Raw genomic sequence first — 230,686 nt, forward strand, 5'->3', positions numbered from 1 at the left:
TGCAGGGCGCGGTCGAGCAACTGGTCGCACTCCTCGGTGTGCCCCAGTTCGCAGGCCGCGCGGGCGGCGCCGAGATAGTGCAGCAGCGGATGCTGGCTCAATTCGGCAGCGCGGCGCAGGTGGCGCAGCGCCGGCTGCCAGTGGCCTTCGGCGAGATCGCGCTGGCCCTGCTGCTCGGCCATCTGCGCGCGGCGGCCACGGTTGAAGCGCGACCAGGGGTTCACCACGCGCCCGGACACACCGAGCAGGCGCAGCGTCAGGCGCACCAGCAGGTAGACCAGCCAGGCCAGCGCGAGGATGGCGAGGAAGGTCCACAGGCTGGATTCGTAACGGAAGCTCTTGTAGGCGATCAGCACGTAGCCGGCCTGCTCGGCGACGGCCAGGCCGACCAGGGTCGCCGCCAGGATGATCGCCAGGACCAGCAGATAGACGCGGCTCATGGGCGATTCTCCCCGTCCTCCGCTGCCGCGGGCTGTTCCTGCGGCGGCTGTTGTTCCTGCTGCTGGACCTGCTGTTCCTGCTGCGCGACGGCGGCATCGCGGCGGGCAAGGTAGGCCTGCAGCGCGGTAAGTGCCGGGCCGAGGTCGGGCGTCTGCACGCTGACCGGCTGCGCGGCCAGTTCGTCGAGGCGCAGGACCAGCGCGCGGCTGTCGGCCAGTTCGGTGTTGAAGAAGTCGGAGACGATCTGCCGCGCCTGCTTCAGCGCGGTCTGGTAGACCTCCTGGCGGCCGTTCAGCGCGGCCCACTGCGCCTGCTCCAGGGACAGGCTGACGGCGAGGCGGACCCGCGTCAGCTGCTGGCCGGAGAGTAGCGGACGGATGTCCTGGCCGGCATTGAAGTCGATGCGCACGAAGCGGGAGATGCGCTCCCACCACTGGTCCCAGGTGCTGCTGCCGTCACCCCAGGCGACGTTGGAAGTCTGCCCGCCCTCTTCCGGCTTGAACGCCGGGTTGAGCGGCTGCAACTGCGCGGCCTGGTCGCGCAGCGCAGCGAGCTGCAGGAACAATCCGGTACGGTCGGGACGCGGCAGGCTGCGCAGCGCTTCCAGGCTCTTCGCCAGCGCCGCGCGGGCGGCGAAGGAACCCGGATCGTTGTGCACGCGGAGGATGTCGTCGGCGCCCTGCACCAGTTCCGCGGCGCTTTCCACGTCCTGCAGCGCGGACAGGCGCAGGCTGGCCAGGCGCAGCAGGTGCTCCGCCTCGGCCAGGCGCCATTGCTGGCGGCCCATGCCGACCAGTTGCTTGAGCTGCTTGGCCAGTTGCTGCTGGTCGCCCTGCAGCTCGACCACCAGACGCCGGCGGGTTTCCAGCTCGTCGGCGGTGGGCAGCGCATCGAGACGCGCCGACAGCGCCTGGTCGCGCTGCAGTAATGTCTGGGCCTGGCCGCGCGCTTCGTCGAGCTGGGCCATGCGCTGCTGGTCATTCGCCTGCAGCTTCTGCATCTGCCAGACGCCCCAGCCGCCGACGGCGAGGCCGGCGCCGCCGACCAGCAGGGCCAGCAGCGCCAGTGCGCCGGCGCCCTTGCCGGAACGCGGCGGCTCGCTCTGCGCGGGTTTGGATTCGGGGGTGTCTTGGGGAGTAACGACTTCGCTCACAGATCCATCCTTCGCTCAGAAATTGTTCTTTTCGGCCCCACCCAGCGCCGCCAGCAATGCCGCGGCACTGGCGCCACGGCAATCGATCACCCGCTGCGCGCCGGCCTCCCGCACCTGCTCCGCGACTCGCGGGCTGGGCACGAACAGCGGCAGCTCCGCCAGTTGCGGCCAATCGCCAGCCGCCAGTTGGCGCAGATTCTCGAAACCCTGCCCACTACTGATTGCCACGGCGTTCAGGCGCTCCGCCCGGATGCGCCGCAGCAGCTCGCCCGCCGGATAGGCCGGCAGCGCGCGGCGATACAGCTCCAGGTAGTCGACCTGCACGCCCTGGCTGCGCAGGCTGTCGGCCAGCAGTTCGCGACCGCCTTCGCCGCGCATGATCAGCACCCGCGGGTTGTGTGCCTGCAAGGCCTGCTGCAGTGCCGGCAGACCGAGCAGGGCTTCGCTGTCGTCGCCCTGCGCCGGGTAATGCACATTCAGTCCGTAGTCTTCGAGGATAGCCGCCGTGGCGCCACCGACGGTGAACCACGCCTGCAGCGGCGGTTGCGGCCAGTAGCGGTCCAGCCGCTCCAGGCCGAGGCGAGCGGCGGGCTTGCTGACCACTATGACCGCGCAGTAACGGTCGAGATCGAGCATCAGGCTGCGCTGGGCGGGAGTTTCCGCCAGCGGCTCGATCGCCAGCAGCGGCAGGCTGGCGCTGTGCACCCCGTGCTCGGCCAGGGTCGCGGCGAGCGCCTCGCACTCTTCCTGGGGACGGGTCAGCAGCAGCCGCCAGTTCGTCACGGCTGTCCGGCCTCGCCGTAGACCGCCGCGAGGATGTCCTGCGCGCCCTGCTCCAGCAGGTCCTCGGCGACGCGCACGCCAAGCGCTTCGGCCTCGGCCAGCGGCGCGCGCGCCTCCGCGCGCAGCAGCAGGGTGCCGTCCGGCTGGCCGACCAGGCCGCGCAGCCACAGCTGCTCGCCCTCGCGCACGGCGTAGCAGGCGATCGGCACCTGGCAGCCGCCATGCAGGCGCTTGTTCATGGCGCGCTCGGCGGTCACCCGCAGGGCGGTGTCGGTGTCGTGCAGCGGCGCCAGCAGGGCATGGATTTCCGCGTCGGCGGTGCGGCACTCGATGCCCACCGCGCCCTGTCCGCCCGCCGGCAGGCTGTTCTCGACGCTGATCGAGGAGCGGATGCGATCCTCGAAACCGAGGCGGATCAGGCCGGCCGCGGCGAGGATGATGGCGTCGTAGTCGCCGGCATCCAGCTTGGCCAGGCGGGTGTTGACGTTGCCACGCAGAAAACGGATCTCCAGGTCGGGCCGGCTGGCCAGCAGCTGCGCCTGGCGACGCAGGCTGGAGGTACCGACCACGCTGCCGGCCGGCAGTTCGTCGAGGCTGGCGTAGGTGTTGGAGACGAAGGCGTCGCGCGGGTCTTCGCGCTCGCAGATGCAGTACAGGCCGAGGCCTTCGGGGAAATCCATCGGCACATCCTTCATCGAATGCACGGCGATGTCGGCCTCGCCTTCCAGCAGCGCGGTTTCCAGTTCCTTGACGAACAGGCCCTTGCCACCGATCTTCGCCAGCGGCGCGTCGAGCAGCTTGTCGCCACGACTGGTCATCGGCAGCAGGGTCACGGTCAGGCCGGGATGTGCCTGCTCCAGACGGGACTTGACGTATTCGGCCTGCCACAGGGCCAGGGCGCTCTGGCGGGTGGCGATTCGGATTTCGCGGGGCGACATGGAGATTTCCGTGCAAAAAGGACTGCACGCATCATAACAGCTCGGAAGGCGGGAAGCCTGAAGCCGCCCCCCTGGCTTCAGGCTGGGACAACAAGATGTCGCTAGAGGTTATGCATGAGTCGCCGCACGCCCGCTACGTGGCGGCGGCTGACCGTCAGGGCGTCGCCGTTGAGGCCCTTCAGGTACAGCTGGAAGTGTCCGAGCGGCGTTCGTTGCAGGCGCTCGATGCGTTCGCGGGAGACCAGCGCGTTGCGGTGGATACGCACGAAGCGCTCGCCGAACTCGTCTTCCAGCGCCTTCAGCGGCTCGTCCAGCAGCACCTCGCCACCGGCGTGACGCAGGGTCACGTACTTGTGGTCGGCGATGAAGAAGATCACGTCTTCCAGCGGGATCAGCTCGATACCCTTGCGCGTTCGCGCGCTGATGTGGCTGCGCGGGCCGGGACCGCCCGCCGCCGGTGGCTTGGTCAGCGCCGCCAGCTGCATGCGGTTCGGCCGCGAGGCCTTCTTCAGCGCTTCGGCCAGGTCCTCGTTGCGCACCGGCTTGACCAGGTAGCCGACCGCGCTGACCTGGAAGGCCTCCAGGGCGAATTCGTCATGGGCCGTGCAGAAGATCACCGCCGGCGGAGCCTCGCGCTCGCACAGCTTGGCGGCGACCTGCAGCCCGTCCAGGCCGGGCATGCGGATATCCAGCAGGACGATATCCGGTTTCAGGCTGTCGATCAGCGCCAGCGCTTCTTCGCCATTGCTGGCCGAGGGCTCGAGGACGCGGTATCCGTCCAGCTGCCCTACCAGCCGGGCCAGGCGCTCTCGCGCCAGGGGTTCGTCATCGACGATCAGGACATTCATAAGCTCAGGCTTCCTGCATGAGACGCGCACAAGGATAGCGTAGACAGGTGTAGTGCCGTCCGTCACGGCGCTCGACGCTCAGACTAGCCTTTGGCCCGAAAAGTGCCGCAAGCCGCGCGGCGATATTCGCCAGCGCCTGCCGGGTTCCCTTCGATGGAGCGGCCTCGGCCGCCTCGTCGAAGGGGTTGCTGACGCAGAGCTGGAACACGCCGTCGCGATAGCTCGCTTCTACCTTCACCAGGCCACCCTCGATACGCGGCTGGATGCCGTAGATCAGTGAATTTTCCAGCAAGGGCTGCAGGGTCAGCTGGGGAATCGGCACGCCTTCGGGCACGCCCTCCACCTGCCACTCCACCTGCAAACGCTCGCCGAGGCGGAACTGCTCCATGGAAAGATAGCGCCTGGCCAACTCCAGTTCCTCCCCCCAGGAAATTAAAGTCCCGGGTTTCGCCAGGCTGGCGCGGAACAGGTCGGACAGATCGAGCACCGCCAGCTCGGCTTTCGCCGGGTCGATCTCGATCAGGCTGGCGATGCTGTTCAGGCTGTTGAACAGGAAATGCGGGCGGATGCGCGCCTGCAGCGCCTCGATCCGCGCCCGCAACTCCGCCTGCTGCTGTCGCCGCCACTGGCTCTGCAGGTAGAAGTAGCGCAGCAGCAGGGCCGACATGATCGCCGCGATCAGCGCATGGCGCAGGTAGAGATTGCCCTCGCCGGCACGGCTCATCGGCCCGCCCAGCTCGAAATAGTCCGCCACCGCGGTGCAGCCGAGGGTCAGCGCCACCACCAGCACGCAGCTCACCGCCCCGGCGACGCCCGCCGGCCAGCGCGCCAGCAGCGGGCGCAGGCGGCACAGCAACGCGGCGGAGAGCAGCACGATCCACTGCACGAAGAGGGACGAGAGTGCCAGGCGCACCCAGTTGAAGCCGGGCATCATCGGCTCGGCGAGCACCAGCACCAGCACCAGCAGCTCGGCCAGCAGCACGAGGCTGAACAGCGCTTCCGGCTGGCACAGTTCGGGAATGAAGAAGTCGTCCTGGGACGCCGGCTGGCTGCCGGTCTTGATCTTGATAGGCATCGCTGCAGTTTCCGTGAGCCACCGGCCATCGGCAAGCGGGGCCTCGGCTGCCGCCGGCAAAAGAAATGCGGAAATGTCGGACAGCACAACATCCGCCGTCCCATTGCGCAGCCGACAACCGCGCCGGCCGGCGACGCGTGCGCCGGTTTCGCCCTTCGGCCTGCTATTATCGTCGCACTTTGCCCGTCACGCAGGCCGCGCCCGGCAGCCTGCCCGTTTTCGCGAGAGATACTCATGAGCGTAGAGAAGACCAACCAGTCCTGGGGCGGCCGCTTCAGCGAACCCGTCGACGCTTTCGTCGCCCGTTTCACCGCCTCCGTCGACTTCGACAAGCGCCTCTACCGCCACGACATCATGGGCTCCATCGCCCATGCCACCATGCTGGCCAAGGTCGGCGTGCTGACCGACGCCGAGCGCGACACCATCATCGACGGCCTGAAGCAGATCCAGAGCGAAATCGAGGCCGGCAGCTTCGACTGGCGCGTCGACCTGGAAGACGTGCACATGAACATCGAGGCGCGCCTGACCGACCGCATCGGCATCACCGGCAAGAAGCTGCACACCGGCCGTTCGCGCAACGACCAGGTGGCCACCGACATCCGCCTGTGGCTGCGCGACGAGATCGACCTGATCATCAAAGAGATCACCCGCCTGCAGCAGGGCCTGCTGGGCCTGGCCGAAGCCGAGGCGGACACCATCATGCCCGGCTTCACCCACCTGCAGACCGCCCAGCCGGTCACCTTCGGCCACCACCTGCTGGCCTGGTTCGAAATGCTCAGCCGCGACTACGAGCGCCTGGTGGACTGTCGCAAGCGCGCCAACCGCATGCCGCTGGGCAGCGCCGCGCTGGCCGGCACCACCTACCCCATCGACCGGGCGATCACCTGCGAACTGCTGGGCTTCGAAGCGATCTCCGGCAACTCGCTGGACGGCGTTTCCGACCGCGACTTCGCCATCGAATTCTGCGCCGCCGCGTCCCTGGCGATGATGCACCTGTCGCGCTTCTCCGAAGAGCTGGTGCTCTGGACCAGCGCGCAGTTCCAGTTCATCGACCTGCCCGACCGCTTCTGCACCGGCTCCTCGATCATGCCGCAGAAGAAGAACCCGGACGTGCCGGAACTGGTGCGCGGCAAGTCCGGCCGCGTATTCGGCCACCTGACCGGCCTGCTGACCCTGATGAAGGGCCAGCCGCTGGCGTACAACAAGGACAACCAGGAAGACAAGGAACCGCTGTTCGACGCCGCCGACACCCTGCGCGACAGCCTGCGCGCCTTCGCCGACATGGTCCCGGCGATCAAGCCCAGGCGCGAGATCATGCGCGAGGCGGCCCGCCGCGGTTTCTCCACCGCCACCGACCTGGCCGACTACCTGGTGCGCAAGGGCCTGCCGTTCCGCGACTGCCACGAGATCGTCGGCCACGCGGTGAAATACGGCGTGGACAGCGGCAAGGACCTGGCCGAGATGAGCCTCGACGAGCTGCGCAAGTTCAGCGACCAGATCGGCGACGACGTGTTCGCCGTACTGACCCTGGAAGGCTCGGTGAACGCCCGCGACCACATCGGCGGCACCGCTCCGGCGCAGGTTCGCGCGGCGGTGGCGCGTGGCAGGGAATTGCTGGCGGCACGCTGATCCCTCTTATCGTTCCCACGCTCCGGCGTGGGAATGCATCTTTCGACGCTCCCGCGTCGATGGGACGCGGGAGCGTCCCCGGATGGGTTCCCACGCAGGAGCGTGGGAACCATGACCTACAGCCCCTGCAACACCTTCGCCTTCGCCCCCTTCAACCCCAGCATCCGCGCCGCCTTCGACTCCGCCAGTTCGCCCCGGCGCTCCTCCGGCAGCCGCACGGCGCTGGCCGCCAGGTTGAGGATCAGCGTCTCGCGGGAATACACCCCGCTACCGACCCCATAGGCCCCGGCGATCAGCTCGCGCAGCTCCAGCGGCAGCCGCCAGCGGGCGCGCAGGGCGGAGCCGAAACCGGCAGCGTGTTCGTGCAGGCTCTGCTCGATGGCGGACTCTTCCAGTTCGCCGCCGCGATCCCGCCAGTCCTGCAGGCAGCGCAGCACCGCGAGTTCGCCCAGGCAGTGCAGCAGTCCGGCCGTATAGCAGCGCGGCGCGCCGGCGCCCAGTTCCAGCGCCAGGGTCTCGGCGCTGTCGGCGCAGCGTTGCGAAAGCTCCCAGAACTCCTTCCCGCGCGCCTGCAACTGTGGATCGGCGAGCAGCGCCGCCCGCTGCAGGCTGACGCCCAGCGCGAGGTTCAGGGCCTGGGCGATGCCCAGCCGGGCCAGCGCCTGGGCCAGGGTCTGGCAGGGCATGCCGACGTGCCGGGCGGCGCTGTTGGCGGCGGCGATCAGGCAGGCGGTGAGTTGCGGATCGCGGCCGAATTCGTTCTCCAGATCGCCGATGGCGCACTCGCCGGCATTCAGGCAACGGCTCACCGCCGACTCCACGCCAGCCATCAGCGGCGCACCTTCGGCCGAGGCCCGCGCCAGGCGCAGGAAGCCCGGCAGGTCCAGCCCCGGCTTCAGTTCCGGCACTGCGCAGACCACCGCCTGCCCGGGCGTCAGCAGCAGTTTCTGCAGGCGCTGGCGCAGGTCCTCGGCGTTGTAGGGCTTGACCAGGTAGGCGGTCGGTGCCATCGGCAGCACCGCGCGCACGCTGGCCGCATCGGCGCGGGAGCTGATCAGGATGAACGCCGGCGCGTCTCCGCCACGGCGCAGCTGGCGCACCGCGCGCAGCACCTCCAGGCCGTCGGCCTGCGGCAGTTCCTGCTCGACCAGAACCAGGGCGAAGGCCCGCCGGCGCAAGGCCTCGATGGCCTGGGCGCCGTCGGCGCAGAACTGTATATCGGCATCGCAACGCACGCTCAGGACCAGTTGGCCGAGCAGCTCGCGATTCCAGGAATCGGCGGCGGCGACCAGCACGCCGGTGGCCGGGGAAAGCTCTGTCATGGGACTACCTCATAGAGGGCAGCACCATAACCGAGCACACATCCGCGTTCCAGAGCGGCCAAGGTCGTAGTTATCGCCGGGGACGGCCCGCTGCAGACGAATCGCAGGCAAAAAAAAGACCCGCTTTCGCGGGTCTTTTTTCACCGGCTCAGTAAATCAGGCCAGTTCGTCGAAGCACTCGGCAACGATCGCCAGGCCCTTGTCCAGCTGCGCGTCCGGAATGGTGACGGGCATCAGGAAGCGGATGACGTTGTAGTAGGTGCCGCAGGAGAGCAGGATCAGGCCCTTCTCGCGAGCGCGAACCACGATCTTGCTGACCAGCTCGGCGGCCGGCTTGCTTTCGTCGCCGTCCTCGAACAGTTCGATGGCGACCATCGAACCCAGGCCACGAACGTCGCCGATGACCTTGTGCTTGGCCTGGATGGCGCGCAGGCCGGCCTTCAGGCGCTCGCCAACGGCTTGCGAACGCTCCAGCAGCTTCTCTTCCTCGAACACCTTCATCACGGCCAGGGCCGCGGCGCAGGCGATCGGGCTGCCGGCATAGGTGCCGCCCAGGCCGCCCGGAGCGACGCTGTCCATGATCTCGGCCTTGCCGCATACGCCGGAGATCGGGAAGCCGCCGCCGACCGACTTGGCGAAGGTGGTCAGGTCAGGAACGATGCCCAGCTGCTCGGTGGCGAAGAAGGTGCCGGTACGGCCGGCGCCGGTCTGCACTTCGTCGGCGATCAGCAGGATGCCGTGCTGGTCGCACAGGGCGCGCAGGCGCTGCATGAAGGCCTTGGAGTTGACGTAGAAACCACCCTCGCCCTGTACCGGCTCGATGATGATCGCGGCGATGTCCTGCGGCTGCGCGTCGTTCTTGAAGATGCGCTCGATGCTGGCGATAGCGTCGTCTTCGCTGATGCCGTGCAGCTCGCACGGAGCCAGGGCGCGGAAGATGCCGCCCGGCATCAGGCCCATGCCGGCGGAGTACGGAACCACCTTGCCGGTCAGGCCCAGGGTCATCATGGTGCGGCCGTGGTAGGCGCCGGTGAAGGCGATCACGCCGGCACGGCCGGTGGCGGCACGGGCGATCTTGACGGCGTTCTCGACGGCCTCGGAGCCGGAGGTGACCAGCAGGGTCTTCTTCGGGAAGTTGCCCGGAACGCGCTTGGCGATCTCTTCGCACAGTTCGATGTACGGCTCGTAGGCCAGTACCTGGAAGCAGGTGTGCGACAGCTTGGTCAGCTGCTCCTGAACGGCGGCGACCACTTTCGGGTGCAGGTGGCCGGTGTTCAGCACGGCGATGCCGCCAGCGAAGTCGATGTACTCACGGCCATCGACGTCCCATACGGTGGCGTTCTCGGCACGCTCGGCGACGATCGGGTGGATCTGGCTGACACCACGGGCGACGGCGGCTTGACGACGCTGCAGCAGGGATTCGTTCTTGCTCATATTTTCCTCAGTGGCCGCTCATCGGTCGGCCGAGTTGAAGGATGAAGACGGGGCGAAGACCGCTCACGACAGCATACGATGATCGACTGTCGTGGCACTTGCGACCCGCCGGGTGGGTTTGCCGGTGCCACCACCGGAAAACGCCGGCAGCGGACGGCTATCAGCTCTTGCCTGCCATCCGCTGCCCACGGGGAACAACCTGCCGGACCGGAGCCCGGCAGGGTTGGATCAGATACCGCCGAGGCAGAGGTACTTGACCTCGAGGTAGTCCTCGATGCCGTACTTCGAACCTTCGCGGCCGAGGCCCGAGGCCTTGATGCCGCCGAACGGCGCCACTTCGTTGGAGATCAGGCCGGTGTTGATGCCGACCATGCCGTACTCCAGCGCCTCGGCCACGCGGAACACGCGGCCCAGGTCACGGGCGTAGAAGTAGGAAGCCAGGCCGAACTCGGTGTCGTTGGCCATGGCGACCACTTCGGCGTCGTCCTTGAAGCGGAACAGCGGCGCCAGCGGGCCGAAGGTCTCTTCCTTGGCGACGGCGGCGTTTTTCGGCACGTCGACCAGCACGGTCGGCTCGAAGAAGGTGCCGCCCAGGGTGTGCGGCTTGCCGCCGGCGACGACCTTGGCGCCCTTGCTCACGGCGTCGGCGATGTGTTCCTGCACCTTGGCCACGGCCTTCTCGTCGATCAGCGGGCCGGTGGTGATGCCGTCTTCCAGACCGTTGCCGATCTTCAGCTTGGCAACCGCGACCTTCAGCTTCTCGACGAAGGCGTCGTACACGCCGTCCTGGATGTACAGGCGGTTGGCGCAGACGCAGGTCTGGCCGTTGTTGCGGTACTTGGAGATCAGCGCACCTTCTACGGCAGCGTCCAGATCGGCATCGTCGAAGACGATGAAGGGCGCGTTGCCGCCCAGCTCCAGGGACACCTTCTTGATGTCCTTGGCGCATTCGGCCATCAGCTGGCGGCCGATCTCGGTGGAACCGGTGAAGGTCAGCTTGCGCACGATCGGGTTGCCGGTCAGCTCGCCGCCGACTTCCCCGGCGCTACCGGTGACCACGCTGAACACACCCTTCGGAATGCCGGCACGCTCGGCCAGCTCGGCCAGGGCCAGCGCCGAATACGGGGTCTGCGAGGCGGGCTTGAGCACCATGGTGCAGCCGGCGGCCAGGGCCGGGCCGGCCTTGCGGGTGATCATCGCCGAGGGGAAGTTCCACGGGGTGATCGCCGCGGTCACGCCGATCGGCTGCTTGATCACGATGATGCGCTTGTCGGCCTGGTGGCCGGGAATGGTGTCGCCATAGATGCGCTTGCCTTCCTCGGCGAACCACTCGATGAAGGAGGCGGCATAGACGATCTCGCCCTTGGCCTCGGACAGCGGCTTGCCCTGCTCGGTGGTCATCAGGCGAGCCAGGTCGTCCTGGTTCTCGATCATCAGCTCGAACCAGCGGCGCAGCTTGCTGGCGCGCTCCTTGGCGGTCAGCGCGCGCCAGGCCGGCAGCGCCTTGTCGGCAGCCTCGATGGCGCGGCGGGTCTCGGCAGCGCCCATCTTCGGCACAGTGCCGATGATCTCGCCGGTAGCCGGGTTGTTCACCTTGATGGTCTGGCCGCTGTCGGCATCGACCCAGGCGCCGTCGACGTAGGCCTGTTGACGGAACAGCGTGGCGTCTTTGAGTTGCATGACCTGTCTCCTTCGAGGAATACCTTGAGCAGCGGGGGCTACCTCGTCTACCCCGTCTGCCTTGTTGTCAGGGATTGGAGAGGCGTCCGCCTCATCCGTTCACTCGCCCCGCTTCAGACAGCCGCCCCGGCGAACCGCCGGCCGGGCGACACGCGGATGCGCGCGTGCGCAACGCTCGACTGGCGCCGAGGCTGCGTTCCGGTTTGGACATCCTTGGGGAAAATCTGTTGAACGCCGCCGCCACACCTTGCCGACCCGGCTCCCGACGGAACCTTCGCCTGTGCCTCGCTCGCGAGGGGCGGTCGGAACAACGGAAGTAGGCAATCCCACAGGCACGAGGCCGGGTACTGTGATGCCAATTCCCCATTCTCCTTGTTCGTTGTGGCGGGCGTTTGAAATCTCAAACGCATCCTAGGGCGCGGGAAATCAAAGGGCAAGAGCTCGTTCAAAAAATCCAACGAAAGTATTTGCTTTTCCGAAATTTACTGAACGACAGGCGGAGATAACGGTACGTTCGTTCGATATCACGAACGACCCCGGATGGAATGGACGCACGCCGGCGAGATGCGTATTATTGCGCCCTGCCGCGGGTTCCGCGGTTTACGCATCCGTAGCTCAGCTGGATAGAGTACTGCCCTCCGAAGGCAGGGGTCGTGGGTTCGAATCCCGCCGGATGCGCCACATAGCTGTTTACCGTTGTCTCTAGCAGTCTACGGAACACCCTGAAAAGCCCGCCTCGTGCGGGCTTTCTTGTATCTGCCTATCTACCTTTGTCTATCCCTATACTTGACCGCCGTGTACACCTGCTGAAAATTAGAACCAGCGGTGTACAAGACATGAAGCGTAGCGAAATCAAGCGCCGCCCTCTGGCGGATACCACCCTGGCCGGCCTGGAGCCGGAGAGCACGCCCTATCGGGAGTTGGACGGCGGCGGGCTGTACTTCCGGGTGAAGCCCAACGGGCAAAAGTCGTGGAACTTCCGCTACAAGAAGCCGGACGGCAAATGGTCATGGCTCGGCCTGGGCAGTTACCCCGAGGTGAGCGGATCGGCCGCCAGGCAGAAAGCCGCCGAACTGCGCACCGACCTGGCGGACGGCAAGAACCCCATCGTCAGCAAGCAGGCCCGCAAGGTTGCCGCCCTGGAGGCAGCCAACAGCACCTTCGAGGCACTGGCACGGGAGTGGATCGATATCCGCGTTGCCACCTGGGCGCCGGCTACCGCCAAGCGCACCATCGGCGCTCTGGAGCTGCATGTCTTCCCGGTGTTCGGTCGGCGCCTGTATGGCGAGATCCTGCCCATCGAGTGGATGGAGTTTTTCCGGGGCATGGAGCAGAAAGGCATCATCGAGCAGATGAGCCGGGTGCGCCGCTCCTGCAAAGAGATCTACGACCTGGCCCGCGTCACCGGCCGGGCCGTGCATAACCCCATCGAAGGGCTGAGCCGCTTCCTGCAGAGCAAGCCGGCCGAGAACTATGCACACGTCACCGCCAAGGAACTGCCCTCCCTCCTGCGGGCCATTGCCGCCTACCCGCATGCGCATGACCTGCGCCTCGGCCTGCGCCTGCTGATGCTCACCGGGGTGCGCCCCAGCGAGCTGCGCGAAGCGCGCTGGGATGAGTTCGACCGCAAGGCCGGGCTGTGGTCGATACCTGCAGAGCGGATGAAGCGCCGCCGCCCTCACCTGGTGCCACTCTCCCGCCAGGCGCTGGAAGCCCTGGAGCAACTGAACACCCTGACCGGCGCCTATCCCCTGCTGTTCCCCGGGCGCAGCAGTCGCACCAAGCCCCGCAGCAATATGGCCTTCAACATGGCGCTACGGCGTATGGGCTACGCCGGCCGCCAGACTGGCCATGGTTTCCGCCATGTGGCGTCCACCACCCTGCGCGAGAATGGCTTTGCCAAGGAACACGTCGAGGCCCAGCTATCCCATGCTGAGGATGGTGTCGCCGGGGTCTACAACAAGGCCATCTACCTGGAGCAACGGCGCAGCATGATGCAGTGGTATGCCGACCACCTCGACGAACTGGAGCAGAGCAACGTTGTGCCGGTCAACTTCGGCAAGGCGGTTTGAGCATGCAACCCCGTACCCCTCAAAAAACTGATGTTCCCGGTGTTCTTGGTGTTCCGTATCGGCTGAAGCCAGAAAATACGGGGCTTGTAGCGATGGAACACCAACGCGCAGAAGGCGGAACACAAGGTGTTCTGAACACCAATGGTGTTCTGTGATCGGGGGCGCCAGGCCGAACACCTCGGGGCGTTTCAAGGCGGCGCCAGCAGCCGGCCAAGCGGAACACGGCACCAGCCTAGCTCTGCCCTGGCGGCCGACGTGGGCAGGCTGGACGATGGAACGCAGGCAAGCGCTGGCGCGGGTTGTGGCGCGGGAACCTGGGGCGTGGGGTAGGTTATGAGCAAGAAGAGAAATGGTGAACAGGACGGCCTGAAAGCCCTGCTTCGTTACTCTGAAGATGTTGAGGAGTTCAGGGCGCGTATGGATGATTATTGGCGGGAGCGCCGTGTGCTCTCTCGGCTGCGCCCGGGTGAGCGGCTGCCTTTACGCGGTGGCCCTTGTGTCGTGTTGCTAAAGGAATTGGTGCCCGCCTTGCACCGGCATGGTTATCTAGGGGAGCTGGCTACGCTGTCCGATGCCGTCCACGCTGTTGAGTTCTATGAAAACTCCCGTACTGACGACCCGTTAGGCATAGCCTTATCAGATGCCGTGCTCTGTGCAATGAGGCTGGCGGACTCGCCTCTTGATCCATCCGATGCGGAAACACTCCTGTGGCGGCTGTGCTACCGCTTGTCTTATCGCGCCTGGCTTGATCTAGACGCCAAGCAAGCCACTGATAAGCGGAAGACCAGAAAAGCGCTGGATGGCAGGCTGGCCAACGACTGGGACAAGAAAGCTGCCATTGCCTACGTGGAAAACCATGCTCGTATGGAGGATGGTCGCTTGAAGTCAAAGGCCCAGCTATCGAGGGAGATTTATCCGTACTTGCGCCAGCATGCCGCCGAGACTGGCCAGCGCTTCGGCCTGGCATCTCTAGGGGACGGTGTGCCTACTGAGCGGGCATTAAAAACAATACAGGGGTGGTTCTCGAAGATGTACGCCGCGATGTAAAGGACGCTGTCGTATGAAACCGTCCGACGTTTTCATACGACACCAATCTTCCTGGGCTGATGCCGTCCCGCCAATCTCCATGCCGTTGCAGCTATGCACGCATGGAGACAGATATGAACAGCACACCCGCTACACCTCACCCGCTGGCAGATCCTGTGCGTCAGCGCCCTGGCGACGTTGCCACCCTTACCCCTGAAGCCCTCCTAACGCCCGAGCAGGCCGCTCAAGTGCTAGGGCTCTCGGTCAAGACCCTGGCCACTTGGCGCAGCACCGGCCGCTATACTCTGCCCTTCATCCGTTGCGGCTCCCGCATTCGCTACCAGCGCGCCGACTTGGACGCCTGGTTGGCTGACCGCCAGCGCACCAGCAAGGTAGCGCGGGAGGTAGCGGCATGACCCAGCGCAAAGCCAGAGCGACCAAGCCCAGCTCTTCCCCTGGCGGCCCGGCCTTGGGTGCAGCCAGCAACGTGCATCGCCTGCAGCAGAGCGCCAGCACGCCCCCAGTCTTTGACCCGGCCGCCACGCTTATCCGTATGCCGGATTTGCTGGCTATGACCGGCCTGCAGCGGGCCACGGTATACAAGCGCCTCAAGGACGACCCGACCTTTCCACGCCCGGTGCCGCTGAGTTCCAGCACAGCTCAAGGGGCGCCCGTGGCGTTCGTGCTGGCCGAGGTGCAGGCATGGGTGCGGGCACGGATCGAAGCGCGGGGGGCGGCCGCATGAGAGCTGCCCGTGTGCCCTTCCGTGGCCCGTTCTTCGACCTGTACCGCATAGGCTTCAGCCTCTACAGTCCTGGTGAGCACAACTGGCGCCAGCGCACCATTGCCGGCGTTAGCTGGAGCGCCCGCGAGCAGAAAGCCTATTTCTTCAACCCGGACGGGCTGGCGCTCCCGCTTGAGCCGCACCCATGGGAACTGCCGGAAATGCTGGGCGGCCACACCGTCCGGCGCGAGTTCGCCAAGGTAGTTGGCGTAGGCCTGTTCGCCATGCCGGTGCGCCAGCGCAATGCGCTGACAGTGGATGGCTTGGCCGAGTGGGTAACGTGCTGGCTGGTTGCCGACGATGCGCCCTATGCCAATGACCCTGCCACTTGGGCGACCTACGTCGATAGCGATCTAGCAGCCGAGCGCCGCGCCTGCAAAGCGGCTCTCGCTATTGGCCAGGGCATTGCCCATGGGGCAGTAGCGCCAGCAGACGTCAGCCAACAGGTACAGGCAAACATTGAAGCCCGCCGCCTCTACCTGCAGGCCGAATATGCCTATGAGTCCGCAGAGGATCGCCGCATTGCTGACTGGCTGCGAGGCAGTGGTGGTGAGCCACCGTTGCTGGCGCTGGTGGAGGGGAAAGCCGCATGAATACTAAATCTATATCTCCACATGGTATGGCCAGCCAATACGTTATTCGTCCCTTCGAGTGGCTGCAGGGTGCCGGGTTTGGTCGCCAGGTCACAGGCAAGCTAGGTCGCTTCCGGCAGGATCAGGAGAGGCAGGGCGCCGCCGTGGCAGTGGTGCATTGGCAGGATGGCACCTGGTGTGTCCTGGCACAGCGCTTGGGGCCACTTGTACAGGCCATCGCGCTGGATGATGGGATAGCGGCGGACTTGTATGAAGACGCTCGCTCAATGCTACGCGACGGCTACTTGCCCAAGTTGGTCGTGAGGTTTGAGGCCTACGGCCGTCCCACACACTGAAACGACAACGCCCCCGGTTGCAGCCGAGGGCGTTTGAGGTGAATCACTATGCGTACTCAATCTATGCCGCAGTCGCTGGCTGTGCAAGCCCTTGCCGTTCTTGTGCTCCCTATAACCCCGCGCTACTCTGCGTCCGTCGCTGTCAATCCAGCGGCCGGGTTTGGCGACCCGATCAGATATAGGCGCACAGGCGCCATCAACTCCATTGCAGGCGCTTTTTTTGTGCCCGCAATGCCGTGTTATGGCGGCCGTGCGCGGGAGACCTTCGGGTCTGCCGGGTTCCTATATCCCCGGTTCGCCAACCTGCGCACGGCTGCCACCCTTATCCGTTTGGCGACGGTACGTGGCAGCTCCTCACCCGATATAGGAGCACCACCCATGAAGCACTCGCACGCCCTCACTCCGTCTGCAATTCAGCAACACGCCGCCGCCCTGAAGGCCCGCGCCTTCGCCGCGCTGCGCGCCGATTCGTCCCTATCCGTTCGCCTAGCTCGCTACAACGCTGCCATGGCTCGTGCCCGCGCTCTGGAAGTGCAAGGGGGTGCGCAATGAACGAACCCAGGCCCTCGCTCTGGCAGGCTAGTAATGACCTGACCACGGCTGAATACCAGATGAGCAACCTGCGCACTCTGTTCATCGCAATCAAAAAGCTTGGTGGCCCCGAGGTGGAAGGCCTGGCCCGGCTCGGCCAGGGCATTGCCGAGGAATGGGCGGACACCTTCTCCTATCACGCGGAACTGTTCCTTGAAGAACACAAAGCGCAACAGGCACGCAAAGGGGGTGCCCAATGAACCGCCTTACCGCTGTTACCCGTCAAGAGAGTTTCGCGGGTCGCGCTGACGCTCCGTTGTTGTCAGTGAATGCGGGCGTTCCTGTTACGGATGCTCTTGAGCATGCCTCTTGCCTGTTGGCCAGCGTTAAATATCTAGCCGGTGCAATGGGGCACGAGATGCTGTCAGCCGATGAGGGAGCATTCACTATCCAGTACCTGACCGATATGGCCAAGGCGCTGGTAGATGCCGCCGCTATGGGCTGCCAGGCGCACGGACGGGGGGAGCGGCATGGCCAAGACTCCTGACGACAAACGCCAGTACCCGACCTTTGCCGAGGTGAGCCGCGCCGCCCTGCAGGCGATTGACCGGGTGCTGTCGCACTGGCTGCCAGGTGGCAAACGGGTGGACGGCGGTAAGGAATACACCGCACCCAACCCCACGCGGGCCGACAAGCATGCCGGCTCGCTCAAGGTGAACATGGCCAAGGGAACCTGGTCGGACTTCGCCACGGGCGACAAGGGCGGCGACCTGATCGACCTGGTGCGCTACCTGGACGGCGGCAGCGAAGTGGACGCCTGCAACAAGCTGGCGGACCTCCTGAGCGTCACGCCAGGCACTGCCAGCGCCAGCCCGCCGACCAGCAGCAAGGCCAAGGCGCCCGAGTGGGTGCCGGTTCTGCCGATCCCTGATGAGGCCATACACAAGGTGCTGCAGACGCACCGCCAGCACGGTAAACCGTCGAAGGTGTGGATCTACCGCACCGCCGATGGCCGACCGATGATGGTGCTATATCGCTTCGACCTGGGACCGGATGACAGCGATACACCGCGCAAGGTGTTCGCCCCGCTGACCTGGTGCAAGCACTCGGGCAATGGCTCGCTGTCCTGGCGCTGGCAGGGATTGCCCGAACCGCGACCGCTGCTGCGCCTCGATGAGTTGGCCACGCGTGCGGCTGACCCGGTGGTGCTGTGCGAAGGCGAGAAGGCAGCAGACGCTGCCGCCGAGCTGCTGCCCGGCTACGTCGCTACCTGCTGGCCCAACGGCACCAACTCCTGGCAGAAAGCCGACTTCGCCCCGCTGGCCGGCCGCGACATGCTGCTGTGGCCGGACAACGACGCGCCTGGCCTCAAGTGCATGGATGCCCTGGCCGAGCACCTGCGCCAGCTCGGTGCCGCCTCGGTTCGCCAGGTGGCACTAACGGTGTTCGGCCAGCGCCCCGGCCTCGACGATAGCCGGCCGACCTTCCACCAGGGTGGCGAATGGGCCGAGGGCGACGACGCGGCCGATGCCCTGGCCAAGGGCTGGACGCCCGCGCACCTGGCCGAGCTGGAGCGTAGTGGGGAGCTGTTCGCCCTGGCGCCGTCGACAACGTCGGCCAAGGGCAAGGCCCGCGCTAGCAGCAAGCCGGCGCCAGTGGAGAAGTCCGCGCCGGTGCCGGCCGGCTTCCGCGTTACGGCCGATGGGGTGTTCTATGCCGGCGAGGATGGCGAGGCGCGGCCGGTGTGTTCACGCCTGGAGATCCTGGCGCGCACCCGCGACGAGAAGGGCCATGGTTGGGGCCTGCTGGTGGAGTTCGATGACCCGGACGGTACCAGCAAGCGGCTGAACATTCCCCAGCGCAGCATGGCCGGGGACTTCGGCAAGGATGTGCTGGGGCCGCTGGTGGATATGGGTCTACGCTTGGCTCCCCTGCGCACTGCCCGCAACTCCCGCAATGACCTGCAGAGCTACCTACAGGGCTACGATAGCAGCGAACGCGCCCGCCTAGTCACGCGGCTGGGTTGGCATGGCGATGCCTACCTGTTGCCGGATCGGCGGATAGGCCAGAGCATCGAGCACCTGCACTTCTACGAAGCCGGCGCCCAGCTCCCGCCGATCAGTCAGGCCGGCACCCTGGAGCAATGGCAGCAACAGATTGGCGCGCTGTGCGTCGGCAACAACCGGCTGGCGTTCGTGGTGTGCGTGGCTTTCGCTGGCCCGCTGCTGCATCTGCTGGGCGCCGAGTCGGGCGGATTCCACCTCTACGGCGACAGCTCAGGCGGCAAGACCACACACCTGCAGGTGGCCGCTTCAGTATGGGGTGGCCCGCGCCTGGTGCGTTCGTGGCGCTCGACTGACAACGCCCTGGAGAGCGTCGCCGCCGCGCACTCTGACGGGTTGCTGGTGCTCGACGAAATTGGCATGTGTGACCCGAGGATCATCGGCGAAACGGTGTACATGCTGGGTAACGGCACCGGCAAGGCGCGCGCCAATGATCGCGGCCAGGCCGGGCGCCAGGTGCAGGAATGGCGCTTGCTGTTCCTCTCCACCGGGGAGAAGACCTTGGCGCAGCACATGGCCGAGGCACACAAGGAACTGAAAGCCGGGATGGAGGTGCGCTTGCTGGCCGTGCCCGCTGATGCCAGCAAGGGGCTTGGACTGTTCGAGGCGCTGCATGGCTTCGAGGATGCAGCTGCACTGTCGGACGCGCTCAAGGCGCGGGTAAGCAAGTTCTACGGTTCGCCGGCCCTAGCCTTCCTGTCGGCCCTCTGTGAGCCGGGCAAACTGCGCGGATATGCGGCAATGGTGCGTAGCACCGTAGAACGCTTCATCTCCGAGGCGCTGCCAGCTAGTGCCAGCGGCCAGGCGCAACGTGCAGCGGCACGCTTTGGGTTGGCTGCTGCAGCTGGGGAATTGGCTACGGCTCTAGGCGTCACGGGCTGGCCAGATGGCACGGCAACGCATGCGGCCAAGGTATGTCTGGGCGCCTGGTTGGCTGAGCGCGGCGGGGCTGGGAACCTGGAAGGTGAAGCCATCGTGCAGTGTCTGCGACTAATCATCGAGAAATACGGGGAGAGTCGCTTCACCCGTTGGGATAGTGTGGCAGCCAAGGTGGATGACCACGCCCCACGTACGGTTGACCGGCTGGGCTTTCGGCGCACGCTTGAACATAGCTACGGCGATGCGCAGTACACCACGACGACGTACTACTTCCTGTCCGCTGCTTGGGGTGGTGAGGTGTTCAAGGGTATGAACCTGCGCAATGTCAACAGCCTGCTTGTAGAACGGGAGATCCTGCAGCCAGGTGGTAGCAAAGCCTCCCAGTCCATGGCCTTGCCGGGAATACCCAAGGCACGCGCCTATGTGGTGGACGCCACCAAGCTATTCGCTGATACCGGGGATGACCTCTCAGTTGCAGCCTAACGGCACCGGCCTTGGTTGAGCCTTGGCCGACCTCCCTTCTTGCTGCCCTTGGCCGGCATCATAAAACGACCCCTTGTTGATACCAGAGGACGACCCTTCCCCCTTGGTATCAACAATTGTGGGTTTACGCATTATTGACACCCAACAATAAAGACCCCGCCTTATATGACACCAAAAGGACAAGCCATGAACCGCCTATTTGCATACGGCCGCGTGTCAACTCTGGAGCAGTCCACTGACAACCAGTTGCTCGCGCTTCAGCAAAAGGGCTTCGATATTCAGCCGCACCGGTGGTTTGCCGAACAGGCCTCTGGGGGAATGCCAGCCCTGCAGCGCCTGGAGTTCTCGAAGATGGCTGATCGCATGGAAGCGGGAGACATGCTGGTAGTGCTCAAGCTGGACCGGCTAGGTCGCGATGTCCAAGATGTCCTAGCAACCATCGAGGCCTTGAGCGCTCGTTCCATTCATGTGCGCAGCCTCGATCTGGATGGCGTGGACCTGGCCAGCGCAGCTGGCAAACTGCAGCTCACGGTGCTGGCCGCCGTCGCTGCCTTCGAGCGCGACCGAATTAAGGAGCGCACCCGAGAAGGTTTGGCTCGGAGCAGCAAGAAGGCCGGTCGACCTGAGGCCCTCAACACCACCAAAGCTGTGCAAACTTGTAAGGTTCGCGGGATGAGCCAGAGCCTGGCGGCAGCCGAGCTTGGCATGAGTCTCGCGACCATTAAACGCCACTGGAACAAGTGACAGCAGCCAAGCAGTCGTCAGCACCATCCTATGCTGCAGCGTGGCCATAGAAAGCCCCTCAAAGGGTTCGCTCGACGTCAACTAGGATCCCATTTCAGAGATCCATAAAATCGTACTCTCTTAGCCCAAGCCACTTTTCCAGAGACTCATGCAGTTTTTGCAGAGCCTCGCGATGGTCGGGAAAATCGGAGGGTCTGATCGCATCACACCTAGCCTTTGCCAGCTGAATGCCGATGAGTTCATCGACTGTTTCTCTATTGAAGCTAATGAGTACCTTGCTGACTCGGTCCCCCCATGAGTGGGTTGTGCCCCGGCTCATCATTCGTGTGGACATGATTGCGAAACCTTCATCTGTCCGGATCGCCCCCAACACCCATTCGCGGGGCTCGTCCAGAGAGCCGGCCAAATCCTTCCATCGATAGAGCAAGAACAGAAGGTCCGGCTCCGCGATCAACACATCGCCATTGGCTGCACGGCTCCGAATCAACCGCAGCCATTCTGCCTTCATCGCCTCAACGGTATTGAGGTCAAGCGATGGATTGAAGGTGCCCCCCTCTTTCTGATCAGCAGGATCGTTCAGGTGAATCAGCATCGAAGCTACAGACAGAGCTTCAGACTTACGGAACGCCGCAAGTACCAATTCACGCCGCTCCTCCTCCGGGATCCGCTTTAGGAACCAGCTCACCGCTCGCCATGCTGAAACCCAGGGCGAGTTAAAAGGATCGGAGCCTCGCTGCCCTGCAAGTTTCTGTGCAATTTCGAACATCCCAGGTAACAGCACTGCAGCGTTTTCGACCGGGAGACGCTCAACTGATTCATCGAGCCTGGTGGCAAGTGATGGCAGCAACCCGGCGCCCTCAAGCTCATCAATCGCTGCAGCCAATCCATCCTCAGTTGCACTCGCATCGAGCAGAAGTACGAATCGGTATTCCGATATTTCGCCGACTGCTGTCTGAAGCTCAAAGTAGCGCGGGAAGTAGCGGTGGGAGCACACCCGTTTTTCCGTCATCCACTCACGATGGAAGTCGTTGCCGTAGTGAGTCCCCCCAAAAGCCCATCCCAGGGCTGGGAAAAGATCGGTGATCACATCTTTCGCTATGGATCGGCGTTCCTCTGAAACGGAGTCGACAAGCTTTTCCGCCTCCGCTCTATCCGCCTCTCTCCGGTCATTGCCCCTGTAGCGCCCTTCCTGGAGCACCAATGCCCTTTCTCGAAACAGCGCCTCATGGAGATCTGGTTCGAACACCCGCAGTGACTCCAGAACAAGGAAGTCGACAATGTTTACCTCAAAGACAGGCCCTGACACATGCAATGGCATGTGCACTGCAATGGACGAGATCAACCGTTTCGCGTCGCGTACGTTGCGCACCAACGGCTGAATACAACCAACAAATGCGTTACCCCAGCGCGTTTCCGAGAATCCATTGGCTTCCGTCGCCCAGGCTCCCGCCAGTTCAGAAAGCTCCTCTGCAAATATGCGGTGAACAGTCGATACCGGAACCGCTGGTAGATCAAAGTTGGCCTGCACGATCTTTTCGAGGAAAGCGCGCCCCTCACCATCAGCAACCGGGTCAAGCGCCTGTTCTACGATGCTAGGCTGGAACAGCAGCACAAAGACAATATTGGGTAGGTTGGCGTTCGCTTTCACCTGACGAAGGAGCATCCGGATCTGCTCAGGCTCAAGTCGGTCGATGTCGTCGACAAAAACAACCAATGGTCGATCAAGCTCGCGAAGGCGCACTTCCAATGATTCGCGTACCTTGTCGAGAGGATCGGCAGCGCGATCACGTCCGAGATATGACAGCACGCGACCCAATAACGGAACGCACACAGAGAGAGTTGCGAAAACGGCCGCCACAACCGCTACCGTTGGGAGATCGAAGCCTATAGCCGAGGCAATGGCAATTACCGAAGCGTTCGTCAGAACCATCGAAATGGCACTGCTCTGACTCTCCGCCTTTTTAAGCGACGCGCCACTCCCAGTAAAAATCGCGCCATAGCGTCGCAGCGCTTCGGCCCGGGCTAACGCCTCCTTCGAATGTTCCCCTCCCAGGCGATCAGCTATCTGGCTGAAGAGGGCGCGAGCAATTGCGTCACTTTCGCCCCATTGCCAAGGATTGAAGTCAAGCCAGTCCGCTCTTTCACTGGCGGCATCTAGCCTCTCGGTGATTAGGTTCTTTAGAGACGACTTGCCAAAGCCCCAGCCACCTCGAATCGCAAACACCCTACCTTCGCGCAAGGTGAGCTCCGAGAGCACGCTAGCTATACGCTCCGCGAAATCCGATCTTCTCAGGCGGTCTTGGGATGAGTTCCGGATTGGTGCCTCTGCACCAATCCCACTATCCAGCCGTTCAGCCCTCGCAGAAGCCGAACCGAGTCGCGCACGACGACGAGCACGCCATGCGCGCAGACGAGCTAGCAGGCCAGTCATTGCCCAGCCCTCCCCAAGTGACCACCACTCGTTCCAAGACCGTAAAGCGTTAGCCTAAGCGGTGCGGGTGCCGCCTCGGAAATCGGGGTAGAAGATCTCGAAAATCTACAGCAACCACTCCCGAAACTCTTTCGATGCATAGCTACATTCCTGGTAACAGTCGAGAGATCCTGCCGCGATAGCGCATCCTAGCCGATCCCAACTATTGGCGGCGAGACAGCAGGCAGAACACCGACTTGATGCAGAAAAGTGCATTAGGCCGCGACTCATTGCAGACACTTCGGGATCGCGTACGCGCATGTTGAAACTCATGTATCGACACGGCGGTGCCACACTAGAGCGTCTTTATCGCCGTTTCCTGTCGCCCGGTCTCAATAGCGGCGGCTCAGTCGGAGGTAACCCTCCCCGGAACACCATGGGTGTTCCGAACATCTTGTGTTCCGCCTTTCTCGAACAGGTGTTCCACGGCGGAAAGCCGCGCTGCTGCTGGCTTTCAGCCTTTGAGGAACACTAAGAACACCGAGAACACCTGATTTTTGATAGGTATGGGGCGCACCCCTTGCCCCGTTAGGGGTAGTGCCGACAGCGATGAAAGTCTATGCGCAATGCTCTGGGCCTTTGAGTAGAGAGACCGGGGGGTGTCTATTCCTTAGCGGCCGCTATTGCCCGAACGACCTAGGGAGGCACATCGATCCGCGCGCCGAAATTTCATATAGGGGGGGAGTCAAAAACTCTTGATCCCAATGGACCTCGAACGATCTCGGGAACTCCGTATACAACGGCGGGAAAAATGGAAGGGTGGGGGTTTCGAGGGTAGAAAGCCATGCGCGGAATCTGGACAAAAAATAGCCAACATCTAGGCCAGCAGCGCACACCGTGTACACCAGCATGTACACCATGGAAATCAATAAAACAAAAAATACATATATATTAATAACATACAGAACAGGTTAGAGGCTCGCCGGCGCCAGTAAAATCGAGCACCTACGAGAAAATCACCCGCCACGCGCAAAGCCCGTGGGTGCAGATGAAAAGAGAAAGCCCCGCACAGAATCACTCTGGCGGGGCTTTTTTGTGCCCAAACGCGGGCCGGGGCGCTTGCCACGGCTCCGCCAGGATGCCGGAAGGAGGGCTGCGCGGTTCTTTCATGACGGGGGATTCGCGACCATTCCCCGCCCCCCGAAGGGCCGCACGCGCAGCGCCCCCCTTCACACCCTGAACCGCGCCACCATGCCCTGCAGCTCGCGTCCCAGCCGCGCCAGCGCCTGGCTGGAGCCGGCGGTTTCCTGGCTCGCCGCCGCGGTCTGCTCCGCCACCGCCTGCACCCTGAGGATGCTGCGGTTGATCTCTTCGCTCACCGCGCTCTGCTCCTCCGCCGCCGTGGCGATCTGCAGGTTGCGCCCGCGCAGGTCGTCGATGGCGCGGTCGATACCCTGCAACGCGGCGCCGGCCTGGCGTGCCAGGTCGACGGTGAGATGGCTCATGTCACGGCTGCCGAGCATGGCCGTGGCGGTCTGTTGCACGCCGTGCTGCAGTTGGCCGATCAGTTCCTGGATCTGGCTGGTGGAACTCTGCACCCGCTGGGCCAGGCCGCGCACCTCGTCGGCCACCACCGCGAAACCACGGCCGGCCTCGCCGGCGCGGGCGGCCTCGATGGCGGCGTTGAGCGCCAGCAGGTTGGTCTGCTCGGCCACCGAGCGGATCACATCCAGCACATAGCCGATCTGCGCGCTGTCCTCATGCAGGCGGGCCATCACCTCGGCCGAAGCCTGCACCCCGGCGGCCAGCCGCTCGATCTGGGCGATGGCGTCCTGCACCACCTGGTTGCCCCTGCCGGCCTCCTCGCAGGCGAGCTGTGCGGCGCCAGCGGCCTGCCCGGCGTTGCCGGCCACCTCCTGCACCGTGTAGGCCATCTCCTGCATGGCGGTGGCGACCTGGATGGTTTCGGACTTCTGCTCCTCGACCCCGGCGCGGGTCTGTTCGGTGACGGCGGACAGCGCCTGGGCCGCGCCGCTGATCTCGCCCACCCCGCCGCCGATACGGCCGATCAGCTCGCGCAGGCTGTCCTGCATGGCTTGCATGGCCTGCTGCAACTGCCCCAGCTCGTCGCCGCGTGCGGCCGGCGCGGTGCCGCAGAGATCGCCTTCGGCGATGCGCCGGGCCTGGGCCAGGGTCTCTCGCAGGGGGCGGACGATCTGCCCGGTGATGCCCCAGGCCGCCAGCAGGGCCACCAGCAGGGTCACGCCGGCAATCGCCAGCAGTTGCAGGCGCACATACGCGGTTTCCCGGTCGCGCCGCTCCAGCAAGGACGCCTGCAGCTCGCGGCTCAGGCCCTGCACCGCCTCCGCCCGCTCGGCCATGCTGGCGGTGGCCGTCGCCATGCCGGCGATGCCCTGGCGGAAGCGCTCCAGGGACTGCTGGAAGCGCTCCAGCGCCTCAAAGGTTTCGCCGAGGATGGCGCCGCTGCGTTCCGGCAGTTGCCCCTGCAGGGTGCGGGTGGCCTTGGCCAGGGCCGCGCCGGCGTCGAAGGCGGCCCGCTCCCGCTCGGGCGATGGCGAGCGCACATAGACCAGGGTAAGCAGGCGCAGCTGGAGGAACTGCTGGTTGAGCCGGCCTACCGCGCGGATCTGGTCGAGCATGGCATGGGTGTCGAACAGTTGCTCCAGGTCCTCGAAGAACTGCGCTTCGAGACGAGTGAAAGCCTGCATGCCCTGCTCCGCCGCCGCGACGCCGAAGCGGCTGGCTTCCTGCTGCTCGGCGCGGGCCTGCGCCAGCGCGGAAAAGGCTTCGCGATAGGCGCGGGTGGCCTCGCCCATCCGGGTCACGCGCTGGCGGTCGCCGGCGTCGTCGAGCAGGCGGCCGAGGCGCTCGGCATCCGCCAGCATGCCGGCGGTGAGCTGCTCGACCCGCGCACGTTGCGCCTCCTCGCCCTGGGCGGCGAAGTCCCGCCGCGCCCGGTCGGCCTGGAGGAAGCTCAGGTTGAGATCACTGCCGCGGATCAGCTGGTCCCCGCGCTGGCTGAGGCTGTCCAGGCTGAGTACGGCGGCCAGGGTGATCAGCAGCGCCAGCAGCAATACCAGGGCGAAGCCCAGGGCCAGCTTGTGGCCGACGCGCAGGTCGGCCAGCCGTGGAAGGCGTAGTGGGAACATGGACAAGGCTCGGCAGGGAGGCGGCGGCCCATGCCGCCGCCGAGGGCTCAGAAGTAGTAACCGATGTTCAGGTTGGTACGGAAAATCCACTCGTCGCTGCGCGAGGAGGTGGTGCTGGTGAAGCCGGTGCCGCTTTCCGCGCCGCCGTAGGGGTTGGCGTTGCGGCCCCAGGTGAAGTCCAGCCAGCCCATGATCGGCATGGCGATGAACTGCACGCCGGCGGTGTACATCTGCGAATCGTCCCAGCCGCTCTTGTCCTTGAACATGCGGCTGTAGTCGTTGTAGAAGCGCAGCTTCTTCAGCATGCCCATGTTCGGCGTCGGCACGTCGTAGGCGACGTTGAAGGACGCCACGGTGGCTTCGGAGGCGATCAGGAAGGCCGGCGTCAGGCCGTTGGTGCCCATGAGGATGGCGTCATCGCTGACTCCGGCCGGGTTCTTCGGATCGAACTCGTAGCGGATGCCCTGGGTGGTCACCGTCCAGTTGCCGCTGTTGATCACCGCATGCAGGCCGCCGGCCCAGTAGTCGCCATCGTCGTCGGTGGTGGCGTTGTGCAGGCGTGCCGCCGCCAGCGAGCCCCCCACCTCGGTCTTCCAGCCGTCGCCGGCGAAGTTGCGCGCCACCCGCAGGTTCACCTGGTCACGCTTCTCGTTGTCCTGGCGCGAGTGGATGGCCGGAATGGCGTTGTCGTCGAGGTCGGAGAAACGCCCCACTTCGGGGGAATAGCGCAGGTCGCTGGGCAGCATGCGCGGGAAGTAGCCGGCCTGGATGTTCCAGTCGGCATCCTTGTAGACGTACTTGGCGCCGGTGCCGGCGCTGACGCCGTACCCCAGGAAGAACGGGATGTGGTAGCTCCAGCCGAACTGCGGATAGGGCTCCAGGCCGAACGGTTTGAAGGGTGCGCCCAGTTGCAGGCTGGAGGTGTCGTTGAACCTGTAGCCGATGAAGCCACGATCGATGGACTGCTTGCCGTCGTCCTGGAACCAGTAACCCAGGTCCGAGAAGAAGTTGTGGTGGGTGGCCTGTACATCCAGGCGGAAGGTGTCGAAGAGGAAGCGGCCATTGTTCTCGGTGGTGTCCCAGTCCTCGTCGCGGTAGTTCATGCGCAGGGCGCCGCCGATATCCAGGGAGCTCTTGCCGTCGTCGCTGCGCAGGCCGATATGGGGGAACGGCTTGGGCGACGCGACGACCGGTGCCGTTGGCGCCGCCGGGCCGGCGGACTGGTCGGCCATGACGGAATGGGTGCAAAGCGCAAGACCAATGAACAGCACGTGCTTTTTCATCAATACCTCATCTGCAAGTTCGCTAAGGCAGAGTTTTTTTTGAGCAAAGCGAGACCCGTCGCCTGAACTTCTCCAGCAACTTCTAAGTTGCATATTCGGAAGCCTTCAGGCGCTTCGCCTATTGCTCGTTAATTGTTTTCAGGCCATTCCATCGGCCTGTTCGGCTGTTACCCGGCAGCGCTGCCGAAAAGCCAGTTTCCATCGCATTTCGTTTCACCTGCGATACGCTGTTTTGAGCATGAATCATGCCATTGCATCGCCAGCAGGTCTTATTTGAAAAAATCCTTTAAATTCAATTATTTATATATAGAACACGGATTTTTGTGCCACCCTTGAAACCTGATGATTACGGGGTAACAAAAGCGTACGAAGTGTGTGCGCGGAATACTCACGGTGACACTTGGCGGGAAGTCTTGTCGTTTCATCAGGGAAACATGACTGAGCAGTCATTGAAGTTTTGCGGGGATATATCGAGTGAACTTCGAACTTCCCTCACCCCAACCCTCTCCCGGAGGGAGAGTGGACTGTCCGTGCATGCGAGGGACCAAGTCGTAGGATGGGTGGAGCGAAGCGATACCCATCACCACGGTTCGATGGGTATCGCGGAGTTCAACCCATCCTGCATGTCCTTCATCCGGACTAGATGGCCGGTGCATTTCCCCCGGACAAAAAAAAAGCCGGCGTCACGAGCGCCGGCCAAAGTGGTGAACAAAGGAACAATCGGGGATCAGAGGTCCAGCACCAGCCGCGAGCCCTTGCAGCCGGATACGCAGACCATCATGGTCTGGTTCGCCGCTTTCTCGGCCTTGGTCAGCACGCCGTCGCGATGCTCGGGCTCGCCTTCCAGCACGCGGGTCTCGCAGGCGCCGCAGACGCCTTCGCGGCAGCTGCAATCGACCTCGACGCCGGATTCCAGCAGCGCGTCCAGCAGGGATTTTCCGCTCGGTACTTCGATGCTCTTGCCGCTGCGCGCCAGTTGCACCTCGTAGGTGCCCTGGGGCGCGGCCGGGGCCACCGGCGCGGCGGCGAAGCGTTCGATGTGCACGTTCGGGTGGCCGAGGCTTTCGCAGTGGTTCTCGAACGCGTCGATCATCGGCGTCGGGCCGCAGCAGTAGAAATGCGCCGTGGACGGCCGTGCGGCGAGGAAGGCCTTGAGGTCCACGGGGCCGCCCTTCTCGTCGTCGAAGTGCAGCTGGATATCGGCGTCGCTGGCGGCCAGTTCCTCGACGAAGGCGGCCTCCTTGCGGGTGCGCGCGCAGTAGAGCATCTCCACCGACTTGCCCAGGGCACGCAGGCGATTGAGCATGCAGTAGATCGGCGTCACGCCGATGCCGCCGGCCACCAGCACCGTGTGCTCGGCGCTCTCGTCCAGCTGGAACAGGTTGCGCGGCGGGGATATCTGCAGCTGCATGCCCACCCGCAGGTTCTGGTGCACGTAGGCGGAGCCGCCACGGCTGTTGCGGTCACGGAGGATGCCGACCACATAGCGGCCGCTGTCCTCGGGGGAGTTGAGCAGGGAGTAGCTGCGCACCAGGCCGTTGCCCAGGTGCAGGTCGATATGGGCGCCGGCGCCGAAGCCGGGGAATACCTGGTCGCCATGGGGACGCAGCTCGACGCTGATGATGCCTTCCGCTTCGAAACGCAGGGTGTGGACGAAGGCTGTCAGTGTGTTGTCGTGAGTCATGTTGCTACCTCTGTGTTCAGGCTTCGTCGCAGTTCGCCAGGTCGATATCCAGGCGCGCCCAGGCGTCGATCTCCACCAGCAGTTCGGGGAACACCAGGCCGCTCACCTCCACCAGGGTGGAGGCGGGAAAGGTGCCCTGGCCGGCGAAGAAATCGCGCCGCGCGCGCCCGACCTCGTCCTTGTCGGCGATGCGGGTGACATAGACGTTGAGCTTGTAGATGTTGCCGATATGCCCGCCCGCCGCCTCCAGCAGCGCCTTGACCTTGCCCAGCACCACCAGGGTCTGGGCATGGGCGTCCAGCGGCGCGCCGCATTCGGCGGCCTGACGGGTGGCCGGGTGCCCGGTCATGCCGGACATCACCAGCTCCTGCCCCACCAGCAGGGCGTTGGACCAGCTGGCGGTGGGCAGGTCGGGCGCGCCGGCGGCGCGGATGCGGCGGACCGGGGTCACAGCTGCCTGGCCTCGATCAGTTCCAGCTGGGCCTTGGCCAGGTTCTTCATGTGGCGACGCAGGCGCACCAGGCCCAAGTCATGCTGGTAGAGGTTCTCCCGCTGGTTGGCGTCCGGGTCCATGAATTCGAGGATCTCGCGGTCCTGCTCCAGCACCGCCCAGTGACGCTCTTCCAGGCGGTTCTTGTAGAGGAAGCGCCAGGTGTCGCGCTGCCAGCCGGTGAGCGGGCGGCAACGCCAGTGGAAGACGGCGCAGAGGTCACGGGCAATCGGCGTGTAGCTGCCGACGATGTGGAAGTTGCCGCCCGGGCCGCCGGTCTTCGGATAGGGAATCTCCAGGCGCATCCAGTGCATGCCGGTGTCGGCCCACTCGGTCCAGTCGAAGTTCACCCCGCGCTGGCCTTCCTTCTCGAAGATGAAGCCGGTGTCGGTGTCGCGGGTGACGAACCTGGCATGGCTCTCGCCCTCGGACATGGAGTGCGACTGCTTGTGCAGGTAGGTGCCGTGCATGGGGTCCATGACGTTGTCCAGCACGTAGCGGTAGTCGCCGCGCCACTCGGTGTAGCAGAGGAAGTGGGAGAACTCGGGATCGGTCAGCTGCTCGGGCAGCACCAGCGGCGGCGCCTGCTCGACGTTGCCCGCCGAGTTGTACAGCCACACGGCGCCGGCCGCTTCGGTGACGTGAAAGAAACGCGTCGCCTGGCTGCCTTCCAGCTTGCAGCCGGGGCTGCCGGGTACGCGGGTGGTGACGCCGTCGCAGCGCACTTCCACGCCGTGGTAGGGGCACTGCAGGCGGTCGCCCAGGTTCACCCCGCGCGACAGCGGCGCACCACGGTGCGGGCAGTGGTCTTCGAGGGCGTGCAGGGTGCCGTCGGTGTCGCGCCAGAGGGCCAGCTTGTAGCCCAGGCGGCGCAGGGACACCGGCTTGTCCTGGATGAAACCGACCGGGCAGATCGGGTACCAGAGGTTCTTCAGGCCGTTGGCGAGGAGTTGTTCAACAGGGTCCACGGAGCTCATAGCAGGTTCCTCTTGGAGGGAATTCATTCGCCCAGGCGGGCCATCAGGGTCTTGTAGGCATCCTCGGTCCAGGGACCGCCGCCCGGGCAGGTCGGGCCGGCCTGGTTGAGGTAGCCGAGCAGGCCGGGCAGGTCGTGGATGCCGGCGGCGTAGGCGCGCTCGATGGAATCGCCGAGCAGGTCCTCGAAGGAGTTCGGCTCGCGGGTGCGGGCCTGATGGGGTTCCAGGTAACGGTCTTGCATTTCATTGGCCTCCATTGCGGACCCGTTCGCGGATGGTTTCGCGAACCGGGACGAAGTCGTAGGTCGGGTAGCACTCGGTGCGGAACACGCCCCAGGCGGAGCGTTCCAGTTCAACGTTGATGCGTGGCAGCAGGGCCGGCGGCAGGCGCAGGGTGACGATCTGCCCCAGGCCCATGGCGACGGTCCAGGAGACGATCTCGACGCCCTCGCCGGGGAAACGTTCCCACCAGTCCATGGCCTTCATGTGGGCCTGGATGTCTTCGAGGTTCTTCGACTGGTCGTGCCTGAGCAGCACGGTCAGCAGCATCGTTTCGCTCATGCTCGCCTCAGCTCCTGGGTTTGTCGGTGAGGAACTTGCCTTGCGGCGCCTCGACGTTCTTCTGCCGCCGGGTGTTGCCGTCCAGGCCGCCGGCGATGGCCCACTCGGCGAACACGGTGGGGCCGGGCTCGAATTCGCGGGCCTGCCATTCGCCGGTCAGCTGGTCCTCGTCGGCGTAGTACTCGACGAGCGCCCCGGCGGGGTTCCTGAAGTACCAGAAGTAGGCCGAGGACACCGGGTGGCGGCCGGGGCCGATCTCGGTGTCCCAGCCGCAGCGGGAGATGTGCATGCCGCCGCCGAACACTTCGTGGATATCGCGCACGGTGAAGGCCACGTGGTTGAGGCCGGCGCGCGGTTGCGGCAGTTGCAGCATGAACAGGTCGTGGTGGCCGCCCTCCTCCGCGCAGCGCATGAAGGCGCCACGGTCCGGGTAGCGGTCGGAGCAGACGAAGCCGAAGCGCTCGGCGTAGAAGCGCTCGCAGGCGTTCACGTCCTTGACGAAGAACACCACGTGGCCGACTTCGATCGGCTGGGCACGCTCGTAGATCGGGCTGGCCTGGTTGATCCGGCCCTTGAACTGCCAGGTGTTGGACTGGCCGCACTGGACCTGGATATCGCGCTTGCGGGTGACCTGCAGGCGCACCGCCAGGCCGTTGGGGTCCGTGCAGCCGATGCGGCCCTCGCCCTCGATGAAGCCGGGGTCGCCCGCGATGCGTTCGGCATACAGCTTGAGGTCCGCCTCGCTCTCCACGCCCCAGACCACTTCGCGCAGCGTCGAGCCGGCCTCGATGGCCGGCGGCAGGCCGGGCTTGTCCAGCGCGGCGACTATGACGCGGCAGCCGTTGAGGCTTTCGAAGACCACCTGGTCGTCGCTCGCCTCGACCTGCTGCAGGCCCCAGTCGGCGAAGAAGCGGGCACTGGTGGCCAGGTCTTCCACGCCGTAGGTGATTTCGTCGATTCCCAATACGCTCATCGCGTTTTCCTCATCAATGCTGGCCGGCCCAGGCCAGCGGCTGTTCGTTCAGGCCCCAGTAGAGGCTCTTCTGTTCCATGTACTGGAGGATCCCCAGGCGGCCCTTCTCCCGGCCCAGGCCGCTGTCGCGCCAGCCGCCGAAGGGGGTGGAGATGGAGAACTGCTTGTAGGTGTTGATCCACACGGTGCCGGCCTGCACCGCGCGGCCGAGCTTCCAGGCGCGCTGGAAGTCACGGGTCCAGATGCCGGCCGCCAGCGCGTAGCAGCTGTCGTTGGCTTCCTCGACCAGGGCCTCTTCGCTGTCGAAGGGCATCGCCACCAGCACCGGGCCGAAGACTTCCTCCTGGCACAGGCGGGCGTCGTTGCGCAGGCCTTCGATGATGGTCGGGGTGTAGAAGTAGCCGCGGTCGAAGGCTTCGCCATGGGGGCGCACGCCGCCGGTGCGCAGGCGGCCACCCTCGGCGACGCCCATCTCGACGTAGCGCTCCACCGACTCGCGATGGCGGGCGCTGATCAGCGGGCCCATCTGGGTGCGCTCGTCGGCCGGGTCGCCGACGCGCAGGGCGGCGGCGCCATGGGCCAGGCGCTCCATGAACTCCTCGTAGTGCTCGCGGGCGACGAACAGCCGCGAGCCGGCGATGCAGGACTCGCCGCTGGAGCTGAAGATGCCGTAGAGCACGCCGGCCACCGCGTGGTCCAGGTCGGCGTCGGCCAGCACCATGGTCGGCGACTTGCCGCCCAGTTCCATGGACACCGGCATCATCTTGTCGGCGGCGATCCGCGCGATGTGCTTGCCGGTGCTGGTGCCGCCGGTGAAGGACACGCGCTTGACCAGCGGATGGCGGGTCAGCGCATCGCCGATCAGCGCGCCCTTGCCCGGCAGCACGCTGACCAGGCCGCGCGGCAGGCCGGCTTCGTCGCAGATGCGCGCCAGGGCCAGGGCGGCCAGCGGGGTGATCTCCGCCGGCTTGACCACCACGGCGTTGCCGGCGGCCAGGGCCGGGGCGAGCTTCTGCGCCTCGCTGGCGATGGGCGAGTTCCACGGGGTGATGGCCGCCACCACGCCCATGGGCTCGTAGACGCTCATGCTGACGAAGTCGCCGCGCGACGGGGTGATGGTTTCCTCCAGGGTCTCGCAGGCGGCGGCGAAGAACTGGAAGGTGGCGGCGGCGCTGGCCACCAGGTTGCGGGTTTCCTTGATCGGCTTGCCGTTGTCCAGGCGCTGCAGTTGCGCCAGCGCTTCGCTGCGCTCGCGGATCAGCGCGGCGATGCGGTAGAGCACGGCGGCGCGCTCGTGGGGCTTGCGCCGGGCCCAGCCGCTTTCGCGGAAGGCGCGGTGGGCGCCCTGGATGGCTTCCTCCACGTCGTCCAGGCTGGCGGCGTGCAGGCGGGCGATGGCTTCACCGGTGGCCGGATAGAGGCTCTGGTAGAGGTCGCCGCCGCCCAGGCGCCACTCGCCGGCGATGCAGATGGGTTGGATCGGGTTCAGGTCTATCACGGTAGTCGTCCCTAGATCGAAATCGCGTGGGCGTGGTTGCCCAGCGCGCGGACCACGCTGTACACGGTCAGCGCCGAGGTCTTGGGGTTGGCCGCCAGCGGCTTGCCGCGCAGAGTCAGCTCGAAGCCGCCGAAGGCGCCGCTGGCTTCCACCTGGTGCACGTTCTCGCTGCTTTGCGGGTCGGCGATCAGGCGCACCTGGGTGCGGTCCAGGCCGAGGCCGGCCAGCGACAGGGTGGCGGCGACGTTGGCGTTCTTCGGGTAGAGCCGCGCGGCTTCGCGGGCGCTGCCTTCGAAGATCACCCGCGCCTCGGCCAGGTGTTCCAGGTCGCAGACCTGCTCACCCGGCGTGCCCAGCCAGGCGCGTGCCGGCTTGCGGCCGGTGTAGCGCACCGACTCCAGCCCGCCGACCTTGGCCGCCGACAGCGCGTCGATGCCGCCGATGGCGCCGGGCAGCAGTTCGATGCGGGTGCCGCCGAACTCGGCGGCGGCCTCCAGGCGTTCCACCAGCCCCGGCTCGGACAGCGCCCCCACCGACACCACCAGGCAGGGAATGCCCTGGGCCAGCGCCGGCAGCACGTGCTGCTCGATGGCGCGGTGCCCGGCGCACTCCACCAGCAGGTCGGGGCGCGCCCCGGCCGGCAGTTCGCTGAGCACCTGCGGCGGCGTGCGCAGGCGGGCCAGGCGCTGGCGGACCAGTGCCTGGGATTCGTCCGGGACTATCACCGCATCGACGCAGAGATGCGGGTCGCTCTCCAGCAGTTCCAGCACACCGACGCCGATGGCGCCGCAACCGATCATGGTGATATGCAGCATGGCATGGGCCTCAGACGGTGGCCTTGGCGGCTTTGGCTTCGTTGGTCGGCGGACCGGCGAAGATGGTCTTGAAGCTGCCCACCGAGAGCATGTCCACCTCCAGCAGGAAGGGACCGGGCTCGGCCAGGGCGCCGTCCAGCACGCCGCTGAAGTCCTTCAGGTCGCTGACCCTGGCGTGGCGCAGGCCGAGGGAGGCGGACAGCTGGGCGTAGTCCGGGGTGTGCAGGTCGACGTAGCAGCGGCGGCCACCGTAGGCGGCGTCCTGGATGTTCTTGATCACCCCGTAGCCCTGGTCGTTCATCAGCACGATGACCATGTCGGCCTGCTCCTGCACGGCGGTGGCCAGCTCGCCCAGGTTGAGGATGAAGCCGCCGTCGCCGGCCAGCACGAAGGTCTTGCGGCCACGGGCGGTTTCCGCCGCGCCGATGGCCGCGCCGATGCCCATGGCCAGGCCCTGGCCGATGCCGCCGCCGAGGGCGTGCACGCCGGCGCGCGGGCTGAAGATCTTCAGGTGGCGGTTGCCCCAGGTGCTGTTGGAGACGGTGACGTCGCGTACCCAGTTGAAGTCCTTGCCGGCCAGCGCCTGCAGCTGTTCCACCAGCGAGGCGTAGGGGCCGAGGCCGTCCACCAGTTGCGCGCGGGCCTGGTTGCGCGCGGCGGCGAGATCCGCGGCGAAGGCCGGGTCCACCGACAGGCGCCCCTCCAGGCGGTCGGCCAGGCCCTTGAGGACCAGTTCGGAATCGCCACAGACGAAGAAGTCGCTGGGGTAGCAGCGGCCCTCCGCCGTGGCATCGGCGTCGGCCCGGTAGAGCGGACGCGGGAGCTTGAGCTCGTACTTGAGGGTTTCGTTGCCGCGCAGGCGCGAGCCGACGACAAGCATGGCATCGCAGCTCTGGTAGAACTGCTCCACAGGCTTGTTCAGGTTGAAGGCGCCGAGGGAACGCTCGTCGTCTTCGGGGACTATGCCGCGGCCCTGGGTGCTGGTGACCACGCCCACGCCCATGGCCAGCAGGCGCTGCACCTGCTCGCCGGCATGGCGGGCGCCGCCGCCGAGCCAGAGCATCGGCCGGCGGGCCTTGGCGAAACGTTCGGCGAGGTCGTCCAGGGCCTGCTCGGAGGGCTTGGCCACCGGCACCGGCAGTGGCGAGAGGTCGGCCGGCATGTTGATCAGGGCCGACTGGATGTCGATCGGGATTTCCACGCTCACCGGGCCGCTGGGCGCGGTCAGGGCGGTCTGCACGGCCAGCTTGATGGTGCTGATGGCGGTGTCGACGCTGCGCACGCGGAAGGCCGCCTTGGAGATGGCCTTGAGCATGGTCAGCTGGTCCGGCGCCTCGTGGATGTAGGCCAGGCTCTGGTCCAGGTAGGGGGTTTCGATCTGCCCGGTCAGGTGCAGCAGCGGAGTGCCGGCGGTGAGCGCCTCGACCATGGCGCCGGCGGCGTTGCCGGCGGCGGTGCCGGTGCTGGTCAGGCACACGCCCAGGCCACCGGTGGTGCGGGCGTAGGAATCCGCCATGTTGGCCGCGCCGGCCTCGCCCCGGGCCATCACGAAGCGGATGTTGCCGCGGATGGCGAAGGCGTCGAGGATCGGCATGTTGTGGATGGAGATCACCCCGAAGGCGGCCTTGACGTCGCACTGCTCGAGGAAGGCGGCAATGGCGGCGCCGACTGTGACTTTGCTTTCGTTACGCATGACGGGACAAACCTCCGGAAACATCGATGTGACTACCCGTCGTATAGGCAGACAGGGGGGAAGCGAGGAAAACGATGGCGCGGGCCGCTTCTATCGGCTTGCCCAGGCGCCCCAGGGGAATCTGCTTGCGTTGCGCCAGTTGGCCGGTCCACCGGGCCCAGTCCAGCTCACGCTCTTCGCGGGCCTCGAAGCGGCGGCGCCATTGGCCGGACTCCACCAGGCCGATGAGGATGCCGTTGACCCGCACGCCCTTCGGCGCGAATTCGAAGGCCATGGAGCGCACCAGGTTCTTCACTCCCGCGCGGGCGGCGCTGGTGGCCACCATGTGCGGCTCCGGCTGGCTGGCCAGCAGCGAGTTGACGCAGACGATGGCGGCATCCGTCCGGCCTTCCAGCTGCGGCAGGAAGGCGCGCACCGGGTGGATGATGGAGAAGAACTTCAGCTGCAGTTCCTCGCTCCAGGCCTCGTCGGTGGTGTCGGCGAAGGTGGAGACGCGGCCCTGACCGGCGTTGTTCACCAGGATGCTGGCGCGGCCCAGCGCGCGCTGGCTGGCCTCGGCGAAGGCCTGCACCTGCGCCGGGTCGAGCACGTCGCAGGCCTGGGCGAACAGTCGCGCGGCGGGGAAGCGCTCACGCAGGCTGGCCTCGGCGGCCTGCAGGCGGTCGGCGTTGCGGCCGCAGAAGGCCACGGCGGCGCCGGCTTCCAGCAGCAGCTCGACCGTGGCCAGGCCGATGCCGGAGGAGCCGCCGGTGACCACCGCCACCGCGGCGGACAGATCACACATGCTCATGCTGCTTGCTCCGGAAGATCGAGGTGACGTTGTCGTGGCTGTCCGGGGTGTAGTTGAGCAGGTGCGAGAGTTCGTCGGCGCAGTGGCGCACGTTGCTCACCAGGCCGTCGATGCGGCTCGGCTCGAAGTGCGCCGAGGGGATGGTGGCGCCCATGGCCGCCACCACCTTGCCGCTGTGGTCGCGCACCGGCGCGGCCACGGTGGAGATGGTCGACTCGAAGAAACCCTCGCCCTGGACGAAGCCGCGCTGGCGGTCGCTCTGTACCAGGTCGAACAGTTCCAGCACGGTCTTCGGGGTGTTCGGCGAGAACTGTTCCAGGTGCTCTTCCGGGTACAGCTCGCGCAGCTCGCCCAGGGACAGGTCCTGCAGCAGGATGCGCCCGAGCACGGTGGCGTGGGCCGGCAGGCGGGTGCCGACGTTGACCGTGCTGGTCAGCAGGGTGGACGGCGAGACCTTGGCCACGTAGACGATGGAACGGCCATCGCGCACCACCAGGTTGCAGGGGTAGCGGATCTCGTCGCACAGGCGGTTGAGCAGCGGCTGGCCCAGCTCGGTGAGTTCCAGCGATGCCAGGTATTCGAAGCCCAGGCGCAGCACGGCCATGCCCAGGCGGTATTCGTTGCCGAGGCGGGTGACGAAGCCCATGGTTTCCAGGGTGGTCAGCAGGCGGAAGATGGTGGAACGCGGCAGCTTCAGGCGCCGCGCCAGTTCCGGCGCCGACAGCGTGCGGTTCTTCCGGCTGAACTCGCAGAGCAGCAGCAGGCCGCGCTCCAGGCCGGGCACGATGTACTTGTCTTGCGAATCGTCTGGCTTATCCATTGGCGGTTCCTTCAAGAGTGTGGCGTTGCGCGTGGCCAATGCGTCCCGCGACCACCTCGGGTTGTTCGATGGGGCTGGCGTGGCCGGCCCCGGGAATCAGCGAGAACGGCGCGCCGAGCTGGCGGGCGATGGCGCCGCAGGCCTCGGGCGTGGTGATGCCGTCGTCCTCGCCGCAGTGCACTTCGCAGGGCGCGGCCGGCACGCCGTGGCCGAGCAGGTCGTCGCCGCAGAGCAGCTCGATGGCCTGGCGATAGCCATGGGGGTTGAGCCGCGCCATGTTCCAGCGCACCCAGGCCAGGGCGTCTTCGCTCGGGTGGCGGCCGAGCAGGCGCGCGGTGCGCTCGCCGGCCATGCCGTCGATGCCGAGGCGCTCCAGGTTCTCCAGACGCTGGCGGCGCACCTGCGCGCCGGTTTCGCGCAGCGCCTCGGCGCCGTAGCCGCGCGCCGGACTGATCAGCAGCAGACGACGCACCCGCGCCGCACCGATGCCGGCGGCGTAGGCGGTGGCCATCAGCGCGCCGAGGGAGTGGCCCACCAGCAGGCAGCGGTCCACTCCCAGCGCCTGCAGCAGCAGCTCCAGGCGCGCGGCGTAGTCGGCGGCCTTCGGCTGCTCCTGCGGCAGCGGGGTGGACAGGCCATAGCCCGGCGCATCCCAGGCGATCACCCGGCATTCGGCGGCCAGGCGCTGGGCGCAATGCAGCCAGGACGCCGAGCCCGAGCCGATGCCGTGCAACAGCACCACCAGCGGGCCGCTGCCGCATTCGCGGATGGCCACCTGGGCACCGTCGGCCAGCTGCACCAGGCGCTCGGGAAAGCGCTGCTGCAGGCTCGGGGCGGGGATGTGGGTCTGCGCCATGTTCATCGGTGACCTCAGCGCTTGATGCTCGCCAGAGGGTGCTCCGGCGGGTAGGTCGGGGTGATCGGCTTCTGCGCGCCGAGCATCACGCACATCAGCGCGTCCTCGTCGCCGATGTTGATCTCCTCGCGGTACACGCCCGGTGGCACGGAAATCACGTCGCGGTCGGTGAGGATGGTCTCGAAGCGCTCGCCGTCCTTCTCCAGGATCACCTTGAGCTTGCCGCGCAGGACGAAGAACACCTCTTCGACGTCGATGTGCAGGTGCGGCGGGCCTTCGTGGCCGGCCGGGATCACCATGGTGGAGAAGGTGAAGTGCTCGGACGGGATGGTGTTCATGTCACTGGCCACGCCGGTGCCGCCGGTGCCGATGTAGCGCATCTGCGCACGGCGGAACTTGGGGTCGTGGTCGGCCTGGAACTTCAGCGCGTTCCAGTCGTACTTGCGGGTGGAGTAACGGGCGATGCGGGTGTTGCACCACTCCTCGAAGCTGGCGCCTGCGGGGCGGTCCCAGGATTTCGGGGCGTTCGGGTTCTGGTTCAGATCGGTCATGGAGTCCTCCTGATCAGGGCATGACGAACCCGCCGTTGACCGGCAGGGTTTGTCCAGTGATGAAGCGGGAAAGGTCGGAAAGGGCGAACAGCACCGCGCCGCAGACGTCCTCCGGCACCTGGCCGCGCTGGATCGCGCGCTGGTCGCGGTACAGCTGGTGGCGCGCGGCGGGCACGTACTGGGTGGCCTCGACTTCCACCAGGCCGGGAGCGATGGCGTTGACGGTGATGTTGTCGGCACCCAGCTCGCGGGCCAGGCTGCGGGTCATGGCGATCACCGCGCCCTTGCTGGCGGTGTAGGCCAGCAGGTTGGGCGCGCCCCACAGCGGGGTGTCGGAGGCCAGGTTGACCACCGCGCCACGACCGGACTGGCGCAGGGCCGGCAGGCAGGCGCGGGTCATCAGCCAGGTGCCACGCACGTTGACCTGCAGCACGCGGTCGAACGTCTCGATCTCCAGTTCCTCGCAGCTCCTGCCGCCGGAATTGGTGATGGAGGCGTTGTTCACCAGGCCGTCGAGGCCGCCGAGAGCGTCGACCGCTGCGGCGACGCAGCGCTCGACGGACGCCGGGTCGGCCAGGTCCAGGGGCAGGCCGCTGACGTCCAGGCCCTGGGCGGCGAGCTCGCGGGCGGACTCATGCACCCGGTCGAGCAGGATGTCGGCGATCACCACCCGGGCGCCGGCACGGGCCGCCGCTTCGGCGAAGGCCAGGCCGAGGCCGCGGGCGCCGCCGGTGACGAGCACGCGGCGACCATCGAGAAGGGAATTCGGGCTCATGGCGTTCACACCGTGCTCAGGTTGGCTTTGGGCAGGTAGTGGAGGACGCGCTTCTCGGCCCAGACCACGGCGCTGTAGGCCAGCACGCCGATCAGGGTGAGCATGACGATGGCCACGAAGACGCCAGCGGTGTTGCCCTGCCCTTCCGAGTCCACCAGCAGGAAGCCGAGGCCCTTGTTGCCGCCCACCAGCTCGCCGACGGTGACGCCGATCACCGCCAGGGTGGAGGCGATGCGCAGGCCGGAGAACAGCGCGGCCATGGCCGAGGGGAACTCCACCAGGCGGAAGATCTGCCAGCGGCTGGCGCTCATGGCGCGCACCAGGTTGATCATGTCCGGATCGACGGTGCGGATCGCCGAGAGCACGTTGATCATCACCGGGAAGAACACGATCAGCACGGCGATGAGGATCTTCGGGTAGACGGTGTAACCGAGCCACATCACGAACAGCGGGGCGAAGGCCACCTTCGGCGCGATCTGCAGCGCCAGGATGTAGGGCGAGAGCATCGCCTCGGTGGTCGGCGACAGGCCCAGGGCGACGCCGATGGCCACGCCCAGCAGGGCACCCAGGCCGAAGCCGATGATGATCTCCAGGGTGGTGATCGCGGTGTGCTCCAGCAGATCGGCGTTGCGCCACATGGCCACGCCCTCCTCCAGCACCCGGCTCAGCTTGGGCAGGACGAACTCGGGCATGCCGAGCAGGCCGGGGCCCCACTGCCAGCCGGCAAGGAACAGGAGCAGCAGCGCGACACTGCCGAGCATGGGTTTGTTCAGGCTGTTCATCAGGTCACCTTATTGCTTGGCGGCGACGCCGTCGGTATCGACGAAGCGGTTGGTGTAGAGCTCGTCCAGCGGGGTTTCGCGGTTGACGATGCCCTCGCTGACGTAGAACTTGCGGACCTTGTCCAGGCGTTGCGGATCGATGCGGCCCAGCGGCTGCTGGTTGGCGTAGACGTGCTCGACATAGAGGCGCAGGACCTTCTCCAGGCTGGCTTCCTTGCCCTTGTAGCTGGGCACCGCCTCGGCGAAGGTGGCGGCGGCGGCCTTCGGATCGGCGATGATGTCGCGCATGCCCATGAGGGTGGCCTTGACCACGCCGCCGACCACTTCGGGCTGGTTCTCGATGGCTTCCTCGGAAGCGAGGATCGCCTGGGCCATGCTCTCGAAGATTTCACTGCTCGGCAGCAGCTTGACCTGCAGGCCGGCGTCCTCGGCATTCACCACCCAGTCCGGCACGCCGGCCATGGCCTGGGCCTTGCCGGCGGAGAACAGCTGCCAGACACCGGACGGGCCGGCGGCCTGGACTTCCACGTCGGACTTGGTCAGCCCGGCCTTGCGCATGGACGCCAGCAGTGCGTAGTAGGTGGTGTCGGAGTAGGACATGACGGTCATGGTCTTGCCCTTGAGGTCCTTGACGCTGTCGATGCCGGCCTTGCCGTCGGTGGCGATCATGGTCACGCCGCTGCCGCCCAGCACAGCGACGACCTTCACCGGCACGCCGTTGGCGCGGACGATGATCGGGGTGTCGCCGAGGGCGCCGCCCACCAGGGCATTGCCGGCGCCGATCTGCTTGGCCACGTCGACCCCGCCCTTGCCGGCGACGAAGGTGACGTCCAGGTCCTGCTGGGCGTAGTAGCCCTTGTGCTGGGCGATGATCCAGGGGGCGAAGGCCGGCGAGTTCGGCGGCGCCGGCAGCAGGTAGGTGATTTCCTTGGGCGCGGCCTCTACGGACACGGCCGCCAGGGCAAGGGAAAACAGCGAGGCGTTGAGCAGGGACTTGAACATCTGCAGCTCCTGTTGGGAATTCGGGACGGGTGGTCGGTCAGTGCAGATCGGAGTCTTCGCCGACCTTGAGCAAGGTCATCAGGCGCCCGGCCAGCGGGCCGATTTCCTGGAGCTTGCGGCGTTCGAGGGGGTTGTCGCGCAGCGGCAGGTTCACCTCGATTTCCTCGATGATGTTCCCCGGGCGGGCGCTCATGACGAGGATGCGATCGGACAGCGCGATGGCCTCGATCAAGTCGTGGGTGATGAACAGCGCGGTCTTCTGCTGCTCATAGAGCATCTGCGCCAGGTCCTCCTGGAGGATCATCTTGGTCTGGGCATCGAGGGCCGAGAACGGCTCGTCGAGGAACAGCACCTGCGGGTCGGTGGCCAGGGTGCGGGCCAGGGCGGCACGCTGGCGCATGCCGCCGGAGAGCTGGAAGGGGTAGTGGTCGCCGAAGCCGCTGAGGTGGCACTTCTCCAGCATCTCGTCGGCGATGGCGCGGCGCTCGGCAGCCGGGCGGCCTTCGATCTCCAGGCCCAGCTCGATGTTGCGGCGGATGCTGCGCCACGGCATCAGCAGGTCCTTCTGCAGCATGAAGGACACCTTGCGCACCGGGCCGGTGACGCGCTCGCCGCCTACGTACACCTCGCCCTCGGTGGGGGTATAGAGGCCGGAACCCATGTTCAGCAGGGTGCTCTTGCCGCAACCGGACGGGCCGATGATGGACACGATCTCGCCGCTGCGAATGCTGAAATTCAGGCTCTGCACGGCGACGGTGGGCTCGGACTTGCCCTTGACCGGAAAGCGCTTGGTTACACCCCGGAACTCGATCTCGACGCGGGCTGCATCCGCCCTGGGCGCGCCCTGCGGCTGCTCTGAGGTGTAGATACTCAACGAGGTGGCTCTCATTTTATTAGTGGCCTCACACTTGTTTCATATACGAAACATTGTTTTATTTATAAAACGTGCATGAGCCGTGCCAGAAAGGCAGCACTTCTTGTTTCGAGGGTTAAACCTTATTAATCAAAGAGTTACGAAGACTCTCAAGAGTCCGGGAGGAAAATTGCCGACCAACGGCATCAGGAGGGCAAAACTGCGCCTGGGGCGATTCCGAGAAATTGGGTGGTCACTGCCCAATAGCGGCCAGTGCCCAGCTCCATTCGGTAACACAGGTTTCTGTTCTACACATAAAACGGCGTTTTGCATCTGAAACGAATGACAAGGGTCGCGCACCTGCCGTGCAGGGGCGAATTCATTCGCCGGGAGACGCGTAGCGTCCCCAATGAGCCGCAGGCACGAGGCCGGCTATATAAGGACGCACAACAAAATCGGTCAGCGCAGTTTTTCCATCAGCTGGTAGCATTGCTCTGCGCATTACCAGCGCCCGCAAGGCCTGATTCAAGCCCGTCGAATGATGCGCGAGGCCGTGGAGATTCATAACCAGCAGCACGCCCTGCGCTCGAGAGGCCCGATGAGCTGCACCAACCGCAAGATCGACCACCTGCGCCGGCAGATTCCGGGCTTCGCCTGCAAGAGCGGCTGCCACGACTGCTGCGGGCCGGTTACCGCCTCCTCCGAGGAGATGGCGCGCTTGCCGGTGAAGAGCGCCGCCGAACATGAAGCCGCCCTGGCGCACTGGAACTGCGTGCACCTCGGCCCCGATGGCTGCCAAGCCTACGATCAGCGTCCATTGATCTGCAGGCTGTTCGGCACGACGCCGAGCATGCCGTGCCCGGAAGGCCGCGGGCCGGAAGTCCCGACCGACGAAGCGGTGGTGCGCCAGGTGCATGACCTGATCGCCAGCACCCGCCAGGTGCTCGTCTAGGGCCGGAAACGAAAGGCACCCGTGCGCTTTCCTGGGAGAGTCGCGTTCAACTGCGGGCCAACCGCTCGGAAACGAGATTTCGCAGGGTGATGAGGGCGCCCGAACAGATCATCGATGAACAGGGCGACCAACCCAAGCGGCAATAGCCGACTCCACCCGATCCCGCGATAGGTACTCCTGTTCCAGCCGACCACGCTCCTGCGCCAGGAGATACCGATAGAAATTCGCCTCATCGTGTAGCAAACCGTCGGGAACCATCGCCTGTGCCTTGGTCGGCTCGGCGACCGCACTGACCGGCGCATACCGCTCGAACAGGGTCTGTTCCATCAGTAGTGCATTGATCGTCGGCTGATGGCACCTCGCTCGCGCCAACATCAGTAGCCCCCAGGTATCCATGTCGCCCCAGTAGGCGAGCTGCTTGCCGGCCAGTTGCGAGGAGGCCAACCACTGCAGGTCCAGCCCCGCCCCCAGGATGGCGATGGTGTCCGGCACCTCCGGTAACTGGTGGATGCACTGTTCGTTCTCCACCACGAGCAATCGCGAACCTGGCAGGACGGTTTCGGCCAGTTCGGCCGTGGTGAGCCTGAACCTTCTGAAGGGCAGCATTCCAGGCGATAGAGGAGCGACCAGGACCCAGTGAGCGTGTTCTTCGTAGGCATCCAGAAAGGTCGCCAGCCCCTGGCCAGACGCTTCGCCTTCGAAACGCTCATCGAGGAACTTCGTCAGCAAGGTAGCGTTTCTTTCGAAGAACTTGGTGTCTACTCCATGCTCGGCCAATAAGCGCAGGGGACGCCCTTTGGCACATCCTGGGGAACAAGGTCCGCAAGCAACCCAGTACCAACGGCGCCCGTCGGGATGCGAGCAGAAGCCAAGCTGGATGCTGACTACGTGCGGAGATGTAGCGTTCCGAACGCTGTTGCGCACTTTCTTCCATGGCAGCCACTTATCGAGAGGCAGCCCAAGTGTCGAGGCCACCAAAATGATGATGGCCCCATGATACGTAATTTATTGTGAGGGGGAGGTTGTGGTCGCCCACGGAATGGGATACCAGGGCTCGAATCATCTGGCGCCATGTAGAAAAATCGCGCCTCAACCGCGCTGCAACGACCGAGATCCTCGACCTTGGGACGGCACCCCATCCATTCGCTGTAGCCCATTGATGAAGAGCACCTGGCGGGTGCTGCTTCGGCCAATTCGCCTAAAAATATCTTCTCAGTCAAATGAGCGATTTTTCCAACGCCTTGAATCTACGGCGTTTTATGGTTTTCCCAGGCGGTGTTGGCCGCCTCAGTCAAATGACCGGCAAATGAGCGGCGCGAGCGGGGGCGGCTAAAATCGCGCTGTTCCCATGCCTGGCCGCTGGCAACGGTCCATTCAGGCAAATGACCGTCAAATGAGTTCAGGCCCAACTTGGTACATAGCGATATGCCTTACGATTGGCCTTGGGGTCATACAGGCGGATCAATCCCGCCTCAATGGTCTGTTTGATGATCCGGCTGACCATGGCGCTGTTGCCCTCATCGATGTGGAAGCGCTCGCGCAGCGAGGTGTTGTTCATCGGCTCGCGGTTCACGTATTTCAGGCAGCAATGCTGGTAACAGGCGCGGATACGATCCTCCTGCTCCATGTCCCTGTAGTCCCTGTGCGCGAACAGCACCACGCGAGTGTGCTCATCCACCTGCTCGAAAATAGGCGCCGGGAGCTGGTATAGCTCGGTCTGGGCTATGACTTTGTCAATACCGCTGCCGCGTTCCTCGCAAATGCCGATTCGGCGCATGAAAGAGGCCAGGGCCTCGTTGCGGCTGCGTGGCGGGCTGTCGAGAAAGCGCTGTGGGTCCACCAGGGGCACGCCAGGGTTGGTGATTTCCATACGCCGCTCGAACAACTCGATCATCGGCCCGGTGCCGCTCAGGTTGAAGTCCTGGTGGATGACGGCGTTGGCCACCAGCTCTCGCAGGGCCAGTTCCGGGTACATTGGCACTTCCTGGCGAAAGGCCTTGCCGATTTCCTCGTTGGCCGGCAGAAGGGTCTTCAGGGTGTCTATCAGTCCTTCGAAGCCCAAGGCATAGCCCTTGTTGCCGGTGAGCTCACGCAGAGTTTCCAGCTTACCGTTGCCCTTGTAGTGAATCAGGCGCACAGCCTTGCGCCCCAGGGTGGGGAAATCCTGGAGGCGCTTGGCGAACAGAATGGCGCCCAGATTACTGATATGCCATTGCCCGCTGTCGCTGCGCTGGATCATTCGGTCGGCCGCCAGCGCCGCGACAATCGCCTCACGCCCCTCGGGCAGTGGCTGGTGGGTCAGGTCGAAGTAGGCCGGGTAGTCAAGCAGCTTGAGCACCTGGTCAACTCCAAGATTCTGAGCGGCCAACTGTTGCTCGAAGGGCACGCGATCAAACACGCGCCAGAGTGCCCGCTCCTTTTCCGGGAATTCGCGCAGCTTCTTCTTGTAGGAGCCAACGCGGATATATTCGATGCCATCGAACTGCACCGGGGTATGGCTGGCCGCCTGAACTTCCAGTATCACCACCGGCTGGCCATCAGTGACGAACTCGAAAAAGCGGAAATGAATCTTCGGCGCAGTTTTCTGCAGGAGCCAGCTTTCCAGCTCCTGCTGCTTGTAGCGGGTGGCGGAGGGCTTGAAGGTCGTGCCGATCACGGCATGGCTGGCATCCTCGACGCCCCAGACCAGGTAACCATACTGCTTGCCGAGCAGGGCCGCTGCATTGGCCAACGCCGAGATATATTCGCCAATCATCGGCGCATCGTCGTTGTCCTGTTTGAACTCCACCCACTCGGTTTCCTGTGGCAGCGCGCACAGTTCCCTGAGCAGGGATTGCAGATAGCCAAGGTCGCGCTCCACCGTCATCAGACGATCTCCCGTTCCTTGATTTCGCCAGGATCCACCACACCCGATACCTTGATCTTGCTGGTGACGGCACTATTGATCAGGGTGGCCTTATTGGTGGTTTGTTGTTCCAGAAAGCTCACTGCCTTAGATGTCGCGCAGGCAATCGTCAGCAATGGCCCAGATAAAAGAAACCAGTTTGCTGTGGACCGCGTGCTTCACTGCAGGTGCTCCGTGTCAAATCGCATGCTATCCAGGTTGACTTGACATCCCCTGGTCTGGCTGAACGGAGCATATTAACCAAAGACGCGGGTTCAGGGATGAGTTCCCGCCCATAAGGTATGTACCTCAGCGAGCACGCAACGGAGAACCTGGAGTATCGTCAGCATTTGAAGAGCAGGCCGCGCCCTCTTGATGCAGCCTGTGCTGTAGCGCTACCAGATCACCCCGACCAAGACGCATGCCAAGCCGCTGTGCAAAAGATCGAGATGATCAACTTGAAAGGGCTGCTGCCTTGGCTCTACCGCTGACACAGCGACTCGGGCTGTACCCGCCCTACGGTTTGGGCAGAAAAGATTATCTCGAGTCCAGTGGGCAGGGCCGCTAGCCCGCCACATCCTCCAGCGGCTCCATCCGCATATGCACGCTGACCATCGCCCCCTGCTCCGGCGGGCTGATGCTGACCAGTTCGCCGTGCAGCGATTCCACCAGGCGGCGGGCGATGGTCAGGCCGACGGGAGTCAGGCGTTTCAGGCGGCTGGCGGTGGCTTCGGCCAGTTCGTCGAGGGAGTAGACGCGCAGCGGGTCGGGCTGTTCGTGCGGGGCGCCGCTGATCTCGATGCGCACGGCGACGTCCTGCCCCTGCGCCTCGGCCTGGATGCCCAGCCTCACCCAGCCGGACTCGGTGAGGCGGATGACGTATTCCAGCAGGTATTCCAGCGCATCGCGAAAGCGGCGCGGATCGGTCAGCAGCGGCCGGCGCGCGGCCTCGTTCAGCTCCACGCGCAGCTCCAGCCCCTTGCCCTCGGCATGGGCGTGCTGCGCCGCCACGGCCAGGCTGGCCAGTTCCTCCAGCCGCGCCGGCTGGCGCGCCACCTGCGCCTCGCCGCATTCCAGGCTGGCGATGCCGCGCAGGTCGTTTACCAGCTTGAGCATCTCCCCGGCGGTGTCGTCGGCGAAGGTCAGGGCGGCGCGATCCTCGTCGTTCAGCGTCGCGCGCTTGAGCACCATGCGCAGCATGCCGCGCAGCGCCTGCAGGGGGACGCTGAATTCGTGGCTGGCGCTGACCAGGAAATCCAGCTTCTGCTGGTTGCCCAGCTCGGCCTGCTCCTTGGCGCTGCGCACCGCCTGCAGCTGGTCCTGGCGCTCGGTGATGTCGGTGCTGCAGCAGACCATCCCGAGCAGGTCGCCGGCGACGTCGCGGTAGGGCGAACCCCAGTGGTGCAGCACGCGGCGCCGCCCGTGGATGCGCACCTCGATGTCGCGGGAGAACGGCTGGGCCGCGGCGACCGCCTGCATGAAGTAGTCCTGCAGGGTCGCGGCATCCGTCGGCGAGTACCAGTCGACGTCGGTGGCGCGGGTGCCGATCACCTCCTCCAGCTCGACCTCGTACAGGCGCAGGAAGGCCGGATTGGCGTACAGCAGGCGGCCGCCGGTATCGCGCACGTAGAAGGCCGCCGGCAGGCTCTCGACCATGGCCCGCAGCATCTGCAGGCGCTCGTCTACCGGCGCGGCCAGCATCGTTTCCGCACCGGCCGGCTGGTCGCCGACCAGGTTGTTGCGGCGGGCGAAGTCGATCAGCTCCGGCATGCTGTGCAGGTTGAGCTTTTCCTTCAGGCGCGTGCGGTAGGTGCTGACGGTCTTCTCGCTGATCGACAGCTCCGCGGCGATCTCGTGGTTGCAGTAACCGTTGGCGAGGAAATAAAGGACGCTCAGCTCGCGGTTGGAAAGCTGGGCGATGCGCTCGGCCTCGCGCATGCGCGCCGTGGGCAGGTTGACCGTGCCGAGCAGTTCGCTGGGGAAGTAGCTGCGCCCGCGCAGGACGGTGGACACCGCCACGCTGAGCTCCTCGAGGTCGTCGTGCTTGCTGACGAAGCCGGCGGCGCCGGCCTGCAGGAAGCGCCCGACCATGTGCTCGGAGTCCTGGGTGCTGAACGCCAGGATCGGCATCTTCAGGCCACGCGCCCGCACCCGCGCGATCACGTCCAGGCCGTTCAGGCGCGACAGGTCGATATCGACGATCAGCAGGTCCGGCTTCAGGTCGACGGTCATCGACAGCGCATCGACGCCGTTCTCCGCCTCGCCCACCACCTGGTGTCCGGCGCCTTCCAGCAGCAGGCGCACGGCATGGCGGGTTACCGGGTGCTCGTCGGCGATCAGTATTCGACTCATGGCGCGTTCCCCAATGCGTCCTGCACACAAGCTAGAGGCATTTCCCGGCGGACGCGAATCGTCGTGTAGGAATTTTCCCACAGAAAAGTAAAGGGTTTCTGATCTTCACCCGCGGCCGGCGCCAGAAGAATCGGGGCATCGACTCACGCCACCTGCCCCACGAGGTGAAGATCATGACTACCTCCCTGACGCTCGACCCCCGCCTTTCCACCCCGCCGCACAGGCGCCGCCTGCTGGCGCTGCTGGTCGCCGCCGCGATCGGCGCGCCGGCCTTCGCCGCCGACTACGACACCCCGCAGGTCTACACCCCCTGGTCCGGCAATCCGGTCAGCGAGCTGGACGGCGCGCGCTTCCAGGTCGATGCCGGCAGCGCCGCCGTCACCGTGCAGGGCATGAGCTTCGCCATCGTCGACAGCCAGATCCGCAACGCCGGCAGCGGCGGCGGTGTGCGCCTCGATCTCTGGGGCAACGGCAACAGCGTCCGCCTCGACCGGGTCGCGATCGACACCCATGGCGGCTCCGGCCTGCTGCTGAACGGCGGCGCCGCCAGCATCAGCGCATCCAGCGTCACCACCAGCGGCAACGATGCCCGCGGGCTCGACGTGCAGACCGGCGGCCAGCTCAGCGCCGCCGGCGTGACGGTCAGCACCAGCGGGACGAACTCCGCCGCGCTGCACGCGCACAACAACGGCACGGCCAGCGTCTCCGCCAGCAGCCTGACCACCACCGGCGCGAACAGCGCCGCCGTGCGCCTGGACAACCAGGGCAGCCTGCTGCTGGTGGATTCCAGCCTGCGCACCGAGGGCGCCAACAGCAGCGCCATCGACGCCACCAACGGCGCGCAGCTGCAGGTCAGCGGCGCGCAGCTCGACACCTTCGGCCAGGGCAGCCACGGCATCCACATCGCCAGCAACGGCGCCGCCAACCGCATCGAGAACTCCACGATCCACACCCGTGGCGACGGCAGCATCGGCGTCATGGTGCACAACGCCAGCGGCGCGGCGACCCTTAGCGATACCGCGGTGACCACCGACGGCGCCGGCAGCCACGGCCTGTACACCGCCCAGGGCACCCGCATCGAACTCGTCGAGGGCAGCCGCGTGCACACCCTTGGCGCGGGCGCCGACGCGGCCTGGAGCAGCGAGGGCGGCAGCATCGCCGTCAACGCCAGCAGCCTTACTGCGGAAGGCGCGGACTCCGCCGCGGCCCACGCGCTGGCCGGCGGCAGCATCGGCATCCTCGACAGCGATCTGGCCGGCAACAGCGCGCTGCATCTGGAGAATGGCGGGCGCATCGACGCCAGCGGCAGCCGCATCGCCAGCGACGGCGCGGCGATCCGCTTCACCCGCGGCAGCCAGGACTGGGGTTCCGGCGAGCTGAACCTGAGCGACAGCTCGGTTGTCAGCCAGGGCGCGCTGGTCAGCGCCGAGGCCGGCAGCGTCGGCTCGTTCCAGGCCAGCGGCAGCCAGTTGCAGGTCGCCGGGCCGGGCTACGACATCCGGGACGGCGCACAGGTCGACTCGACGCTCACCGGCTCCAGCCTGGACAGCGACGTGCTCGCTCAGGTCGCCGGCAACGGCCGGCTGACGCTGGTCAGCCAGGACAGCGACCTGCGCGGCGACACCCTGCTGGCCGACCCGGCCAGCGGCACCCTCGACCTCGACCTGCGCAACGCCCGCTGGCAGATGAACGGCGATTCCAGCCTGAGCAACCTGAAGCTGGACAACGCCACGGTGAACTTCGGCGCGAGCGGCTTCCATACCCTGTCGATCGCCGGCGACCTCACCGGCTCCGGCACCTTCGGCATGCGTACCGACCTCGCCAGCCTGCAGGGCGACCTGATCGACATCGCCGGCAACGCCGAGGGCAGCCACACCCTGGTGGTCGGCGACAGCGGCCGCGAGGCGCAGGGCGACAAGCTGATGCTGGTCGCCAGCAACGGCGGCGCCGGGCAGTTCGCCCTCTACGGCGACCACGTCGACGCCGGCGCCTTCCGCTACACCCTGCAGCAGCAGGGCGACGACTGGTACCTGGTCAGCGCCAATGGCGGCACAGATCCGGGCGACCCTGGCGATCCGGGTGACCCGGGCAATCCCGGCGAGCCTGGTGATCCCGGTAATCCTGGTGAACCCGGCAACCCTGGCGAGCCCGGTAATCCCGGCGAGCCTGGCAACCCCGGAGAACCCGGCAATCCCGGCGACCCCGGCAATCCCGGCGAACCCGGCAACCCTGGCGAACCCGGCAATCCCGGCGAACCCGGCAACCCTGGCGAGCCCGGCAACCCGCGCCCGCCGGTCGGCCAGCCGGATTCGCTGTCGAAGGGCTCCAACGTCGCCCTCGGCATGCAAACCGCCGCGGCCAACCTCTGGTACGCGGAACTCGGCAGCCTGACCCAGCGCCTCGGCGAACTGCGCCTCGGCAAGGACCAGGGCGGCGTCTGGGTCCGCGCCCTCGGCTCGCACCAGCACGTCGACAGCGGCTACAGCCGCGCCTTCAAACAGCAGATCAGCGGCGTGCAGGTCGGCGCCGACCGTGCCCTCGCCCTGGACGGCGCCACCCTCTACCTCGGCGGCATGGTCGGGACCGGCGAATCCGAGCAGAGCTTCGGCGAGCGCAGCAGCGGCGACCTCGACAGCCAGAGCGTCGGCCTCTACGCCACCTACCTGCGCGACGACGGCTGGTATGTGGACAACGTGCTGAAGTACGACCGCATGCACGGCAAGGTGAAGGTGCCGACCAACCTCGGCGCGCCGGTGAAGGGCCGCTACGACGCCGATGCCATCGGCGCCAGCGTCGAGGTCGGCAAGCAGATCGCCCTGCGCGACGGCTGGTTCGTCGAACCGCAGGCCCAGCTCGCCGCCACGCGCCTGGAAGGCCCGTCCTACACCAGCGGCGACGGCCTGCGGGTGAAGGCCAGCGACACCGATTCGCTGCTCGGCCGGGTCGGCGTGCGCGCCGGCAAGACCCTGCAGCTCGACTCGGGTATGAAGATGCAGAACTACCTGAAGACCTCGTACATCGACGAGCTGGCCGGCGACACCAGCGTCACCGTCAACGGTCACAAGCTGCACAACCAGCTGCCCGGCTCGCGGGTGGAAGTCGGTTTCGGCAGCGTGCTGCAGGTCAGCGAACGACAGAAGATCAACCTGGAAGCCAACTACGCCAACGGCGACGACATCGAGCAGCCCTGGGCCGTGACCCTCGGCTATCGCTTCCTCTGGTAGCTTCGTGGTGAAAATGCAGCGGGCGCCGTTCGAACGGCGCCCGCTTTTTCATGCCCGCTCAATCGTCATCGAGGGGAATCCAGTCGTCGTCCTCGTCCACCGGGTCCCAGTCCCCGCCGGCCTCGTCGTCCGGTTCGTCGTCGAACAGGTCATCCAGATCGTCGTCGTTGTCGAGCAGGTGGTCGTGTTCGGGTTCGTGGATATCCGGTTCGTCTGACATTGCGTACGTCCGCAGGGAATTCGTCGGACAGGGATTATACCGGGGTGGCGCAGGCACCAAGTCGTGGCCCGCCTGACGCCATATCTGTAGGAGCCAGGGGGACGCCTAGTTCTTGCTGGCGATCCAGGTTTTCCCTCAACGTCGGCGTGGAAGGAGAACACGGCAATCGCCAGCAAGCTGGCTCCTACAGGTTCTGTGCATGCTTCAGGGACGGCGCGACTCCATGTAAGAGCGGGCCATGCCCGCGAAAAAAACGGCGACGCCGTTTTCCGATCGGCTGCATGCCGCATTCCGGCATTGCCGAAACCGCACCGCTCCACGATTCTGTAGGAACGCGGGGCGGCGGACGTCCGCCCCACCCACAACGACCGGAGGGGTTCGCATGAAGACCGTGGCACAACTGTTGAAGGCCAAGCAGAACCAGCAGGTTCATACCGTCGCGTCGGACCAGATGGTGCTGGATGCGCTCAGGGTCATGGCCGACTGGAACGTCGGCGCCCTGCCGGTGGTGGACGGCGACCAGGTGGTCGGCGTGATCAGCGAGCGCGACTACGCGCGCAAGATCGTCCTGCTGGGGCGTTCCTCGATCGGCACGCCGGTCAGCGCGATCATGAGCACGCCGGTGATCACGGTGGATTCGAAGCAGAGCGTCGGCACCTGCATGACCATCATGACCGAGCGCCACCTGCGCCACCTGCCGGTGGTGGAGGACGGCAGGCTGCTCGGCCTGCTGTCGATCGGCGACCTGGTCAAGGAAGCCATCGCCGAGCAGACCGACCTGATCCGCCAGCTGGAGCAGTACATCCGCGGCGAGTCGGCCTGACGCCGCGGTGTTCCGCGGTCAGGCCACGCCGCGCTTGCGGCCGTCCCAGAACGGCTTGCGCAGCTCGGTCTTGAGCACCTTGCCGACGCTGGACAGCGGCAGGCTTTCGCGGAACTCCACGCTGCGCGGGCACTTGTAGCCGGCGATGCGCTCGCGGCAGTGGGCGACGATCTCCTCCGGCGTGGCGCTGGCGCCCGGCTTGAGGACGATCACCGCGTGCACGGTCTCGCCCCACCTGTCGCTGGGAATGCCGATCACCGCGCCCTGGGCCACCGCCGGGTGGCTGGCGAGGGCAGTCTCGACCTCGGCGGAATAGATGTTCTCGCCGCCGCTGATGATCATGTCCTTCAGCCGGTCGCAGACGTAGACGAAGCCGTCGCGGTCCATGTAGCCACCGTCGCCGGTGTGCATCCAGCCGCCGCGCAGCGCCTCGGCGGTGGCTTCCGGCTTCTTCCAGTAGCCGAGCATCACGTTCGGCCCCTTGACCACGATCTCGCCCACGGTGCCGCGCGGCACCTCGTTGTCGTTCTCGTCGACGATGCGCACCTCGGTGCAGCAGGCGGCCCTGCCGGCGGAGTACATCTTGCCGCTCTGCTGGTGCTCGGCGGTGTGGTACTCCGGGCCGAGGGTGGTGGCGATCGGCGCCAGTTCGGTCATGCCGTAGCCCTGGCTGAAGCCGGCGCAGGGGAAGGCCTGGCAGGCACGGTCGAGCAGCGCCTGGGTGATGGTCGAGGCGCCGTAGCCGACGATGCGGATGCTGGAGAGGTCGTACTGCGCGGCCAGCTCCGGATTGCTGTCGCGCCAGTCCAGCACCATCTGGATCATGGTCGGCGCCAGCAGGATCTCGTTGACGCCCTCGCGGGAGATGGCCTCGAGCATGCCCTGCGGGGTGAAGCTCGGCAGCACCACATGGGTGCCGCCGCTGATGAACAGCGCCGTCATCCCCGCGAAGTCGGCGAGGTGGAACATCGGCATCGAGTGCAGGAATACCGTGTCGTCGGCGAAGCGGCCGGCGGTCAGCGAAGCGGTCGCCGAGAAGAACAGGTTGTTGTGGCTGAGCATCACCCCTTTCGGGAAGCCGGTGGTGCCGCCGGTGTAGAAGATGCCGAGCAGCGCGTCGCCGCCGCGGCGGGCGTCCTCGACCGGCGGGGTGGCGGCGATCAGCGCCTCGTAGGACATCATCCCGGCCGGGCATTCGCCGTCGCCGGCGTAGATCAGCTGGCGGACGGTCTTCGAGCCCTCGGCGATGCGGATGCCGAGATCCCTGAAGGCGTCGTCGACGATCAGCACCACGGTTTCCGAATCATCCATGGAATAGATGATCTCCGCCGCGCTCCAGCGGATGTTGACCGGGTTGACCACCGCGTCGGCCCACGGCACCGCCAGGTTGTATTCGATGCAGCGCGGCGAGTTGAGCGAAAGCATCGCCACCCGGTCGCCGCTCTGCACGCCCATGCTCTTCAGGGCGCCGGCCAGACGAGCGACACGCTCGCCGAACTCGGCGTAGGTCATGTTGCGCTCGCCGCTGCGGATGGCGATCGCGTCGGGGCGCTGTTGCAGCTGGCGGTGCAGTCCCTGGGTCAGGTACATCATTTGAACGAACTCCGATCTTGTTGTTATTGGACGGTGATGCCCGGCGCTATCGCGGCGGGTCGTTCTGCAGGCGGCGGAATCTGCGGGCGCGGCTCCGGAGGACCGTAGCGCAGTTCATGCCGGTCGCCTTCCAGCGATTCTTTCCAGTTGTTTCGCCGGCCAGCATGCGCCGGACGGGGTGACATTCATCGTCGAGAATGCCGCCCGGCACAGAGAGCGGGCCATCCCAAAAAGGGATGACTTCGCGCCCCGGCGGCCCTCGCAGCGCAGACGCCCGCCGGGCACGACCGCCTGGTCGGCGCACGCCGTCGCGTTACGCGCGGCATCCATACTAGGAGCGGCGAACAGGCGCTTTGACCGTCGAAGGGATGAACCGCGCGACGTTCGAACGAACGATACGGGAGGGGCAAAAACGTCGTTTCGGACGACGACAGCCTCATCCTGCGCCCGGCATGATCGGGCGTGGAATCTGGCCAATGCCGCGGGCTCATGCGGCGGCAATGGCAGCGATGGAAGCGTGCGGCGCAGCCGCCCGGGCTGCCTCGCGATCCGGCAATGCCTCGTAGTACGGACCCGCGCGATGCGGGTCGCAGAACAATAACCAGAGTCGCAGTTGCAACCGGTGCGTCAGCGCGCCAGGTGAAAAAGGAGATTCTCGATGACACGCAAGGCCACCGGCAAAATGGTCGTGGGCGAAATCCTCGCCAATGCCGCCATCCGCCATCCCGAGCGGGAAAGCTACTTCTGCACCTCCACCCGGCGCCGCTTCACCTTCCGCCAGACCGACGAACGCTGCAACCGCCTGGCCAACGGCCTGGGCGGGCTGGGCCTGCGCAAGGGCGAACGGGTGGCGTTCCTCAGCAGCAACCGTGCGGAAATGGTCGAGATCTACTTCGCCCTGGCCAAGACCGGGCTGATCGGCCTGCCGCTGAACTACCGCCTGGCCCCGCAGGAGATGCTCGAACTGATGCGCGCCGTCGGCGCCAGCGCACTGCTGCTGGAGCGGCGCTTCGCCGCCGCACTGGCGCCGCTGCTCGCCGACCTGCCGGAGGTCTCCCGGATCGTCAGCTTCGGCGAAGGCGAGGCGCCGGGCAGCGACTACGAGGAACTGCTGGCCGCCTCGGCCGCCAGCGCGCCGGCCATCGAGATCGAGGAGGAAGACCCCTTCTACTTCAACCTCACCTCGGGCACCACCGGCCTGCCCAAGTGCTACCTGATCAACCACTACAACTGCACGGCCGGCACCAGCCTGTTCAACGGCTACGACATGACTGCCCGCGACGTCGCCATGACGGTGTTCCCGATGTTCGGCCGGGTCGGCTTCGGCTGGGCGCTGCAGTCGGCGAGCATGGGCATCCGCAACGTGCTGGTGAACTTCGATGGGGAGGCCGTGCTGCGCCTGATCGAAGAGGAAGGCGTGACCATCACCAACCTCGTGCCGACCATGGCCGCCATGCTGCTGGCCGCACCGAACATCGACACGGCGAACACGGCTTCGCTGCGCGCCATCGTCTTCGCCGGTGCAGCGCTGCCCGAGCCGATACGCCAGGCCACTCTCGCCAAGCTCTGCGCCAATCTCTACGAGTACTACGGCATGCAGGAAAGCGGCGCGCTGGTGCTCAGCACCCCGGAAGACCGCGAGCGCAAGCCGGGCTCGGTGGGCCGGCCGATCCTGCATTCCCAGGTGCGCATCGTCGACCTGCAGGGCAACGACCTGCCGCCCGGCCAGCCGGGGGAAATCCTCGGCCGCTGCCCGGCCGCGGTCACCGCCTACTACGAGAACCCGGAGAAATCCGCGGAAACCTTCAGGGACGGCTGGGTGCACACCGGCGACATCGGCTACCTCGACGCGGAAAGCTACCTGTTCATCAGCGGCCGCCTGAAGGAAGTCATAGTCACCGGCGGGCAGAACGTGCACGCCGCCGAGGTGGAGGAGCTGATCCTCGGCTTCCCCGGCGTCGCCGACTGCTCGGTGATCGGCCTGCCCGACCCGCTGTGGGGCGAGGCGGTGACCGCGGTGGTGGTGCCGGCCGGCGCGGCGATCGACGGCGAGGCGCTGATCGGGCACTGCCGCGCCCACCTGGCCGGCTTCAAGACGCCCAAGCGCGTGCTGCAGCAGGACGACCCGCTGCCGCGCACGCCGACCGGCAAGGTGCAGAAGTTCAGGCTGGTGGAGCGCTATTCGGCGAAGTGAGACCGGAAGATCGCGCAACGCATGCCCCCTCGCCCCATGCAGGCGAGGGGGTTCCTGGCAGCATGCCTCCGGCCGCCGCGGCTCCGCCGGGCGTGGCAGAATGAGGAAAATCACGACAGGAAAAGACGGAAGCGGCGCGCCGCATCGAGAGCCGTCGCAGAGGAGACGCAAGGCATGACATGGCCCCAGGCAACCCCGGCCCACGCCCCATCCGCCAGCGGGACCGCCTCCGCGCCCCTGCCGATCCGCATCCTCGCCACCAAGTACACCCCGCCCTGCGGCGACAGCCGGCACCTGCTGCGCCAGCACCTGGTCGAGCAGATGGCCAATGCCTCCCGCGCCCGCCTGATCCTCCTGCGCGCCGCCGCCGGCTTCGGCAAGACCACCCTGCTGCAGCAGTATCACGACCGCTGCCGGAGCGCCGGCCGGCACACCCTGTGGATCAACCTGGACAGCGCCGACAACGACCTGCAGCGCTTCGTCGCCCTGCTCCACCACGGCCTGCGCGCCCTGGGCGGACAGCCAGCGGGCGGCGAGAACGACGCCCCCGGCACCCAGGACGTGCTGGACCTGCTCGGCGCCAGCCCGACGCCGCTGGTCATCGTCCTCGACGAATTCGAGGTGATCCAGAGCCCGCCGGTGCTCAGCTTCCTGCAGCAGATCCTCGACGGCCTGCCGGACGGCGGCACGGTGGCGCTGGGCACCCGCAGCCTTCCCGAGTTCGACCTCGGCCGCCTCGCCGCGCGCGGCCAGCTGCTGGAGCTGGCGCCGGACACCCTGCGCTTCAGCCTGGAGGAAACCACCGCCTTCGTCCGCGACAAGCGCCAGCTGCCGCTGCTGAACAACCTGCTGTCCAGCCTCTACCGGCGCACCGAAGGCTGGATCACCGCCATCTACCTGGCCTGCCTGTCGCTGCAGGGGCGCGACGACCACGGCGCGGTGATCGCCGCCTTCTCCGGCTCCAACCTGCAGCTGGCCGAATACCTGGCCGAGGACATCCTCGCCCGGCTGGACGACGACACCCGCCTGTTCCTGCTCCGGACCAGCGTCACCGAACAGTTCTGCGCCGGCCTGTGCGACGCGCTGACCGGCCACGGCGACAGCCGGGAAATGCTCGAACGGCTGGGCCGCTCCCACCTGTTCCTGATCCCCATCGACGGCGAGCAGCAGTGGTACCGCTATCACAGCCTGTTCGCCGGCTTCCTCCGCGACGCCCTGGAGCGCCGCCTGCCCGGCGAGGCCAACCGGCTGCGCCGCCGCGCCGCGCAGTGGTTCCTCGACGAAGGCCGGCCGATCCCGGCGATCGAACTGCTGCTCGACGCCGGCGATGCGGAGGAAGCCGCCACGCGGCTGGCCGAGCATATCGACAGCCTGGTCGAGACCGGCCGCACGCGCATGCTGCTGCGCTGGCTGGACCGCATCCCCGGCGAACTGCTGGACCGCTATCCGCGCCTGAACCTGGCCTACGCCTGGGCGCTGGTGTTCGCCCGGCGCTTCCGCGACGCCAACCGGCTGATCGACCACCTGGCGGAAACCGGCGATGCGCTGGAGGCGCGCACCCTGCGCTGCCTGCTGCTCGGCCTGACCGACGAGCCGGAGGAATGCTGCCGCGTCGGCCTCGACCAGCTGCGCCGGCTGCCGGCCGGCGAAACCTTCCAGTACGGCGTGCTGGTCAATGCGGTGGCCTTCAACCTGATCGGCAGCGGCCGCCACGACGAGGCCCGCGAGCTGCTGGCGCAGGCCGCCGAATCGCAGATGCAGTCGAGCCTGCTGCGGAGCATTTCCGACTGCAACGAAAGCATCCTCGACATGATCCAGGGTCGCCTCGGCAGCGCCCTCGCGCGCATGCAGGCAAGCGGCGGTGAACGCTGGAGCGACGGCAACGGCAAGACGGTCGGCGCCCACCTCACCCGCGAAACCCTGTGCGCCCAGCTGCTCTACGAGAGCGACCGGCTGGAGGAAGCCGAGCGCCTGCTGGCGCCCATCCTGCCCACGGCGAAGAACGCCAGCACCCCGGACAGCCTGATCGCCAGCCACGTGCTGATGGCGCGGGCGGCGCTGTGCCGTGGCGAGCGCGACACCTGGCTGCGCTATCTGGTGGAGCTGGAACAGACCGGCCACCAGAGCGGCAACCCGCGGGTGCAATGCTCGGCGTGGCTGGAGCGCGCCCGCGTGGCGGTGCTGGAGAATCGCCTGGACGCGGCCCGCCAGGCGCAGGAAGCCGCCGAGCAGGCCGGCGGCTGGGACCGGCCCGGCTTCCTGATGTACGCCAACGACGTGGATACGCCGAGCATCGGCCGCCAGCGCCTGCGCATCGCCGAGGGCGACTGCGGCGCCGCGCTGGAAGCCCTGCGCGCGGCCCTCCAGGACGCCCGCGCGCGCCAGCACCGGCGCCGCGAGATCAAGCTGCAACTGCTGCTGGCGCTGGCGCTGGACGGACTCGGGCGGGTCCAGCAGGCTTTCGAGGCGCTGGGCGAGGCCCTGCGCCTGGCCGGCCCGGAGGGATTCCTGGGCACCTTCATCGAGGAAGGCGACCGCCTCGCCCGCCTGCTGCGGCGCTGGGCCATCAGCCCGCACGGCCAGGCGGGGAGCATCGAGGCGGGCTTCGTCACGACCCTGCTGGAACGCCTGAACATCGTGCTGGACACCAGCGGCGCCGGCGAAGGCAGCGCCGATGCGCCGCAGGAGGAACTGACCAGCCGGGAAATCCAGGTACTGCAGCTGCTGGCCGCCGGCCAGCGCAACCGCGCCATCGCCGAGAAACTGTTCCTCTCGGAATGCACGGTCAAGTCGCACCTGCGCAAGATCAACGCCAAGCTCGGCGCCCAGGGCCGCACCCAGGCGGTGGCCATCGCCCGCAGCCGCGGCTGGCTGGACTGAGCGGGCGCCGGCGAATTTAGTTCGAAGTGACTAGAGCCGGCCCGCACGGCTGTTCCGATAATCGGAAAGACCGACGCCCGGCCGGGCGCGGTGTCTTTTCGTTGGACAAGCACAAGGAACCAGCATGCAGCAGACACATCCCTGGGCGCAGTTCGCCAACGCCCATGTCTTCGTCGCCGGCGGGACCAGCGGCATCAACCTGGGCATCGCCTCGGCGTTCGCCGCCTGGGGCGCGAACGTCGCGGTGCTCGGCCGCAACGCCGAAAAGGCCGCCGCCGCGGCAGCCGGCCTGGGGCCACGCGCCCTCGGCCTGAGCGCCGACGTGCGCAATCCCGAGGCGCTGGAGGCGGCGCTGGCGCAGGCGGTGGAACGCTTCGGGCCGATCGACGTGCTGGTCTCCGGCGCCGCCGGCAACTTCCTCGCCGCGGCGACCGACATGTCCTGCAATGCCTTCAAGAGCGTGGTGGACATCGACCTGCTCGGCACCTTCAACGTCCTCCGTCTCGGCCACCGGCACCTGCGCGGCGCCGGCGCCTCGGTGCTGACCATTTCCGCCCCGCAGGCCAGCAATCCCACCCCGCTGCAGGCGCATGCCTGCGCCGCCAAGGCCGGCATCGAGATGCTCACCCGCACCCTCGCCGTCGAATGGGGTTCCCAGCGCATCCGCGTGAACGCCCTGGTGCCCGGACCGATCAGCGGCACCGAAGGCATGCGCCGCCTGGCGCCGGACGCGGAAAGCACCGCGCGCGCCACCCGCAACGTGCCGCTGGGGCGCTACGGCACGCTGGAGGAAGTGGCCGACGCCGCGCTGTTCCTCTCGTCCTCCATGGCGTCCTACATCACGGGCGCGACGCTGGCGGTGGACGGCGGCTCCATGCATGGCGGCGGCATGGCGCGGATGGGGCTCTGACCAGCCATCGCGCTTCACCACGATTCGCAACCTTCAATAACAACAAGCGAGAACCACGATGAACTACCAGTCGATCCTCCTGAGCCGGGAAGGCTCCGTCGCCGTCATCACCCTCAACGAGCCGGCGAGCGCCAACACCTTCAACCCCAACCTGGTCAGCGAAGTCCGCCATGCGCTGGCCGCGGTGCGCGCCGACAGCAGCGTGCGCGCCCTGCTGCTCACCGCCACTGGCCGGCTGTTCTGCGCCGGCGCCGACCTCAAGGGCGGCGGACGCGACAGAAGCGGCTACGGCGAACACGGGGCGAAGAACATGCGCGAGCACCTCAACCCGATGATCGCCGAACTGCACGAGCAGCCGGTGCCGGTGGTGATCGCGGTCAACGGCGGGGCCGCCGGCGCCGGAGTGGGACTGGCGCTGGCCGGCGACGTGATCCTCGCCGCGCGCTCGGCCTACTTCTATCTGCCGTTCATTCTCCGGCTCGGCATCGTCCCCGACCTGGGTGCCTCGTGGTTCCTGCAACGCCGCATCGGCAGCGCCCGCGCCCTGGCGCTGAGCGTCACCGGCGAACGCCTGTCGGCGGAAAAGGCCGAACGCTGGGGCATGATCCACGCCTGCGTCGACGACGCGGCCCTGCACGACGAAGCCCTGCGCATGGCCCGGCAACTGGCGCTCCTGCCGGCCCACGGGATGCTCGAAGCGCGCGCCCTGTTCGACGCCGCCGAACGCAACGACCTGCGCGCGCAGCTGGACTACGAGGCCGACCGCCAGCGCGAACTGCTCGACCTGCCCAGCTTCAGGGAGGGCGTGCAGGCGTTCCTGGAAAAGCGCGATCCGGAGTTCGCCGGGCGGGAGTGAGATGGCGACCCTTATGGTTCCCACGCTCCTGCGTGGGAACCATGAAGGAAGACAGCGGAGCCGACTGCAGGAGCAACTGTCTTCTGGTTTACTCGCTGCGCTCGCCCTTCGGGCTGCACTGAAGTGCGTTCAGCGCAAGCGCTGTCCCGCGTTCGCGGGAAAGACGAAGTGAGGCGAGACCTCGACGCACACCCGTCATCCTCGCGAGCGCGGGGATCCAATAGATCGTGTAGGGGCCATGCCCGCGAAAAGATGTCGCGCGCATGGCGCTCCTACAGGAAGTGCGGAGGTTCCGTGCAGGCTGCAGGCCGCGAACGCGGCCTCGCAATGGTGGATGAAAAAAACCTCGTCCACCCTACGCTGGCGTCCCCCCAAGGCCCCGGCAAAACGCACCGCGCCCGCCGCAGGCGGAGCATTCCCGCGGCGGGCGCGATAGCGGTCAGGCTCAGCGAATACCCGCGTTGCGCAGGGCAGCCGGGGTGAAGTCGTTCATGGTGGACTTCTGGCCGTAGAGGGTCGGGTGCTTGGACTCGTTGGTCATGCCGATCACCGCATAGCGCCCGGCGATCAGGTCGTACAGCCCCTGGGCGGCATACAGGCTGGCCTGCTGCTGGTAGTCCAGCACCTGGAAGCCCTCGCCCACGCGCCACAGCTGGCCACGACCGTCGTAGTGGTCGGCTTCGAGGATGTTCCAGGTGTCCTCGTCGACGAAGAACACGCGCTTGGCATAGATGTGCCGCTCGGTGGGCTTCACCGTGCCCTCGACGACCCACACGCGGTGCAGCTCGTAGCGGGTCAGGTCCTGGTTGATGTGGCCGGGCTTGAGGATGTCCGAGTACTTCAGCTTCGGCGACCACAGCCGGTAGTTGTTGTACGGAACGTACATCTCCTTCTTGCCGACCAGTTTCCAGTCGTAGCGGTCCGGCGCGCCGTTGTACATGTCCGAGTTGTCGGCGGTGCGCATGCCGTCGGCGGCGGTGCCCGGGCCGTCGTAGGCCACCTGCGGGGCGCGGCGCACGCGGCGCTGGCCGGCGTTGTAGGCCCAGGCCAGGCGCGGTTCCTTGACCTGGTCGATGGTCTCGTGGACCAGGGTCACGTTACCGGCCAGGCGTGCCGGAGCGACGATTTCCTGCTTCACGTAGAACAGGAAGTTGGCGCCCTTCTCCGCTGCGACATCCGGCATGAATTGCGGGAACGCCGTGTCCTGCCTGAACTCGACGACGGTGTAGGAACCGTTCGACTGCGGCGTGGCCTGGGCGACGATCTGGGTGAAGTTGGTGCCGCGATAACGGGTCTCGTGGTTCCACACCACTTCCACGCCGGTCTTCGGAATCGGGAAGGCGTAGTTGTGCGACTGCTCGAAGTTCTTCAGGCCGTTGCCGTCGTTGACCGTCTCGGTGGTCACCGCGCTCCGCTTAGCCGCGTCGTAGATCGACTGCGGCGAAGAAGCGCTGCGCCGGGTCTGATACACCGGAATCCGGTAGCTCTGCGGATAGCGCTTGAACATCGCCTGCTGGCCGGGGGTCAGCTTGTCCTTGTACTGATCGACGTTCTGCGCGGTGATGGTGAACAGCGGCTTGTCATCGGGGAACGGATCGCCGAGGAAGCCCTTGGCGTCCACCGGTGCGGCGCCCGGCTTGAGGCCGCCGGTCCATTCCGGAATGCTGCCATCGGCATTGCCGGCCTTCTCGCCGCCCAGCGGCGTCAGGCTGGTGCCCAGCTTTGCCGCTTCCTCGGGGGATACCGCGGCCATCACGCTGGTAGCCAGCAGCGACAGGGCCAGGGCGCCGACATGCATCATCGTTCTTGTCTTCATGTGCTTACCCTCTGCGTTGTGCAGGATCAGAAATTCACGCCGAAGCTGAGCGCGACGAAGTCGCGGTCGCCGTTGGTGCTGAAGTCGCCGCCGAAGAAGTCGGTGTAGCTGAGACTGGCCGTGTAGGTGGTCAGGTAGTCCGCATCGATGCCGACGCTGATGGCCTTGGAGCCTTCGTCGAAGTTCGGGCCGTAGCCATCCACGGAGTGCTGCCAGGCCAGGTTCGGCGACAGGTTGATGCCGGCGAATACGTTGCTGTAGTCCAGCTTGGCGCGCGCCTGGTAGCCCCAGGAGTGGGTGGTGTAGAAGCCGTGCGGGCTGCACTTGGCGTTGGTGGTCGGGTTCGGATTGCAGGGGTTGCCCGCCAGGACGCTCGGACCCGCCCCGAAGACCGGGCTGCGACCGAAGCGCAGGTCGGAACCGTCGGTGTCGCCCAGGCCGTTGATGCGGTTGTAGCCCACCTCGCCGACCAGGGTCAGGCGGCTGGCGCCCCAGATCTGGTCGAAGAACTGGGTGGCGGTCATCTGCGCCTGGAATACCGGCATGCGCTTGTAGGAGGTCATCTCCTGCCCCGGCACGAACGTCTGGTAGCCGTTCGCGATCAGCGGCGACGGCCGGCCGATCGCGGCGGCGATGAAGTCCGGCGAGGACAGTTGCAGCGGCATGTTCGGCCGGTAGCTGATCTCGCCGCCCAGGGAGGTGCCGCCGACGTTGGTCTGGAAGCTCAGGCCGTACAGGCGGATGTCTTCCGGGTAATCGACGAAATAGCGGGATTGCCGGATCGGATCGACCGCCGCGGAGCCGGTGGATGGCAGGCTGGCATCGCGGGCGATCATGTTGATGTACGGATTTCGGCTGTGATAGTTCATGTAGTACGCGCCGAATTCGGTGTCGTTCATCTCCGGCACGAACCAGCGTAGCGCCAGGCCGTACTGGCCGCTATCCGACGCCTCGTCATCCTTCAGCCGCGGGAAGTAGGCGTTGCTGCTGAATCCCTGGATGGGCGGCCTCGCCAGGATCGGCAGGCCGACGTTCGGCGACTCCCCGGGCGCCAGGTCGGGCCCCGCGGCCACCAGGCGGTCGTTGCACCCCTGCGCGACGGCGTCGGCGCCGAAGAAGGTGCCGCAGTTGTCGACGATGGTCTTCTCCCATTCCAGCTGGTAGAAGGCTTCCGCGGTCAGGTTCTCGCCCAGCCCCTGGGACACGTAGAACATGTTCACCGGGATCAGGCCTTCCTTGATCTCGGCACCGGGGCGGCGCAGGGCGGCGACGTCGAGCGGGTTGATCACGTTGATGCCGTTCTGGATGAAGGTGCTCTCGCCCCAGCTCACCACCTGCTTGCCCAGGCGCACGTTGCCCGGCAGATCGCCGAGGCTGTAGTTGTAGTAGGCGAAGGCATCGAGGAATTCGGCGCCGGACGACTTGGCCAGGTCATCGCGGCCGCTGTCGTCGATGTCGTAGAACAGGCGGTGCTCGTCCTTCAGCTCGAAGTCGTACCAGTACTTGCCGCGCACGAAGACGCCGCCGTCGCCGTACTTCAGTTCGAGGTCGTGCAGGCCCTTGAAGATCTTCGAGAAGGTTTCGCCCTTCTTGAAGTTCAGGCGGCCGTCATCGACGGTGGCGGTACCGGATTCGCCGCGCTTGCCCATCACGTTGTTCGGCGAGATGTAGTCCGGGTCGGCCCCGCGTACCGCCCAGCTGGCGCCGATGGAAAGGGACGAGTCGAAGCGGCCCTCGATCTCCCCGATGTTGAATTCGACTGCCTGGGCCTGCGCGCCGATCCCCAGGGCGACTGCCACCGTCAGCAGGTGCGGCTGGAACATCCCGCGCTTTCTTATAGTTGTCATGCGGTACTCCGAGTACGAGCGTTTCGTTGTGTTGGAAGCTCGATGCTAGGGAGCGGCAGGCAAGGCGGGCATTGCCTGTTGAGGTAATTTTGCGTCACCCGTGCGGGTGATTGGCTCGTCGAGGGGTGATTACAAAAGGTAACGGGAGCAGCGTCCGCCCGGACGCGCGGAGGTCCCGCACGAGGCCCGGGAATGTCGCGCCGGAGCCATCGCCCCGGCCTGTCACCCCGCGCTGTTACCGCGCTCCGACGCTCCTGCCCCCTTTCACGGGGCGCATTCCCCGCGGAAGTCGCCGGCACTGGTCGGGCCGTCCGGTTTATCACCCGAAAAGGGTATTGCCCGGCACCGGCGATGCCGAAGAATCGATGGAACCGGCGCCGGGGCATGACGGCCATCTGCCCGCGCCGGTCGGCGGCCCGTAACAGGCCGGCCACGCTGCATCGATCATTCACTCGCAGAAGTGTCACCGGCGGAGCGAAGGCCTGCCGCCACGGAGAACAAGATGTCGCAGCCCGCTCCAGCCATGGATCTGGAAAGGTCCAGGCCCACCTCTCTCGCCCTGCCGGGCCGCGCCGGCCAGCCGGCCCACCTGCTGCCGCGCCCGCAGCTGCTGGCGGAGCTGCTGGAAAGCCCGCAGCGCCTGCGCCTGCTGTGCGCGCCCGCCGGCTATGGCAAGACCTGCCTGATCAACGCCTGCCTGGAGCAGGAGCCCGCAGGGCAGCGGCAGGTCCGGCTCAACCTGGCGGGCATGCCCTTGTCCCTCGAACAGTTCTGCGTGCGGGCCGCCGAACAGCTGGGCGTCGAAGGGCTGGACGACGGAGCGGCGTTGCTGGAATTCCTCGAACGATCCCCGGCCACCCTGTGCCTGGTGCTCGACGACTACCCGGCGCATGCCGACTCCCGGCTGGATGCCTGGATCGATCAGCTGCTGCTGAACTCCCGGGCGCCGGTGCGTCTGTGGGTCAGCAGCCGGCAGCGGCCGACGTGGAACCTGCCGCGCCTGCTGCTGGAAGGCCAGTTGCTGGAGCTGGACGCCTCCGCCCTGGCGTTCTCCCGCGAGGAGCTGGACAGCCTGGTCAGCCATATCGCGCCGGACACGCCGGCCAGCGTCCGCGAGACGATCTGGCAGCAGAGCCTGGGCTGGTGCGCCGGCGCGCGCCTCCTGCTGAGCACCCGGCGGCACGGCACGCCGGGCAGCGCATCCTGGCTGGGCGACTACCTGGAGCGCGAGCTGCTGGTGCGCCTGGACTCGGACGAGCGCCGCCTGCTCGAAGGGCTTGCCCACCTGCCGCGTTTCTCCGCCGAACTCTGCGCCCAGCTGTGGGACGACCTGGATGGCCGTGCGCTGTTCCAGCGCCTGCTGCAGTCGCAGTCATTCTTCCTGCCCGCCGACCGCGACGGCCGCTGGTACCGCCTGCTGCCCGTGGTCGCCCAGGTGCTGCAGGGACGCAAGGCCACGGCCGACATCAACCGCCTGCGCCTGTCCGCCTGCCGCATCCTCAACGCCCTGCACTTCACCGACGAGGCCATCGAACTGGCGCTGGCCGCCGGCCACGCCGACATGGCGGTCAGCTACATGTCCCGCCTCAGCCCGGCCTGGCTGCTCGGCGGCGAACACCTGCAATCCATGCTCGACTGGCGCCGCCGCCTGCCCACGCAGCTGCTGGAGGGCACCGGACACCTGGTGCTGCTGAATGCCAGCGCCCTGCTGATGGCCTGCCGGCTGGACGATGCGGCCGTCTGCCTCGCGCGCCTGAGCCATTTCCTGCCGCTGCCCAGCGCGCAGCAGAACCGTCGGGCGCTGGCCGCCTGGCAGGCGCTGCACGGCTCCCTGCAGGGCATGCTGGGCAACTGCGACGGCGCCCGGGAACATTGCCAGGCGGCCCTGAGCCACCTGGGCGAGGACGAGAAATACATCGCCTTCCTCTGCTACTCGACCCTGGCGCGCATGGCGATGGGCGCCGGCGAGACCGCGCAGGCCCGGCAGCTCCTGATGACCGCGGTGGAGCAGGCGCGGCGCCAGGGCTGCCTGGCCAGCGAGTCCCTGGCCAACAGCGAGCGCACCTGCCTGATGCTGCTCTGCGGCGAAACCAGCCTCGCCGAATTCCTGGTGCAGGAGAACCTCGCCCTGCTGGACGCCGACGGCAACCGCCATCCGCTGCTGCAGGCGCGCCTGCTGGTGATGCGGGGCCGGCTGCAGATGCAGCGCAACGACCTGGATGGCGGCGAACGCAGCATGCGCGAGGCGATGCAGTTGTCGCCGCGGGTCGGCTCGTCGGTCCTGCATGCGCTGGCGGGGCTCGCGGAACTGGCGTCCTGCCGTGGCGACCACCAGCTGGCGTTCCGCTACCTGCAGGACGCGGAACGGCGCATGCAGTGCGCCAACGCCCAGGAAACCACCTATCGCGGCGTGCTCAACCTGCAGTCGGTGAACATCCTGGTGCGCCAGAAGAACTGGGAACAGGCCATGCCGATGGCGCGCGCCCTGGAGGATTACCTGCGCGGCTCCACCGCCCGCCTGACCGGCATCCAGGTGCCCTCACTGGTGCTGCGCAACCAATTGCTGATGGCCTGCGCCGAACACGGCCTGGGCCGCACCCGCGAGGCGGAGAAACGCCTGCAGACCACCATGAAGGAATGCCAGCGCCTGAATTTCCACGCCCTGCTGGCCAAGGCCCGGCAGACCCTCCGCCGCCTGCAGCAGGCCCAGCCCGAGGCGCCCGCGGGCGAGCGCCAGAACGGCGGGGCCGGCAGCTCGTTCAACCTGCTGGTCGGCGAAGCCAAGGCCAGCCCGGCGGCCAGGCCGGTGGAGCACGAGGTCAGGCCCGGCGCCGGACTGAAGAAGCGCGAGGAACTCACCTCGCGGGAAGTCTCGGTGCTGGAGCTGCTCGCCGAGGGGCTGTCCAACCAGGAGATCGGCGAGCGCCTGTACATCTCGACCAACACCGTGAAGGCGCACACCAAGCACATCAACCACAAGCTCGGCGTGACCCGGCGCACCCAGGCGGTGGTGCGCGCCAAGGCCATGGGCGTGTTGTCCTGAGCCGGACGCCGATGGGTCGCGCCGGGGTCGCCACGGTGCCAGCCCCCCGCTGCGGGTAGGTCTGCCTGCCGCACAGCCGTGCCACGATTTTCGCCCCGCGCGCTGCGCATCCAGGCACAAGAACAACACACCATGGACGCACCCAAGTACCTCGGCGATTTCGCCATCCTCACCCCGAACAAGCCGGCAGTGATCAACGCCTCCACCGGCGAGACCCTCACCTATCGCGAACTCGACGAACGCTCCAACCGCTTCGCGCAATTCCTCCATGCCCAGGGCCTGCGCCGCGGCGACCGTTTCGCCATGCTCATGGAGAACCACATCCGCTGCTTCGAAGTATGCTGGGCGGCCCTGCGCTCCGGCCTGCGCGTGGTGCCGATCAACCGCTTCTTCACCGCCAGCGAGGCGGCCTACATAGTCGAGGACAGCGGCTCGCGGCTGATCGTCAGCAGCTGGGCGCTGCGCGAAACCGTCCGCGACCTGCCGGCGCTGACCCCCGATTGCCCGCGGCGCCTGATGATCGATGGCGTCATCGACGGCTGGAGCAGCTTCGAGGAAAGCGTCGCCGAATTCCCCGCCGAGCGCCTGGCCGAGGAATGGGAAGGGGGCGCCATGGTGTACAGCTCGGGCACCACCGGCCGGCCGAAGGGCATCCTGCGCCCGCTGCCGGAGGTGAAGATCAGCGAGAGCGGCTCCGTCAGGCCGATCGTCGCGCTGCTCGGCTACGCCAGCGACACCGTCTACCTGTCCTCCGCGCCGCTGTACCATGCCGCGCCGCTGAACTTCACCACCAGCATGCACAACCTCGGCGCCACCGTGGTGTTCATGGAAAAGTTCGACGAACGCCTGGCCCTGGCCAACATCGAGCGCTACCGCATCACCCACAGCCAGTGGGTGCCGACCATGTTCGTGCGCATGCTCAAGCTGCCGGCGGAGGAACGCCAGCGCCATGACCTGTCCAGCCACCGCAACGCCCTGCATGCCGCGGCGCCCTGCCCGGTGGAGGTCAAGCGGCAGATGATCGAGTGGTGGGGTCCGATCCTCAGCGAGTACTACGCCGGCAGCGAAGGCAACGGCGCCACCGCCCTGCACAGCGATGAATGGCTGGCCCACCCGGGCTCGGTCGGCAAGGCGCTGATCGGAACCCTGCACATCTGCGACGACGAGGGCAACGAACTGCCGCCCGGAGAGACCGGCCTGGTGTACTTCGGCTCCGAACTGCCGTCCTTCCAGTACCACAACGACCCGGAGAAGACCCGCTCGGCGCAGCACCCGAAGCATCCGAACTGGAGCACCCTCGGCGACGTCGGCCACGTGGACGCGGACGGCTACCTGTACCTGACCGACCGCAAGAACTTCATGATCATTTCCGGCGGGGTGAACATCTACCCGCAGGCGATCGAGGACGCCCTGGCCCTGCACCCGCAGGTTGGCGACGTGGCGGTGATCGGCGTGCCGAACGCGGAGATGGGCGAGGAGGTCAAGGCGATCATCGAGCCGGCGCCCGGCGTAGAGCCGTCCGAGCAACTCGGCGCGGAACTGGTCGAATTCCTCCGGGACAGGGTGGCGCGCTACATGCTGCCGCGCTCGGTGGACTTCATCGACTGCATGCCGCGCATGCCCACCGGCAAGCTGTCCAAGCAGCAACTGCGCGAACGCTACTGGCCGAAGCCGGCCTGAGCAGGAATGGTGGAAATCGCTTCGGCGATTTCCACCCTACGCCGCCCCCGACCGCAGGAGCGGGCCATGCCCGCGACATGCCGGCATCAGGTAGGGCGGGTGAAACCCGCCATTGCCCTGGCGATCCGGCGGGTTGCACCCGCCCTACGGACTTCAGCGCTGCTTTTCCCCTCCTCCGTCCCGCACCTCCCGCCTATCCGCAACCCCGTCACACACCCGCCAACCGTGCGCCAAGTACATTTGCTTGCAATCCCTGTCTGAAAAAACGGATATCCTCCGTCGAAAACCTTTCCCGGATGAGCGGCCCGCGCCGCATAGCGACACGCCATGCCCGACTTCTCCATGCCCGGTATCCCCTGCCCCGACCGCGAGCTGCAGCTGGTGGCCAGCACCAAGGTCATCCCGCCGCGGGGCGCGCGCCACCTGATGCCGCGCGATGCGCTGATCGCCCGCCTGCAGGAGGCGCGCCGGCAGCGCTGCGTGGTGATCCAGGGGCCGGCGGGCTGCGGCAAGACCAGCACCCTGCTGGCCTGGCGCCGCGAGCTGCTGGCGCTGAACTTCGACGTCGCCTGGCTCTCGCTGACCGGCGAGGACAACGAGCTGACGCGCTTCTCCCACTGCCTGCTGGCGAGCCTCGCCGAGGTGGACCCGGCGATGGTGCGCGAGGCCGCGATCCTCACCGGGCGGGAGAACGACGACCTGGCGCTGGAGCACTGGGTCATCACCCTGGTGCAGGGGCTCGCCCAGCGCCAGCAGCAACTGGTGCTGATGCTCGACGACGTGCATCACCTGGCGGACCGGCGCAACCTGCTGATCCTGCAATGGCTGCTCGACTACGCCCCCGCGCAGTTCCACCTGGTGCTCGGCTCGCGCGCCGCGCTGCCGATGCCGCATACGCTCACCCGCCTGCGCACCCAGGGCCTGCTGGCGGAGTTCGACCTGCGCGACCTGCGCTTCAGCCTGGAGGAGTCCGAACGCTTCCTCCGCGAGCAGCTGGGCCGTATCGAGCGCCGCGACGTCGAGGTCCTGCACGAGCTCACCGACGGCTGGGCCGCCGGCCTGCAGCTGTTCGCCGTCGACCTCAAGGCCCGCCACGGCGCCAGCTATCCGCACGTGCAGGTGCGCGACCCGGGCGCCTTCGCCAGCTACTTCGAGCACGAGGTGCTGGCCCACCTGGCGCCGGAAGACCTCGACCTGCTGCTGCGCGCGTCCATCTGCAACCGCTTCTGCTCCTCGCTGTGCGCCGCCCTGACCGGACAGCCCTACGCGCAGCCGCGGGTGCTCAACCGGCTGGCGCGGCTGGACAGCGAGAACATGTTCATCACCCGCATCGAAAGCCACGAGCGGGACGTCTGGTACCGCCTCCATCCGCTGCTGCGCGAAGCCCTGCGCAACCAGCTGGCGGGGCATCCGGAAATCGACCAGAAGGCGCTGCATGCCGCCGCCCGCGGCTGGTTCAGCGGCCGCGGGCATGTCGACGAGGCGGTGCATCACGCGATCCAGGCCGGCGACGTACAGGCCGCCGCCGACATCGTCGAAGCCTGCGCCATCGAGCTGCTCGCCCGCGGCGACCTCGGCCAGCTCCCCGGCCTGCTGCGCCGCCTGCCGCCGGAGCAGCTGCAGCAGCGCTTCGCCCTGCAGTTGGTGATGGCGCACATCCACCTGTACACGCGCAACTTCGGCGCCTTCGGCCAGAGCCTGGCGCAGCTGGAATCGACCCGCGAGCGCCTCGACCCCTGCCAGCGCTATCACCTGACCCTGCTGCGCGGCAGCATGGCGATGCTGCGCGACGACTCGGCGGCGGCGCAGGCCATCCTGCCCGAGCTGCTGGACATCCCCGAGGACGCCGACGACTACCTGCAGACCGGGCGCAGCAACGTGCTCGCCTGGCTGTACATGTACCAGGGCGAATACGAGTACGCCCGCGATATCCTCGACGCCGGCGAACGGCCCGGCGGCTCGCCGCGGCGCAGCCTGATCGGCCGCTGCGTGGGCGGCATCAGCCTGATCATCGAGGGGCGCATCACCCAGGCCGAGCACATCTTCCGCGAAGTGCTGGAAGAGGCCGAACAGCAGGGCCCGTCCTACGGCGCCGTGGCCTTCATGGCCGCCGGCCTGCTCGCCAGCGTCCTCTACGAACTGAACGAGTGCGAATCGGCGCGCACGCTGCTGGAACCGCGCATCGGCGTGCTGGAGCGCGCCGCGATGCCGGACTCCGTGCTGCAGGCGCTGCTGGTGCTGGCCCTGTCGCACTGGCTGGCCGGCCGCCGCCTGGAAGCCCACGCCCAGCTCGACCGCCTGGAGGAGTACGCCAGCAACTACCAGCTCGACCGCCTGCTGGTGACCTCGCTGATGACGCGCCAGGGCTGGCTGCGGCAGGAGGGACAGGGCGAGCAGGCGGAAGCCATCCTGCGCGAGGTCGAAGCGCTGGCGGCGCGCTATCCCGACGTGGCCCAGGGCACCGAAGGCGAGATCCGCACCTTCGGCAAGCGCGCACAGATCGAACTGTGCCTGCTGAACAAGGACTTCGCCGGCGCCGCCACGCTGCTGTCCCCCCTCATCGACGCCGCCGAGGCGAGCCGGCGCTGGCGCCGCGCTGCGACCCTGCGCCTGCAGCTGGCGCTGGTCGAGCATGCCCGCGGCAACCCCGGGGAATCGCGCATGCAGCTGATCGAGGCGCTGCGCCTGGGCCACCGGCTCGGCCTGCTGCGCACCCTGCTGAGCCTCTCGTCGCGCCTGCCGAAGCTGCTCGCCGAACTGCTCGCGGAAAACTGCCTGGACCCGGTGCTGGGCTTCTACGTGCAGCGTCTGCTCGCCGTCGCGGCCGGACCGGAGCACGACGCCGGCGCCAGCCAGGAACCCGCCGCGCTCGGCACGCTCAGCGAACGCGAAGGCGAGGTGCTGGCCCTGCTCGCCCACGCCATGCCGAACAAGAAGATCGCCCGCGCGCTGAACGTCTCGCCGGAAACGGTGAAATGGCACCTGAAGAACATCTACGTGAAGCTCGGCGTCTCCGGCCGCGACGAAGCCATCGCCAGGATGCGCGACCTGTCTTCCGGCTAGCGTCGCCAGCCCCCCCGTTTGGAGTGAGTGCGTGGCAGCGCTTCCGCGGCCATCATGGGACCACGCCGTTCGCCCGGCGAACGCTGCCCCATTCCGAACGAGAACAAGGCCAATGAAGACATCGGAACCGACCAGCAGGCGCAAGCTGCTGCACACCCGCCAGATCACCTGCACCGGCTACGAGCGCGAGGACGGCCTGTACGACATCGAGGGCCACATGCGCGACCTCAGCGCCGACGCCACCCGCCTGCCCTACCGCGACGTGGAGCCGGGCGGGGCCATCCATGACATGCACATGAGCATGACCGTCGACCGGCACCTGGTGATCCAGCGCATGGAGGCGCATATCGCCGCCTCGCCGACCCCCTTCTGCGCGGAAATCGACGGCGCCTACGCGGCGCTGGTAGGCCAGAGGATCGGCCCCGGCTTCACCCAGAAGGTGAAGAGCCTGTTCGGCGGCGCCAGCGGCTGCACCCACCTTTCCGAACTGCTCGGCCCGCTGGCGACCACCGCCTACCAGTCGCTGTTCTCGGTAAGCCGCTCGACCATCGGCCCGATGCCCACGCCCACCGGCGAAGGGCCCATGGCCAAGCCCGGGATGGTCGACACCTGTCATGCGTTCCGTGCGGACGGTGAACCGGCGAAGCGGGTCTGGCCGCTGGAACGGCGCAAACCGGAAGACCAGCCGGAGCTGATCGCCAGCAGTTCGTAGGGCACGGACTGGACATGGTTCCCACGCTTCCGCGTGGGAACGATCGATGATCAGGAACGCCAGACGCCCGCGATGTTGCCGGCCTCCAGCGCCGCCATCACCTCGGCGGTGTCCTGGCCGCGGGTCGGGACTTCGCCCGGGGCGACCACCTTGCCGTCGAAGCGTGGGGCCGGCGAAGCCTGCAGCATGCCGTCGCGCTCGAAGTAGACGCCGCGCTCGACCATGTGCGGGTGGCGCGCCGCTTCCTGCTGGCTGTTCACCGGGGCGAAGCACACGTCGGTGCCTTCCAGCAGGTCGCACCATTCGGCGCGGGTGCGGCCGGCGAAGATCTTCGCCAGGGCGGCGCGCTGTTCTTCCCAGCGCGACTTGTCCCACTGCTTGGCGAACAGCGGGTCGTCCTTCAGGCCGAGCTTCTCCAGCAGCAGCGCGTAGAACTGCGGCTCCATCGAGCCCACCGAGACGTAGCGGCCATCGGCGCACCGGTAGGTGGCGTAGAAGTGCGAGCCGTCGTGCACGCTCTTGCCGCGCTGCTCGCTGAGCAGGCCCTTCTTCGCCAGGCCGAGCATCAGGCCCATCATGTGCGCCGAGCCGTCGACGATGGCGGCGTCGACCACGGTGCCCTTGCCGGTGGCGCGGGCGTTGAGGATGCCGGCGAGAATGCCGACCGCCAGGTACAGCGCGCCGCCGCCGATGTCGCCGAGCAGGGTGATCGGCGACGACGGCGCTTCGCCGGCGGTGCCGCAGTGGTACATGGCGCCGGACAGCGAGACGTAGTTGTTGTCATGGCCGGCGGCCTGCGCCATCGGTCCGCTCTGGCCCCAGCCGGTCATGCGGCCGAACACCAGCTTCGGATTGCGCGCCAGCAGCACGTCCGGACCGAGGCCCAGGCGCTCCATCACGCCGGGGCGCATGCCTTCGATCAGCGCGTCGGCGCCTTCGATCAGCTTCAGCACGGTCTCGCGGCCTTCGGCGGTCTTCAGGTCGGCGGTCACCGAGCGCTTGCCGCGGTTGATCGGGTTCTTGTCCGCGTTCGCCTCGCCGGTGATCGAGGTGGACGCCGCGCGCTCGACGGCGATGACTTCCGCGCCGAGGTCGGCCAGGTGCATGGCACAGAAGGGACCGGGGCCGATCCCGCAAATTTCGACAATCTTGATACCCGACAGCATCTGTTTCTCTCTCCGAATCCGGGACTTGCGTTCGGTTCAGGCTAACAAAGACCCCCGGCGCTTTTAGCTACCCGCGCCGGGTGGCGGGCGGCGCTGTCGGACTGGCGGCATCCGGCCTCTCAACGCCGCCGCGCCGCCACCACCGCCTCGTAGCGGCTGGTGACGCCGAGCTTGGCGTAGATGTTCTTCAGGTTCCATTTCACCGTGTCGAGGCTGAGGTTCAGCGCCAGGGCGATGCGCTTGTTGGAGATCGGCTGCTCCAGCAGTTCGAGGATTTCCCGCTCGCGGGGGGTAAGCGGCGATTCCGGCGCCGGTCGCCGCGCCCGCGCCGGGGCGCTCTCGCCGGCCGGGTGCGCCAGCAGGCCCTGGCGGTAGGCTTCCAGCGCCGCATCGGCGAGCGGTTCGAGGCGCGCCAGCAGCGCCTGCAGCGCCTCGCCCTCGTCGAGGAAGCTGCGCCGCAGGCCGCCGCGATAGCCGCTGGCGAGCGCCCGGCGCAGGGAGTCGAGCGCCGCGTCGGGGCGCTCCAGCAGGTCCAGCGCCAGCGCGCGCAGCAGGTCGATGCGCACCCGCCAGACGCCACGCCCGTAGCGCCCGGCGATGTCCTCGGCGACCGCCAGCGCAGCCAGCGCCGCCTCGCCTTCGCACCGCGCCAGCGCCAGCCGGGCGCGGGAGAGCGCCAGCCGGGCGCGGGAGAGCGCGGTCAGGCAGGCGATCTCCTGGTCCAGCGAAGCGCCGCCGCGATGGTTGTCCGCCAGCCGTTCGAGATTCGCCTGGCGCTCTTCGGCCAGCCGCCGGTCGCCGCACTGCAGCGCCAGACGCACCTGCCCGGCGAGCATGCTGGCCACGCCGCGCGGGTGCCCGCGGCTGCGGAACCGCGCCTCCATGCGCTCCAGGTAGTTCAGCGCCTCGCGCGCCGAGGCCAGCAGCTGCGCATGGCAGAGCGCGGCGGAAATGCTGTAGCCCTGCACCGCGCAATCCAGCACGTCCATGCGATTGGCCAGGGCCTCGCGGGCGGCATCGAGGCGATCCAGTTCGTGGAACACCTCGGCCATCATCGCCGCGGCCAGGCAGGCGCTGGTGGAGCGCCGTCCGTGCCGGGTTTCCGCCTCCCGCAGCACCGCCGCGCCGATCCGCTCGGCCTCCAGCAGGTTGCCTTCGAGCAGCGCCGCATTGGCCCCGGCGAAACGGGCGATCAGCGCCATCTCGCTGTCGGACGCATGCAGCACCCGGGCGGCCGGCGCATGGAACAGGCTGCGCGCCTCGGCGTGGCGGCCCAGGCGCGCCACGCAGTTGATCGCCACGCAGGCGTGCACCTGCGCCATCAGCGCGCTGCGCGGCAGGCTGTCGAGGGACGGCAGCAACGCCAGGCTGGCTTCGAGCTGCTCGTGCTGCGAGGCGACCACCGCGCGCATCAGCGCCACCTGTGGAGCCCAGGGCGACGGCTGCGGCAGCGCGTCGAGCAGGTCCAGCCAGCCTTCCGCCGGATCGGGCAGCGCCGCCAGCACGCAGCCCCAGGCGCACAGCGCCAGCAGCGAGGGATGTCGCGCCAGCTGCGCACGCGGCAGGCGCTCGACCCAGCGCATGAAGCGGATCAGGTCGCTGACGCTGTAGTCCTTCGGCTGCAGGCGTTCGAGCAGTTGTCCGACCAGTTCGAAATCGCCGCTCTGCAGCGCGTGGCGCACCGCGTCCTCGACCATCCCGGCCTGGGCGAACCACTCCGCGGCGCGGCGCTGCAGCTGCGCCACGTCGGCGCCGGAGGCGTGCAGGCGCTGGCCGAGGAACTCGGCGAACATCGGGTGCAGGCGGTACCAGTGATGCTCCGCGCCGGCGTCCACCGGCAGCAGGAACAGGTTGCGCGCTTCGAGCATGCCGATCAGCGCCTCGGCCTGCGGCGCCTCGCCGACCCAGCCGGCCAGCGAAGCGTTGAAGCGGCGCAGGATGGAGATCTTCTGCAGGAATTCGTCCAGCTCCGCCGGCAGCCCGGCCATCACGTCCTCGGCGAGATAGGCGCCGAGGCCGACGCTGTCCGGCAGCAGCGCGTCGATGCCGGGGCGCCGGCCGGGATTGGCCTTCAGCGCGATGGACAGCAGTTGCAGGCCGATCGGCCAGCCGTGGGTCAGCGCGTGCATGGAGTGCGCGCTGTCGATGTCGATGGCGCCGTCCAGGTGCGTCTGCAGGAAGGCCAGCGACTCGCCGAAGCTGAACGACAACTCGGCGCACTCCAGCTCGCACAGCTCGCCCATCGCCCGCAACCGTCCGAGCCGCAGCCCCGGCGTCGTGCGCGAGGCCAGCACCAGGTGCAGGTTGTGCGGCGCGTCGTCGACGAGGGTCTGCAGCAGCCGGGCGATGGCCGGATCGGTTGCGTGCTGGCAGTCGTCGATCATCAGGTACAGCTCGTCGTTCAGCCGCGCCAGGCGGTTGATCAGCAGCGAGGCGAACAGCCGTCCGCGCCGCTCCGCTTCCACCGCGCCGAGCCAGGGCAACTGCTCGTCCGGCGCCACGCCGGCCTGCCGCAGCGCGCCGTCGAGGTTGGCGCAGAAGGTCTCGGGCACGCCATCATCCGGCGACAGCGACAGCCAGGCCACCGTCGCGCCGTCGCGGATCAGCGCCTGGCGCCACTGCGCCAGCAGGGTGCTCTTGCCGAAGCCGGCGCCGCCGGTGACCAGCAGCAGCCGGCACGGGCGCCGGTCGTGCAGGCGGGCGAGCAGGTCCGCGCGCGGCACGGCCTGGCTGCCGATGCGCGGCGGGGCGAATCTGGTGGAGATCAGCGGGGCGGTCGGCTTCATGGGGCGCGGGCGGAATCGTCGACCGGTCCACTATGTACGACTGCCCCTCCGCGGAAAACGCCAGGGCGACCGCGCTGGCCGAATGCAGGGCGTGTTTGGCCGGAATGCAATCAGCTCCGTCGTCCCGTGAGCAACGGGACTCACCCCATCTGCGCGGATCGCACCGCTCCCACGCCGGCCGGGGCGGTCCCCAGGGTCGCGGTCAGCCGCGCCTGTACCGCCTCGGCCTGCTGGATCACGTTGCGGATGACCTGCGCCGCCGGCAGCACCTCGCGCACCAGGCCCTGGGACTGGCCGATGGGGGAAATGCCGTGCTCCAGGTCGCCCTCGACGATGCCCTTGCGCCCCTGGATGCCGAACGCGCCCCAGTGCGCGCGCATGCGGAACTCCGCCGGGTTGTCCCAGATCATGCGCAGCACCTTGCTCAGCGGCACCTTCGAATCCCGCGCCACCTTCAGCGCGCGCAGGCAGGCCTTGGGCAGGGTCATCGGCCGCTTCATCTGCCGGCGCGCCTCGGCGCCGTCCATCACCCGGCACGGCAGGCTGTCGAAGTTCACGCTGTAGAGGGTGTCGGCGACGCTGTTGCTCACCGCGGCCTTCTTGATGTTCGGGTGCAGGCCGCTCTCCTGCGAAGTGGCGAAGCGCGTGCCCATGGCGATGGCATCGGCGCCGAGGGCCAGCGCCGCCACCAGGCCGCGGCCGTCGGCGAAGCCACCGGCGGCGATGATCGGCAGGTCGATCGCATCGCGCAGGTAGGGAATCAGGGTCAGCGAGGTCACCGCGCCGCCGTGGGCCGCCGCCTCGTGGCCGGTGACGATCAGCGCGTCGGCGCCGGCCGCCTGGCCCGCCTTGGCGTGCTTCTCGGTGGTCACGGTGTTGATCACCTTGCCGCCGTAGGCATGCACGGCGGCGAAGAAGCGCGCGTCGCGGCCCAGCGACATGTTCACCACCGGCACCTTCTCCTCCAGCACCATGCGGCACATGTCGGCGGCGAACGGCGTCTTCATGGTGATGTTGATGCCGAACGGCCGCGAGGTCTTCTCGCGGATGCGGCGGATCGAGGCGCGCGCTTCCTCGGGCGTCAGCGAGGCGCTGGCGAGAATGCCCAGCCCGCCGGCCTCGCAGACCGCCACCACCAGTTCCGGGATCGCGACCTTGCTCATGCCCGAGCTGACGATGGGATGCTCGATGCCGAGCAGTTCGGTGATGCGGGTCTTCATGGCGGTCTTCCTCGTTATTGTTGTGTTCCGGCCATGATCACGCGCCGCCGGGCGGGCGACACCTCACCCGGAGGGTGGGCTGGCGGCAGCGGGGTGGGGCGCCACCCACCCCGTGCACGCCGGGCGCCCTGCGGCCCGAACTTCCGCAGCCTGCGGAACCAGGTGCGCGCGCAGCCGGCCAGGCGCATGCTGGGTGATCCACGGATTTCCATCAGCGCGATCGCCTGGCGCCCCGGCCATGCCGGCGCCGGCGGCTTCCGCCACCACTGAAACCACAAGGAGCAACCGATGGACAGGAACCTCAAGGGCCGCGTGGTCGCGGTGACCGGCGCCTTCGGCAACCTCGGCCTGGCGGTGGCGCAGGCCGCCGCCGAGCAGGGGGCGAAGGTGGTCATGCTCGGCCATTCGCCGAGCGCCGACGTGCCGCACGCGCTCGAGCACGCCCTGCAGATCACCGGCATCGACCTGACCTCCTGGGACGACGCCCAGGCCGCGATGACGCGCGTCGCCAAGGAGTGCGGCCATCTGGACGCGCTGGTCAACGTCGCCGGCGGCTTCCGCTGGCAGACCCTGGCCGACGGCGACCTGGAGGCCTGGGACCAGATGTACAACGTCAACCTGCGCACCGCCGTCACCGCCAGCAAGGCGGCGCTGCCGCTGCTGCTGCAGAGCCGCGCGGGACGCATCGTCAACATCGGCTCCAGCGGCGCACAGAAGGCCGGCGCCGGCATGGGCGCCTACGCCGCATCCAAGGCCGGCGTGGCGCGCCTGACCGAGAGCCTGGCGGAGGAACTGAAGGAACGCGGGGTGACGGTGAACGCGGTGCTGCCGAGCACCATCGACACCCCGCAGAACCGCGCCGACATGCCGAATGCCGACTTCAGCCGCTGGGTGACGCCGGAGCAGCTGGCGGCGGTGATCACCTTCCTGCTGTCGGATGCGGCGAGCGCGGTGACCGGGGCGCTGATTCCGGTGAACGGGCGGGTGTGAAGCGGTTGCCGTGAACGGCGGATAACGCTGGCGCGTTATGCGCCCTACTCGAACATGTCAGCGGAACCGTGTAGGAGCGGGCCATGCCCGCGACCTACGAGCTCGCCGCCAGCGCCCCCGGGAAATCGGCGTGGTAGTGCGTATCGCCGATCTCGTCGAGCACCCCGACCTTGCGCAGCTTGCCGTCGACCCGGTGGTTGGCCTCGCACAGGCGCACCACGATGCCGCGGCGCTTGAGCTGCTGGATCACCTCGCGCAGGGTCTCCAGGCCGGTGATGTCCATGAACGGCACGCGGTGCAGGCGGATGATCAGCACCCGCGGGTCGGTATGGGTCTGCGCCAGCGCGCGTTCGAAGGTTTCCGCCGCGCCGAAGAACAGCGGCCCCTCGATGTCGTACACCAGCACGCCGGGCGGCAGCTGGTCGATGCCGCGGCCGCGCAGTTCCACTTCCAGCTCCTGCTCGGCGACCTCGTGCACGCCCACCGAGGAAGCCATGCGCCGCATGAAGTGCAGCATCGCCAGGATCACGCCGATGTTCACCGCGATCACCAGGTCGCTGAGCACGGTGAGCAGGAATGTGATCAGCAGGATCGCCACGTCGGCGCGCGGGGCGCGGCGGACCATGCGCGCGAAGTGCTTCACCTCGCTCATGTTCCAGGCCACCACGAAGAGGATCGCCGCCAGCGCGCAGAGCGGGATGTTCGATGCCAGCGGGGCGAGGAACGCCACGATCAGCAGCAGGGTGACCGCATGGATGACGCCGGCCAGCGGGCTGCTGCCGCCGTTGCGGATGTTGGTGGCGGTGCGGGCGATGGCGCCGGTGGCGGCGAAGCCGCCGAACAGCGGCGCGGCGATGTTGGCGATGCCCTGGCCGATCAGCTCCTGGTTGGAGTCGTGGCGGGTGCCGGCCATGCCGTCGGCGACCACCGCCGAGAGCAGCGACTCGATGGCGCCGAGCATGGCTATGGCGAAGGCCGGGCCGATCAGTTCCAGCACGCGCGGCAGGGTCACTTCCGGCAGGCTCAGGCTGGGCAGGCCGAGGGGAATCCCGCCGAAGGCGCTGCCGATGGTGGCCACGCCCTCGAAGTGGAACAGCGACTGGATGACGGTCACCGCGACCATCGCCACCAGCGGCCCGGGGACCTTGTTCAGGCCGCGGATGCGCGAGGAGAAGATCACCAGCGCCAGGGCCAGCAGGGCCAGGACGGTGGTCATCGGGTGCAGCTGCGGCAGCGCCTGCAGCAGGCTCCAGAGCTTCTGGTGGAAGTGCTCGCCGCCGACCTCGGGCAGGCCGAAGAAGTCCTTCCACTGGCCGACCCAGATGATCACCCCGATGCCGGCGGTGAAGCCGACGATCACCGGCGCCGGGATGAACTTGATGATCGCCCCCAGGCGCGTCACGCCGAGCAGCAGGAGGATGATCCCGGCCATGATGGTGGCGATCTGCAGCCCATCGATGCCGTGCTTCGCGGTCACCCCGGCGAGGATGACGATGAAGGCGCCGGTCGGCCCGGCGATCTGCACCCGGCTGCCGCCGAACAGGGCGACCAGCGCGCCGGCGACGATCGCCGTGTAGATGCCCTGCTCCGGCTTGACCCCGGAACCGATGGCGATGGCGAAGGCCATCGCCAGCGGCAGCGCCACCACCCCGACGATCACCCCGGAAACCAGGTTGCGCGCCCAGTGCGCGCGGCCCAGCAGACCGGCTTTCCATGCTTCCTGTAGGGCGATCATCGATGCGAACTCCTGTGGCTGACGGAACGGATTCCCCGATATTAGCCGAGCGACCCTCCGTCGCCCTATACGACCTCCCGCCAGACGAACCACTAGGCTATGCAGATCGCTGCACAAAAGCCGACAGTGCTGCATTTTTGCCAACACCCCGAGCCGATGGATGGCGCCGGAGCCCATTCCACGCGGCCCGGCGCGGGTGGCATGCAACATGCCTCTGTGTTCGATCGGCTGCCCGTCAGGTTCGACGGCGGCCGCTTTCCCGCTTTCGGTTTTTCATGGAGAGAACATGGATTCACTACTCCTGCTGTCGGAAAAAGGACTCCTGCTGTCCGACAGCATTGCCGCCAACGGACGCCTGCTCGAGGTTTCCGCCGCCCAGAGCGACCAGCTCGGCTATCCGCCCGGAACGCTGGTCGGCCAGGGCATCGAGCGCATCTACACGGCTGAATCGGTGAACGCCCTCCACCAGCTGTTCGCCAGTCCGCCCGCCGACGAGCGCGTGGAAGACCTGGAGCTGACCCTGATCCGCCACAACGGCGGCCTGCTGCCGGTGCTCGCCAGCGGCATCCTGCAGTGGCGCGACGGCCAGGCGCCGCGCCTGCACCTGGTGAAGATGTCGCTGGGCGCCCTGAGCCGGCGCCTGGCCGAGCAGCAGGGCGCCAACGAGGTGATGAGCCAGATGCTCTACAGCGCCAAGGTCGCCTACTGGTGCATCGAGTTCGCCGAGCCTGTGGATATCCTGCAGACGCCGGACGAGATCGTCCGTCAGGTGTTCGAGAACCGCTCCTACTGGCGCATGTGCAACCGCGCCATGGCGGACATCTACGAGATGCCCGCCGACGTCGACTTCAGCCAGCAGCCGGTGCGCCTGTACTGGCCGCGCAGCCCGGCCAACGAGGCCTTCGTGCGGCGCCTGATCGAGGCGGAATTCCACGTCGACGGCGCACTTTCCGTTGACCGGCGCCACGACGGTTCGCCGGCTTATGTGGAAAATGACGTCCGCGCCAGCATCCACAACGGCCGCATGCTGCGCATGTGGGGCAGCCTGCGCGACGTCAGCCAGGAGCTGCGCATGCAGCACGACGCCGAGGAGCGCATCGAAGCGCTGCGCCGGGTGTTCGACGCGGTGCCCGACGCCGTGCTGGTGATCGACGATCTGGCCCAGCCGCAATGGCGCAACGCCGCCTTCGAACAGATCTTCGGCATCACCCGCGCCGCCGGCGTGGCCTCCACCCTTGACCGGCTGCCGCTGCCGGAGCGTACCTGGTACATGCTCGAACTGCCCGACCAATACGGCGTCTGCCGCTCGTTCAACAGCCACTGCTCGCGCATCCTGATCCGCGAGGGCGTGGCCTGGCGGGTGATCGTGCTGCGCCAGGCCACCGCCACCGCGCCCGTCGCGGAACTGCATCCATGACCGAGGACGGCTTCCTCGCGCCGATGCGCATGGGCATGCGCTCCTCGGTCAGCACCACCGCCGAGGGACTCGCCGCGCTGCTGGAAAGCCCGGCGCTGCATGCCCTGCTCGACAGCTTCAGCGAGGCGCTGATCGTCTGCGACGGCGATTCGCGGGTGCGCTTCCTCAACCTCGCGGCGGAGCGGGTCAACCGCGTCGCCCGCGAGGACGTGCTCGGCCTCAGCGATGCCGACTTCTTCCAGCGCTCGGCGCTGCAGTTCGACGACTTCCTGCAGGCCATGCGCCGCGGCAGCAAGAGCGCGCTGACCCGTTCGCGGGACGGCCGCGTCTACCTGACCCGCGCCCAGGCGGTGCCCACCGGCCCCTACGAGAAGCCCTTCAGCCTGCTGGTCCAGCGCGAGTACGAGGCGCGCGAGGGCTCGCTGCGCGGCGGCGCGTCCGCCCCGCGCGTGGCGGAGGAACCGCCCGGCCTGCTCGGCGATCCGCAGGACCACGCGCTGCACATGTCGCCGCTGCTTTCCGGCATCGCCGACATGGGCGTGCGCGCCTTCCGCCGCCGCGCCCGCCTGCTGCTGCTCGGCGAACCGGGGGTGGGCAAGACCGCCATCGCCCGGCACATCCACCGCGCCGCCGGCTGGGGCGACCGGCCGTTCATCGACGTCAACTGCGGCAGCATCCCGGACACCCTGTTCGAGTCGGAGATGTTCGGCTACGAGCGCGGCGCCTTCACCGGCGCGCTGGCTTCCGGCAAGCGCGGCTACATCGAGAGCGCCGCCGGCGGCACGCTGTTCCTCGACGAGATCGGCGAGATCCCGCTGCACGTGCAGGCCAAGCTGCTGAAATTCCTCGAGGACGGCAGCATCCAGCCGGTGGGTTCGCCGCTGAGCAAGAAGGTCCAGGTGCAGGTGATCGCCGCCACCAACAAGGACCTCAGGCAACTGGTCGCCGACGGCCTGTTCCGCGCCGACCTGTATTACCGGCTGGCCGTGCTGCCGGTGGAAATCCCGCCGCTGCGCGCCCACCGCGACGACCTGCCGGTGCTCATGGACGTGCTGCTGGCACGCATCAACCGCGACCGCCAGCCGACCCTGCGGCTGTCCGTGGCCTGCCGCCAGCGCCTGCTGGGGCACGACTTCCCCGGCAACATCCGCGAGCTGGTGAACATCTTCGAACGCCTGGCGGTGCTCGCCGACGACGTGGCGGAAGAGCTGCACCTGCCGCCGGAGCTGCTTTCCGAGCAACCGGCACCGAGCGCAACAGCCGACGAGACCGCCGCCGAGCTTGGCGACGAGCCGCTGAAAGCCCAGGTGCAGCGCTACGAACGCCAGTTGATCAACCGCGCGGTGCTCCTGCACGGCAGCAAGCGCAAGGCGGCGGCGCAGCTGGGCATCGATATCGGCACGCTGATCCGGAAGTTGCAGCGGGAGTGAGCCTGGCGGGACGCTGGAGTCGCGGGCATGGCCCGCTCCTACAGGTCAAGCCCTGCCTCGACCTGTAGGAGCCAGCAAGCTGGCTCCTACAAAAATCAGCCCTCTCTCCGCCCAAATCGCGACCGATCGGTCACTCTTCGACGCCATTTCCCTTCCGTCCGTCCCTCGTAGTCCCTGCCCTACAAAGTGCTGCAGTAATGCATCGCCACCCTATTCATTTTTGCTTACAGATTTTTCCTAAATTTTTCGCCATAAAAATAAATTCCTTAACTTTCAATAACTTATAAAGTTGGCACAGCCTGTGCTGAAGGAAACGTCAAGCCCTTGCCTCACGGCAGGGTCATTGATTCACGCCGATGGCATCCGACTTGGGTGCCCGGTAGTTCTGGAGGCACAACAACAATGCTCATCACAGGTATCAAGAGCCGGCCCGTCTACGACGACCTGCGCCCGCTCGAAGGCGGCAAGCGGCACATCGTCGCCGGCCAGGGCAGCGGTGGCAGCGCCATGCTGCGTCTGCTGGCGGACATGCCGCGCACCGCGCCGATCAGCGTGCTCTATTCCACCGAATCCTTCTCCGGCCAGAACCACCTGGCAGCCCTGCGCGACATCGGCAACCTGGAGATCCAGGTATTCCCGAGCAACCAGGCGCTGGTCGAGGCCCTGCGCGTGCAGCTCGAAGAAGCGCGGATGGGCACCCGCCTGTACCTCTCCGGCTCGGAAAGCTTCATCGGCACCGCCATGCAGGCCGCCGACGCCTGCAACCTGAACAGGGACGAAGTGCTGCGCGAACACTGCGGCTCGTTCGTCCGCCGCGTCTGGTGCGTGCACTGCGACAGCTACACCGAGAACGTCACCCAGCGCGTCTTCGAGTGCCCGAGCTGCCAGGTGATGCTGGTGGTGCGCGACCACTATTCCCGCCGCCTGGCCGCCTTCCAGGCGGTCAAGGCCGATGCCGAAGTCCCCGGCGAGCTGCCGGAAGCCGAGGAGCTCGACACATGATCCAGAACAACGGAACCCTGCGCGTGCGCGTCGCGCGCACCGAGGACGTCACCCCGGACATCCGCCGCTTCACCCTGGTCTCCACCGACGGCACGCACCTGCCGCCGTTCTCCGGCGGCAGCAACATCGTCGTGCTGATCCCGCATGCCGACGGCGTGCACCGCAACGCCTACTCGCTGATGAGCTCGCCGTACGACTCCAGCTCCTACCAGATCGCCGTGCGTCGTGTCGAAACCGGCCGTGGCGGTTCGAAGGCGATGCACGACAAGGTGAAGGAAGGCGACGAGCTGGAAATCAAGCTGCCGGTGAACCTCTTCCCGCTGAGCAAGCATGCGCGCCTGCACCTGTTCATCGCCGGCGGCGTGGGCATCACCCCGGTGTGCTCGCAGCTGGCCGAACTGCGCCTGACCGGCAAGCCGTTCGAAGTGCACCTGGCCGTGCGCGGCGCCGAACACGCGCGCCTGGGCCAGGAGCTGCAGCGCGAGTACGGCGACCGCGTGCGCCTGTACCACTTCGACCAGGGCGAGAAGCTGGACATCTCCGCCGTGCTGGCCGACCGCCCGCTGGGCAGCGACGTGTACGTCTGCGGCCCGGGCACCATGATCGATGACACCATCGCCAGCGCCCGCGCCCACGGCTGGACCGACAGCCACATCCACTACGAGAAGTTCCTCGAACAGGGCAGCAGCGGCGAGGCGTTCAGCGTCATCCTCGGCCGCAGCAACACCACCATCGAGGTTTCGCCGGACCAGAGCATCCTCGAAGCGGTGGAAGCCGCCGGCTTTGATCTGCCCTACCTGTGCCGCGGCGGTGCCTGCGGCGAGTGCGAGACCGCGGTCCTGGAGCTGGACGGCGAGATCCTGCACACCGACGACTGGCTGTCGGACGAAGAGAAAGCCGCCAACAAGAAGATCATGCCCTGCATTTCGCGGGCGAAATGCTCGCGTCTGGTCATCGACGCCTGAGTGCCGGAGAACGAATCATGACTATCCAGTTCCGCCCCGACGAAACCTATCGCGACGACTACACCTTCGCCAACAGCCCCGAGTGCATCGCCCGCGCGCCCTTCCCGTTCCCGGACGACGAGTACATGTACTCGATGAACCTGGAGCCGCACGTCTCGGTCGGTGACGGTGCCTTCCGCGCCGCGTTCGACATCGACGAGCACTACATCAGCGAATGCCGCGACCGTGCGATCACCCTGGAGAAAGACCCGGGCATGCACTACGTCTCCGCGCCGCACATGATGGAAGCGCAGTGGGACCTGCTCGAACTGATCATGGAGTCCTACGCCCGCGACTACCCGGAGTACTTCACCCTGGAAAAGGACGGCGCGCGCTGGCACTGGACCAACAAGCTGCTGAACATCGACGACACCTTCACCTTCGGCGACTGCGCCACTCTGCCCTACGAGCCGATGGAGTACATCACCCGCCAGGCCCAGGGCGACTGGGTGCTGCAGGAAGAGAAGGACGGCACCCTGTACTGGGGCGCCGGCATCGCCACCCAGCGCGCCGACTACTCGCTGCGCTTCAACCTCGGCATGGCCTGGCACGAGTACCACGGCCCGGTGCCGCTGGTGAAGGAAACCGGCATGCTCGACCGCGCGCTGAAGTTCCTTCTGCGCCTGCGCATCGGCCACCCGGTGCGCCGCCTGAACTGGTCGCTGACCGTCAACCCGCGCCTCGACGTTTCCGCCGAAAGCCTGCCGGACTGGGCGCCGGACCGCGCCACGGTGACCGCCGAGAACGCCGGCAAGCTGGTCTACCTGCGCATCGAGCTGCAGCCGCTGCACCGCCTGCCGCGCAGCAACGCCATCGTCTTCCCGATCCGCACCTACCTGCTGAGCCTGGAAGAGATCGCCACCAACCCGGCCTGGGCCAAGCGCATGCACCGCGTGCTCAAGTCCCTGAAGCAGGACCTGGTGGACTACAAGGGCTTCACCCGCTACCGCGACGCGGCGGTGGAGTGGCTCTCCCAGTACGACGACGGCAAGTGATGCCTCGCGTCTGACCAGGAACAACAGCCCGATGAGGGTACCGGCGGACCGGTTGCGGCCCGCCGGTTTTGCTCTGCCCAAAACTCAATGAGGAAAATAATTATGAGTGGGTCCCCCGCCTCGCGTGCAGCTGCGGCCGTCGATCACGACGCCGAGCAGTTGAAGGCACTCGGTTACAGCTCCAATTTCGAACGCAGCATGAGCCTGTGGGAGAACTTCTCCCTCGGCTTCACCTACCTGTCGCCGGTGGTCGGCGTCTACACCCTGTTCGGCCTGTGCCTGGCCGCCGGTGGTCCGCCGATGTTCTGGACCTACCTGCTGATCGGCCTCGGCCAGCTGCTGGTGTGCCTGGTGTTCTGCGAAGTGGTTTCGCAGTTCCCGATTTCCGGTGGCGTCTACCCCTGGGCGCGGCGCCTGGTGGGCAAGCGCTGGGCGTGGATGGTGGGCTGGGTCTATGCCTGGGCGCTGTGCGCGTCGATCGCCGGCATCGCCGTGGGCGCCAGCCCGTACATGGCCGCCATGCTCGGCTTCGAGATGCACGGTGACGCGGCGATCGCCATCGCCCTCGGCCTGATCGCCATCTCCACCGTGCTCAACCTCAGCGGCACCAAGCTGCTCGCCCGCGTCGCCATGTTCGGCTTCATCTGCGAGCTGGGCGGCGCCCTGCTGGTCGGCGGCTACCTGCTGATCTTCGAGCGCCACAACGACTTCAGCGTGCTGTTCAACACCTTCGACATCAGTATCGACGGCAGCTACTGGCCGGCCTTCCTCGCCGCTTCCCTGGCGGGCCTGTTCCAGTACTACGGCTTCGAGGCCTGCGGCGACGTCGCCGAGGAAACCCCGAACCCGGGCAGGATGATTCCGAAGACCATGCGCATGACCATCTACATCGGTGGCGCCGCCGCGATGTTCGCCTGCCTGGCGCTGATCCTCTCGGTGCCGGACATCCAGGCCGTGATCAACGGCGAGGACACCGACCCGGTCAACACCATCCTCGCCAACGCCTTCGGCCCGGTCGGCTCGAAGCTGGTGATGGCGGTGGTGATGGTTTCCTTCGTTTCCTGCGTGCTGAGCCTGCAAGCCGCCGCCAGCCGCCTGCTGTTCGCCTACGCCCGCGACGAGATGATCGTCGGCAGCGGCATGCTCAAGCGCCTGAACGACAACCACGTACCGGCCTTCGCGCTGATCGTGGCTGGCGTGATGCCGGCCGCCATCGTCTGCCTCGGCCTGTTCATGGCCGACGCCGTGGCCACCATCGTCGGCTTCGCCGCCATCGGCATCTACGTGTCGTTCCAGCTGATCGTGGTCGCCGCGCTGATCGCCCGCGCCAAGGGCTGGCTGCCGAGCGGCCAGTTCAGCCTCGGCAAGTGGGGTCTGATCGTCAACGTCGCCGCGCTGGTCTACGGCGTCGCCGCGATCACCAACATGGTCTGGCCGCGCACTCCGGATGCGCCCTGGTACATGAACTACTCGATGATCCTGACCACCGCCGTGGTGCTCGGCGCCGGCCTGGTCTACATGCTGCTGGCCAGGCCCTACGACCGCGGCACCGCCCCGGCGGGCGACGCCCACAGGATCTCCGGCCGCCAACCATCCGCGCGCGCTTCGGGCGCGCTCGCGGACCCGGCTTGATTGCAACGTTGACGCAGTTCGGGCCTTACGCCTGAGGGGCGCGTCAGGCTCCCTGCATCCCCTGTAGAGAGCCGATACGTTTGCGAACGGGCTTGCCAATCCCTGAATGGCAAGCCCGTTTTTTTATTTTTGCGGTGCCGCGCGGGGCTGCCTTTGTAGGAGCGGGCCATGCCCGCGACAGACGCGGCACCACAACGGTCGCGGGCATGGCCCGCTCCTACACCATCCGTGCATCCATGCTGTTCTGCGCCAGCTTGCGCGCCTGCGCCTCGGTCATGCCGAGATGCTCGTGCAGCGCCTGGAAGTTCTCCGCCACATAGCCGCCGAAATACGCCGGATCGTCGGAGTTCACCGTCACCTTCACGCCCTGTTCCAGCATGTCGAGGATGTTGTGCTCGCGCATGTGGCCGAACACGCAGAGCTTGATGTTCGACAGCGGGCAGACCGTAAGCGGAATCTGCTCGTCGATGATCCGCCGCATCAGCTCCGGGTCCTCGATGGCGCGCACGCCGTGGTCGATGCGTTCCACCTTGAGCAGGTCCAGCGCCTCCCAGATGTACTCCGGCGGGCCTTCCTCGCCGGCATGGGCGACGGCGCGGAAGCCTTCGGCGCGGGCGCGCTCGAACACGCGCTGGAACTTGCGCGGCGGGTGGCCGACCTCGGAGCTGTCGAGGCCGACGGCAATGAAGGCGTCGCGGAACGGCAGCGCCTGTTCCAGGGTCCTGAACGCCTCCTCCTCGGACAGGTGGCGGAGGAAGCTGAGGATCAGCCCGTGGCGGATGCCGAGCTGCTGCTCGCCGGCGCGCAGCGCCGCCTGGATGCCGTTGACCACCACCTCGAAGGGAATGCCCCGATCGGTGTGGGTCTGCGGGTCGAAGAACGGCTCGACGTGGACGACGCCCTGCGCCTTGCATTTCTGCAGGTAGGCCCAGGTCAGGTCGTAGAAATCCTGTTCGCTGCGCAGCACGTCGGCGCCGGCGTAGTAGAGGTCGAGGAATTCCTGCAGGTTGTTGAAGGCGTAGGCCTTGCGCAGGGTCTCGACGTCGCCCCAGGGCAGCGCGACGCGGTTGCGTTCGGCGAGGGCGAACAGCAGTTCCGGTTCCAGGGTGCCTTCCAGGTGCAGGTGCAGCTCGGCCTTGGGCAGGGCGTTGATCCATTCGGGCATGATGAGGTCTCTTTTTTCAGGCTGGTTGCCGGAAAGTTTAACCGCTGCCGCTAAGATGACCCTTGCCCCTTTCGCAACGGATCGCGCCCCATGCTCCGCCTGCTCAAAGACGAAAAACTCCTGATCGTCGCGCTGCTGCTCGCCGTGCTGGTCTACCCGCTGGAACACAGCCTGCTGGCCGGCGGCAAGGCGCTGGCCGGGAGCGTGGCGGTGGTGCTGCTGGCGGCGATCATCGGCGTCTCGCTGCGCGTCGCGCACCACGCGGAAATCCTCGCGGAGAAGGTCGGCGAGCCCTACGGCACCATGATCCTGACGCTCTCCGCGGTGCTGGTGGAGGTGGTGATCCTGGCGATCATGATGGGCCACAACCATTCGCCGACCCTGGCCCGCGACACCATCTACGCGGCGGTGATGCTCGACATGAACGGCATCCTCGGCCTCGCCGCGCTGCTCGGCGGGCTCAAGCATGGCGAGCAGTCGTACAACGACGATTCCGGCAAGACCTACGTGACCATGATCCTCACCGCGGTGGGCATCTCCATGGTCATCCCCGAGCTGATCCCGGCGCCGATGTGGAAGCTCTACTCGCTGTTCACCATCGGCTGCATGGTGATGCTCTATGCGCTGTTCCTGCGCATGCAGGTCGGCCTGCACAGCTACTTCTTCGCCTACAACTACGCCACCCACGGCGACAGCCACGGCGTTCCGGTCGAACACGGCAGCGGCAAACAGTCGAGCATCCTGCTGGTGGCCGGCGTGGTGCTGATCGGCGCGCTGGCCGAGGTGATGTCCAAGGCGCTGGACGTCGGTCTGGAGGGCAGCGGCGTGCCGCCGATCCTGCCGGCGCTGCTGGTGGCGGCGATCTCCGCCAGCCCGGAAATCCTCACCGCCCTGCGCGCCGCGCTGGCCAACCGCATGCAGCCGGTGGTCAACATCGCCCTCGGCGCCTCGCTGTCGACGGTGATCCTCACCGTGCCGGTGATCGAGACCCTGGCGCTGCTGCGCGACCAGCCGATCCAGATGGCGATGACGCCGCTGCAGACCGGCATGATGTTCATCACCCTGATGGTCGCCGGCTTCAACCTGCACGACGGCAAGACCAACGCCATCGAGGGCATGACCCACTTCGTGCTGTTCGCCACCTTCCTCATGCTGTCGATCATCGGACTCTGACCATGCTCAAGATCTACCTGGCCGGCCCCGACGTGTTCCGTCCGGATGCCATCGAACACGGCGAACGGCTCAAGGCGCTGTGCGCGGAATTCGGCTTCCGCGGGCTGTATCCGCTGGATTGCGCGGTGCCGGAGGAACTGGCCGAGCCGCGGGAGCGGGCGGCGTGGATCTACCGGGCGAACGTCGCGCTGATCGCCGAGGCCGACTGCCTGCTGGCCAACCTCGACGCCTTCCGCGGGGCCGAGCCGGACAGCGGGACCAGCTTCGAGGTGGGTTACGCCGCGGCGCTGGGCAAGCGGCTGTATGGGCATGTGACGGAGCCGGGGGATTACCGGGAACGTCTGCGCCGCGGACATCCGCAGTGGCTCGGCGAGCAGCCGGGGCGCGACCGCGACGGCAATGCGCTGGAGGACTTCGGCCTGCCGCTGAACCTGATGCTGGGCGTGCCGATGCGCATCGCGGTGGGTGGGGCGCGGGAGGCGCTGGAGATGCTGGCGGGGGATGTCAGGTCGCGGGCATGGCCCGCTCCTACAGCCCCGTAGGATGGGTTGAGCGCAGCGATATCCATGCCGCCGCGACGATGGGAATCGCTGCGCTCATCCCATCCTACGAACAACCCACAAACGAAAACCGCGCCTCATGGCGCGGTTCTCGTATCCCCGGACAATCAGCTCAGCGCCGACTCTCCAGCTTGAAGAAGAACACCTTGGTCGCCTGCCGCGCGACGATCCGGCCGCCGCTGACGCGCGGCTCGAAGCGCCACTTGGCCATGGCCTGGCGCACGGCGTTGTCGAACATGCGCACCGGCATGGACTCCAGCACCTGGATGTCGTCGATGCGGCCGTCGCTGGTGATGGTGAACAGCACCTTCACCCGGCCTTCGATGCCACGGCTGAGGGCCATGCGCGGGTAGACCGGCGGGTCCATGCGCAGCGGCTTGATGTCGCTGTCGTTGAGGCTGCCGGTGGGCAGGCCGGCCGGGCCCTGGGCGCCGCTCGGGGCGGTCTGCGCGCCGGGCGTGCTCTGCCCGACCACCGGCGCGGCGGGCGGCGGCGGAGGTGCGGGCGGGGTCGGCTGGGCGGAAGTCTCCTGCACCGGCTCGGGTTCCGGTTCCGGCTTGGGTTTCGGCTTCGGCTTGGGCGCGACCTTGGGCACGGCCTTCTCGACCGGCTTGGGTTTCGGCTTGGGCTTTTCCACCGGTTTCGGCGGTTCCACCGGCTTGGGCGGCTCGGGTTTCGGCGGTTCCGGCTCGGGCGGCGGCGGGACGGGTTCGGGCGCGGCGGCCGGCGGCTGCGGGGTCGGCTCGGGCTTCTTCTCCAGCTGGACGAAGTTCACCTGCATGCTCTTCGGCATCTCGCCGTGGCCGAGGTTGAGTTCGCTCGGCGTCGGCATCACCCACACCAGCGCGCCGACGATGGCGATGTGCATGGCGACGGCCAGCCCGGAGGACTTCGCCCAGCCGGCGGAACGCTTCGGCTCCTCGCCCTCTTCCACGCCCTCCACCGGGGCGGCGTAGGGAATCAGCACTTCCTCGCATGCGGTGACGTCCTCGTCCCGCCGGCTGCCGGCACAGCTCACCAGACGCAGCGTCGCCTCGTTGACCCGCTGGGCGGCGACGTGAGGCAGGGCCAGGCCTTCGTCCCCGGTGCCGGGGGATGCGGTTTTGTCGGCGGCGGACGCGGAAAGAACGATGCCCGCCGCTGAGCGAGAGTGCGATGACGACATGGGGGAAGGCCTACGAAAATGGGGGCACGAAGCACTATCTTCTGATAATTATTATCATTCAGTAGGGCGACAAGGGCAACCTCAGCCGCCGGGCGGGGGCGTGGCACAGCGTAGCAGCCCGTCGTGCAGTGCCCGGGCGTCCGGTTCGCGGTCGAAGATCAGCTCGATGCGGCTGTCGCGGCGCCAGGCGCTGTCCTGCCAGCCGCCGTCGCCGGCGACCCGGTTGCAGGCCTGCCAGCCGTCCTCGCAATGCAGCACCGCCTTGGCCCGCAGCAGGCCGGCAAGTCCGGCCAGCCAGGCGTCCAGCTGTGCGCGGCGGAAGCGCCAGTCGCGATGGAAGCGCCAGCCGACGGCATGCCGGCCGTCCGCCGAATGACTGTGGCGCAGCGGATGCTCGCGCAGCAGCACGCTGGCCGGCGCCGCGCCCGCTGCCTGCGGCGGCTCGGCTGCTTCGGCAGGGACCGCCTGCATGGGCAGCTCGCTCAATGAAAGTTCGCCCTGGCTGGTCCAGCGCAGCGGCAGCTCCGGCAGTTGCCCCTGCACCCGCCGGCGCGCCGCGTCGTCGAGTCCTTCCGCCTTGTTCAGCAGCAGCAGGGCGGCATCGGCGAGCGCCTCGCGCTGGCTCTGCGGCAACTCGGCGCCGGCGGCGAGCGCCGCCGCGTCCAGTACCAGCAGCGTCGGCTGCAGCGCCAGCACGCCCTGCCACGGCGGCTCGCGCAGCTGTTTCAGCAACTGCGCCGGATGACCGAGGCCGGAGGGTTCGATGAACAGCCGGTCCGGCCGCGCCTTGCGCAGCAGGCGCGACAGGCCGACCTGGAAGGGCACGCCATTGACGCAGCACAGGCAGCCGCCGGCGACTTCGCCGAGGGCGACGCCGTCGGCATCGGTGGCGAGCAGCGCGGCATCCAGCCCGACCTGGCCGAACTCGTTGACCAGCACCGCCCAGCGCTCGCCGGCGGGACGCTGGCCGAGCAGGTGGCGGATCAGGCTGGTCTTGCCGGCGCCGAGCGGGCCGCCGATCACATGGGTGGGGATCTGTCTGAGCATCGGCCTATGGTGCCGCCTGACGTGCACGGGGAAAAGCGCTAGAGTCCTGCGTTCCTTCCAGCGGACCGGTCATCCATGCGCCTGACGGCTCTCCTCCTGCTCACCGCCCTGCCCCTGCTCGCCCACGGCGAGGCCTGCGTCGTGCACAGCCAGGGGCGGAACGTCGACGTGAAGGTCTGCCAGGAGAACCGCAGCATCCCGGCGAAGCTGTTCCGCGACGGCTTCTGCCAGCCGCAGCTGCAGGGCCAGAAGGTCGAGGTGCGCTACGCCGACAGCTGCCCGGCCGGCGCCTTCGGCATCTGCCGCGACGCCCGGGTGCCGAACACGCCCTACCGGCAGGACATCCACTACTACGGCGTGGCCAGCGACGCGCGCTTCCTCGAACCCTTCTGCGCGAGCCAGAGCCAGGGCAAGTGGCAGCAGCCCTAGGCCGCCTCGGTCCAGCTTTCGAAGGGATCGTCGAGCCGGCACCAGCCCTCCATCCCCAGCTGCATCTCCTCGTCGTCCAGCAGGCAGGCGTCGAGTTCCGCGGTCAGCCGTTCGAAGTCGATGCCCTGGCCGATGAACACCAGTTCCTGGCGGCAGTCGCCGCACTCCGGCTGCCAGTTGCGCATGATGCTGCGCAGACTGTCCTCGTCCTGCGGCCAGTCCTCCCTAGGCACGAAGCGCCACCAGCGGCCGGCATGCCCATGCCGCGCCAGCCCGCCGGCCTGTGACCAGCTGCCCGCCTCGCCCGGCCGGCTGGCCAGCCAGAAGAAACCCTTGGAGCGCAGCAGGCGACCGTTGTCCCAGTTGCGGCTGAGGAAGTCGTGGAAGCGCTGCGGATGGAACGGCCGCCGCGCGCGATAGGCGCGGGAGGCGATGCCGTACTCCTCGGTTTCCGGCACGTGTTCGCCGCGCAGCTCCCTGAGCCAGCCCGGCGCCTGGGCGGCGCGCTCGAAGTCGAAGCGGCCGGTGTCGAGGATGCTCTCCAGCGGCACCCGGCCCATGTGCATCGGCAGTATCTGCGCCTCGGCGTTCAGCCCACGGAGGATGGCGGCGAGTTCCTCGCGCTCGGCCTGGCTGATCAGGTCGATCTTGCTGATGAGGATGACGTCGGCGAACTCCACCTGCTCGATCAGCAGGTCGGTGATCGAGCGCTGGTCCTCCTCGCCCAGGGTTTCGCCGCGGCTGGCGAGGCTTTCGGCGGCCTGGAAATCGCGCAGGAAGTTCAGCCCGTCGACCACCGTGACCATGGTGTCCAGCCGCGCCAGATCGGACAGGCTGCGGCCCGCCTCGTCGCGGAAGGTGAAGGTCTCGGCCACCGGCAGCGGCTCGGAAATGCCGGTGGATTCGATCAGCAGGTAGTCGAAGCGCCCCTCGCGGGCCAGCCGGCTGACCTCTTCCAGCAGGTCCTCGCGCAAGGTGCAGCAGATGCAGCCGTTGCTCATCTCGACCAGCCTTTCCTCGGCGCGATTCAGGCTGACATCGCGCTGGACTTCGCTGCCATCGATGTTGATCTCGCTCATGTCGTTGACGATCACCGCCACCCGGCGGTTCTCGCGGTTCTTCAGCACATGGTTGAGCAGCGTGCTCTTGCCGGCGCCGAGGAAGCCGGACAGTACGGTAACGGGAAGGAGTCGGTTCACGGTGGTGTTCTCGTCGTTCATCAGGTTTCGCGCAGATGCAGTTCGCGCCGTTCCTGGCGCTCCTTGGCCTCCACGCAGAGGGTGGCGGTCGGCCGCAGCAGCAGGCGGCGCAGCCCGATGGGCTCGCCGGTCTCCTCGCACCAGCCGTACTCGCCGCGGGCCAGGCGCTCCAGCGCGTGGTCGATCTTGTCGAGCAGGCGCTTTTCCCGCTCCAGCAGGCGCAGCTGCCATTGCCGCTGTTCCTCGCGGCTGGCCATGTCGGCCTCGTCGCTGGGCCGCTCGTCGTCGCGCAGCTCGCCGAACTCGCCGTCGATGCGCGCCCGCAGGGCCTCCCGCTGCGCCAGCAGCAAATCGCGGAAATAGGCCTGCTGCGCGTCGCTCATGTAGGCGGCGGCGGGTTGGGCAAGCAGTTCCTGTTCGGTCACGGCGGTCTCCGGCAGCGTCTTTTTAATGTTATATTATAACAATTCAAAAGCCGCAAACCGACGACGCCACGCCATGACCGCATTCGTTCTTCCGGATATCGCCAGCCAGCCGGCGACCACTTCCATCGCCCTCGACTGGGTCGGCATGCAGGGCATCGCCGTGCCGGTCCGCCTGGCCGGCGAGCGCATCGCCGCGCTGGCCGACGCCGGCGTCAGCCTGGACGCCGCCGAGGCGCGGGGCATCCACATGTCGCGCCTGTACCTGGCCCTCGGCCGCCTGGAAAGCCATGAGCTGACCCCGGCGCTGCTGCACTCGGTGCTGGAGGAATTCCTCGCCAGCCATGCCGGGCTGTCGCGGCGCGCCAGCCTGCACCTGGGTTTCGACGCGCTGCTGCGGCGTCCCGCGCTGGTGAGTCCGCTGAGCGGCTGGAAGCGCTATCCCTGCGAGCTGCTGGCCAGCCTGGACGGCGACGCGCTGCAGGTCGAACTGCGCATGCAGATCGCCTATTCCTCGACCTGTCCCTGCTCCGCCGCGCTGGCCCGGCAGCTGATCCAGCAACGCTTCGACGACGACTTCGCCGGCCGGCCCCTCGACCATGCCGGCGTGCGCGCCTGGCTCGGCGGCAGCCAGGGCATAGTCGCCACGCCGCACAGCCAGCGCAGCACGGCGGACCTGCGCCTGCAGCTGGAGCCGACGCTCGCCGCGCTACCGCTGGAAGCGCTGATCGACAGCGCCGAGACCAGCCTCGGCACCGCCGTGCAGACCGCGGTGAAGCGCGCCGACGAGCAGGCCTTCGCCCTGGCCAACGGGCAGAACCTGATGTTCTGCGAGGACGCCGCGCGCCGCCTGCACCAGGCGCTGACGGCACGGCCGGAGGTGGCCGCCTTCGAGCTGCGGGTGGTGCACGCGGAGAGCCTGCACGCCCACGACGCGGTGGCGCTCAGCCGCTGGCGGCGGGAAACGGCATGAGCGGCGTGGACTCAGTCCAGCCACAGCGCCAGCAGGATGCGGTCGCGGCAGACGATGCCGTTCTCGCTGATGAGCTCGGGGTAGTGGTCGAGGAAATAGTCCGGCTCGACACCGACGATGCGGAAGCCGCAGCGCTGGTACAGGCCGAGCTGGTCCAGGCTGGAGTTGCCGGTGGCGATCTCCAGCCGCTCGATGCCCTGTTGCCGCGCGGCCTCGATGGTCGCTTCCAGCAGCCGCCGGCCGAGGCCGCGGCGCTGCCAGGCTTCGGCCACCGCGAGATTGGTGATCTCGACATAGCCCTCTTCGCGTGGCGTCAGCACCAGCACGCCGGCCGGTTCGTCGTCGTCGATCATCAGCGCCAGCAGGCTGGAGTCGGGCAGATAGCGCTCGATCTGCGCGCGGCTCGGGTCGGCCAGCAGCAGGAGGTCCCACGGCGCGGCGGAAACCGGCAGTTCGCGGAGGGTGAAGGAAGGAGTCAAGGCAGGCGGTCCAGGATCGGTGGGACCGCCATTCTGGAGGCAGCGCGGGCCGGGGGCAACGCGGCGCCGATGGGCCGGCGCCGCGCAGCGGGTCAGGCGTAGATGTCCCGGCGGCTCCAGGGCAGCTCGTGGGAACCGTCGTCATGCGGGCGAAGGGCGAGGATCTGGTGCAGGTTGATCCAGCCGCGCTTGAAGCCGTAGGCGCAGCCGGCCAGGTACAGCCGCCAGATGCGCACGGCTTCCTCGGGCACCAGTCGCGCCGCCTCGGCCAGCCGGGATTCCAGGTTGGCGCTCCAGAAGTCCAGGGTGCGCGCGTAGTGCAGGCGCAGGCTCTCGACGTCGACCACCTCCAGCCCGGCATCGCTCATCTGCGCGACGGCGAACGACAGGTGCGGCAGTTCGCCGTGGGGGAACACGTAGCGGTCGATGAACTCGCCGGCGCCGCGCCCCACCGGACGCCCGTCGGTGTGCAGGGACGTGATTCCGTGGTTCATCACCAGCCCGCCCGGCCGCACCGCGCCGAACAGCTGCTGGAAGTACAGGCCCATGTTGGCGTGGCCGACGTGCTCGAACATGCCGACGCTGACCACCTTGTCGAAGTGGCCGTCGCGCGGCAGGTCGCGGTAGTCCATCAGCTCGATGCGCACCTTGCCGTCCAGCCCCTCGGCCTTGACCCGCTCGCGGCCGAGCTTGAACTGCTCTTCGCTGAGGGTGATGCCGAGCACCTCGACACCGAACTCCCGCGCCGCCAGCCGCGCCAGCCCGCCCCAGCCGCAGCCGACGTCGAGCAGGCGCTCGCCGGGCTTGAGCCGCAGCTTGCGGCACAGGTGGCGCAGCTTGGCCAGTTGGGCGCTGGCGAGGTCTTCCGTGCCGGTCTCGAAATAGGCGCAGGAGTAGACCATCTCCGGGTCGAGCCAGAGCTGATAGAACTCGTTGGAGAGGTCGTAGTGGTAGCGGATGGCCTCGGCGTCGGTGGCCTTGTCATGACTGGTGCGCGCGTAGTCGGCGCCGCCGGCGTCGGGCGCGAGCGCGGCGGTCAGGGCGTCGCCCATGGCGATCACGTCGCCGATCGACCCTTCGATGTCCATGCGCTTTTCGACATAGGCACGGCCGAGCGCGTCGAGGCTGGGGCGGGTGATCTCGCTCAGCAGCGTCGGATCGCGGACGACGAGAGTTACCTGCGGGTCCGGCCCCAGGTCGAAGGCCTGGGCCGCGCCGACGCGGATGCGCAGCGGCAACTGCAGGGACAGCAACTCAGAGGGCAGGTTGGCTTTCATGCATACCTCCTGGTCACGTGGCTGGATCACTATAGATCAGACCGCTCATTAGCTGGCGCTATCGACTGATCTGGTGAAAATCTATCGATACGCCGGACGGCCACAGCGCCGCCGGCAATGCATAGTTCGCTATGCAAGCCTAGCAGGCGGATTCCGGACTTCCCGCACGGCCGAGGACAGGGCCGTCGTCATTGCGCGACGATGACGCCCGGCGGTCGAATAGCGAACGCTTCATCGACCGGAAAATTGACCCGATGATGGCCAACCCCTATCGTGTTGCCGCTTCGCATTCTTCGGGTCACTTGTCAGGTACCCCTCGGAGGACCGGAGCCCGACCTTGCCCACAAGGCAAGGTCGTTCCATTCCCCCCCCTCGCAACGCGGCCCTCTGCCGCCAGGCCTCGGTGCCCCGTCCGTACCCCTGGACGCGCAGGCACCGGGGGGATGTCCATCCCGCTCCCCAAGTAGATTTCCGGCACGATCAACTCTGCGTCCACGGACTGCGCGAGGTCCTCGCAGGGAATCTGGCCGGGCAGGCGATGGACATGGGAGGAGATGCGCTACTTCTCCGGCAGCGCAGTGGCAAGCCGTTCCCTGCAGGCCGCCGAATGGATGGGGTTGGCGCGGGAGGGGAAGCGATGGGTGGGAAGGAGCGCCGACACCCGGCATCATTGCAGGAGCGACTGTCTGGAGCGGGCCATGCCCGCGACAGGTCGGCGCCGCCGATCTCGCGCGCATGGCGTATGCCTGCCCGTAGGGTGGACGTGGCTCTTCACGTCCACCATCTCGGCCGGGAGTCGGTGGAAATCGATTCGCCGATTTCCACCCTGCCCCGCCGGACTCAATCCCGATCGATCAGCGACGTATCGCGGGTATCCGGCATGAACATGTACACCAGCAGCGAGCAGGCGATGCCGGCGGTGATGTACCAGAAGAAGCCGGACTCGTTGCCCACGCTCTTGAACCACAGCGCCACGTATTCCACCGTGCCGCCGGCCACCGACTGGGTCAGCGCATAGGGCAGGCCGACGCCGATGGCGCGGATTTCCGCCGGGAACAGCTCGGCCTTCACGATGGCGTTCACCGAGGTGTAGCCGCTGACGATCACCAGGGCGAACATGATCAGCGCGAAGGCGCCCCACATGCTGGTGACGCTCTGCAGCATGCCGAGGATCGGCACGGTGCACAGGGTGCCCATCACGCCGAAGCCGAGCAGCAGCGGCCGGCGGCCGATGCGGTCGGACAGCGCGCCCATGATCGGCTGCAGCAGCATGAACAGGAACAGCGAGGCGGCCGAGATCATGGTCGCGTCGGCCTTGCTCATCTGCACCGTGTTCACCAGGTACTTCTGCATGTAGGTGGTGTAGGTGTAGAACGCCAGGCTGCCGCCGAGGGTCAGGCCGATCACGGTGAACACCGCCTTCGGGTGGCGCATCAGGGTGCGCAGCACGCCTTCCTTCTTCTCGCGGTTCTGGGTCTTGGTGAAGGACTCGGTTTCCTCCATGCCGCGACGCAGCCACAGGGCGGTGATCGCGCAGGCCGCGCCGATCAGGAACGGAATGCGCCAGCCCCAGCTTTCCAGCTGCTCGGTGGTCAGCACGTTCTGCAGCAGGATCAGCACGCCGAGGGCCAGCAGCTGGCCGGAAATCAGGGTCACGTACTGGAAGCTGGCGAAGAAGCCACGACGCTCCTTGCCGGCCATTTCCGACAGGTAGGTCGCCGAGGTGCCGTATTCACCGCCCACCGACAGGCCTTGCAGCAGGCGCGCGAACACCAGCAATGCAGGCGCGGCGACACCGATGCTGGCGTAGCCCGGGGTGACGGCGATGATCAGCGAGCCGAAGCACATCAGCAGCACCGACAGCAGCAGCGCGGCCTTGCGCCCCTTGCGGTCGGCGTACACACCCATCAGCCAGCCGCCGATCGGACGCATGAGGAAGCCGATGGCGAACACCGCGGCGCTGTTCAGCAATTGCGCAGTGAGGTCGCCCTGGGGGAAGAAGGCCTTGGCGAAGTACAGCGAGAAGGCGGCGTAGACGTACCAGTCGTACCACTCGACCAGGTTGCCTACCGAACCGCTGAAGATCGAGCGGAGTTGTTGCGCGGTCGTTTTCGGCTGGGCCGAAGCCACGGCAGAAGCGGAAAGGGTGGTGGAAGTATCCATCACGAGTCCTCTTGTCATTGTTGTCGGAGGGCACGTCGAAGCGGCCTTGGATTGCCAATGGCAAGAGCTGTGCCAGTCGTGAAGTGGCCGGGATAGAGCGGTTGCGCGGAATTCAGGGGCGATTGGTGAGCGGAAAATTGCCGATGCGCAAAGTGGAGATGAGCGAAAATCCGCCTATCGGCGAACTCGACCTTGCATGTAGGAGCGGGCCACGCCCGCTCCTTTTTCGCGGGCATGGCCCGCTCCTACAGGAAATCCTCCCGCACCAACCCGTGCCGCTGCATCTTCTCGTTCAGCGTGCGCCGGGGCAGCTGCAGCTCGTTCATCACCGCCTTGATCTCGCCCTTGTGCCGCGCCAGGGCGCCGCGCAGGCATTGCGCCTCGAACGCCTCCACCTGCTCGGCCAGCGACTGCCCGGCGCTTTCCATCGCGCTGCTTCCCCCCGCCATACCCAGCACATGCCGCTCGGCGGCGTTGGCCAGTTCGCGCACGTTGCCCGGCCAGTTGTGGCTGAGCAGACGGCTCAGCTCGCTGGCACCCGGCTGCACGAATTCGCGGCCAAGGCGTTCGGCGGCGCCGCGGGCGAAGTGATCGAACAGCAGCGGGATGTCCTCGCGGCGCTCCCGCAGCGGCGGCAGGCGCAGTTCGGCGACGTTCAGGCGATAGGCGAGGTCCTCGCGGAAGCGCCCGGCGCGCGCCTCTTCCAGCAGGTCGGGCTTGGTCGCGGCGATCACCCGCAGGTCGACATCGATGCTCTGGTTCGAGCCAAGCCGCTCCAGCCGCTGCTCCTGCAACACGCGGAGCAGCTTGACCTGCTGCGCCAGCGGCATGCTCTCGATCTCGTCGAGGAACAGGCTGCCGCCGTCGGAATGTTCGAGCTTGCCGATGCGCTTGCCCTGGGCGCCGGTGAAGGCGCCGCTCTCGTGGCCGAACAGCTCGCTCTCGAACAGCTGCTCGGGGATCGCCGCGCAGTTGAGCGCGACGAAGGGCTTGCCGGCGCGCGGACCGAAGTCGTGCAGGCAGCGCGCCACCAGTTCCTTGCCGCTGCCGGTCTCGCCGCGGATCAGCACGTTGACCGGCGTCGGCGCCAGTTCCAGCACCTGCCGGCGCAGGGTCTGCATGGCCGGCGAGAAGCCGAGCAGGCGCGCATCGATGCGCTGGCGCAGGTCGGCCTCCTCGCGCAGATGGCGGTTCTCCAGCACCAGCCGGCGCTTGTCCATGGCGCGGCGCAGGCGTTCCAGCAGGGTCTGCGGGCTGAAGGGTTTTTCCAGGAAGTCGTAGGCGCCCTGGTGCATGGCCTCCACCGCCATCGGCACGTCGCCGTGGCCGGTGAGGAGGATCACCGGCAGCTCGCGGTCCAGCTGCTGCGCCCGCTGCAGCAGGCCGAAGCCGTCCATGCCGGGCATGCGCACGTCGCTCAGCACCACCCCGGGGAAATCGCGGCCGAGCTTCTTCAGGCCATCCTCGGCGCTGGCGAACGGCTGCACCTCGAAGCCGGACAGCTCCAGCCACTGCTGCACCGCCTCGCGGATGCTCGCCTCGTCGTCGATGACCATCACCGAATTCATCTTCACTCCTCACCCAGGTCGGCCGGCAGGCGCAGGCTGAAGCAGGCGCCGCCATCGCGGTTGCCGGCTTCCAGGCTGCCGCCCAGTTCCATGACGATGCCATAGGATACCGCCAGCCCGAGGCCCAGCCCCTCGCCCACCGGCTTGGTGGTGAAGAAGGGGTCGAACACGCTGGCGAGGTGTTCCGCGGCGATGCCGCCGCCGCTGTCGAGCACTTCCAGCAGCCATTGCCCACCGTGCGGACAGATGTTCACCCGCAGCTGCCGCACGGGCTTGTCGGCCATGGCGTCGAGGGCGTTGCGCAGCAGGTTGACCAGCACCTGCTCCAGGCGGATGGCGTCGCCAAGCACCCAGGCCGGGCGCGCCATGTCCAGCTGCAGTTCCACCGCTTCGCTGCGCAGGCGCGCTTCCAGCAGTTGCAGGGCGCGATCGACCACCAGCGCCAGGTCGAGGCGTTCGCGCAGGCCGCCGGGGCTCTTGCGGGCGAAGGTCTTCAGGTGGCCGGTGAGCGCGGCCATGCGTTCCAGCTGTTCGTCGAGGCGCTGCAACACCACGGCGGCCTGCTCCTCGCGGCCCTGTTCGAGCAGCAGGCGCAGGCTGGCCAGCTGCATGCGCTGGGCGGTCAGCGGCTGGTTGATCTCGTGGGCCAGGGCGGCGGACATCTGCCCCAGCGCCGCCAGCTTGGCCGCCTGCACCAGCCCTTCCTGGGCGGTGCGAAGGGCGGCGGTGCGTTCCTCGACCAGCCGCTCCAGCTCCTCGCGGCTGCGCTGGCGCAGGCGTGCGAGGCGCCAGCGCTGGTGCAGGAACAGGCCGAGGAAGACCAGCGCCAGCCAGCCTCCCGCCGCACCGATGGCGGCGCCACGGCCGGCCTGCAGCGCCTCCTGCGGCTGGCGCAGCAGATGCAGGGTCCAGCCCTCGGAGGACAGCGGCAGCGTCTGCCAGAGGTAGTCGCGGTTGCCTTCCGGCCCGTTGACCCGCTCCAGCCGGCTATGCACGCCGAGCGCCTCCACACTGCGATGCTCCAGCGGCGCCAGCGGCTGCTTGTCGTACTGGCGGGTGGAGGTCAGTTCGGCGCGCTCCTCGGGCGTCAGCACGCGCAACTCGCGGTAACGCCAGCCCGGCCGGTTGGCAAGAAAGGCGATGTCCTTGGCGTCGCTGACCAGCAGCACGTCCGGCCCGGCGCTCCACTCGCGCTCCAGGTCGTTCAGTTCGAGGCGGACCACGATGGCGCCGAGGAAGCTGCCGTCCTCGTCCAGCACCGCGCTGGAAAGGAAGTAGCCGGGCGTGCCGGTGACCACCCCGACCGCATAGAAGCGCCCGGTGCCGTGGCTGCGGGTTTCCAGGAAGTACGGACGGAAGCCGAAGTTGTGGCCGACGTAGCTGGTCGGCGTCCGCCAGTTGCTCGCCGCCACCGCCAGCCCATCGCGGTCGAGCAGCTCCAGGGTCGACGAGCCGGCGGCGGCGTTGATCCGCTCCAGCTTGCGGTTGAGGTGCAGTTGCAGCTCGCCGCCCACCGCGCCGCGCAACGACCGGCGCAGTTCCGGATCGAGGGCGAGTACCGCCGGCAGGGAACGGTAGCGGTCGATCAGCGTGCGCAGGGTACCGGCGTAGAGGTTCAGCTGCTCCTCGGCCTGCGCGCTGGATGCAGCCAGAGCGCGCTGCTCGGCCTGGCGCAGCGCCACGCCGGCGCACAGCAGCATGCCGGCGAGGATGGCCAGCACGGAGAGGGTCAGGCGCAGCGGGCGGGACAGGGCAATCATCGAGCGGCTCGGAAGGAAGCGGTTGTACAAGGCTGGCAGGCGATATCGAAGGCTGCCATTGCAATCGACCGAGCCGCCATGCGGGGCATAACGGTAACATGTGAGAAAAGGCGGCATGGCTTGTGTCTGGACATGCTGGAACGGAAGAGGGCCCAGGTATGAAAAATATGGATTCACTGAACGTACAGGAGCTGGACCTTCTCGCGAAGCTGCTGGACAAGCACCACAGCTCCGAATCGTTGGAGAATCTTTCCGAGCTCGAAGGCTTTGCCATCGCCATCATTTCAGGCCCCAAGCACGAGTCGACCGGTTGGTATTCGACGATCTGGGGTGGTGTGGAATACGAGCCGGAATGGAAGTCGGAGGCGGAACTACAGCGCTTCCTCGATCTGCTGCTTAGCCATATGACCGATCTCGACTGGCTGCTGACGGAGCATCCAGAGATCGTCTCCGGCGTATTCGATATCAACTCCGATTACGAACGATATCTGGGGAACGTCGAGGGATGGTGCTTCGGCTTCATGCGCGGCGTGCAGTTGCACGACTGGTCCGCCTGGCCGCAGGAACTGCAGCATCATCTGGAACCCATTGCCCTGCATGGATTGGAGGAGAACTACGAGCGGGTGGATGAGATGACGCAGGAGGAGTACCAGGCATCGGTGGCGCAGATCATGCCCGCCGTCCTGGCGCTGCACGCCTATTGGCGGGAGCGACGTCCGGCGATACCACAGCCCACCGTGTTGCCTCCCAAGATCGGCCGCAACGATCCTTGCCCCTGCGGCAGTGGCAAGAAGTACAAGCACTGCTGCATGCACTAGCGGCCCCGCAGCGCCCTGAGAATCTTCTGCCCGGCGCGCCCATCAGCCGGCTGCTGGCCGAGGCGCTGCTGCTCGGCCTGGATGGCCCGGCGGGTCTTGTCGCCGATCATGCCGTCGGGCTCGCCGATGGCGTGACCACGCTCCAGCAACAGTCTCTGCAGTTCCTTGCGTTCGGCGCGGCCGAGGCCGGGGTCGTCGGTCGGCCACGGCGTGCGCAGGCCGCTGCCGCCACGCAGGCGGTCGGACAGCAGGGCGATGGCAAGCGCATAGCTCTCGGCGGCGTTGTAGGAATAGATGGCGTTGTAGTTGCGCAGCACGAGGAACGCAGGTCCTTCCTTGCCGGCAGGCAGGAGGATCGCCGCCGGGGTCGAGGGCGCCGGCAGCGGGCCGCCGTCGATGCGCTTCACCCCCTGCGCCTGCCAGGCCGAGACCGGCTTGCGCTTGCCGCGTCCGGCCAGACTGGAGGGGAACTGCGCCGGCAGCTTCACCTCATAGCCCCAGCCCGCGCCTGATACCCAGCCGGCCTTGCGCAGGTAATTGGCGGTGGAGGCCAGGGCGTCCGCCATGCTGCCGACCAGGTCGCGGTGGCCGTCGCCGTCGAAATCCACGGCGATGCGCGCATAGGTGCTCGGCATGAACTGCGTCTGGCCGAAGGCGCCGGCCCAGGAGCCGGTGACCTCGGGGGAACGCAGATCACCCTGCTGCAGCAGCTTGAGGGTGGCGAAGAATTCGCCGCGGAAGAATGCCTGGCGCCGCCCATGGCAGGACAGGGTGGACAGCGAGGTGAGCAGCGGACGCTTGCCGGTGATGCGGCCGAAATCGCTCTCCACGCCCCAGACGGCGACCACCGTGTACTTGTCCACATGGTAGCGCTGGGCGATGCGTTCCAGCAGGTCGTGGTGCTGCGCCAGCATGGCCTTGCCATCGGCCACCCGCTGCTCGTCCACCAGCCCGGCGAGGTAGTCCCAGATCGGCGTGATGAACTCCGGCTGCGCGTCGAGCAGGTCCAGCACGCTGAGGTCGGCCTGCAGGTTCTGCGTGTAGCGCTGGTAGGCGATGGAGTCCACACCCTTGGCGCGAGCCTGCGGCTGCAGCCGCGCCAGGCAGTCGCTGAAGGTGTCCGCGGAGGCCGCCTGGGCGAGGAGAAGGGTGGAGCCGAAAAACAGAGCCGGGAAGGATCGAATGAGCAGCATGGGCCAGTCCTCGACGCCGGAGGCGGGCCATCGCGGGAAGGTGGCCTGCCTGCGCTGACGGAATCTCGCTAATCCTGCTGAGCGTAGCCGGCCTTGCCGGGCGGATACCTTGACCAGGCACACTGGCCGCGCAACGTGCGCTCGCAGGAGCGCCGAACCTGCGGCGGCGGCTGGCCCCCGTCACCGCTTACCAGATGTACTGCAGGCGCAAGGTCCAGGTATTCACATCAGGCGAACCCGTCTGTCTGGAGATGGTGTCAGAGTAAGCCAGCAAGCCGCCGAACTGCGGGCTGAGCATGAAACCCAGACTCGCGCCGAGTACGCTGTTCTCCTGCTCATCGTCCTGGTCGACACCATCTACCCTGGTCTCGCCGCCCTTGTTCCAGGTGGCGTCCAACGATGCCCATAGCGCCTGGTTGAAGGTGTAGCTGTAGTGGCCTTCCAGCGCATAGAGCGGGCGCTGCTCCAGCCTGCTGTCGCCCATGTAGTCGTGGTTGTCGCCGAATAGCGAGACGTAGGTATTCAGTTCCAGCCAGGTCGGCCCGATGGGGTGGCCAAAGGCGAGTTCCGGCTTGATTACCCAGCGATTGGCGCCGATGTTCACCACGCGGTCCTCGTCGTAATCGCCGGTGGGCGCGGTTATCCACAACCCTCCGGTGAGGAAGGTTTCCGGCCTCCACTGCGTGAACTCCTCGCGGCTCAAGGCCGGACCGCCGAACAGGTTGTGCGCGAGGACGAGCGTAGTGTCGCCCATGCCGCTGTTGCGCCTGGTGCCGGTCAGGTGTCGCGCATTGTCGAGAGAGGCTTCGACGTCCGCGTAGGGCTGGAGTATCTGGATGCCCGAGGTGCGTCCGGCGACATCCAGGGTGCGCGCGTAACGGACGATGTAAAGATCGGCATCGAGCGACAAGCCATCGACCGGCAGCGTTGTGTCGATGGGAGTGTTGCTCTCGATCCTGTCGTAGTAGCCGAAAACCATGTTCAGGTCCTTCGGCAGGTTCTGCCAGTCGCGGGCGTTGTCGGCCAGCGCATGTCCCGCGAGCCCAAGAACGGGCATCAGCAGGGCGGCGGAGCGGAAAGTCGGAGTCATGAGCCATGCCCGCCCTGGATCGGAGCGGATGGATGTCGCCAGGCTTGCAACGCCGATCGCGGAATGACCTGGCCGGAGCGTTTCGCAGGATCATGAAGCAGCCCCTGCCCGGACGAACTTTTGCCTCTGCCGGGAGGTTGGGAAACCTGAAAGTTCAGGCCAGGTGCGGGGTTGAACGGATTGCTGCCCTTGATGGCGATTTCCGCGTAGCCAGCAAGAGCGGAAGCCCCGGAGAGCAACGGCAGGGGGAATCTCGACAATGCTTCTTCAGCATCTACCGAGCCCCTGATCTTGATTGCATCCTGTGTACTTGCCCTTGCAAGGTGCTGACATGTCGGCATTTCCCATCTCCAAAACCGGTCCAAACCTGGATCAAACCGCCGAAGTAAATGCGCAGGTCCAGATAGAACTGGTCAGGAGCTCGTTTCTTTTGTTCCCGTGACCTACGTCTCAACTCCAGCGCAACGCTGCGTGCGGGAAACTCGAGCCGGTAAAGGTGCATCGGCCAGAAGACCCGGCCGACGCACCTGGGGTCGATCACTGCCGATCAGGCGGATATCGGAGTACGCCAGTCGTCGGAGCCGGAAGTACCGGAGACTTCATGGGTCCAGACGATCTTGCGATAGGTGAAGTAGACGTCTTCCAGGTGAGTGAAGTGCGCCATGTTCGGGTCCTGGCAGTTCGGCATGCGCGACTGCACGTCGACGATCACCGCATCTTCCAGTTCGATGGTGAAGTAGTGCTCCTGGGTACCGGTGGAAGAGGTGCGATACCACTCCAGACGGCACTTGTTCAGACGCTCGCCGGAGGTCAGGGCGTTGAAGATCAGCGGCGAGGACTTGTCGAAGACCTTGGTGATCATCAGCGGCTTGTGCACGCGCTGGCCGGTCGGCTGGCCGGACTGCGGGTCGCGCGGGATGATGACCTGGTGGTTGAACGCCTGGACCAGGACCTGGTCCTCGTGACCTTCCTGGAAGATGTTGCCGACCGAATCCTCGGTGAAGGTACCGGCGGTGATCAGGCCTTGCTTGGTGCCTTCGAGGGACAGATACGCGGGTGTTGGCATGAGAGCTCTCCTTGCCGTGATGAGGTGAAGGGCCACGGGGCATATGACACCGTGGGCCCACCCCTCTAACAAGTTACATGCCAGATAGTTTGGAAGCGCCGGAACACTAGTACTCCGGAGTTCCGCTAGATAACCCGCAGCGCCATTCCCAGCGACAGAACACATAAATTCCAGCAACAACTTGCCAGCAAATGCGCAACTTCTTGCCACGCATGCGGAGGATCACATTCCGCCTGAATAAAAACGCTTTTGCGCTCTCAGAAAATGGCAGAAAGTTGCACACCAAAATTTCCGACCCGATCAGCAGCAGGCGCAACTCCATTCGCGACAAGGCTCGCCAAAACCCCTAATCCTGGGCCTCTCCTGACACGAAAGCCTGAGACGGCCGTTACGCAGATATTTCAATGAATGCCAAAAACACCTTATTCGCAATAGAACCTTGACCGCAAAATCATTAGAAAGAAACGCGCCTGGACTACAGATCAAATATAAATTTCCTACACACCAACCTGTGCAAAAAACTGCACCATGCGCCCTGTTCCAAGCGTTTGACTGACGATACGAAAGTTCGCAACCAGCTCTTTTCCCCCACCGTTATCAAGACACTTCTCATATTCAGAGTTTTGCCGCATCAGGGACGATCGCAGGGATGAGTCATTCCAGAAAACTTGCATCGCACTATCTCGAACTGGCTGCCAACCCCATCTCTTCCGGGGATTACCCAGGCGAGGATGTGCGCTACTCGCCCGAATACGAGAGCCTGGAAACGGAGCTGGCCAAGGCGTCGTCCCTGCATGGCAATGGCCTGGTGGACTGGCAGAAAGTCCTCGAAGTCAGCGAGGCCATTCTTCGAACCCAGTCCAAGGATCTGCGCGTGGCTGCGTGGATGGCCTGGGCGCTGCAACAGCAGGAATCCTTCGCCGGCCTGCAGGCCGGCATGGCGATGCTCCTGCAGTTCTGCCGGGAACGCTGGGACGATCTGCATCCGCGCAAGGACCGGACACGCGCCGCCGCCATCGGCTGGCTGGTTCCGCGCCTCGAGCCATTGTTCGCCGAGAACCTGGCGCTCAAGGATCAACTCCCGCTATTCCGACAGCTCGCGGAGAGCCTGAGGGGTCTGGATGACTGCCTGAATGCGCACCTGGGGGCCGCCGCCCCGCTGTTGCTACCGCTCTGCCGGCGTCTGGAGGAGATGATCCAGCGCGCCTCCCAGGGCCAGCCCGAACCCGGCTCCGTGGGCGCGGTGATGGCCCAGGTCAAGCAGGCAGCGACCAACCTCCTTGCGCCGGTCAGCATCATCGAAAGCGAAAAGGACGCCCACAAGGCGCTCCGCGCCCAGCAGGACAGCGCCCGCCCCCTGTGCAACTGGTGGCTGCGCCAGAAGGCCACCGACCTTCGCGCCCTGCGCCTGAACCGCACCCTCCTGTGGCTGCCCATCGACAGCCTGCCCGAGCGCAACGCCGAACAGACCACCGCCCTGCGCAACCTTCCCGCCGACAAGCTGCGCGCCTACACCGAACGCTTAGAACAGGGACAGTTCGCCGACCTGCTGGTCGACCTGGAGGCGAGCCTTGCACGCGCGCCGTTCTGGTTCGATGGCCAGCGCCTGGCCTGGGAATGCCTGCAAGCCCTGAATGCGGACGCGGCGATGCGCGAGGTGGAAATCCAGTTCGCGCAGTTCCTCCAGCGCCTGCCCGGAGTCATCGATCTGAAGTTCTTCGACGGCACTCCCTTCGCCGATCCAACCACCCGCGGCTGGATCAGCTCCCACGTGCTGCCGCACCTCCAGGCGCCCTCGGCCCCCAGGGAAATCACGACGACCAGTGAATCGTACGCCTGGGAACCGGTCCTGGAGGAAGCCACGTCAGTGCTGCGCCAGGAGGGACTGAAGAGCGCCGTGCAACTGCTCAAGCAGGGGCTGCAGAGCGCCCAGGGTGGCCGCGAGCGCTTCTTCTGGCAGCTGGGCATGGCGCGCCTGTGCCTGCAGGCGAAGAAGTACGAACTGGCCCGGACCCAGCTGGAAGCCCTCGACGAACAGTTGCAGGAGTCCGCGCTGCACCTCTGGGAACCCGACCTCGCTCTTCAGGTACTGCATCTGCTGCACATGTGCTGCGAACTGCTGCCGCAGAACCACAGCGTGCGCGAACGCAAGGACGAGGTCTATCGCAGGCTGTGCCACCTCGATCTCGAAGTGGTGCTCGACTAGGCCTTAGGGCCGCAAATGCAAAGGAGAAATGGCCATGGCCAAAGAAGGCTCGGTAGCCCCCAAGGAACGCATCAACATCACCTTCAAGCCCGCTACCGGCAATGCTCAGGAAGAGATCGAGCTGCCCCTGAAGCTGCTGGTTCTGGGGGATTTCACCCAGCGCGCGGATGACCGCAAGGTCGAGGATCGCAAGCCGATCGGCATCGACAAGAACAACTTCGACGAAGTGCTGGCCAAGCAGGAACTGAGCCTGACCCTCAACGTCCCGAACCGCCTGCAGGACGCCGCCGAAGGCGAAAAGCTGGGCGTTTCCCTGAAGGTCAACTCGATGAAGGACTTCAACCCGGCGAGCCTGGTGGATCAGGTACCGGAGCTGAAGAAGCTGATGGAACTGCGTGACGCCCTGGTCGCCCTCAAGGGCCCGCTGGGCAACGCACCGGCCTTCCGCAAGGCCATCGAAAGCGTGCTTGCCGATGACGATTCGCGCGAGCGCGTACTGGGTGAGCTGGGCCTTGCCGCCAAGCAGGACGCCTGAGCCGGAAACCGAAAGGAAACCAACACATGAGCACGAGCACAGTACAGGAAACCACGGGGGCCGGCGTCGAGTACGGCATTCTCGACCGCATCATCGCCGAGACCAGCCTGGCTCCGGATGACGAAGCCTATGGCATCGCCAAACGTGGCGTCTCCGCCTTCATCGAGGAGCTGCTGAAGCCGCAGAATCAGGGCGAGCAGGTCAAGAAGGCACTGGTCGACCGCATGATCGCGGAGATCGACGCCAAGCTCAGCCGGCAGATGGACGAAATTCTCCACCATGCCGAGTTCCAGGCCCTGGAATCGTCCTGGCGCGGCCTGAAGTTGCTGATCGACCGCACCAACTTCCGCGAGAACATCAAGGTCGAGCTTCTCAACGTCTCCAAGCAGGACCTGCTGGACGACTTCGAGGACTCCCCGGAAGTGATCCAGTCCGGCCTCTACAAGCACATCTACACCTCCGAGTACGGCCAGTTCGGTGGCCAGCCGGTGGGGGCGATCATCGCCAACTACTACCTTTCACCCAGCGCGCCGGACGTGAAGACCATGCAGTACGTGGCCAGCGTCTCCAGCATGTCCCACGCGCCATTCATCTCCGCCGCCGGCCCGAAATTCTTCGGCCTGGAAAGCTTCACCGGCCTGCCGGACCTCAAGGACCTGAAGGACCACTTCGAAGGCCCGCAATTCGCCAAATGGCAGAGCTTCCGCGAGCAGGAAGACTCCCGCTACGTCGGCCTGACCGTACCGCGCTTCCTCCTGCGCAACCCGTACGACCCGGAAGACAACCCGGTGAAGACCTTCGTCTACAAGGAGAACGTCGCCAACGACCACGAGCACTACCTGTGGGGCAACACCGCGTTCACCTTCGCCAGCAAGCTGACCGATTCCTTCGCCAGGTTCCGCTGGTGCCCGAACATCATCGGCCCGCAGAGCGGCGGCGCGGTGGAAGACCTGCCGCTGCACCACTTCGAGAGCATGGGCGAGATCGAGACCAAGATCCCCACCGAGGTACTGGTCTCCGACCGCCGCGAGTACGAACTGGCCGAGGAAGGCTTCATCTCCCTGACCATGCGCAAGGGCAGCGACAACGCCGCGTTCTTCTCCGCCAACTCGGTGCAGAAGCCGAAGTTCTTCGGCATCAGCGAGGAAGGCAAGACCGCGGAGCTGAATTACAAGCTCGGCACCCAGTTGCCCTACCTGTTCATCGTCAACCGCCTGGCCCACTACCTGAAGGTCCTGCAGCGCGAGCAGATCGGCGCGTGGAAAGAGCGCACCGACCTCGAACTGGAACTCAACAAGTGGATTCGCCAGTACGTGGCCGACCAGGAGAACCCCAGCGCCGAAGTCCGCAGCCGCCGTCCGCTGCGCGCCGCGCAGGTGATCGTCAGCGACGTCGAGGGCGAACCGGGCTGGTACCGCGTCAGCCTGAGCGTACGCCCGCACTTCAAGTACATGGGGGCGGACTTCACGCTGTCGCTGGTCGGCAAGCTCGACAAGGAATGAGCAGGAACTGAGCGATGAAAGGATACGGCAGCCTTTTCGAGCGCCTGGGTGGTGAAGCCGCCGACCGCTCCGGCTGGAGCCCGGAGGTGGCCGTCATGGCCTCGGTGGCTGCCCATCTGGCCAAGATGCTCAGTACCCGGGCGGGCAGCGTGCAGACGCTGCCCGACTACGGGTTGCCCGACCTGAACGACATGCGCCTGAGTCTGCACGACTCGCTGAACCAGGCGCGCACGGCCATCGAGCGATTCATCGAGGCCTACGAACCACGCCTGTCGGGGGTGCGCGTCATATCCCTGCCGCGCGACCACGACCCGCTGAACCTGGCCTTCGCCATCGAAGGCACGCTGGAGGTCGAAGGCCTCCGCCGCCAGGTCAGCTTCTCCGCCAGCCTGGACGGCAGCGGACAGGTCAAGGTCCAGTAAGGAGCACACCCATGTCCGGAAAACCCGCCGCCCGCGTCACCGACCCGACCGCCTGCCCGGTGCCGGGTCATGGCATCAACCCGATAGCCGCCGGCTCGCCCGATGTGCTGTTCGACGGCCTGCCCGCCGCACGCCAGGGCGACCCATCCGCCTGTGGTGGCGCCATGGCCGGCAATGTGATTCCCAATGTGCTGATCAACGGTATGCCGGCAGCCACGGTCGGAACCGTCGGCAGCCATGGGAATGTGGTGGTGAGTGGGTCGGGGACAGTGGTGATCGGGACGTCGCATTCTCCAGCGGCATTCAGCGGCATCGCTCCGCTCACCATCGCCGCGGCCGCCGCGGTAGTCGATGCGATAGTGCCCAGCGCGGCTGCCTCGTCACGCAAGGAAGAAGCTCTGGATTATTCGATCAAGCTCAAACGCGGCGGCAATCATGTGCTCACGCCGCTGGCAATCCTCGACTTCGACGAGCTCGAATCCGGTACCACGAAGAACCAGGAAGCGATCGACTTTGTCATCGTCAATCGCGCGCAGGTCGCCAACTCCCTGACGCTCGAAGTTCTCGATGGCGCCCGAGTGCTTTACACCGAACCCTCCACCGCCGCCCTGCTTCCCGAAGGCGAGCATCCCTGGCGATGGGATGGCTACGACACCGCTGGCGTGCTCGATACGCGAGTGCTCAAGAGTCCGGCCCTGAAGGTGCGCCTGACCGCCAACAAAGGCGACGAAGAACAGGTTTTCGAACTGACGCTGAGCAACAACGCCGCGGAGGCCGACTGGGTCGACTCGCGCATCGACCGCAACACCTCGAAGGTGGAAGTTACCGTCCGCCCGAGCTTCTCCGACGGCGGTATCAAGGGGAAAAACCCGAGTCTGACGGCGAAGACCTTCGAGCAGCGCAAAGCCATGGCCAAAGAGGGCATAGAGCGTTACTGGTCGCGCGAGGGCCGCCGCGGCAATGGCATCGACCAGCCGGTAAACACTTCGCGTGGCACCTTCAAGGTAACTGTCGTCGCCGATGCGAACGCCAAGCCCAGCGCCAAGGATTTCCCGCTGATCGAACTGCTCGATGTTGACTTTGGACGCTCTACCAGTTTCGCGATGTTCAAGAAGATATACCGCAACTCAGGTTATAGGACCGCCCTGGGATGGCCCTCCAGCGCTATCGACGAAGACTTCGCCCATACCGCAGCTCACGAGTTTGGCCACTTGGTGCTGAACGAGTACGGGGACAGGGGTTTGATTCCCAACTACTCCTGGAGCCACAAGAGTACCTCTACGGTGCTGACGCAGTCTCCAGTAGGGAACCATCCGCTTCCAGCCGGCGGAGAAATCGACTTGATGCATTACCACTCGGACGATCCCCGGACCATGGCCGATTACTGGGCTAGGTCCATCGCTTCGGAACAGGACGTCAAAGGCCTTATCTGGCTGAGCAGGGTGCAATTCGATGACTAAGTTCCTCTCTCTTGTATTGCTTTCCGTCATGACAGGATGCACCGCGCAGCCCCAGACCGGATTCGTGGCGAACTGGCATAACACCTGTGGCCACCCCATCGAAATAACGGCGCGTGATTTCTCCAACTCCGGAGAAAGCTCAACGTTGAGCACGGTGGTCGCACCCGGCGAAAGCATTCAGGTGCTGTCCATCGTTTCGTTCGGCACGAACCTGCACAACAGCATCCCGCGCAGCTACTCCCTGGACCTCAAAGCGAACGGAAGGACCCTCCATATTGGCAAGGTCGACCTCCTTGGAGCATTGCAAAAATCCAAAGAAACGCCCCTTGGCAATGCCATTCGACTCTGGACGCTGAGCGACGCCATGGCCTGTCCATGATGGGCAGTGCGACCCGAGCCACGCACGTTACCCGGCTCGCAGGATTCGCTGAATCAATGAGCCTGGCCGGCTGACGAAGTCTCCAGAACGGGCGGGAAGCCAGGTGCGCAAACCACCCGCATGGGCATTTCCGCGCACCAGCAAGGATGAACAACAGATGTCATTCAACCACTACTACCAGAGCGAGCTCACCGCCCTGCGCCAACTGGGACGCCGCTTCTCCGAGCGCAGCCCGGCGCTGGCGCCGTTCCTTGCCCAGGCCGGCCGCGACCCGGATGTCGAGCGCCTGCTCGAAGGCTTTGCCTTTCTCACCGGGCGCCTGCGGCAGAAGCTCGACGACGAGCTGCCGGAGCTGACCCACTCGCTGATGCACCTGCTGTGGCCGAACTACATGCGGCCACTGCCGGCCTTCAGCATCCTGCAGTTCGATCCGCTGCCCAACGCCGCGCCGGCACTGCTGGTTGAGCGCAACACGCCGGTGGAAAGCAAGCCGATCGACGAGGTGAGCTGCCGTTTCCGCACCTGCTTCCCCACCGAAGTCACCGCACTGCAGACCGCCGGTGTGAACTACTCGGTCAAGGGCGAAGGGGCGATCCTCAGCCTGCGCCTGGAGATGAGCTGCCCGGGCCACCTCGGCGAGCTGAATCTCAAGCGCATGCGCCTGCACCTGGCCGGCGAGCGCTATATCAGCCAGATGCTCTACCTGTGCCTGCTGAACAACCTCGACAACATCGAGCTGGTGCCGCTCAACGAGCGCCAGCAGCCGCTGCTCGACATCTACGAGCGCCCGCTGACCGTCCGCCTTCCGGGTGATCGCGTGCAGCCGGTGGGCTTCGCCGAAGACGAGGCGATGATTCCCTACCCGCTCAACACCTTCCGCGGCTATCGCTTCCTGCAGGAATATTTCGCCTTCCAGGACAAGTTCCTGTTCGTCGACCTGCTCGGCCTGGATCGGCTGAACGAGCTGTCCGAAGCGCAGCTCAAGGGAGCCCGCGCCCTGGAGATCCGCTTCGACATCCACCGCAGCGGCATCCAGCGCCTGCGTCCGACCCTGGACAACCTCAAACTGCACTGCACCCCGATCGTCAACCTGTTCAGGCACGACGCGCTGCCGATCCGTCTGGACGGCAAGCAGGACGAATACCTGCTGCTGCCGGCCAGGTTCGATGCCCAGCACTGCGGCGTGTTCGCCGTGGAGAACGTCACCGGCTGGAGCCCAGGTGGCGTCGGCCACCAGGACTACGTGCTGTTCGAATCCTTCGAGCACGACGCCAGCTTCGACGTACCCACCGCACGCCCGCACTACAGCGTTCGCCAGCGCAGCTCGCTGCTGCACGAAGGCCTGGACACCTACCTGAGTTTCGGCCCCGGTGACCACGAGTCCCACGAGACGCTGTCCATCGAGCTCACCTGCACCAACCAGAACCTGCCGCGGCGCCTGAAGCTGGGCGATATCTGCCTGCCCAGCGACGAGACGCCGGACTCGCTGCGCTTCCGCAACATCACGCCGGTCACGCCCAGCTACGCGCCGCCGCTGAATCGCGACTTCCTCTGGAAGCTGATCAGCAACATGTCGCTGAACTACCTGTCGCTGGCCAACGTCGAGGCGCTCAAGGTGATCCTCGAGACCTACGACCTGCCGCGCTACTACGACCAGCACGCAGAGAAGGCCAGCAAGCGCCTGCTCGGCGGCCTCAAGTCGATCAATCACCAGCACGTCGACCGCCTGCACCGCGGGCTGCCGGTACGCGGCCTGCGCACCGAGCTGACGGCCGACCCCGAGGGCTACATCTGTGATGGCGACCTGTTCGTCTTCGCCTCGGTCCTCAACGAGTTCTTCGCGCTCTACGCCAGCCTCAACTCGTACCACGAGCTCAGGGTCAAAAGCACACAGGGAGAGGTGTACCAATGGACGCCGCGCATGGGGCAGCAGCCCCTGCTCTGAGCCGGCTACGCCGGGACATCCGCGAGTACTCGCTGTTCCAGGCGGTGCAGCTGGTCATCGAGCGACTGAGCGAGTCTGGCGCCACGGAGGACGAAGAGGCGCTCTACGACCGTCTCGAATTCCAGGCCAACCCGAGCCTCGGTTTCCCCGGCAGCGACATCCAGAGCGTGCAGTTCTTCGAGGAGAACGGCGTACTGCGCGCACGCCTGCGCATCAACCTGATCGGCCTGTTCGGCGCCGGCTCGCCGCTGCCGGCCTTCTATGGCGAGCAGGCCCTGGGCGACAGCGAAGACGGCAATCCGACGCGGGACTTCCTCGATCTCTTCCACCACCGGCTGCAGCGCCTGCTCCTGCCGATCTGGCAGAAGTATCGCTACCACGCGCGTTTCAGGAGTGGCGCCGCCGATGCCCTGTCACACCGGCTGTTCGCCCTGATCGGCTTGGGTGGCGCCGAGCTGCGCCAGGCCGAGGAGCTGAACTGGAAGCGCCTGCTGCCCTACCTGGGCCTGCTCAGCCTGCGCGCCCACTCGGCGGCGCTGATCGAAGCGGTACTGCGCTACTACTTCAAGCATGCCGACCTGTTCATCGAGCAGTGCCTGGAACGCCGGGTGGAAATCCACGATGAACAGTGCAACCGGCTGGGCCTGGCCAACAGCCTCCTGGGCGAGGACCTGGTGCTGGGCGAACAGGTGCGCGACAGCAGCGGCAAGTTCCGCGTGCACATCCGCGAGCTGGACTGGGAGCGTTTCCACGAATTCTTGCCCATCGGCACCGGCTATCAGCCGCTCTGTGCCCTGGTGCGCTTCACCCTGCGCGATCCGCTGGACTACGACCTGCGCCTGGAACTGCGCCACGACGCCATCCGCGAGCTGCGCATCGGCGCCGAGAACCTCTGCCGACTGGGCTGGACGAGTTGGCTGGGACGCGAGCACGCCGACGGCATCGTCACCCTCGGCAGCCGCATTCATTAAGGAACGATGAACCATGATCAACCTCGACCTGCAACGACTCATCCAGGCGCTGGACGCCGAAACCCGCCGTGACCTGGAGGGCGCAGCCGAGCGCTGCGTCGCCCGCGCCGGCAGCAAGATCCTCGTGGAAGACCTGCTGATCGCCCTGCTGGAGCGTCCCCAGGGGCTGCTGCCCCGCGCCCTGCAGGATGCCGGAGTGGACGCCGGCGAACTGGCCGCCTCGCTGCAGCCGCGCAGCGAAAGCAGCGCCTCGCGCAACCCGGTGTTCGCTGCCGAGCTGATGCAGTGGCTGCAGGACGCCCTGCTGGTGGCCAACCTGGAGCTGAGCCAGAGCCAGATCGACCAGGCCGCGCTGATCCTCGCCCTGCTGCGCAACCCAATGCGCTATGCCGGCAGCCACTACCAGCCGCTGCTGGCGCGCCTGAACGCCGACCGCCTGCGTGACTTCGCCCTGTCGCAGCAGACCTCCGACAGCACCGCACCCGCCACCAAGGGCGAGTCGATGCTCGAACGCTTCACCCACAACCTCACCCAGCAGGCCCGCGAGGGCAGGCTCGATCCGGTGCTCTGCCGCGACAGCGCGATCCGCCAGATGATCGACATCCTCGCCCGCCGGCGGAAGAACAATCCGATCGTGGTCGGCGAGGCCGGGGTGGGCAAGACCGCCGTGGTCGAAGGGCTTGCCGCGCGCATCGCCACCGGAGAAGTGCCGCATGCCCTGCAGGGTGTCGAGCTGCTGTCGCTGGACCTGGGCCTGCTGCAGGCCGGCGCCAGCGTGAAGGGCGAATTCGAGCGGCGCCTCAAGGGCGTGATCGACGAAGTGAAAGCGTCGGCCAAACCCATCATCCTGTTCATCGACGAGGCCCACACCCTGATCGGCGCCGGCGCCCAGGCCGGCGGCTCCGACGCTGCCAACCTGCTCAAGCCGGCGCTGGCCCGTGGCGAGCTGTGCACCGTCGCCGCCACCACCTGGACCGAGTACAAGAAGTACTTCGAGAAGGACCCCGCGCTGGCCCGGCGCTTCCAGCCGGTGCAGCTGCACGAACCCACGGTCGGCGAAGCGGTGACCATCCTGCGCGGGCTGGCCAAGGTCTACGAAGCCAGCCATGGCATCTATCTGCGCGACGATGCGGTGGTCGCCGCCGCCGAGCTGTCCGCCCGCTACCTCGCCGGACGGCAACTGCCGGACAAGGCCGTCGACGTCCTCGACACCGCCTGCGCCCGCGTGCGCATCAGCCTCGCCGCCGCTCCGGAAAGCCTGGAAAAGCTGCGTGGCGAACTGGCCGAAGGCGAGCGCCAACGCCAGGCCCTGCGACGCGATCAGGAAGCCGGCCTGAACATCGATCGGGCCGCCCTCGCCGTCCTCGAGGCTCGTCTCGAAGAGGCCCGTGAACAGGAAATCGAACTGCAGCAGCGCTGGCAGCAACAGCGAGATCTGGCCAGCGAATTGCTCGACCTGCGCCAGCAACTGGCCGCTGCGCGCTGTGACGAAACCCGCCAGGAAGAGGCGGCGACACTGGAGCAACGCCTGCACGAGGTACACGGCGACCTGCGCCAGGCTCAGGAGCAGGAGCGCCTGGTCAGCTTCGAAGTGTGCCCGCGCCTCGTCGCCGAGGTGATCAGCCACTGGACCGGCGTACCGCTGTCGCAACTGGCCCGCGAGCACAATGCCAAGGTCGCCAGCTTCGCCTCCGATCTGCGCCAGCGCGTCCGCGGCCAGGAGCCGGCGGTGCAGGCCCTGGATCGCGCCATGCGCGCCACCGCCGCCGGCCTGAACAAGCCCGATGCACCGGTGGGCGTGTTCCTGCTGGTCGGCCCCAGCGGCGTCGGCAAGACCGAGACAGCCCTGGCCCTGGCCGACCTGCTGTACGGCGGCGAGCGCTTCCTCACCACCATCAACATGTCCGAGTTCCAGGAAAAGCACACCGTCTCCCGCCTGATCGGAGCCCCGCCGGGCTACGTCGGCTACGGCGAGGGCGGCATGCTCACCGAGGCGGTGCGGCAGAAGCCCTACTCCGTGGTGTTGCTCGACGAGGTGGAGAAGGCCGACCCGGACGTACTCAACCTCTTCTACCAGATCTTCGACAAGGGCATCGCCAACGACGGCGAGGGCCGCGAGATCGACTTCCGCAACACGCTGATCCTGATGACCTCCAACCTCGCCAGCGAGCGCATCGTCGCCCTCTGCACCGACGACCGGCGCCCCGAGGCGCAGGAGCTGGAAGAAGCCATCCGCCCAGCCCTGAGCCGGCACTTCAAGCCGGCCCTGCTGGCCCGCATGCGCGTGGTGCCCTACTACCCGGTCAGCGGCGAGGTGCTACGCGAGCTGGTGCAGCTCAAGCTCGGCCGGCTGGGCGAGCGCATGCAGCGCCGCCAGCTCGCCTTCAGCCATTGCCAGGCCCTGGTCGACCACCTGGCCGAACGCAGCACCCGGAGCGAAAGCGGCGCCCGCCTGATCGACCAGCTGATGGACGCCCATCTGCTGCCGCAGATCGCCGACCGCCTGCTCGATGCCATGGCTGCCGGCGAAACCCTGCACCACGTGCACGCCACCCTCGACGGTGACGCCCGTCCAATGTGCGAATTCAGCTGAGGTGCCAACATGTTCCTGCGCATCCCCCAGCCCCTGAATTACGCCGAGGCCTTGCTCGAGCAGTACGCCAACCTGACGCGCACCGCCGATGCCGGCAGCCTGCTCGGCCAGTTCGTCCGTGCCGCCACCCAACTGACGGACTGCGAGCTGGCCCAGCTCTACCTGCTGGATGCCGGCCACAGCGTGCTGGGCCTGAATGCCGAATGCCTGGACGGGCTGCTGCAGCCGCGCGAGATGGAAGCCCTGTCGGCCGACTACAAGGACGAGCAACCGCTGCAGTACAGCCTGTGCCAGAACCGCGTGCTCAGCCTCGCCGAACTCAACGACAGCCTGCATGACACCGACTTCCTGCCGGCCAGCGGCAAGCCCTGGCGCGCTCTGCTCTGTCTGCCGCTGCTCGACCAGCGGCTGGCGGTCCAGGGGCTGCTGCTGTGCGCCAGCCGCACGCCACGCGACCTGGCCGGATTCGCCAGGTCCCTCGGCCAGCTCGGTACCTTCGTGCATGCCCAGCTCCAGCTGTTACGCCGCCTGCGTCGTCCCCAGGGCAACAGCCAACCGGTAGCACCGGCGCCCTGCGCCAGCGGCTACGGGATGATCGGCGAGAGCCCGGCCATGCGTCGTACCTATCAACTGATCGGCAAGGTGCTGCACAGCCCCTACACCGTGCTGCTCACCGGCGAGACCGGCACCGGCAAGGAACTGGTCGCCCGCGCGATCCATGACTGCGGAGCGCGCCGCACCGCCAGCTTCGTGGTGCAGAACTGTTCCGCGCTGCCCGAGCACCTGCTGGAAAGCGAACTGTTCGGCCACCGCAAGGGCGCCTTCACCGGCGCCGACCGCGACCGCCGCGGGCTGTTCGACGCCGCCGATGGCGGCACCCTGTTCCTCGACGAGATCGGCGACATGCCGCTGTCGCTGCAGGCCAAGCTGCTGCGCGTGCTGCAGGAAGGCGAGATTCGCCCGCTGGGCAACAACGACAGCCATCGCATCGATGTGCGCATCGTCGCCGCCACCCACCGCAACCTGGAAGCCATGGTCAGCGCCGGGGAGTTTCGCGAAGACCTCTACTACCGTGTGGCGCAGTTCCCCATCGAACTGCCGCCGCTGCGCCAGCGCGGTGAAGACATCCTCGTACTGGCCCGCCACTTCGCCGACAAGGCCTGCGCCTTCCTCCAGCGTGCCCCCTGCAGCTGGTCCGCCACGGCACTGGAGCACCTCGCCGGCTACGCCTTTCCCGGCAACGTCCGCGAACTCAAGGGCATGGTCGAGCGCGCCGTGCTGCTGTGCGAAACCGGTGAACTGCTGCCGTCGCATTTCAACCTGCGCGAGCTTCCGACCAGCGCCGAGTCCACCGCCAACCTGCGCGAGCGCCTGGAGCAGGTGGAACGCTCGCTGCTGCTCGACTGCCTGCGCAAGAACCGCGGCAACCGTACCCTCGCCGCCCGCGAACTGGGCCTGCCGCGCCGCACCCTGCTGTATCGCATGGGCCGCCTGAACATCCACTCGAACGAACCATGACCGAGTCGCCCATGAACCGTCTGCCGCCCTTTCCCTACCCCTGGCCACAACACACTACGGAGGTCGTCTGATGCCCCCTCTTCGCTGGCGCGCCGCCCTGCTCGCACTCGCCACCCTGCTCGTCCTCGGTGGATGCAGCGGCAACTACAAGTTCAACGACAAGGACTACCGCCCCCTGGGCGAGCCGCAGGCGATCAATCGCGGCAACTGAGACCAAGGAGCACGCGACCATGGAACTGGTATTCGAGATGGTGAGCGCCCAGCAGTTCGTGCCCGGCCTGCTGACCAGCAAGACCTTCAAGGAGGCCGGCGGCATCATTGGCCGCTCCGCCGATTGCGACTGGGTGATCCCAGACCGGAACCGCCACCTGTCCAACCACCATGCGCAGGTGAGCTATCGCGACGGCGCGTTCTACCTCACCGACACCAGCAGCAACGGCACCCTGCTCAAGGACAGTGGCGCCCGCCTGCCTCCTGGCCATGCCCTGCGCATCGAGCATGGCACGGTGTACTGCATGGGCGACTTCGAGATCCGCGCGCGACTGGTGCAAGACCCGGCACTCTTCGATGAAGAGATCGGCCGCCCCCGCGCCGCCGGCAGCATCATCCCGGACGACGCCTTTCTCGACCTCGATCCGCTGACCGCCATCGAGCAGCAGGAACGTATCTACGTGGCGAGCGACGACTACGGCATGCTCGACGCGAACCAGGCGCACACGCGCCATCAGGCCGACTACGCCCCCATCGACATTGAAAGCCTGCCGCTGCCGCAACTGGTCGCGCCGCCGCCGGAAGCGCCCGTGGCGCACGCCGACGAAATCGAGCGCCAGCCTGATGGCTTCTGGCAGCGCTTCGGCGATGAACTGGGCATATCTCTCGACGGGTTCGACCAGGACGCCCGCGAAGCCCTGGCCACCCAGGCCGCGCGCCTTCTGCGCCAGTGCGTCGGCGGCCTGCAGCAGAGCCTGCGCACCCGTACCGAGCTGAAGAACGAACTGCGCCTGGCGCTCACCACCGCGCAAGGCCACAGCGGCAACCCGCTCAAGTCCAGCGCCGACAGCCGCGAAGCGCTGAGCGCCCTGCTGCTTGCCGCCAAACCCGGCCAGGCCAGCCCCGAGCAGTCCGTGGGCCACGTCTTCCGCGACCTGCAGGCGCACCAGGTGGCACTGCTCAGCGCCAGCCGCGCCGCCCTGCGCAGCACCCTCGAACACTTCGCCCCGGAACGGCTGGCCCTGCGCTTCGAGCGCGACGGACAGGTTTCCCGCCTGACCGGCGCCAGCGGCCGCTGGCGCGCCTATGGCCGCTACCACCAGTCCCTGCGCCAGGACGACGAGTGGAGCGAACGCCTGCTCTCCCGCGATTTCGCCCAGGCCTACGAGGAACAGGTCCGGCTGATCGCCACCCTCAACAGCGAATCCCAAGGATGAACCGCATGTCCCGCCTCAAGTCCATCGCGCTGCTCGCCCTGGTACTGCTCACCAGCGCCTGCTCGGCGCTGTCGCCCTACTCGAAGATGACCAAGCTGGACCTGACACTCAGCGCCAGCGACCAGCTCAACCCCGACCTGGACGGCCGCCCCTCGCCGATCGTGGTACGCCTGATCGAACTGAAGAATCCCGTGGCCTTCGAGAACGCCGACTTCTTCAGCCTCTACGAGCGCGCCAGGGAATCCCTCGCCCCGGACCTGGTGGCCAGCGAAGAACTCGAACTGCGGCCGGGCGAGACCCGCGAGCTCAAGCTCAGCGTCAACGACGGCAGCCGCTACGTCGGCGTGCTCGCCGCCTACCGCGACCTGCCCGAAACCCGCTGGCGCTACGTGGTGACGCTGGCCCCGGTGCAACTCACCCGCGCCGAGCTGCGCCTGGACCAGAAGGGCATCCAGGACGCCGCCGCCACTGCCGGGAGGGACCGCTGACATGACCGCGCACAAGGTCATCTGGCGCGAAGGCATGCTCCTGCGCCCGCAACACTTCCAGCAGAGCGACCGCTACCACGACCACCAGCTCAAGGCCCGCACCCGTCTGCTCGGGCGTTACTGCTGGGGCTTCTTCGGCCTGGAGATCGACCCGCAGTTCCTCGCCACCGGCAAGCTGGTGCTCAGCCAGGCCTCCGGCGTGCTGCCCGACGGCACGCTGTTCGATCTCGCCAGCCGCGATGAACCGCTGGCCCTGGACATCCCACCGAACACCAGCAACGCGCCGGTGTACCTGGCGCTGCCGCTGGTCACCGGCAATCACATCGAGGCCCGCCGCCCGGAGCAGATCGACGTGCTGGCGCGCTACACCACCCGCGACCAGGAAGTGGCCGACTCCAACGCCGGCGACAGCGCCAGCAGCCAGGTCACCTGCGGCCACGCCGACTTCCGCCTGCTGCTGGGCGAACAGCGCAACGACCAGGCCTACGTGCGCCTGAAGGTCTGCGACGTGCTCGATACCTCGCCGGACGGTCGCATCACCCTCGCCCCTGACTTCATCCCCAGCCATCTGCACTTCCACGAGAGCGGCTACCTGCTGTCGTGCCTGAAGGAAGTCGTCAGCATGCTCGGCCACCGTGGCGATACCCTGGCCGAGCGCATCCGCTCCACCGGCACGGTAGGCGGCGCCGAGGTCGGCGACTTCATGATGCTGCAGCTGATCAATCGCACCGAACTGGTCCTGCGCCACTGCCTGGACCTGGAGCAGGTGCACCCGGAGGAGGTCTACCGCACGCTGCTGGCGATGCTCGGCGACCTCGCCACCTTCTCCAGCGAAACCAGGCGACCGCGCCTGGATGGCCGCTACCAGCACAGCGACCAGGGCGCCAGCTTCCGCAAGCTGATGGAAGCCATCCGCCAGGTGCTGTCGATGGTACTCGAGCAGCACGCCATCGAGCTGGTCCTGCAACAGCGCCAGTACGGCATTCTGGTGTCGCCGCTGCACGACCACAAGCTGCTCGGCAGCGCCTCCTTCGTCCTCGCCGCCAGCGCCCAGTGCGAGGCCGAGGAGCTGCGCCAGCGCCTGCCGGCGCACCTCAAGGCCGGCCCGGTGGAGCACATCCGCCAGTTGGTCAACCTGCACCTCCCGGGTATCCGCGTGAAGCCGCTGCCGGTGGCCCCGCGGCAGATCCCGTTCCACGCCAACAAGACCTATTTCATCCTCGAACTCAGCCTCGAAGAGCAGGCGCAGCTGGAGCGTTCCGGAGGCTTCGCCTTCCATGTGTCCGGCGAATTCGCCGGTCTCGAACTGAAGTTCTGGGCCATCAGGAACTGAGCGCATGATCAGGGAAATGGATTACCGACAGGACGACAAGACCGTCCTGGTCGACCGCGAGGGCGACAGCCGCTCGCGCAACCCGCTCACCGACTTCGCCGAGCCGCCGCGCTTCGAACAGCTCGAAGCGCGGATGATCTACGCCGCGCGGCTGCGTCCGGAAGAAACCTTCAACATCAGCCTCAATCCGCTGGTGGCCGCCGCCGCCGAACTGCTTTCGGAAGTGGTGCGGCTCAAGCACTCCACCGGCGGTGACGACCTGCACGCGCTCAACCACCAGTTGAGCACCGGCATCAGGCAGTTCGAATTGCGCGCCCTGCACGAAGGCGCCGAGAGCAGCCAGGTGATGGCTGCCCGCTATGTGCTCTGCACCGTGCTCGACGAGGCGGTGGTGACGACCGAATGGGGTAACGAGAGCGAGTGGTCGCGGATGAGCCTGCTCAGCAGCTTCCACAACGAAACCTTCGGCGGCGAGAAGTTCTTCCAGCTCCTGGAACGCCTGTCGCGCAACCCGGTCAAGCACCTGCCGATGCTGGAGCTGATGTACCTGTGCCTGTCCCTGGGCTTCGAGGGCAAGTACCGCGTGATACCCCGCGGCATGCTCGAACTGGAAGCCGTTCGCGACAGCCTCTATCGGCAGATTCGCCAGCTGCGCGGCGACGTGCCGCGGGAACTGTCGCCGCACTGGGAAGGCCTGCGTGACTCGCGCCGGCGCCTGGTGCGCATCGTGCCCTGGTGGCTGGTGGCGCTGTTCACCCTGGTCTGCCTGGTGGTGATGTATTCCGGCTTCGCCTGGGTCCTCGACGAACAGCGCGAGAGCGTCCTGCAACCCTATCGGCAACTCGGCCCGGCCGCGGTCGAGCCCAAGTCGTAACACAGGGATAGTGTGATGAAGAACTTCTTCAAGAGAGTTGGCGGCTTCCTGCGCCGGACCTGGGTCTGGAGCCTGCTGCTGGTCCTCCTGCTGGCCCTGCTGGTGTGGTTCGCCGGCCCGTTGCTGGCCGTGGACGAGCACAAGTTCTGGGAAAGCGCGAGCGCCCGCCTGCTGAGCATTGCCGTGCTGTTCCTCTGCTGGGGCCTGTTCATGGTCTTCACCAGTTGGTGCTCCATGCGCCGCAAGCGCGCGGAAGAGGAAAACGAGGACGTCCAGGAACGCCTGCGCCGCAAGGAGCTGATCAGCGACGAGCAGCAGGAACTGCGTTCGCGCTTCCAGGACGCCCTGCGCATTCTCAAGACCTCCAGCCTCTACCGCGGTCGCAGCGAGCGCTGGCGCAACGAACTGCCCTGGTACCTCATGCTCGGCCCGCAGGGCAGCGGCAAGACCAGCCTGCTTGACTTCTCCGGCCTGGAATTCCCGATCAACAGGATCGACCGCAAGCTGACCCGCGATACCAACGGAACCCGCTACTGCGACTGGTACTTCGCCGAGCACGGCGTGCTGGTCGACAGCACCGGCCGCTACCTGAGCCAGGACGATGCCGAAGTCGACGCCAGCGGCTGGAACACCCTGCTGGAGCTGCTGCGCAAGCGCCGCCGCACGCGCCCGCTCAACGGCGTGGTGGTCAACGTGCCGGTGGACCTGCTGCTGGATGGCGACGAGCAGGGCCTGGAGGTGCTGGGCCGGCAGATTCGCGCACGCCTGCAGGACATCCACCGCAACCTGCATGTCGACCTGCCCGTCTACCTGGTGCTGAGCAAGGCCGACAAGCTGTCGGGCTTCGACGAGTTCTTCGACCAGCTCTCCCGCGAGGAAAGCGACCAGGTGCTGGGCGTCAGCTTCCGCAAGGAGCAGAACGGCACCGATGCCAGCGTCCTGCGCCAGGAGTTCGAGGAGCTGCTGCGCCGGCTCAACAGCCAGGTGATCCCGCGCATGCACCAGGAGCGCGACACCCAGCGCCGTGGCCGCATCCTCGACTTCCCGCACCAGCTGGCGCAGATCGGCGACCGCCTGAGCCTGCTGGTGGAGTTCGCCTTCACCGGCAACCGCTACCAGCGCGCCAGCCAGCTGCGCGGCTTCTACCTGACCAGCGCGCCGCACCTGACCCAGCAGATGGACGAGGATGCCGCCGCCATCGGCGCCAACCTGGGCATGGCCACCGTCAAGCTGCCGACCCTGCGCCAGGGCCGTCCGCGCTTCATCCACCACCTGTTCAGCCGGGTGATCTTCCCCGAGTCCGAACTGGCCGGCCTGGACAAGCGCGCGACCGCGCGCATCCACTGGGGCCAGCGCGCGGTATACGCCGCCTCCCTCGCCCTGCTCGCGGTGTTCGGCCTGATCTGGGCCAGCGGCTTCTCGGCCAACAACGCCCGCCTGGACCAGGTTCGCGACCTCGGTCAAAAGCTCACCCACGAACACGCCGCGCTCACCCCGCAGGACGACGCCCGCACCATCCTCAAGGCACTGGACACCAGCTACGCCGCCAGCCAGGTCTTCCCGCCCAGGAACGACGTCGCATTGCACGAGCGCGCCGGCCTCTACCAGGGCGAGGACAGCACGCCGACGCTCACCACCGCGTATCTGCGCGAGCTGCAATCCCAGCTCCTGCCGCGAGTGGCACGCACCCTCGAAGGACAGATACGCGCCAACCTGAACGATCGCGAACGCCTGCTCGGCAGCCTCCGCGCCTACCTCATGCTGAACCTGCCGGAGCGCCGCGACGCGGGCTTCCTCAAGGACTGGATGGGCGCCGACTGGTCGGTGCGCTACAGCGGCGACGCGGTGGCGCAGAACGGCCTGGGCACGCACTTCACGCGCCTGCTGGAACAGCCCTTCGTCTACCCGCTGAACGAGCCGCTGGTGGCCCAGGCCCGCCAGGTGCTGCGCGGCGAATCCCTGGCCAGCGTGGTCTATCGCGTCCTCCGCGAACAGGCCCGCAGCCTGCCCGAGTACCGCCTGAGCCAGCACCTCGGTCCGCAGGGCGCGATGTTCTCCGGCGCCGACCATGCCATTCCCGGCTTCTACACCCTGCGCGGCTACCAGCAGTTCTTCGTCGTCCAGGGCGCGCCGATGGTGCGTGAAATCCTGCGCGACAACTGGGTGCTGGGCGAAGGCAGCAGCCTCAGTAGTCAGGACCTCAGCCGCCTGATGGTGGAACTGCAGCAGCTGTACTTCCGCGACTACGCCAACTTCTGGAGCGAAGCGGTCAACCAGCTTCAGTTGCAGCCGATCACCGACGCCGGCAAGGGCGCCGAGGAAGTGGCCAGCCTGACCGCGGCCAACTCGCCGCTGCTGCAATTGCTCATCGAGGTACGCGACAACACCCGCATCCCGGGTCTGGCGGAAAGCACCGAGGCGGCCGGCGATGTCGCCAGCGCCGCGGCCGAGGCCGGCGGCAAGCTGGGCAAGGTCGGCAAGGTGGCTGCGGCCGCCGCCGAGCAGGCCCGGGACACACTCGCCAGGAGCCTGCCGGACACCGCGCGCCAGGCCATGCAGCGCCGCTTCGAGCCGCTGCACCACCTGCTCGACGACAACGGCGGCGCGGCGGCGGACCTGGCGCCGCTGATGCAGTCGCTCAATGACCTGCAGCTGCAACTGGCAGGCCTGGCTCGCGCCAGCCAGCCCGAGCAGATGGCCTTCGACATGGCCCGCGGACGCATGGCCGGCCGCCCCGACGCCCTGGCCAACCTGCGCAGCGCCGCATCGCGCCTGCCGCAACCGGTGAATGGCTGGTTCGACCTGATGGCCGAGGACAGCTGGACCCTGGTGCTGGGCGACGCCTACCGCTACCTCAACCAGCGCTACCAGGCCGAGCTGTACAGCTTCTACTTCAAGGCCATCAACCAGCGCTACCCGTTCAACGCCAAGAGCAGCAGCGATGTCGCCATCGCCGACTTCCGCGAGTTCTTCAAGGCGCAGGGTGTCGCCGACCGCTTCTTCGAGACCTACCTGCAGCCCTTCGTCAGCGGCGATCCGGGCAACTATCGCCTGCGCAGCGTGGACGGCCACAGCCTGCCGATGTCGCGCACCTTCCTCGACCAAATGGCTTACGCCCAGGCGATCCGCCGCAGCTTCTTCGCCGACAATCCCACCGAGCCGCAGGTGCAGTTCAAGTTGGAGCCCTACTCCATCGACTCCAGCCTGAGCCGCGCGGACTTCCGCTTCGGCGACCAGCAACTGGAATACCGCCACGGCCCGATCGTGCCGGTTGCCTTCAAGTGGCCCACCGACGCCGACGACGGCCGCACCCGCCTGGTCCTCGAGGAACTCGGCGGCCGCCGTGTCGCGTTGGAGAAAAACACCGGTCCCTGGTCGCTGTTCCGCCTCTTCGACCAGATGCAGAGCGAGTACCTGCGCGGTCGCGACGTGCTGATGCTCAAGGCCGACCTCAGCGGCCTGCGCGCCAACTACCTGGTGCTGGCGCAGCGCTCGCCGAACCCGTTCGACCTCGGCAACCTGCGTAGCTTCCGCCTGCCGGTCTCGCTCTGATGCAAGTCGCGACACGCTGGCGCAGCAGCGGGCGCACGGACACCGGCAAGGTCCGTGCGCGCAACGAGGACGCCTTCCTCGACCACCCGGAGCATGGGCTCTGGGCGGTCGCCGACGGCATGGGTGGACATGCCCGCGGCGATCGCGCGAGCCGGATGATCGTCGAGGCGCTTTCGCGGATTCCGCACTACGCGGACCACGACAGCCGCGCGCAACAGATTCGCCATCGACTGCACTGGCTCAACCGGCGCTTCGTCATGGAAATGACCCAGACCGCCGACCAGCCGCCACAGGTCATGGGCAGCACCATAGTCGCCCTGCTGCTGGAAACGGACCGCGCCACCTGCGTCTGGGCCGGCGATAGCCGCTGCTACCTCTGGCGCAGCAGTCGCCTCTACCAGCTCACGCGCGACCACTCGCTGCTGCAGCAGCTGATGGATGAGCAGGGCCTGAGCGCCGACGAAGCCCGACGCCACCCTTCCGCCCACGCACTCACCCGCGCCGTGGGCGCCGGCGACAAGTTCTCCCTCGACACCCTGGAGCTGAGCGTGCACCCGGGCGACACCTTCCTGCTGTGCAGCGATGGGCTCTACAACAGCCACAGCGAGGAATCGCTCGGCACGGCGCTGAATCAGAACTCCACCGACAAGGCGCTCGATCAGCTTTTCACTCACGCCCTGAACGGCTCGGCACGTGACAACCTGACCGCCGTGGTGATCCGCCGATGACTGCCGAAAGCCTCGCGTCCGCTTTCGCCGGGCAATCCGCCCAAGCCGACAACTGCACCTACTTCGCCTTCCTCGGCCAGCCCACGGCGCTTCCGGCTCCGCAAGCGGAAGCTGAAGCGCCGGAAGTGGTGCCTTTGCCCGAGGTTCTCAGCGGCCGCTATCAGCTGGAACGCCTGCTCGGCGTTGGCGGCATGGGCGCCGTCTACCGGGCTCGCGACCTGCTGCGCGAACAGTTCGGCGACCCCGACCCTCACGTAGCGGTGAAACTGCTCAACGAGGAGTTCGCCGAGTACCCCGACGCCAGCACGCTGCTCTACAGCGAGTTCGCCCTCACCATGCGCCTGCGTCATCCGCACATCGTGCGGCTGCACAGCTTCGAGGTGGACAGCAGCTGTCGTCGCGCCTTCATCACCCTGGAACTCATGCGCGGTTTCACCCTGGACCAGTTGCTCTGCGAACAGCCGGAAGGCCTGCCCTGGGACGAGTACCGCAGCATCGCCCTGAGCCTCCTCGACGCCCTGGCGTACTCCCATGAATGCGGCGTTCTGCACGGAGACCTGAAGCCGAGCAATGTGATGCTCGCCGAAGACGGCACGCGGCTCTTCGACTATGGCCTGGGCCAGCCCAGGGAAGGCCTGCTGGAGGGTCTTCCGCGGCTCTCGCGCGAACGCTTCAACGCCTGGACACCGCGCTACGCGGCACTCGAGCTTTTCGACGGCGCGCCGATCTCACCCGCCAGCGACCTCTTCGCCACAGCCTGCGTGCTCTACGAACTGCTGACCGGCCACCACCCCTACCACCGGCTCGATGCCCGGGAGGCCAAGGCCCAGCAGTTGGAGAAACAGCTCAACTCGCCCCGCTCGCTCGCGCCGCGCACCTGGCAGGCCCTGCGCACGGCTCTGGCGCTGAACGAAAACGAGAGACGCATCGGCGTCCGCGAACTGCGCGAAGCCTTCCTCGCGCAACCCAAGGCTGTCCGCCGCTGGTTCCAGCGGCGCAACGGATGATCTTCGAACAGGGAGCCTGAACATGTTCAACCCCGCCAACCAGACCCATTTCAGCCTCAGCATCGAGGGTGTCGAAACCGATCTGCAGGTGCTCGAATTCCGCGGCAACGAAAGCATCAGCCGACCCTACCGGTTCAAAGTCGAACTGGTCAGCGAGCGCCCGGATCTGCAGTTGGACGAGCTGCTGCACAAGCGCGCCTTCCTCGCCTTCGCCCCCGGCGGTGCCGGCGTCCACGGACAGATCCATCGCGTGGCCCAGGGTGATGCCGGCAAGCGCCTGTGCCGCTATCACGTCGTGCTGGTGCCGCAGCTGGCCTACCTCGCCCACCGCATCAACCAGCGCATCTTCCAGCAACTGACGGTGCCCGAGATCATCACCCGCGTGCTGGAAGAACACGGCATTCTCGCCGACGCCTACCGTTTCCAGCTCGGCCCGACCCTCTACCCCAGGCGCGACTACTGCACCCAGTACGACGAATCCGACCTGCACTTCATCCAGCGCCTGTGCGAGGAGGAAGGCATCCACTACCACTTCCGCCACAGCCCGCAAGGCCATCTGCTGGTATTCGGCGACGACCAGACCGCCTTCCCGCGCCTCGGTCGGCCCACGCCCTACATCCCCGACACCGGCATGGTCGCCGACATGCCGGTGATCAAGCGCTTCAACCTCGGCGTTGAAGCCCGCACCAGCCGCGTCACCCGCCGCGACTACGACTTCCAGAAGCCCCGCCTGCTGATGGAGGCAGCCTGCAAGCCCAGGGCCGCAAAGCCCGAGCCGGACCTGGAAGACTACGACTACCCCGGCCGCTTCACCGACCGCGAGCGCGGCAGGCACCTCAGCCAGCGCGCCCTCGAACGCCACCGCGCCGATTACCGCACCGCCCGCGGCGAAAGCGACCAGTCGAAACTGGTCAGCGGCCACTTCCTCGAACTCTCCGAACACCCGCGCGGCGAATGGAACGACCTCTGGCTGCTCACCGAAATCGTCCACGAGGGCAAGCAGCCCCAGGTGCTGGAGGAATCCATCACCAGCGACGTCACCGACGACAAGGACGACTTCCACCAGGGCTACCGCAACCGCTTTTTGGCCACGCCCTGGGACGTGCCCTACCGACCACCGCTGGCCCATCCCAAGCCGCGCATCCTGGGCAACCAGAGCGCCGTGGTCACCGGCCCCGAGAGCGAGGAAATCCATTGCGACCAGTACGGCCGGGTGAAGGTCCAGTTCTTCTGGGACCGCGAAGGCCAGGCCGACGACAAGACCAGCTGCTGGCTGCGCGTCGCCAGCGGCTGGGCCGGCAACCGCTACGGCGCCATCGCCATCCCCCGCGTCGGCATGGAAGTGCTGGTCAGCTTCCTCGAAGGCGACCCCGACCAGCCGCTGGTTTCTGGCTGCCTCTACCACGCCGAGAACCAGGTGCCCTACGCCCTGCCGGCGAACAAGACCCGCAGCCTGTTCAAGACCAACAGCTACCCCGGTGGCTGCGGCTACAACGAACTGCGCATCGAGGACCGCAAGGGCCAGGAACAGATCTTCCTCCACGCCCAGCGCGACTGGGACGAGAACATCGAACACGACCAGCGCATCCGCATCGGCCACGAACGCCACGACACCGTCGAAGCCAACACCTACAGCGAATTCAAGGCCGAGGAGCACCACACCACCCACGGCGACCGCAAGACCGAGGTACGCGCCGACGACCACCTGATCGTGGCCAACAAACAGCACATCAAGATCGGTACCGGCCAGTTCATCGAAACCGGCCAGGAAATCCACCTCAAGGCCGGGCAGAAGCTGGTCGTCGAAGCCGGCATGGAAATCACCCTCAAGGCCGGCGGCAGCTTCATCAAGCTCGACGCGGGCGGCGTCACCCTGATCGGCCCCATGGTCAAGGTCAACGCCGGCGGCTCACCGGGCAACGGCTCGGGCATCGGCATCAAGGCGCCGTTGCAACCGGGGATGGCGGATGCGGACAAGGCGGGGAAAGAGATGGAAGAGGCGCTGATCAATGCGCCGCTGGAACTGACCATTACCAAACGCCGAATGCTGAATTTCTCCTTCTGATCGGATAGCTAGGCCGGACACCCCACCCGCCAGCCCAACGGAACTGGAAACGGAACACCATCATGGAAAAACAGAAGAAAGTCGAACGCTGGTCCTACCCCTTCAAGGCCAAGGGCGAAGGCAACGCCGCAAGCAGAGAAGTCACCGACCCGCAGGTCTACTACGACGCCCTGGCGAAAGCCGAAAGCGGCTACTACCCAATTTCCAGCAACGGCCTCTGGCATGGCGGCGTGCACTTCGACCAGAACACCGCGACGATGCTCGACCAGTCCTCCGTGCGTTGTATCGCCGACGGCGTGGTAGTCGCCTACCGGATCGACGAGAGCTACCAGAAACTCACCTACACCGGCAGCGGCACGCCCAAGGAAGTCACCTACTCGACCGGCTTCGTGCTGGTTAGGCACCGTCTGGAGCTGCCTCCGGCCCCTGCCGCCACTCCGCCCGCCGGTGGGACACCCGCGCCAGCAACGCCTCCAGCACCGGAGGCCGACCTGACGTTCTACAGCCTGTACATGCATCTCAAGGACTGGGAAAGCTACAAGCAGGACGGGGCGCCGACTCCACCCACTTTCCTGTCCCCCACCCAGTACGCCGTCAGCGAAGAACACGCCACCAATGACTTCGCAGGCCTTTACGTTCGGGGAGGCGCGCCAGGCACTCCGGCGCATGCGAACAAGGTCTCGATCATTCCCAAAGGCTGCAAGGTACAGGTGGGCGTCGCATCGACCGTTAACGCCCATTGGCGAAAACTCGTCAGCATTCTGGAGGGACAGCCGTCACCGGCGTTGACCACAGACATCGAGCATTGGGTCTTCACCGGCGAAATGACTCCCACCGGGAGCAGCGACATATTCCTGATTGGACAGAAGGCCAACGACGTCCAGGCGTCGTTGCTGGCGGGCAAGGGCCTGACGGTGCGCAAGGAAGCCAAACACAACTCGGCGGCGATGGCCGTGCTACCTGTTGGCACCGAGCTTCAACTGGAAGACGGAACCGGGAAGTACCGCAAGATCAAATCGATTACGGCCTCCAGCCTGACCGCGCCTGTGAGCCCCGGATGTGCCGCCAATATCCAGGGTTTCGTTCACTTCGATTCGCTGAAAGCCGTCTCCCTGCCGCCAACCCTCAATGCAGTGCATGTCCTGCCGGAGCCGGTGCCCATTACCGCAGGCGCCCTGATCGGCCACCTGGGCAAATATCAGGCGGCATCGCAGGGCCAGGCCCATGACCTGCTGCACCTCGAAGTCTTCACCTGCGACGACATCGAGGCCTTCATCACCAAGAGCCGCGCCCGTGCCGAACAGCTCAAGCCCGAGCAGAAGTCACTGCTGAAGATTCCGTCCGAGACCAAGGTCATCGACAAGGCAGGCGCCAGCAAGGACAACCCGCCATTGCCTTCCGATCCCGGCAATCCCACCGCGTACGACATGATCTTCCCGCTGGCGGTGCTCAACGCCCTCCCGGCTGACCGCAAGATCACCGTGTCCACCACGACAGGTGGCACCACCACCTCGCAACAGTGGTGGAAGCTGGATAACCTGCCCGGCAAGGACGGCAATCCTCTCAGCGGCTGGGTGAAGGAAGACGAGATCATCACACCGCGCCTGCACCCCTGGAGCTGGGAGGGTTTCGACTTCATCAAGGAAACCAGCACCCCGAGCGACCAGTATGTGTGCAAGCTCAGCACGGACGGCGTTCTGGATGATGGCGAGAAGACCAACTACAAGGCACAGGTCAACGCAGGCGACGGCGGAGCAATCAAGACGCGCCTCTACGAGATCATCGATGTCGATAGCGACGAGAAGCTGACACCCACCGAGATCAGGAACGCCCTCGCCAAGCCCTGGCACGCGCAGTCCATCAGCCGACTGATCGCTCAGTATGAAAGCGAGTGGTACGCAGACGAAGGCTTGAGCAAGCGGGAAGCGCTGAATTGCTACATGACCAAGGAAGCGGAGAAGGATTGGGATAAGGAGAAGGACCGTATCCGTTCCCTTCTATGGTTGCGCGATCTGACGGGCTCAGGATCAAACTTGACCGAGGTGGCTTGGCATATCCATCCCATCACGGCTGTGGCCTGCTTCAACAGCAGTTGCATACCTGTCGTCCAATCCCAGGAAATCGCATTACTTGTGTCAACCGGGTATGAAGGAAAGGCAGAACTGGACTTCGAAGCGCTCGCTGGCAACTTCGACCAGCAGGGTATGTCGTTCGGCATCATCCAATGGAACTTTGGCCAAGGGACTCTTGGCCCAGTGCTGAAGGAGATGCGCGATACCGACTCTGCTGCATTCGATGCGTGCTTTGGCGCCAACATGAACCTACAGACACTTATCAACGCTCTGAACAGCGGTGATCAGACTGCACAATTCAATTGGTCAACCAGTGTGCAATCGTCCAATCAGGCAGGCTGGAAACAGGCGTTCAAAAACATAGGCGAGGTGGAACAATTCAAGGCAATACAGTTGAAGCACGCTGCCAAATATCATGACAACGTTCTGAAGTGCATTAGCCTCATGCGCGAGATTGCTTCACAGCACATGACGTCGGTGCAGCTCAGAACTTACGTAGCGCTTTACGACCTCTGCGTCCAGCAAAACGACCTGACCAAGGCCAAGCAGGACATCATCGCCGGCTATCCTTCCAGCAATGTCTCCAATCAGCACGAACTGCTGATCTACGTCTGCAAGAAAAGAGCTGAGCGCGCCGCATCCGCATGGGTAGCAGACTGTCTCAGCCGTCGGATGGGCATCATCCAGGGCAGTACCTACACCGCCACAGCGAACGGATTGACGTCCAGCCGAGTCAACCCGAACCTCGGAAAAATCATCGCAGGAACTGTTTGTGAACTCTAAGCCCCTACTCATTACCTTACTGCTCGCATCTTCATTCATTGCGGGCGCTGCCCACGCTGCGGCACAGTCAGACACATCCAAGGTCAAGACAACTGTAGAGTTTTGTGAAGCCGGCGAAACTCAATCCAGCAAGTTCATCGCCTCCGCCGACACCTTCGTACTGAGTTGCGACTGTGATTGCACGGCGCAGGAAAACAGGATCTGGATCATCCCGAACAGATCCCGTCAAACCTACCAACTGGACGCCAGCAAAGCCGTTTCCACCCTTGAACTCAAAGGTATAGCTGCCATCCCGGACACCTTTGGCCCCGTACCCTTATGCGAAAAGCCGCAGGAGGGGGGCAATGGCATCACCATTCTCACCAAGATGCCCAGTACCGGCGGGGCCTCTCCTTACTGCTACGCGGCAGAACCCTTCATCGAAAAAAGCATCGCGCCATGCGAAAGCGCGCAGTGCAAGAAAGTTTTAGCTTCTCTTGGGCGCCTCTAAAAACCCGCCCTTACTGTAAAATCGCCACGCCCTTGATCCTCCGGAGCCCCGCCCATGCTCAGTCTGTTTGCCGACCAGGAACGTGAAGCCAAGCTGGATAGCCTGGGCGACCCACTGGCCCTGCTCAACAAGCATGTGGACTTTGCCGCCCTGGCCGCAGAGATTGACCGCTGGGCTCCCCGGCCCAGCCGGAGCAAGGGCGGTCGACCTCCCTACCCAACGGAGTTGATGACCCGCCTGCTATTGCAGGCTGCCGCCGTTGAGCACATGACAGCATTGGAAGCCAAACCAGAACGCATCAAATCCTTCTTCCAAGATCCTTTCGTCAAATATGCCGCGTGAAACTATTTGCAGGCCGAATCAATAATTCAGAGCATCCCTAAATACTTATATTGAAAAAGCCTACGCCACGAACCCAAAACTCCAAGACAAGCTTAAATCAAAAATAAAAAAATCCCAACTGCTCTGGATAAAACAAAGAGATGCCAACTGCGAAATAGAGACATTCACCATGGAAACCAAAGCCCAGGCATTCGAGACAACTAAAAACAATTGTTCCGCCAGAGAAACCGAAGAAAGAGCGAAGTACTTATCAAACCTGATGAATCATACACTCTGACTACACAAACCAAAATAAAAACCAAAACAATAAATAATCTACAGATCAAAGAATGGGCAGATTTATTTTTAGAGCAATAAATCCGCCCTTTTTATTCCTTATGGGGAAGGCGAAGGGCCGGGATTACTCCACCGTCACCGATTTTGCAAGATTTCGCGGCTGATCGACGTCGGTGCCCTTGAGCACGGCCACGTGGTACGACAGCAGTTGCAGCGGGACGGTGTAGAGGATCGGCGCCAGGCTGTCGTGGATCGACGGCATGCCCACCACCTGGGTGCCCGGGCCGTTCTCGATGCCGGCGCCGGCCTCGGCGAAGACGATCAGTTCGCCGCCGCGGGCGCGGACTTCCTGCAGGTTGGACTTGAGCTTTTCCAGCAGCTCGTTGTTCGGCGCCACGGTGACCACCGGCATGTCGGCGTCGACCAGCGCCAGCGGGCCGTGCTTGAGCTCGCCGGCCGGATAGGCTTCGGCGTGGATGTAGGAGATTTCCTTGAGCTTCAGCGCCCCCTCCATCGCCACCGGGTATTGCGCGCCGCGGCCGAGGAACAGGGTGTGGTTCTTCTCGGCGAACAGCTCGCCGACCTTCTCGACGATCCTGTCCATCGCCAGCGCCTCGCCGAGGCGGGTCGGCAGGCGGCGCAGTTCCTCCACCAGTTCGGCTTCCACGCCCTCGCCCAGGCGCTTCTGCACCTGGCCGATGGCCAGGGTCAGCAGCAGCAGGGCCACCAGTTGGGTGGTGAAGGCCTTGGTCGAGGCGACGCCGATTTCCGGGCCGGCCTGGGTCAGCAGGGTCAGGTCGGATTCGCGCACCAGCGAGCTGGTGGCGACGTTGCAGATCGCCAGGCTGGAGAGGAAGCCCAGCTCCTTCGCGTTACGCAGGGCGGCCAGGGTATCGGCGGTCTCGCCGGACTGGGAGATGGTGACGAACAGCGAATCCGGCTGCACGGCGACCTTGCGGTAGCGGAACTCGCTGGCCACCTCGACCTGGCAGGGAATGCCGGTCAGGCCTTCCAGCCAGTAGCGCGCGACCATGCCGGCGTGGTAGCTGGTGCCACAGGCGACGATCTGCACATTGCGAACCTTGGCGAACAGCTCGGCGGCCTGCGGGCCGAAGGTTTCCACCAGCACCTGCTGGCTACCCAGGCGGCCTTCGAGGGTGCGCTGGACGACCTTGGGCTGCTCGTGGATTTCCTTGAGCATGAAGTGGCGGTACTCGCCCTTGTCCGCGGCCTCGGCGCCTTCGTGGTACTGCACGGTCTCGCGCTGCACCGAGCGGCCGGCGGCGTCCCAGAGTTGCACGCTGTCGCGGCGGATTTCGGCGATGTCGCCCTCTTCCAGATAGATGAAGCGGTCGGTGACCTGGCGCAGGGCGAGCTGGTCGGAAGCGAGGAAGTTCTCGCCGAGGCCCAGGCCGATCACCAGCGGGCTGCCGCTGCGCGCGGCGAGGATGCGGTCCGGCTGTTTCGCGCTGATCACCGCCAGGCCGTAGGCGCCGTCCAGTTCCTGCACCGCCGCCTTCAGCGCGGCGGCCAGGTCGCCCAGACTGTCCAGCTTGTGGTGCAGCAGGTGGACGATCACTTCGGTGTCGGTCTGCGAGGTGAACACGTAGCCGAGGCCCTTGAGGTGGGCGCGCAGTTCCTCGTGGTTCTCGATGATGCCGTTGTGCACCACCGCCAGCTCGTCATGGGAGAAATGCGGGTGGGCGTTGGCTTCGGTGGGCGCGCCGTGGGTCGCCCAGCGGGTGTGGGCGATGCCGAGGCGGCCCTGCAACGGCTCGCCGGCGATGGCCTGCTCCAGGCTGGAAACCTTGCCCGCACGGCGACGGCGCTCCAGTTGCCCTCCAGTGCTGAAGACCGCCACGCCGGCGCTGTCGTAGCCACGGTATTCCAGGCGCTTGAGGCCTTCGACGAGGATCGGGGTGACGTTGCGCTCGGCGATGGCGCCTACGATTCCACACATGGCTGGGTCTCCTTCAGGTCTCGCAGCGCGCGCGGATGACTTTCACCCTGCGCGCCTCGATCTGTTCGCACGCCTCGTCGGAGAGGCGCTCATCGGTGATCAGGATCTGGATGCTGCTCCACGGCAGCTCCAGGTTGGGAATGCGCCGCCCGAGCTTGTCCGCCTCGGCCATGACGATCACCTCGCGGGCGACTTCCGCCATGACCCGGCTCAGGCCGAGCAGTTCGTTGAAGGTGGTGGTGCCGCGTTCCAGGTCGAGGCCGGCGGCGCCGATGAACAGCTGGTCGAAATCGTAGGAGCGCAGCACCTGCTCGGCGACCTGGCCCTGGAAGGATTCCGAGTGCGGGTCCCAGGTGCCGCCGGTCATCAGCAGCACCGGCTCGCGTTCCAGCTCGCGCAGGGCGTTGGCGACGTTCAGCGAGTTGGTCATCACCACCAGCCCGCGCTTGTGCGCCAGCTCGGGGATCAGCGCCGCGGTGGTGCTGCCGCTGTCGATGATGATCCGCGCGTGCTCGCGGATGCAGGCCGCCGCCTCGCGGGCGATGGCCTGCTTGTGGGGCGACAGCGGCTGGCTGGTCTCGCCGAGCAGTTCGTGCGGCACCGGCACCGCGCCACCGTAGCGGCGCAGCAGCAGGCCATTGCTTTCCAGCGCGGCGAGGTCCTTGCGGATGGTGACCTCGGAGGTGGCGAAGCGCCGGGCCAGGTCGTCCACGCTGACCTCGCCTTTCTCGTTGAGCAGGGCAAGGATGTCGTGGCGGCGCTGGGGTGTGTTGCGTTTCGACATGAACGGATTAAGTTTCGTTTCGAAAGTTATAGGTGCGAATCAAAGCCTATTGACTTTCGATCGTCAAGTTTTCCCGCCGAAATGAACAGAGAACACCTGTAGGAGCCAGCTTGCTGGCGATTGGTACGGCGATTTCGCGGGCGTGGCTCCTACACGACTTCCTATCTGCAGGAGCAACTGTCTTGGTATCTCAGCGTATTTTGTTCGCGAGCAAGCTCGCTCCTACAGGTCAACGCTGCACCCGTAGGAGCGGGCCATGCCCGCGACCGTCGGCGCTTCAGACCGTTTCCAGCCGGTTGCGCCCGGCGCGCTTGGCGCGGTACAGGGCCTGGTCGGCGCGTTCGAACACGGTTTCGCTGCGGTCGCCGGCATTGAAGCGGGCGAGGCCGGCGGAACAGGTGATCGCCAGCGGCTCGCCACGGAAGTGGAAGGGACAGGCGGCCACCGCTTCGCGCAGGGCTTCCACCAGAATCTGGCCGTTTTCCAGCGGCGTCGACGGCAGCAGGATGACGAATTCCTCGCCGCCGTAGCGGGCGATGAAGTCGGTCTTGCGCAGGCGCCGGGACAGTTCGCTGGCGATGATCTTCAGCACCTTGTCGCCGGCCAGGTGACCGAAGTCGTCATTGATCCGCTTGAAGTGGTCGACGTCCAGCACCGCCAGCAGGAGTTCGCCGCCGTAACGCTGCCAGCGCGCCACTTCCTGTTCCAGACGTTCGTCGAGGGCAGCGCGGTTGGGCAGGCCGGTGAGCGGATCGGTCAGCGCCTTGAGCCGCTGGTCCTCGATGCTCGCGCGGAAATCCCTCGCCTCCTCTTCCATGTCGGCGACCCGCGCCATCAGCGCCTGCATGCGCTCGTCGGCGTCCCGCTCGCGGGATTCGCGCTGCTGGCGATAGCGGTCCAGGGTCTCCAGCAGGCCTTCCAGGCGGACTTCGACACCCTGCTTGAGCGCCTCCAGGTCGGTCGCCTGCAGCACGCTGTCCTGCAGGCCGCTGACCTGCCGGCGCAGGTGTTCGTCCAGTTCGCAGGCGTCCGCCGCCGAATCGGCCTGCCCCTGGTTCATTTCCTCGAGGCTGGCCAGGAACGCGCCCAGGCGCTCGTTGAGGCGCTGCAGGTAGCCTTCGAATTCGCGCTGGCTGCCGGCGCTCAGGGACAGCACCAGTACCGCCAGGTCGTCCAGCACCGGCACCAGTTCGTACCAGTTCAGGCTGCCCTGGATGCGCGCGCGCAGCGCATCCGCCTGGGGCTGGTGCGAGGCCGGCAGACGCATCTCGTCGAGCAGGCGCAGCAGGCTCGCCTCGATATGCGGGGCCACCGCGCTATAGGCCGGCTCCGGCATGGACGGCAGCGCGTAGCTGCCTTCGCCCCCGCTCGCCAGCTCGATGACCTTCGGCGCGGGCTGGAACAGACCGGCCGGCAGCGGCAGGGTATCCAGCAGCGGCGCCGGCTGTTCCGGGTCCTCGCCGGCCTCCTCCGCCTTCTGCGGGCTGCGGCCGCCGAACATTCGCTGCAGCAGGCCACGGCCCTCGCCGTCCTCGCCACCGAACTGTTCCAGGACCCGGCCCTGCAGGGTGCTGAGTTCGCCGAGCAGGGCCGGCCATTCGCGCAACTGGCTGGCGCGCGCCTCGATATCCCGGGCGAAGCGCTTGAGCGACGTGCGCGCTTCCCGCGGCATGTCCAGCGCCAGCAGCTGTTCGGCAAGCCGGGTGAGGGCTTCGATGTTCTGCTGGATGCTCTGCTGGCGACGCCGCTCCGAGTCCAGCAGGGTGCGCTCCAGCTGCGGAATCAGACGGGCGAGGCCGACGTCCATCTCCTCGCGGCGGAGGATTTCGCGCAACTGCTGCATGCACTGGTCGACCGCCCGGTCCATGCCTTCGGCGGCCAGGCTGCTACGCACCAGGCCACGGCGCAGCAGGTCGGTACGCGCTTTCCAGCGGCGTTCGGCGCGCTCCTGCCGGTCGAGGTTCTCCAGGTATCTTTTCTTCCAGTGCAGGCTTTCGTCATTGCTCATTCGCGGGCCCCGAACTTCCCAGGGTGAGTGCGGAGGTTTCGCGCAGCACGTCCGGCAGACGGATTTCCACCGCTACCGGCAGGTGGTCGGAAATCGGCAGGGGCAGCACGTTGACCCGCTCCAGCGCCAGTTCCGAGCTGAGCAGGATATGGTCGAGGCAGCGCTGCGGCCGCCAGCTCGGGAAGGTCGCCTCTATCTGCGGCGCGACCAGGCCGAGGTCGCGCAGCGGCGAGCTTTCCAGCAGATCGTTGGCATGCGTGTTCATGTCGCCCATCAGCACGTGGTGACGATAGCCCTGCAGCATCTCACGGATGTAGGCCAGTTGGCGCGTGCGCGTGCGTGCGCCCAGGGCCAGGTGCATCATCACCACCGCCAGGGCGTTGTCGCCCTCGCCGAAGCGCATGAGGATCGCGCCGCGTCCGGGCGGACCTGGCAGCGGGTGGTCTTCCAGCAGCGCCGGTTGCAGGCGGCTGAGCAGGCCATTGCTGTGCTGCGCCAGGCGGCCGAGGTTGCGGTTGAGCTGCTGGTACCAGTAGGGGAAGTCGCCCAGCTGGGCGAGATGTTCAACCTGGTTGACGAAGCCGGAACGCAGGCTGCCGCCATCGGCCTCCTGCAGGGCCACCACGTCGTAGTCCGAGAGCAGTTCACCGATGCGCTGCAGGTTGCCGGCGCGCCCCGCGGCCGGCAGGAGATGCTGCCAGCCGCGGGTCAGGTAGTGGTGATAGCGTTCGGTATTGATGCCGACCTGGATGTTGAAGCTGAGCAGACGCAGCCGGCCGTCTTCGGGCAGGCCGCAGGCCCCGTCCCAATGGGGATTGACGCGCGGGCTGCAGGCACCCGCGACACGTCCACCCATCCGCCGGCGCAGCATGACCGGCCGCCTTACTGGGCGGCCTTGCCGTCGGCGCGTTCCTTCGCGATCAGATAGTCGGCCAGCTGCAGGGTCTGCTCGGGACCGCCGGCGGAGCCGATGTCGAAGCGATACTTGCCGTTGACCACCATGGTCGGTACCCCGCTGATCTGGTAGGCCATGCCAAGCTTCTTGGCTTTCTCGATCTGGCCCTTGATAGCGAAGGAATTATAGGTGCTGAGGAACTTGTCCTTGTCGACGCCGTGCTGGGCGACGAATTCGGCCATCTCTTCGGGAGTCGCCAGTTTCTGGCCTTCCTTGTGGATGGCCTGGAAGATCGCGTCATGCACCTTCTGCTCGACGCCCATGCTTTCCAGGGTCAGGAACAGCTGGCCATGCAGGTTCCAGACGCCGCCGAACATCGCCGGGACGCGGGTGAAGTGCACGTCCGCCGGCAGCTTGCCGGCCCAGGTGTTGAGGGTCGGCTCGAAGGCATAGCAGTGCGGGCAGCCATACCAGAACAGCTCCACCACCTCGATCTTGCCCGGCTGGGAGACCGGCACCGGACTGCTCAGCTCGGTGTACTGCTTGCCGGCTTCGTATTCGGCAGCCTGGGCGTGGGCGCTGAGGCCGAACAGGCTTGCGGCGGCAAGTACGGCGGTGAAAATCAGGTTACGCATCATTCACTCCTTGGCGAATCGGATACCGCTGTGCGGCTGTGCTTTGACCTGGAGGCGCCAGGCACGGTTCCGGCATTGTAGTGGCGCCAGAAGCAAAAAAGGGCAGCCGAAGCCACCCTTTTTTATACCGACTGATTCAGCTCAAACGGACCTCAATGGAGACCCTGGATGTAGCTGGAGATCGCGGCGATATCCTTGTTCGACAGCTTGGCGGCGACGCCGCGCATCATCATGCTGTCGCCGTCGTTGGTGCGGTCGCCTTCGCGGAAGTTGGTCAGCTGCTTGGCGACGTAGCCGGCATGCTGGCCACCCAGGCGCGGGAAGCCGGCGGTGGCGTTGCCGACGCCATTCGGAGCGTGGCAGCCGGTGCAGGCAGGCATGCCGTCGGCGACCTTGCCGCCGCGGAACAGCGCTTCACCCTGGGCGACCAGGTTCGGGTCGGCCATGCCGATGCTCATTTGCTGGCTGGCGAAGTAGGCGGAGATGTCTTCCAGGTCCTGGTCGCTCAGGTTGGTCAGCAGGCCGGTCATTTCCAGCACGGTGCGCTTGCCGTCCTTGATGTCATGCATCTGCTTGAGCAGGTAACGCTCGCCCTGACCCGCCAGTTTCGGGAAGTTCGGCGCCATGCTGTTGCCGTCGGCGCCATGGCAGGCACCACAGACAGCGGCTTTTGCCTGACCGGCCTTGGCATCGCCAGCGGCGTGGGCCACACCGGTAAGACCCAGGGTCAAGAGCAGACTCACGAGCAGTTTGTTCATCAGCTAATCCAATAACGGCTAAGGGGTGAAAGAGTTAGAGCTCCGGGTTTACTGCGCCATCCACTGGATGGTCGCCTGGTAATCCTCGGCGCTGCAGTCGGTACACAGGCCGCGCGGCGGCATGGCGTTGAAACCGCTGGTCACGTGCTGCACCAGTGTATCCATGCCTTTCTCCAGTCGCGGCTTCCAGGCGGCGCTATCGCCCTTCCGGGGAGCCATGGGCAGTTGGCCCGCATGACAGGCGCCACAGGAACGGTCGAATACCGCTTCCGGATCCTGAGCGGCCTGGACGCTGGTAGCCAGCGCGGCGACTGTGGCTGCGAACAGCAGTTTTTTCATGATTGTCCTCATCGGGGGAACGTCCGCGTTCTGTTGCGCGTCATGGTTCCCGTGGCGCCCGACCCTGGGGGATAAAGCGCACACAAAATCCGCGGCATTATATACTTCCGGCGCCGAAACGGAAACGAGACCGCTCCCCGCGACACCTCGTCGCACCCCTCCTGCGGAATACCCATGTCCCCCAAGAATCCAGCGAAAAACCCCATCGTCGGCCTGTGCCAGCAGGCTTCCTTCCTCATCAGCGCGGCCAAGGTCGACCAGTGCCCGGACGACATCGGCCTGGAAGTCGCCTTCGCCGGCCGCTCCAACGCCGGCAAGTCCAGCGCCCTGAATGCGCTGACCCACGCCAACCTGGCGCGCACCTCGAAGACGCCGGGGCGCACCCAGTTGCTCAACTTCTTCCGCCTGGACGACCAGCGCCGCCTGGTCGACCTGCCCGGCTACGGCTACGCCAAGGTGCCGATCCCGCTCAAGCTGCACTGGCAGCAGCATCTGGAAGCCTACCTGAGCAGCCGCAACAGCCTCGCCGGCGTGGTCCTGATGATGGACATCCGCCACCCGCTGACCGACTTCGACCGCCTGATGCTCGACTGGGCCCAGGCCAGCCGGCTGCCGATCCACGTGCTGCTGACCAAGGCCGACAAGCTGGCCTTCGGCGCGGCGAAGAACGCCCTGCTCAAGGTCCGCCGCGAAGTGCAGCAGGGCTGGGGCGACGTCGCCAGCCTGCAACTGTTCTCGGCGCCGAAGCGCCAGGGCATCGAGGAAGCGCAGGAAGTGCTGGCCGGCTGGCTGGGTCTGCTGGAAGAAGAGGAAGACGAAGAAGCCTGAATCGCAGGCAAAAAAAACCCCGAGCTTCGTATGGGGAGGGAGAAGTTCGGGGTTTAATCCGGACCGCTAGGGCGGGGTCCAGTAATCTGCCAACACTAAACACTGCAAGGAGCATCGAAGGGCTTCACCAGCCATTCACGTGTTCTGACTGCCCTCTTTGCAGGAAAGTTCAGCGAGTCACGAAAAAAATTTGCGCAGGCTTCCGAAAGCCGTCGAGACCTGCGCGAGAACTCCCGTGACACAAGGCCTGCGACCGTTCGTCAGTGGGCCTCGTCCCAGTTCGCGCCGGTGCCGGTTTCGACCACCAGCGGCACGTCGAGCTGCGCGGCGCCGCTCATCAGCGGGACGATACCGTCCCGCACCTGGTCGATCAGGTCCTCGCGCACCTCCAGCACCAGTTCGTCGTGTACCTGCAGGATCACGCGGGCATCCAGGCCGGTTTCCTGCAGCCAGTTGTCCACGTCCACCATCGCTCGCTTCATGATGTCCGCCGCGGTGCCTTGCATCGGCGCGTTGATCGCCGTGCGTTCGGCGGCCTTGCGCATGGCCTGGTTCTTCGAGCCGATTTCCGGCAGGTACAGGCGGCGGCCGAACAGCGTCTCGACGAAGCCCTGCTCGGCGGCCTGGGCGCGGGTGCGCTCCATGTAGGCGAGCACGCCGGGATAGCGGGCGAAGTAGCGGTCGATGTAGGCCTGGGCCTCCTTGCGCTCGACGCCGATCTGCTTCGCCAGGCCGAAGGCGCTCATGCCGTAGATCAGGCCGAAGTTGATCGCCTTGGCGCGGCGCCGCTGCTCGCTGCTGACGTCCTCCAGCGCCAGCCCGAACACCTCGGCGGCGGTCGCGCGGTGCACGTCGCGGTCGTGGCGGAAGGCGTCCAGCAGGCCTTCGTCCTTGGCCAGGTGCGCCATGATGCGCAGCTCGATCTGCGAATAGTCCGCCGCCAGCAGGCGGTAGCCCTTTGGCGCGACGAACGCCTGGCGGATGCGCCGGCCTTCGGCGGTGCGGATCGGGATGTTCTGCAGGTTCGGATCGCTGGACGACAGCCGCCCGGTAGCCGCCACCGCCTGGTGATAGGAGGTGTGGATGCGCCCGGTGCGCGGGTTGATCTGCTCCGGCAGCTTGTCCGTATAGGTGCTCTTCAGCTTGCTCAGCGAGCGGTACTGCATGATCACCTTGGGCAGCTCGTAGTCCTGCTCGGCGAGATCGGCGAGCACCGACTCGGCGGTGGACGGCTGGCCCGTGGCGGTCTTGCTCAGCACCGGCAGGCCGAGCTTTTCATAAAGGATGGCGCCGAGCTGCTTGGGCGAGCCGAGATTGAATTCCTCGCCGGCCAGTTCGTAGGCCTGGCGCTGCAGGGCGACCATCTTCTCGCCCAGCTCGCGGCTCTGCTGGCCGAGCAGGTTGGCGTCGACCAGCGCGCCGTTGCGCTCGATGCGCGCCAGCACCGGCACCAGCGGCATCTCGATCTCGCGCAGGACCCTGGCCAGCGACGGGATCGCCTGCAGTTTCTGCCACAGCGTGTTGTGCAGGCGCAGGGTCACGTCGGCGTCCTCGGCGGCGTAGGGGCCGGCCTGCTCCAGGGCGATCTGGTCGAAGGTCAGCTGCTTGGCGCCCTTGCCGGCGATGTCCTCGAAGCGGATGGTGCTGTGGCCAAGGTACTTCAGCGCCAGGCTGTCCATGTCGTGGCGGGTGGCGGTGGAATCCAGCACGTAGGATTCGAGCATGGTGTCGAAGGCGATGCCCCGCATGTGGAGCGGCGTGGAAGCGTTGACCAGCACGTTCATGTCGTACTTGCCGTGCTGGGCGACCTTGGCCTTGTCCGGGTCCTCGAGGATCGGCCTGAGCGCGGCGAGCACGGCGTCGCGGTCCAGCTGCGCCGGCACGCCCATGTAGCTGTGCGCCAGCGGAACGTAGGCGGCCTCGCCCTCCTGCACGGCGAAGGACACGCCGACCAGTTGCGCCTGCTGGGCATCGATGCTGTTGGTCTCGGTGTCGAAGGCGATCAGCTCGGCGGCGCGCAGCTTCTCCAGCCAGGCGTCGAAGTCCGCCTGTTCCAGCACGGTCTGGTAGTTCGCGCCGGCCTGGATCGACGCCTCGTCCACATCGCCCGCGCCCTCCTCCTTGGCCTCGCGCAGCAGGTCGTCCAGCCAGTTCTTGAATTCCAGCTCCTTGTAGAGGGCGATCAGCGCCTCGCGCTGCGGTTCGCCGGGGTGCAGCGCGTCGATCTCCACATCCAGCACGACGTCGGTCTTGATGGTCGCCAGGCGGTAGGAGAGGAACGCCTGCTCGCGGTTTTCCTCGAGCTTGGCCGGCAGGGTCTTGGCGCCGCGGATCGGCAGCTCCGGCACCTTGTGCAGGTTCTCGTAGAGGATGTCGAGGCCGCCGCCGATGCCGGTGAGCAGGCCCAGCGCGGTCTTCTCGCCGACGCCGGGGACGCCGGGGATGTTGTCGACCTTGTCGCCCATCAGCGCGAGGAAATCGATGATCAGCTCAGGACCGACACCGAATTTCTCTTTCACGCCATCCACGTCGAGCACGCTACCGGTCATGGTGTTGACCAGCGTAATGTGCCCATCGACCAGCTGCGCCATGTCCTTGTCGCCGGTGGAAATCACCACCGGGCGATTGGCCGCGGCGCTGCTGCGGGCCAGCGTGCCGATCACGTCGTCGGCCTCCACGCCTTCCACGCACAGCAGCGGCAGGCCCAGCGCGCGCACGCTGGCATGCAGCGGCTCTACCTGCACGCGCAGCTCGTCCGGCATCGACGGCCGATTGGCCTTGTACTCGGCGAACAGCTCGTCGCGGAAGGTCGGCCCCTTGGCATCGAAGACCACCGCGAAGGGGCTGTCGGGGTACTGCTTGCGCAGGCTCTTGAGCATGTTCAACACCCCTTTCACCGCGCCGGTGGGCTTGCCGGTGGAAGTGGTCAGCGGCGGCAGGGCATGGAAGGCGCGGTAGAGGTACGAGGAACCGTCTACCAGGACGAGGGGCGCTAGGCTCATGGGTGGAATAAACCTTTTCAGAGGACCAGGGGGTAGAATGGCCCTAGCCAATTCGACAAAGGGACAAGGTTATCATGCGCACACTGAACCGCCTGTTGCTCGCCGCTCTGCTCGGCCTTGGCGCCACCACCGTCATGGCACAGGACGAAGCGCCATCGCCCGAACCGGATGTGACCATCCGCCAGGAAGGCGACAAGACCATCCAGGAATACCGCGTGAATGGCTTCCTCTACGCCATCAAGGTCACGCCCAAGATCGGCAAGCCCTACTTCCTGGTGCGCGCGGACGGCAGCGAGGGCAACTTCATCCGCTCCGACCAGCCGGACATGCTGATTCCGCAATGGGAAATCTTCTCCTGGTAACCCGGGGTGCCGTCGCCGGCCTCCGCAGTGCAGTCGAGGACTGAGACATGTCGGTATTCACCCCCCTCGAACGCCCGGTGCTGGAAGAATTCCTCGCCCCCTACGGGCTCGGCCGGCTGACGGACTTCCGCGGCATCGCCGAGGGATCGGAAAACAGCAACTTCTTCATCAGCCTGGAACAGGGCGAATACGTCCTGACCCTGGTCGAGCGCGGCCCGGTGCAGGACCTGCCGTTCTTCATCGCCCTGCTCGACGTGCTGCACTCTGCCGACCTGCCGGTGCCCTACGCCGTGCGCACCCGCGACGGCGAGGCGCTGCGCCAGCTGCAGGGCAAGCCGGCACTGCTGCAGCCGCGCCTGCCGGGCCGCCATGAACGGCAGCCCAACGCCCATCACTGCGCGGAAGTCGGCACCCTGCTGGCGCGCCTGCACCTGGCGACCCGCGGCGCGATCCTCGAACGCCCCAGCGATCGCGGGCTGGCCTGGATGCTCCACGAAGGCCAGGCCATCTCCTCGCACCTGCCGGAACATTCCCGCGCCCTGCTGGAAAGCGCCCTGGAAGAGATCGCCCGGCTGCTCGCCGAACAGCCGGCACTGCCGCGCGCCAACCTGCACGCCGACCTGTTCCGCGACAACGTGCTGTTCGACGGTCCGCATCTGGCCGGGCTGATCGACTTCTACAACGCCTGCTCCGGCTGGATGCTCTACGACATCGCCATCGCGGTGAACGACTGGTGCTCGGATGCCTCCGGCGAACTCGACGGCGCCCGCACCCGCGCATTGCTCGCCGCCTACGCGGCGAAGCGGCCGTTCACCGCGCTGGAGGCGGAACTCTGGCCGTGCATGCTGCGCGTGGCTGCAGTGCGCTTCTGGCTGTCGCGGCTGATCGCGGCGGAGACGTTCTCCGGGCAGGACGTGCTGATCCACGACCCGGGCGAGTTCGAACGCTGCCTGGAGAAGCGGCAGCGGGTGGAGATGCATCTGCCGTTGGCGTTGTAGCGCCGGGCAGGGTGGCAATGCTTCGCGATTTCCACCATGCAGTTCAGTCCTCTGCCGAACCTGTAGGAGCGAGCTTGCTCGCGATCCTCGGTCTCATCCAAGCCACGGCATTGCCGGTAAGCACCGTTGATCGCCAGCAAGCTGGCTCCTACACAAAGCGCGCAGGGCGGCAGTGAAGATCAGCTTCGGAGTCGACATCCCTGTCGGCACTCCTCCGCCCAGGTTCAACCCCGGCCCGGCCATCCCTGGCCGGTCGTTCGCCGGGCGAAGCATGCTTCGCAAGGACCCCGGCTCACCCGCACTTCGAATAGCCGCAGTTCAGGCAGGTCGCGCAGCCATCCATCTGCACCACCGCCATGCTGCTGCACTTGCCGCAGAGCTGCGCGCCGGCGGGAAAACCCTCTCCCGGCTCGGCCTTGTTGGTGCCCTGGGCGGCTTCGTAGGCGGCGCGTTTCTCCGCCAGGTAGAGGCGCTGTTCCTCGTTCACCTCCGGCCCCTGCAGCAGGCCGATGGCGATCAGGTGACGCTCGATCACCGCGCCGATCTCGGCGACGATCGACGGCATGTACACCCCGCCGCGCTTGAGATAGCCGCCGCGCGGGTCGAACACGGCCTTCAGCTCCTCGACCACGAAGGTGCAGTCGCCGCCCTTGCGGAACACCGCCGACATGACGCGGGTGAGGGCCACTATCCACTGGAAGTGGTCCATGTTCTTCGAGTTGATGAAGATCTCGAAGGGCCGGCGCTGCTCGTACGGCGTGCCGGGGTTGAGCACCATGTCGTTGATGGTCACGTAGAGCGCGTGCTCGAACAGCGGCGACTTGATCTTGTAGGTCGCGCCGACCAGCATCTCCGGACGCTGCAGCGTCTCGTCCATCTTCACCACGGCAGCCGCCGCGGCAGCTTCCGCGCGGGCCTTTTCCTCGGCCACGTCGACTACCTGGAAGCCCTTGATTTTCTGAGTGATCTTGACGGTCATCGGGTCTCTCCAACGGCTCAGTACTTGCCGTAATAGCCTTCTTTCAGGGCATCGAACAGGTTGGCGGCGCTGTGAATCTCGCCGTCGTACTCGACTTCCTCGTTGCCCTTCAGCTCGACCAGGGTTCCGTCCTCCAGCTCGAAGCGGTAGATCGTGCGTTCCAGGTCCGCCTCCTTGACCAGCACGCCCTGGAAGGCCGCCGGATTGAAGCGGAAGGTGGTGCAGCCCTTGAGCCCCTGGCGCCAGGCGTACAGATAGATGTCCTTGAACTGCTCGAAGGGGTAGTCGGTGGGCACGTTGGCGGTCTTGGAGATCGACGAGTCGATCCACTTCTGCGCCGCCGCCTGGATGTCCACGTGCTCGGCCGGGGTGATGTCGTCGGCGGTGATGAAGTAGTCCGGCAACCGGTGCCGCTCGTCCTCGGCATCCGGCACCGCATCGGCGTCCACCCGGGCGCGATAGGCCAGCAGCTCGTAGCTGTAGACCGAGATCTTCTCCTTGGTCTTGCGTCCGGCGCGGATCAGGTTGCGTGAATAGTGGTGGGCGAAGCTCGGCTCGATGCCGTTGGAGGCGTTGTTCGCCAGGCTCAGGCTGATGGTGCCGGTCGGCGCGATGGAGCTGTGGTGGGTGAAGCGCGCACCTTCCTCGGCCAGCGCCTCGACCAGCAGCGGCGCATGCTCGGCGACCCGCTGCATGTAGCGCGAGTACTTGGCGTGGAGCACCCGGCCGGGAATCCTGTCGCCGATCTTGAAGCCATCGGCGGCCATTTCCGGACGTTTGCGGAGCATCTCGCCGGTCACTTCGTATTCCTGCGCCAGCACCGGTGCCGGCCCCTTCTCGCGGGACAGCTCCAGCGCGACCTCCCAGCCCACCAGCGCCATCTCCCGCGCCACCTCCTCGGTGAACACGCAGGCTTCCGGACTGCCGTAGCGCAGGCGCAAAAGCGTCAGCGCCGAGCCGAGACCGAGGAAGCCCATGCCGTGGCGGCGCTTGCCGAGGATTTCCTCGCGCTGCTGCGCCAGCGGCAGGCCGTTGATCTCCACCACGTTGTCGAGCATCCGGGTGAACACCCGCACCACCTCGCGGAACCGCTCCCAGTCGAAGCGCGCCTGTTCGGTGAACGGCTCGACGACGAAGCCGGTGAGGTTGATCGAGCCGAGCAGGCAGGAGCCGTAGGGCGGTAAAGGTTGCTCACCGCAAGGGTTGGTCGCGCGGATCTCCTCGCACCACCAGTTGTTGTTCAGCTCGTTGACCCGGTCGATGAGGATGAAGCCCGGCTCGGCGTAGTCGTAGGTGGAGACCATGATCATGTCCCACAGGTGCCGCGCCTTGACCCGGCCGTAGACCTTGCAGGCGACGCGGCCGTCCTTGCCGACCAGGTATTCGTCGTGCACCGGCCAGTCGCGCCAGATCACCTTGTCCGGATCCTTCAGGTCGACCTCGTCGCGCTCCTTCTGGTGCACCGGGAACAGCAGCGGCCAGTCGGCGTCGTCGTCCACCGCCTTGAGGAAATCGTCGGTGACCAGCAGGCTGAGGTTGAACTGGCGCAGGCGGCCGTCCTCGCGCTTGGCGCGGATGAATTCGCGCACGTCGGGGTGGCTGACGTCGAAGGTGCCCATCTGCGCGCCGCGACGGCCACCGGCGGAGCTCACGGTGAAGCACATCTTGTCGTAGATATCCATGAACGACAGCGGCCCGCTGGTGTGCGCGCCGGCGCCGGAGACGTAGGCGCCGCGCGGGCGCAGGGTGCTGAATTCGTAGCCGATGCCGCAGCCGGCCTTGAGGGTCAGGCCGGCCTCGTGGACCTTCTGCAGGATGTCGTCCATGGAGTCGTGGATGATCCCGGAGACGGTGCAGTTGATGGTCGAGGTGGCCGGCTTGTGGCCCTGGGCGCCGGCATTCGAAATGATCCGCCCGGCCGGGATGGCGCCGTTGCGCAGCGCCCAGAGGAAGCGCTCGTACCAGTGCTCGCGTTTGGCCTTGTCGGCCTCGACATCGGCCAGCGCCCGCGCCACCCGTTTCCAGGTGCCGTCGACGCTGTCGTCGATCGGTGTGCCGTCCTTCTGCTTGAGGCGGTATTTGCTGTCCCAGATGTCCTGCGAGGCGGGCTGCAGGGCGAGGGTTCCTTGGTCTGCGCCACGAGGGCGTGCGTCGGTCTTGGCCATCCGCGGAATAACCTCCTGTCGGTCGGGTGGGAGACGAAAAATCGCACCACCGTACGCAACATGTAGTTATCTTTCGCTGACGGACATCAACATCTTGTGCCGCCAACTATCCCTCAGACCACTGTAGAGCAATTTCCGGAATTCGCCGAACCGGGGCAAAACGTCACCCTGTAGGAGCAACTGTCGTGGTATCTCAGTGCATTTTGTTCGCGAGCAAGGACTGGGCGTCCCCCTCGGTCCTACGAAGAGCGGGAACGTACCTGTAGGAGCGAGCTTGCTCGCGAATCCCGTGTAGGAGCGGGCCATGCCCGCGACCGGTCACGCTCAGGTGCGCTCCGACACTGGACGGGAGCAATCCGCCGTCCCCGAAACTCAGAGCTTTTCCAGACAACCGGCGAACTCGCCCGCCAGGTTCTCCAGCAGGCTCTGGTAGCCATTCGCATCCACCTTCGCCGCGTAACCCATGGCATCCAGCTCGGCCAGGCGCACCGGCAGGCCCTCGCTGAGGGTGTCGGCCAGGCGTGGGCGCAGCGGAGGTTCGCTGAAGATGCAGGCGGCACCGGACTTCTGCAGTTGCGCACGCATCGCGGCGACGTGCCGCGCGCCCGGCTGCACCTCGGCGGAGACGGCGAACACGCCGGCGTGCTTCAGCCCGTAGGCTTCCTCGAAGTAGTCGAAGGCCTCGTGGAAGACGAAGTACGGCTTGCCGGCCAGCGGCGCCAGGCGCTGCTTCAGGCGCGCGTCGAGCTGGTCCATGCGCTCGTCGAAGGCCCGGAGGTTGGCCTGGTAGCGGCTGGCGTTGGTCGGATCGGCGATGGTCAGGTCCTCGGCCATGCGCGCGGCGATCGCCTGGGCGTTGGCCGGCAGCAGCCAGAGATGCGCGTCGACGCTGCCCGAACGATGGTCATGGTCGTGTTCGTCATGATCTTCGTGGTCGTGGTCGTCCGCCTCGGTGCCGGCGAACTTGCGCAGATGCATCCCCGGCAACTCCTGCACGGCCACGGCCGGGCCCTTGCGGCCTTCGAGGACCCTGGGCAGGAAGGCCTCCATGTCCGGGCCGATCCAGTAGAACAGCTGCGCATCGCGCACCCGGCGGACGTCCGACGGCCGCAGCGCGTAGCTGTGCGGCGAGGCGCCGGGCGGCAGCAGCACGCCCGGCTTGCCGGCGCCGTCCTGGATGGCGGCGGCGATCAGTTGCAGCGGCTTGATGCTGGTCAGCAGGCTGACATCGGCGCGGGCGGGAAGAGAAAGGAACAGGGCGCAGGACGCGAACAGCAGAAACAGTGGACGGAGGGACACGGCGGGCACTCACGGATGAGGGAAAAAGAGTTATATAATAACGTCTCTTTGCTCGAGCGTCGTCGCCGCATGTACAAGATCGCCCCCAATACCCCGCTGGCCTGCCGTCCGCACGACCACGCCAACTGCGTGGCCAGCGCGCTGGCCGAGGCCGATGCGCTGTGCGCGCGCCAGGGCGTGCGCCTGACCGAACTGCGCCGCCGCGTGCTGGAACTGGTCTGGCAGAGCCACAAGCCGCTCGGCGCCTACGACATCCTCGCCGTGCTGAGCGAGGAGGACGGCCGCCGCGCCGCGCCGCCGACGGTCTACCGCGCGCTGGACTTCCTCCTGGAAAACCACCTGGTGCACCGCATCGCCTCGCTCAACGCCTTCATCGGCTGCAACAACCCCGAGCACGCCCACGAGGGCCAGTTCCTCATCTGCCGCGCCTGCCGCACGGCGATCGAACTGGAGCAGCCGTCCATCAGCGACGCCATAGTCGCCGGCGCCGGCACGGTCGGTTTCACCGTGGAAGGCCAGACCGTGGAAGTGATCGGCCTCTGCTCCGCCTGCGCCCCCGTCAAGCCGGAGGCCTGATGAGCGATACCCTGATCCGCCTGGAAGGCGTCTGCGTGCGCCGTTCCGGCCAGACCACCCTGCACAACATCGACCTGAGCATCGCCCGCGGCCAGATCGTCACCCTGATCGGCCCCAACGGAGCCGGCAAGACCACCCTGGTGCGCAGCGTGCTCGGCCTGCTCAAGCCGGATAGCGGCAGCGTCTGGCGCAAGCCGAAGCTGAGCATCGGCTACATGCCGCAGAAGCTCCACGTCGACCCGACCCTGCCGCTCAGCGTGCTGCGTTTCCTGCGCCTGGTGCCCGGCGTCGGCCGCAAGGAGGCGCTGGCGGCGCTCGGCGAGGTCGGCGCCACTCATGTGCTGGAAAGCCCGCTGCAAGGCATCTCCGGCGGCGAACTACAGCGCGTGCTGCTGGCCCGCGCGCTGCTGCGCGAGCCGGAGCTGCTGGTGCTCGACGAACCGGTGCAGGGCGTCGACGTCAGCGGCCAGGCCGAACTGTACCGGCTGATCACCCGCCTGCGCGACCGCCACGGCTGCGGCGTGCTGATGGTTTCCCACGACCTGCACCTGGTGATGAGCGCCACCGACCAGGTGGTCTGCCTGAACCGCCACATCTGCTGCCACGGCCATCCCGAACAGGTCAGCGGCGACCCCGCCTTCCTCGAACTGTTCGGCCAGGACGCGCGCAGCCTGGCGATCTACCACCACCACCACGACCACGCCCACGATCTGCATGGCGAGGTCGTGCAGAGCTCCTTCCCTCCCGGCACCCGCTTCACTCCGGTCCACCAGCACGGCCCCGACTGCAACCATGGCTGATTTCCTGCTCAACGCTCTGCTCGCCGGCCTCGCGCTGGCGGTGGTCGCCGGCCCGCTCGGCTCCTTCGTGGTCTGGCGGCGCATGGCCTATTTCGGCGATACGCTGTCCCACGCCGCCCTGCTCGGCGTGGCTCTCGGCTTCCTGCTCGACGTCAGCCCGACCCTGGCGGTGACCGTCGGCTGCGTGCTGCTCGCCGTCCTGCTGGTGACCCTGCAGGAGCGCCAGCCGCTGGCCGCCGACACCCTGCTCGGCATCCTCGCCCACAGCACGCTGTCGCTGGGCCTGGTGGCGCTGAGCTTCATGAAGGAAGTGCGGGTCGACCTGATGGCCTACCTGTTCGGCGACCTGCTCGCGGTGAGCGGCACCGACCTGCTGTGGATAGTCGCCGGCAGCGCGCTGGTGCTGGCGCTGCTGTGCTGGCTGTGGCGGCCACTGCTGGCGATCACCGTGCACGAGGAACTGGCGCGGGTGGAGGGCCTGCCGGTGACGGCGATCCGCCTGGCGCTGATGCTGCTGATCGCCATCGTCATCGCCGTGGCGATGAAGATCGTCGGCGTGCTGCTGATCACCTCGCTGCTGATCATCCCCGCCGCCGCCGCCCAGCGGCATGCGCGCAGCCCGGAGCAGATGGCCCTCGGCGCCAGTCTCATCGGCCTGCTGGCGGTATGTGCCGGGCTGGCGCTATCGTGGTTCAAGGACACCCCGGCGGGACCGTCCATCGTGGTCAGCGCCGCCGGCCTGTTCCTCGCGAGTTTTGTCCTGCCGCGCCGCGCGGTGTAGAATCTGGCGATTTTTTGATCAGACGAGAACCCAAGGCATGAAGTCGTTCATTCGCATGCTGTCGCCGATGGCCATTGCCCTGCTCCTCGGCGCCTGCCAGAGCTTCCCTGGCAGCCAGCCGGCCTCCAGCTTCGAAAGCGAACTGGCCGCCGGCCGCCTGGAATCCGCCCAGCTGGCGCTGAGCAAGGAACCCTCGACGCCGGAACAGCTGGCCGAGCGCCGCCAGCGCCTCGCCGACGCCTACCTGCAGCGCAGCCGCGAAGCCCTGCAACAGGGCGACGTCAACGGCGCCAGCAACGCCCTCGCCCGCGCCCGCTCGCTGATGCCCAGGGCGCCGGGCGTGGCCGCCGACGTCAGCGGCCTGCAGCAGACCACCCAGCCCGCTCCGACCCCGCCCGCCAAAGAGCGCTGCGAACCGCTCGAATGATCTACCCCGGCCGGACGGAACATTTCCGCCCGGCCAGCCCCGCCTCTTATTCCTTCCTGTTCGGCGCTTATCTGAACAAAGATTAATCAGCCATAAGAAACCGATGTAAAATGCGCGGTTTTGGCTGACCGCCTACGCTCGTTGCCAGGAGTTTCCTGGCAACTGGTCGCTGTTTCCGCACCCACAAGGTTCGCTACGTGATCGAATTCCACGACGTCCACAAGACCTATCGCGTCGCCGGCCGCGATATTCCGGCCCTGCAGCCGACTCGCCTGAGCATCGAGAATGGCCAGGTGTTCGGCCTGATCGGCCATTCCGGCGCCGGCAAGAGCACCCTGCTGCGCCTGATCAACCGCCTCGAAGAGCCCAGCGGCGGGCGCATCGTCATCGACGGCGAAGACATCACCGCCCTCGACGCCGACGGCCTGCGCCGCTTCCGCCAGCGCGTCGGAATGATCTTCCAGCACTTCAACCTGCTGGCCTCGAAGACCGTCGCCGACAACATCGCCATGCCGCTGCGCCTGGCCGGCGACCACAGCGCCAGCGAGATCGATGCCCGCGTCGCCGAGCTGCTCGACCGCGTCGGCCTCGTCGAGCACGCGCGCAAGTACCCGGCGCAGCTTTCCGGCGGGCAGAAGCAGCGCGTCGGCATCGCCCGCGCGCTGGCCTGCCGGCCGAAGATCCTGCTCTGCGACGAGGCCACCAGCGCCCTCGACCCGCAGACCACCGCCTCTGTGTTGCAGTTGCTGGCGGAGATCAACAAGGAACTGCAGCTGACCATCGTCCTGATCACCCACGAGATGGACGTGATCCGCCGCGTCTGCGACCGCGTCGCGGTGATGGACGCCGGCGCCATCGTCGAACAGGGCACGGTGGCCGACGTCTTCCTGCATCCGCAGCACCCCACCACCAAGCGCTTCGTGCTGGAAGACGAGCACGTCGACGAGAGCGAGCAGCGCGACGACTTCGCCCACGTCCCCGGCCGCATCCTGCGCCTGACCTTCCGCGGCGAATCCACCTACTCGCCGCTGCTCGGCACCGTGGCGCGCGCCACCGGCGTCGACTACAGCATCCTTGCCGGGCGCATCGACCGCATCAAGGACCAGCCCTACGGCCAGTTGACCCTGGCGCTGGTCGGCGGCGACCTGGAAGCGGCGATGGCACAACTGAATGCCGCCGACGTGCATGTGGAGGTTCTGCGCGGATGAACGCTTTCTTTGAAAACATGGGCTTCGTGAACATCGACTGGTCGGAAATCCTCCAGGCCAGCATCGACACCTTCTGGATGCTCGGCGGCTCGCTGCTGTTCACCGTCATCCTCGGCCTGCCGCTGGGCGTGCTGCTGTTCCTCACCGGCCCCCGGCAGATGTTCGAGAACCGCGCGCTGTACGCCCTGCTCTCGTTCGTGGTCAACGTGCTGCGTTCGCTGCCGTTCATCATCCTGCTGATCGTGATGATCCCCCTCACCGTGCTGCTCACCGGCACCTCGCTGGGCGTGGCCGGCGCCATCCCGCCGCTGGTGGTGGGCGCCACGCCGTTCTTCGCGCGGCTGGTGGAAACCGCCCTGCGCGAGGTGGACAAGGGCATCATCGAGGCGACCCAGGCGATGGGCGCCAGTACCCGCCAGATCATCTGGAACGCCCTGCTGCCGGAAGCCCGCCCGGGCATCATCGCCGCCGTCACGGTCACCGCCATCACCCTGGTGTCCTACACCGCGATGGCCGGCGTGGTCGGCGCCGGCGGCCTCGGCGACCTGGCCATCCGCTTCGGCTACCAGCGCTTCCAGACCGACGTGATGGTGGTCACGGTGGTCATGCTGCTGGTCCTCGTGCAGATCCTGCAGACCGTCGGCGACAAGCTGGTGGTCCATTTTTCGCGCAAATAAAGAGTGCGGTGCCGGCCACCCGCCGGCCCCAGGAAAATCCCAAAAGGAGCTTATCGATGAAAAAACTGCTTGCCGCCTTCGCCGCCGCCGCGGCGCTCTCCGCTCCGCTGGCCCACGCCACGGACAGCCTGACCGTTGCCGCCACCCCGGTGCCGCACGCGGAAATCCTCAACTTCGTCAAACCGATGCTGGCGAAGGAAGGCGTGGAGCTGAAGGTCAAGGAATTCACCGACTACGTGCAGCCGAACACCCAGGTCGCCGAGAAGCGCCTGGACGCCAACTTCTTCCAGCACCAGCCGTACCTGGATGAATTCAACAAGACCAAGGGCACCGACCTGGTCGCCGTCACCGGCGTGCACATCGAGCCGCTGGGCGCCTACTCCAGCAAGATCAAGAAGCTCGACGACCTGCCCGCCGGCGCCACCGTGGTCATCCCCAACGACGCCACCAACGGCGGCCGCGCCCTGCTGCTGCTGGCCAAGGCCGGCGTGATCAAGCTCAAGGACGACAAGAGCATCACCGCCACGCCGAAGGACATCGTCGAGAACCCGAAGAACATCAAGGTGCGTGAACTGGAAGCGGCCACCCTGCCGCGCGTGCTGACCCAGGTCGACCTCGCCCTGATCAACACCAACTACGCCCTGGAAGCCAAGCTGAACCCGACCAAGGACGCCCTGGTCATCGAAGGTTCCGACTCGCCCTACGTGAACATCCTGGTCGCCCGCCCGGACAACAAGGACAGCGCCGCCATGCAGAAACTGGCCGCCGCGCTGCACAGCGCCGAGGTGAAGCAGTTCATCCTGGACAAGTACAAGGGCGCGGTGGTGCCGGCGTTCTGATCGCCGCCCTGCCTCAAAGAAGAAGCCCGGTCCTGTGACCGGGCTTCTTCTTTCGCGGGTGCGGAAATGCTGGAGCGCCCTCAAAATGCACGCGTCGCGCTCAAATACACTCTTTTTTGATCGAAGCTGTAATAATTTATATTGCTATCCATACTTCTATAGGCAAAGTTTACTTTTGGCAGTATCCCCCAAAAATAAAAACCACGATGCCACAGGGAAATCAGGCAGTTATCCTCTACATCCTTCCTTCTAATGGCGAATATATCGTTCCTGCCGGCATATTTTCGTTCTGACACCCCTGCCATCAGCGATGCCGAGAATCCATATGGCAATTCCGCTTCGAAGCCCGCCCGCAATCCAAGCATGTCATTGGTGTCCGAGTCCGAACGGGTATCCTGCTGACCAAGATCAGCCCCCGCATAGATCGCAAGACGGCTGCTGAATGCGTAGCCCAGCGAGACGGAGAGTAACAGGTCATGACCTTCAAGATAGCTGTATCGGGAGCTGTCGTAGTGCATCCGCTGATACTCCACAGCGCTGCCAACCTGCCAGTTCGATGAAAGTAGACGGCTATACTCCGTGCGCAATCCACCTCCGGAAGAGTATGGTTCCGTGCCGTACCAGCGCTTTTCATAAAAGGGAAGTAGAGACAGACGCTGCCCGGCATCCGAATACGAATACCCCAGGTAACTCCTGAGCATCACATCATCGTACTTGTGATTGTCCCAGTAACTTCTCCCTGTCACCTGCTCCTGAAACCTCAAGCTGTGATGATCGGCCAGGGGGAAATCTCTCTGGATTGATCCAGAATAATAGGCACCGTGCCCGCTTTGCGGATATGAATCTGCATTTCTCGCGAACATTCGACCGCCGATATCGATGTATTTCCCTCTCGATGCATTGTTGATGTTATCGTCAGCCAGATAGCTGAGATCGATCGAACCGGACCAGCCAACAGCACGATCCATTGCATCGAGATAGTTCTTCAGGTTATCCAGAACCGCATCAGGCAAACCATCGGACCTGGCTTTTTCGAATTGGACTCGCGCGGCGTCATATTGACGGTTCTCAAATAACATCCTCGCCAGATCCAAACGAATCCGCGTTAACTCAGGATGAGCGGCGAGCAACTCCCGATATAACCCGATAGCCCTGTCGTATTCACGATCGTGCCGGGCCAATGCGCCTTGGGCATATGCCAACAGTACAGGATCATGTTCAGGGGACGCTTCGTATACAGGAATCAAGCCACGAACGATATCCCATCGCTCATCATCGACCGCCTGATTGAGGAAGCGCGCGGCCAGCGGCGGATTCTTCTTCAGTTCTTCATTGGTGACAATCTGAGCCCCGCGGGCCGTATCATCCCTGTCCTGATGGTCGGCTGGCCGTATATCAACGACGGCGGGAACCGGAAGGTTCTCTGGTGGCGCCCCAACAGCAATAATCGGAAGCAGGCAGATCAGACCAGCAGTAAAACACGTGACTTTCATGAGGAAGCGTAGTTTTCCGACCATGGAAAAACAAAAAGGGGAAAGATGCATTCTTTCCCCTCCCGTAACATATCGCACCGCTACTTATTGCTTGACGGCACCGAACGCCATGTTCTGCTTGGCATCAGCAGCGAAAGTTGCCATGCCAGCCAACTCGGCAGCATCGGCACCATAGAAATGGCCAGCGAAGGTTCCTTTGGCGGTACCGCTGGTGGCGCTGCCACTGAAACCGCCGCCATTGATATTGCCCTTCATCGAAACACTGGAAAAACCGGCGCGCTCCTCGGTTACGCCATTGATGGTCTTCGCGGCGAAATCCACATTGAAGCTGACAGGAGTACTGCCACTAGATGCCGAAACACCATCGGTAGTATTGGCCCTCACCGCTCTCCCGGCATAGGTTGCAGTACCTGAACTGGGTACCTGGTTCGCCTGTGTCGGGTTATCACCCGTGTAGAAGTATTCAGTAGTGGTGTGCGCCTTCGAATACCACGCGCCATAACGGGCATAACCGTTGGAGCCGTTGCTACCGTAGGTCAAGGTTCCATCGTTACCGGCTGACATGGAGGTGCCCGTTACATTCACCAGAGTGTAAGTTGCGCCTGTGGGCGTCACGTAGGTTTGTCCGGAAGCGGTACCTGCTGTTGCATTGCTGGCAGGAACAACAACCCCGCCGGAATTATCACCCGACTCATCGCCAGAGGGCTTATCGGACTGCGCACGGAAATGATTTCCGCCTCCGCCAGAGGAACAACCCATTGCCAAGCAAATTGCAAGCCCTACTGCCGTCAATCTTCCAATATCCATAAATCCCATTACATCAATCCATCCATTGAGTGTTTATATTCATCGACACCCCATGAAATGGGTGCGAAGCAATATTCTCGTTAGCACTCAACGTCAGGCTCAACAGGCACGAAATAAATTAGTCGATTCGCGCCTGCCAAGTTGAAATTTCCTACACGAAAACAAGATATATATTCCAAGCACCCGAAGTACTTGAATGCATCGAACTGCCCAGAGAAAAATTTGAAGTATGGAATCATGAAGAAGTGATGGAAGCCGAATCCAGGCAAATAAATTCCTCAGAAATCGGTCGCCACCAAAAAAGTCGGGATTGGAAAAGGGAAAGATTTATTCCTCAACTCTCGCTCGTCGTCCGTATCTCCCAACATCTCGAAACTGGGATGACCAGGCAACCAATGCCTGGGGCGAATGAAAGCAGGAATCTTCGGCAGGCCAACGCCAGCAGGTCGGGGGGATCTTCTTATTCGACTATGGAATTTTCATATCAAAATTTATTCCTTCCTGAGATAAGAGATCTCGATGATTATCCATTCCACACAGCACGGCGCACCGCGTAAGACGCCTGTAACAGAGCATCTGTACAAAGTGGGGCTGAAACGAATTCACGGTTAAGGACCGCTTTCCGGAAACAGGCAGGGGGAGGCGGTCTTTTTTTTTGTTCCGATTCAGCCGTCCGTCGCCAGCCCCGGCGATGTCGTGACTTCCCCCGCGTCTCGCGCCTTCTGTCATTCAGCGACATCCGTTAATTTGTAAGCAGAAGTTGCTTGGGGGCCAGGGCATGGAATCGTCTGCCGCAGTGGGTGATCTGGTGTATCCGCCGGCGCTGGGGGCGCCGGAACATCTCAGCGCGGAAGAGCTGCGCGCCTCGATGCAGGTCAGCATGGCCGAGCATGGCGGCGGGCCGGTGTGGCTGTTCGCCTATGGCTCGCTGATCTGGCGTCCGGAATTCCCGGTGGCCGAAACGCGCCGCGCGCGGGTGCATGGCTATCACCGCGGCCTCTACCTGTGGTCGCTGACCCATCGCGGCACGCCGGACATGCCCGGGCTGGTGCTCGGCCTGGATCGCGGCGGTTCCTGCTCCGGCTTCGCCTACCGGCTGCCGGAGGAAGACCTCGAAGCCAACCTGTTCGCCCTCTGGCAGCGCGAGATGCCCTACGCCTCCTACCGTCCGGAATGGCTGAGCTGCCGGCTGGACGACGGCAGCCGGGTGAAGGCGCTGGGCTTCGTGCTGGAACGGCACCTGCCGAGCTACGCCGGCTCGCTGCCGGATAGCATCCTGCAGTGTGTGCTGGCCACCGCCCACGGCCATTTCGGCAGTACCCGCGACTACGTGGAACAGACCGCCAGCGCGCTGCGCGCCTGTGCCATGCCGGATCTCAACCTGGAAGCCATCCTGGCGCGCTGCTGCCGCTGAAGGCATAAGCAAAGAATTTCTTATTCCTTAACCTGCAGATCAAGCGCACCTAGAATGCCCTCCATACCTTTTGGAGGGCCGCTTCCATGCGCAACGAACGCATCCGCTACCTGATCGTGCCGGGCTGGCACGGTTCCGCCGACGAGCATTGGCAGAGCTACTGGCAGCGCGCCCTGCCGAACGCCGCGCGGGTCCGGCAGGCCGACTGGATCACGCCGCAGCGTGGCGACTGGGTGGCGGAGCTGGACCGGGAAATCCGCCGCGAGCCCGGTCGGGTGGTGCTGATCGCCCACAGCCTCGGCTGCGTGACCGTGGCGCACTGGGTGGCCCAGGCCGACCGCCGCGCCCTCGCCCGGGTCGCCGGCGCGCTGCTGGTGGCGCCGGCGGATGTGGAACGGGAGACCTGCCACGCGGCGCTGCGCAATTTCGCTCCGATTCCCCTGGCCGCCCTGCCCTTCCCCGGCGTGCTGGTCGGCTCGGACAACGATGCCGCCTGCAGTCCGCAGCGTGCGCTGATCCTCGGCCGTGTCTGGGATGCGGAAACGGTGATCCTGCCGGGAGCCGGGCACATCAACGTGAAATCCGGGCACGGCGCCTGGGAGGCCGGCTACCGGCATCTGTTCCGCCTGCAGTACCTGATCGACCAGCAGGCCCTGCGGCGGGCGTAGCGCTGGAGCGCGCCAGGCGCGCGATTCGCGGGCATGGCCCGCTCCTACAGGTGGGCGGATAACGCGCCAGCGTTATCCGCCGCCACATCGGCACGGCGCCATCGGCGATCGATGCGAGCGGAGCGGTTGCGGCATGTTTCCGGCCGTTCGGGGAGGCCCGCCGGACGGCTATGATGGTCTGCAAGGCTCGCTTTCAGGGATTCCGTCGCAGGCATGCTTTCCAGCTCCTATCTCGCTCCGCTGCTGGTGATCATCCAGGTCCTAGGGGTGATCGCCGCCGTGCATGCGGTGTTCACCGTGCGCACCGCCCAGGGCGCCATCGCCTGGGCTACCTCGCTGGTGTTCATGCCGATGCTCACCCTGCTGCCCTACCTGGTCTTCGGCCGCCGGCGCTTCGACGCCTATATCGAGGCGCGCCGCCAGGCCAACGAGGAGATGCGCCAGGCCGCCGCCGAGCTGGACTGGCGGCCCTGGGTCGAGGAGGCCAAGGCGGCGCGGCGGGCTCCCGGCTACAAGGAGCTCAAGGCGATGGTCGGGCTGGCGCGCATGCCGACCCTGGCGAACAACCAGGTGCGCCTGCTGATCGACGGCCAGGCCAGCTTCGCCGCGCTGTTCACCGCCCTGGCGCAGGCGCGCAAGGTGATCCTGCTGCAGTTCTTCATCATCCGCGACGACGCCCTCGGCCAGCGCCTGGCGCAGGTGCTGCTGGAGCGCGCGGCCGCCGGGGTCGAGGTGTTCCTGCTCTACGACGCCATCGGCAGCCACGCGCTGTCCGCCCGCTACGTGGAAAGGCTGCGCCAGGGCGGCATCGAGGTGCATCGTTTCCGCACCCGGCCCGGCATGCTCAACCGCTTCCAGGTGAACTTCCGCAACCACCGCAAGATCGTCAGCATCGACGGCAACCTGGGCTTTCTCGGCGGGCTCAACGTCGGCGTCGAATACCTCGGCGAGAAGCCGCCGCTGTCGCCCTGGCGCGACACCTTCGTCGAACTGCGCGGGCCGGCGGTGACCTGCCTGCAGGAATGCTTCGCCGAGGACTGGTACTGGGCCACCCGCAGCCTGCCGACGCTGATCCTGCCGACCGCCTACGAAGACTACGGAATGCTCTGCCAGGTGGTGCCCAGCGGCCCGGCGGACATGCAGGAAACCTGCTCGCTGTTCTTCGTCGACGCGATCAACTCGGCCCGCGAACGGCTGTGGATCGCCACGCCGTACTTCGTCCCGGACGAAGCCGTGGCGGCGGCCCTGCGCCTGGCGGTGCTGCGCGGGGTGGACGTGCGCATCCTGCTGCCGTCGCGGCCGGACCACCGCACGGTGTTCGCCGCTTCCACCCTCTATGCGCTGGACGCCGTGCGCGCCGGCGTGCGGGTGTTCCGCTACCAGCCGGGATTCCTGCACCAGAAGGTGATGCTGATCGACCACGACAGCGCCGCGATCGGCAGCGCCAACCTGGACAACCGCTCGTTCCGGCTGAATTTCGAGGTGATGCTGGTCACCGTCGACGAAGGCTTCGCCGCCGAGGTGGAAGGCATGCTGGAGGTGGATTTCGCCCAGTCGGAGGAGCTGGGGGTGGAGGACCGCAAGACCATCCACCAGTTGCAGCAGCTGGGGATGCGGGTGGCGCGGCTGGTGTCGCCGATTCTCTGAAGCACCCGCCCTACGCTGCCTGACCAATAAAAAACCCGGCTCCGCTTACGCGGGCCGGGCGTTCTGGTGGCGCGAGGTCATCAGGCTGGCGCGCTGGTGCGGATCAGGTGGTCGAAGGCGGAGAGCGACGCCTTGGCGCCTTCGCCGACCGCGATCACGATCTGCTTGTAGGGTACGGTGGTCACGTCGCCGGCGGCGAACACGCCGGGGATGTTGGTCTGGCCCTTGGCGTCGACGATGATCTCGCCGCGCGGGGTCAGCTCGACGGCGCCCTTGAGGAAGTCGCTGTTCGGCAGCAGGCCGATCTGCACGAAGATGCCTTCCAGCTCGACGCTGTGCAGCTCCTCGCTGTTGCGATCCCTGTAGACCAGGCCGGTGACCTTCTGGCCGTCGCCCTTCACTTCGCTGGTCAGCGCGCTGGTGATCACCTTCACGTTGGGCAGGCTGTGCAGCTTGCGTTGCAGCACGGCGTCGGCGCGCAGCTGGCTGTCGAACTCGATCAGCGTCACGTGGGCGACGATGCCGGCCAGGTCGATGGCCGCCTCGACGCCGGAGTTGCCGCCGCCGATCACCGCCACGCGCTTGCCCTTGAACAGCGGGCCGTCGCAGTGCGGGCAGAAGCACACGCCCCTGGCCTTGTATTCCTTCTCGCCCGGCACGCCCATTTCGCGCCAGCGGGCGCCGGTGGCGAGGATCACGGACTTGGCCTTCAGCGTCGCGCCGCCCTCGAACTTCACTTCGTGCAGCTCGCCGGGGTTCTTCGCCGGGATCAGCTGTTCGGCGCGCTGCAGGTTCATGATGTCGACGTCGTACTGCTTCACGTGCTCTTCGAGCGCGCGGGCCAGTTTCGGGCCTTCGGTTTCCGGCACCGAGATGAAGTTCTCGATGGACATGGTGTCCAGCACCTGGCCGCCGAAACGCTCGGCCGCCACACCGGTGCGGATGCCTTTGCGCGCGGCGTAGATGGCCGCCGAAGCGCCGGCCGGGCCACCGCCGACGACCAGCACGTCGAAGGCTGCCTTGGCGTTCAGCTTGTCGGCGTCGCGGGCGGCGGCGCCGGTATCGATCTTGGCGAGGATTTCCTCCACGCCCATGCGGCCTGCGCCGAATACTTCGCCGTTCAGGTAGATGCTCGGCACCGACATGACCTGGCGCTCATCGACCTCTTTCTGGAACAGCGCGCCGTCGATGGCGACGTGGCGGATGTTCGGGTTGAGCACGGCCATCAGGTTCAGCGCCTGCACCACGTCCGGGCAGTTCTGGCAGGACAGCGAGAAATAGGTTTCGAAGTTGAATTCACCCTCGATCGACTGGATCTGCTCGATCACGTCGGCGCCGAGCTTCGACGGGTGGCCGCCGACCTGCAGCAGCGCCAGCACCAGCGAGGTGAATTCGTGGCCCATGGGGATGCCGGCGAAACGCAGGCCAATGTTTTCACCTGGGCGGTTCAGCGAGAAGGACGGGACGCGGGCGTCATTGCCGTCTTCACGCAGGGTGATCTTGTCGGTCAGGCCGACGATTTCGTGCAGCAGTGCGCTGAGCTCGCGGGATTTCGCGCCGTCATCGAGGGACGCGACGATCTCGAACGGCTGGGTGACCTTTTCGAGGTAGGCCTTCAACTGGGTCTTGAGATTGGCATCCAACATGATTCGCGATTCCTTGAATTCAGACAAAGAGGTGCCCGCGGCGGCTGAACTTCAGCCGCCCTACACAACGGATTCGGGGTGTAGGGTGGATGACCCGCAAGGGTCATCCACCGAGGGAGGGTATTGCGTAAAACGGATCGGGAAGCGGGCTTCCCGAGCGTTCTTAGATCTTGCCAACCAGGTCGAGCGACGGGGCGATGGTCGCTTCGCCTTCCTTCCACTTGGCCGGGCAGACCTGGCCCGGGTTGTTGGCGACGAACTGGGCAGCCTTCAGCTTGCGCAGGGTTTCGCTGACGTCACGGGCGATGGCGTTGTCGTGGATTTCGACGGTCTTGATCACGCCTTCCGGGTTGATCACGAAGGTGCCGCGCAGGGCCAGGCCTTCTTCCGGGATGTGCACGCCGAAAGCGTTGGTCAGCTGGTGGGTCGGGTCGCCGATCAGCGGGAACTGGGCCTTGCCGACTGCCGGGGAGGTTTCGTGCCACACCTTGTGGGAGAAGTGGGTGTCGGTGGTCACGATGTAGACCTCGGCGCCCATCTTCTGGAACTCGGCGTAGTTGTCGGCGGCGTCTTCGACTTCGGTCGGGCAGTTGAAGGTGAAGGCAGCCGGCATGAAGATCAGAACGGACCACTTGCCTTTCAGGTTCGCTTCGGTGACTTCGATGAACTCGCCGTTGTGGAAAGCAGCAGCCTTGAAGGGTTGAACAGCGGTATTGATCAGGGACATGAGGTCGCTCCTGCAGTGGGTTGAGATCAATGGTTAGTAAGCTACGGGAGCTAGATTAACGACGAACGGCCAAAAAGCCCCATTGATTTAGGGCATGAGCAAAATTGGTTGGCTCTATCGCCCCGACAGGCGGGTCATGCAGGGCTCTATCGAAGCCGGTGGCAGGAACCTGCCTGAATAGCCAGGAACCGCGCAGGGCCTGGACTTTGCAAACTAGACTTTGCCAATAGGAAGCCCCGGAAGCCCGCTTGCAAAGAGGTGCGCATGATCCAGTTCCTGCTCGACGACCAGTTGCACGAAGTCGATGGCCTGCCCCCGGAAACCAGCCTGCTCGACTACCTGCGCGGCCATCTGCGGCAGACCGGCAGCAAGGAAGGCTGCGCCTCGGGCGACTGCGGCGCCTGCACCGTGGTGCTCGCCGAGCCGGACGGCGACGGCCTGCGCTACCGCGCGGTGAACGCCTGCATCACCCTGCTCGGCGCGCTGCACGGGCGGCAGTTGCTGACCGTCGAACAGCTGGCCGGCGACACGTTGCACCCGGTACAGCAGGCCATGGTCGACTGCCACGCCTCGCAGTGCGGCTTCTGCACCCCGGGCATCGTCATGTCGCTGTTCGCCTGGCAGCACGCCGACCAGCCGCACGATCGAGAAACGGCGCTGACCGCCCTTTCCGGCAACCTCTGCCGCTGCACCGGCTACCGGCCGATCCTCGCCGCCGCCGAACGCATCGCCGGCACCCGCGACCGCTTCACCACCCGGGAACGGGAAACCGCCGCCCGCCTGCGCGCCCTGCCGGCCAGCGGCGCACTGCATCGCGACCAGCAGCGTGCCCTGCTGCCGACCTCGCTGGAGGAACTGGACGCCCTGCTGGCGGCTTATCCACAGGCGCGGCTGATCGCCGGCGGCACCGACCTGGCGCTGGAAGCCACGCAGAACCTGAAAAGCTTCCCGCAGCTGATCCACCTGGAACGCATCGCCGCCCTGCAGCGCCTGGAACAGCACCCCGACCATCTGCTGATCGGCGCCGCGCGGCCCTATGCCGACTGCCTCGACGCACTCTCCGCCTACCCCACGGTCGGTGCGCTGCTCGACCGCCTCGGCTCGCTGCAGATCCGCCAGCGCGGCACCCTCGGCGGCAACATCGCCAACGCCTCGCCGATCGGCGACATACCGCCGCTGCTGCTGGCGCTGGACGCCACGCTGCTGCTGCGCCGCGCCGGGCAGAGCCGCGAGATTGCCATCGACGGCTTCTTCACCGGCTACCGCCGGAGCGTGCTGCAGCCGGGCGAATACATCGAGGCGATCCGCATCCCCAGCCTGCGCGCCAACCAGTTGCTGCGGGTGGACAAGATCAGCAAGCGCCGCGACGACGACATCTCCGCCGTCTGCCTGGCCCTGCGCCTGGACCTCGACGAGGACGGCGGGGTATACGAGGCGCGGCTGGCCTGTGGCGGCATGGCGGCGACGCCATTGCGCGGCCGGCGCACGGAAGCCGCGCTCGCCGGCCGGCCGTTCGACCAGACCGCCGTGGCCGCCGCCCAGGCCGCGCTGGCTGAGGACTTCCAGCCCATCGACGACCTCCGCGCCAGCGCCGCCTATCGCCTGAAGGTGGCGCAGAACCTGCTGCAACGCGCATTACTGGAATGGACTCCCCCCGCCGCGGAGGTACGCCATGCGTAGTCTTCCTCCCCTCCCCGCCAACGGCGGCGCCAGCACCGTCGTCGTCCACAGCACCGGCGAGGCGCGCGCCCACGACAGCGCGGAGCTGCACGCAACCGGCGCGGCCCGCTACGTGGACGACCTGACCGAACCCGGCGACCTGCTGCATGCCGCGGTCGGCCTGAGCGAAATCGCCTGCGGCCAGATCCGTTCCCTCGACCTCGACGCGGTGCGCGCCGCCCCCGGTGTGGCCGCCACGCTGACCCTGGCCGACGTGCCCGGGCATACCGACATCGGCCCGGTCTTCCCCGGCGATCCGCTGCTGGCCGGCGAGCGGGTGAAGTACCACGGCCAGGCGCTGTTCGCCGTGGCCGCCGAAAGCCAGTTGCAGGCCCGCCGCGCCGCGCGCCTGGCGAAGGTGGAATACGCGGCGGAAAGCCCGCTGCTCGATCCGCTGCAGGCGAAGGCGGAGGAACGCTTCGTGCGCCCGCCGCACCATATGCGCCGGGGCGATGCCGCGACCGCGCTGGCCGCCGCGCCGCATGTGCTGGAAACCAGCCAGCAGATCGGCGGGCAGGAGCATTTCTACCTCGAAGGCCAGGTGTCCATGGCCATCCCGCAGGAAGACGGCGGCATGCTGGTGCACAGTTCCAGCCAGCATCCGAGCGAGGTGCAGAAGCTGGTGGCCGAGGTGCTGGCGATCCCGCTGGCCAAGGTCACGGTGGAAGTGCGGCGCATGGGCGGCGGCTTCGGCGGCAAGGAAACCCAGGCCGCGCCCTTCGCCTGCCTCGCCGCGCTGCTGGCGCGCAGGACCGGCCGCGCGGTGAAGCTGCGCCTGCCGCGCGCCGACGACATGCGTCTGACCGGCAAGCGCCACCCGTTCAGCAACCGCTACCGGGTCGGCTTCGACGACGACGGCCGGCTGCTCGCCGCCGAGCTGGAAGTGGTGGGCAACTGCGGCCACTCGCCGGACCTCTCCGACGCCATCGTCGACCGCGCCATGTTCCACGCCGACAACGCCTACTTCATCCCCGACGTGGCCATCGCCGGCTACCGCAGCTTCACCAATCTCGCCTCGAACACCGCCTTCCGCGGCTTCGGCGGACCGCAGGGCATGATGCTGATCGAGCAGGCCATGGACGACATCGCCCGCGCCGTCGGCCGCGATCCGCTGGACGTGCGCAAGCTGAATCTCTACGGCGGCCCGGGGCGCGACCTGACGCCCTATCACCAGCGCGTCGAGCACAACCTGCTGGGCGAGCTGATCGAACGCCTGGAACAGACCAGCGACTACCGCGCCCGCCGCGAGGCGATCCGCGCCTTCAATGCCAGCAGCCCGGTGCTGAAACGGGGACTGGCGCTGACCCCGGTGAAGTTCGGCATCAGCTTCACCGCCCAGCACCTCAACCAGGCCGGCGCGCTGATCCACCTCTATACCGACGGCAGCATCCAGCTGAACCACGGCGGCACCGAGATGGGCCAGGGCCTGAACATCAAGGTGGCGCAGGTGGTGGCCGAGGAGTTCCAGGTGCCGCTGGAGCAGGTGAGCATCACCGCCACGCGCACCGACAAGGTGCCCAACACCTCGCCCACCGCCGCTTCCAGCGGCAGCGACCTGAACGGCATGGCCGCCCGCGACGCGGCGCGCACGCTGAAGCGGCGGCTGGCGGAATTCCTCGCCGAGCGCGAAGGCGTGGCGCCGGCCGGCGTGCGCTTCGAGCACGGCCAGGTGCAGGTTGGCGAGCACAGGCTGGGCTTCGCCGAGGCGGTGCAGGCGGCCTACTTCGCCCGCGTACAGCTCTCCGCCACCGGCTTCTACCGCACCCCGAAGATCTTCTACGACCGCGACAACGCCCGCGGACGGCCGTTCTTCTACTTCGCCTTCGGCGCGGCGGTGTCGGAAGTCGAGATGGACAGCCTGACCGGCGAATACCGTCTGCTGCGCAGCGACATCCTCCACGACGTCGGCCGCAGCCTGAACCCGGCCATCGACATCGGCCAGATCGAGGGCGGCTTCGTCCAGGGCATGGGCTGGCTGACCTGCGAGGAACTGCGCTGGGACGCCACCGGCCGCCTGCTCACGGTGGGCCCGGCGACCTACAAGATTCCGGCCGCGAGCGACGTGCCGGCCGACTTCCGCGTGGAACTGTTCGAACGGCCCAACGAGGAGGACAGCGTCTACCTGTCCAAGGCGGTGGGCGAACCGCCGTTCATGCTGGCGATCTCGGTGTGGTCGGCGCTGCGCGATGCCATCGCCAGCCTGGCGGATTACCGGGTGAGCCCGGCGCTGGATACGCCGGCGACGCCGGAACGGGTGTTGTGGGCGTGCGAGGCGGTGCGGGCGTCGATGGATGCTTCGGAGCGGGGGCTTTCCCACCCTAGCCCTCTCCCAAAGGGAGAGGGGACCGATCGGAGCGGGACTGAAACTCCGCACTCCGCCGCCACGCCGGACAACCCCCTCTCCCTCCGGGAGAGGGCGGGGGTGAGGGGACCAGCCACTCCAGAGCCACAATGCCCCACCAACACCCCGGAGAACCAGCCATGACCACCACCTGGATGGACGCCATCGCCCGCCTGCGCGACAGCGCCGAGCCCTATGTGCTGGTCACCGTGATCGGCGTGCAGGGCTCCACCCCGCGCGAATCCGGCAGCAAGATGCTGGTCACCGCCGACCGCAGCTACGACAGCATCGGCGGCGGTCACCTGGAGTTCGCCGCCATCGAGCACGCCCGCCGCCTGCTGCTGGACGGCAGGGATGCGCAGAGCCTGGAGCACTTCCCCCTCGGCCCGCGTCTCGGCCAGTGCTGCGGCGGGCGCGCCAGCCTGCTGTTCGAGTGCTTCGCCATGCGCGGGCCGGAAGTCCTGCTGTTCGGCGCCGGGCATGTCGGCCGCGCCCTGGCGCCGCTGCTCGCCGGCCTGCCGCTGCGCCTGCGGTGGATCGACAGCCGCGCCGATGAATTCCCCGCGCAGATTCCCGAAGGCGTGCAGGTGCAGGTGCTCGACGAGCCGGTGGAAGCGGTGGAGGACGCCGCGCCGGGCAGCTACTTCCTGGTCATGACCCACAACCACCCGCTCGACTACGCCCTCGCCGAGGCGGTGCTCAAGCGCGGCGACGCCGGCTACCTCGGCATGATCGGTTCGCAGACCAAGGCCCGGCGCTTCCGCATGCGCCTGGAGCAGCGCGGCTATCCGGCCGAGGCCATCGCCTCGCTGCACTGTCCCATCGGCCTCGCCGAAGTGCCCGGCAAGCGCCCGCTGGAAGTGGCGATTTCCATCGCCGGCCAGGTGATCGCCCACTATCACGCCGCAGTCCCGCAGGCCGAAACCCGCGCCGGCGTGCAGTGGCCGGCGCTGTGCAACGAGCAGGACAAGCCTCCGGCGCTGCCTGCCATTCGTCGCGAAACCTGACCGATCGGACAACAGGAATCCGTTTTCCCGCCGATAGCCTGGATGCCCCGTTCCCACGCCCTGTTCGCGCACGGAGGCGCGAGCGCTACGAGGACATCCAGACATGCGCCCTTGGCATCGCAGTATTCAATCCCAACTGATCTTCAGCATGGGCGGCGCGCTGCTGCTCAGCCTGCTCATCGTGCTCGGCCTGTACGCCCTGCTGGTCAACCGCCTGAGCGAACGCTACCTGCTCGAACAGGCGTTGCCGGCGAGCATCGAAGCCATCCGCAACGACTTCGAACGCCAGTTGGCCGGCCCGATCACGGCGGTCGCCGGCATCGCCGACAACAGCCTGGTGCAGGACTGGCTCGCCGCCGGCGCCGATCCCGCGCGACAGGACGATTTCGTCCGCTATCTGCGCGGCCTGCGTACCTCGCAGCGGGCCTTCGCCACGCTGATCGTCGACGGCGCGACGGGTGCCTACTACACCGACCAGGGCCGCGAGCGCACGCTCGGCCGCGACGACCCAAAGGACGCCTGGTACTTCCGCTTCGTCGAGAGCGGCCAGCCGCGCATCCTCAACATCGACGCCGACGGCCGCACCGGCGAGCTGACGCTGTTCATCGACCAGCGCATCGAGCGCGACGGCAGGCTGCTCGGCATCGCCGGGCTGGGCCTGAACATGGGCGAGCTGTCGGCGCTGATCCGCGACTTCCGCTTCGGCCAGTCCGGCCGCGTGTACCTGGTGAAGAACGACGGCCGGGTGCAGATCCATCCCGACGCCAGCCTCTCCGGCGCGCACAGCCTGACCGAACTGGTCGGCGCCGGGGCCGCCGCCGCCCTGCTCGGCCATGGGGAATTCCGCAGCACGCGGTTCCAGCGCGACGGCGTCGCTTACCTGGCCGCCAGCCTGCCGCTGCATGACCTCGGCTGGACGCTGGTCAGCGAAGTCCCGGAAGCGGAAATCCACGCCGAAGCGCGCCAGGCCCTGCAGCTTTCGACCCTGGCCGGCGCCGTGGTGGCACTGCTCTGCCTCGCGGTGGTGGCGCTGCTGGCGCGCGGACTGGTGCGGCCGCTGCGCCAGGTCACCACCGCGTTGCGCGAGATCGGCGCCGGCGGCGGCGACCTGACCCGCCGCCTGGACGACTCCCGCGCCGACGAACTGGGCGATCTGGCCCGCGGCTTCAACCGCTTCCTCGAAGGCCAGCGCGCGCTGATCGGCGCGGTGCTGGGCACCAGCCAGCAGCTGCAGCAGGCGGTGGCCGGCGTGATGGCGGTTGTGGATAACACCGCCGAGCGCGCCGGGCGCCAGCAGGAGATGACCGACATGGTCGCCACCGCGGTCAACGAGATGGGCAGCACGGTGCAGGAGATCGCGCGCAATGCCGAGCAGGCCGCCAGCGCCTCGCAGCAGGCCCGTGACGAGGCCGGGCAGGCGCGGCAGGTGGTCGCCGGCTCGCAGCAGCACGGCCAGCGCATGGCCGCCGAGATCGGCCAGGCCGCCGGCGCGGTGGAGCAGCTGGCCGGCCAGGTGGCGAGCATCGACCAGGTGCTGGCGGTGATCCGTGGGGTTTCCGAGCAGACCAACCTGCTCGCCCTCAACGCCGCCATCGAGGCCGCCCGCGCCGGCGAGGCGGGACGCGGTTTCGCCGTGGTGGCCGACGAGGTGCGCACCCTGGCCCGGCGTACCCAGGGCTCCACCGACGAGATCCAGACGATGATCCAGCGCCTCAAGCAGGGCGCCGAGGCGGCGGTCGGCTCCATGCAGTCCGGCCAGGCCGCCACCGGCGAAGGGCTGCAGGCCAGCCAGCGCGCGGGGACCTCGCTGGGGGCCATCGCCGACCAGGTGGAGCTGATCAGCGACATCAACCACCAGGTCGCCACCGCCACCGAGGAACAGTCGGCGGTCACCGAGGACATCAACCGCAACGTCCAGGGCATCGCCGACCTCGCCCGCGCCACCGCCGGCGAAGTGCAGCGCGGACGGGACCAGTGCCTGGCGCTGCGCGGACTGGCGGACGACCTGGCGCGGCAGATGGCGCAGTTCAGGCTCTGAAGGGCGCTACCGGAAAGGCGGCCCTCTCGTAGGAAAGCCGCTTTCTGTCAACAAACTTATCCACAGGAATTGCGGGGTTCGGCAGGTGCCTGGAGCCCCCATCTGCCGCTTCGATGCCTGCGCTGTTGTCTGCCATCGGCGTTTCGCCCCCGAAGTGCTACGCACAGGATTCACACAGTTTCTTCAGAGGATTATCCAGACCTTCGCGACGATATTCCGGCGGGTGTCAGAGTCCTCGGAAAGCCGCGTCAAATCTGCGTCTCGTGGAAAGGGCGAAGAAAAATCCGTCAGCCCGGGGCAGCCTTGCAGGCATAGGCGCGCGGGTGTTTCATTCACAGGTTTTCCACAGAATTGCCCACGCACTGCGGGGGCGGCTCCGCCGTTCCGCTCAAAAAACCGCCAACCGGCGGCAGGCCACGGGTGGCGGGAGCCAGGACGATTGCGCAACAGGTTATCCACAGGGGATTCAACAGAATCCGGGGATGATCGTGCGGACGTCCATCGTTCCCACGCGGGAGCGTGGGAACCATAGTGATGGTTCGGCGTGAGGCGGTTCGCGAGCAAGCTCGCTCCTACAGGTGGGTGCAGCATTGTAGGAGCGAGCTTGCTCGCGAACATGGCGCGCCTACAGGACTATCCGTCCGCGGCTGAGGTCGGTGAGCAGGCGCTGCAGTTCGGGAAGCTTCGTGGAGGGCACGCTCAGGGCCAGGCGCACGCCTCCGGCGTCGTAGGCCTCGTCGTCGATCACCGCGCCCAGCGCCAGCACCCGCGCCTTGAACAGCGCGTGCTCGGCGAAGCTGCAGGCGAAGGCGACCTGGCTGGTCGGCACCAGTTCGATGCGCGCGGCGTCCTGCAGGCATTTTGCCGCGCAGCCGCCGTAGGCGCGGGCGAGGCCGCCGGTGCCGAGCTTGATGCCGCCGAACCAGCGGCTGACCAGCACCGCCACGCGGTCCATGTCCTGCCCCTCGATGGCGGCGAGCATCGGCCGGCCGGCGGTGCCGCCGGGTTCGCCGTCGTCGCTGAAGCGGTACTGCGCGCCGAGTTTCCAGGCCCAGCAGTTGTGCCCGGCGCTGGCGTCGCGGCGGGCGGCGAGGAAGGCCTGCGCCTCGGCCTCGCTGGCGATCGGCGCGGCGCAGCAGAGGAAGCGGCTCTTGCGGATTTCTTCCTGGTATTCGGCCGGGCCGGCCAGGGTGAAGCTCATGCCGGCTGCGGCGGGGTCAGTCCGCAGCCCTTGAGGATGATGCGCACGAGGTTTTCCGTGGCATCGTCGAAGTCCTGCTTCGACATGCGCTTGCGGCCGGTGAGGAAGCCGATCTGGGTGGCGAAGTCGGCATAGTGCTGGGTGCTGCCCCAGAGCAGGAAGATCAGGTTGACCGGATCGACGGGGTCCATCCTGCCGGCGGCGATCCAGGCCTCGAAGACCGCGGCGCGGCCGCGGAACCAGTCGCGGTAGTCCTGGTTGAAATGCGCGCTGAGGCATTCGCCGCCGCTGATCATCTCGATGGCGAAGATGCGCGAGGCCTGTGGATGGCGCCGGGAGAACTCCATCTTGGCGCGAATGTAGCCGGCCAGCGCGATGGCCGGGTCGTCATCGGCGCTCAGGCTGTTGAAGGTGGAGTCCCAGAGTTCGAGGATGTTCTGCAGCACCGCGCTGTACAGCCCCAGCTTGTTGCCGAAGTAGTAGTGCAGGTTGGCCTTGGGCAGCCCGACGCGCTGGGCGATGGTGTTCATGCTGGTGCCCTTGTAGCCGTGCAGGGCGAACTCCTGCTCGGCGGCGTCGAGGATCGCCTGTTCGTTCTTCTGGCGGATGCGGCCGGCGGGCTTCTCCGGGCTGTAGAGGGGCGCTTGCAGCTTGCTCAAGGCGGGCGGACTCCTGTTCTTGTTTGGCTTGCACTGATACCGCAACGGGCGGGGCGCAGGCAAGGGAAGCGGGACAGGAGATGCCTGTCGATCGCAGTCTCGGTAACGCGACCGGAAAGGGTATGCAGCCGCCGAAGCCCCGGGCAACGCCGCGTTTGTCACGTTTTGTACAGGCGTTCCAGCCGTATGCGGAAACCAACGCCCCGCCAGGACGGCGGGGCGGGGGTGACTCAGAAGTGGTACTTGAGCAGGAAGCTGGCGGTGTTCTGGTCGGTGGTGAAGAACTGCGAATCCTGGATGCCGTACTTGTCGGACCAGTAGTCGTATTCCAGGCCGACGTAGAGGTGCTTGGCCTCGTAGCCCATGGCCTTGCCGAGGTCGTACTTGACCTGCGGGTTGAAGTGCAGGTTGGCGTGGTAGTCGCTCTGGTTGCTGCGGCCGGAGCTGGCGTCCTTGTTGTTCACCACCCAGTCCATGAAACCGTCGATGAGGATGTCGGAGTTGCCCACGGGGATGGTGTAGGACCACACCGGGGTGATCTGCCAGGCGCCGGACGGCACGCGGTGGCTGTCGGGCTTGCGGTAGTAGATGTTGAGCTGGAAGTAGTCGAAGCCGGGGATCGCCAGGTCGAAGCCCGGGCCGAGCAGGTAGGACTCGTTGTCGCCCTCGCCGAACTCGTAGGTGCCGGCCAGCAGCACGTCCTTGATCGGACCGAAGGACAGGTCGGCGCCGCTCAGCTTGCCGAAGCTCAGGCGCGGCTGGAATTCGCCGTAGTAGGTGTTCTTGCCGACCAGGGGGTCTTCGTCGCCGTTGTAGTTGATCTGGTCGAGGAAGAAGAACACGTCGCCCCAGCTCCAGCCGCTCGCGCTCTCGAAGGTGAAGGTCTGCTGGATCGGCGGGTTGACCTTGAAGTTCTTGCCGTACAGGTAGGTCAGGCTTTCGTTGTGCCACTGCAGCGGGCTGTCGGTGGCGGCTGCGGCCTGGCCGGCTGCCAGCAACCCGCCGGCGAACAGCAGGGATGCGAGGGTGCGAATCATGTTGGGCTCCTGAGGGTGCAAAGTGCTGGTTGGAACTGAAACCTGTCCTGCGAGTCAGCTTTGCCAGGCAAAGCAAGATCGGCGCCAGCTTCTGCCGTTGCGCTTGCAACAGCTGGCGGACGTTACCCGTGGAAACTGCCGGCAAAGGCCCTGCGGCGGCAGATTGCCGGCTTTCATCGAAGCGGACAGGTGCCGGACGCCAGGCGTCGCGGCATACGCGCGATTTTTATTGGATACATGATTCGTTTGTGTTGAATTGAATCAAACGTATTTATGTATACAAATTAATGTGCAATTTCTACACACCACGAATCGGTGGGTGTGGCGCGTTTTTTCGGGCGCGAATGATGCCAGAGAGCGGGCTTTGCTTCATCTCCCGGGCCATCCTTGAGGGCGCCGTCCTGCCCTGCCAGACTCTGCCGATCGACGACATGGATATCCTGCATAGCGATGAACGGACAGCCGCCCGAACTGCAACGCCTGATCCCGCTGCTGGATGAACTGCCGCGCCCCGTCTATGCGCGCGCGGAAAGCCTGCGCGCCGGCTCCTGGACCAGCCGCCACCATCACGCCTGGGTGCAATTGTCCTACGCCATCAGCGGCGTGCTTGGCGTGCACACCGCCGAGGGCAGCTTCTTCGCCCCGCCGCAGCGGGCGATATGGATTCCGGCCTTTCTCGACCACGAAGTGGTCACCTCGACCCGCGCGGAGATGCGCAGCCTCTACCTGCGCGCCGATGCCTGCGCCTGGGCGCCGGAGCGCTGCCGGGTGCTGGAGGTGACGCCGCTGGCCCGCGAGCTGATCAAGAGCTTCTGTGAGCTGCCGGTGGATTATCCACAGGGCGATACCGCGGAAGCGCGGCTGGTGCAGGTGCTGCTCGACCAGCTGCGCACCCTCCCGGAAGTCGCCTTCTCCCTGCCCATGCCCCACGAGCCGCGCCTGCTGCAGCTGTGCCAGACACTGGTGGAACAGCCCACCGCCAGCCTGACCCTGGGCGACTGGGCGGCGCGCCTGGGCACCTCGGAGAAGACCCTGACCCGCCTGTTCCAGCGCGAGACCGGGATGAACTTCCGCCTCTGGCGCCAGCGCCAACGCCTGCTCGCGTCCCTCGGCTCACTGGAGTCCGGCGCCAGCGTCACCAGCGCCGCGCTGGATTGCGGCTACGATTCCACCTCGGCCTACATCGCAGCGTTCAAGGGCCTGTTCGGCTTCACGCCGGGCGAGCTGTTCCGCCAGCGCTGAAAGCGTATCGCCAGACGTAGGGTGGATGGCGCTTTTCCATCCACCATTACGGGGACGCATTCGCGTCCATGGTGGATCGGTGGAGCGTGATCCACCCTACGCCAGCCTTTACGCCAACCATTCCGCCAAGCGCGCCAGCATCGCATCGCAACCTTCCAGCTGCGCGACGCTGACGAACTCGTCCGGCTTGTGGCCCTGGTCCATGCTGCCGGGGCCGCAGACCACGGTGGGGATGCCGGCCTGGTCGAACAGCCCGCCCTCGGTGCCGTAGGCCACGGTGCTGAACTCCCGCGAACCGCTGAGCAGGGCGATCAGCTCGGCCGCCTGGCTCTGCGGATCGGTCGCCAGCCCCGGATAGGCCGACAGCGGGGTGAAGCGGATGGCGGTATCGGCGTTGATCGCGCGCATCTTCGGCAGCAGTTCGGTTTCCGCGTAGTCGCGCAGTTCCTCGGCGACCTGCTGCGGATCGTCCGAGGGCAGCGCACGCACCTCGAAGTCGAACTGGCATTCGGCGGGGACGATGTTCAGTGCGCGGCCGCCGCTGATGGTGCCGGTCTGCACGGTGGAGAACGGCGGGTCGAAGCGCGCATCGTGGCGCTCCGGCGCAGCCAGTCGCGTACCGATTTCACCGAGCCGGCCGATCAGCCGCGCGGCGTACTCGATGGCGTTGACGCCCTGCGGCGCATAGGCCGAATGACAGGCGGCGCCGTGCACCTGGCAGCGCATGGCGAGCTTGCCCTTGTGGCCGAGCACCGGCTTGAGTTCGGTGGGTTCGCCGATGATGCAGGCGATGGGCTTGTGCTCGCGGCGCTCCAGATCGGTGAGCAGCGAGCGCACGCCGAGGCAGCCGACTTCCTCGTCGTAGGAGAACGCCAGGTGCACCGGCACCCGCAGCGGCCGGGAGAGGAAAGCCGGTACCGCGGCCAGCACGCAGGCGATATAGCCCTTCATGTCCGCCGTGCCGCGGCCGTAGAGGCGGCCGGCGCGTTCGGTCAGCTCGAACGCCGGCACGCTCCAGTTCTGGCCGTCGGTGGGTACCACGTCGGTATGCCCGGACAGGCAGACGCCACCGCGATCCTTCGGGCCGATGGTGGCGAACAGGTTGGCCTTGCGCCCGTCGGCATCGAGGAACAGCTCGCTGTCCACGCCGTGGCCGGCGAGGTAGTCGCGGATGTACTCGATCAGCGCCAGGTTGGAGTTGCGGCTGACGGTGTCGAAGGCGATCAGGTCGGCGAGGATTTCGCGGCTGGTGGGCATGGTCGAATCTCTCTTCGTTCCCACGCGCCTGCGTGGGAATGCATCCATGGACGCTCCGGCGTCCGGTATTGCTGCGTAGGATGGGTTAGCCGCGAAGCGGCGTAACCCATCGATTGGCGACGATGGGTATCGCTTCGCTCAACCCATCCTACGGTTGGATCAGCAGCTCCTACAGGAATCCACGCACTTATTCGTCGCCTGGAACGCCATAACTCGGCGCCTTGGTCGGGTCGAGTGCGCGGGTGATGTAGTCCTGTATCTGCGGCTCGTAGGCGCGCCAGAGCCTGTCCAGCTCGCCGATGGGATCTTCCTCGGCCCAGTCCACCCGCAGGTCGACCACCGGCCAGACCAGGTCGCCCACCACCTTCAGCGCCGCCGAATGCACCGGGCCGGCCTCGCCGCCTGCGGCCATCGCCGCGTGCATCGCCGCCAGCAGGCGCTCGGCCAGGCAGCCGGAAGCGCCTTCGAAGGCCGCGACCATCGCCTCGATCACGCCCTGCGAAGACAGCAGGTTCCCCGCCGCCACGCAGTTCTCGCCGGCCACGGCGTGGTTCGTTCCCAGCGCTTCGCTGCCGGTGAACAGCGCGACGCGGCCGTCGTGGTCGATCACCGTGACCTGGCGGTACTGGCTGTAGCCATTGCTGGTCAGCGCGCGGTCCAGCGCCGCCAATGGCGGCTGGCCGGCTTCCAGCTGGTCGAGGATCTGCGGGCCGAGGGCCGGCAGGGTCACGTTCTGCGTCGCCACCGCGCCGACCCCGGCGCGCAGCCAGGGGCAGCGCGCGCCGACGGCGATGCTGGAGGAGCTGATGGCGATGCCGAGCTGGCCGGTTTCGGCGCAGCGGCCGACGATGGAGAAGGTCATGAGCTCTCCTTATTGGTTCCAGTCGTCAGGAATCACGGCGATCACATCGATTTCCATCAACCACTGGGGTTGGCCAAGGGCCGAAACCACCAGGCCGGTGGAGATCGGGAACACGCCCTTCAGCCACTTGCCGACTTCCTGGTACACCGGCTCGCGGTAGCGCGGGTCGATGAGATAGGTGGTGGTCTTGACGATGTGCGACAGGTCGCTGCCGGCTTCTTCCAGCAGTTGCTTGACGTTCTTCATCGCCTGCTCGGCCTGGGCGCGCGGGTCGCCGAGGCCGACCAGCCGGCCTTCGAAATCGGTGCCGACCTGGCCACGCACATACACGGTGTTGCCGGCGCGCACGGCCTGGCAGAGGTCGTTGTCCAGGGTCTGGTTCGGGTAGGTGTCCTTGGTGTTGAACATGCGGATGCGGGTGTGGGTAGGCATCTCTTACTCCCAGGAAGCGGCTTTTTGTACGGATTCGGTGGAGGCTTCGCGCTGCGAAGCGTCCTGGTATTCGACGTATTTGCGCTGGGTGGCGATGTGGCCGGCCACGTGCTTGGCGTCGTGCCACACGCCCCAGATGAACGAGGACCCGCGGCGCGACAGCCACGGCAGGCCGACGAAGTACACGCCCGGCTCGCGGGACACGCCGCGCTGGTGCTTCGGCTTGCCCTTGTCGTCGAAGGCGTCCACCTGCAGCCAGTTGAAGTCCACGGCATAGCCGGTGGCCCAGATGATCGAGGTGATGCCTGCTTCGGCGAGGTCCAGTTCGAGGATCGGCTGGCGGATGCACTCGGCGTCCGGGTAGACCTTGCGGGCCTCCGGCTCTTCCGGCAGGTCCAGGCCGTTGCGCTCGATGTAGGCGTCGGCGGCGTCGAGCAGGGCAAGGTAGTTCTCGTCGCCCAGCTTGAGGTTCTTCAGCAGGTCGTCCTGGAAGCTCACCTTGCCGCCTTCGAAGGTTTTCGTCAGGCCGACCAGGGTGATGCCCTCGTTGGCCAGGCGGCGGAAGTCGATGGTCTCGCCGCCACGGGCGCCGCTCACGGCGATGGTCACGTGCTCGCGGCCCGGCTGCACTTCCTCGGCGTCCCACAGGCCGAGCACGCCCAGCCACCAGACGAAGTCGCGGTTGCGATAGGAGCGCGGCGGACGGTCGTGGGCGCCTACCGAGAGGAACACCTGCTTGCCGGCGCGGTTCAGCTCGTCGGCGATCTGCACGCCGGAGGAACCGGCGCCAACCACCAGCACGGCGCCTTCGGGCAGCTGCTGCGGGTTGTAGTACTGGGCCGAGTGGATCTGCTGGATGCGTTCATCCTTCGGCGCGATGGCCGGGATCACCGGGCGCTGGAACGGGCCGGTAGCGGAGACGATGCGCAGGGCCTGGAGGGTGCCTTCGGAGGTCTCCACGGTGAAGCCGGGGCGGCCCTCGTTGCGGGTCACCTTCTTCACTTCCACGCCGGTGCGGATCGGCGCGTTGAACTGCTTGGCGTAGGCGACGAAGTAGTCCGCCACCTGGTCCTTGGCCGGGAAGTCGTCGGGGCCGACCGCGAATTCCATGTTCGGGAAGCGGTCGTGCCAGGCCGGACCGTTGGCCACCAGCGAATCCCAGCGGCCGGTGCGCCAGGCTTCGGCGATGCGGCTCTTCTCCAGCACCAGGTGCGGTACGCCCAGCGCGGTCAGGTGCTCGCTCATGGCCACGCCGGCCTGTCCGGCGCCAACGACAAGGGTGTCTGTTTCAATGCCTTCGAGCGCCTTGCCGGCTGGCTTGTGAAAGGCGGTCTGGTTCAGGTCGGCCATGGGTGCCTCCTCGGGGTCTGGTCTTTGTTGTTCTGCAGTAGCGGCTAGCGCCTGGGGTTGGCCGCATTCTGTTCAGAGCCCGGGAATAGCGAAATTATGATTTTTGTAGTCGCTGGCTAGGGAAAAGCTGCCCGCCCGCAAAGCCCGCGGCCCGCGGGGTTCAGAGGCGGGGGTATAGGATTTTTGCAGGCAGGGAAGACAAATTGGATAGGGTGGTGCGGAGACAGGTATCGATGGGTATCGCTCCGCTCAACACCATCCTACGGGTGCGGTTCTTCGTAGGTTGGTGTTGAGCGAAGCGATACCCAACAGGGACGTGGGAGCGTCCCGAGAGGCGTTATTCCTTCGGCTTCTTCAGCTTCGGATTGGGGAAGAACTGCACCCCCTGCACCTTCGGATCGGCCGGTTTCTTCAGGGCGCTGACGTTGACCCGCGTGGTCAGCTCTTTGGGCACCGACTGGCCCTGGGCGTTGAGGGTGTCGGTGTAGCCGCAGGCCACGCACTCGCGGTGCGGCACGCCGTCCTCTTCCCACATCTGGATCTTGTCCGGCTCGCTGCATGCCGGGCAGACCGCGCCGGCGATGAAGCGTTTCTTGGTCACGCTCATGCCGCTTCTCCTACCAGGCCGGAATGGCGCAGCAGGGCGTCGATGGAGGGCTCGCGGCCGCGGAAGGCGACGAACAGTTCCATCGGCTCCTGCGAGCCACCGCGGGCCAGGATCGCGTCGCGGAAGGCCTTGCCGGTGGCCGGATTGAGCACGCCCTCTTCCTCGAAGCGCGAGAAGGCATCGGCGGACAGCACTTCGGCCCACTTGTAGCTGTAGTAACCAGCCGCATAACCGCCGGCGAAGATGTGCGCGAAGCTGTTGGCGAAGCGGTTGTACGCCGGCGGGCGCATCACCGCGACTTCGTCGCGGATCGCTTCCAGCACGTCGAGCACGCTGCGGCCGTCGCCGTGGGTGGCGTGCAGTTCGAAGTCGAACAGCGAGAACTCCAGCTGGCGGACCATCATCAGGCCGGACTGGAAGTTCTTCGCCGCCAGCATCTTCTCGAGGATGTCCTGCGGCAGCGGCGCGCCGGTCTCGTAGTGGCCGGAGATCAGCGCCAGGCCGTCCGGCTCCCAGCACCAGTTCTCCATGAACTGGCTGGGCAGCTCCACCGCGTCCCAGGCCACGCCGTTGATACCGGAAGCGCCGGCCTGCTCGACGCGGGTCAGCAGGTGGTGCAGGCCGTGGCCGAACTCGTGGAACAGGGTGGTGACTTCGTCATGGGTCAGCAGCGCCGGCTTGCCGCCGACCGCCGGGGTGAAGTTGCACACCAGGTAGGCGACCGGCGCCTGCAGGCTGCCGGCGGCGGTGCGGCGACGGTCGCGGACGCCGTCCATCCAGGCGCCGCCGCGCTTGTTGGCGCGGGCGTAGAGGTCGAAGTAGAAGCGGCCGACGTGCTGGCCGTTCTCCTGGATCTCGAACAGGCGCACGTCCGGATGCCAGGCTTCGAAGTCGTTCAGTTCGCGGATCTGGATGCCGTAGAGCTTCTGCACGATGGCGAACAGGCCGCTGAGCACCTTGTCCACCGGGAAGTAGGCGCGCAGGGCTTCCTGGGAAACGCTGTAGCGCGCCTCGCGCAGCTTCTCGCCGTAGAAGCCGGAGTCCCAGCTCTGCAGGTCCGCGCAGCCCTGCTCGGCGGCGTAGGCCCTGAGGTGGTCGAGGTCCTGCTGGGCGAAGGGCTTGCTGCGCACGGCGAGGTCGCGGAGGAAGTGCAGGACCTGCTCCGGCGTCTCGGCCATCTTGGTCGCCAGCGACAGTTCGGCGAAGTTGCCGAAGCCCAGCAGTTTCGCCAGTTCCTGGCGCAGGTCGAGGATTTCCTGCATCACCGGGCCGTTGTCGTTCTGCCCGGCGTTCGGGCCCTGGTCGGAGGCGCGGGTGCAGTAGGCGGCGTAGACCTCTTCGCGCAGGGCGCGGTCCTCGGCGTAGGTCATCACCGCGAAGTAGCTGGGGAATTCCAGGGTGATCAGCCAGCCTTCCAGGCCCTTGGCCTCGGCGGCGTGGCGCATCTGCGCCTTGGCCGAATCGGTGAGGCCGGCCAGCACGGCTTCGTCGGTGACGTGCCGGGTCCAGGCCTGGGTGGCGTCGAGCAACTGGTTGGAGAAGCGGCTGCCCAGCTCGGACAGGCGCGCCTGGATTTCCGCGTAGCGCTTCTGCTGCTCCGGCGGCAGGTCGATGCCGGACAGGCGGAAGTCGCGCAGGGCGTGTTCGAGGATGGTCTTCTGCGCCACTTCGAAGTTCGCCGCCGCCGGGCTGGTCGACAGGGATTCGTAGGCCTTGAACAGCTCGCGGTTCTGCCCCAGCTCGGTCCAGTAGGCCGACAGCAGCGGCAGGCAGCTTTCATAGGCTTCGCGCAGTTCGGCGCTGTTGCACACCGCGTTGAGGTGGCTCACCGGGCTCCAGGCCGCGCCGAGGCGGTCGTGCAGCTCGTCCATCGCCAGCACCAGGCCGTCCCAGCTCGGCGTTCCGTTCTGTTCGGCGAGGATGCGCGCGATGGCGGCGCGGTTGTCGGCGAGAATCTGCTCGATGGCCGGCTTCACATGTTCCGGACGAATGGCGGAGAACGGCGGCAGGTCGTAGGACTGCAGAAGGGGATTCGCGCTCACGGGGGCAACCTTGGCTGAAGAAACGTTCGCCCATCTTAAATACAATCCCCCCCGAGTGCAGCCTGAGGAAAATCAATCGTGACCATTCGTACTTTTCGGGGGAAAGCTCCGAAACTCGGTGAGAAAGTGTTCGTCGACCCCAGCGCCGTGCTGATCGGCGACATCGAGATCGGCGCCGACAGCTCGGTCTGGCCGCTGGTCACCATCCGCGGCGACATGCACCGCATCCGCATCGGCGCGCGCACCAGCATCCAGGACGGCAGCGTGCTGCACATCACCCACGCCGGCCCGTACAACCCGGACGGTTTCCCACTGACCATCGGCGACGAGGTGACGGTCGGGCACAAGGTGCTGCTGCACGGCTGCACGGTGGGCAACCGCATCCTCGTGGGCATGGGCTGCATCGTCATGGACGGCGCGGTGATCGAGGACGAGGTGATAGTCGGCGCCGGCAGCCTGGTGCCGCCGGGCAAGGTGCTGGAGAGCGGCTTCCTCTACGTCGGCAGCCCGGTGAAACAGGTCCGCCCGCTGACCGACAAGGAACGCAGCTTCTTCAGCTACACGGCGGGGAACTACGTGAAGCTGAAGGACCAGCACATCGCCGAGGGCTACGCGGAGTAGACCCGGGACCGCGCAGCCGGTGGCTGCGCGGTCCGGGCGCCGGGGATCATTGCGACCAGGTCTGCCGCGCGCTCACCGGGTTGATCCGCGAACTGATCCGCCGCCGCACCAGCGCGGTGGGCATGGACCAGGGCGTCAGCAGCAGCCGCGCCGCCGAGGCGGCCTTCGGCGAGGCCAGCCGCAGCAGGAGATCGCGCCAGCCGACGGTGGCCCGCCAGACGGTCAGCGAGGTGGTCGCCAGTTCGCCGGCCGCATGCCGCAGCGCGCCGTTGCCAGCCGCCTCGTCGGCGATCTCGATGGTCCGGTCGGCCGCCGCCTCCCCGGCGAACGCCGAGGCCAGCGCCTCGCCGATGCGCTGCAGGGCATCGCGGGCGCCGCCCAGCACCGAGTCGAAATTGAGGAAGCCGTGGAACTGCCCCGCATAGTGCAGCAACTCCACCGGCACGCCCGCCGCGCGCAGGCGGACGGCGTACTCGAGCCCCTGGTCGCGGATCGGGTCGAAGCCCGCCGTCAGCACCAGCGCCGGCGGCAGGCCGCCCAGGTCCGCGGCACGCAGCGGGGAGTAGCGCGGGTCGGCGAGGTCGAGGGTGTCCGTCGACTCGCTGAGCAGGGTTTCGATGATGCCGATGGCTTCGGCACCCAGGAAATAACCGCCATCCACGTTTTCCGCGTAGGACGGCAGGGACTTGGCATCCGCCAGCTCGGTGGCGGGATAGACCAGCACCTGCATCTTCAGCGCGGTGCCGCCACGGCGCCGGTATTCCTGCGCCACCGACGCCGACAGGTTGCCGCCCGCGGAATCGCCGCCGACCGCCAGGCGCGTGGTGTCGATGCCCAGTTCGCCACCGTGCTCCTCCAGCCACAGCAGCGTGGCGAGGACGTCGTCATGGCTCGCCGAGATGAGGTGCTCCGGTGCCCGCCGGTATTGCAGCGCGACCACGATGCAGCCGGCCTGCAGGGCGATGTTGCGGCAGATCGAGTCGGCGGTATCGAGTTCGCCGATGACGAAGCCGCCGCCGAAGCTCCAGAGGAAAGCCGGCAGCGGCTCGATGGAGCCTAGCGGCGTCGCGCAGGTCACGTCGACCGGGATGAACACGCGCAGGGCGATCTTTCCACCCGGGCCATCGATCTCGCGTTCGAGAATGGTCGGCACGGTCGGCTTGCGCCCCAGCGCCATCGCGGCGGCGCGGAAGCCCTGGCGCAGGGCCTGCAGTTGCCGGGAGGAAACGCTGACGCCGGAAGGACGCGGCGGCAGATTGAGGATACGCAGGAAGGCACGCGCCTCGCGATCGGGCTGCGTCGCACGCAGCTGCATGGGCAGGCCGGCAGGGTTGCGCAGGGGTTCGATCGGAGCGACCGCTGCGGGGGCCGGGTGTTCGTTCTGGTTGGATTTGTGGACTTTCTTATTATTCATTATGGCTATGTCCTTGATTTAAGAGCAGAAATCACTTTCGAACTGAACAACCAACTTGCCTGTGGCGTGTGGGCTTCCCTGACCTCCCCGGGCATCGATGCCCTGTTTTTCCTTGAGCGGCAGCGTGCAGATGAAGTCGGCACGATAGTGCCAATAGCTGCGAAGCCAATCTGCGCCTGAAGATTAGAAAGCGCTACCTAAAAATCGGTTCTTTGCGGATTACCGGGAGAAAATCCGTAGGGTGGGTGCAACCCGCTATTTCAGGGCTAGGACCCTGGCGGGTTGCACCCGCCCTACGGTTTGGGCAAAAAAAATCGGCCTCAGCCGACGAAGGACATAGCCGCTCAGAAATCCCACTTCGCCGTCAGCGACAGGCTGCACGGTTCGTCGTAAAGAACTCGCTCTGCCAGTTCAAGGTTTCCACGATCCTGCGCAGTCTGGAAACGTCCTTACGCATACTTGTTCCTCGTGAAATAATTATTCGTTGGAAGCGTCTTTACTGCCGCGTAGGCAGCAAGGCCGTATCTGGCCCAAATCGAGGCCATGAAAGGAGTCCACATGCCATCCTCTTTACAGCCATTGCCAGTTGCAGCCGATCTGGAATCCCGCTCGGTCCTGAAAAAACTGGCACGTGCCCACCAAGCTTTGGCGGAGCTGAAAGGGGTGGTGGATAGCATGCCGAACCAGCACATCCTCATTGACACTCTGGCACTACAAGAAGCCAAGGACAGTTCGGCCATCGAAAACATCATCACGACCCATGATGATCTTTACCGGAGCGATAGCGTTGCGCGGCAATTCGTTAGCGTGGCTGCCAAGGAAGTGCACAACTATGCAACGGCACTGAAGAATGGCTTCTCTCAGGTCAAGCGAACAGGACTGCTGACGACGCGCGATATCCTGTCGATCCAGTCCTGCATAGAAGAGAACGACGCGGGATTCCGCAAGCTGCCAGGAACGTCCCTGAAGAGCCAGCGGACCGGGGAGGTGGTCTATACACCGCCCCAGCACCCGGATGAGATCATTGCGCTGATGGGGAACCTCGAACGTTTCATCAATGATGATTCCATGGGCGATCTGGACCCCCTGACCCGGATGGCGATCATCCATCATCAGTTCGAAAGCATTCACCCCTTTTACGATGGCAATGGACGAACCGGCCGGATAATCAATGTGCTTTATCTGGTTCAGCAGCAATTGCTGGGCAGTCCTGTGCTTTATCTGTCCCGCTACATCAATCAGCGCAAGACGGACTACTACCGGTTGCTGCAGGCAGTTCGCGATACGCAGGAGTGGGAGGATTGGCTGATATTCATGCTCGACGCGGTTGAAGAGACCGCTCAGCAGACTACGCGTCTGATTTACTCGATCAAGGATCTGATGCAACGACACAAGGAGAAGCTCCGCAGTGAGCTGCCCAAGGTGTACAGCCAGGATCTGGTCAACAACATGTTTCGCCATCCCTACACCAAGATAGAGTTCGTCCAGAACGAGCTGCGAATCAGTCGCCAAACGGCTTCACGCTATCTGGATGAAGTGGTTGGCATCGGGCTGCTCAGCAAGCACCGCATCGGTAAGGAAAATTTCTATTTGAACGATGCGCTGTTCGATTTGCTGCTCAATGCAACGCAGATCGACGTGTCGAGACAGTAGCCATTTCCTTAACACGTCCGAGCGACGTGTTAAGGAAAACGCGGTTTCCTTAACACGTTCCTGCCTTGTGTACAGATTTCGGGGCTTTCCGGACATGAGCCGCGCCATCACTTCCAGCGCTGAAAACCAGGAAAAGGCTCAAGATCAGAGGAGTCCTTGAAACCGCCCCGCTCGAGCACCTCGTTGTATCCTTGTCCTCCTATTTCCCGCTCCGACGCTCCCCCCATGCACTACCAGAACATCCTCTTCGACCTCGACGGCACCCTTACCGACCCGCGCGAGGGCATCACCCGCTCGATCCAGTACGCGCTCGGCCAGCTCGGCATCGACGAGCCGGACCTGGCGCAGCTGGAGCATTTCATCGGCCCGCCGCTGCTGCAGTGCTTCATGGCCACCTACGGCTTCGACGAGGCGCGCGCCTGGGAGGCGGTGAATCACTACCGGGTGCGTTTCAAGGACACCGGGCTGTACGAGAACCGCCTGTTCGACGGCATTCCCGAGCTGCTGGCGCTGCTCGCCGGCCAGGGCCGCACGCTGTACATGGCGACCAGCAAGCCGCGGGTGTACGCCGTGGAGATCGCCCGCCACTTCGGCTTCGACGGGCACTTCAAGGTGATCTACGGCAGCGAGCTGGACGGCACCCGCACCGACAAGGTCGAGCTGATCCGCCACCTGCTCGCCGAGGAAGCGCTGGATCCGGCAGAGACACTGATGATCGGCGACCGCAAGCACGACCTGATCGGCGCGCACCGCAACGGCCTGCGCGCGGCCGGCGTCGGCTACGGCTTCGGCAGCCGCGAGGAGCTGCTGGCGGAAGCCCCCGCGCACTACTTCGCCAGCCTCGACGAACTGCGCCAGGCGTTCCTCGACTACCGTTGATCGGCGGACGGACGGCAGCCGGCGAATCCCGCCAGGCTGCCGAATCGCTCTGGAACGGCCACTCCAGCCGATCGCGATGACCTGACGGTCAGGATCGGTCCGCAAACCCTCCCTCCAGTTCCCCGGCGCACCGCCGATGCCCTCCAGCCACCTGTCACAAGACCGGAGAGCCTCCCCGGCGGTTCTGGTACTGGAGTACGACATGCGCCAAGCCATCCTCGATCAGCCTGATACGCCCGAGCGCCGGCCGGCCCGGCTGGCGCTGCAGGCATTGCCCTGGCTCGCCGTCGCCGGCCTCGCCTGGCTGGACGTACCGCTCTGGGGGCTGTTGCCGCTGGGTTGCGCGGCCAGCCTGTGGCTCGCCAGCCGCACGCCGCGCAGCGAAGCGGCGGCACCGGCACAAGCCAGCCCTTCCCCGCCGCAATGGCAGCCCCTGCAGCACGGCCTGCAGCAACACCTCGCCACCCTCGACGGCCACGCCCGGCAGATGGAAGGCCTGCTGCAACACGCGATCGGCCAGCTCACTGCCAGCTTCCACAGCCTCGCCGAGCGCGTCGACACCCAGCGCGGGCTGTCCCATTCGCTGATCGAGCGCTACGCCGGCCGCGGCCACATCGACGGCGCGGTGAATTTCCAGGAGTTCATCCAGGCCACCCAGGAAACCCTCGGGCTGTTCGTCGAAGCCAGCCTGGAAACCAGCCGCACCTCCCGGCAACTGGTCGAGCGGATGGACCGGGTGACGCAGAAAATCGGTGAAATCCTGCAATCCACCGAGGATATGGACGCCATCGCCAAGCAGACCAACCTGCTCGCGCTGAACGCCGCGATCGAGGCCGCGCGCGCCGGGGAAAGCGGTCGCGGCTTCGCCGTGGTGGCCGACGAGGTGCGCGCCCTGTCGAACCGTTCGACGCAGTTCTCCGCCGCCATCCGCCAGCACGTCGACGTGGTCTACCGCGAGATCCGCGACGCCGAGGGCGCCATCACCCAGCTCGCCGAGCAGGACATGTCCTTCGCCCTGGATTCGCGGCAGAAGGTGCAGCGCATGCTCGACGACCTCGACGCGCTCAACCGCCACACCCTGACGGTCGTCCATGAGCTGGACCGCATCGCCCTGGAGGTCGGCGACGGCGTCAACGACGCGGTCACCGCCCTGCAGTTCCAGGACATGAGCAGCCAGCTGCTCGGCCAGATCGGCAAGCACAGCGCCCGCCTCGGCGCCTTCGCCGGCGCCCTCGGCCAGCTCGACGAGCGGCCGGCGCAGCACTGGCCGGAGCACCTGCAGCGGCAGGCCGAGGAACTCGCCCGGCCGGTGGGCAACCCGGTCAGCCAGACCAGCGTCAGCGCCGGCGCGGTGGAGCTGTTCTGAGCCGGTTGGGACGCATTTCACAGCTCGCCAGTGAAATGGCGCCAGGAAATTGAACATTTCGCGGGCGGCTTCTACGATGATAGCCATAAGCTATCACCATGCCGGACGACAGCACCTCCAGCGGAGATTAGAGAACGATGGGAAAGCAGATTCTGATCGTCGATGACTCGGCATCGATCCGGCAGATGCTCAGCTTCACGCTGAAGTCCGCCGGCTACGAGGTGGACGAGGCGGTGGACGGCCGCGACGGCCTCGGCAAGGCGCAGCGCAAGAACTACCAGCTGGTGTTCACCGACCAGAACATGCCGAACATGGACGGCCTGTCGCTGATCCGCAGCCTGCGCGAGCTGCCCACCTACCGCGGCGTGCCGATCCTGATGCTGACCACCGAGTCCAGCGACGCCATGAAGCAGCAGGGCCGCAGCGCCGGCGCCAGCGGCTGGCTGGTGAAGCCGTTCGACCCGCCGAAGCTGCTGGAAGTCGCCCGCAAGGTCCTGCCCTGAGGGTGGCGCCATGAACATCGACATGGAGCAATTCCGCAGGGTGTTCTTCGAGGAAACCGAAGAGCACCTGGCCAGCCTCGAACTGCTGCTGATCGGCCTCGACCTGGAGCGGCCGGAGGCGGAAGCCCTCAACGGCATCTTCCGCGCCGCGCACTCGATCAAGGGCTCCAGCGGCATGTTCGGCTACGACGACCTGAGCGCCGTCACCCACGAACTGGAGACCCTGCTCGACCGCATCCGCTGCGGCCGCATGCGCCTGAATGCGGAAATGGTCGCGCTGTTCCTCGAGACCCGCGACCTGCTGCAGCGCCTGCTCGACGCCCACCGCGAACAGCGCCCCGACCCGACCCTGCCGGTGCAGGCGACCCTCGACGGCCTGCGCGCCTGGCTGGAGCAGCCGCAGGACGACGGCTTCGGTTTCTTCGACGAGGCGCCCGGCGCGCCGGCGGCAACGCAGGACGAGGACTTCGGCTTCTTCGACGACGCCCCCGGCAGCCCGGTGCCCGCCGCCGTCGCCACGCCGGAGAAGACGGACAAGGCATCGGTGAAAACCGTCGCCCGCACCGAGGCCGAATCCAGCTCGATCCGCGTCGGCGTGGAGAAGATCGACAGCCTGATCAACCTGGTCGGCGAGCTGGTGATCACCCAGGCCATGCTCGGCCAGCTCGGCGCGGAACTCGACCCGGCCCTGCACGAGCGCCTGCAGCAGGCCCTCGCCCAGCTCGAACACAACACCCGCGACCTGCAGGAGTCGGTGATGTCGATCCGCATGCTGCCGGTCGGCTTCATCTTCAGCCGCTTCCCGCGGCTGGTGCACGACGTCTCCGCGCGGCTCGGCAAGCAGGTCGAGCTGCAGCTGCACGGCGAGCACACCGAGCTGGACAAGAGCGTCATCGAGAAGCTCGGCGACCCGCTCACCCACATCGTGCGCAACGCCATCGACCACGGCATCGAGACGCCCGCCGAGCGCCTCGCCGCCGGCAAGCCGGCCAGCGGCACGCTGCGCCTGGCGGCCAGCCACCAGGGCGGCAGCATCATGCTGGAAATCTCCGACGACGGCCGCGGCCTGTCGCGCCAGCGCATCCTCGCCAAGGCCCGCGAGCAGGGCCTGCCGGCGCACGACGGGATGAGCGACGCCGAGGTCTGGCAGCTGGTCTTCCTGCCCGGCTTCTCCACCGCCGAGACGGTCACCGAGCTGTCCGGGCGCGGCGTCGGCATGGACGTGGTCAAGCGCAACATCCAGACCATGGGCGGGCGCATCGACATCGATTCGGCGCCAGGTATGGGCACGCGCATCGCCATCCGCCTGCCGCTGACCCTGGCGATCCTCGACGGCCTGATCGTCGCCGTCGGCGGCGTCGCCTACGTCATCCCGCTGACCTACATCGTCGAGTCGCTGCAGGCCCGCGCCGAGGACGTGCGCAGCCTGGCCGGCAACGACGCGGCGCTGGTCCGCGTGCGCGGCGAGTACCTGCCGCTGTTCTCCCTGCACGCGCTGCTCGGCCTGCCCGGCGAGGCGCTGCCGCCGGAGCGGGCCATCGCGGTGATCCTCGAATCCGAGGGGCGCACCTTCGCCCTGCAGGTGGACGAGCTGGTCGGCCAGCAGCAGGTGGTGATCAAGAGCCTGGAACAGAACTACCGGCGGATCGAAGGAATCGCCGGCGCCACCATCATGGGCGACGGCAGCGTCGCCCTGATCCTCGATGTCGACGCCCTGCCGCGGCTCGCGGCCCAAGGAGCAACCCTGGATGAGTGCCACTGAAGCAGGCCAGGCGGGCAGCCTGGCGCAGGAATACCTGACCTTCACCCTCGGCGACGAGGAGTACGCCATCGACATCCTGCGCGTGCAGGAAATCCGCGGCTACGACCGGGTCACCGCGATCGCCAACGCGCCGCCGTTCATCAAGGGCGTGATCAACCTGCGCGGCGCCATCGTGCCCATCGTCGACCTGCGGGTGAAGTTCAACCTGGCGGACGTCAGCTACGACCAGTTCACCGTGGTCATCATCCTCAACGTCGGCCGGCGCATCATCGGCGCGGTGGTGGACTCGGTGTCCGACGTGATCGCCCTCGCCGCCGACGAGATCCGCCCGCGCCCGGAATTCGGCGCCAGCTTCGACACCGAATACCTGCTGGGCCTGGCCACCGCCGGCGAACGCATGCTGATCCTGGTGGATATCGAGAAGCTCATGAGCAGCCGCGAGATGGCGCTGGTCGAGGCAGCCGCGGCCTGATCGCCGATAACAACGAATAAGAACGTCCAGAAAGCCAACCGTGCAGGGGATAAGAAGAATGGGCCTGTTCAACGCAAACGCGGTGGCGCAGCAGCGCGCCGACCGGATCGACGCGATCCTTCGTTCGATGCTCGACGGCAATCTCGACAGCCCGGTCGGCGACGCGCCGGCGCCCGGCTACGAGAGCCTCTACGCCAACCTGCGCAGCATGCAGGGCCTGCTGCGCCAGCAGCGCGACGAGTTCCGCCAGGCCGAGGCGCTGGAAGCCGCGCTGGAGGAGATGACCCGCCAGCACGAGGCCGGCTGGATCGACGAGGCGATCCCGGCGGAGCGCTTCGCCGACCGCCCGGCGCGCATCGCCCGCGGCATCAACGAACTGGTCGCCGCGCACATCGCGGTGAAGATGAAGGTGGTGGAGGTGGTCACCGCCTACGGCAAGGGCGACTTCAGCGTGTCGATGGAGCGCCTGCCGGGCCGCAAGGCGCAGATCACCGAGGCCATCGACGCCGTGCGCGACGGCCTCAGGACGGCGGCCGAAGCGGCGCAGGCGGCGCGCGTCACCGCCGACTACAACGCGCGGATCAAGAGCGCGCTGGACAACGTATCGGCCAACGTGATGATCGCCGACAACGACCTCGAAATCATCTACATGAACCGCACCGTCAGCGAGATGCTGAGCCGCGCCGAGGCGGACATCCGCAAGCAGCTGCCGGCCTTCGACGCCAGCCGGCTGATGGGCGCCAACATCGACATGTTCCACAAGAACCCGGCGCACCAGCGGCAGATGCTCGGCCGCCTGACCGGCGTGCACCGCGCCGAGCTGAGCCTCGGCGGCCGGCGCTTCGGGCTGGACGTGGTGCCGGTGTTCAACGATGCCGGCGAACGCCTCGGCTCGGCCGTGCAGTGGACCGACCGCACCGAGGAATACCGCACCGAGCAGGAAGTCTCGCAGCTGGTGGAAGCCGCCGCCGCCGGCGACTTCAGCAAGCGCATCGCCCAGGACAACAAGGACGGCTTCTTCCTCAAGCTGGCCACCGGCCTGAATTCCCTGGTGGACACCGCCGACCGCGGCCTCAGGGACGTCTCGCGGATGCTCGGCGCGCTGGCCCAGGGCGACCTCACCCAGCGCATCGAGGCCGACTACCAGGGCACCTTCGGCGAGCTCAAGGACTTCGCCAACGAGACCGCGCAGAGCCTGTCGCGCATGCTCGGGCAGATCCGCGAGGCCGCCGACACCATCGGCACCGCCGCCAGCGAGATCGCCAGCGGCAACGCCGAGCTGTCCACCCGCACCGAGCAGCAGGCCTCCAGCCTGGAGGAAACCGCATCGAGCATGGAGGAGCTGACCGGCACGGTGAAGCTCAACGCGGAGAACGCGCGGCAGGCCAACTCGCTGGCCGGCAACGCCTCGGAAGTCGCCACCGAGGGCGGCAGCGTGGTGCAGAAGGTGGTCGAGACCATGTCGGCGATCAACGAGTCGGCGCGCAAGATCGCCGACATCATCGGCGTGATCGACGGCATCGCCTTCCAGACCAACATCCTCGCCCTCAACGCGGCGGTGGAAGCGGCCCGCGCGGGCGAACAGGGCCGCGGCTTCGCGGTGGTGGCCGGCGAGGTGCGCACCCTGGCGCAGCGCTCGGCGGCCGCGGCGAAGGAGATCAAGACGCTGATCTCCGACTCGGCGGACAAGGTGCAGAGCGGCAACACCCTGGTGGCCCAGGCCGGCCAGACCATGAGCGACATCGTGGTCGCGATCAGGCGCGTCACCGACATCATGGCCGAGATCGCCGCCGCCTCCGCCGAGCAGAGCGCCGGCATCGAGGAGGTCAACGGCGCGGTGTCGCAGATGGACGAGATGACCCAGCAGAACGCCGCGCTGGTCGAGGAAGCGGCGGCTTCCGCCGGGGCCCTGCAGGAGCAGGCCGGCGTGCTCGCCCAGGCGGTGGCGGTGTTCCGCCTGGATGCCCACCCGGGCGCCACGCCACTCGCCGCGCCCCGCGCCCAGCCGGCCAGCGCCTCGCGGGCGGTGCGCGGCGTGGCCAGGGCGGCGAAGGGCGGCAGGGACGAGGGCTGGGAGGAGTTCTGAGACCCCCGCCCCGACCCTCTCCCCCCGACGCAGGGCGGATGAAGCGGGACGTTTCATCCGCCGCAAAGGATGCCATGGCGGATAACGCTGGCGCGTTATTCGCCCTACGTCGAAACGGAGACGAGGGAAACCGCCACGCAGCACGCCAAGGAAAGCTCCCATGCAGCCACAACTTCCCTTCCCCGGCCACGAATTCCTCTACACCCGCCGCGACTTCCAGCAGGTGCGCGAGCGGCTCTACCAGCGCACCGGCATCAATCTCTCGGAGAACAAGGACCAGTTGGTCTACAGCCGCCTGTCGCGGCGCCTGCGCAGCCTCGGGCTGGACAGCTTCGCCGGGTATTTCGCCTACCTCGAAGGGCATCCCGAGGAATGGCAGCAGTTCGTCAACGCGCTGACCACCAACCTCACCGCCTTCTTCCGCGAGCGCCACCACTTCGACAGCCTCGCCGCGCTGGCCCTCAGGCAGCTCCGCCAGCATCGCCCGCTGCGCTTCTGGTCGGCGGCGGCGAGCACTGGCGAGGAGGCCTACTCCATGGCCATGACGCTGGTGGAAACCTTCGGCAACCTCGCCCCGCCGGTGCAGATCCTCGCCTCGGACATCGACACCCGCGTGCTGGAAAGCGCCCGCGAGGGTATCTATCCGCTGGAGCGGGTCGAGGCGCTGGACGCCGAACGGAAGAAGCGCTTCTTCCTCCGCGGCAGCGGCGACAACGCCGGCAAGGCGCGGGTGATCGAGCCGCTGCGCAGCCTGGTGGAGTTCCGCCAGATCAACCTGCTGGAGGCAGACTGGGGCATTCCCGGCGGGCTCGACGCGATCTTCTGCCGCAACGTGATGATCTACTTCGACAAGCCGACCCAGACCCGCCTGATCGAGCGCATGGTGCAGCTGCTGCGCCCGGGCGGACTGTTCTTCGCCGGCCACTCGGAGAGCTTCGCCCACGCCGGCCACCTGCTGCGCGCGGTGGGCCGGACCACCTACGAGAAGATGACGCCGCCATGAGCGCCGCGCGGAGTTGAGCCGAATGCCGATCAAGGTATTGGTAGTCGACGACTCCGCGCTGATCCGCAGCCTGTTGAAGGAGATCGTCCAGGCCGACCCCGAGCTGCACTGGGTCGGCGCCGCGCCGGACGCCTGGGCGGCGCGCGAGATGATCCGCCAGCACGATCCCGACGTGCTGACCCTGGACGTGGAAATGCCGCGCATGGACGGCCTGACCTTCCTCGACAAGCTGATGAAGGCGCGGCCGACGCCGGTGCTGATGATCTCCTCGCTCACCGAGCGCGGCTCCGAGGCGACCCTGCGCGCGCTGGAGCTGGGCGCGGTGGACTTCATCGCCAAGCCGCGCCTGGGCATCGTCGACGGCATGCAGGCGTTCGCCGGGGAAATCCGCGCCAGGCTCAAGGCCGCCGCCCGCGCCCGGGTCGGCCGGCGGCGTCCGCCGGGCGAGCCGCTGCACGCGCAGCCGCTGGCCGGCACCGGGAAGATCATCGCCATCGGCGCCTCCACCGGCGGCACCGGGGCGATCCGCGAGGTGCTGCTCGGCCTGCCGCCGGACTGCCCGGGCACCGTCATCACCCTGCACATGCCGCCCGGCTTCACCCGCTCCTTCGCCGAACGCCTGGACCGCCAGACCCGCCTGCGGGTCAGCGAGGCGCGCGACGGCGACCGCATCCTGCCCGGCCACGCGCTGCTCGCCCCGGGGGATTTCCATCTGCGGGTGGAGCGCAGCGGCGCCGACCACGTGGTGCGCCTCGACCAGGGTCCGCCGGTCAACGGCCACCGTCCGTCGGTGGACGTGATGTTCGAATCCCTCGCTCGCTGCGCCGGGCGCAACCTGCTCGCCGCCCTGCTCACCGGCATGGGCAGGGACGGCGCCCGCGGCCTGCTGGCGATCCGCGCCGCCGGCGGCCACACCATCGCCCAGGATGAAGACTCCTGCGTGGTCTACGGCATGCCCCGGGAAGCCGCGGAAATCGGCGCGGCCGGCGAAATTCTGGCGCTGGAACGGATCGCCGGCGCGCTGCTGCGCGAGGCCCTGGGTCGCGGTGGTGGAAATCGCGTCTAGAATAATGTCGATAGCATGGCGCCAAAATAATGGCATTTGGACATCCAATGCATTTGCCTGCACAGTGTCCCGACTGCACAATTGCGCTTCGCAAAACAACAACCGGGACACGCCGGGCTAGGGAATCGTCGGGGAAAGCCATGGCGGCAAGATGGGGGTTGCGAGGGAAATCGGTAGTGGCGCTTCTGCTGGCCTGCCTGCTGGCACTGGTGCCGGCGGTTCTGCTTGGCTGGCGGGCGATGGAGGACATCCGCACGCACTTCGGCGTGGCCTTCGCGAAGAACTTCACCCTGCTCAACCAGCAGAAGATCCTCGCGCCGGTGATCCGCGAGCTGGCGCTGTCGCGGCGCCTGGCCGAATCCGTGATAACCCAGGACTGGCTGCTGGCGGAGAACGACCCGAAACGCCGCTCGCTGTTCTTCCGCGAGGCCGAGGGCTACCGCGTCGACCACCACGAGTATTCCTACTTCGTCATCGTCGATGCCTCCCGCCACTACTACTACAACGACTCCAGCGCGCCGCTGTCCAACGCGCCGCGCTACACCCTGAGTCCGGACGACCCGTCGGACGCCTGGTACTTCGAGAGCCTGAAGAGCGACCAGCCGTTCAACATCAACGTCAACTACGACGCCAAGCTGAAGGTCACCAAGGTCTGGTTCAACATGCAGGTGCGCGCGGGCAACCAGAAGATCGGCCTGGCCGGCGGCGCCCTCGACCTCACCGATTTCCTCGACCAGTTCATCTCCCGCCGCGAAGCCGGCGTGACGCCGATGATCATCGACACCCTGGGCGCCATCCAGGCCCACCCGGACACCAGGATGATCGCCTACAGCTCCGGCGCCAACGGCAACGCCCAGCACCGGGTCTTCGAGCTGCTGCAGAGCGACGCCGAGCGCGAGGACCTGCGCCGGGCGATGCGCACCGCCGAGGACGCGCCGGGCGAGGTGCAGACCCTGTGGGGCACCCTGGACGGCAAGCAGCAGCTGCTGGCCCTGGCCTTCATCCCGCAGCTCAACTGGCACGTGCTCAGCGCGGTCGACCTGCATTCCGCGCAGATCTTCGACAGCCGCTGGATCTGGCTGCTCGGCGGCACCTTCGCCGGCCTGTTGACGGTGCTGCTGCTCGGCTTCGCCTACACCGTCGACCTGCTGGTGCTGCGCCCGCTGCGCGGCCTCAAGCAGTCGGCCAAGGCGATCGCCGCGGGGCAGTACGACAACCCGCTGCCTGAGCCGCGCGGCGACGAGATCGGCGAGCTGTCGGCGGCCTTCTCCAGCATGGCCGACAAGGTCCGCCGGCACACCGAGGACCTCGAGGACAAGGTGCGCCAGCGCACCCAGGCGCTGGAGAAGGCCAACCGCGAGATGGCCGCGGCGCAGAAGAAGATCGGCGACTCCATCGACTACGCCAGCCTGATCCAGCGCGCCATCCTCCCCGACCGCCAGCTGCAGACCTCCCTCGGCGAACACCATTTCGTCCTGTGGAAACCGCGCGACGTGGTCGGCGGCGACTTCTACATCTATCGCGAAGGCCCCGGCGACAGCCTGATCGGCGTGGTCGACTGCGCCGGCCACGGGGTTCCCGGCGCGCTGATGACCATGCTCGCCCTGGCCGCCATCGACCATGCCATCGACACCGTGCAGAGCCATGACCCGGCGGCGATCCTGCGCGAGACCGACCACGTGATGCGCGGCATGCTCAGCCAGGAGCAGGTCACCCGCGCGCTGGCGACCAACATGGACGCCGGCTTCGTCCGCGTCGACCACGAGCGCCAGCGCCTGCTGTTCTCCGGGGCGAAGATCTCGCTGTTCGCCAGCGACGGCGAGGAAGTCCGCGAATACAAGGGCGGCCGCCGCGCCATCGGCGACAAGCGCCAGGGCGAGTACGAGGACATCGAAGTGCCGCTGCAGCCCGGCTGGACCTTCTACCTGTGCACCGACGGCTTCCTCGACCAGGCCGGCGGCGAGCACGGCTTCGGCTTCGGCAACAACCGTTTCGCCAGCATGCTGCGCCACCATGCGCGCCTGCCGCTCGCCGAGCAGGCCGAGGTCTTCGCCGCCACCCTCGCCGACTACCAGGGCGAGCATTCGCAGCGTGACGACATCACCATTCTGTCCTTCCGATTCGACTAGGGGTACTCCATGGACTCGCCAGATCTGTTGGCCATGCGTGAGAGCTTCAACCGGCAACGCATCCTGCTGTGCTTCAACGGCCCCATCTCGCGCAGCCTGATCGAGGAGATCGGCCACGCGCTGCGCAACTACATGCAGGCCGAGCAGGCCCACCCCAGCGAAGCGATGGACGTGTTCGCGGTGTACATCGAGATGACCCAGAACATCCGCCACTACGCCACCATGCGCGGCTACGGCGAGCAGGACGCTTCCGCCACCGTGGCCATCTCGCGCAACGGCGAGGGCCATTACGTGGTGTCCGCCGGCAACCTGGTGGAGCTCGCCGACGGCCAGCAGCTGGTGCGCGACATCGAGGCCATCGCCGGGCTCGACAAGGCGCAGCTCAAGGCCGCCTACAAGGAGCAGCTGCGCCGCCCGCGCGACGCCGAGGCGACCACCGGCGCCGGCCTCGGGCTGCTGGACATCGCCCGCAAGTCCAGCGCCCCGCTGCAGACCTCGCTCAAGGAACAACCCGATGGCCGCGCCTTCTTCAGCCTGCGCGCAGTGATCTGACAACCCCGTTTTTCAGGAACAACGAGATGATCGAGCTCGAAATCACCGGCACCCAGTCCACCCCGTCGATCCGTGGCGACTGGCAGACCGGCATCCTTTCCATGCAGGGCGACTCCTATCCGGAGAACTCCTTCGAACTGTTCGGCCAGGTGATCGACTGGGTGCAGCGCTACCTCGCCGACGGCCAGCGGCCGCTGGAACTCGACCTGCACCTGCTGTACCTCAACACCAGTTCGATCAAGGCGATGATGGACATCTTCGACATGCTCGAGGAATCCCACGGCGCCGGCCGCAGCGTGCGGGTGACCTGGCACTACGACCGGCGCAACGAGCGCGTGGCCGAGCTGGCCGAGGAATTCCGCGAAGACTGCACCTTCCCGTTCGTGATAAAGGCCTACGACGAGTAAATGCCATGAACAGCGAGCGCGACCTGGACCTCTGGATCGAGGCACTGCTGGAAGACCCGCAATACGCCGGACATCCACTGCGCGAGGCCCTCTACCTCAAGCACCAGCAATCCCTCGACCAGTTGGCCCGGCTGGAGCGCATCGCCCGGATTTCCGATGGCTACCAGTCGATGGCGCGCGAGCAGACGTCCACCCTCTCCGAGCGCTATCACAAGCAGCTGCGCCAGCTGGAGAAGGTCGCGCGCATCTCCGACCGCTACCAGAACATGCTGCGCGACCTCAACGTGGCGCTGCGCGAGGCGTCCACCCACGACGCCCTGACCGGCATCGCCAACCGCCGCCTGCTGATGGAGCGCCTGCGCGAGGAAAGCCAGCGCACCCAGCGCAACGGCCACGGCTACGTGCTGGCGATGCTCGACGTGGACCACTTCAAGCAGGTCAACGACACCTGGGGCCACGAGATCGGCGACCGCCTGCTGGTGGAGATCGGCAGCGCCCTGCAGGCCGCGCTGCGCCCCTATGATCTCTGCGGGCGCTGGGGCGGCGAGGAATTCCTCCTGCTGCTGCCGGAAACCCGCATGGCCGAGGCCGGGCCGATCATCCAGCGGGTGCGCGACGACATCCGCAACATGTCCGTGCGCATCGGCACCGACACCCTCAGCGTCACCGCCAGCTTCGGCGTGGCCGAGTTCTCCCCCGGCGAAAACTACTCGCAGACCCTCAACCGCGCCGACGCCGCCCTCCTCGAAGCCAAGCGCGGCGGGCGCGACAGGTGCGTGTTCAGCGACGGCTGAGCGCCCGCCAGGAGCCTGACGGTCACCCGCGCGCCGGGCGACCGCGCTGCCGCACCCTGCCCGGTTGATCGCCATCAATGCATTCGCCGATCCCCGCCAGTGCCGTGCGCATGGCCCAGGGCGGGTCATTGAAGCGGCATTGCAGGATTGCGATCATCATCACAAGTTCGCCCGCGCCGACGCCTCGATAGCGAGGGCGTGTACTGGTTATCTCAGACGCCGAGGGAATGTGCGCACGCCTGCAGCGCGATTCGGGCCGCCACCTTCCGCAAGATGGCAACCCGGCTCGACGACAAGGCGCCTCATTCAGGACGAGGTCCGCCCTCCGGGGCATTTTCCAGAGAGGAAGGCATGCACGAGCCAGAGGATATCGACCAGGTAGCGGACCTGCGGGCCGAGCTGCAGCGGCTGCGCGACATCATCGACCTCAACACCGACTGGATCTGGGAGGTGGACGAGGACGGGCGCTATACCTATTCGTCGTCGGTCGGTCCCAGGCTGCTGGGTTATCCGGTCGAGCAGATCCTCGGCCGCACACCGCTGGATTTCATGCTGCCGGACGAGGCGGACCGCGTCGGTCACGTGTTCCTCCACAAGGTCGCCCAGCGCGAGCACTTTTCCGGGCTGATCAATCGCAACCTGCGCGCCGACGGCAGCATCGTCGTGCTGGAAACCAGTGGCGTGCCGCTGTACGACGAGAGCGGCCGGTTCAAGGGCTATCGCGGCATCGACCGTGACGTCACGGCGCTGTGGACACGGCATTTCCAGCTCGAGGCGATCTATGCCTCGGCCCCCCTTCCGCTGTTCGTGGTCGACCGCGACCTGCGCTTCGTCGTCGCCAACGAGAACATGGCCAGGCTGTGCGGGAGGCCCGCCGACAGCCTCATCGGCCGCATGATCGGGGAGTTCATGCCCGGGGCGGCGGTCGGTGGCGAGCGTCTCTTCGCCCGCCTGGACAGCGGGCGTTCGATCGCCGATTCCGAGATCGAGTGGAACGAACGGGACTACATCGTTTCCGTCCAGCCCGTCCGCGACATGGCCGGCGGCGTGGTCGGGGCGACCCTGGCGCTGATGGACGTCACCAAGCGCAAGCGCGCCGAAGCGGCGCTGGCCGACGCCAACCGGCAACTGGAGGTCTACGCCGATCACGACTACCTGACCGGTCTGATCAACCGGCGGCGCCTGGCGGAACTGCTGAAGCAGGAAATACGCCGCTCGCACCGCGACCGGCTGCCACTGTCGCTGATCATGGGAGACGTGGACTTCTTCAAGCGTTTCAACGACCGCTACGGGCACCTCGCCGGCGACGACTGCCTGCGCATGATCTCGCTGGTCCTGAGCAACAACCTCCAGCGCGCCAGCGACATCGCCGGTCGCTATGGCGGCGAGGAGTTCGTCGTCATCCTGCCCGGAACCGACCAGAGCGGCGCGCTGCATGTCGCCGAGATGCTGCGGGCAGCCATCGAAGCCCAGCAGTTGCCGCATGAGGACAGCCCTCTGGGACACGTCACCATGAGCTTCGGCGTCGCCACGCTCGAAGCTGGATCGGCTGCCGAACCGGGAGTCTCGTCCGACCTGCTGCACGCTGCGGACGTCGCCCTTTATCGCGCCAAGAATGCCGGGCGCAATCGCGTCGGTTGCCATGCGCAATGAAGAAGGCCGGTCTCGCCGCAGAGCGGGCGAATAGCCCTGCGGTCACGGGCATGGCGCGCTTCCACACGGGATTCGCGAGCAAGCTCGCTCCTACACGACAACGCTGGTCCTCGTAGGAGCGAGCTTGCTCGCGAACAAAGTGCGCCGAGATACCAGGACTTCAGGCATCGGTTATCGAAAACGTGCGGTTCAGGTACTTGAAGGTCCCCGAGGCGCTGGCGAGCACCTCGCCCTCGGCATTGCGCAATTCGGCCTCGCAGAACGCTATCGAGCGGGTACGGTGAGTCACCGTGCCGAAGGCCTCCAGCACTTCGCCGGCAGTGCCGCCGGGGCGCAGGAAGTTGGTCTTCATCTCGATGGTCACGACCCCGCGCTTTTCGTCATCGCTGTAGCTCGCGTTGAGCGCCATCGCCACGTCCAGCAGAGTCATGATCACGCCGCCATGGGCACTGTTCCAGCCATTCAGATGCTGGCGCTCCAGAGCCAGAACCAGATGCCCCGCCCCACCTCCGGCCTCGGGCGGCGCATAGCGGAGCTTGAGGAGGTCGAGCAGCGGGATGTCTACTCCGCGGTGTTCGGTGTACTGCTTCAGCTGTGAAACATCGATGGACATGGCATTTCCTGGCAGGGAGGAGGAGCATCGCTTCCAGCGGAAAACGACGGGCTCCGGGTGGGTTCCGGACCGCCGATTCTGCCGGGGCCAGGGCACAGGTCCTATCCTTCGTTTGGGTGGTTTTGGGCGTGGCGCGGGAATACTACGGCCGCGGACTTGGACCGTCCCTACAAGTGATCTCCCGTAGGATGGGTATCGCTGCGCTCCACCCATCCTACGCGCTGAGCCAACGCGCGGGCGGCGGCAGCGATGTCCATCTGCCCAAAACGAAAAAGGCCAGTCGAATGACTGGCCTTTTTCGCTGCAATCACGATCCCGCTCAGCGAGCCGCCCAGGCGTTGAAGCGCTGTTCCAGCTGTTCGCCGTGGTCGGTCCAGAAGGTCACGTCCACCGGAATCTGCTGGGCGATGTTCTGCGGCGCGGTGGGAAGGTCGGCCACGCGCCGGGCGTCCAGCAGCTCCATGCCCTTGAGATTGGCGGCGCCGTAGTCGATGCGCTGGGAGAAGCCCTTCTGCTGCTCGGGTTCGAGGGTGTAGCCGATGAACTGGCGGGTCAGGTCCTGTTGCGGCGCGCCCTTGGGGATGGCCCAGGAGTCGAATTCGTAGATGCCGCCGTTCCATACGATGTCCAGGCCGTACTGCTCGCGCTGCTGGGCGGAGAGGCGGCCGTTGTACACCGAGCTCATCACCACGTCGCCGGCGGCGAGGAATTGCGGCGGTTGCGCGCCGGCTTCCCACCACTGGATGTGCGGCTTGATCTGGTCGAGCTTGGCGAAGGCGCGGTCCTGGCCGGCATCGGTGGCGAGCACCTGGTACAGCTCTTCGGGCTTCACGCCGTCGGCGAGCAGGGCGAATTCCAGCGTGGACTTGGCCAGCTTGCGCAGGCCGCGCTTGCCGGGGAATTTCTCGAGGTCCCAGAAATCGCTCCAGCTGGTGGGCGCGCTGGCGAGCTTGTTGCGGTTGTAGGCGAGCACCGTGGAGTAGACGAGGAAGCCGATGCCGCAGGGCTGGATGGCGCCGGGGACGAAGTCCTCCTGCCTGAGGCCGATCTGCGCCGGGTCGAGTTCCTCGAACATGCCTTCGTCGCAGCCGCGGGCCAGCTCGGCGCCCTCCACCTCCACCACGTTCCAGGCGACGCTGCCGGTGCTCACCATCGCCTTGATCTTGGCCATCTCGCCGTTGTACTCGCCGGACACCAGGCGGTTGCCGCTGCTCTGCTGCCAGGGGTTGTAGAAGGCCTGGACCTGGGCGTCCTTGTTGGCGCCGCCGAAGGAAATGACGGTGAGGTCGCCGGCGAACGAGTGGCTGGCGGCGGCCAGTCCGGTGGCCAGGGCGGTGAGCTTGAGGATCTTGGTCATTGTTGTTATCTCCACGTTGCAGGGTGTTGCTTCCATGACACCCGGGCTGCCGGACATAGCGGCACCCGATGCCTACAGTGGTCGGCCGTTCGCTTGTGGCGGGCGCGGCCGGGGCCCAGGCGATGCGCGGATCGCCGTCGATGGGGTGGTGAAAAGAAAAAAGGCATGGTCGGGAACGACCATGCCTTTTTCAGTCAGCCTCAGCCGTTGCTGGGGAAGGCGAACTGCGCGGCTTCGTGCGTCGCGCGCTGCGGCCAGCGCTGGGTGATGGCCTTGCGCCGGGTGTAGAAGCGCACGCCGTCCGGGCCGTAGGCGTGGAGGTCGCCGAACAGCGAACGCTTCCAGCCGCCGAAGCTGTGGTAGGCCACCGGCACCGGCAGCGGCACGTTGACGCCGACCATGCCGACTTCGATCTCGTCGCAGAACAGGCGGGCGGCTTCACCGTCGCGGGTGAAGATGCAGGTGCCGTTGCCGTATTCGTGGTCGTTGATCAGCTGCATGGCTGCTTCGAGGCTGTTCACGCGGACGATGCACAGCACCGGGCCGAAGATTTCTTCCTGGTAGATGGTCATCTCCGGGGTGACGCGGTCGAACAGGGTGCCGCCGATGAAGAAGCCGTTCTCGTGGCCGGCGACCTTGTAGCCGCGGCCATCCACCAGCAGCTGGGCGCCCTGCTCGACGCCGCTGTCGATGTAGCCGGTGACCTTGGCCTGCGCCGCGCCGGTGACCAGCGGGCCCATGTCCAGGCCGCAGTTGGTGCCGGCGCCGATCTTCAGGGCCTTGATCTGCGGGACGATCTTCTGCACCAGCGCATCGGCGATCTGGTCGCCCACGCACACGGCCACGGAGATGGCCATGCAGCGCTCGCCGCAGGAGCCGTAGGCCGCGCCCATCAGCGCGTTGACGGCGTTGTCGAGGTCGGCGTCGGGCATCAGCACGGCGTGGTTCTTGGCGCCGCCCAGGGCCTGCACGCGCTTGCCGCGTTTGGTGCCCTCGGAATAGATGTACTCGGCGATCGGGGTCGAGCCGACGAAGCTCAGGGCCTTCACTTCCGGCGCCTCGATCAGCGCGTCCACGGCTTCCTTGTCGCCGTGCACCACGTTCAGCACGCCCTTGGGCAGGCCGGCTTCCTCGAACAGCTGGGCGATCAGCAGGGTCGAGCTCGGGTCACGCTCGGACGGCTTGAGGATGAAGGTGTTGCCGCAGGCGATGGCCAGCGGATACATCCACAGCGGCACCATGGCCGGGAAGTTGAAGGGGGTGATGCCGGCGACCACGCCGATCGGCTGGAAGTCGCTCCAGGCGTCGATGTTCGGGCCGACGTTGCGGCTGTACTCGCCCTTGAGGATTTCCGGGGCGGCGCAGGCGTATTCGACGTTCTCGATGCCGCGCTTCAGCTCGCCGGCGGCGTCCTCGATGGTCTTGCCATGTTCTTCGCTGATCAGCTGGACGATGCGCTGCTCGTTGGCTTCCAGCAGCTGCTTGAAGCGGAACAGCACCTGCGCGCGCTTGGCCGGCGGGGTTTTGCGCCAGGCCGGGAAGGCGGCCGTGGCGGCGTCGATGGCCTGCTGCACGGTCTCGCGGCTGGCCAGCGGAACCTGGCGGATGGCTTCGCCGGTGGACGGGTTGAAGACGGAGGCCGAGCGGCCGGAGTCGGCGAACAGCTCGCCGCCGATCAGGTGCTTGAGGGTGGTCATCGTTCGTGTCTCTTCTCGCTGAATGGGATACGGAGCGGGGGCAAGCCCTCACCCTGCCCCTCTCCCGGAGGAAGAGGGGACTGTTCGGTGTGTGATTGGCGCTACTTGAGTTCGATCTCGATAAAGGCCACTTCGTGGTCGCACGGATTGATCACGTTGTGCTCGGTACCGATCTGCCGCGTGTAGCTCTGGCCGAGGACCAGCGGCGCGCGCCTTTCACCCTCGGGGGTTTCCAGCAGCAGCTCGCCGCCCGTCACCGGGACCACCACGTACTCCATGCCGTGGCGGTGCCAGCCGGTCTCGGCACCGGGGGCGAAGCGCCACTCGGTGACCAGGACCTTGTCGTTGTCGATCTGTACCGTGGGCACGGCCTGCGGGCGCGCGCTCATCAGGCCACCCCGTCGAGGGCTTCGCCGACCGCGTCGAACAGGCGGTCCAGCTCTTCCGGCCTGGCGTTGAACGGCGGGCCAAACTGCAGGCAGTCGCCGCCGAAGCGCACGTAGAAGCCGGCCTTCCACAGCGCCATGCCGGCCTCGAACGGGCGGATACCGGCGTCGCCGTCGCGCGGGGCGAGCTGCAGGGCGCCGGCCAGGCCGCAGTTGCGGATGTCGACGATGTGCTTGCTGCCCTTCAGGCCGTGGATGGCCTTCTCGAAGTGCGGCGCCAGTTCGGCGGACTGCTGCACCAGGTTTTCCTTCTCGAGGATGTCCAGGGCGGCGAGGCCGGCGGCGCAGGCGACCGGGTGCGCGGAGTAGGTGTAGCCGTGGGTGAACTCGATGCCGTGCTCCGGCAGGTTCTGGCCCATGAAGGTGTCGTAGATCTCGCTGCTGGCGATCACCGCGCCCATCGGGATGGCGCCGTTGGTGACCTGCTTGGCGACGTTCATGATGTCCGGGGTGACGCCGAAGTATTCCGCGCCGGTGTTGCGCCCCATGCGGCCGAAGGCGGTGATCACTTCGTCGAAGATCAGCAGGATGTTGTGCTGGTCGCAGATTTCGCGCAGGCGCTGCAGGTAGCCCTGCGGCGGCACGATGACGCCGGCGGAACCGGACATCGGCTCGACGATCACTGCGGCGATGTTGGAGGCGTCATGCAGTTCGATCAGCTTGAGCAGTTCGTTGGCCAGCTCCACGCCGCCGGTCTCGGCCATGCCCCTGGTGAAGGCCAGGTGCGGCTGCAGGGTGTGCGGCAGGTGGTCGACGTCCATCAGCTGGCCGAACATCTTGCGGTTGCCGCCGATGCCGCCCAGCGCGGTGCCGGCGACGTTCACGCCGTGGTAGCCACGGGCGCGGCCGATCAGCTTGGTCTTCTGCGGCTGGCCTTTCAGGCGCCAGTAGGCGCGGGCCATCTTCACCGAGGTGTCGGCGCTTTCCGAGCCCGAGCCGGTGAAGAACACGTGGTCGAGGCTGCCGGGGGTGAGCTGGGCGATCTTCTCGGCCAGCTGGAAGGACAGCGGGTGGCCGTACTGGAAGCCCGGGGAGTAGTCGAGGGTGCCGAGCTGCCTGGCCACGGCTTCCTGGATTTCCTTGCGCGAGTGACCGGCGCCGCAGGTCCACAGGCCGGAGAGGCTGTCGAAGATGCGGCGGCCCTTGTCGTCGATCAGCCAGCTGCCTTCGGCGGCGACGATGATCCGCGGGTCCTTGTGGAAGTTGCGGTTGGCGCTGAAGGGCATCCAGTGGGCGCGCAGGTTGAGTTCGCTGGCGACCGACGGTGCGACGTTGACTTGCTGGTTCATCGACAGGTCCTCGATGGCTTTTCTTGTCGGGCTCCCTGGCGGGAGGTGATGCGTCGAGAATGATCCTGAGTTAAGGTGAGTTAAAGCCAATTTTTCTCACGCTCAGTTTCGAAACGGTTAAACAAAATGGCGAAATCCCGCACGCCCGGCCTGGGCCAGGTCAGCGACTTCGAAATCCGTCTGCTGCGGATATTCAAGACCATCGTCGAGTGCGGCAGCTTTTCCGCCGCCGAAAGCACCCTCGGCATCAGCCGCTCGGCGATCAGCCTGCACATGGGCGACCTGGAGAAGCGCCTGGGCATGCGCCTGTGCCAGCGCGGCCGCGCCGGCTTCGCCCTGACCGACGAGGGCCGCGAGGTGTACCGCGCCACCCAGTCGCTGCTGGCGGCGCTGGAGGGCTTCCGCGCCGAGGTCAACGACCTGCACCGGCACCTGCGCGGCGAGCTGAACATCGGCATCATCAACAACCTCGTGACCCTGCCGCAGATGCGCATCACCAACGCCCTGCGCGCACTCAAGGAAAGCGGCCCCGGGGTGCGCATCAACATCGGCATGACCACGCCGAGCGAGATCGAACTGGGCGTGCTCGACGGCCACCTGCACGTCGGCGTGGTGCCGCTGATCAGCCCGTTGTCGGGGCTGGAGTATTCGCCGCTGTACGACGAGCGCTCGCTGCTGTTCTGCAGCCGCGAGCATCCGCTGTTCGCGCGCGACGACGGCGAGATCGAGGTGCAGGAGATCCGCGCCAGCGACGCGGTGGCGCCGAGCTACCGGCTGCCGGCGGACGCCCAGGAGCGCCACCAGGAACTCAACAGCAGCGCCGGCGCGTCGGACCGCGAAGGCATGGCCTTCCTCATCCTCACCGGCAGCTACATCGGCTACCTGCCCGACCACTACGCCGCCGACTGGGTCGCCCAGGGCCGCATGCGCGCCCTGCAGCCGCAACGCTTCCACTACGACATCCCGCTCACCGTGGTGACCCGCAAGGGCCGCAGGCCGAACCTGGTGCTGGAGCGTTTCATCGAGGCGCTGGCGCAGAGCTAGGGTGGCTTTCTCCGTCCTGAATCAATGAGGTGCCCCCGACGCCCGCATAAGCTGCGCGACCATCCGCCCGACACCTGCCCGACGGGCAGCTAGGCTGTATGCATCGTCAAGGAGAACCCACTGTGATTGGCCAGCCCTGTCCATCGCCCGTGCGCTTGCGCGCGGGCTCGCTACAGCCGTTCCAGTCACCCCGGCGGATGGAGCCCGACCACCGTGCTTGATCGCTACGGCATGCTCGCGGCGATGCGCGCCGCCCGCCTGACGCAGCTGCCGATCAGCCCCGTGCTGCGGGAAAAGGCCGGGCCGAAGGGCCAGGTGGTGTTCTTCCTGCTGCTCGGCGCCAGCCTGGTCTTCTGCTTCGGCAACCTCGCCGCCGACATCCTCGCCAGCGGCCAGGAAATCCGCATGGGCCTGCCGCTGGTGGTGCTCTGCGTGGCGCTGCTGATCGCCCTCGGCTTCGAATTCATCAACGGCTTCCACGACACCGCCAACGCGGTGGCCACGGTGATCTACACCAACGCCCTGCCGCCGCGGGTGGCGGTGGGCTGGTCGGGCTTCTGCAACTTTCTCGGCGTGCTGCTTTCCAGCGGCGCGGTAGCGTTCGGCATCGTCGCCCTGCTGCCGGTCGACCTGCTGCTGCAGGTGGGCAGCAACAGCGGGCTGGCGATGATCTTCGCCCTGCTGATCGCCGCCATCCTGTGGAACCTCGGCACCTGGTGGCTGGGGCTGCCGGTGTCCTCCTCGCACACGCTGATCGGCTCCATCGTCGGCATTGCCCTGATGCACGGCGCGCTGGACGGCCACCTGGGCATCAGCGGCGGCGCCTGGGCGCAGCTGAAGACGGTCGGCTACGCGCTGCTGCTGTCGCCGCTGGTGGGCTTCGCCGGCACCGCGCTGCTGGTGCGGGTGCTGCGTTTCCTGGTGCGCAACCCGGCGCTGTTCCGCGCGCCGGAGGGCCGCACGCCTCCGCCCTGGTGGATTCGCGGGCTGCTGATCCTGACCTGCACCGGGGTCTCCTTCGCCCACGGCTCCAACGACGGGCAGAAGGGCATCGGCCTGATCATGCTGATCCTCATAGCCACCGCGCCGCTGGCCTTCGCCATCGACCGCGCGCAGCCGGCGGAACAGTCGCAGCAGCTGATCGCCCTGGTGCAGGGCAGCGAACAGCAGCTGCATCGGATCGCGCCGCACGAGCCGCCGGCCGATCCGAAACAGGCGCTGCTCGACTACCAGCGGACCGAGACCCTTTCGCCGCAGACGCTGCCGGCGCTGGCCGCCGAGTTGCGGGGTATCGAACGCAAGCTGCAGCTCCACCCCAGCCTGGCGGACGTGCCCGCGGCGGAAATCCAGGCGCTGCACGACGACCTCTACCTGGTCGTCGAGACCATCCGCCTGCTCGACCACACCGACAGCCAGTTCGACGTGGAGACCTGGAGCAGCCTGCAGGCCCTGCGCGCCCGCGGCGAATCGGTGATCCGCTTCATCCCGCTGTGGGTCAAGGTGGCCGTGGCCCTGGCGCTCGGCCTGGGGACCCTGGTCGGCTGGCGGCGCATCGTCACCACGGTCGGCGAAGGCATCGGCAAGGAGCCGCTGACCTACGCCGAGGGCGCCGCCGCGCAGCTCACCGCCATGCTCACCATAGGCGCGGCGGACACCTACGGCCTGCCGGTATCGACCACCCACGTGCTGTCCTCCGGCGTGGCGGGGAGCATGGTCGCCAACGGCAGCGGCCTGCAGTTCGCCACCATCCGCAACATGCTGCTGGCCTGGGTGCTGACCCTGCCGGCGGCGATCGGGCTGGCGGCGGGGTTGTACTGGGTGTTCAGCCTGGTGCTGTGAGTGTTGTGCGCCTGTTTTGTCGCGGGCATGGCCCGCTCCTACGGTGGGGCGTGTGTAGGATGGATGAGGTTTTTTTCATCCACCATTGCGGGGCCATTCCGGCATGGCGGGTTATATCCACCCCGCGCATGACCATCCGGCACCTGCCCCTGGCTGTGGAAAACTCCGTGGATTACTGTATCTATATACAGTAATCGTTTCGAAGATTTCCCATGACCGCCTCCCTCCCGCCACGCGGCCGTGGCACCGGCAGCAATCCGCACAACCGCTATGCGCCGACCCGCTCCGTGCCTGTGGATAACGACTGGCAGGACGAAGTCCCGCCGGCCCGGCCCACCGAGGTGCGGATGGAGATCGCCAGGACCATCATCGCCCGCAACCAGTCGCCGGACATTCCCTTCGACCGCTCGATCAATCCCTATCGCGGCTGCGAGCACGGCTGCATCTACTGTTATGCGCGGCCCAGCCATGCGTATTGGGACCTGTCGCCGGGCATCGACTTCGAGACCCGGCTGATCGCCAAGACCAATGCCGTCCAGGTGCTGGAACAGGAATTGAGCAAGCCGGGCTACGTCTGCGCACCGATCAACCTCGGCGCCAACACCGATCCCTACCAGCCGATCGAGCGCCAGCAGCGCCTGACCCGTGGCGTTCTGGAGGTGCTGCTGCGTTTCCGCCATCCCGTGACCATCGTCACCAAGGGCTCGCTGATCCTGCGCGATCTCGACCTGCTCGCCGAACTGGCCAGCCGGCGGCTGGTGCGGGTGTTCATCAGCCTGACCACGCTGGACGACGAGCTGAAACGCATCCTCGAACCCCGCGCCGCCGCGCCTTCCGCACGCCTGCGGGCGATCCGCGTGCTGAGTGGGGCGGGCGTGCCGGTGGGTGTGCTGTGCGCGCCGATGATCCCGATGATCAACGACCGCGAGCTGGAAAGCCTGCTGGAAGCCGCCCACGCCGCCGGCGCGCGCAGCGCCAGCTACATGCTGCTGCGCCTGCCGCGGGAAGTCGGCCCGCTGTTCGAGGAATGGCTGCAGGCGCACTACCCGCAGCGGGCGAACCATGTCATGAGCCTGATCCGCCAGTGCCGCGGCGGCGAGATCTACGACAGCCGCTTCGGCAAGCGCTTCAGCGGCGAGGGCCCGTTCGCCGAGTTGCTGGCACGGCGCTTCGCGGTGGCGATGAGGCGGCTGGGGCTGGATCGCCGGGAAAGCGTCCAGCTGGATTGCGGCGCCTTTGCGCCGCCGAATAGCCAGATGGCGCTGTTCTGATTGAGGTCGCGGGCATGGCCCGCTCCTACGAAGAGCAAGGCGTAACCCTGTAGGAAGCGGGCCATGCCCGCGAAAAACTCCCGGCTGGACGCAGGAGCGTCCTGGAAATGATGGTATTTCGGGCAGGTGAAACCCCGACTTTGGCCAAAATCCCGCTGTGCAGCGTCTCGCACCGCCCCGTAAGCTCGGGGGAATCCAGAAGAACAAGAACAGGTACCCGAGATGACCGATTCCCCCGTCGCCGTACGCCCCGCCACCACCGTCCTGCTGCTGCGACCCGCCCCGGCGGCCGAAAGCGGGCTGGAGGTGTTCATGGTGGTGCGCAATCACCAGATCGATTTCTGCTCCGGCGCCCTGGTGTTTCCCGGCGGCAAGCTGGAGCGGGCGGACGCCGATCCGGCCCTGCGCGCCCGCTGCAGCGGAGCGGAACGGTGTTCGGACGAGGAACTGGCCTTCCGCATCGCCGGCATCCGCGAGGCGTTCGAGGAATGCGGGGTGCTGCTGGCGCGCCGGCGCGGCGAAACGGAGCTGCTCTCGGCGGCGCAGCTGGCGCCCATCGTCGAGCGCTGGCGGCAGCGGCTGGACCGCGATGCCGCCGACATCGCCGAACTGGTCGAGGCCGAGGACCTGGAGCTGGCAGTGGACCTGATGGTGCCCTTCGCCCACTGGATCACCCCGGCCTTCATGCCCAAGCGCTTCGACACCTGGTTCTTCGCGGCAGTGGCGCCGGCCGACCAGTTGGCCCTGCATGACGGCAGCGAGGCGGTCGACTCGCTGTGGACAACTCCCGCCGACGCGCTGGCCGAGGCGGACGCCGGCCGTTACACCCTGGTGCCGGCCACGTCGCAGAACCTGCGCATGCTCGGCGAATCCGCCAACCTGGAGCAGGCGCTGCAGGCCGCCCGCCAGCGCAGGATCGTCAGCGTCGAGCCCTGGCTGCAGGATATCGACGGAGTCAGGCACCTCTGCATTCCGCCGGACGCCGGCTACAGCCCGCACATCATGCCCGCCCGCGCCGGCATCTGATCCGCCTGCCCCGCCGGATATCCGGCTTTTGCCGATTCGCCATGAAGCGCTGTCATATTGGCTTCATGGCGGACGCTGCATAAGGGTTCGAGCGGTCATGTCCTACCGCTCATGTCAGATTTTTTGTGTCTTATCCCTGGGGGTAGATCGTCGGCAGCATAGGAAAATTCGTCGTCATTCTTCGAGGCTGATACATGAACGATAAAACGCACGGTGAGCAGGCCCACGAGAGCGCGGACGAGGCGCTGCGGCGGATCGTCGAGGGCTTCCGGCACTTCCGCCAGGAGGTGTTCCCGCAGCAGGAGGAACTGTTCAAGAAGCTGGCCCATGAACAGAACCCGCGGGCGATGTTCATCACCTGCGCGGATTCGCGCATCGTCCCGGAGCTGATCACCCACAGCTCGCCGGGCGACCTCTTCGTCACCCGCAACGTCGGCAACGTGGTTCCGCCTTACGGGCAGATGAACGGCGGCGTTTCCACCGCCATCGAGTTCGCGGTGATGGCGCTGGGCGTGCAGCACATCATCATCTGCGGCCACTCCGACTGCGGCGCGATGAAGGCGGTGCTGAACCCGCAGACCCTGGAAAGCATGCCGACGGTGAAGGCCTGGCTGCGCCACGCCGAGGTGGCGCGCACCGTGGTGGCGCAGACCTGTGGCTGCGCGACGCAGGAGCACCTGGGCATCCTCACCGAGGAAAACGTGGTGGCCCAGCTCGATCACCTGAAGACCCACCCGTCCGTGGCGGCGCGCCTGGCCAGCGGCCAGCTGTGCATCCACGGCTGGGTCTATGACATCGAGACCAGCGTGATCAAGGCCTACGACGCCGAACAGGGCCGCTTCCGCCCGCTCGACGGCGAGGGCACGATCCCCGTGGCGACGCCCAAGCCGCGCTACTCGCCGCGCTGACAGCCTGTAGTGGAATGGCGGATAACGCTGTCGCGTTATCCGCCCTACCCGGACGCCCAATGGAAACCGCGTAGGAGCGGGCCATGCCCGCGACCGCCCCGCGGCCGACTCATCAGCGCAGATTCAGCTCGATCCCCAGCTGCCGCGACATGCACGGCCACTGCCGCCAGGCGTTGGCGACCTGCGGGTCGCTCAGGCTCGCTCGGTAGGCCTGGGCCGCCGGGCTGGCGAACAGGCCGTCGTGGATCATTCCGCCCAGCGCCTGCTGCACCGAGGTGTCCAGCTGGTTGGCGAACGGCTCGCCGATCAGCTGGTGGACCACCAGGTTCGCCACCGTGGTGTCCAGCGGGATCAGCGGCTGGCCGAAATGGGCGATGTAGCGGTCGTTCACCTCTTCCACCAGGCGATGCGCCAGGTAGGCCTCGTCGAGCAGGGCGTCGAAGCCGCGGTGGCCCTCCAGCAGGTTCGGCGGGTTGAGGAAGAACTGCTCGGCCACCGCCAGCACCGGGCCGATCCGCTCCTCGATCCCGGCCTCGCGGGCCACGCTGCTGGCGGCGTCGAGGAATTCCGGAACCCGTTCGATGTAGGCGAGGACGAAGCGCTTCAGCACGCCGGAGGCATCCTCGCCGGCCAGGCGGATGCTCGGGTGCAGCCGCTCCAGTTGCGGCTGGATCAGGGCGGCCAGGTAGCCGTGGCGCTCCTCGAGCTGGTGGGCATGCTGGATCAGTTCGCGTAACGCAGCGGTATTCATGACATCTCCAAGACAACTCGGATTTGGAAGAAAGACCCTAGCTGCCCTCCGGCCGGCAGCTAAGACGAGATTTTCATAATCACCCGCAGCTTATGCAGATGGCTCATCATGGCTACACGCCATTATAGCGCAAAGCCGCGCCGGCCGTGGCCTTGAGAGCATCTTTCGGAATTTCCCGGGGCGTTTTTAAACTGAGTTGTTATGTCGCAGGCCGTGTCTATACTCGACCTTGAACGGATAAACCTGATGGACCCGGCAGCCTTGCGCGCGCCGAGGGATTGACGGTCAAAGTCTGTGGTCTTGGCGGTCGTTTCCTTGGCCGTTGGCCGTGTGCGAAGCCAGTAACTCCGGAGTGAGGGCCTGGTTCCGCGCCGAATGCCGGCGGGATAAAAACAACGATAAGGGGAACCCGAATGTTGCGACATCCACGAGTCTGGATGGGCTTCCTTTTGCTCATGGCGTTCACTCAGGCGCAGGCCGCCTGGACGGTGAACATGTCGCCGGGAGCAACCGAGGTCAGCCGTAACGTCTTCGACTTGCACATGACGATCTTCTGGATCTGCGTCGTGATCGGCGTGGCGGTCTTCGGCGTGATGTTCTGGTCGATGGTCGTCCACCGCCGCTCCACCGGGCAGCAGCCGGCGCATTTCCACGAGAGCACCACGGTGGAAATCCTCTGGACCATCGTGCCCTTCCTCATCCTGGTGGTGATGGCGGTGCCGGCCACGCGCACCCTCATCCACATGTACGACACCTCCGAGCCGGAGCTGGACATCCAGATCACCGGCTACCAGTGGAAGTGGCAGTACAAGTACCTCGGCCAGGACGTCGAGTACTTCAGCAACCTGACCACCCCGCAGGAGCAGATCCACGGCAAGGCGCCGAAGGACGAGCACTACCTGCTGGAAGTGGACAACCCGCTGGTGATCCCGGCCGGGGTCAAGGTGCGCTTCCTGGTCACCGCCAGCGACGTGATCCACTCCTGGTGGGTGCCGGCCTTCGCGGTCAAGCGCGACGCCATCCCCGGCTTCGTCAACGAGGCCTGGACCAAGGTCGACGAGCCCGGCATCTACCGCGGCCAGTGCGCCGAGCTGTGCGGCAAGGACCACGGCTTCATGCCGGTGGTGGTCGACGTGAAGCCGAAGGCCGAGTTCGACGCCTGGCTGGCCCAGCGCAAGGAGGAGGCGCTGAAGGAGAAGGAGCTGACCAGCAAGGAGTGGACCAAGGAAGAGCTGATGGCTCGCGGCGACAAGGTCTACCACACCATCTGCGCCGCCTGTCACCAGGCCGAGGGCCAGGGCCTGCCACCGATGTTCCCGGCGCTGAAGGGTTCCAAGGTGGTCAAGGGACCGAAGGAACACCATCTCGAAGTCGTCTACAACGGCGTGCAGGGCACCGCCATGGCGGCCTTCGGCAAGCAGCTTTCGGAAGTCGACCTGGCGGCCGTGATCACCTACGAGCGCAACGCCTGGGGCAACGACGACGGCGACATGGTCACCCCGCAGGAAGTGGTGGCCTTCAAGCAGAAACAACAATAAGGAGGCCGTGATGACTGCCGTGATCGACCATCCCGACACGCACCTGGACCACCATCACGGCCCTGCCAAGGGGCTGATGCGCTGGGTCCTGACCACCAACCACAAGGACATCGGCACGATGTACCTGTGGTTCAGCTTCTGCGCCTTCCTCCTCGGCGGCTCCTTCGCCATGGTGATCCGCGCCGAGCTGTTCCAGCCGGGCCTGCAGATCGTGCAGCCGGAGTTCTTCAACCAGATGACCACCATGCACGGCCTGGTGATGGTGTTCGGCGCGGTGATGCCGGCCTTCGTCGGCCTGGCCAACTGGATGGTGCCGCTGATGATCGGCGCGCCGGACATGGCACTGCCGCGGATGAACAACTTCAGCTTCTGGCTGCTGCCGGCGGCCTTCGGCCTGCTGGTCAGCACGCTGTTCATGCCGGGTGGCGGGCCGAACTTCGGCTGGACCTTCTACGCGCCGCTGTCCACCACCTTCGCCCCGGCCAGCGTCACCTTCTTCATCTTCGCCATCCACCTGATGGGCATGAGTTCGATCATGGGCGCGATCAACGTGATCGCCACCATCCTCAACCTGCGCGCCCCGGGCATGACCCTGATGAAGATGCCGCTGTTCGTCTGGACCTGGCTGATCACCGCCTTCCTGCTGATCGCGGTGATGCCGGTGCTGGCGGGCTGCGTGACCATGATGCTGATGGACATCCACTTCGGCACCAGCTTCTTCAGCGCGGCCGGCGGCGGCGACCCGGTGCTGTTCCAGCACGTGTTCTGGTTCTTCGGCCACCCCGAGGTGTACATCATGATCCTGCCGGCCTTCGGCGCGGTCAGCTCGATCATCCCGGCGTTCAGCCGCAAGCCGCTGTTCGGCTACACCTCGATGGTCTACGCCACCGCGTCGATCGCCTTCCTGTCCTTCATCGTGTGGGCACACCACATGTTCGTGGTCGGCATCCCGCTGGTCGGCGAGCTGTTCTTCATGTACGCCACCATGCTGATCGCCGTGCCCACCGGGGTGAAGGTGTTCAACTGGGCGTCGACCATGTGGCAGGGCTCGATGACCTTCGAGGCGCCGATGCTGTTCGCCGTGGCCTTCGTCATCCTGTTCACCATCGGCGGCTTCTCCGGGCTGATGCTGGCGATCGCCCCGGCGGACTTCCAGTACCAGGACACCTACTTCGTGGTAGCGCACTTCCACTACGTGCTGGTGCCCGGCGCGATCTTCGGCATCTTCGCCTCGGCCTACTACTGGCTGCCGAAATGGACCGGCCACATGTACGACGAGACGCTGGCCAAGCTGCACTTCTGGATGAGCTTCATCGGCATGAACCTGGCGTTCTTCCCGATGCACTTCGTCGGCCTGGCCGGCATGCCGCGGCGGATCCCGGACTACAACCTGCAGTTCGCCGACTTCAACATGGTCTCGTCGATCGGCGCGTTCATGTTCGGCACCACGCAGCTGCTGTTCCTGTTCATCGTCATCAAGTGCATCAAGGGCGGCCCGAAGGCGCCGGCCAAGCCGTGGGACGGCGCCGAAGGCCTGGAGTGGACGGTGCCCTCCCCTGCCCCGTACCACACCTTCAGCGTTCCGCCGGAAGTGAAGTGAGAAGCGCTGTTGTAGGAGCGAGCGTGCTCGCGAACGGGTCCCTGCGGAGGCCATGGCATCAAGCGGTTCGCGAGCACGCTCGCTCCTACGAAAAGAGGATTACGAGATGAGTGACGGCAGCGTCGATACCCGCAAACTGGTGACCCGGCTGGTGATCGCCGTGGTCGCCATGTTCGCCTTCGGCTTCGCCCTGGTGCCGCTCTACGACGTGATGTGCAAGGCGCTCGGCATCAACGGCAAGACTTCCGGCAGCGCCTACCAGGCCGGTGCGCAGCAGGTCGACACGGCGCGCGCGGTGAAGGTGCAGTTCGTCGCCAACAACAACATCGACATGGTCTGGGAGTTCAGGCCGAAGTCCGACGAGCTGGTGGTGCATCCGGGGGCGGTGAACGAGATGACCTTCATCGCCCACAACCCCACCGCCAAGCCGATGACCGCCCAGGCGATCCCGAGCATCGCGCCGTCGGTGGCGGCCACCTACTTCCACAAGACCGAATGCTTCTGTTTCACCCAGCAGGTGCTGCAGCCGGGGGAACGCGTCGAGATGCCGGTGCGCTTCATCGTCGACCGCGAACTGCCGAAGGAAGTGCACCACCTGACGCTCGCCTACACGCTGTTCGACATCACCGCCCGCAAGCCGCCGGTCGCCAGCAACGACTGACCGGGCCGGGGCAGCAAGGAGAACAACAAGAATGACGACACATCAGCATGAGCCCTACTACGTTCCCGCCCAGAGCAAGTGGCCGATCGTCGCCACCATCGGCCTGCTGGTCACGGTGTTCGGCGTCGGCACCTGGATGAACGACCTCAGCGCCGGCCACGAGCAGTCCAAGGGCCCGTGGATCTTCTTCGCCGGCGGACTGATCATGGCCTACCTGCTGTTCGGCTGGTTCGGCAGCGTGATCAGGGAAAGCCGCGCCGGCCTCTACAGCGCACAGATGGACCGCTCGTTCCGCTGGGGCATGAGCTGGTTCATCTTCTCCGAGGTGATGTTCTTCGCCGCCTTCTTCGGCGCGCTGTTCTACGTGCGCCACTTCGCCGTGCCGTGGCTCGGCGGCGAGGGCCACCACGGCATCTCGCACATGCTCTGGCCGCAGTTCCAGGCCGAGTGGCCGCTGCTGAACAACCCGGATTCCAAGCTGTTCCCGCCGCCGAAGGAAGTGATCTCGCCGTGGCACCTGCCGCTGATCAACACCATCCTGCTGGTCAGCTCGAGCTTCACCGTCACCTTCGCCCACCACGCGCTGAAGAAGAACCACCGCGGCCCGCTGAAGGCCTGGCTGGCGCTGACCATCCTGCTCGGCGCGACCTTCCTGGTTCTGCAGGCCTACGAGTACCACGAGGCCTACAGCGAACTGGGCCTGACCCTCGGCTCGGGCATCTACGGCGCGACCTTCTTCATGCTCACCGGCTTCCACGGCGCCCACGTGACCATGGGCACCATCATCCTCACGGTGATGCTGTTCCGCATCCTGCGCGGCCACTTCGACGCCGACAAACACTTCGGCTTCGAGGCGGCGGCCTGGTACTGGCACTTCGTGGACGTGGTGTGGATCGGGCTGTTCGTGTTCGTGTACGTGCTGTGAACCTGTAGGAGCCAGCTTGCTGGCGAACAAGAGCTTCGCGAGCAAGCTCGCTCCTACAAAAGCGGTGCGGTGCCGTAGGGTGGATAACCCCTCAAGGTTATCCACCGAACCAGGGAAGAACTAGAAATGCCAGGGCGCCGGGCTACCCAGCTGGCCCGAGTAGAAACCCCAGGCGATCAGGGCGAGCGTCAGGGCCGTCAGGGTGACGCGCACGGTGAGTGCGTTGACCACCCGCGAGCCATGCCCCTCGTCCTTGACCAGGAAGAACAGGCCACTGAACAGACTGATCAGGGTGGCCAGCAGTAACAGGACGATCGCAGCCTTGAGCATCGCGTGACTCCGGAGGGGGAATGACTTGCAGTATAGCCAGCGTGCATTCGGCAACCGCGCATCCCGCGCCGCGCAAGGCTCCCGCCGCTTCCGGCCGGGAGTGGCGCCGACCCTGGTGGTCCTGGCGCTGTTGCCGCTGCTCGTCTGGCTGGGCACCTGGCAACTCTCCCGCGCCGAGGAAAAACGCGCCCTGCTGGCCGCCGCCGAAGCCCGCCGCGCGGCCGAGCCGCAGCCGGTTGCGGTGCTCGAAGGCATGCCCGACCCCGCCTACACCCGCGTCCGCCTGCAGGGCCGCTTCGACGCTTCGCACACCTTCCTGCTCGACAACCGCACCCGCAACGGCCAGGCCGGGGTGGAAGTGGTGCAGCCATTCCACGACCAGGCCAGCGGACTCTGGCTGCTGGTCAACCGCGGCTGGGTCGCCTGGCCGGATCGCCGCGTACCGCCGGCCATCACCACGCCCAGCCGCCCTCTCCTGCTGGATGCCTGGGTCTACGTCGCGCCGCCCGGCGGGCTGCATCTGGCCGATCACGCCGGACAAGGCTGGCCGCGCCTGCTGACCCAGATCGAGCCCGCCGCGCTCTGGGCGCAGCTCGGCACTGCCGGGGTGCCGCTGGAGCTGCGCCTGGAAGCCGGCGACGCCGCCTTCGACACATCCTGGCCGGTGGTCGCCATGGCCCCGGAACGCCATACCGGCTACGCGGTGCAGTGGTTCGCCCTGGCGACCGCCCTGCTCTGCCTTTATCTCTATCTCGGAATCCGACGCGCACGGGAGAACAACGACAATGAGCGCAAGCATGACCATGAATGACGTACAGGCGCGCCGCCGCGGCCGCTGGCAGCTGATCCTCATCCTCGCCATGGTGCTCGGGCCGATGCTGCTGGCCACCGCCATGTACAAGCTGCAGTTCTGGGTGCCGGAAGGCCGTAGCTACCACGGCGAGCTGATCGGCACCGGGCAGACGCCGGCGGACCTCGGCGTGCAGGCCGATACCCCGAGCGAGCGCTGGCAGCTGCTGGTCACCGTTCCCGGCGCCTGCGCCAGCGACTGCCAGGAGCTGGTCTACCTGGCCCGGCAGATCAACATCGGCCTCGGCCGCGAGGCCTCCCGCGCCGAACATGCGCTGGCCGCCGCGCAGGCGCTGCCGGCCGACTTCGAGACCCTGCTCGGCAAGGACTACCCGCGCCTGCAGCGCTACGCCATGCAGCCGGCGGCGCAGGCCGGCGAGGCGCCGCAGCTGTGGATCGTCGACCCGCACGGCAACCTGGTGCTGCGCTACCCGGCCGGGACCGACGGCAAGCCGATCCTCAAGGACCTGCAGCTGCTGCTGAAGCTTTCCAATATCGGCTGAAGACCGGCGCGTCTTTTTGCGTAAGCGGGCCATGCCCGCGACCTTCGCGCGCATGGCGCGCTCCTACAAGGGCAACGGTGCCAAAGAACAACAAGAACGGGGGCGATGAATGACTCAGGCGATACGCAAACCCGGCTTCCTCTTCGCGGCCCTGGCCACCGCGCTGGCCCTGGTCGTCGTGCTGCTCGGCGCCTACACCCGGCTGACCCACGCCGGCCTCGGCTGCCCGGACTGGCCCGGCTGCTACGGCTTCATCCACGTGCCGAGCAGCGAGGCGCAGCTGGCCCACGCCGAGATGCACTTCCCCGAGGCGCCGGTGGAAGCGCAGAAGGGCTGGAACGAGATGATCCACCGCTACTTCGCCGGCAGCCTCGGCCTGCTGATCCTCGGTCTCGCCGTGCACGCCCTGGCGCGCCGCGGCCGCGACGGCCAGCCGCTGAAGCTGCCGCTGCTGCTGCTCGGCGTGGTGATCGCCCAGGCCGCCTTCGGCATGTGGACGGTGACCCTCAAGCTCTGGCCGCAGGTGGTCACCGCGCACCTGCTCGGCGGCTTCACCACCCTGGCGCTGCTGTTCCTGCTCAGCCTGCGCCTGTCCGGCCGCTTCGCTCCCGTCGCCCTACCCCGCCGCCTGCGCGTGCTGGCCGGCACGGCGCTGGTCCTGGCGATCGGGCAGATCGCCCTTGGCGGCTGGGTGAGCAGCAACTACGCGGCGGTCGCCTGCATCGACCTGCCGACCTGCCACGGCGAGTGGTGGCCGCAGATGGACTTCGCCAACGGCTTCCACCTGGCCCAGCACATCGGCCCGAACTACCTCGGCGGCCAGCTCGACAGCGACGCGCGCACCGCGATCCACGTGACCCACCGCCTCGGCGCGCTGTGCGTGACCCTGGTGCTGCTGGCGCTGGCCTGGCAGCTGCGCCGCAACGGTCTCGGCGGGCTCGCCGGGCTGCTCCTGCTGGTGCTGGCCGCGCAGATCGGCCTCGGCGTCAGCAACGTGCTGCTGCACCTGCCGCTGCCGGTCGCGGTGGCGCACAACGGCGGCGGCGCGCTGCTGCTGCTGACGCTGGTGCTGGTGAACTACCGGGTGCGCGCCGCGGCTGCCGAAGCGCGCGCGTCATCGCCACAGGCGGGCGCCTGCCCGGTGGCGTACCCCTCGCAAGGCTGAATGCGCCTGCCCCGCCGCGGACGGCGGGGCGCGGCAACCGATAACGCAACGGAGACACGCACATGGCCACCACCCTCAGCTCTGCACGCCAGGCCGGCTGGCGCGACTATCTGGAACTGACCAAGCCCAAGGTCGTCCTGCTGATGCTGATCACCTCGCTGATCGGCATGCTGCTCTCCACCCCCGGCTTCGTCGCCTGGCAGGTGTTGATCTTCGGCAACCTCGGTATCGGCCTCTGCGCCGGCGCGGCGGCGGCGGTCAACCACGTGGTGGACCGGCGCATCGACTCGATCATGGCGCGCACCCACAAGCGCCCGCTGGCGGTGGGCCGCGTCTCGCCGAGCGCAGCGCTGGGCTTCGCCATGCTGCTGGCGCTGGCCGGGATGGCCGTGCTGCTGGCCTTCACCAATCCGCTGACCGCCTGGCTGACGCTGGCCTCGCTGCTCGGCTACGCCGCGCTGTACACCGGCTTCCTCAAGCGCGCCACGCCGCAGAACATCGTCATCGGCGGCCTCGCCGGCGCCGCCCCGCCGCTGCTCGGCTGGGTCGCGGTGACCGGGCAGATGTCCGCCGAACCGCTGCTGCTGGTGCTGATCATCTTCGCCTGGACTCCGCCGCACTTCTGGGCGCTGTGCCTGCACCGCAAGGACGAGTACGCCAAGGCCGACATTCCCATGCTGCCGGTCACCCATGGCGAGCGTTACACCAGGTTGCACATCCTGCTCTATACGCTGGTGCTGTTCGCCGTTAGCCTGATGCCGTTCGTCATCCACATGAGCGGCCTGATCTACCTGCTGGCCGCCCTGGCCCTGGGCGCACGCTTCCTCGACTGGGCGTGGGCGCTGTACCAGGACAGCCGGCCGCATGCGGCGATCAAGACCTTCAAGTACTCTATCGCCTACCTGTTCCTGTTGTTCATCGCGCTGCTGGTGGATCATTACCTGCCAATCAGCCTGGTAGTGTGACGGCATGAACGTAGGGTGGATGAGGCTTTTTTCATCCACCATGCAGGCCCCGCATTGGCCGGGATGGTGGATCGATAGAGCGTGATCCACCCTACGCATGACCCGGCCGCAGGAGCGAAGAGAACGTAGGGTGGATGGGGCTTTTTCCATCCACCATGCAGACGCCGGACAGACCGGATGGTGGATCGATGGAGCCTGATCCACCCTACGCAGGCCCGGCCCCGTTCCAGACACGAGAACCCAATGTCCCGAACCAACAAGACCGTCTTCGTCCTCGTCACCATCGTCGCCCTGCTGCTCGGGCTGACGGTGCACAAGGTGCTCACCGCGCGTCACCAGCTCGATCCTACGGTGCTGCTGGATGCCGGCATCGTCATGCTGTCGCAGCCGCGCAACGTGCCGTCGCTGCAGTTCCAGGACCAGGACGGCAAGCCGTTCGACACCGCCAGCCTGAAGGGCCGCTGGAACCTGCTGTTCTTCGGCTACACCTTCTGCCCGGACGTCTGCCCCACCACCCTGGCGCAACTGCGCGAACTGGAAGGCAAGCTGCCGCCGGACGTGCGCGCGCAGCTGCAGGTGGTGCTGGTCAGCGTCGACCCGCACCGCGATACCCCGCAGCGCCTGAAGGAGTACCTCGGCTTCTTCAACGCCGGCTTCCAGGGCATCACCGGTTCCGACGAGAACATCCAGAAGCTCGCCAACGCCCTGAGCATCCCCTACATCCCGCCGGATACCAGCAAGCCGAACTACACCGTCGACCACAGCGGCAACCTGGTGGTCATCGGCCCGGACGGCATGCAGCTGGGCTTCATCCGCGCGCCGCTGAACAACGCCAAGCTGAGTGCGCAGTTGCCGGCGCTGCTGGCGCGGAAGGACTGAGAAACGTCGCCTTTCCGACTTTTTCAGCGCCGCCATTGTCGTATTTATGTAACGGCCACGCTTTCGTGGCCGTTTCTTTTTTCCTGCCGAACGCGCTTTTTCCCCGCTCCGCCCACTACAACCCCGTCACCTTCCCCGCCTCGCTGAAGCCTCCGAAAGCCGCGGCCCAAAGGACTTCCAGGAGGTTTTCTGACCCCGTAGTCAATGTTCGATATTTGCTACACGCCTCCAATGCATAAGTACCCACTCATATTCCATATTAAAAACATTAATTAACACCTATAGCTGCGCCTAAGGCAGGATTGACAAGCCTCTCGCCGGGTCTTGAGGGGTTCTGATAGGCGGTCATTCACCATCGGGATAGGGTTATCCCCTGGAAAGCGGATGCTGCCAGGCTCTCTTCGAGAGCTTGCGAACGCCGTACCGGCCACAAAACAAGCAGTCTGTTCGTGACTTGTAGTGCCGGATTCGTATCGCTCCAGAACGACCTTCCAGGCCCTGCGGTTCGATTGCACGATGTCACGCCCCCAGGACGCGACGTCCGCAGCCAGTTCGACATCCCGGCCCGCCAACGCAGCGGACCGGACTACCCAAAGCTCACGCAGGAGATTTGCGAGTGCAGATCGGTGTCCCCCTCGAGACCCAAGCCGGTGAAACGCGGGTCGCTGCCACCCCGGAAACCGTCAAGAAACTGATCGGTCAGGGCCATCAGGTGATTGTCCAGAGCGGTGCCGGCGTCAACGCCAGCCTGCCGGACAGCACCTATGAAGCCGTCGGCGCGAAGATCGGCACTGCCGCCGAAGCCCTCGGCGCCGATCTGGTGCTGAAGGTGGTCGCCCCCAATGCAGCCGAGCTGGACCAGATGAAGTCCGGCGCCGTGCTCATCGGCATGCTCAACCCGTTCAACAACGAGAACAACGCCCTGATGGCCCAGCGCGGCGTCACCGCGTTCGCCCTCGAGGCCGCGCCGCGTACTTCCCGCGCGCAGAGCCTGGACGTGCTGTCCTCGCAGGCCAACATCGCCGGCTACAAGGCCGTGATGCTCGCCGCCAACCACTACCCGCGCTTCATGCCGATGCTGATGACCGCCGCCGGTACCGTGAAGGCCGCCCGCGTGCTGATCCTCGGCGCCGGCGTCGCCGGCCTGCAGGCGATCGCTACCGCCAAGCGTCTCGGTGCGGTGATCGAGGCCTCGGACGTGCGCCCGGCGGTTAAAGAGCAGATCGAATCCCTTGGCGCCAAGTTCGTCGACGTTCCCTACGAGACCGACGAAGAGCGCGAGTGCGCCGAAGGCGTTGGCGGCTACGCCCGGCCGATGCCGCAATCCTGGATGGAGCGCCAGGCCAAGGCCGTTCACGAGCGTGCCAAGCAGGCCGACATCGTGATCACCACCGCGCTGATCCCGGGCCGCAAGGCGCCGACGCTGCTGCACGAAGCCACAGTGAAGGAGATGAAGCCGGGTTCGGTGGTCATCGACCTCGCCGCGGCTCAGGGCGGCAACTGCCCGCTGACCGAGGCCGAACAGGTGGTGGTGAAGTACGGCGTGACCATCGTCGGCCACAGCAACCTGGCCGCCATGGTTCCGGCCGATGCCTCCGCCCTGTACGCCCGCAACCTGCTCGATTTCCTCAAGCTGACCCTGAGCGCCGAAGGTTTCAAGGTCAACATGGAAGACGACATCGTCGCCGCCTGCCTGATGTGCCGCGACGGACAGGTAGTGCGCAAGAACGGCTGACCCCAGGCAGCACTACTATATAAAGACGCGCCGGGCTTGCCCGGCCCTCAATTCCGGTGAAAGACGATGGAAGAAATGCTGATCTCCCACGGGATCTACAACCTGATCATCTTCGTGCTGGCCGTGTATGTCGGCTACCACGTGGTCTGGAACGTGACCCCTGCCCTGCACACTCCGCTGATGGCCGTGACCAACGCCATTTCCGCGATCGTTATCGTCGGCGCCATGCTGGCCGCCGCCCTGACCGTCACCCCGCTGGGCAAGGTCATGGGCACCCTGGCCGTGGCGCTGGCCGCAGTCAACGTGTTCGGTGGTTTCCTGGTTACCCGCCGCATGCTGGAAATGTTCAAGAAGAAAGCCCCGAAGGCTCAGGCGGAGAAACACTGACATGAGCATGAACCTGGTTACCCTCCTCTACCTGGTCGCCTCGGTGTGCTTCATCCAGGCGCTCAAGGGCCTGTCGCACCCGACCACGTCGCGCCAGGGCAACGCCTTCGGCATGATCGGCATGGCGATCGCCATCGTCACCACCGTGTTCCTGGTGTTCAAGCTGGCCGCCCAGCTGGGTGAAGGCGGCAACGCCGCCAGCGGCCTGGCCTACGTGGTGGTCGGCCTGCTGATCGGCGGCACCGCCGGTTCGATCATGGCCAAGCGCGTCGAAATGACCAAGATGCCGGAACTGGTCGCCTTCATGCACAGCATGATCGGTCTGGCCGCCGTGTTCATCGCCGTCGCCGCCGTCGTCGAGCCGCAGTCGCTCGGCATCGTGCAGCACCTGGGCGACACCATCCCGACCGGCAACCGCCTGGAGCTGTTCCTCGGCGCGGCCATCGGTGCCATCACCTTCTCCGGTTCGGTGATCGCCTTCGGCAAGCTGTCCGGCAAGTACAAGTTCCGCCTGTTCCAGGGCGCTCCGGTGCAATTCGCCGGCCAGCACATGCTGAACCTGGTGCTCGGCCTGGCCACCATCGGCCTGGGCCTGGTGTTCATGTTCACCGGCAACATGGCTGCCTTCGCCGCGATGCTGGCCCTGGCCTTCGTCATGGGCGTGCTGATCATCATCCCGATCGGCGGCGCCGACATGCCGGTGGTGGTGTCGATGCTGAACTCCTACTCCGGCTGGGCCGCGGCAGGTATCGGCTTCTCGCTGAACAACTCGATGCTGATCGTCGCCGGTTCGCTGGTAGGTTCGTCCGGTGCGATCCTCTCGTACATCATGTGCAAGGCGATGAACCGTTCGTTCTTCAACGTCATCCTCGGCGGCTTCGGCGCCGAAGCCGACGCGGGCCCGGCTGCCGGTTCGAAAGAGCAGCGTCCGGTGAAGTCCGGTTCCTCCGACGACGCCTCGTTCCTGCTGACCAACGCCGACAGCGTGATCATCGTTCCGGGCTACGGCCTGGCGGTGGCCCGCGCCCAGCACGCGCTGATGGAACTGGCCGAGAAGCTGACCCATCGCGGCGTGACCGTGAAGTTCGCCATCCACCCGGTTGCCGGCCGTATGCCGGGCCACATGAACGTCCTGCTGGCCGAGGCCGAGGTGCCCTACGAGCAGGTGTTCGAGATGGAAGACATCAACTCCGAGTTCGGTCAGACCGACGTGGTGCTGGTCCTCGGCGCCAACGACGTGGTCAACCCGGCCGCCAAGAACGATCCGAAATCGCCGATCGCCGGCATGCCGATCCTCGAGGCGTACAAGGCCAAGACCGTCATCGTCAACAAGCGCTCCATGGCCAGCGGCTACGCCGGCCTGGACAACGAACTGTTCTACCTGGACAAGACCATGATGGTCTTCGGCGACGCCAAGAAAGTCATCGAAGACATGGTCAAGGCCGTGGAATAAGCTTCACCGCGCGTCACAAGACACCGGCCTCGCGCCGGTGTCTTGCTTTCCGGCAACGGTACAGTTGCTGGACTTTGGTATTAGGAAGGTAACTGGCAGCCCGATTTTTCGACCTAGGTCTAAGGGCGAAAAATCCCCGAGTCCCTAGACTGGCCGCCTTGCACTTCCTACTGCCCGAGGTTTTCCAGATGTTCCGTGATCGCGTGCGTATGCCTTCCCTGCTCGACAAGGTGATGAGCGCGGCCGAAGCCGCTGCCCTGATCGAGGACGGCATGACCGTCGGCATGAGCGGCTTCACCCGCGCCGGCGAAGCCAAGGCGGTGCCGAAGGCGCTGGCCGAACGCGCCCGGCAGCAGCCGCTGCGCATCAGCCTGATGACCGGCGCCAGCCTGGGCAACGACCTCGACAAGCAGCTCACCGAAGCCGGCGTGCTGGCCCGGCGCATGCCGTTCCAGGTCGACAGCACCCTGCGCAAGGCGATCAACGCCGGCGAGGTGATGTTCATCGACCAGCACCTCTCGGAAACCGTCGAGCAGCTGCGCAACCACCAGCTCAAGCTGCCGGACATCGCGGTGATCGAGGCCGTCGCCATCACCGAGGAAGGCCATATCGTGCCGACCACCTCGGTGGGCAACTCGGCGAGCTTCGCCATCTTCGCGAAGAAGGTCATCGTCGAGATCAACACCGCGCACAACCCCAATCTGGAAGGCCTGCACGACATCTACATCCCGACCTACCGCCCGACCCGCACGCCGATCCCGCTGGTGAAGGCCGACGACCGCATCGGCAGCACCGCCATCCCGATCGACCCGGCGAAGATCGTCGCCATCGTCCACACCGAG

The 230,686-nt window shown here is 66.5% G+C and carries 193 protein-coding genes, 1 tRNA gene and 5 pseudogenes (2 of these 199 cut by a window edge); 110 read left to right on the top strand and 89 right to left on the bottom strand.

The genetic code is table 11. The features are described from left to right. The 6 genes from BLR75_RS04995 to BLR75_RS05020 form a co-directional block, all read right to left on the bottom strand. On the bottom strand, positions 1–440 hold the start of the coding sequence (locus BLR75_RS04995) for a heme biosynthesis HemY N-terminal domain-containing protein (protein WP_084313832.1). Its footprint begins 802 nt before the window's first position; 440 of the gene's 1,242 nt are visible here — the first part of the coding sequence; the start codon lies at positions 438–440; its stop codon lies beyond the left edge, outside the window. Continuing rightward, positions 437–1,594, bottom strand: coding sequence for a uroporphyrinogen-III C-methyltransferase (locus BLR75_RS05000; RefSeq protein ID WP_084313831.1), 1,158 nt, complete (start codon positions 1,592–1,594; stop codon positions 437–439). The genes BLR75_RS04995 and BLR75_RS05000 overlap by 4 nt, the downstream gene beginning before the upstream one ends. Before the next feature lie 15 nt (positions 1,595–1,609). Continuing rightward, complete coding sequence (locus tag BLR75_RS05005) at positions 1,610–2,377, bottom strand: uroporphyrinogen-III synthase (protein ID WP_084313830.1); 768 nt, start codon at positions 2,375–2,377, stop codon at positions 1,610–1,612. Beyond that, positions 2,374–3,315 (bottom strand): hydroxymethylbilane synthase, encoded by a 942-nt coding sequence (gene hemC, locus BLR75_RS05010; RefSeq protein ID WP_084313829.1) that lies wholly within the window; start codon positions 3,313–3,315, stop codon positions 2,374–2,376. The genes BLR75_RS05005 and hemC overlap by 4 nt, the downstream gene beginning before the upstream one ends. A 101-nt stretch (positions 3,316–3,416) precedes the next feature. Then, positions 3,417–4,163, bottom strand: a complete 747-nt coding sequence (algR, locus tag BLR75_RS05015) for an alginate biosynthesis regulator AlgR (protein WP_084313828.1) — start codon at positions 4,161–4,163, stop codon at positions 3,417–3,419. Between the two features lie 4 nt (positions 4,164–4,167). Next, positions 4,168–5,238 carry a sensor histidine kinase gene (locus BLR75_RS05020; RefSeq protein WP_084313827.1) on the bottom strand — a complete coding sequence of 357 codons (1,071 nt, stop codon included), beginning with the start codon at positions 5,236–5,238 and terminating at the stop codon, positions 4,168–4,170. 234 nt (positions 5,239–5,472) lie between these two features. Between BLR75_RS05020 and argH the strand changes: the two genes are divergently transcribed. Beyond that, positions 5,473–6,867, top strand: coding sequence for an argininosuccinate lyase (gene argH, locus BLR75_RS05025; protein ID WP_084313826.1), 1,395 nt, complete (start codon positions 5,473–5,475; stop codon positions 6,865–6,867). A gap of 116 nt (positions 6,868–6,983) precedes the next feature. Here argH and BLR75_RS05030 read toward each other — a convergent pair whose 3' ends face one another. From BLR75_RS05030 to gabD, 3 genes are all read right to left on the bottom strand, one after another. After that, the gene (locus tag BLR75_RS05030; protein WP_084313825.1) at positions 6,984–8,189 is read right to left on the bottom strand and encodes an HDOD domain-containing protein; all 1,206 of its coding nucleotides are present in this window, start codon (positions 8,187–8,189) and stop codon (positions 6,984–6,986) included. 156 nt (positions 8,190–8,345) lie between these two features. Beyond that, the gene (gabT, locus tag BLR75_RS05035; protein ID WP_084313824.1) at positions 8,346–9,623 is read right to left on the bottom strand and encodes a 4-aminobutyrate--2-oxoglutarate transaminase; all 1,278 of its coding nucleotides are present in this window, start codon (positions 9,621–9,623) and stop codon (positions 8,346–8,348) included. Positions 9,624–9,851: 228 nt separating this feature from the next. Further along, positions 9,852–11,303, bottom strand: a complete 1,452-nt coding sequence (gene gabD, locus BLR75_RS05040) for an NADP-dependent succinate-semialdehyde dehydrogenase (RefSeq protein ID WP_084313823.1) — start codon at positions 11,301–11,303, stop codon at positions 9,852–9,854. A gap of 604 nt (positions 11,304–11,907) precedes the next feature. On the opposite strand from gabD, the gene BLR75_RS05045 reads away from it, so the two are divergent. From BLR75_RS05045 to BLR75_RS05095, 11 genes are all read left to right on the top strand, one after another. After that, positions 11,908–11,984, top strand: a tRNA-Arg gene (locus BLR75_RS05045). A 155-nt stretch (positions 11,985–12,139) separates the two neighbouring features. Continuing rightward, complete coding sequence (locus tag BLR75_RS05050; RefSeq protein ID WP_084313822.1) at positions 12,140–13,375, top strand: tyrosine-type recombinase/integrase; 1,236 nt, start codon at positions 12,140–12,142, stop codon at positions 13,373–13,375. Positions 13,376–13,377: 2 nt separating this feature from the next. Beyond that, entirely contained in the window at positions 13,378–13,530 is a 153-nt protein-coding gene (locus BLR75_RS26620) for a hypothetical protein (protein WP_169720277.1), read from the top strand. A gap of 178 nt (positions 13,531–13,708) precedes the next feature. Then, positions 13,709–14,422: a hypothetical protein gene (locus BLR75_RS05055; RefSeq protein WP_084313821.1), complete on the top strand. Its 714-nt coding sequence runs from the start codon at positions 13,709–13,711 to the stop codon at positions 14,420–14,422. A 113-nt stretch (positions 14,423–14,535) separates the two neighbouring features. Then, entirely contained in the window at positions 14,536–14,817 is a 282-nt protein-coding gene (locus tag BLR75_RS05060) for a helix-turn-helix domain-containing protein (RefSeq protein WP_084313820.1), read from the top strand. Between the two features lie 137 nt (positions 14,818–14,954). Continuing rightward, positions 14,955–15,146: a helix-turn-helix transcriptional regulator gene (locus BLR75_RS27280; RefSeq protein ID WP_084313930.1), complete on the top strand. Its 192-nt coding sequence runs from the start codon at positions 14,955–14,957 to the stop codon at positions 15,144–15,146. Further along, positions 15,143–15,778: a hypothetical protein gene (locus BLR75_RS05070; protein ID WP_139206992.1), complete on the top strand. Its 636-nt coding sequence runs from the start codon at positions 15,143–15,145 to the stop codon at positions 15,776–15,778. The genes BLR75_RS27280 and BLR75_RS05070 overlap by 4 nt, the downstream gene beginning before the upstream one ends. 883 nt (positions 15,779–16,661) lie before the next feature. After that, positions 16,662–16,904 carry a hypothetical protein gene (locus BLR75_RS05080; RefSeq protein ID WP_084313817.1) on the top strand — a complete coding sequence of 81 codons (243 nt, stop codon included), beginning with the start codon at positions 16,662–16,664 and terminating at the stop codon, positions 16,902–16,904. Continuing rightward, complete coding sequence (locus BLR75_RS05085) at positions 16,901–17,191, top strand: DUF3077 domain-containing protein (protein WP_084313816.1); 291 nt, start codon at positions 16,901–16,903, stop codon at positions 17,189–17,191. Before BLR75_RS05080 ends, BLR75_RS05085 begins: the two co-directional genes overlap by 4 nt. Next, on the top strand, positions 17,175–20,069 hold the full coding sequence (locus tag BLR75_RS05090; RefSeq protein WP_084313815.1) for a DUF927 domain-containing protein: 2,895 nt from the start codon (positions 17,175–17,177) through the stop codon (positions 20,067–20,069). The genes BLR75_RS05085 and BLR75_RS05090 overlap by 17 nt, the downstream gene beginning before the upstream one ends. 186 nt (positions 20,070–20,255) lie before the next feature. Further along, complete coding sequence (locus BLR75_RS05095; RefSeq protein ID WP_084313814.1) at positions 20,256–20,813, top strand: recombinase family protein; 558 nt, start codon at positions 20,256–20,258, stop codon at positions 20,811–20,813. Between the two features lie 94 nt (positions 20,814–20,907). Here BLR75_RS05095 and BLR75_RS05100 read toward each other — a convergent pair whose 3' ends face one another. The 21 genes and pseudogenes from BLR75_RS05100 to BLR75_RS05195 all read right to left on the bottom strand — a co-directional run bounded on the left by BLR75_RS05100 (position 20,908) and on the right by BLR75_RS05195 (position 42,832). Next, positions 20,908–23,244, bottom strand: coding sequence for a KAP family P-loop NTPase fold protein (locus BLR75_RS05100; RefSeq protein ID WP_084313813.1), 2,337 nt, complete (start codon positions 23,242–23,244; stop codon positions 20,908–20,910). A gap of 1,208 nt (positions 23,245–24,452) precedes the next feature. Continuing rightward, positions 24,453–25,325: a methyl-accepting chemotaxis protein gene (locus BLR75_RS27285; protein ID WP_425438997.1), complete on the bottom strand. Its 873-nt coding sequence runs from the start codon at positions 25,323–25,325 to the stop codon at positions 24,453–24,455. Beyond that, positions 25,308–26,393: pseudogene (locus tag BLR75_RS27290) on the bottom strand (methyl-accepting chemotaxis protein); the annotation flags it as partial. The pseudogene BLR75_RS27290 and the gene BLR75_RS27285, both read right to left, overlap by 18 nt. Before the next feature lie 47 nt (positions 26,394–26,440). Continuing rightward, positions 26,441–27,625: a hypothetical protein gene (locus BLR75_RS05110; protein WP_371858139.1), complete on the bottom strand. Its 1,185-nt coding sequence runs from the start codon at positions 27,623–27,625 to the stop codon at positions 26,441–26,443. Positions 27,626–28,403: 778 nt separating this feature from the next. Next, complete coding sequence (locus BLR75_RS05115) at positions 28,404–29,360, bottom strand: PDR/VanB family oxidoreductase (protein WP_084313810.1); 957 nt, start codon at positions 29,358–29,360, stop codon at positions 28,404–28,406. A 16-nt stretch (positions 29,361–29,376) separates the two neighbouring features. Then, positions 29,377–29,811 carry a RidA family protein gene (locus BLR75_RS05120; RefSeq protein ID WP_084313809.1) on the bottom strand — a complete coding sequence of 145 codons (435 nt, stop codon included), beginning with the start codon at positions 29,809–29,811 and terminating at the stop codon, positions 29,377–29,379. After that, positions 29,808–30,827: an aromatic ring-hydroxylating oxygenase subunit alpha gene (locus BLR75_RS05125; RefSeq protein WP_090416005.1), complete on the bottom strand. Its 1,020-nt coding sequence runs from the start codon at positions 30,825–30,827 to the stop codon at positions 29,808–29,810. Before BLR75_RS05125 ends, BLR75_RS05120 begins: the two co-directional genes overlap by 4 nt. A gap of 23 nt (positions 30,828–30,850) precedes the next feature. Next, positions 30,851–31,069 (bottom strand): recombinase-like helix-turn-helix domain-containing protein, encoded by a 219-nt coding sequence (locus BLR75_RS05130; protein WP_084311601.1) that lies wholly within the window; start codon positions 31,067–31,069, stop codon positions 30,851–30,853. Position 31,070: 1 nt separating this feature from the next. Then, the gene (locus BLR75_RS05135) at positions 31,071–31,388 is read right to left on the bottom strand and encodes a hypothetical protein (RefSeq protein ID WP_084311600.1); all 318 of its coding nucleotides are present in this window, start codon (positions 31,386–31,388) and stop codon (positions 31,071–31,073) included. A 7-nt stretch (positions 31,389–31,395) separates the two neighbouring features. Further along, on the bottom strand, positions 31,396–32,361 hold the full coding sequence (locus tag BLR75_RS05140; RefSeq protein ID WP_084311599.1) for a VOC family protein: 966 nt from the start codon (positions 32,359–32,361) through the stop codon (positions 31,396–31,398). A 13-nt stretch (positions 32,362–32,374) separates the two neighbouring features. Next, the gene (locus tag BLR75_RS05145; protein WP_084311598.1) at positions 32,375–33,859 is read right to left on the bottom strand and encodes an aldehyde dehydrogenase; all 1,485 of its coding nucleotides are present in this window, start codon (positions 33,857–33,859) and stop codon (positions 32,375–32,377) included. 11 nt (positions 33,860–33,870) lie between these two features. After that, on the bottom strand, positions 33,871–34,674 hold the full coding sequence (locus BLR75_RS05150; protein ID WP_084311597.1) for an aspartate dehydrogenase: 804 nt from the start codon (positions 34,672–34,674) through the stop codon (positions 33,871–33,873). Between the two features lie 10 nt (positions 34,675–34,684). After that, positions 34,685–36,367 (bottom strand): thiamine pyrophosphate-binding protein, encoded by a 1,683-nt coding sequence (locus BLR75_RS05155; protein ID WP_084311596.1) that lies wholly within the window; start codon positions 36,365–36,367, stop codon positions 34,685–34,687. Continuing rightward, on the bottom strand, positions 36,360–37,157 hold the full coding sequence (locus tag BLR75_RS05160; RefSeq protein ID WP_084311595.1) for an SDR family oxidoreductase: 798 nt from the start codon (positions 37,155–37,157) through the stop codon (positions 36,360–36,362). The genes BLR75_RS05155 and BLR75_RS05160 overlap by 8 nt, the downstream gene beginning before the upstream one ends. Then, positions 37,144–37,977 (bottom strand): IclR family transcriptional regulator, encoded by an 834-nt coding sequence (locus BLR75_RS05165; protein WP_084311594.1) that lies wholly within the window; start codon positions 37,975–37,977, stop codon positions 37,144–37,146. The genes BLR75_RS05160 and BLR75_RS05165 overlap by 14 nt, the downstream gene beginning before the upstream one ends. After that, entirely contained in the window at positions 37,970–38,839 is an 870-nt protein-coding gene (locus tag BLR75_RS05170) for an alpha/beta fold hydrolase (RefSeq protein ID WP_084311593.1), read from the bottom strand. Before BLR75_RS05170 ends, BLR75_RS05165 begins: the two co-directional genes overlap by 8 nt. Before the next feature lie 8 nt (positions 38,840–38,847). After that, on the bottom strand, positions 38,848–39,384 hold the full coding sequence (locus tag BLR75_RS05175; protein WP_084311592.1) for a cupin domain-containing protein: 537 nt from the start codon (positions 39,382–39,384) through the stop codon (positions 38,848–38,850). Positions 39,385–39,397: 13 nt separating this feature from the next. Further along, positions 39,398–40,159 (bottom strand): SDR family oxidoreductase, encoded by a 762-nt coding sequence (locus BLR75_RS05180; RefSeq protein ID WP_090416014.1) that lies wholly within the window; start codon positions 40,157–40,159, stop codon positions 39,398–39,400. 5 nt (positions 40,160–40,164) lie between these two features. Then, positions 40,165–40,941: an ABC transporter permease gene (locus BLR75_RS05185; protein WP_084311590.1), complete on the bottom strand. Its 777-nt coding sequence runs from the start codon at positions 40,939–40,941 to the stop codon at positions 40,165–40,167. A gap of 9 nt (positions 40,942–40,950) precedes the next feature. Continuing rightward, positions 40,951–41,943 carry an ABC transporter substrate-binding protein gene (locus tag BLR75_RS05190; protein ID WP_084311589.1) on the bottom strand — a complete coding sequence of 331 codons (993 nt, stop codon included), beginning with the start codon at positions 41,941–41,943 and terminating at the stop codon, positions 40,951–40,953. 37 nt (positions 41,944–41,980) lie between these two features. Beyond that, positions 41,981–42,832 (bottom strand): ABC transporter ATP-binding protein, encoded by an 852-nt coding sequence (locus BLR75_RS05195; protein WP_084311588.1) that lies wholly within the window; start codon positions 42,830–42,832, stop codon positions 41,981–41,983. 562 nt (positions 42,833–43,394) lie between these two features. On the opposite strand from BLR75_RS05195, the gene BLR75_RS05200 reads away from it, so the two are divergent. Further along, a complete protein-coding gene (locus tag BLR75_RS05200) occupies positions 43,395–43,748 on the top strand; it encodes a YkgJ family cysteine cluster protein (protein WP_084311587.1) in 354 nt (117 codons plus the stop codon). Between the two features lie 108 nt (positions 43,749–43,856). Here the strand turns inward: BLR75_RS05200 and BLR75_RS05205 are convergent, their stop codons facing one another. The 5 genes and pseudogenes from BLR75_RS05205 to BLR75_RS05220 all read right to left on the bottom strand — a co-directional run bounded on the left by BLR75_RS05205 (position 43,857) and on the right by BLR75_RS05220 (position 48,984). Next, positions 43,857–44,477, bottom strand: a complete 621-nt coding sequence (locus BLR75_RS05205) for a Wadjet anti-phage system protein JetD domain-containing protein (RefSeq protein ID WP_245726104.1) — start codon at positions 44,475–44,477, stop codon at positions 43,857–43,859. 27 nt (positions 44,478–44,504) lie between these two features. After that, positions 44,505–44,723: pseudogene (locus BLR75_RS27295) on the bottom strand (hypothetical protein); the annotation flags it as partial. Between the two features lie 424 nt (positions 44,724–45,147). After that, positions 45,148–46,614 carry an ATP-binding protein gene (locus BLR75_RS05210; protein WP_084311585.1) on the bottom strand — a complete coding sequence of 489 codons (1,467 nt, stop codon included), beginning with the start codon at positions 46,612–46,614 and terminating at the stop codon, positions 45,148–45,150. Beyond that, positions 46,614–46,736 (bottom strand): hypothetical protein, encoded by a 123-nt coding sequence (locus tag BLR75_RS27170; protein WP_255312781.1) that lies wholly within the window; start codon positions 46,734–46,736, stop codon positions 46,614–46,616. Before BLR75_RS27170 ends, BLR75_RS05210 begins: the two co-directional genes overlap by 1 nt. 460 nt (positions 46,737–47,196) lie before the next feature. Further along, entirely contained in the window at positions 47,197–48,984 is a 1,788-nt protein-coding gene (locus tag BLR75_RS05220) for a response regulator (protein ID WP_090416007.1), read from the bottom strand. A gap of 173 nt (positions 48,985–49,157) precedes the next feature. Here BLR75_RS05220 and BLR75_RS05225 point away from each other — a divergent pair, with 173 nt between their 5' ends. Beyond that, the gene (locus BLR75_RS05225; RefSeq protein ID WP_084311584.1) at positions 49,158–52,208 is read left to right on the top strand and encodes an autotransporter outer membrane beta-barrel domain-containing protein; all 3,051 of its coding nucleotides are present in this window, start codon (positions 49,158–49,160) and stop codon (positions 52,206–52,208) included. 58 nt (positions 52,209–52,266) lie between these two features. On the opposite strand, the gene BLR75_RS26630 is transcribed toward BLR75_RS05225, so the two are convergent. Beyond that, positions 52,267–52,428: a hypothetical protein gene (locus BLR75_RS26630; protein WP_169720242.1), complete on the bottom strand. Its 162-nt coding sequence runs from the start codon at positions 52,426–52,428 to the stop codon at positions 52,267–52,269. A gap of 382 nt (positions 52,429–52,810) precedes the next feature. Here BLR75_RS26630 and BLR75_RS05230 point away from each other — a divergent pair, with 382 nt between their 5' ends. Then, positions 52,811–53,251: a CBS domain-containing protein gene (locus BLR75_RS05230; RefSeq protein WP_084311583.1), complete on the top strand. Its 441-nt coding sequence runs from the start codon at positions 52,811–52,813 to the stop codon at positions 53,249–53,251. A gap of 18 nt (positions 53,252–53,269) precedes the next feature. Here the strand turns inward: BLR75_RS05230 and BLR75_RS05235 are convergent, their stop codons facing one another. Continuing rightward, on the bottom strand, positions 53,270–54,841 hold the full coding sequence (locus tag BLR75_RS05235; protein ID WP_084311603.1) for a long-chain-fatty-acid--CoA ligase: 1,572 nt from the start codon (positions 54,839–54,841) through the stop codon (positions 53,270–53,272). A gap of 661 nt (positions 54,842–55,502) precedes the next feature. Between BLR75_RS05235 and BLR75_RS05240 the strand changes: the two genes are divergently transcribed. The 4 genes from BLR75_RS05240 to BLR75_RS05255 all read left to right on the top strand — a co-directional run bounded on the left by BLR75_RS05240 (position 55,503) and on the right by BLR75_RS05255 (position 61,684). Further along, entirely contained in the window at positions 55,503–57,038 is a 1,536-nt protein-coding gene (locus BLR75_RS05240) for a class I adenylate-forming enzyme family protein (RefSeq protein ID WP_084311582.1), read from the top strand. A 174-nt stretch (positions 57,039–57,212) separates the two neighbouring features. Continuing rightward, positions 57,213–59,918 (top strand): winged helix-turn-helix domain-containing protein, encoded by a 2,706-nt coding sequence (locus BLR75_RS27175; protein ID WP_084311581.1) that lies wholly within the window; start codon positions 57,213–57,215, stop codon positions 59,916–59,918. Positions 59,919–60,042: 124 nt separating this feature from the next. Beyond that, positions 60,043–60,828: an SDR family oxidoreductase gene (locus BLR75_RS05250; protein WP_084311580.1), complete on the top strand. Its 786-nt coding sequence runs from the start codon at positions 60,043–60,045 to the stop codon at positions 60,826–60,828. A 58-nt stretch (positions 60,829–60,886) separates the two neighbouring features. Next, entirely contained in the window at positions 60,887–61,684 is a 798-nt protein-coding gene (locus BLR75_RS05255) for an enoyl-CoA hydratase-related protein (RefSeq protein ID WP_084311579.1), read from the top strand. A gap of 445 nt (positions 61,685–62,129) precedes the next feature. Here the strand turns inward: BLR75_RS05255 and BLR75_RS05260 are convergent, their stop codons facing one another. After that, a complete protein-coding gene (locus BLR75_RS05260; RefSeq protein ID WP_084311578.1) occupies positions 62,130–63,500 on the bottom strand; it encodes a DUF1329 domain-containing protein in 1,371 nt (456 codons plus the stop codon). A gap of 26 nt (positions 63,501–63,526) precedes the next feature. Beyond that, positions 63,527–65,347, bottom strand: a complete 1,821-nt coding sequence (locus tag BLR75_RS05265; RefSeq protein WP_084311577.1) for a DUF1302 domain-containing protein — start codon at positions 65,345–65,347, stop codon at positions 63,527–63,529. Positions 65,348–65,849: 502 nt separating this feature from the next. Between BLR75_RS05265 and BLR75_RS26940 the strand changes: the two genes are divergently transcribed. From BLR75_RS26940 to BLR75_RS05285, 4 genes are all read left to right on the top strand, one after another. Then, positions 65,850–68,390 (top strand): LuxR C-terminal-related transcriptional regulator, encoded by a 2,541-nt coding sequence (locus BLR75_RS26940; protein WP_090416008.1) that lies wholly within the window; start codon positions 65,850–65,852, stop codon positions 68,388–68,390. A gap of 132 nt (positions 68,391–68,522) precedes the next feature. Then, complete coding sequence (locus BLR75_RS05275; protein WP_084311575.1) at positions 68,523–70,070, top strand: acyl-CoA synthetase; 1,548 nt, start codon at positions 68,523–68,525, stop codon at positions 70,068–70,070. A gap of 327 nt (positions 70,071–70,397) precedes the next feature. Further along, complete coding sequence (locus BLR75_RS05280; RefSeq protein WP_084311574.1) at positions 70,398–73,133, top strand: winged helix-turn-helix domain-containing protein; 2,736 nt, start codon at positions 70,398–70,400, stop codon at positions 73,131–73,133. A gap of 112 nt (positions 73,134–73,245) precedes the next feature. Then, entirely contained in the window at positions 73,246–73,845 is a 600-nt protein-coding gene (locus BLR75_RS05285; RefSeq protein ID WP_084311573.1) for a DUF2889 domain-containing protein, read from the top strand. 50 nt (positions 73,846–73,895) lie between these two features. Here the strand turns inward: BLR75_RS05285 and BLR75_RS05290 are convergent, their stop codons facing one another. The 3 genes from BLR75_RS05290 to BLR75_RS05300 form a co-directional block, all read right to left on the bottom strand. Continuing rightward, a complete protein-coding gene (locus BLR75_RS05290; RefSeq protein ID WP_084311572.1) occupies positions 73,896–75,011 on the bottom strand; it encodes a CaiB/BaiF CoA transferase family protein in 1,116 nt (371 codons plus the stop codon). A gap of 119 nt (positions 75,012–75,130) precedes the next feature. Then, entirely contained in the window at positions 75,131–77,797 is a 2,667-nt protein-coding gene (locus BLR75_RS05295; RefSeq protein WP_084311571.1) for a winged helix-turn-helix domain-containing protein, read from the bottom strand. A gap of 140 nt (positions 77,798–77,937) precedes the next feature. Then, the gene (locus tag BLR75_RS05300; protein ID WP_255312782.1) at positions 77,938–79,035 is read right to left on the bottom strand and encodes an NAD(P)H-dependent flavin oxidoreductase; all 1,098 of its coding nucleotides are present in this window, start codon (positions 79,033–79,035) and stop codon (positions 77,938–77,940) included. Positions 79,036–79,305: 270 nt separating this feature from the next. On the opposite strand from BLR75_RS05300, the gene BLR75_RS05305 reads away from it, so the two are divergent. Continuing rightward, on the top strand, positions 79,306–80,007 hold the full coding sequence (locus BLR75_RS05305) for an SDR family NAD(P)-dependent oxidoreductase (protein WP_084311569.1): 702 nt from the start codon (positions 79,306–79,308) through the stop codon (positions 80,005–80,007). 94 nt (positions 80,008–80,101) lie between these two features. On the opposite strand, the gene BLR75_RS05310 is transcribed toward BLR75_RS05305, so the two are convergent. Further along, complete coding sequence (locus BLR75_RS05310; protein WP_084311568.1) at positions 80,102–81,742, bottom strand: SulP family inorganic anion transporter; 1,641 nt, start codon at positions 81,740–81,742, stop codon at positions 80,102–80,104. Between the two features lie 286 nt (positions 81,743–82,028). On the opposite strand from BLR75_RS05310, the gene BLR75_RS05315 reads away from it, so the two are divergent. The 6 genes from BLR75_RS05315 to BLR75_RS05340 all read left to right on the top strand — a co-directional run bounded on the left by BLR75_RS05315 (position 82,029) and on the right by BLR75_RS05340 (position 89,222). Continuing rightward, a complete protein-coding gene (locus BLR75_RS05315; protein WP_084311567.1) occupies positions 82,029–83,159 on the top strand; it encodes a PAS domain-containing protein in 1,131 nt (376 codons plus the stop codon). Beyond that, positions 83,156–84,589, top strand: coding sequence for a sigma-54 interaction domain-containing protein (locus BLR75_RS05320; RefSeq protein ID WP_084311566.1), 1,434 nt, complete (start codon positions 83,156–83,158; stop codon positions 84,587–84,589). Before BLR75_RS05315 ends, BLR75_RS05320 begins: the two co-directional genes overlap by 4 nt. A gap of 402 nt (positions 84,590–84,991) precedes the next feature. Next, a complete protein-coding gene (locus tag BLR75_RS05325; RefSeq protein WP_084311565.1) occupies positions 84,992–85,591 on the top strand; it encodes a dimethylamine monooxygenase subunit DmmA family protein in 600 nt (199 codons plus the stop codon). After that, complete coding sequence (locus BLR75_RS27180) at positions 85,588–86,556, top strand: PDR/VanB family oxidoreductase (RefSeq protein ID WP_084311564.1); 969 nt, start codon at positions 85,588–85,590, stop codon at positions 86,554–86,556. Before BLR75_RS05325 ends, BLR75_RS27180 begins: the two co-directional genes overlap by 4 nt. Before the next feature lie 17 nt (positions 86,557–86,573). Further along, a complete protein-coding gene (locus BLR75_RS05335) occupies positions 86,574–87,590 on the top strand; it encodes a heme-dependent oxidative N-demethylase family protein (RefSeq protein WP_084311563.1) in 1,017 nt (338 codons plus the stop codon). A gap of 102 nt (positions 87,591–87,692) precedes the next feature. Next, entirely contained in the window at positions 87,693–89,222 is a 1,530-nt protein-coding gene (locus BLR75_RS05340; RefSeq protein ID WP_084311562.1) for an APC family permease, read from the top strand. A 217-nt stretch (positions 89,223–89,439) separates the two neighbouring features. On the opposite strand, the gene BLR75_RS05345 is transcribed toward BLR75_RS05340, so the two are convergent. Then, positions 89,440–90,387, bottom strand: coding sequence for an adenosine deaminase (locus BLR75_RS05345; protein ID WP_084311561.1), 948 nt, complete (start codon positions 90,385–90,387; stop codon positions 89,440–89,442). A 90-nt stretch (positions 90,388–90,477) separates the two neighbouring features. On the opposite strand from BLR75_RS05345, the gene BLR75_RS05350 reads away from it, so the two are divergent. Continuing rightward, positions 90,478–91,560 carry a calcium:cation antiporter gene (locus BLR75_RS05350; protein ID WP_084311560.1) on the top strand — a complete coding sequence of 361 codons (1,083 nt, stop codon included), beginning with the start codon at positions 90,478–90,480 and terminating at the stop codon, positions 91,558–91,560. Between the two features lie 2 nt (positions 91,561–91,562). Continuing rightward, a complete protein-coding gene (locus BLR75_RS05355; RefSeq protein WP_084311559.1) occupies positions 91,563–92,102 on the top strand; it encodes a nucleoside 2-deoxyribosyltransferase in 540 nt (179 codons plus the stop codon). A 130-nt stretch (positions 92,103–92,232) separates the two neighbouring features. Here the strand turns inward: BLR75_RS05355 and BLR75_RS05360 are convergent, their stop codons facing one another. Both BLR75_RS05360 and BLR75_RS05365 read right to left on the bottom strand, forming a co-directional pair. Continuing rightward, on the bottom strand, positions 92,233–93,285 hold the full coding sequence (locus BLR75_RS05360; RefSeq protein ID WP_084311558.1) for an energy transducer TonB: 1,053 nt from the start codon (positions 93,283–93,285) through the stop codon (positions 92,233–92,235). 81 nt (positions 93,286–93,366) lie between these two features. Further along, a complete protein-coding gene (locus tag BLR75_RS05365) occupies positions 93,367–94,332 on the bottom strand; it encodes a CobW family GTP-binding protein (RefSeq protein ID WP_084311557.1) in 966 nt (321 codons plus the stop codon). Positions 94,333–94,407: 75 nt separating this feature from the next. Between BLR75_RS05365 and BLR75_RS05370 the strand changes: the two genes are divergently transcribed. Next, on the top strand, positions 94,408–94,761 hold the full coding sequence (locus BLR75_RS05370) for an NADH:ubiquinone oxidoreductase (protein ID WP_084311556.1): 354 nt from the start codon (positions 94,408–94,410) through the stop codon (positions 94,759–94,761). On the opposite strand, the gene zigA is transcribed toward BLR75_RS05370, so the two are convergent. Both zigA and dksA read right to left on the bottom strand, forming a co-directional pair. After that, positions 94,758–95,960, bottom strand: a complete 1,203-nt coding sequence (gene zigA, locus BLR75_RS05375; protein ID WP_084311602.1) for a zinc metallochaperone GTPase ZigA — start codon at positions 95,958–95,960, stop codon at positions 94,758–94,760. The genes BLR75_RS05370 and zigA overlap by 4 nt on opposite strands. A 20-nt stretch (positions 95,961–95,980) precedes the next feature. After that, the gene (gene dksA / locus BLR75_RS05380; protein ID WP_084311555.1) at positions 95,981–96,385 is read right to left on the bottom strand and encodes an RNA polymerase-binding protein DksA; all 405 of its coding nucleotides are present in this window, start codon (positions 96,383–96,385) and stop codon (positions 95,981–95,983) included. A gap of 73 nt (positions 96,386–96,458) precedes the next feature. Between dksA and folE2 the strand changes: the two genes are divergently transcribed. Beyond that, positions 96,459–97,355, top strand: coding sequence for a GTP cyclohydrolase FolE2 (folE2, locus tag BLR75_RS05385; RefSeq protein ID WP_084311554.1), 897 nt, complete (start codon positions 96,459–96,461; stop codon positions 97,353–97,355). 11 nt (positions 97,356–97,366) lie between these two features. On the opposite strand, the gene BLR75_RS05390 is transcribed toward folE2, so the two are convergent. The 5 genes from BLR75_RS05390 to BLR75_RS05410 form a co-directional block, all read right to left on the bottom strand. Continuing rightward, positions 97,367–97,834 carry a GNAT family N-acetyltransferase gene (locus tag BLR75_RS05390; RefSeq protein ID WP_084311553.1) on the bottom strand — a complete coding sequence of 156 codons (468 nt, stop codon included), beginning with the start codon at positions 97,832–97,834 and terminating at the stop codon, positions 97,367–97,369. A gap of 92 nt (positions 97,835–97,926) precedes the next feature. Continuing rightward, entirely contained in the window at positions 97,927–99,111 is a 1,185-nt protein-coding gene (cfaB, locus tag BLR75_RS05395) for a C17 cyclopropane fatty acid synthase CfaB (protein ID WP_084311552.1), read from the bottom strand. Between the two features lie 840 nt (positions 99,112–99,951). Further along, positions 99,952–101,274: an MFS transporter gene (locus BLR75_RS05400; protein WP_084311551.1), complete on the bottom strand. Its 1,323-nt coding sequence runs from the start codon at positions 101,272–101,274 to the stop codon at positions 99,952–99,954. Between the two features lie 245 nt (positions 101,275–101,519). After that, on the bottom strand, positions 101,520–102,842 hold the full coding sequence (locus BLR75_RS05405) for a sigma-54-dependent transcriptional regulator (protein WP_084311550.1): 1,323 nt from the start codon (positions 102,840–102,842) through the stop codon (positions 101,520–101,522). Between the two features lie 2 nt (positions 102,843–102,844). After that, entirely contained in the window at positions 102,845–104,602 is a 1,758-nt protein-coding gene (locus BLR75_RS05410; RefSeq protein WP_084311549.1) for an ATP-binding protein, read from the bottom strand. Positions 104,603–104,769: 167 nt separating this feature from the next. Here BLR75_RS05410 and BLR75_RS05415 point away from each other — a divergent pair, with 167 nt between their 5' ends. Continuing rightward, positions 104,770–105,420 (top strand): UPF0149 family protein, encoded by a 651-nt coding sequence (locus tag BLR75_RS05415; RefSeq protein WP_169720241.1) that lies wholly within the window; start codon positions 104,770–104,772, stop codon positions 105,418–105,420. On the opposite strand, the gene BLR75_RS05420 is transcribed toward BLR75_RS05415, so the two are convergent. From BLR75_RS05420 to BLR75_RS05430, 3 genes are all read right to left on the bottom strand, one after another. Continuing rightward, the gene (locus BLR75_RS05420; RefSeq protein WP_084311547.1) at positions 105,417–106,613 is read right to left on the bottom strand and encodes a lytic murein transglycosylase; all 1,197 of its coding nucleotides are present in this window, start codon (positions 106,611–106,613) and stop codon (positions 105,417–105,419) included. The genes BLR75_RS05415 and BLR75_RS05420 overlap by 4 nt on opposite strands. Positions 106,614–106,800: 187 nt before the next feature. Continuing rightward, entirely contained in the window at positions 106,801–107,703 is a 903-nt protein-coding gene (locus BLR75_RS05425; protein ID WP_084311546.1) for a transporter, read from the bottom strand. Positions 107,704–108,250: 547 nt separating this feature from the next. Then, complete coding sequence (locus BLR75_RS05430) at positions 108,251–108,769, bottom strand: Hcp family type VI secretion system effector (RefSeq protein WP_015475543.1); 519 nt, start codon at positions 108,767–108,769, stop codon at positions 108,251–108,253. Positions 108,770–109,418: 649 nt separating this feature from the next. On the opposite strand from BLR75_RS05430, the gene tssA reads away from it, so the two are divergent. The 23 genes and pseudogenes from tssA (at position 109,419) to BLR75_RS27300 (ending at position 137,738) form a co-directional block, all read left to right on the top strand. Beyond that, complete coding sequence (gene tssA / locus BLR75_RS05435; protein ID WP_084311545.1) at positions 109,419–110,975, top strand: type VI secretion system protein TssA; 1,557 nt, start codon at positions 109,419–109,421, stop codon at positions 110,973–110,975. Between the two features lie 34 nt (positions 110,976–111,009). Then, a complete protein-coding gene (gene tssB, locus BLR75_RS05440; protein ID WP_084311544.1) occupies positions 111,010–111,510 on the top strand; it encodes a type VI secretion system contractile sheath small subunit in 501 nt (166 codons plus the stop codon). A 26-nt stretch (positions 111,511–111,536) separates the two neighbouring features. Beyond that, positions 111,537–113,012 (top strand): type VI secretion system contractile sheath large subunit, encoded by a 1,476-nt coding sequence (gene tssC, locus BLR75_RS05445; RefSeq protein WP_084311543.1) that lies wholly within the window; start codon positions 111,537–111,539, stop codon positions 113,010–113,012. Positions 113,013–113,026: 14 nt separating this feature from the next. Beyond that, positions 113,027–113,434 (top strand): type VI secretion system baseplate subunit TssE, encoded by a 408-nt coding sequence (gene tssE / locus BLR75_RS05450; protein ID WP_084311542.1) that lies wholly within the window; start codon positions 113,027–113,029, stop codon positions 113,432–113,434. An 11-nt stretch (positions 113,435–113,445) separates the two neighbouring features. After that, a complete protein-coding gene (locus BLR75_RS05455) occupies positions 113,446–114,894 on the top strand; it encodes a PAAR domain-containing protein (RefSeq protein ID WP_084311541.1) in 1,449 nt (482 codons plus the stop codon). Then, positions 114,887–115,273, top strand: coding sequence for a hypothetical protein (locus tag BLR75_RS05460; protein WP_084311540.1), 387 nt, complete (start codon positions 114,887–114,889; stop codon positions 115,271–115,273). Before BLR75_RS05455 ends, BLR75_RS05460 begins: the two co-directional genes overlap by 8 nt. A 157-nt stretch (positions 115,274–115,430) precedes the next feature. After that, entirely contained in the window at positions 115,431–117,218 is a 1,788-nt protein-coding gene (gene tssF, locus BLR75_RS05465) for a type VI secretion system baseplate subunit TssF (RefSeq protein WP_084311539.1), read from the top strand. Then, positions 117,182–118,189, top strand: a complete 1,008-nt coding sequence (gene tssG / locus BLR75_RS05470) for a type VI secretion system baseplate subunit TssG (protein ID WP_084311538.1) — start codon at positions 117,182–117,184, stop codon at positions 118,187–118,189. The genes tssF and tssG overlap by 37 nt, the downstream gene beginning before the upstream one ends. A 13-nt stretch (positions 118,190–118,202) precedes the next feature. Next, positions 118,203–120,782: a type VI secretion system ATPase TssH gene (gene tssH, locus BLR75_RS05475; RefSeq protein ID WP_084311537.1), complete on the top strand. Its 2,580-nt coding sequence runs from the start codon at positions 118,203–118,205 to the stop codon at positions 120,780–120,782. A gap of 9 nt (positions 120,783–120,791) precedes the next feature. Further along, the gene (locus BLR75_RS05480; RefSeq protein ID WP_084311536.1) at positions 120,792–122,300 is read left to right on the top strand and encodes a sigma-54 interaction domain-containing protein; all 1,509 of its coding nucleotides are present in this window, start codon (positions 120,792–120,794) and stop codon (positions 122,298–122,300) included. 70 nt (positions 122,301–122,370) lie between these two features. Beyond that, positions 122,371–122,511 carry a type VI secretion protein gene (locus BLR75_RS05485; RefSeq protein WP_084311535.1) on the top strand — a complete coding sequence of 47 codons (141 nt, stop codon included), beginning with the start codon at positions 122,371–122,373 and terminating at the stop codon, positions 122,509–122,511. Positions 122,512–122,530: 19 nt separating this feature from the next. Beyond that, positions 122,531–123,727, top strand: coding sequence for a type VI secretion system-associated FHA domain protein TagH (gene tagH / locus BLR75_RS05490; RefSeq protein ID WP_084311534.1), 1,197 nt, complete (start codon positions 122,531–122,533; stop codon positions 123,725–123,727). Between the two features lie 5 nt (positions 123,728–123,732). Continuing rightward, entirely contained in the window at positions 123,733–124,215 is a 483-nt protein-coding gene (tssJ, locus tag BLR75_RS05495; RefSeq protein WP_090416009.1) for a type VI secretion system lipoprotein TssJ, read from the top strand. 1 nt (position 124,216) lies between these two features. Further along, positions 124,217–125,548, top strand: a complete 1,332-nt coding sequence (tssK, locus tag BLR75_RS05500) for a type VI secretion system baseplate subunit TssK (protein WP_084311532.1) — start codon at positions 124,217–124,219, stop codon at positions 125,546–125,548. A gap of 4 nt (positions 125,549–125,552) precedes the next feature. Then, positions 125,553–126,422, top strand: a complete 870-nt coding sequence (gene icmH, locus BLR75_RS05505) for a type IVB secretion system protein IcmH/DotU (protein WP_084311531.1) — start codon at positions 125,553–125,555, stop codon at positions 126,420–126,422. 15 nt (positions 126,423–126,437) lie between these two features. After that, entirely contained in the window at positions 126,438–129,974 is a 3,537-nt protein-coding gene (gene tssM / locus BLR75_RS05510) for a type VI secretion system membrane subunit TssM (protein WP_084311530.1), read from the top strand. Further along, positions 129,974–130,702: a PP2C family protein-serine/threonine phosphatase gene (locus tag BLR75_RS05515; protein ID WP_084311529.1), complete on the top strand. Its 729-nt coding sequence runs from the start codon at positions 129,974–129,976 to the stop codon at positions 130,700–130,702. Before tssM ends, BLR75_RS05515 begins: the two co-directional genes overlap by 1 nt. Continuing rightward, positions 130,699–131,709 (top strand): serine/threonine-protein kinase, encoded by a 1,011-nt coding sequence (locus BLR75_RS05520; protein ID WP_084311528.1) that lies wholly within the window; start codon positions 130,699–130,701, stop codon positions 131,707–131,709. Before BLR75_RS05515 ends, BLR75_RS05520 begins: the two co-directional genes overlap by 4 nt. A 22-nt stretch (positions 131,710–131,731) precedes the next feature. Beyond that, positions 131,732–133,774: a type VI secretion system Vgr family protein gene (locus tag BLR75_RS05525; RefSeq protein ID WP_084311527.1), complete on the top strand. Its 2,043-nt coding sequence runs from the start codon at positions 131,732–131,734 to the stop codon at positions 133,772–133,774. Positions 133,775–133,836: 62 nt separating this feature from the next. Next, positions 133,837–136,629, top strand: coding sequence for a hypothetical protein (locus BLR75_RS05530; RefSeq protein WP_084311526.1), 2,793 nt, complete (start codon positions 133,837–133,839; stop codon positions 136,627–136,629). Further along, positions 136,619–137,119 carry a hypothetical protein gene (locus BLR75_RS05535; protein ID WP_084311525.1) on the top strand — a complete coding sequence of 167 codons (501 nt, stop codon included), beginning with the start codon at positions 136,619–136,621 and terminating at the stop codon, positions 137,117–137,119. The genes BLR75_RS05530 and BLR75_RS05535 overlap by 11 nt, the downstream gene beginning before the upstream one ends. Before the next feature lie 54 nt (positions 137,120–137,173). Then, positions 137,174–137,365, top strand: a pseudogene (locus tag BLR75_RS05540) (transposase); the annotation flags it as partial. A 145-nt stretch (positions 137,366–137,510) separates the two neighbouring features. Continuing rightward, positions 137,511–137,738 carry a lysozyme inhibitor LprI family protein gene (locus BLR75_RS27300; RefSeq protein WP_084311524.1) on the top strand — a complete coding sequence of 76 codons (228 nt, stop codon included), beginning with the start codon at positions 137,511–137,513 and terminating at the stop codon, positions 137,736–137,738. A gap of 123 nt (positions 137,739–137,861) precedes the next feature. Here the strand turns inward: BLR75_RS27300 and glmS are convergent, their stop codons facing one another. The 7 genes from glmS to BLR75_RS05580 form a co-directional block, all read right to left on the bottom strand. Beyond that, positions 137,862–139,697, bottom strand: a complete 1,836-nt coding sequence (gene glmS, locus BLR75_RS05550) for a glutamine--fructose-6-phosphate transaminase (isomerizing) (protein ID WP_084311523.1) — start codon at positions 139,695–139,697, stop codon at positions 137,862–137,864. 13 nt (positions 139,698–139,710) lie between these two features. Continuing rightward, positions 139,711–140,481, bottom strand: a complete 771-nt coding sequence (locus BLR75_RS05555) for a DeoR/GlpR family DNA-binding transcription regulator (protein ID WP_084311522.1) — start codon at positions 140,479–140,481, stop codon at positions 139,711–139,713. A gap of 277 nt (positions 140,482–140,758) precedes the next feature. After that, positions 140,759–142,489, bottom strand: coding sequence for a GGDEF domain-containing protein (locus BLR75_RS05560; RefSeq protein ID WP_084311521.1), 1,731 nt, complete (start codon positions 142,487–142,489; stop codon positions 140,759–140,761). Continuing rightward, on the bottom strand, positions 142,479–143,360 hold the full coding sequence (locus BLR75_RS05565) for an endonuclease/exonuclease/phosphatase family protein (protein ID WP_084311520.1): 882 nt from the start codon (positions 143,358–143,360) through the stop codon (positions 142,479–142,481). Before BLR75_RS05565 ends, BLR75_RS05560 begins: the two co-directional genes overlap by 11 nt. Before the next feature lie 11 nt (positions 143,361–143,371). Continuing rightward, complete coding sequence (locus BLR75_RS05570) at positions 143,372–144,019, bottom strand: thiol:disulfide interchange protein DsbA/DsbL (RefSeq protein ID WP_084311519.1); 648 nt, start codon at positions 144,017–144,019, stop codon at positions 143,372–143,374. 152 nt (positions 144,020–144,171) lie between these two features. Further along, complete coding sequence (locus BLR75_RS05575) at positions 144,172–144,777, bottom strand: c-type cytochrome (protein ID WP_084311518.1); 606 nt, start codon at positions 144,775–144,777, stop codon at positions 144,172–144,174. 48 nt (positions 144,778–144,825) lie between these two features. Continuing rightward, positions 144,826–145,116, bottom strand: coding sequence for a c-type cytochrome (locus BLR75_RS05580; protein WP_084311517.1), 291 nt, complete (start codon positions 145,114–145,116; stop codon positions 144,826–144,828). 174 nt (positions 145,117–145,290) lie between these two features. On the opposite strand from BLR75_RS05580, the gene yihA reads away from it, so the two are divergent. After that, positions 145,291–145,944 carry a ribosome biogenesis GTP-binding protein YihA/YsxC gene (gene yihA, locus BLR75_RS05585; protein WP_084311516.1) on the top strand — a complete coding sequence of 218 codons (654 nt, stop codon included), beginning with the start codon at positions 145,291–145,293 and terminating at the stop codon, positions 145,942–145,944. Between the two features lie 260 nt (positions 145,945–146,204). Here yihA and polA read toward each other — a convergent pair whose 3' ends face one another. Next, on the bottom strand, positions 146,205–148,946 hold the full coding sequence (polA, locus tag BLR75_RS05590) for a DNA polymerase I (RefSeq protein WP_084311515.1): 2,742 nt from the start codon (positions 148,944–148,946) through the stop codon (positions 146,205–146,207). A gap of 74 nt (positions 148,947–149,020) precedes the next feature. Between polA and BLR75_RS05595 the strand changes: the two genes are divergently transcribed. Continuing rightward, positions 149,021–149,308, top strand: coding sequence for a DUF2782 domain-containing protein (locus BLR75_RS05595; RefSeq protein WP_084311514.1), 288 nt, complete (start codon positions 149,021–149,023; stop codon positions 149,306–149,308). Positions 149,309–149,355: 47 nt separating this feature from the next. Continuing rightward, positions 149,356–150,306 carry a homoserine kinase gene (locus BLR75_RS05600; RefSeq protein ID WP_084311513.1) on the top strand — a complete coding sequence of 317 codons (951 nt, stop codon included), beginning with the start codon at positions 149,356–149,358 and terminating at the stop codon, positions 150,304–150,306. Positions 150,307–150,598: 292 nt separating this feature from the next. Here BLR75_RS05600 and BLR75_RS05605 read toward each other — a convergent pair whose 3' ends face one another. From BLR75_RS05605 to znuA, 3 genes and pseudogenes are all read right to left on the bottom strand, one after another. Next, positions 150,599–151,285: a TSCPD domain-containing protein gene (locus BLR75_RS05605; protein WP_084311512.1), complete on the bottom strand. Its 687-nt coding sequence runs from the start codon at positions 151,283–151,285 to the stop codon at positions 150,599–150,601. Positions 151,286–151,302: 17 nt separating this feature from the next. Then, a pseudogene (locus tag BLR75_RS05610) lies at positions 151,303–153,512 on the bottom strand (adenosylcobalamin-dependent ribonucleoside-diphosphate reductase). Positions 153,513–153,822: 310 nt separating this feature from the next. Next, a complete protein-coding gene (gene znuA, locus BLR75_RS05615; protein WP_084311510.1) occupies positions 153,823–154,749 on the bottom strand; it encodes a zinc ABC transporter substrate-binding protein ZnuA in 927 nt (308 codons plus the stop codon). 69 nt (positions 154,750–154,818) lie between these two features. On the opposite strand from znuA, the gene zur reads away from it, so the two are divergent. The 7 genes from zur to BLR75_RS05650 all read left to right on the top strand — a co-directional run bounded on the left by zur (position 154,819) and on the right by BLR75_RS05650 (position 160,057). Continuing rightward, positions 154,819–155,325: a zinc uptake transcriptional repressor Zur gene (gene zur, locus BLR75_RS05620; protein WP_084311509.1), complete on the top strand. Its 507-nt coding sequence runs from the start codon at positions 154,819–154,821 to the stop codon at positions 155,323–155,325. Next, the gene (znuC, locus tag BLR75_RS05625) at positions 155,325–156,125 is read left to right on the top strand and encodes a zinc ABC transporter ATP-binding protein ZnuC (RefSeq protein ID WP_084311508.1); all 801 of its coding nucleotides are present in this window, start codon (positions 155,325–155,327) and stop codon (positions 156,123–156,125) included. The genes zur and znuC overlap by 1 nt, the downstream gene beginning before the upstream one ends. Then, on the top strand, positions 156,118–156,906 hold the full coding sequence (gene znuB / locus BLR75_RS05630) for a zinc ABC transporter permease subunit ZnuB (protein ID WP_084311507.1): 789 nt from the start codon (positions 156,118–156,120) through the stop codon (positions 156,904–156,906). The genes znuC and znuB overlap by 8 nt, the downstream gene beginning before the upstream one ends. A gap of 37 nt (positions 156,907–156,943) precedes the next feature. Next, complete coding sequence (locus BLR75_RS05635; protein ID WP_084311506.1) at positions 156,944–157,333, top strand: hypothetical protein; 390 nt, start codon at positions 156,944–156,946, stop codon at positions 157,331–157,333. A 197-nt stretch (positions 157,334–157,530) separates the two neighbouring features. Then, entirely contained in the window at positions 157,531–158,541 is a 1,011-nt protein-coding gene (locus BLR75_RS05640; RefSeq protein ID WP_084311505.1) for a methionine ABC transporter ATP-binding protein, read from the top strand. Beyond that, entirely contained in the window at positions 158,538–159,218 is a 681-nt protein-coding gene (locus BLR75_RS05645; protein WP_084311504.1) for a methionine ABC transporter permease, read from the top strand. The genes BLR75_RS05640 and BLR75_RS05645 overlap by 4 nt, the downstream gene beginning before the upstream one ends. Before the next feature lie 56 nt (positions 159,219–159,274). Then, complete coding sequence (locus BLR75_RS05650) at positions 159,275–160,057, top strand: MetQ/NlpA family ABC transporter substrate-binding protein (protein WP_084311503.1); 783 nt, start codon at positions 159,275–159,277, stop codon at positions 160,055–160,057. Between the two features lie 80 nt (positions 160,058–160,137). Here the strand turns inward: BLR75_RS05650 and BLR75_RS05655 are convergent, their stop codons facing one another. Beyond that, entirely contained in the window at positions 160,138–161,601 is a 1,464-nt protein-coding gene (locus BLR75_RS05655; RefSeq protein ID WP_084311502.1) for a surface lipoprotein assembly modifier, read from the bottom strand. A 33-nt stretch (positions 161,602–161,634) separates the two neighbouring features. Further along, a complete protein-coding gene (locus BLR75_RS05660) occupies positions 161,635–162,366 on the bottom strand; it encodes a Slam-dependent surface lipoprotein (protein ID WP_084311501.1) in 732 nt (243 codons plus the stop codon). A 769-nt stretch (positions 162,367–163,135) separates the two neighbouring features. On the opposite strand from BLR75_RS05660, the gene BLR75_RS05665 reads away from it, so the two are divergent. The 3 genes from BLR75_RS05665 to cls all read left to right on the top strand — a co-directional run bounded on the left by BLR75_RS05665 (position 163,136) and on the right by cls (position 166,086). After that, entirely contained in the window at positions 163,136–163,771 is a 636-nt protein-coding gene (locus tag BLR75_RS05665) for a gamma-glutamylcyclotransferase (protein WP_084311500.1), read from the top strand. Between the two features lie 86 nt (positions 163,772–163,857). Then, positions 163,858–164,439 carry an alpha/beta hydrolase gene (locus tag BLR75_RS05670; protein WP_084311499.1) on the top strand — a complete coding sequence of 194 codons (582 nt, stop codon included), beginning with the start codon at positions 163,858–163,860 and terminating at the stop codon, positions 164,437–164,439. 213 nt (positions 164,440–164,652) lie between these two features. Continuing rightward, the gene (gene cls / locus BLR75_RS05675; protein ID WP_084311498.1) at positions 164,653–166,086 is read left to right on the top strand and encodes a cardiolipin synthase; all 1,434 of its coding nucleotides are present in this window, start codon (positions 164,653–164,655) and stop codon (positions 166,084–166,086) included. An 80-nt stretch (positions 166,087–166,166) separates the two neighbouring features. Here cls and ahpF read toward each other — a convergent pair whose 3' ends face one another. Next, positions 166,167–167,732: an alkyl hydroperoxide reductase subunit F gene (gene ahpF / locus BLR75_RS05680; protein ID WP_084311497.1), complete on the bottom strand. Its 1,566-nt coding sequence runs from the start codon at positions 167,730–167,732 to the stop codon at positions 166,167–166,169. Positions 167,733–167,895: 163 nt separating this feature from the next. Beyond that, a complete protein-coding gene (gene ahpC / locus BLR75_RS05685; RefSeq protein WP_084311496.1) occupies positions 167,896–168,459 on the bottom strand; it encodes an alkyl hydroperoxide reductase subunit C in 564 nt (187 codons plus the stop codon). 264 nt (positions 168,460–168,723) lie between these two features. On the opposite strand from ahpC, the gene xdhA reads away from it, so the two are divergent. The 5 genes and pseudogenes from xdhA (at position 168,724) to BLR75_RS27310 (ending at position 175,564) form a co-directional block, all read left to right on the top strand. After that, the gene (gene xdhA, locus BLR75_RS05690) at positions 168,724–170,139 is read left to right on the top strand and encodes a xanthine dehydrogenase small subunit (RefSeq protein ID WP_084311495.1); all 1,416 of its coding nucleotides are present in this window, start codon (positions 168,724–168,726) and stop codon (positions 170,137–170,139) included. Continuing rightward, the gene (gene xdhB, locus BLR75_RS05695; RefSeq protein WP_084311494.1) at positions 170,132–172,663 is read left to right on the top strand and encodes a xanthine dehydrogenase molybdopterin binding subunit; all 2,532 of its coding nucleotides are present in this window, start codon (positions 170,132–170,134) and stop codon (positions 172,661–172,663) included. The genes xdhA and xdhB overlap by 8 nt, the downstream gene beginning before the upstream one ends. After that, positions 172,660–173,526 carry a xanthine dehydrogenase accessory protein XdhC gene (gene xdhC, locus BLR75_RS05700; protein WP_084311493.1) on the top strand — a complete coding sequence of 289 codons (867 nt, stop codon included), beginning with the start codon at positions 172,660–172,662 and terminating at the stop codon, positions 173,524–173,526. Before xdhB ends, xdhC begins: the two co-directional genes overlap by 4 nt. 148 nt (positions 173,527–173,674) lie before the next feature. Beyond that, a pseudogene (locus tag BLR75_RS27305) lies at positions 173,675–174,697 on the top strand (HAMP domain-containing protein); the annotation flags it as partial. A gap of 138 nt (positions 174,698–174,835) precedes the next feature. Next, on the top strand, positions 174,836–175,564 hold the full coding sequence (locus BLR75_RS27310; protein WP_425438998.1) for a methyl-accepting chemotaxis protein: 729 nt from the start codon (positions 174,836–174,838) through the stop codon (positions 175,562–175,564). Between the two features lie 625 nt (positions 175,565–176,189). Here the strand turns inward: BLR75_RS27310 and BLR75_RS05710 are convergent. The 3 genes from BLR75_RS05710 to BLR75_RS05720 form a co-directional block, all read right to left on the bottom strand. Further along, on the bottom strand, positions 176,190–176,765 hold the full coding sequence (locus BLR75_RS05710; RefSeq protein WP_084311491.1) for an IMPACT family protein: 576 nt from the start codon (positions 176,763–176,765) through the stop codon (positions 176,190–176,192). After that, positions 176,762–177,424 (bottom strand): TetR/AcrR family transcriptional regulator, encoded by a 663-nt coding sequence (locus tag BLR75_RS05715; protein WP_084311490.1) that lies wholly within the window; start codon positions 177,422–177,424, stop codon positions 176,762–176,764. The genes BLR75_RS05710 and BLR75_RS05715 overlap by 4 nt, the downstream gene beginning before the upstream one ends. Positions 177,425–177,654: 230 nt before the next feature. Beyond that, on the bottom strand, positions 177,655–178,461 hold the full coding sequence (locus tag BLR75_RS05720; RefSeq protein ID WP_084311489.1) for an outer membrane protein OmpK: 807 nt from the start codon (positions 178,459–178,461) through the stop codon (positions 177,655–177,657). A gap of 444 nt (positions 178,462–178,905) precedes the next feature. Between BLR75_RS05720 and BLR75_RS05725 the strand changes: the two genes are divergently transcribed. After that, complete coding sequence (locus BLR75_RS05725; protein WP_090416016.1) at positions 178,906–179,703, top strand: AraC family transcriptional regulator; 798 nt, start codon at positions 178,906–178,908, stop codon at positions 179,701–179,703. A 108-nt stretch (positions 179,704–179,811) separates the two neighbouring features. Here the strand turns inward: BLR75_RS05725 and argE are convergent, their stop codons facing one another. The 6 genes from argE to prlC form a co-directional block, all read right to left on the bottom strand. Beyond that, a complete protein-coding gene (argE, locus tag BLR75_RS05730) occupies positions 179,812–180,960 on the bottom strand; it encodes an acetylornithine deacetylase (protein ID WP_084311487.1) in 1,149 nt (382 codons plus the stop codon). A gap of 187 nt (positions 180,961–181,147) precedes the next feature. Further along, positions 181,148–181,822 (bottom strand): DUF1028 domain-containing protein, encoded by a 675-nt coding sequence (locus BLR75_RS05735; protein WP_084311486.1) that lies wholly within the window; start codon positions 181,820–181,822, stop codon positions 181,148–181,150. A 9-nt stretch (positions 181,823–181,831) separates the two neighbouring features. Continuing rightward, entirely contained in the window at positions 181,832–182,254 is a 423-nt protein-coding gene (locus BLR75_RS05740; protein WP_084311485.1) for a RidA family protein, read from the bottom strand. Between the two features lie 3 nt (positions 182,255–182,257). Further along, positions 182,258–183,604, bottom strand: a complete 1,347-nt coding sequence (locus BLR75_RS05745; RefSeq protein ID WP_084311484.1) for a flavin-containing monooxygenase — start codon at positions 183,602–183,604, stop codon at positions 182,258–182,260. A gap of 337 nt (positions 183,605–183,941) precedes the next feature. Beyond that, positions 183,942–184,211: a YheV family putative zinc ribbon protein gene (locus BLR75_RS05750; RefSeq protein ID WP_084311483.1), complete on the bottom strand. Its 270-nt coding sequence runs from the start codon at positions 184,209–184,211 to the stop codon at positions 183,942–183,944. Further along, entirely contained in the window at positions 184,208–186,253 is a 2,046-nt protein-coding gene (gene prlC / locus BLR75_RS05755) for an oligopeptidase A (RefSeq protein WP_084311482.1), read from the bottom strand. The genes BLR75_RS05750 and prlC overlap by 4 nt, the downstream gene beginning before the upstream one ends. Before the next feature lie 78 nt (positions 186,254–186,331). Here prlC and BLR75_RS05760 point away from each other — a divergent pair, with 78 nt between their 5' ends. After that, entirely contained in the window at positions 186,332–186,874 is a 543-nt protein-coding gene (locus BLR75_RS05760; RefSeq protein ID WP_084311481.1) for a gamma carbonic anhydrase family protein, read from the top strand. Between the two features lie 46 nt (positions 186,875–186,920). Here BLR75_RS05760 and BLR75_RS05765 read toward each other — a convergent pair whose 3' ends face one another. Continuing rightward, positions 186,921–188,288, bottom strand: coding sequence for an alpha/beta hydrolase (locus tag BLR75_RS05765; protein WP_084311480.1), 1,368 nt, complete (start codon positions 188,286–188,288; stop codon positions 186,921–186,923). Positions 188,289–188,846: 558 nt separating this feature from the next. Between BLR75_RS05765 and BLR75_RS05770 the strand changes: the two genes are divergently transcribed. The 13 genes from BLR75_RS05770 (at position 188,847) to siaD (ending at position 202,960) form a co-directional block, all read left to right on the top strand. Further along, entirely contained in the window at positions 188,847–189,941 is a 1,095-nt protein-coding gene (locus BLR75_RS05770; RefSeq protein ID WP_084311479.1) for a Fic family protein, read from the top strand. A gap of 225 nt (positions 189,942–190,166) precedes the next feature. Continuing rightward, positions 190,167–190,820, top strand: a complete 654-nt coding sequence (locus BLR75_RS05775) for an HAD family hydrolase (RefSeq protein ID WP_084311478.1) — start codon at positions 190,167–190,169, stop codon at positions 190,818–190,820. Positions 190,821–191,307: 487 nt separating this feature from the next. Then, the gene (locus tag BLR75_RS05780) at positions 191,308–192,186 is read left to right on the top strand and encodes a methyl-accepting chemotaxis protein (RefSeq protein WP_425438999.1); all 879 of its coding nucleotides are present in this window, start codon (positions 191,308–191,310) and stop codon (positions 192,184–192,186) included. A gap of 137 nt (positions 192,187–192,323) precedes the next feature. After that, positions 192,324–192,689 (top strand): response regulator, encoded by a 366-nt coding sequence (locus BLR75_RS05785; protein WP_084311476.1) that lies wholly within the window; start codon positions 192,324–192,326, stop codon positions 192,687–192,689. A gap of 10 nt (positions 192,690–192,699) precedes the next feature. Then, the gene (locus tag BLR75_RS05790; protein WP_084311475.1) at positions 192,700–194,451 is read left to right on the top strand and encodes a chemotaxis protein CheA; all 1,752 of its coding nucleotides are present in this window, start codon (positions 192,700–192,702) and stop codon (positions 194,449–194,451) included. Next, positions 194,438–194,923 (top strand): chemotaxis protein CheW, encoded by a 486-nt coding sequence (locus BLR75_RS05795; protein WP_084311474.1) that lies wholly within the window; start codon positions 194,438–194,440, stop codon positions 194,921–194,923. The genes BLR75_RS05790 and BLR75_RS05795 overlap by 14 nt, the downstream gene beginning before the upstream one ends. 58 nt (positions 194,924–194,981) lie before the next feature. Beyond that, on the top strand, positions 194,982–197,009 hold the full coding sequence (locus BLR75_RS05800; protein ID WP_084311473.1) for a methyl-accepting chemotaxis protein: 2,028 nt from the start codon (positions 194,982–194,984) through the stop codon (positions 197,007–197,009). A gap of 160 nt (positions 197,010–197,169) precedes the next feature. Next, the gene (locus tag BLR75_RS05805; protein ID WP_084311472.1) at positions 197,170–198,012 is read left to right on the top strand and encodes a CheR family methyltransferase; all 843 of its coding nucleotides are present in this window, start codon (positions 197,170–197,172) and stop codon (positions 198,010–198,012) included. A 22-nt stretch (positions 198,013–198,034) separates the two neighbouring features. After that, a complete protein-coding gene (locus BLR75_RS05810; protein WP_084311471.1) occupies positions 198,035–199,078 on the top strand; it encodes a protein-glutamate methylesterase/protein-glutamine glutaminase in 1,044 nt (347 codons plus the stop codon). Positions 199,079–199,218: 140 nt separating this feature from the next. Beyond that, the gene (gene siaA, locus BLR75_RS05815) at positions 199,219–201,207 is read left to right on the top strand and encodes a biofilm regulation protein phosphatase SiaA (protein WP_084311470.1); all 1,989 of its coding nucleotides are present in this window, start codon (positions 199,219–199,221) and stop codon (positions 201,205–201,207) included. Between the two features lie 9 nt (positions 201,208–201,216). Then, entirely contained in the window at positions 201,217–201,759 is a 543-nt protein-coding gene (gene siaB / locus BLR75_RS05820) for a biofilm regulation protein kinase SiaB (RefSeq protein ID WP_084311469.1), read from the top strand. Between the two features lie 26 nt (positions 201,760–201,785). Beyond that, a complete protein-coding gene (gene siaC / locus BLR75_RS05825; protein ID WP_084311468.1) occupies positions 201,786–202,166 on the top strand; it encodes a biofilm regulation phosphoprotein SiaC in 381 nt (126 codons plus the stop codon). 5 nt (positions 202,167–202,171) lie between these two features. Beyond that, a complete protein-coding gene (gene siaD, locus BLR75_RS05830) occupies positions 202,172–202,960 on the top strand; it encodes a biofilm regulation diguanylate cyclase SiaD (protein WP_084311467.1) in 789 nt (262 codons plus the stop codon). A gap of 22 nt (positions 202,961–202,982) precedes the next feature. Here siaD and BLR75_RS26650 read toward each other — a convergent pair whose 3' ends face one another. Further along, positions 202,983–203,120, bottom strand: coding sequence for a hypothetical protein (locus tag BLR75_RS26650; protein ID WP_169720240.1), 138 nt, complete (start codon positions 203,118–203,120; stop codon positions 202,983–202,985). Positions 203,121–203,311: 191 nt separating this feature from the next. Here BLR75_RS26650 and BLR75_RS05835 point away from each other — a divergent pair, with 191 nt between their 5' ends. Further along, positions 203,312–204,613 carry a sensor domain-containing diguanylate cyclase gene (locus BLR75_RS05835; protein WP_169720239.1) on the top strand — a complete coding sequence of 434 codons (1,302 nt, stop codon included), beginning with the start codon at positions 203,312–203,314 and terminating at the stop codon, positions 204,611–204,613. Positions 204,614–204,773: 160 nt separating this feature from the next. Here the strand turns inward: BLR75_RS05835 and BLR75_RS05840 are convergent, their stop codons facing one another. The 5 genes from BLR75_RS05840 to aptA form a co-directional block, all read right to left on the bottom strand. Then, the gene (locus tag BLR75_RS05840; RefSeq protein WP_084311465.1) at positions 204,774–205,226 is read right to left on the bottom strand and encodes a PaaI family thioesterase; all 453 of its coding nucleotides are present in this window, start codon (positions 205,224–205,226) and stop codon (positions 204,774–204,776) included. 319 nt (positions 205,227–205,545) lie between these two features. Further along, positions 205,546–206,583, bottom strand: coding sequence for an ABC transporter substrate-binding protein (locus BLR75_RS05845; protein WP_084311464.1), 1,038 nt, complete (start codon positions 206,581–206,583; stop codon positions 205,546–205,548). 200 nt (positions 206,584–206,783) lie between these two features. After that, complete coding sequence (locus tag BLR75_RS05850) at positions 206,784–208,280, bottom strand: CoA-acylating methylmalonate-semialdehyde dehydrogenase (RefSeq protein WP_084311463.1); 1,497 nt, start codon at positions 208,278–208,280, stop codon at positions 206,784–206,786. Positions 208,281–208,381: 101 nt separating this feature from the next. Beyond that, the gene (locus tag BLR75_RS05855) at positions 208,382–208,669 is read right to left on the bottom strand and encodes a cupin domain-containing protein (RefSeq protein ID WP_084311462.1); all 288 of its coding nucleotides are present in this window, start codon (positions 208,667–208,669) and stop codon (positions 208,382–208,384) included. Beyond that, positions 208,669–210,015: an omega-aminotransferase AptA gene (gene aptA, locus BLR75_RS05860; protein WP_084311461.1), complete on the bottom strand. Its 1,347-nt coding sequence runs from the start codon at positions 210,013–210,015 to the stop codon at positions 208,669–208,671. The genes BLR75_RS05855 and aptA overlap by 1 nt, the downstream gene beginning before the upstream one ends. A gap of 126 nt (positions 210,016–210,141) precedes the next feature. On the opposite strand from aptA, the gene BLR75_RS05865 reads away from it, so the two are divergent. The 5 genes from BLR75_RS05865 (at position 210,142) to BLR75_RS05885 (ending at position 216,103) form a co-directional block, all read left to right on the top strand. After that, positions 210,142–211,059 carry a LysR family transcriptional regulator gene (locus BLR75_RS05865; RefSeq protein WP_084311460.1) on the top strand — a complete coding sequence of 306 codons (918 nt, stop codon included), beginning with the start codon at positions 210,142–210,144 and terminating at the stop codon, positions 211,057–211,059. Between the two features lie 243 nt (positions 211,060–211,302). After that, on the top strand, positions 211,303–212,898 hold the full coding sequence (locus tag BLR75_RS05870) for an inorganic phosphate transporter (RefSeq protein WP_371858121.1): 1,596 nt from the start codon (positions 211,303–211,305) through the stop codon (positions 212,896–212,898). 212 nt (positions 212,899–213,110) lie between these two features. Then, a complete protein-coding gene (locus BLR75_RS05875; RefSeq protein WP_084311458.1) occupies positions 213,111–214,169 on the top strand; it encodes a PA0069 family radical SAM protein in 1,059 nt (352 codons plus the stop codon). Positions 214,170–214,391: 222 nt separating this feature from the next. Beyond that, on the top strand, positions 214,392–215,195 hold the full coding sequence (locus BLR75_RS05880) for an NUDIX hydrolase (RefSeq protein ID WP_084311457.1): 804 nt from the start codon (positions 214,392–214,394) through the stop codon (positions 215,193–215,195). Between the two features lie 194 nt (positions 215,196–215,389). Beyond that, positions 215,390–216,103 (top strand): carbonic anhydrase, encoded by a 714-nt coding sequence (locus BLR75_RS05885; protein ID WP_084311456.1) that lies wholly within the window; start codon positions 215,390–215,392, stop codon positions 216,101–216,103. 112 nt (positions 216,104–216,215) lie between these two features. Here BLR75_RS05885 and BLR75_RS05890 read toward each other — a convergent pair whose 3' ends face one another. Continuing rightward, a complete protein-coding gene (locus BLR75_RS05890; RefSeq protein WP_084311455.1) occupies positions 216,216–216,854 on the bottom strand; it encodes a hypothetical protein in 639 nt (212 codons plus the stop codon). Positions 216,855–217,267: 413 nt separating this feature from the next. Between BLR75_RS05890 and coxB the strand changes: the two genes are divergently transcribed. The 4 genes from coxB (at position 217,268) to BLR75_RS05910 (ending at position 221,578) form a co-directional block, all read left to right on the top strand. Continuing rightward, a complete protein-coding gene (gene coxB / locus BLR75_RS05895; protein WP_084311454.1) occupies positions 217,268–218,392 on the top strand; it encodes a cytochrome c oxidase subunit II in 1,125 nt (374 codons plus the stop codon). Between the two features lie 10 nt (positions 218,393–218,402). Then, the gene (ctaD, locus tag BLR75_RS05900; RefSeq protein WP_084311453.1) at positions 218,403–219,992 is read left to right on the top strand and encodes a cytochrome c oxidase subunit I; all 1,590 of its coding nucleotides are present in this window, start codon (positions 218,403–218,405) and stop codon (positions 219,990–219,992) included. 106 nt (positions 219,993–220,098) lie between these two features. Beyond that, complete coding sequence (locus BLR75_RS05905; protein WP_084311452.1) at positions 220,099–220,653, top strand: cytochrome c oxidase assembly protein; 555 nt, start codon at positions 220,099–220,101, stop codon at positions 220,651–220,653. A gap of 31 nt (positions 220,654–220,684) precedes the next feature. After that, positions 220,685–221,578 carry a cytochrome c oxidase subunit 3 gene (locus BLR75_RS05910; protein ID WP_084311451.1) on the top strand — a complete coding sequence of 298 codons (894 nt, stop codon included), beginning with the start codon at positions 220,685–220,687 and terminating at the stop codon, positions 221,576–221,578. 120 nt (positions 221,579–221,698) lie between these two features. Here BLR75_RS05910 and BLR75_RS05915 read toward each other — a convergent pair whose 3' ends face one another. Continuing rightward, complete coding sequence (locus tag BLR75_RS05915) at positions 221,699–221,908, bottom strand: twin transmembrane helix small protein (RefSeq protein ID WP_084311450.1); 210 nt, start codon at positions 221,906–221,908, stop codon at positions 221,699–221,701. A 25-nt stretch (positions 221,909–221,933) separates the two neighbouring features. On the opposite strand from BLR75_RS05915, the gene BLR75_RS05920 reads away from it, so the two are divergent. The 9 genes from BLR75_RS05920 to scpC all read left to right on the top strand — a co-directional run. Then, positions 221,934–222,719, top strand: coding sequence for an SURF1 family protein (locus BLR75_RS05920; RefSeq protein WP_084311449.1), 786 nt, complete (start codon positions 221,934–221,936; stop codon positions 222,717–222,719). Then, the gene (locus tag BLR75_RS05925) at positions 222,694–223,260 is read left to right on the top strand and encodes a hypothetical protein (protein WP_084311448.1); all 567 of its coding nucleotides are present in this window, start codon (positions 222,694–222,696) and stop codon (positions 223,258–223,260) included. The genes BLR75_RS05920 and BLR75_RS05925 overlap by 26 nt, the downstream gene beginning before the upstream one ends. Before the next feature lie 109 nt (positions 223,261–223,369). Next, entirely contained in the window at positions 223,370–224,425 is a 1,056-nt protein-coding gene (locus BLR75_RS05930) for a COX15/CtaA family protein (RefSeq protein ID WP_084311447.1), read from the top strand. Positions 224,426–224,487: 62 nt separating this feature from the next. Beyond that, positions 224,488–225,390, top strand: coding sequence for a heme o synthase (cyoE, locus tag BLR75_RS05935; RefSeq protein WP_084311446.1), 903 nt, complete (start codon positions 224,488–224,490; stop codon positions 225,388–225,390). 243 nt (positions 225,391–225,633) lie between these two features. Then, the gene (locus BLR75_RS05940; RefSeq protein ID WP_084311445.1) at positions 225,634–226,269 is read left to right on the top strand and encodes an SCO family protein; all 636 of its coding nucleotides are present in this window, start codon (positions 225,634–225,636) and stop codon (positions 226,267–226,269) included. 616 nt (positions 226,270–226,885) lie between these two features. After that, entirely contained in the window at positions 226,886–228,004 is a 1,119-nt protein-coding gene (locus tag BLR75_RS05945; RefSeq protein ID WP_084311444.1) for a Re/Si-specific NAD(P)(+) transhydrogenase subunit alpha, read from the top strand. A gap of 66 nt (positions 228,005–228,070) precedes the next feature. Next, a complete protein-coding gene (locus tag BLR75_RS05950) occupies positions 228,071–228,391 on the top strand; it encodes an NAD(P) transhydrogenase subunit alpha part 2 (protein WP_084311443.1) in 321 nt (106 codons plus the stop codon). A 1-nt stretch (position 228,392) separates the two neighbouring features. Next, entirely contained in the window at positions 228,393–229,844 is a 1,452-nt protein-coding gene (locus tag BLR75_RS05955; protein WP_084311442.1) for an NAD(P)(+) transhydrogenase (Re/Si-specific) subunit beta, read from the top strand. 188 nt (positions 229,845–230,032) lie between these two features. Further along, on the top strand, positions 230,033–230,686 hold the start of the coding sequence (gene scpC / locus BLR75_RS05960) for a succinyl-CoA:acetate CoA-transferase ScpC (RefSeq protein WP_084311441.1). The gene runs 843 nt beyond the window's last position; only the first 654 of its 1,497 coding nucleotides appear in the window; its start codon is at positions 230,033–230,035; its stop codon lies beyond the right edge, outside the window.

Origin of the sequence: Pseudomonas jinjuensis, assembly GCF_900103845.1 — a bacterium.
GTDB classification, from domain to species: domain Bacteria; phylum Pseudomonadota; class Gammaproteobacteria; order Pseudomonadales; family Pseudomonadaceae; genus Pseudomonas; species Pseudomonas jinjuensis.

Bases quoted from the DNA above. Each gene is read 5' to 3' on its own strand.
- hemC (WP_084313829.1), bottom strand. From the start codon at position 3,315: ATGTCGCCCCGCGAAATCCGAATCGCCACCCGCCAGAGCGCCCTGGCC.
- algR (WP_084313828.1), bottom strand. From the start codon at position 4,163: ATGAATGTCCTGATCGTCGATGACGAACCCCTGGCGCGAGAGCGCCTG.
- BLR75_RS05020 (WP_084313827.1), bottom strand. From the start codon at position 5,238: ATGCCTATCAAGATCAAGACCGGCAGCCAGCCGGCGTCCCAGGACGAC.
- argH (WP_084313826.1), top strand. From the start codon at position 5,473: ATGAGCGTAGAGAAGACCAACCAGTCCTGGGGCGGCCGCTTCAGCGAA.
- BLR75_RS05030 (WP_084313825.1), bottom strand. From the start codon at position 8,189: ATGACAGAGCTTTCCCCGGCCACCGGCGTGCTGGTCGCCGCCGCCGAT.
- gabT (WP_084313824.1), bottom strand. From the start codon at position 9,623: ATGAGCAAGAACGAATCCCTGCTGCAGCGTCGTCAAGCCGCCGTCGCC.
- gabD (WP_084313823.1), bottom strand. From the start codon at position 11,303: ATGCAACTCAAAGACGCCACGCTGTTCCGTCAACAGGCCTACGTCGAC.
- BLR75_RS05050 (WP_084313822.1), top strand. From the start codon at position 12,140: ATGAAGCGTAGCGAAATCAAGCGCCGCCCTCTGGCGGATACCACCCTG.
- BLR75_RS26620 (WP_169720277.1), top strand. From the start codon at position 13,378: ATGCAACCCCGTACCCCTCAAAAAACTGATGTTCCCGGTGTTCTTGGT.
- BLR75_RS05055 (WP_084313821.1), top strand. From the start codon at position 13,709: ATGAGCAAGAAGAGAAATGGTGAACAGGACGGCCTGAAAGCCCTGCTT.
- BLR75_RS05060 (WP_084313820.1), top strand. From the start codon at position 14,536: ATGAACAGCACACCCGCTACACCTCACCCGCTGGCAGATCCTGTGCGT.
- BLR75_RS27280 (WP_084313930.1), top strand. From the start codon at position 14,955: ATGCCGGATTTGCTGGCTATGACCGGCCTGCAGCGGGCCACGGTATAC.
- BLR75_RS05070 (WP_139206992.1), top strand. From the start codon at position 15,143: ATGAGAGCTGCCCGTGTGCCCTTCCGTGGCCCGTTCTTCGACCTGTAC.
- BLR75_RS05080 (WP_084313817.1), top strand. From the start codon at position 16,662: ATGAACGAACCCAGGCCCTCGCTCTGGCAGGCTAGTAATGACCTGACC.
- BLR75_RS05085 (WP_084313816.1), top strand. From the start codon at position 16,901: ATGAACCGCCTTACCGCTGTTACCCGTCAAGAGAGTTTCGCGGGTCGC.
- BLR75_RS05090 (WP_084313815.1), top strand. From the start codon at position 17,175: ATGGCCAAGACTCCTGACGACAAACGCCAGTACCCGACCTTTGCCGAG.
- BLR75_RS05095 (WP_084313814.1), top strand. From the start codon at position 20,256: ATGAACCGCCTATTTGCATACGGCCGCGTGTCAACTCTGGAGCAGTCC.
- BLR75_RS05100 (WP_084313813.1), bottom strand. From the start codon at position 23,244: ATGACTGGCCTGCTAGCTCGTCTGCGCGCATGGCGTGCTCGTCGTCGT.
- BLR75_RS27285 (WP_425438997.1), bottom strand. From the start codon at position 25,325: ATGCAAGCCATGCAGGACAGCCTGCGCGAGCTGATCGGCCGTATCGGC.
- BLR75_RS05110 (WP_371858139.1), bottom strand. From the start codon at position 27,625: ATGGCCGACCAGTCCGCCGGCCCGGCGGCGCCAACGGCACCGGTCGTC.
- BLR75_RS05115 (WP_084313810.1), bottom strand. From the start codon at position 29,360: ATGACTCACGACAACACACTGACAGCCTTCGTCCACACCCTGCGTTTC.
- BLR75_RS05125 (WP_090416005.1), bottom strand. From the start codon at position 30,827: ATGAGCTCCGTGGACCCTGTTGAACAACTCCTCGCCAACGGCCTGAAG.
- BLR75_RS05130 (WP_084311601.1), bottom strand. From the start codon at position 31,069: ATGCAAGACCGTTACCTGGAACCCCATCAGGCCCGCACCCGCGAGCCG.
- BLR75_RS05135 (WP_084311600.1), bottom strand. From the start codon at position 31,388: ATGAGCGAAACGATGCTGCTGACCGTGCTGCTCAGGCACGACCAGTCG.
- BLR75_RS05140 (WP_084311599.1), bottom strand. From the start codon at position 32,361: ATGAGCGTATTGGGAATCGACGAAATCACCTACGGCGTGGAAGACCTG.
- BLR75_RS05150 (WP_084311597.1), bottom strand. From the start codon at position 34,674: ATGCTGCATATCACCATGATCGGTTGCGGCGCCATCGGCGTCGGTGTG.
- BLR75_RS05155 (WP_084311596.1), bottom strand. From the start codon at position 36,367: ATGCGTAACGAAAGCAAAGTCACAGTCGGCGCCGCCATTGCCGCCTTC.
- BLR75_RS05160 (WP_084311595.1), bottom strand. From the start codon at position 37,157: ATGAGCATGTGTGATCTGTCCGCCGCGGTGGCGGTGGTCACCGGCGGC.
- BLR75_RS05165 (WP_084311594.1), bottom strand. From the start codon at position 37,977: ATGGATAAGCCAGACGATTCGCAAGACAAGTACATCGTGCCCGGCCTG.
- BLR75_RS05170 (WP_084311593.1), bottom strand. From the start codon at position 38,839: ATGAACATGGCGCAGACCCACATCCCCGCCCCGAGCCTGCAGCAGCGC.
- BLR75_RS05175 (WP_084311592.1), bottom strand. From the start codon at position 39,384: ATGACCGATCTGAACCAGAACCCGAACGCCCCGAAATCCTGGGACCGC.
- BLR75_RS05180 (WP_090416014.1), bottom strand. From the start codon at position 40,159: ATGAGCCCGAATTCCCTTCTCGATGGTCGCCGCGTGCTCGTCACCGGC.
- BLR75_RS05185 (WP_084311590.1), bottom strand. From the start codon at position 40,941: ATGAACAGCCTGAACAAACCCATGCTCGGCAGTGTCGCGCTGCTGCTC.
- BLR75_RS05190 (WP_084311589.1), bottom strand. From the start codon at position 41,943: ATGTTCAAGTCCCTGCTCAACGCCTCGCTGTTTTCCCTTGCCCTGGCG.
- BLR75_RS05195 (WP_084311588.1), bottom strand. From the start codon at position 42,832: ATGAGAGCCACCTCGTTGAGTATCTACACCTCAGAGCAGCCGCAGGGC.
- BLR75_RS05200 (WP_084311587.1), top strand. From the start codon at position 43,395: ATGAGCTGCACCAACCGCAAGATCGACCACCTGCGCCGGCAGATTCCG.
- BLR75_RS05210 (WP_084311585.1), bottom strand. From the start codon at position 46,614: ATGACGGTGGAGCGCGACCTTGGCTATCTGCAATCCCTGCTCAGGGAA.
- BLR75_RS05220 (WP_090416007.1), bottom strand. From the start codon at position 48,984: ATGAGTCGAATACTGATCGCCGACGAGCACCCGGTAACCCGCCATGCC.
- BLR75_RS05225 (WP_084311584.1), top strand. From the start codon at position 49,158: ATGACTACCTCCCTGACGCTCGACCCCCGCCTTTCCACCCCGCCGCAC.
- BLR75_RS26630 (WP_169720242.1), bottom strand. From the start codon at position 52,428: ATGTCAGACGAACCGGATATCCACGAACCCGAACACGACCACCTGCTC.
- BLR75_RS05230 (WP_084311583.1), top strand. From the start codon at position 52,811: ATGAAGACCGTGGCACAACTGTTGAAGGCCAAGCAGAACCAGCAGGTT.
- BLR75_RS05235 (WP_084311603.1), bottom strand. From the start codon at position 54,841: ATGTACCTGACCCAGGGACTGCACCGCCAGCTGCAACAGCGCCCCGAC.
- BLR75_RS05240 (WP_084311582.1), top strand. From the start codon at position 55,503: ATGACACGCAAGGCCACCGGCAAAATGGTCGTGGGCGAAATCCTCGCC.
- BLR75_RS27175 (WP_084311581.1), top strand. From the start codon at position 57,213: ATGACATGGCCCCAGGCAACCCCGGCCCACGCCCCATCCGCCAGCGGG.
- BLR75_RS05250 (WP_084311580.1), top strand. From the start codon at position 60,043: ATGCAGCAGACACATCCCTGGGCGCAGTTCGCCAACGCCCATGTCTTC.
- BLR75_RS05255 (WP_084311579.1), top strand. From the start codon at position 60,887: ATGAACTACCAGTCGATCCTCCTGAGCCGGGAAGGCTCCGTCGCCGTC.
- BLR75_RS05260 (WP_084311578.1), bottom strand. From the start codon at position 63,500: ATGAAGACAAGAACGATGATGCATGTCGGCGCCCTGGCCCTGTCGCTG.
- BLR75_RS05265 (WP_084311577.1), bottom strand. From the start codon at position 65,347: ATGACAACTATAAGAAAGCGCGGGATGTTCCAGCCGCACCTGCTGACG.
- BLR75_RS26940 (WP_090416008.1), top strand. From the start codon at position 65,850: ATGTCGCAGCCCGCTCCAGCCATGGATCTGGAAAGGTCCAGGCCCACC.
- BLR75_RS05275 (WP_084311575.1), top strand. From the start codon at position 68,523: ATGGACGCACCCAAGTACCTCGGCGATTTCGCCATCCTCACCCCGAAC.
- BLR75_RS05280 (WP_084311574.1), top strand. From the start codon at position 70,398: ATGCCCGACTTCTCCATGCCCGGTATCCCCTGCCCCGACCGCGAGCTG.
- BLR75_RS05285 (WP_084311573.1), top strand. From the start codon at position 73,246: ATGAAGACATCGGAACCGACCAGCAGGCGCAAGCTGCTGCACACCCGC.
- BLR75_RS05290 (WP_084311572.1), bottom strand. From the start codon at position 75,011: ATGCTGTCGGGTATCAAGATTGTCGAAATTTGCGGGATCGGCCCCGGT.
- BLR75_RS05295 (WP_084311571.1), bottom strand. From the start codon at position 77,797: ATGAAGCCGACCGCCCCGCTGATCTCCACCAGATTCGCCCCGCCGCGC.
- BLR75_RS05305 (WP_084311569.1), top strand. From the start codon at position 79,306: ATGGACAGGAACCTCAAGGGCCGCGTGGTCGCGGTGACCGGCGCCTTC.
- BLR75_RS05310 (WP_084311568.1), bottom strand. From the start codon at position 81,742: ATGATCGCCCTACAGGAAGCATGGAAAGCCGGTCTGCTGGGCCGCGCG.
- BLR75_RS05315 (WP_084311567.1), top strand. From the start codon at position 82,029: ATGGATTCACTACTCCTGCTGTCGGAAAAAGGACTCCTGCTGTCCGAC.
- BLR75_RS05320 (WP_084311566.1), top strand. From the start codon at position 83,156: ATGACCGAGGACGGCTTCCTCGCGCCGATGCGCATGGGCATGCGCTCC.
- BLR75_RS05325 (WP_084311565.1), top strand. From the start codon at position 84,992: ATGCTCATCACAGGTATCAAGAGCCGGCCCGTCTACGACGACCTGCGC.
- BLR75_RS27180 (WP_084311564.1), top strand. From the start codon at position 85,588: ATGATCCAGAACAACGGAACCCTGCGCGTGCGCGTCGCGCGCACCGAG.
- BLR75_RS05335 (WP_084311563.1), top strand. From the start codon at position 86,574: ATGACTATCCAGTTCCGCCCCGACGAAACCTATCGCGACGACTACACC.
- BLR75_RS05340 (WP_084311562.1), top strand. From the start codon at position 87,693: ATGAGTGGGTCCCCCGCCTCGCGTGCAGCTGCGGCCGTCGATCACGAC.
- BLR75_RS05345 (WP_084311561.1), bottom strand. From the start codon at position 90,387: ATGCCCGAATGGATCAACGCCCTGCCCAAGGCCGAGCTGCACCTGCAC.
- BLR75_RS05350 (WP_084311560.1), top strand. From the start codon at position 90,478: ATGCTCCGCCTGCTCAAAGACGAAAAACTCCTGATCGTCGCGCTGCTG.
- BLR75_RS05355 (WP_084311559.1), top strand. From the start codon at position 91,563: ATGCTCAAGATCTACCTGGCCGGCCCCGACGTGTTCCGTCCGGATGCC.
- BLR75_RS05360 (WP_084311558.1), bottom strand. From the start codon at position 93,285: ATGTCGTCATCGCACTCTCGCTCAGCGGCGGGCATCGTTCTTTCCGCG.
- BLR75_RS05365 (WP_084311557.1), bottom strand. From the start codon at position 94,332: ATGCTCAGACAGATCCCCACCCATGTGATCGGCGGCCCGCTCGGCGCC.
- BLR75_RS05370 (WP_084311556.1), top strand. From the start codon at position 94,408: ATGCGCCTGACGGCTCTCCTCCTGCTCACCGCCCTGCCCCTGCTCGCC.
- folE2 (WP_084311554.1), top strand. From the start codon at position 96,459: ATGACCGCATTCGTTCTTCCGGATATCGCCAGCCAGCCGGCGACCACT.
- cfaB (WP_084311552.1), bottom strand. From the start codon at position 99,111: ATGAAAGCCAACCTGCCCTCTGAGTTGCTGTCCCTGCAGTTGCCGCTG.
- BLR75_RS05400 (WP_084311551.1), bottom strand. From the start codon at position 101,274: ATGGATACTTCCACCACCCTTTCCGCTTCTGCCGTGGCTTCGGCCCAG.
- BLR75_RS05405 (WP_084311550.1), bottom strand. From the start codon at position 102,842: ATGAATTCGGTGATGGTCATCGACGACGAGGCGAGCATCCGCGAGGCG.
- BLR75_RS05410 (WP_084311549.1), bottom strand. From the start codon at position 104,602: ATGATTGCCCTGTCCCGCCCGCTGCGCCTGACCCTCTCCGTGCTGGCC.
- BLR75_RS05415 (WP_169720241.1), top strand. From the start codon at position 104,770: ATGGATTCACTGAACGTACAGGAGCTGGACCTTCTCGCGAAGCTGCTG.
- BLR75_RS05420 (WP_084311547.1), bottom strand. From the start codon at position 106,613: ATGCTGCTCATTCGATCCTTCCCGGCTCTGTTTTTCGGCTCCACCCTT.
- BLR75_RS05425 (WP_084311546.1), bottom strand. From the start codon at position 107,703: ATGACTCCGACTTTCCGCTCCGCCGCCCTGCTGATGCCCGTTCTTGGG.
- BLR75_RS05430 (WP_015475543.1), bottom strand. From the start codon at position 108,769: ATGCCAACACCCGCGTATCTGTCCCTCGAAGGCACCAAGCAAGGCCTG.
- tssA (WP_084311545.1), top strand. From the start codon at position 109,419: ATGAGTCATTCCAGAAAACTTGCATCGCACTATCTCGAACTGGCTGCC.
- tssB (WP_084311544.1), top strand. From the start codon at position 111,010: ATGGCCAAAGAAGGCTCGGTAGCCCCCAAGGAACGCATCAACATCACC.
- tssC (WP_084311543.1), top strand. From the start codon at position 111,537: ATGAGCACGAGCACAGTACAGGAAACCACGGGGGCCGGCGTCGAGTAC.
- tssE (WP_084311542.1), top strand. From the start codon at position 113,027: ATGAAAGGATACGGCAGCCTTTTCGAGCGCCTGGGTGGTGAAGCCGCC.
- BLR75_RS05455 (WP_084311541.1), top strand. From the start codon at position 113,446: ATGTCCGGAAAACCCGCCGCCCGCGTCACCGACCCGACCGCCTGCCCG.
- BLR75_RS05460 (WP_084311540.1), top strand. From the start codon at position 114,887: ATGACTAAGTTCCTCTCTCTTGTATTGCTTTCCGTCATGACAGGATGC.
- tssF (WP_084311539.1), top strand. From the start codon at position 115,431: ATGTCATTCAACCACTACTACCAGAGCGAGCTCACCGCCCTGCGCCAA.
- tssG (WP_084311538.1), top strand. From the start codon at position 117,182: ATGGACGCCGCGCATGGGGCAGCAGCCCCTGCTCTGAGCCGGCTACGC.
- tssH (WP_084311537.1), top strand. From the start codon at position 118,203: ATGATCAACCTCGACCTGCAACGACTCATCCAGGCGCTGGACGCCGAA.
- BLR75_RS05480 (WP_084311536.1), top strand. From the start codon at position 120,792: ATGTTCCTGCGCATCCCCCAGCCCCTGAATTACGCCGAGGCCTTGCTC.
- BLR75_RS05485 (WP_084311535.1), top strand. From the start codon at position 122,371: ATGCCCCCTCTTCGCTGGCGCGCCGCCCTGCTCGCACTCGCCACCCTG.
- tagH (WP_084311534.1), top strand. From the start codon at position 122,531: ATGGAACTGGTATTCGAGATGGTGAGCGCCCAGCAGTTCGTGCCCGGC.
- tssJ (WP_090416009.1), top strand. From the start codon at position 123,733: ATGTCCCGCCTCAAGTCCATCGCGCTGCTCGCCCTGGTACTGCTCACC.
- tssK (WP_084311532.1), top strand. From the start codon at position 124,217: ATGACCGCGCACAAGGTCATCTGGCGCGAAGGCATGCTCCTGCGCCCG.
- icmH (WP_084311531.1), top strand. From the start codon at position 125,553: ATGATCAGGGAAATGGATTACCGACAGGACGACAAGACCGTCCTGGTC.
- tssM (WP_084311530.1), top strand. From the start codon at position 126,438: ATGAAGAACTTCTTCAAGAGAGTTGGCGGCTTCCTGCGCCGGACCTGG.
- BLR75_RS05515 (WP_084311529.1), top strand. From the start codon at position 129,974: ATGCAAGTCGCGACACGCTGGCGCAGCAGCGGGCGCACGGACACCGGC.
- BLR75_RS05520 (WP_084311528.1), top strand. From the start codon at position 130,699: ATGACTGCCGAAAGCCTCGCGTCCGCTTTCGCCGGGCAATCCGCCCAA.
- BLR75_RS05525 (WP_084311527.1), top strand. From the start codon at position 131,732: ATGTTCAACCCCGCCAACCAGACCCATTTCAGCCTCAGCATCGAGGGT.
- BLR75_RS05530 (WP_084311526.1), top strand. From the start codon at position 133,837: ATGGAAAAACAGAAGAAAGTCGAACGCTGGTCCTACCCCTTCAAGGCC.
- glmS (WP_084311523.1), bottom strand. From the start codon at position 139,697: ATGTGTGGAATCGTAGGCGCCATCGCCGAGCGCAACGTCACCCCGATC.
- BLR75_RS05555 (WP_084311522.1), bottom strand. From the start codon at position 140,481: ATGTCGAAACGCAACACACCCCAGCGCCGCCACGACATCCTTGCCCTG.
- BLR75_RS05560 (WP_084311521.1), bottom strand. From the start codon at position 142,489: ATGAGCAATGACGAAAGCCTGCACTGGAAGAAAAGATACCTGGAGAAC.
- BLR75_RS05565 (WP_084311520.1), bottom strand. From the start codon at position 143,360: ATGCTGCGCCGGCGGATGGGTGGACGTGTCGCGGGTGCCTGCAGCCCG.
- BLR75_RS05570 (WP_084311519.1), bottom strand. From the start codon at position 144,019: ATGCGTAACCTGATTTTCACCGCCGTACTTGCCGCCGCAAGCCTGTTC.
- BLR75_RS05575 (WP_084311518.1), bottom strand. From the start codon at position 144,777: ATGAACAAACTGCTCGTGAGTCTGCTCTTGACCCTGGGTCTTACCGGT.
- BLR75_RS05580 (WP_084311517.1), bottom strand. From the start codon at position 145,116: ATGAAAAAACTGCTGTTCGCAGCCACAGTCGCCGCGCTGGCTACCAGC.
- yihA (WP_084311516.1), top strand. From the start codon at position 145,291: ATGTCCCCCAAGAATCCAGCGAAAAACCCCATCGTCGGCCTGTGCCAG.
- polA (WP_084311515.1), bottom strand. From the start codon at position 148,946: ATGAGCCTAGCGCCCCTCGTCCTGGTAGACGGTTCCTCGTACCTCTAC.
- BLR75_RS05595 (WP_084311514.1), top strand. From the start codon at position 149,021: ATGCGCACACTGAACCGCCTGTTGCTCGCCGCTCTGCTCGGCCTTGGC.
- BLR75_RS05600 (WP_084311513.1), top strand. From the start codon at position 149,356: ATGTCGGTATTCACCCCCCTCGAACGCCCGGTGCTGGAAGAATTCCTC.
- BLR75_RS05605 (WP_084311512.1), bottom strand. From the start codon at position 151,285: ATGACCGTCAAGATCACTCAGAAAATCAAGGGCTTCCAGGTAGTCGAC.
- zur (WP_084311509.1), top strand. From the start codon at position 154,819: ATGTACAAGATCGCCCCCAATACCCCGCTGGCCTGCCGTCCGCACGAC.
- znuC (WP_084311508.1), top strand. From the start codon at position 155,325: ATGAGCGATACCCTGATCCGCCTGGAAGGCGTCTGCGTGCGCCGTTCC.
- znuB (WP_084311507.1), top strand. From the start codon at position 156,118: ATGGCTGATTTCCTGCTCAACGCTCTGCTCGCCGGCCTCGCGCTGGCG.
- BLR75_RS05635 (WP_084311506.1), top strand. From the start codon at position 156,944: ATGAAGTCGTTCATTCGCATGCTGTCGCCGATGGCCATTGCCCTGCTC.
- BLR75_RS05645 (WP_084311504.1), top strand. From the start codon at position 158,538: ATGAACGCTTTCTTTGAAAACATGGGCTTCGTGAACATCGACTGGTCG.
- BLR75_RS05650 (WP_084311503.1), top strand. From the start codon at position 159,275: ATGAAAAAACTGCTTGCCGCCTTCGCCGCCGCCGCGGCGCTCTCCGCT.
- BLR75_RS05655 (WP_084311502.1), bottom strand. From the start codon at position 161,601: ATGCATCTTTCCCCTTTTTGTTTTTCCATGGTCGGAAAACTACGCTTC.
- BLR75_RS05660 (WP_084311501.1), bottom strand. From the start codon at position 162,366: ATGGGATTTATGGATATTGGAAGATTGACGGCAGTAGGGCTTGCAATT.
- BLR75_RS05665 (WP_084311500.1), top strand. From the start codon at position 163,136: ATGGAATCGTCTGCCGCAGTGGGTGATCTGGTGTATCCGCCGGCGCTG.
- BLR75_RS05670 (WP_084311499.1), top strand. From the start codon at position 163,858: ATGCGCAACGAACGCATCCGCTACCTGATCGTGCCGGGCTGGCACGGT.
- cls (WP_084311498.1), top strand. From the start codon at position 164,653: ATGCTTTCCAGCTCCTATCTCGCTCCGCTGCTGGTGATCATCCAGGTC.
- ahpF (WP_084311497.1), bottom strand. From the start codon at position 167,732: ATGTTGGATGCCAATCTCAAGACCCAGTTGAAGGCCTACCTCGAAAAG.
- ahpC (WP_084311496.1), bottom strand. From the start codon at position 168,459: ATGTCCCTGATCAATACCGCTGTTCAACCCTTCAAGGCTGCTGCTTTC.
- xdhA (WP_084311495.1), top strand. From the start codon at position 168,724: ATGATCCAGTTCCTGCTCGACGACCAGTTGCACGAAGTCGATGGCCTG.
- xdhB (WP_084311494.1), top strand. From the start codon at position 170,132: ATGCGTAGTCTTCCTCCCCTCCCCGCCAACGGCGGCGCCAGCACCGTC.
- xdhC (WP_084311493.1), top strand. From the start codon at position 172,660: ATGACCACCACCTGGATGGACGCCATCGCCCGCCTGCGCGACAGCGCC.
- BLR75_RS27310 (WP_425438998.1), top strand. From the start codon at position 174,836: ATGGTCGCCACCGCGGTCAACGAGATGGGCAGCACGGTGCAGGAGATC.
- BLR75_RS05710 (WP_084311491.1), bottom strand. From the start codon at position 176,765: ATGAGCTTCACCCTGGCCGGCCCGGCCGAATACCAGGAAGAAATCCGC.
- BLR75_RS05720 (WP_084311489.1), bottom strand. From the start codon at position 178,461: ATGATTCGCACCCTCGCATCCCTGCTGTTCGCCGGCGGGTTGCTGGCA.
- argE (WP_084311487.1), bottom strand. From the start codon at position 180,960: ATGCCCACCAGCCGCGAAATCCTCGCCGACCTGATCGCCTTCGACACC.
- BLR75_RS05735 (WP_084311486.1), bottom strand. From the start codon at position 181,822: ATGACCTTCTCCATCGTCGGCCGCTGCGCCGAAACCGGCCAGCTCGGC.
- BLR75_RS05740 (WP_084311485.1), bottom strand. From the start codon at position 182,254: ATGCCTACCCACACCCGCATCCGCATGTTCAACACCAAGGACACCTAC.
- BLR75_RS05745 (WP_084311484.1), bottom strand. From the start codon at position 183,604: ATGGCCGACCTGAACCAGACCGCCTTTCACAAGCCAGCCGGCAAGGCG.
- BLR75_RS05750 (WP_084311483.1), bottom strand. From the start codon at position 184,211: ATGAGCGTGACCAAGAAACGCTTCATCGCCGGCGCGGTCTGCCCGGCA.
- BLR75_RS05765 (WP_084311480.1), bottom strand. From the start codon at position 188,288: ATGAATAATAAGAAAGTCCACAAATCCAACCAGAACGAACACCCGGCC.
- BLR75_RS05770 (WP_084311479.1), top strand. From the start codon at position 188,847: ATGCCATCCTCTTTACAGCCATTGCCAGTTGCAGCCGATCTGGAATCC.
- BLR75_RS05775 (WP_084311478.1), top strand. From the start codon at position 190,167: ATGCACTACCAGAACATCCTCTTCGACCTCGACGGCACCCTTACCGAC.
- BLR75_RS05780 (WP_425438999.1), top strand. From the start codon at position 191,308: ATGGAAGGCCTGCTGCAACACGCGATCGGCCAGCTCACTGCCAGCTTC.
- BLR75_RS05785 (WP_084311476.1), top strand. From the start codon at position 192,324: ATGGGAAAGCAGATTCTGATCGTCGATGACTCGGCATCGATCCGGCAG.
- BLR75_RS05790 (WP_084311475.1), top strand. From the start codon at position 192,700: ATGAACATCGACATGGAGCAATTCCGCAGGGTGTTCTTCGAGGAAACC.
- BLR75_RS05795 (WP_084311474.1), top strand. From the start codon at position 194,438: ATGAGTGCCACTGAAGCAGGCCAGGCGGGCAGCCTGGCGCAGGAATAC.
- BLR75_RS05800 (WP_084311473.1), top strand. From the start codon at position 194,982: ATGGGCCTGTTCAACGCAAACGCGGTGGCGCAGCAGCGCGCCGACCGG.
- BLR75_RS05805 (WP_084311472.1), top strand. From the start codon at position 197,170: ATGCAGCCACAACTTCCCTTCCCCGGCCACGAATTCCTCTACACCCGC.
- BLR75_RS05810 (WP_084311471.1), top strand. From the start codon at position 198,035: ATGCCGATCAAGGTATTGGTAGTCGACGACTCCGCGCTGATCCGCAGC.
- siaA (WP_084311470.1), top strand. From the start codon at position 199,219: ATGGCGGCAAGATGGGGGTTGCGAGGGAAATCGGTAGTGGCGCTTCTG.
- siaB (WP_084311469.1), top strand. From the start codon at position 201,217: ATGGACTCGCCAGATCTGTTGGCCATGCGTGAGAGCTTCAACCGGCAA.
- siaC (WP_084311468.1), top strand. From the start codon at position 201,786: ATGATCGAGCTCGAAATCACCGGCACCCAGTCCACCCCGTCGATCCGT.
- siaD (WP_084311467.1), top strand. From the start codon at position 202,172: ATGAACAGCGAGCGCGACCTGGACCTCTGGATCGAGGCACTGCTGGAA.
- BLR75_RS26650 (WP_169720240.1), bottom strand. From the start codon at position 203,120: ATGATGATCGCAATCCTGCAATGCCGCTTCAATGACCCGCCCTGGGCC.
- BLR75_RS05835 (WP_169720239.1), top strand. From the start codon at position 203,312: ATGCACGAGCCAGAGGATATCGACCAGGTAGCGGACCTGCGGGCCGAG.
- BLR75_RS05840 (WP_084311465.1), bottom strand. From the start codon at position 205,226: ATGTCCATCGATGTTTCACAGCTGAAGCAGTACACCGAACACCGCGGA.
- BLR75_RS05845 (WP_084311464.1), bottom strand. From the start codon at position 206,583: ATGACCAAGATCCTCAAGCTCACCGCCCTGGCCACCGGACTGGCCGCC.
- BLR75_RS05850 (WP_084311463.1), bottom strand. From the start codon at position 208,280: ATGACCACCCTCAAGCACCTGATCGGCGGCGAGCTGTTCGCCGACTCC.
- BLR75_RS05855 (WP_084311462.1), bottom strand. From the start codon at position 208,669: ATGAGCGCGCGCCCGCAGGCCGTGCCCACGGTACAGATCGACAACGAC.
- aptA (WP_084311461.1), bottom strand. From the start codon at position 210,015: ATGAACCAGCAAGTCAACGTCGCACCGTCGGTCGCCAGCGAACTCAAC.
- BLR75_RS05865 (WP_084311460.1), top strand. From the start codon at position 210,142: ATGGCGAAATCCCGCACGCCCGGCCTGGGCCAGGTCAGCGACTTCGAA.
- BLR75_RS05870 (WP_371858121.1), top strand. From the start codon at position 211,303: ATGCGCGCCGCCCGCCTGACGCAGCTGCCGATCAGCCCCGTGCTGCGG.
- BLR75_RS05875 (WP_084311458.1), top strand. From the start codon at position 213,111: ATGACCGCCTCCCTCCCGCCACGCGGCCGTGGCACCGGCAGCAATCCG.
- BLR75_RS05880 (WP_084311457.1), top strand. From the start codon at position 214,392: ATGACCGATTCCCCCGTCGCCGTACGCCCCGCCACCACCGTCCTGCTG.
- BLR75_RS05885 (WP_084311456.1), top strand. From the start codon at position 215,390: ATGAACGATAAAACGCACGGTGAGCAGGCCCACGAGAGCGCGGACGAG.
- BLR75_RS05890 (WP_084311455.1), bottom strand. From the start codon at position 216,854: ATGAATACCGCTGCGTTACGCGAACTGATCCAGCATGCCCACCAGCTC.
- coxB (WP_084311454.1), top strand. From the start codon at position 217,268: ATGTTGCGACATCCACGAGTCTGGATGGGCTTCCTTTTGCTCATGGCG.
- ctaD (WP_084311453.1), top strand. From the start codon at position 218,403: ATGACTGCCGTGATCGACCATCCCGACACGCACCTGGACCACCATCAC.
- BLR75_RS05905 (WP_084311452.1), top strand. From the start codon at position 220,099: ATGAGTGACGGCAGCGTCGATACCCGCAAACTGGTGACCCGGCTGGTG.
- BLR75_RS05910 (WP_084311451.1), top strand. From the start codon at position 220,685: ATGACGACACATCAGCATGAGCCCTACTACGTTCCCGCCCAGAGCAAG.
- BLR75_RS05915 (WP_084311450.1), bottom strand. From the start codon at position 221,908: ATGCTCAAGGCTGCGATCGTCCTGTTACTGCTGGCCACCCTGATCAGT.
- BLR75_RS05925 (WP_084311448.1), top strand. From the start codon at position 222,694: ATGAGCGCAAGCATGACCATGAATGACGTACAGGCGCGCCGCCGCGGC.
- BLR75_RS05930 (WP_084311447.1), top strand. From the start codon at position 223,370: ATGACTCAGGCGATACGCAAACCCGGCTTCCTCTTCGCGGCCCTGGCC.
- cyoE (WP_084311446.1), top strand. From the start codon at position 224,488: ATGGCCACCACCCTCAGCTCTGCACGCCAGGCCGGCTGGCGCGACTAT.
- BLR75_RS05940 (WP_084311445.1), top strand. From the start codon at position 225,634: ATGTCCCGAACCAACAAGACCGTCTTCGTCCTCGTCACCATCGTCGCC.
- BLR75_RS05950 (WP_084311443.1), top strand. From the start codon at position 228,071: ATGGAAGAAATGCTGATCTCCCACGGGATCTACAACCTGATCATCTTC.
- BLR75_RS05955 (WP_084311442.1), top strand. From the start codon at position 228,393: ATGAGCATGAACCTGGTTACCCTCCTCTACCTGGTCGCCTCGGTGTGC.